Raw genomic sequence first — 230,686 nt, 5'->3', positions numbered from 1 at the left:
TCTTCAGTTTGATAATCTAAAAATGGTTTTTCTAAATCGTCTAAATAATCTTCTAAATCATCATTCACAAATCTACTTGCTTTGATGACTGCATCAGAGTTGTCAATAGCACTTTTAATAATATTTGCAAATGTTGGATTTTCTAACACTTTTGATTTTTCATCAGAAATTTCATCAAAACGTACTTTGTTTACTAAACCGTTATCTAAAGTTCCTTCAAACTCATTATCATAAACAGAGGTCACAATTTTTGTGTTGGCAAACAAGGCATCGTCTTTATAATATTCTTTTAGATACAGTGGCAATAAACATGCCATCCAACCATGTACGTGAATAATATCAGGAGCCCAGTTTAATTTTTTAACGGTTTCTACCACTCCTTTTGCAAAAAAGATAGCTCTTTCGTCATTATCAGCAAACATCACATCTTTATCATCTGTAAAAGTCGCCTTTCTTTTAAAGTACTCTTCGTTGTCAATAAAATAAACTTGCATTCTTTCCTTAGGAATAGAAGCTACCTTTATAATTAAAGGCATGTCCATATCATTCACTATTAAGTTCATTCCTGAAAGTCTTATTACTTCGTGTAATTGATGTCTTCTTTCATTAATCAAACCGAATCTCGGCATAAAAATTCTTGTTTGTACGCCCTTGTGATGGGCTTTTTTTGCCGCCTCGAAAGACATTTCTGACATTTCTGTTAAGGGTGTATAAGGGGTCACCTCGCTAGAAACGTATAAAACTCTCTTGTTCTTCATAAATCATTCAATTATTGAATATAATTTTGCAAAAATACGAAAAAATACCCAATATACAGGTATTTATAGTAAGTTTGCAGTTGCTTAAAAGTAAACGTAACGAATGAAAGTATTCTCTGTCAAAGAATTAGCTAGTTCTTATATTACAGACCTAAAATCCAAAGGACTAACTGTTGGTTTGGTTCCTACTATGGGAGCTTTACACAAAGGTCATTTATCATTGATTAATAATGCTAAAAAAGACAACGACATTGTAGTCGTTAGTATTTTTGTAAACCCCACTCAATTTAACAACCCTGCTGATTTAGAGAAATATCCAAGAACTCTTGAGGAAGATTTAGAAAAACTGAGAAGCGTTGATTGTGACATTGTTTTTACTCCTGAAACGAGTGAAATGTACGACAAAGATGAAGCTGCAGAAGTTTTTGATTTTGAAGGCCTAGACAAAGAAATGGAAGGTAAATTTAGAGACAATCATTTTAATGGGGTGGGTACTATTGTTAAAAAATTATTTAACGTTATTACCCCAAACAAAGCTTATTTTGGAGAAAAAGATTTTCAGCAATTACAAATTATTAAAAAATTAGTACAAATTACCAAACAGCCTGTAAAGGTTATAGGATGTGCAATTGATAGAGAAGATGATGGTTTGGCAGGAAGTTCTAGAAATATGCGTTTGACAGCCGAGCACAGAAGTTCTGCATCATTTATTTATAAAACTATTTCCAAAGCAAAAGAAATGATTACTTCATTTACACCTGTTGAAATTGAAAAATGGGTTGAGAATGAGTTTAAAAATCATCCTAATTTAGTGCTTGAATACTTCACTATTGCTGATGAAAGTAATTTAAAAACAGTGACCGTTTTTGATGAAAACAAAAATCACAGAGCTTTTATTGCTGTTTTTGCAGGAGAAATAAGATTGATAGACAACATAGCGTTGTAAATTAATTATAAAAAGTTATAACGTAAATTAAGATATAAATAATTAATTTTGCCCCATGCAAATTGAAGTAGTAAAATCTAAAATACACAGAGTCAAAGTTACTGGAGCAGATTTAAACTATATTGGTAGTATTACTATTGATAAAGCTTTAATGGAAGCCGCTAACATGATTGAAGGTGAAAAAGTGTCTATTGTAAACGTAAACAATGGTGAGCGCTTAGATACTTATATTATTCCTGGAGAAAGAAATAGTGGCGAAATTACCTTAAACGGTCCTGCTGCTAGACGTGTTGCTCCGGGTGATATTATTATTATTATTTCTTATGGATTGATGGATTTTGAAGAGGCTAAAAAATTTAGTCCATCTATTGTATTCCCTAACGAAGAGACAAACACCCTTACTTAAGATTGAAAGCTAGTACCAAAAAAACATTAAAAACGGCATTACCTCTTTTATTAGGTGCTTTTTTAATTTGGTTATCACTTTCTAAATTTTCAGAAGAAGAATTTAACGAAATAAAATCCTCTTTTTATAACGCTAATTATTGGTGGGTAGGTCTTTCATTATTTTTAGGTTTTCTTAGCCATGTTTGTAGGGCCTACCGTTGGAAATTCATGTTAAAACCTTTGGGTTATGAACCTAAATTTTACAACAACGCCATGGCCGTTTTTGTAGCTTACTTAGTGAATTTAGGAATTCCAAGAGCTGGAGAATTTACTCGTGCAGCCACTATTAATCAATACGAAGATGTTCCTTTTGAAAAAGCTTTCGGAACCATTGTAGCCGAAAGACTGGCTGATATGGTGGTTTATTTGCTTTTAATTGTTTTGGCTTTTTTTGCTCAATACGAATTGATTAAAAAACTAATCATCGATAGAATTCCTCCCAACCCAATTTTACTTGCTTGTATAGGATTGGCTGTTTTAGGAATTGCCTATTTACTTTTTAGCACCATCAAAAAATCAAAAAAACCTTTTTTTGTAAAAATAAGAACTTTTGTAATTGGATTGGTAGAAGGAATTCAGACCCTTTTTACCATGGAGAAAAAATGGACTTACATATTTTACACTTTTTTAATATGGATCCTTTACGTATTGATGTTATATGTAGTCATTTTTGCATTTCCAGAAACCAGTCACTTAGGATTAGATGCCATATTAATTTGCTTCATCATGGGAACTTTTAGCTTTGCCACCACTAATGGAGGTATTGGAGCCTACCCATATGTAATGCAACAAGCCTTGTTATTATACGCTATTCCAGAAACTATAGGAGCTAGCTTTGGATGGATTGCATGGAGCTCACAAACCATCTTGGTCATTGTTTTAGGCGGATTGTCTTTTTTATTCTTGCCTATTTTAAATAAAAATAAGTAATGAGTACAAAGTATTGAGTACTGAGAAAAACTTAATATTTATTACATTTACCTCTTTCAACTTTTACTTATTTTAAACTTTACAAACTGCTTAATAATGGCTAAAACAAAAACAGCATACTTTTGTCAAAATTGTGGTACCCAACATGCTAAATGGATGGGACAATGTAGCACTTGTAAAGAATGGAACACCATTGTTGAAGAAGTAATTGCCAAAGAAGAAAAAGCAGATTGGAAAATAGATACTGCTCCAAGAAAAGCCAATATTGCTTTAAAGGTGAAAGATATTGAAATTCAGAATGAAGTTAGATATAACGCCGTTAGTACCGAATTAAATAATGTTTTAGGAGGGGGAATTGTACCAGGTTCTATTATTTTGTTAGGAGGAGAACCTGGAATAGGAAAATCTACTTTAATGCTTCAAGTAGCTTTAAGCATGAAACATAAAGTTCTATATGTTTCAGGAGAAGAAAGTCAAACACAAATAAAATTAAGAGCAGAACGTGTTCAAAATCTAAACGAAGATTGTTTGATTTTAACAGAAACCAATACGCAAAAAATATTCAAAGCCATTCAAATAGAACAACCTGAAATTTTAGTGATTGATTCTATTCAGACTTTACATACAGATTATGTAGAAAGTTCTGCAGGTTCTATTTCTCAAATAAAAGAAACCACTACTGAGTTGATAAAATTTGCCAAAGAAACTGGAACTCCCGTTTTGGTGATTGGTCACATCAACAAAGAAGGAAGCATTGCAGGTCCTAAAATTTTAGAACATATGGTAGATGTTGTTTTACAATTTGAAGGAGATAGAAATCATACTTACAGAATTTTAAGAGCTTTAAAAAATCGTTTTGGATCTACGCAAGAATTAGGAATTTTTGAAATGAGAGCTGGCGGTTTAAGAGAAGTTAAAAATCCATCAGAAATATTAATTTCTAAAAAAGATGAAGACTTAAGTGGAACTGCTATTGCAGCTACTTTAGAAGGAATGAGACCTTTGATGATAGAAGTTCAGGCCTTGGTGAGTACTGCTGTATATGGAACTCCACAACGTTCCTCAACAGGATACAACCTAAAACGGTTGAACATGATTTTAGCGGTTTTAGAAAAAAGAGCCGGATTTAGATTGGGAGCAAAAGATGTATTCTTAAACATTACTGGAGGTATTTCTGTAGACGATCCTGCTATTGATTTGGCTGTGGTTGTAGCCGTGTTATCTAGTAACGAGGACGAATCTGTTCCTCAAAATTATGCCTTTGCTGCCGAAGTAGGTTTGGCAGGAGAAATTAGACCAATTAATCGAGTAGAGCAAAGAATTACCGAAGCCGAAAAACTTGGTTTTGAAAAAATATTTATTTCTAAATTCTGCAAAGTTTCCCAAAAAGAAACCAATATCGAAATTGTAAAAATAAGTAAAGTAGAAGATTTGGTAGGTTTACTTTTTTAATCAAAATCAAAAAAAAGATTAGTACTTTTAGTAATTGAGAGTAAAAGCCTAGACTTTTCAGTTTCTTAATAATTACAAAGTGATTATTATATTATCCTAACGTAATTAACATGAGTAACAAAGAACTATCTAAATTAAAGAAACAATTACAACTCATTAATGAGACTGTTTCCAATGATGTATATAATCTTGGAGAACAATTTTTTGAAAAAATTGTTCTTAAATTAAACAAAGCACTTGATGCAGATTATACATTTATTGGAAAATTATCCGAAAATCATAATTCTGTTGAAACATTATCTTTAGTTAATACAAAAGGAGTTCTTGAAAATATTACATACGATTTAAAAAATACACCTTGTCAAAATGTTATTGGTCAAAATCCTTGTTCATATTTAAAAAACATTCCTGAGTTATTCCCTAACGATCAATTACTTATTGACATGGGAATTGAAGCTTATGTAGGTGTGCCTCTATACGATTCTAAAAAAGAACCTACTGGAATTCTGGTCTGTCTTTTTAAAAACGAAATTAAAGATACCTATGCTATCGAATCTATTTTAATGATTTTTGCCTCAAGGGCTAGTGCAGAACTAGAACACATGAAACTTTATGATGCTCTTGAAAAACACAAAAAAAAGTTAGAATCTACCGTTGAGTACAGGACTAAAGAACTCAACAAAAAAAACAAAGAACTTGAATCCTCTAACCAAGAATTAGCTAAAACTTTAGAGAGTCTTCAAAAAGCACAAATACAATTAATTCAATCGGAAAAGATGGCCACGCTTGGAATTTTAACTTCTGGTGTTGCTCATGAAATCAATAACCCTCTTAATTATTTAATTGGTGCCCAAATTGGTTTATCTAATTATTTTGAAAATCATCAAAGTCTAGATCCCGAGAATACTAACATTTTACTAGAAAGTATAAATGTTGGCGTTAAAAGAATATCAAATATTGTGAATGGGCTGAACCAATTTAGCCGTAACAATGAAAACATGAATGAAGATTGTGATATCCATTCCATTTTAAATAATTGTTTTGAAATGCTAAGTAGTATTTCAAAACACAAGGTAGATATTATTAAAAAATATTCTGAGGTAACAATTTTGGTTCAAGGAAATTCTGGTAAACTACATCAAGTATTCCTTAACATTCTCTCCAATTCCATACAATCTATAACAGGACATGGAAAAATTGAAGTAGTCACTAAAATAAAAGAAAGAGAAATAATTATTGAAATTGAAGACAACGGACATGGTATTGAAAAAGATATTTTACATAAAATATCAGACCCTTTCTTTACAACAAAACCGCCAGGACAAGGAACTGGACTAGGCTTGTCTATATCAACTTCTATTATTAACGAACATAACGGTGCCTTAAAGTTTGACTCAGAACCTAATAAAGGAACTAAAGTAACTATAAACTTACCTTTAAAATAAGATTGACATGAATAACAAACTTAAAATTCTATATGTTGATGACGAGCTAATAAACAGAAAGATATTTGAAATTGTATTCGCTCATAAATATGAAATATTCATTGCTTCTGACGGATACGAAGGACTTAAAATTCTTGAAGAAACTCCAGATATTTTAATCATTATAAGTGACATGAGCATGCCAGGTTTAAACGGAGTTGAATTTATTAAAAAAGCCAAAGAAGCATATCCTTTAAAAAAATATTATATGCTTTCAGGATTTCAAATCACTCCTGAAATTGAAGCAAAAATTGAAGATGGATTAATTTTAAAGTATTTTGAAAAACCCTTAAACAAAAAAGAAATTGAAACAGAAATTGAAAAATACAATTAACACATAACCTTTCTTAAGGTATTAAGTTACTTTTTTAACTGACTTGGTAAATACCCTAATTTTTTTTTAAATGCAACAGTAAAATGTTGTGGATTTTTATACCCCACTTCATAAGATGCTTCTGAAATGGTATATTTTTCTTTTAAAATTAACTCCTTTGCTTTTTCTATTCTAAGAAAAGTGATGTATTTAAAAATAGTGGTTCCGTAAACTTTTTTAAAACTCTTTTTTAATTTAGAGGTATTCAAACCTGCAATTAATGACAATTCAGAAATATTTAATTCCTCTTTTAAATGAGTTTGAATATAGTCTTCTACCCTTCTCAAGTTTTCTTTTTCTACACCAGAAATTTCACTAACTTCTTTTTCTGACTCATTATTCATTAAAGACACAAGTACCAACTCTGTAAGCTTGGCCTCTAAAAACGATTGTTTTGTTGTTCCTTCAAAAGAACATTCTAAAAAGTCTTGTATGATATTTTTAAGATGTATGCTTAAAAGCAATCCTTCATCAAAAAACGCAAATGGACGTTTTCTTTTTTTAGCTTTTTGAAATTCAACCAGAGTTTGTGTAAAACAATAGCCCATTTTACTCTGCAAATAAGACTCTAAAAAGTAGATATTTAAAACCTGTTTCTTTTTAGATGAGTATTTATATAAGTTATTAGATGCCGGAATATAAAACAGATTATAAGTGTTCTTACGCAATGTAAAAGATGAATTTGCCTCTCCATCTAAACAACAAGCTAATTCACCATCTATCACAAATTGTAATAAAAAAACATTATGATCGTGTGTAACCTCTAAGGTATCATCATCTTGAATATTTATATTATGATAATCTTGATAGACAACGTATGCTTGGTCTAAATGAATTTCTTTTACGGTTCCAACAACGCCATCATTAAACTTAGAATATTCTATCTCCTCTAAAATCTTGTTTTCAAAATTCTGCTTAAAGTTTTTCACAAGCTCACCTGCATCACATTCTGAACTCTTAAAACGAATTTCCATTTATTCCTTTTGCGTTATTATAAATTCCTTTTACGTTAATTAGATTCTTTCTACATAACATACTTTTGCAAAAGTAAATTATTTTTATCAAATCTAAATAGAAATGGAATTTAAATTGTTTTTCATCTTTTTTACAGTGATTACAGCATCTTACTCACAAAATTTGCAAAACATCATCTCTGGAAAAGTGATTGATCGAAAAGGGCAACCTCTATTTGGTGCAACCATATCTATTGATAATAATTCACAAGCTTCTATTGTGGATGAAAATGGAAATTATAGTATCAACAACCTCCCAAACGGAAAACACTTGATAAAAGCATCTTATATGGGCTTTAAAACAGAACATAGAGAAATTGTTTTTAACAACCGAAAAAAAGACATTCATTTAAATTTTTCTCTAGAAGAAAATACAGAATCACTACAACAAGTTCGTCTTTTAGGAAAAACACAAAAAACTAAAATTGAAGAAAAAGGTTTTGCTGTTAATGTCATAGAAACCAAAGAAGCTAGTCTTAGAAACATTCAAACAAATGAGCTATTAAATACTACCGTTGGTGTAAAGCTACGTCAAAATGGTGGATTAGGTTCAAACGTACAATATATGCTGAATGGATTGTCTGGTAGCTCAGTTCGTATTTTTATTGATGGTATTCCTATTTCTGTTTATGGTTCTTCATTTAGTTTAAACAGCATTCCTCCATCTATGATTAAAAGAATAGAAGTATACAAAGGAGTAATCCCTGGACATTTAGCTGATGATGCTTTGGGAGGAGCAATCAACGTGGTTTTACACAAAGGAACCAAAAGTAATTTTAACGCTTCAGTATCTTATGGGTCTTTTAATACTTTTCAAGCAAGTGTAAATGGTTTGTATCGATTTGACAAATCAGGTTTTACAATAAAAACATCTGGTTTTCATAATTACTCAGACAACGATTATAAAGTTTGGGGAGGTATGGTTAAACATATAGAAGTAGATGGTAGTCAGACTCCAATCACTGCTAAAAGATTTCACGATGCATATAGATCTACTGGAGGAATGGCTCAAATTGGATTCACAGATGTAAAATGGGCTGATCAATTTTTTATTGGAATGACTGGTTCTGATGATTACAAACAAGTACAACATGGAGCTTTTATGACTATTAGTCCTTACAAAGGAAGATTTTTAGAATCTAATGCCTTGTTAACAAACATGAGCTACATAAAAAAAGATTTATTAACAAAAGGACTTAGTGTAAATTTTAATGGTTTATATGGGAAAAGAAAAAGAATTGTAAACGATACAGTAGATCAAGCATACACTTGGAAAGGAGTAAAAATGCAACGTAAAGATTTTGAAAACCCAGGACAAGTCATTGACCATAAATATCCATGGGGATCACAACAAGAAGGAGGTCCTACTTTGATGAATATTCGTAGAAATGTAGCTTCTATGAGAACTGGAATATCTTATAAAGCCAATAAACATCATAAAATCTTATTCAATCATGTGTATAGCGGTTTAGATAGAGAAGACACCGACGAAATGGTCTCTTACTTAGAAAACACCTTTAAACAAACAAGCGACTTATACAAAAACATTTATTCTTTAAGTTATGAATTAAATGCTTTTAAGAAAAGACTAAAATTGAATGTATTTGGAAAACACTATCGACAAAAAATAAAAAACACTCAACCAAAATATAACGATGATAAAACAGAAGTTATTAAAGATGTATATCAGAGCGATAAAGATTATAACGGTTATGGTTTTGCAGGCTCTTTTGCCATACTAGAAAACATTATTGTATTAAGTTCTGCTGAAAAAGCGATTCGTTTACCTAATGAAAATGAAGTGTTCGGAGATGCTGGTGACAATCTAATAGCAAATTTAGGTGTAAAACCTGAAATTAGTATGAACTATAATTTAGGAATCTGCTTAGGAAAATTCAATATTAAAAAACATGGAGTAACTCTTTCAACAAATCTTTTTTCCAGAAATATTCAAGATTTAATTGGACTACCCGCAAATGCAGACGATTCATGGGAAAATGATGAATTGGTTCAATACGCTAATTTTAATGAAAAAACCACCTCTAAGGGTATTGAAGCTCAATTTAATTATTCTTACAATAATAATTTTGGTTTTAGTTTTAACTTTTCAAAATTAAGTTTAAAAACTAGAAATAGAAGAGGACAAATAGTTGATGTACCTAACACTCCTCTCTTCACTATGAATGGAGCCTTTCGTTATTCTTTAAAAGATTTCATTCAAAAAAATGCTCGTTTAAACCTTTTCTACGATGCCTACTATACCCATGAATTTTCATATAAAACTGCTCAAGGTACAAATGTAACAGGACTTGATGCATTTTTAGTACCTACACAATTCATTCAAAATTTTGGATGTAGTTATGCATTTCCTAAGAATCGTTTTGTCTTAAGTTTTGATGCTAAAAATATTTTTAATCAAGCTGCTTATGACAATCGATCGGTACAAAAACCAGGAAGAGCCTTTTACATAAAACTAAATTATTTTATCAACAAATTATAAATACAATTATTAATATGAAAAAACAGTTTTTAACCTTAAAAACATTAGCATTAAGTTCATTAATGTTAACCTTAAGTTGTACTGATGAATCAACAGATACAATTGGAGAAGAAAAAAATGATGACAGTAGATGGATTACTATTGCTGGTGCAAGAATGGGTAGCAACCCTGGAGATGGTAACGGAGGAACTTTAATATACTCGGTTAGTACAGAAGATGCAAAAGACCCAACAGTTACTATTGAACCTTTTGATAATGGTTTTGTGGTTCCTTCTAACAGAACTGCAAGATTACAAGCTTCCGAAGATGGTAGCACTATTTTTAACATCAGCTACGCAGGTGATACAGGAGGAAACTACACTAAATATACTGTAAACGGTGGTCAAAACTTCGTACAAACAGGTTCTGAAATTAGTATTGCTCCTTATGTTGGTTCTGCTCCAAGATGGATTAAATTGTTTGATGGGGACCAAACAGGATGTGCTGTATATGTTTCTACAGAACATCAAATGGACGACAACGGAACTCCAGAAGACGAAACTGATGATACTTACATTAGAACCGAAGCTAAAGTAGGAATTGTACTTTTAGACTTAGTAAATTCTAGGATTTTAAACTTTAAAGAATTAAGTGTTCCGTTATCTGCCGAAGAAGAAGCTAATGGCTACTACTTCTCAAGAGTTGACATGCCTACTTTAAATGCAGCAGGTGATAAATTATACATTGGTGGTCGTTTAAGCAAAGTAGACCCTACAACTGTTGAAAGTGATAGAGAAGGAGATATTTTAGCCTCTAAAACTATTGTTTTAGACTACCCTACTTTATTTAACCCAGAAGTAATCACTTCCGGTGTAGGATACGGAAACACAAATGGATACCGTAGTATCAATGCTTTTGAATACAACGGAGCTGTGTATCAAGCAAACCAAGGAGACCCAAATGGTTCTCATATCTTAAAAATTGGAGCAAATAATCAATATGACGACTCTTATGTATTTAGCTTAGATGAAGCACTTGGTATTGAAGGGGCCTATGTATTAGCATGGAGACCTGCTGCTAACGGAAAAGCAGTATTAGCTTACCGTCATAATGGTTCCGAAGAAGGTGTTTCTGGGCAACAAGGATTTTTTGCTTTAGTTGATTTAGAAGCTAAAACAGCTACGAAAATTGAAGACATTCCTTACGAAGCCGATTTTTACTTATTCCAATATCAAGGATTTGCCGTTAATGGAAATGAAATTTACTTAACTGAAGCTCCTGTTGGAAAAAATGGAAATATTTATGTTGTAGATACCGAAACTGAAACTGTTACCAAAGGTGCTCAATTAATAAATGTAGAAGGAAGTCACTTTATAGGTGCTTGGTAATTAAAAAAACAAACAATCTTAAGTCCCTTTTTAACCTTTGTTAGAAAGGGACTTTCCTAATAAAAACAAGTATCATGAAAATAAAATTGTTGAGCCTATTATTGGCTCTATCTCAATTTACTTTTGCACAAAGAGGAGGCCCTCAAAGCAAAAACGAGCTACATAACCGATCTTTTTGGCAGACACAACCAACCGTTGAAGCTGTAAAACAAAAAATAAAAGAAGGGAACGATGCCGTTACTCCAAACGGAGCTGCTTTTGATGCCGTGTGTTATGCAATCATGGCTAAAGCACCCGTAAAAACTATTGAATATTTATTGTCTTTACCTGGAAATGATATCAACAAACCTACGCACGATGGTAGAAGTTATTTAATGTGGGCTGGATATTCAGGCGACATTCCTACCATGGAGTTATTATTAAGCAAAGGAGCGGATATTAACATTGCTGGTAGCCATGGTTTTACTTGGTTTACTTTTACTTTAAATGCAGGTCATGAAAACACTAAAATTTATGATTTAATGGCAGCAAATGGTATAGATTTAAAAAGCACCACCAGAACAGGAGCCAATGCAATTATGTTATTAGCGGCCCACTCTAAAGATGAAAAAATTATTAAGTATTTTCAACAAAAAGGAGTAGATGCACATGCAAAAGATAACAATGGAAATAATGTTTTATTTTATGCTGCACAACGTGGTAATTTAAGTCTAATTAAAAACTTTATTAACAAAGGATTTGACTACAAACTCTTAAACAACAAAGGAGAAAATCTTGTTCTTTATGCTAGCCACGGAGGAAGAGGTTCTAGCAATTCTATAGAAGTATTTAAATATTTTGACAGCCTAGGTTTAAACATGAATCTAAGCAATCAAGAAAATCAAAATGCTTTACATTTTGTTTGTAGCAACACCAAGGATGTTAATATTATTGACTATTTCATTAACAAAGGGGCAAATATCCATCAGAAAGATACGCAAGGAAACACTCCTTTTTTAAATGCTTGTAGAGGAGGAAATATCTTAGCGGTAAACAAGTTATTACCACAAGTTAAAAACATCAATCAAAAAAATAACGAAGGGATATCTGCTGTTATTTATGCAACGCAACGTATTAACAAAGAGTTGTTAGATGTTTTATTAGCAAACAATGTACAGTTAGATGTAGTGGATAAAGATGGAAACAATTTATATTATTATTTATTTAATGCTTATAACAACCGATCTAAAGCACATTTTAACGATTTTATAAACGTTTTAAAACAAAACAACATCTCATTTACAAAAGCTGCATCAAACACCACTCCGTTGCACATTGCCATAGAAAAAGGACAAGTAGACTTAATTTTAACAGCTATTGAATTGGGAGCTAACATCAACCAAAAAAATAGCGATGGATTAACTCCGTTACATTTATCAGCAATGAAAGCAACTAATGATAAAATTTTAAAATTATTATTAAGCAAGGGAGCTGATAAAAGTATTTTAACAGATTTTGAAGAAAGTACCTATGATTTAGCTGCAGAAAACGAATTGTTAAAAAATACTGACATTACTTTTTTAAAATAAACCTGATTTGATATGAAAGCATTTAAATATATCTTTTTTGTAGCATGCTTATTTTTAATGGCATTTACTACTTTAAAAACTACTGAAGCCACACAAAAATACAAGTGTATGGTTCAGTTAAAAAACTATCAAGGAGAAGGAGCTTATGTAATTGTTTCTTTAGTTGATAAAAACAACAAGTATATAAAAACTTTACAAGTTTTAGGTGAGGATACAAAATGGTATGCAGACATCACTTCTTGGTGGTCTTTCTTTGAACCTAAAGAAAAAACAACAAATATTGATGCTATTACAGGAGCAACAATTGCTGGTGGAGAACGTGCTGTTTTTGTTATAGAAGTAAACCAAAATGACATCAATAAAGGAAACAAAATTCGTTTTGAAACTGCTGTAGAGCAACAAGAATATCATATTAAAGATTTAGAAATTTCGCTAGACTCTGAGATACAGAAAAAATATGAAGGAACAGGATACATAAGATATGTTAGAATTTTACCAAACTAATTAAGTATATGCTTTACAAAATATGGAGATACAGTCATTTTTATTTAACTGTATCTTCTTCTTTATTTTTACTTTTAGCCGCTATTACGGGTGCTATTTTAGCTTTTAAACCCATACAGGAAAAACTTCAACCTTTTTACATTCATCAGGCTAATGAGGTTGTATTATCTGAATTAATAGATACTCTCTCTAATAAATACGATGAAGTTTTAGACTTGGAAGTAGATAACAATTATTTTGTAAAAGCAACTGTTTTTGGTTTAGAAGAAAGCGGGCAATTTTATATCAATCCTTTTGATGGAAACAAATTAGCAGATATTCCAAAACCCAATACTTTTTTTGAGTCTATTACCAATTTTCACAGATCTTTATTTCTAAAAACTACTGGGAGAATTTTTGTTGGGATTACTTCCTTTTTACTTTTTTTAATTGCCATTACAGGTTTATTACTAGCTATTAAAAGACAAGGAAGCTTTGTAAAATTTTGTTCCAAAATAATTAAAGATGGTTCCATACAATACAATCATGTAACTTTAGGTAGACTGCTGTTAATTCCTATTATCATCATTGCTTTTACAGGAACTTATTTGTCCATGGAAAAATTATCTTTACTTCCTAACACCAAAGTTTCTACAATAACAAACAAAACTCAAAACAACAAAGCCATCCCTCTTTCTGAGTTCGCTATATTTAAAAAAACCAGCCTTAAAGATATTACAAAGTTAGAATTCCCATTTTCTACTGATGAAGAAGATTATTTTACCTTAAGTTTAAAAGATAAAGAACTAAAAATCAATCAAAAAACAGGATTTATAGTTCAAGAAACTCATTATCCATTTGTTCAGATTTTATCTGTTTTAAGTTTTAATTTACACACTGGAAATGGTAGTATTCTTTGGTCTTTTATTTTATTAATCAGCTCTTTAGGAATTTTATATTTTATGTATTCTGGAGCAATGATATCTTATTACAGATTACGTTCTAAAATCAAAAATAAATTTACCGCTCAGCAAGCCGAATATATCATTTTAATAGGATCTGAAAACGGAAGTACCAAACAATTGGGAAAAGTTTTACAACAAGCCTTAATTCAAGCGAATCAGAAAGTTTTTTTAGATGATTTAAACAATTACCAAACCTACTCAAAAATAAAACACTTGCTTATTTTAACTTCAACTTACGGACAAGGAGAGCCCCCAAGCAATGCTAATTTATTTCTAAAAAAACTGCAACAAACAAAAATCGTTCATCCTTTTGATTGTCATATCATCGGTTTTGGATCTTTTTCTTATCCTAAATTTTGTGAGTTTGCTAAAGAAATTCATAGACAAACTTTGTTACAACCAAACATTAACATTGCAACTGAAACGCCATTGTTAATACACAATCAAAATTATATACAATTTAAAAACTGGGTTGATACTTGGGCTAAATCTTTAAAACTAAACATCTCAATTCCAAAAGAGCTTAGCACCAAAAAACAAAAAGAAACAAGTTTTAAAATTATTGATAAAACCAATATCAAAGATCAATATGATGAAACTTTCACTTTGACTTTATCCCAAACCAAAAGGAAAAAATTTGCTGCGGGTGATTTGTTAAGTATTATTCCGCCTGATGAAACTACGGAACGTTTATATTCTACTGGAAAAAATGCAAATGGCGATTTATTATTAAGTATCAAAAAACATACATACGGCGTTTGTTCTAACTACTTAAATCAGTTAAAACCAAACGATACTTTAAAAGCTATTATTCAAAAAAACAAAGATTTTCATCTTCCTAAAAAGGCAGATAGCGTTACTTTAATTGCCAATGGAACAGGAATTGCTCCTTTTTTAGGAATGATATATGAAAAAACAAAAGCTGAAATGACCTTGTATTGGGGTACACGAACAAAAATATCAGCAACACTTTATAAATCTTTAATTTTAGAAGCTCAACAAAAAGGGATTTTACAGCATTTTGATATTGCTTTTTCTAAAGAAGTACATCCTTATAATTATGTACAAGATTTACTAGTTAGAGATGAAAATATCATTGTAAAAAAATTAAAAAACGGTGATATTTTTATGCTCTGTGGTTCAATTGCTATGAGAGATGCTGTTTTTATTCAACTAGAAAAAACATGCATCAAAAACCATTTACAACCTTTTGAGGTTTATAAGAACAACGGACAAATATTGACTGACTGTTATTAGAAAACCTTTTAGAAATAGATCTAAAAGGTTTTCTAACACTTATCTTATTGATTCTAAAAAAAGTGAAGCATTTTTTAAATGTGCTTCTTGTTTGCTCTTGTCCATTTTATCAAACATAGAAACCATCATTCTTAATCTTGGATTTTGTTTTAAAAAGTCACGGTGTTTATCTATAAAACTCCAATACAAACCATCCCACACATTTTGCCAATCTCCCTTTTTGTAATTACTCATTTTCATGAGGTAGTTACTTCCACTAATATAAGGTTTGGTGCACATTAAGCCTCCGTCTGCAAACTGACTCATTCCATATACATTTGGCACCATTACCCAATCATAAGCATCTATAAACAACTCCATAAACCATTGGTAAACATCATCTGGATTAAATTCGCAAAGCAACATAAAATTACCTAACACCATTAAACGTTCTATATGATGACAATAACCTGTGTTTAACACTTTCTTTATGGTTTCATCCAAAGGATAAATACCTGTGGTACCATTGTAAAAAGAAGCAGGGATTTTTTTATTAAAACCCCAAAAATTAGTGGTTCTTTCTTTTTGTCCACTAACATGATACACTCCCCTAACAAACTCCCTCCATCCTATAATTTGTCTAACAAAACCTTCTGTAGAATTTATGGGAATATTATTATTTTTAGCAAACTCCAAACTTTGCTTAATAATTATATCAGGAGTAATAAGCCCAACATTAAGCATGGGAGACAACACACTGTGGTGTAAAATGGAACTTTGATCAACAATAGCGTCTTCATAGGTACCAAATTCTAAAAATCGTTGTTCTAAAAACTGAGTAAACCATTGCTCCGTTGCTTTAAAACTAGTTGGATATAATGATTGTGAACTCAATCTTCCCAAATTTTCAGAAAAATAAGTTTCTACATATTCAATAGCCTCTTTGTAATACTCATCTACATCTGGAAATTGTATGGGTGGTGGTGTTTTTTTTGCCGGATATTTTTTTCTATTCTCATCATCATAACTCCACTTTCCTCCTTCCGGATTCCCTTCTACATCCATTAAAAGATTACGTTGTTGTCTTTCTTGTTTATAGAATGTGGTTTGAAAATATTTTTTCTTATCCTTTTTAAAAAAAGAACCAAGATCTTTATTTGTATTTAAAAACAGTAAAGTATCATAACATGTTAAAGAAATATGTTGTTCTGCAGCACCTTCTTTAATTCTTTTAAACAACCAATCATCAACAGGATCTATATAGTTTATATGCTCAATCCCTTTCTCTTTTAAAAAAGGCATCAATTTTCTAATATCCGAAAGCTTATTTACGGCCTCAATATACTTTACTTCTAATCCTTTAGATATCAAAAAAGTTTCATAAGCTTTCATGCTAGCTCTGTGAAATGCAATTTTTTGTTTATGGAATTTATATTGCTTAAAAAACAGAAATTCTTCTACTAAATAAACAATCTCCTTAGTATCTAAAAAAGGAGATTCTTTAAACAGTTGGTTTGGAAATATAAGGTTTACCGTTTTCATACTTTTGTTTTATTTCTTTTGCAACGTTCACTACAATACTTTACTTCGTTCCAGTTTTTTTCCCATTTTTTTCGCCATACAAACGGACGTTTGCAAACCAAACAAGTTTTTTGAGGAAGATGTTCTTTTTTCATCACACAAAAAATTTAATGTTTATTAACATGTACCTTTAACAATCTTTTTTTTTCTTGTACAACAATGGAATGTTTTCTGTGCCCCCAAATTTTATCTCTAGCTGCATTAGAACTTTCCTTTAAATCAACAATAGGTAAAGGATAATCTTCTCCAATACGTACACCACAAAAGACTTGTTCCATGGCTGTCATTTTCCAAGGTTCGTGAATGTATGCTTCGGGAACATTTTTTAACTCTGGTACCCATTCTTTTATAAAAATTCCTTTAGGATCGTGTTCTTCCGAATTTTTAATAGGATTATAAATTCTAATTGTATTAATACCTGTGGTGCCTGCTTGCATTTGAAACTGGGGATAATGGATTCCTGGTTCATAATCTAAAAATTGTTTGGCTAAATGATATACTCCATCCCTCCAATCCTGATCTAAATTAAACACCAAAAAAGACACAACCATGGCACGCATTCTAAAATTAATCCATCCTGTGCTCCACTGCTCTCATACAAGCATCAACAATAGGATAGCCTGTGGTACCTGTTCGCCATGCTCTTATGTAATCATTATTTTTAGTATGCAACAACAATTCGTATCCTTTATTAATACACATTGTTTCATAACTACACGCTACTTCAAATTTTTGTATAAAATGACAATGCCAATGCAACCTAGTTAACATTGCCGAAAAAGCTTTACTATTCTTAGTTCCATTAGGATGTGTACCTACATACTGAAAAACTTGTTTAATACTTATATTTCCCCATGCTAAAAAAGGAGACAATCTACTGCAAGACATCCTACTTTCTGTTGGTTTAGAAATGTGTTTTTGATAATTAAAACCTCTATTATTTGTAAAAGAACTTAAATACCTCCATGCATTTTCTTCTCCTGCAGGTTGATATTGTTTTGGATATTCTTTTAATTGATTTTCGAGTTTTAAAGGCAAATTAAAATGATGATTTGGAATTGTAATTATTCCCTTTGTGTATTTATTGTGAAGAATAGGTTGATGCATTTTTTGATGCCATAATCTATTCCAATTATCTCTATTTTTGATGCCTCGAAGTACTCCATCTTTTTGAAATTCTTGCCAAACAATATGATTCGATTGACAAAATTTTCGAACTACTTTATCTCGTATCCACGTTTGTTTAATACCACTTTCTTGGTAACTAAATAGATTTTGAATTTGATAATGTGTGATTAAGAATTGAAATACATCCAAAGCTTCACCATAAAAACAGTTCACTTTTCTATTAAAAGGTTTTAATCTCTTGTTTAGAGATTTTATTGAATGATACACAAATTGTAAATGCCTAAGACTTGTATCTGGATATTGAATGAATGAAGGTTCAAATAAAAAAATAATGATATAAGACAACCTACTTTCTTCTGCTTTATACAAAGGTGCATGATCTTGCAAACGCAAATCACGCTTTAACCAAACAATATTGATAGATTCTTTACTCAAAATGGCATTTCTTTTTGACATTTTTTCCAAAAACTAAAAAAAGAAGGATAATAGCCTTTTACACTAAACATCCAATCTCTTTGTTCTTCAACACCATGGTAATGTTCATTTAAGGGATGCTCTTTATAGTATATCTTTTTAGGACCATACTCAGCAACAAATTCGCTAAACTCACCAACAAATATTTGAATATTCTGAATATTTTTAGAAAGGTTTAAAACAAAATCTATTGTTTTTTTACTTACAGGATACGCTTCAAAGTGCGAGGGCTCCAAAAGTAAAATTCTATTAGCTTCTATATCATTTTTCCAAAGTGGATCTAAGTTGTAAAAGTTATACATCAAAAAAGGCAAACCATTATTTATAACAATAGATTGTTTCAATGGCAAGGAGGTTTTTAATTTTAACTCATCAACTTCCGCTAAAATTTTTGGAATTTCAAGTAATGGAAAAGCATTATACGGAACATCTAAAAAAGTATTTTCTTGATAAGTGTGACAGTATTTATTTATATTTTCTTGATTTGTGTAATATTTTTTATTGCTATTGGCACCTACCACCCATTGCCAACTAAGTGCGTTACTTGCCCAGTCTGCATCTAACAAATGGTAATACATCCATTGTGCTGGTACTTTCCAATAACTTTGGCCAATATTACATGCTATTGAAGCCAAATACATTCTTACATGATTATGAATATATCCTGTCTCATAAAAATTTTCTATTGCTTTATCTATAGCCAAAATACCAGTTTTAGCATTTACAATAGCTTTAGGAATTTGCTTATTAGAAACGTTAACTTGTTCATTTTTTAAATCTGAATTGATTTGCTTTTTTTTATGAATCCAAACTTGCTGCCAATAATCTCTCCATGCCAATTCTTGAATAAACTTTTGTACAGTCCAAGGTTTATGTCCTCTTTTTAAAACTTCTTTGAAAACATAGTGCGTAGAAATTACACCACGAGAAATATAAGGAGACAAGTAAGAAACGGCTCCATCAATGTAATTTCTTGATTTTCCATAAGCAACAGGATCTATAGCTGTAACTCTATTTATAATTTCATCAAATTGCGTGGGAAACTGATGAAATTCTTGTTCTAACATTGGTTTCATAAACGCTTCTTAATTTTGTTTCCTGTAATGGATTTTTGCTCTTTGCATTTAAATCTTATGACCTCAGGACTTCACTTTTTTAGATGTTTAGACTCACACCCTTTATATACTATTCTTTTTCCCTAACTTCTAAAGTTAACCTCATCAATTTAATAACATCTTTTGTATAAGCTTTTGGTCTTTTCATTCCCCTATTCTTTTTTTTGCCAAACCAAATCCGAATTCAAATAAAAACTTCCTAAAGCACTAAAAGAACATTGATTTGGAGCAATGATGGATAAGAAAGTTTCTCCATTATCTCTTTCATATAAATGATATATTTCTCCAACAATTGGCTCAAAATTAAATTTTGCATTAAAAATCATATGATTGTACTCATACTCTTTCATCATTTTATCGTACTCCTCTTTGATTTCTATATATTTAGCCTGAATTTTTTGATTTACTTTGCGAATACTCTTATTTTTCCAAGCAGCACTATCATTTGCTTTAATAACAGGAGCTCCAATATTGGTTGCATATGGTTTTAATGCAGCATCATATTTTTGGTTTTCAGTATTAAAAACAACATTATCTGGCTTTTTTTCTTTCATAAATTATATGATATCTATTACTAATAACAGTTAATTTTAAAATTATAAAAAGAAATATAAGATATGCTAGCTTCTGATAAATTGTGCTATTTTAGAATTGATTAAGATAATTTTAAAACCAAAAAAGCCCAACAGAATCTGTTGAGCTTTTTAACTAAAATGTATCTTTTGTTCCTTAAACCAAAGGAAATCTTGTCATTTCTTCTGGTTGCGCTACACCAATCATTTTTAAAATAGTTGGAGCTACATCTCCTAAAACACCATCTTTAATTTCTTTGATATCGTGATCAACTAAAATTAAAGGAACAGGGTTTGTCGTATGAGCTGTGTTTGGAGATCCATCAGGATTAATCATCACCTCACAATTACCGTGATCGGCAATCACCAAAGTAGAATATCCATTTTCTAATCCAGTCTCAATCACTGCCTTAGCACATGCATCAACTGCTTCACAGGCCTTAATTGCGGCATCCATCATTCCGGTATGCCCAACCATATCACCATTTGCAAAGTTTAAACATACAAAATCAGCTTCTCCTTTCTTTAAATCTTCGCACAAAGCATCTTTTAATTCATAAGCACTCATTTCTGGCTTTAAATCATAAGTGGCTACTTTTGGTGAATTACGTAAAATTCTCGATTCTCCTTCAAAAGGATCTTCTTGACCTCCAGAGAAAAAGAAAGTTACATGTGGATATTTTTCTGTTTCTGCAATACGAATTTGTTTTTTCCCAGCTTTAGACAAAACTTCACCAATCGTATTTTTAATATTATCATTGTTATAAATTACATTGATTCCTTTAAACGTTTCATCATATAAAGTAATGGTTGTAAAATATAAATTTAACTTTTTAGTGTTTTGTTCAGGGAAATCATTTTGAGACAACATGTTTGTTAACTCTCTACCTCTATCCGTTCTATAGTTAAAGAATAAAACAACATCTCCTTCTTCTATAACAGCTTTTGGACTTCCATCGGCATTCGTCATAATTACTGGTTCTAAAAATTCATCAGTAACTCCAGCTTCATAATTTGCTTTTAAGCTGGCAATAGCATCCGTAGATTTTGTTCCCTCTGCATGTACCACAGCATTGTAAGCTTTTGCTACACGCTCCCAACGATTGTCTCTATCCATCGCAAAATAACGACCTGTCATTGAAGCTAATTCTCCAGTAGTTTTAGCCATATATTCTTGAACATCGCTAATGAAAGCAGCTCCAGATTTAGGATCTGTATCTCTACCATCCGTAAATGCATGTAAGAATAAATTATCAACTTCATTCTCTTTAGCTACATCTAACAATCCCTTGATATGATCGATATGAGCGTGTATTCCCCCATTAGAAACCAATCCTAATAAATGAACTTTTTTGTTATTTTCTTTGGCATATTTATAAGTATCAACCAATGCTTTTTCTTGCCCTAAAGTTTTTTCTCTAACCGCAATGTTAATCCTAGTTAAGTTCTGATATACAATTCTACCAGCTCCTAAGTTCATATGACCCACTTCAGAATTCCCCATTTGACCATCTGGCAAACCAACAAACTCTCCATCAGTACGTAAAGATGCATTTGGATATTTGTCATACAAAGAATCAATATAAGAAGTGTTTGCATTGTATACTGCTGATACTTTTGGATCTTGGGTAATTCCCCATCCATCAAGAATCATTAAGATTACTTTTTTGTTCATTTTAGTTGAATTTTAATTCTAAGAACAAATATAGTGAGAAGCATTAATTAACAAAGGCTAAATCACTAAGAAACAAAGAAAAGGTTTTCGAACAAGGATTAAATTCAATCTCATTCCATTCATTTTTCAATCTAAACATTTCTCCTCCCTTTTTTTATAAAAATTTAACACTAAAACGAATGTTTTTTACTTAGTTTTATTATCAACAAATTAGTTGATTATGTATAAAATTATGACGATAATACACAATACTGTGTAGTTTATATAAAAAAAGACGATAAAATTAAAAAAACCATTAATTTAGAGAACCGAAAAATAAATTATTAGAATGAAGATAAAATCTTACAGACAATACAAAGAAGACTATAAACAAAGTATCCAAAACCCAGAAGTATTTTGGGCAGACATTGCCAAACAATTTACATGGCGAAAAAAATGGGACAAAGTATTAGAAGCTGATTTTACAAAACCAGAAGTAAAATGGTTTGTTGGTGGGAAACTAAATATTACTGAAAACTGTTTAGACAGACATTTAGAAAAAAACGGTAACAAAACTGCAATTATATGGGAACCTAACAACCCAAAAGAAGAATCTAGACACATAACCTACAAACAATTATATCATAAAGTATCTGCTTTTGCCAATGTTTTAAAAAACAAAGGAATTGAAAAAGGAGATAGAGTTTGTTTGTACATGCCTATGATTCCCGAATTGGCAATAGCTATGTTGGCTTGTGCAAGAATTGGAGCCGTACATTCTATTGTATTTGCTGGGTTTTCGGCATCTGCCTTAGCTAGTAGAATCAACGATTCTAACTGTAAATTATTAATTACCGCAAATGAGGTTTACAGAGGTACAAAACCTATTAACCTAAAGGCTGTTTGCGATGAAGCCTTAGAGAATACCCCATGTGTAAAAGATGTAATTGTATATCGTAGAACTGTTGAACCAACAACAATGAAAGAAGGTAGAGATACTTTTTGGTTTGACGAGTTACAAAAAATAAAAGATGATTATTGTCCTGCTGTAGATATGGATTCAGAAGATATGTTATTCATTTTATACACCTCTGGTTCTACAGGAACGCCAAAAGGAATGGTTCACACTTGTGGTGGATATATGGTGGGAACTACCTATACTTTCCAAAACGTATTTCAAGCCAAAAAAGATGATGTATATTGGTGTACTGCAGATATTGGATGGATTACAGGGCATTCATATATTATTTATGGACCGTTAGCCTCTGGAGCAACTACTGTAATGTTTGAAGGAGTACCTTCATACCCAGACTATGGTCGCTTTTGGGAAATTATAGAAAAACTAAAAGTAACTCATTTCTACACGGCCCCTACCGCTATTAGAGCTCTTGAAAAACAACCTATTCATTTTGTTGAAAAACACAATTTAAATAGCCTTAAAGTATTAGGGTCTGTTGGAGAACCTATCAACGAAGAAGCTTGGCACTGGTACAATGACAATATTGGAAAAGGAACTTGTCCAATTGTAGATACTTGGTGGCAAACAGAAACTGGTGGAATTATGATTTCTGCCTTAGCAGGAATTACTCCTTTAAGACCAACTTTTGCAACGCAACCTTTACCAGGAGTACAACCTGTATTGTTAGATGAAAATGGAAAAGAAATTACCGAATCTCCTGCAGAAGGAAGTTTAGCTATTAAAGGAGCTTGGCCTTCTATGGCTAGAACTATTTACGGAAATCATCAACGATATAAAGAAACTTATTTCTCGGCGTTCCCAGGTAAATATTTCACAGGAGATGGAGCTTATCGTGATGCGATGGGAAACTATAGAATTACAGGTCGTATGGATGATGTGATTATTGTGTCTGGACACAACTTAGGAACTGCTCCTATTGAAAATGCCATTAACGAACACGAAGCTATTGTTGAATGCGCTATTGTTGGTTTCCCTCATGATATTAAAGGAAATGCATTATACGCATATGTAACAAAATACAATGATATAGCGACTGACGAAGATGTATTACGAAAAGAAATCAATCAAGTAATTACCAAGACCATTGGAGCGATTGCCAAATTAGATAAAATTCAATTTGTTAGCGGATTGCCAAAAACTCGTTCTGGGAAAATTATGAGAAGAATCTTAAGAAAAATAGCTTCTAACGATGCTGAAAACTTAGGCGATATTTCTACTTTATTAAATCCTGAAGTGGTTGAAGAAATAAAACAAAATGTACTTTAATTAAAACAAAAAAACCAACTCAATGAGTTGGTTTTTTTTTATAAATATACTTGCAAAAACTACAACAAATCTCTTAATCTTTGTGCAGCACCTTCGGCAGTAATATCACGCTGTGGCGTTCCAAACATTTCATAACCTACCATGAATTTTTTTACTGTTGCACTTCTTAACAATGGTGGATAAAAACTCATATGCCAATGCCAATGAGCATTATCTCCTCCATCGGTTGGTGCTTGATGAATTCCACTAGAATATGGGAAAGAAGTATTGAATAATTTATCGTACACTTTTGTCAATACAGAAATTGCTTCAGCATATAAAATAGCTTCCTCTTCTGTCATATCCAAAATACTATTTTGTTGATTTTTTGGAGCAATCATCGCTTCAAATGGCCAAACTGCCCAAAAAGGGATTAATACCACAAAAGCATCATTTTCAAAAATAATACGCTCTCTATCTCCGTTTAATTCTTGCTTTAAATAATCACCTAAAAGGCTAGATTTTTTATCAGAAAAGTATGCTTTTTGAGTAGCATCTTTTTTAGAAACTTCGTTTGGCAAACTAGACTGAGACCAAATTTGCCCGTGTGGATGTGGATTGCTACACCCCATTACCGCTCCTTTGTTTTCAAAAATTTGTACATATTTAATCGCATCATTTGCTCCGATTTCTTTATACTCTTTTTGCCAAGTGTTTACCACTTTTGTAATTCCAGGAACATCCATATCTGCCAAACTCTTTGAGTGGTCTGGACTAAAACAAATTACTTTACAAATACCCGTTTCACTTTCTGCTTGTAACAAACCATCGTTTACTTTAAAAGAGGGTGAATCACTTTGCAAAGCAGCAAAATCATTAGTAAAAACGTAGGTTCCTGTATATTTAGGATTTACATCACCACTAATTCTTGTGTTTCCTGCACATAAATAACAAGTCTCATCATACTCAGGTCTTTTTTCGTTATTTACTGCTTCGTTTTGACCTTGCCAAGGACGTTTAGATCTGTGTGGAGAAACCAACACCCATTCTCCTGTTAAGATATTAAACCTTTTATGTGAATAATCTTCTAAATGCTTATCCATGATATATTGTTTTTCTTGATTAAATTAATTTTGTTCCGTCAGACAATGCTACTTCGTATGGAGAACATTCATGACCGAATTTTTTGGTATACGCTTCGATGGCTGTTTTCTTAAAATCTTCAACAGCTGTTTTTTTGATTAAGTTGATAGTACAACCACCAAAACCACCCCCCATCATTCTTGCACCAAGAACATCTGAGTTTTCTTTTGCCAAGTCTACCAAAAAATCTAACTCATCACAACTCACTTTATATTGATGTTGTAATCCGTTATGAGAACCATAAATCAATTTCCCTAAACTTACCAAGTCATCACTTTTAATAGCGATGGCTGCAGCTTCTGCTCTTGCATTTTCTTGTACTACGTATAATACTTTTTGATAATCTGCTTCAGACAATTTTTCTTTAACTTTATCTAAATCAACAATCGTAGCATCTCTTAACGCTTCAATTCCTAACATTTCTGCTGTTTTTTCACAAACGGCACGTCTATCATTATAAGCACTATCAGACAATTTATGTTTTACATTGGTATTGAACAATAACAGTTGATAATCTTTAAAATCAATGGTAAAAGGCTCTGCTTGTGCCGTTCTACAATCTAACAACAAAGCACTATTTTTAATACCAAACATACTTGCGTATTGATCCATAATTCCACATTTTACGCCAACATAATTATGTTCGGCTGCTTGAGAAATTAAAATCATTTGGTATTTAGTCAAGTTTAAATTAAACAACTCATTAATTCCAAAAACCACACTATTTTCTAATGCTGCAGATGATGACATTCCAGCACCATCAGGAATATTTCCTGCAAAAACAATATCAAAATTCCCTACCGTTTTTCCTAATTTTTGAGTTTCGGCAACCACCCCAACTACATAGGCATGCCAGCTAGATAAATTTTCGGTATTTAAGTTATGAGTATCAAACTGAAAAGTTTCATCCATATCAATAGCAATTGCTGTAGATATATTGCTTTCACTTTTTTGAATAGCCGCTACAATCCCTTTATCAATCGCAGCAGGAAAAACAAATCCTGCATTATAATCGGTATGCTCTCCAATTAAGTTGATACGACCAGGTGAATAAATAAGCACAGGCTCTGATGTAAAATTTTTAGCAAAGCTTTCTGTTACTTTTTGAACTAATTTAGTATCCATATTTTATGAATTTAAACATGATTAACTACTTAACTATTGTTAAAAGTTAAGCTTGATTTATATTTTTATAAGCTACTCTACAGTAACTGTCCAATTGATTTCGTATTTATCAGCAGCCTTTAATTCTTTCAATCCTAATTTATTATTAAAGCTGTCTGAAATTCCAGTTACAGGCTCCAAAGCAATTACATTCTTTTTTGGAGGCGTGTACATTTGAAAGAAATTTTCATCCCCAGAAGCATCAATGGTCATTTTATATTTAGGCGTATTAAACATCACTTTGCTATCACCCAAAGCATAACAATTGTCTAATTGTTGGTCTTTAATTTCAATTGGCATTGTTGCCTTTTCTTCAATCACATTTTTAGTAATCATTCGTTCATCAAACTCTATGGTTTTAATTGTTGATAAATTTATGGTACTGTTGTATAAATCATCACTTAAAAAATAAGGATGCCATCCAATAGTAAATGGGAAAGAGTTAATATCATTATTATCTACCTCTACATTTAGATCAACACTATTAGCTGTTAAAGTAAATTTTAAGGCGATGGTATATAAATAAGGAAATGCTTTGTTTCTAGTTGAGGCTGTATAAACCATGGTAACAGAAGCATCTTCATCAGAAATTTCTGAATCTACTACCACAAAAGATTTGTTATAAACCAATCCGTGTAAAGCATTGTTGTTGTTTGCTTCATTGCAATCAAACTTATAATCTACTCCTTTGTAAGTATATTTTCCATCTTTAATTCTGTTTGCAAATGGAAATAAAATAGAAGAAGCATATGTGTTTTTATACTCCAACGGATGTAAGTCTACAATAACTGGTTGATTATTTAAAGTCAATGTTTCTAGTGCTCCACCCCTGTCCAAACAAATTTTTGCAGAAGAAATATGATCGTTCCCAACGATTTCAATATAGTTGAGTCCGTTTTCTTGTAATTTATTGATTTTATACACTGTAATAATTTTATAATGATTGTCTTAAAATAAGACGGTTTACATTTTCTACCTGTACTTGTTCTTTATAATTAATCATTTGAGCCAAACGTTTTCCCATTTGATTAAAATCTGTAGAAATAGTAGTAATTCCACCTTCTACAACTTCTTTAAGCAACGTTTCATTGTATGATATAATTCCTAAATCCTGAGAAATAACCAAGCCTTGTTCTCTAATTTTTTTAATAATGCTTATCAAGTTTTTATCATCAGGAATAATATAAGCTTCTCCTTTTTGCAAAACCCTATCTTGTAAAGAGTTGATCACTTTTCCTTTTATGTTTTTTTGATCACAAAAAAGCTGAAAACCTTTTAACATACCTTGCGGCTGAATTTTTTCATCAAACAACAAAACCAGCTTTTTATACTTTTTAATAAGGGGTAATCCTTTGATTAAATTAGTGTAAATGTCTTTTTCAAAATTTTGATAAATAGCCGCATAAGAAGAAAGTTCTGAATGCATTTGATCTAAAATATACACTTTCTCTTTAGGTAATTTTTCAATCACACGAGCCGTGTTTTCCATATTTGCAGGCATGATAATATAGGAGTTATAACTTCCTATATTATCGTAAATCAACTTACTAAATACAGTATGGTTAAAATGATGGAAATAAATATCAACATTTGTATGCTCTTCCAAATTGCTTAGAAATGAATTATACAACTCTTCTTTAAAACCATTCAATTCATCAAACAACAAAAAGACTTTTTTCTCTACTTCTATATTTTCTGATAAAACATAATAACCTTTACCAGCTATAGATTGAACAATTCCTCTTGTTTTTAATTCATTTAAAGCTGTTAACACAGTATCTCTGGAAACCTTATTTACTTTCTGAATATGACTAATAGATGGTAACTTATCTCCTTTTACCATCTCTTTTTTAGCAATAGCACTCTCTACAGACTTTATAATCTGCTTATATTTAGGCACTCCTATTTGTCTTTTTACGGGCTCAAGATTCATAAAGCAAATATAACAAAAACTAGTATGGACTAGTATGTTTTTACGGAAAATTTATTTTATGATTTCTAAATTAATAAATATGAAAAGATACATGATAAAAATAACCATATAAATAAGTAGCATAAAAAAAGCCCAACTCATTTGAGTTGGGCTTTGTACCTAGGGCGGGAATCGAACCCGCACTTCCGAGGAAACTGGATTTTGAATCCAGCGCGTCTACCAATTCCGCCACCTAGGCTTTTTATTGGTGCTGCAAATGTAAAAAAATATCGATGTATTCACACTAATCAAACGAAAAAAAATTTCTACTTTTGCCAAAAACTAAACCAACAACAACAACAATCACACAAATGTCTGTTAATCAATTAACTCCAAAAGTATTTGCTTGTTCCCAAAGCACTGAATTAGCACAAGCAATAGCTAAACATTACGGAACTGAACTAGGTGATTTAACCGTTTCTAGATTTAGCGATGGTGAATTTCAACCAGTAATTAATGAAACTGTTCGTGGGAGACGAGTTTTCATTATTGGTTCTACATTCCCTAATGCTGACAACTTAATGGAATTGTTACTAATTTTAGATGCTTGTAAAAGAGCCTCTGCTAAACACATTACAGCTGTAATTCCTTATTTTGGATATGCCCGCCAAGATAGAAAAGATCAACCCCGTGTTGCTATTGGTGCCAAAATGGTAGCCAACTTACTTGAAGCATCAGGTGCTACTCGTGTCATGACTATGGATTTACACGCAGGACAAATTCAAGGATTTTTTGAAAAACCAGTAGATCACTTATATGGTTCTACTATTTTCTTACCTTATTTAGAAAGCTTAAAATTAGACAACTTAACTATTGCTTCTCCTGATATGGGAGGTTCTAAAAGAGCTTATGCTTACGCAAAGTACTTAAACAGTAATGTTGTTATTTGTTACAAACAAAGAATTAAAGCCAATGAGGTTTCTCACATGGAATTAATTGGACAGGTAGAAGGTCAACATGTTGTATTAGTAGATGATATGGCTGATACTGCAGGAACTTTAACCAAAGCCGCAGATTTAATGATGGAAAGGGGAGCTTTAAGTGTTAGAGCGATTGTAACTCACTCTATCTTATCTGGAGATGCATATGAGAAAATAGAGAACTCAAAATTATGCGAATTTATTACTTCTGATACTATTCCATTAAAAAAGGAAAGTTCTAAAATAAAAGTATTATCTTGCGCTCCCTTATTTGCCGAGGTAATGGAGAAAGTTCAGAACTTCAAGTCAATTACGGATAAATTTATCATTTAATATATATTATGAAATCAATTACAATCAAAGGATCTCAAAGAGAAAGCGTAGGTAAGTCAGCGACTAAAGCCTTACGTAATGCTGGACAGGTACCTTGCGTTATATACGGAGGGGACAAAGTTTTACACTTTTCAGCAGATGAAAAACAATTTAAAAACTTAGTTTATACTCCAAACGTATATACTGCTAAGATTGAAGTAGAAGGTAAGTCTTACGAAGCTGTATTACAAGACATTCAGTTTCACCCAATTCACGACCGTATTTTACATGTAGATTTTTACCAATTACAAGCTGATAAAGAAATTGCTTTAAGCGTACCTGTAAAATTAGTTGGTAACTCTAAAGGGGTTATTGCTGGTGGAGCTTTACGTCAAAACTTAAGAAAAATCAAGGTAAAAGCAATTCCTGCTAACTTACCTGATTTTGTTGAAGCAAACATTACTGAATTACAAATTGGTAACAAATTATACGTTTCTAAATTAAGAAACGATCAATACCAAATCTTACATAACGACAACACTGTTGTTGCTCAAGTAAGAATGTCTCGTAACGCTGCTAAAGCTGCTGCAGAGGCTAAGTAATTTTTACTTAAAATATTTAAAGAGCGTTACTAGTTGTAACGCTCTTTTTTTATGCCATAGAATCTTATATTTGGTATAAAAAAAGAAATGACATTATTTTCTAAATGGTTTCAACCCAAACAAATTTCTAACGAGGATCCTATGAAAAAATTCTTAATAGTTGGTCTAGGTAATATTGGTCCAAAATATGAAAACACAAGACACAATATTGGTTTTAAAGTACTAGATGAATTGGCCAAACAACAAGAAACTTCTTTTACTACTGATAAACTGGGTGATGTAGCAGTGTTTAAGTTTAAAGGAAGAACCTTTATACTCCTTAAACCTTCTACTTACATGAACTTAAGCGGTAAATCGGTAAAATATTGGATGGAAAAAGAAAAAATTCCTCAAGAAAACATATTGGTTATTTCTGATGACCTAAATATTGATTTTGGAACCTTTAGGTTAAAAGCAAAAGGAAGTGCAGGTGGACACAATGGTTTAAAGGACATTAACGAAAAACTTGGAAACCAAAATTATGCTCGTTTTAGATTTGGAATTAGTGCGATGTTTGGAAAAGGAAGACAAGTAGATTATGTGCTTGGGGAGTGGGACAAGGATGAAATGAGATACTTTCCAGAATTATTAGACAAAGCTTCTAAATTAGTACTCTCATTTGGAACTGCCGGTATTGGAAATACAATGAATGAGTACAACGGAAAACAAGTTGAGGATCTATAGGTTTTTTGGTTGTTAGTTGTTTGTTGATAGTTTTAACAAACAATTCCAACAACAAACAACTACAAACCATTAACCATTACTCTTGATCACTTGCATACCATTCTGCAAAAGAACTACTCGTTTCTTGTAATTTTAAAGAATGTAATTGTATGTGGTTAGGAAGTCTATTTTTAATCTTTTCTGCAAAGTCTAAAATCATCATCTCACTGGTAGGTTGATAGTCTACCAAAATAACATTATGCCCCCTGTCTTGTAGCTCTTTTGCCAACTCAACATGAGGCGTATTTTTGTTAAAAACTGTTGCATGATCAAACACATCTTCTACCTCTGACTTTACAATTTCTTTTAAATCTGTAAAATCAATCACCATTCCGTTCTTAACATGATTAGGATCTTGAATAGGCGTACCGATTACTGTTACATATAATTTATAACTATGTCCGTGTACATTTCTACATTTTCCATCATATCCGTGTAAAGCGTGACCTGTTTCAAAATCAAACTTTTTTGTAATCCTAATCTTTCTATTCATCTTACTTTCTTTTAAATTGAGTTAAAGCTTTATTCGTTTCATCAGACAACACCAATTTTCCACTAACAGCAGCTCTTTCTTTTAATAAAATATCCCATTGCTCTGTACCTTTCCAAAATGTTTTTTTCATGGCAGATAAGGCTTGTGGACTATAACTCACCAATTGTTTTAAAAATTTATCTAAACTATAATTTAATTCTGACAACGTTGCATCTACCTCATGATACAATCCAACTTGTTGTGCCCATTTTGCAGTTTTCCATGTAGTCGCATTAAGAGATAGTATTGCCATATTCGTCAATCCTATTTTTCTTGTTACTGCAGGTTCTATCACAAAAGGACCGATACCGATACTTAATTCAGACAACTTAATCGCTGCTGTTTCGGTAGCAAAAACATAATCACTAGCAGCAGCGATGCCTACACCACCACCAACGGTTTTACCTTGAACTGAAGTCACCACAATTTTACCACAAGTTCTAATCGCATTGATGACATTGGCAAACCCCATAAAGAATTTTGTTCCGTTTTCTAAATCTTCAATGGCCAACAATTCATCAAAAGAAGCTCCTGCACAAAACACATTAGTCCCTGCACTTTTTAAGTGAATGACACTTATTCCATCATTCTCTCCCCAACCTTTTATAGCGGTAGTTAATTGTGCTAATTGTTCACTTGCAAGCGAATTACTAGCTGGACTAAAAAATTCTATTTCTGCTACTTTATCTTTTATCGTAGTCTTTACATATGGTTCCATATCAACAATTTTATTCAAGGTTCAATTTAAGAAGTTTCACAAACTTTATACGTAAAATTACAGCTCTTAATAACATCCATACCAAAAAGGCAATCCAAATCCCCAACATTTTAAATTCTAAATAATCTAAGATAACCAATGTGGGCACAAAACCTAAAAAAGTTGCCTTTAACAAAGTATTTCTTAAGGTAACTGCTTCGGCCATCCCTTTAAAAACATCATCATATACAAATGCAATTGCGTTTAGTGGCTGCATCAACAAAACCATCCAAAAGAAGGAGTTAAAAGTAGTAATTACTTCTTTATCTTTTGTAAATATAGATCCGATATAAGAATAAGTACAACTAAAAATGACAAGCAACAACAAAGCTACTCCTAAAGCATATTTGGTGATGGTTTTTACCAACAGAGATAAATCTTTATAATTATTTTCACCTTTTAACTTCCCCGACACAATAGCGGATACACTTGCATAACCGTCCATAAAAAAGGCAAAAAACAACCATATTTGAAAAGCAATGGTGAATGCTGCTATATAATTAGACCCATATTTTGTAGCGTAAGCATTGGCCATGACCAAACTAGTGTTTAATGCGATGGTTCTGACCAACATATTTAAACTAATATTGATGGTTCTTTTGAGTTCTGGATGTACATTAAAAATAATTTTGAGTCTAAAAGGTGTTTTTACAATCAATAAAATCAAAGCAAAAACAAACATGACCAACTGTGAAATCACACTTGCCCAAGCAGCCCCTTCTACATGCATGGCAGGAATTACATCTTGAATTCCATAAACCAAAACCACATCTAACACAATATTTAAAATAGCTCCGGTAGCACTAACAACCATGGGCCAAAAAGTGTTTTGAAGCCCTCTAAAAATAGAAAATACAGAAACAATAAATAACAACAAAGGAAAGCCTAGAGCTCTAATTCTGTAATAGGAAACTGTATAATCTAACACCAAATTATCGGCATTATAAAGCTGAAAAATTGACACCGTTAAAACATAGGTAATTGCATAAACTAAAAAACCCAAAATCATGTTAATTCCAATCATTTGAGCAGGCAAACCCATAATTTTATCTAATTGATTTTTACCTAAATATTCTGCCACCAAAGCTGCAATAGCCACTTTACTTTGAGTAAAAATCCATCCTAATGTAGCAATAAAAGAACCTGCTAAACCTACCGCTGCCAAAGCTTCGGTTGCATTAATAGAAACATTTCCTACAATAGCAGTATCTGTTAAAGATAAAATAGGCTCTATTACACCAGAAACAATGGCTGGAACCGCAATACTGTTGATGTATTTAAAAGAAAATTTACGATTGCTCATTGATAAAAGCTATAGATTTTTGAACCACTTGTTGTAAATCTTTTGGCATTTCTTTATCTGTATAAGGTTGACTACATCCTAAAGCATGGTTCATGTTTTCTATCCAAATCAACTCGCTTTTAGGATTCCAATCTTTTACATTTTTAGATTCCATTGGTTTTACCACTACATCGGCAGTACCATGAATTAATAAATGATTTGCTTTTAAATTTTTTACAGCTTTTTTAATATTCAATCTTTCTTTGTTCTGAATAAAATCATTGTAAAAAGAAATGTAATGAGGCATTTTTTGCTTGGTTCTGGCATTTTTAATGTAGGCTACCCCTCTTAATTTCCACCAAAACAATTTGGCTCCCGTAGGAAATCTCATTTCAAAATCTGAAACACCTGCCCAAGAAATTATATTTTTTACTCGATGATCTTCATTAGCTTTTAGCGTTACAATTCCGCCTCCTCTAGAATGCCCAATAAGAGTAATATTGCTAATGTCTATTTCATCAGAAAAAGCTGGATTATTAGTTATTTCATCAATAATTGATTGTAAATCATCTAATTCTTTGGTTAAAGTATTTTGTCCAAAAGCTTTTAAATCCGGAAAATCTATAGGCTGTTCAACCGTTCCTCCATTATGAGAAAAACTAAATTTCGCAAAAAAGAAACCTTGCTTAGCAAATTCAGTCGCCATTAAATTCCATGCTCCCCAATCTTTATATCCTTTGTATCCGTGACAAAAAATAACCACTGGTTTTTGCACCTTGTTTTTAGTGTAATGAAAATCAGTTAAAATAGGTTTTTGGTGTTTTCCCGAGATTTGGATATTCTTTTGAACCATTACGCTTCTTGTTTATAGGGGTTTTCTAAATTCTCTACAAAAGTAAGTTTGTTATCTAAAATTTCATCAATTAAAGCGAATAAACTCTGTTTAAACTCTTCTAAATATGCTTTTGTAACTCTATAATCTTTCCCAAAATTATTACTAGAAAAATTCATACTTAAAAATCCCTGTTTAAAGTTTTTAAAAGAATAAATTCCTGTTTGCAGTTCGTTTGTTTCTAAATCAAAATTTTGAACTTGGGTGTACAAGAACACATACATCATGACTTGTACAATTTTATGGTATTTAAAATCTGTGATTGCCAAACTTAAATCTCCTAATTTTAAATCTGTAGATTTTACCATACCTGTTTTGTAATCTACAATTCTCCTAACACCATCTACCTCATCAACTCTATCTATTTTTCCTTTTAAATTGATTTGGTGCCCATTTGGAGTAGTAACTGCTATGTTATATTCTCGTTCTAAGTCTTTAACTATAATTTGTCTTCCCGCTTTGATCTCTGACAATTCTTTGTTTAAAAAATTCAATACAAATTGTTCTGCCACCTCACTAATCAACTTATTTTTACCAGTGTTGATGTCTCCATCTTTAAAATATTCTTTGAACTTAGATTGCACCATCGCTTTTGCCTCAGATTTCATCTTTTTTAAATCCTCGGTTATTAATATTTTACCAACGTAATCTTTATACAAAAACTCTAAAGAATCGTGCACAACCGTTCCTAACGTATTACTAGCTACTTCCTCTTCTACTTTATCCGTTTCTTTAATTTTTAAAACAATTTTATTGTAAAAAGACAAAGGATCATTGATGTACTCAGTAATTCTACTTGGCGATGCTCCCTTTTTAAAATAAGCCTGTAACAACGCCATCACTCTTGGCGTTTTTTCAACCTCAACTGCATCAGTATTTGTACTACAAATATTAGCTACAATATTTCTATGCGTTACATCTTCTTCCTTATCAATCATTAATTGTGTTAAAAATCTACTCATTTCGCCACCTCCAAAATCATCTGATTTGGTGTTGTACAATAAATAAATATTTTCTGCTCTTTGAATCAATCTATAAAAGTGATAAGAGAAAATCGCATCTTTTGCCAAATAAGTCGGCATGTTAAATTGTTTTTTTACCTCAAAAGAAATAAAAGAACGTTCGCTTCCTCCTGTTGGCAAAACCCCTTCATTTACTGAAGTGATGATGACATTTTTAAAATCTAAACAACGAGTTTCTAACATTCCCATTAACTGCATCCCCTCCAAAGCTTCTCCTCTAAAATCGATACTTTCTAAAGGCAATATTTTCTTGAAAATTTTATACAGTACTTTTATATTGTTAATGTATTTGTACTCTAAATTTAGAGTATAAATTTCCTGAAAAACTTTTCTAAACCCTTCTACATACAACAATTCAATTCCTTCTAACTTATCATTTAAATGATTGATGAACTGAATGATGCTGTTAATAAAAACAGTAATATTTTGGACAGACTCAAACAAATCTGTCATCTTAATATCTAAATCCGCAGCGATAAAAAAAGTCTGAATTTGCTCTTTTGTAACAAATACCAAATTATTCTGATTGATGGTTTTAATCACTTTTTCACTATTACTATTAGTGATTTTTGAGATATATGGATGTCTTAAAAATGATAAAATATCTTTGTAATAAAAAGCATCTTTTCCTAATTTTTCTTTGTTCAAATGCAACTCAAAAATAGATTGAAACAGACCCGACAAGGGAATATTACTCAATTGATATCCCATGGTAATATTTACCTTGTTTACCGATGGAGGAATGGAGTTTAATACCACTGGTAAAATGGTTTCTTCTGCCAATACTAAAGCAGTGTCTTTTGGAACCAATTCTTTTTCCAAAAAAGTAGTTACCGATTTTATTCCTGTAACATTCAAAGGACTTCCTAAAATCTGAATGTTCTTTTTTTCTCCAAAATGGTTATTTACCCAATTTTTTCTACCCTCTTTTTGCAAACAATCCCATTCCTTAAAAAACTTTCTCATAAAAGTTCCTGCCTCATGCTCACTATTGATATAATAGTCATCGGCATCCCAATAAATATGATTTTGTTCTAAAGACAAAAAACTTTTAAAAATTTCTTCCTCTGCTTTATTCAGGGCATTAAAACCTATAAAATGAAAATCATTTTGTTGATGAGCCTTTAAATAATCTTGATGATTTTTATAAGCTTGTTTGTACACCAATCCTTGATAACCTGCTTTTTTATGAATCAAAACTTTATTTAATTCTTGATAATACAGATACAAATCTCCGACAAAACTCATATAATTTTTAACAGTATCTGTGACCTCGTCTTTAGACGGAGACCAATCTTTTATTTTTTGAATATCTGTTAAGTATGAAAAGATTTCAGAAGCATTCACCAAGTGTCTATCAATCTCATTAAAATCTTGAATCACAATAGTTGCCCAACCGATAAATCTTTCAAAAGTATCTGCCTCAGCTTTTTGATTTTCTTGCTTATAAATTTTAAAAAACTCAAACAACAATGAAACCTGATCCATGGTTTCTAAACCAGAAATTTCTTTGATGAAATTTTCAATACTGATTATTTTAGGCAAAAAAGATACACTTCCTTTTAATGCTTCTTTAAAAGCGTTTTTTAAGTATATACCAGCACGTTCACTAGGAACTACACAAACTGTATTCTTATAATTTTGGGTAGTGTTTACAATGGCTAAAGCCGTTTCTTGTAAAAATGTTTTCATAAAGTAAAATCAAAAAAAGCCGTTCCTTAAAGGAACGGCTTTTTAAAGTATTATAAAAAGTTTTTATTATTCAGATTCTATTGTCGACAAAACTACTCGTCTGTTTAAAGCTCTACCTGTGGCAGTCTTATTACTTGCAATTGGCTTGGTTTCTCCATAACCAATAGCATGTAAACGCCAATGATCAATTCCTTTTGAAGTTAAATAATCTACAACTGCTTGCGCTCTTTCTTGAGATAATTTTAAGTTTTTAGCATCATCTCCAGAACTATCGGAATGTCCTTCAACGTCAAAACGCACTCCATCAAACTCTTTCATTACTTCAACAATAATATCCAAAGTCTCTGTCACACCTGCTTTAAACTCTGACTTACCAGAATTAAATTGAATTGTTTTAGCGTAAGCTCCTAATTCCTTTTTTGCTTCTTCTGTTAACTGAACAGGACATCCTTTATTTGTTTTAGGACCTTTTTCGTTAATACAATTATCTAAATTATCTGTTACTCCATCACCATCGGTATCTGGCCAAGGGCATCCATTATTTTCAATAGGCCCAAATGTATTAGGACATTTATCGTTGTTATCAGACAATCCATCTTTATCAGAATCTGGACAACCTGCATCCTTAGCATCACCCGCTAAATTTGGACATTGATCCTCTGAATCAATCACTCCATCTCCATCGGTATCTGGACAACCCTTAGTTGCCTCTGTTCCTGCTAAATCAGGACAAGCATCATCTTTATCGGCAATTCCATCACCATCTATATCAGAACATCCAAACAACTCAGGTTTACCAGCAATTTGAGGACACAAGTCATCAGCATCTAACACTCCATCTCCATCTGAATCTTTAGCTCCAAACCTAATCACTAAGGAAATTGAGTGTTGAAAATGATAATCCGCAATATAAATTGTATTTCCCAAATCAGAATCTCCAAATAATGCATTTGTTTTATATGATGATTCAAAATTTAAACCTACCGAATTATTAAACCAGGTATTAAAACCTATAGAGGGAGAAACTGCTGCAGCCATATCTTCATCAACCCAAAAAGTACCTACGGCAAATTTTGCATAAGGATCAAACCAACCTGTTTCACCAAACAATTTATTTAAATCATACCTTAAACCTAAATCTAAAGAATAGTATGATTTTTCTGAAACCTCACCTGAGGGAATTTCATCAATAGAATTGATAGCTCCTGTAAAATCTGCAGTAAAACCATTGTCTAAGTATTTTGCAACATAAAGTCTTGACAATACTGGCAAGGCATTTACATCTGTTAAGCCCACATAATCTTTTATTTGGTTTCCTAAATTAGAAATACCATAAGGAGTTAAATCAACTAAATTTACTCCTACTCCAATAGCCCATGGATGGTTTTTGTCCTGAGCTTTCATACTTATAGAAGTCAATGCAAAAACCCCTAAAAGCGATAATGTTAATTTTAATCTTTTCATAATGTTTTGTTTTTCACGAAAGTAGTGAAAAATAACATTAACCAAGAAACAATATCAACTTTTAATAACAATTAAACACTTAAATAACAAATGTTTACAAACTAAAAACATCTACTAAATCATTACAATAAACTAATAATTTTGCTTTAACAAAATACCCCAACCCTCTTAAGATATTAGCATAATTGTTTATTTGAAGTTCATGTGATTTACTAAAAGCTCCTGTTTTATAATCTATTATTACAGCTTCATGATTGTAAAAAACAACCCTATCCATAATATTTATTTCTCCGCTTTGCGTTAAAAAAGATCTTTCGGTATAAACTTCTAATCCTTCTTGATAATAATTTGTCAACTCTGGATGACGAATAACATTTTGCAACAATTGTTTTGCCTTTTTAGACACTTCAAGCGGCAAACCTTGCTGATCTATATAATTATTAGCTAAATCAAGGTCTTTAATAGATATTATTTTTTCAAAAGCTTTGTGAATTAAGTTTCCATATAACCTTGCTTCATCTTCATCTCCTTCATTTTGTACAATAAAAATTTGATTATTTTTTTTATCAACACTAAAAAATTCTTCTAACAAATAATCGTGTTCTGATTTTTTTGTAGATGACAATCTTTTATTGTTTCCAATCTCATATATTGTCTCAATATTTTTTTGAAACATATATTCTTTAAAGTAATCTGAAAATTGTTTTGGTGTATCGGCACTCTTCTTTTTAGTATCACTTAAAATATACAATTGCTCTTCGGCTCTAGTTAAAGCAACATATAAAAGATTAAAATTATCTAACTGAATTTCTGCATTCAGCTTACTTAAATGATCTTCTCCTTGTTTTCCATACAAAGCCAACTTACTTGATGCTTTTATTTGGAAACTTTCAAATCCATTAAACAAATCACTTTCATTGGTTTGATACCATATTTTTTCTCTATTGATGTCTTCTGTATTTAAATCAAAAGGAAAAATAACCACTGGAAACTCCAATCCTTTGGATTTGTGAATGGTCATAATTTGCACCGCATTTTCACTTGGAGCCACTTCTACCTTTAAGTTCTTTTTTTTCTTATCCCAATAAGCTAAAAACATTTGTAAACTCCCAGACTCTTTGAGTTGATATTGTAAAATCACATCTAAAAAAGCCTGTACAAAAACATCTGATATGTTCTGAAAACTAAAAGTTCTGATTAAATATTCCAATCCATCATATAAAGACAATGAGAAAAATGCTGTTAAACTAAAATCAACTCCTAAATAAGCAAATAAATCTTTAGGGTTGGTTTTTGACAAACAATCTTCATAAAATTCATGTTCCGGAATTTTAATATTTAAATGATCATATAAATAATATAAGACTTGAATCAAAACTTCTTTGTCTTCTGGATTTTCTAACCATCGTAATAAAAAAACAAATACCTGAACTACCTTGTTGTTTTTTAACAACAAACTGTCTGGAGAAATGACTTCAATTCCTTTAGACACCAAATAATCAGCTACGACTATTCCATCATTCTTTTTTCTTGTTAACACACAAATATCACCATAGTAAAAACCTTTAGATTTTATCTCTAAAATCATTTGATGTATTTTTTCTGGGTACACTTCATGTGCCACAAACTCTTCTTCTCTTTCAAAAACTTCTAAACGCACATAACCACCTTGCTTGGAATTTGTTTGTTGATGTTTTTCCTGAGCATAAATATCTTGATAAGCAGGTTCTTTTATATAGGAAGATAAAAAAGCAAAAAAGTCGTTATTAAAATTGATGACATTGCTATAGCTTCTATAGTTTGTTCCCAAAGTCACCACTTTTTTATCTACGTGAAATAAATCATGATTGTCTTCATCGGAAAGCGCTACAAATTGTGATGCTTTTCCTCCTCTCCATCTATAAATAGATTGCTTGGCATCTCCCACCAACATTAATTGTCCGTTTCCTTGAGACAAAGCATTGGCAATTAACGGAATTAAATTTTCCCATTGTAATTCGGAAGTATCTTGCATTTCATCAATAAAAAAATACTGAAATTTTTCTCCCAAACGTTCATAAATAAAAGGAACAGGTTCGTTCTTTATTTGCTTACTGATCACTCGATTAAACTCAGCATTTACACAAATATTATTTTCCTCTTTTAAATGCGTATATTCTTTGTTGATGTGACTCAACACCGCTAAAGGAACCAATGACTTTAGTATTTTTTTAACCAAAAAATATTGTCCAAAATGAGTAGCCATTAATTGTTTAGACAATTCGTAAAAAGGATATAAATCATTTTGAATCGCATCTATTTTATCTCTGTCTTCTAGTTTTTTTGGATCTTTTGGTTTTGCTTTTGCATAAAAACTCCCGGTATCAAAACACTTTTCAACAGTCTTAATGGCAATTTCTTCTTCTTTATCATTCCATCCCGAAATAAACTTCTTAAAATAATTAGGAACTGCGCTAGAAGTAAATGAACTATGCGTAATATCATTTTCATCAATCAAATCAATGGCTTGCTGACCTATTTCTTTAAACGCTTTTTCGGTATCACTTAAATAAGTTCTTAGCTTTTTTTCTAAAGCGGTAAAATCAGATAAATTGGTATTGATCAACTTAGAAACCTCCACTTCATTTTCTTCATTTAACAATAATCTGGCAACAGAAACTAAAGAATCTGTGATGTTCCAAGATTTATCATCTTCAACCAAATCCAACGTATATTTTACCAAAATTTCAGTTAAATCTTTGTCCTGTCCAATTTTAGAAATTAACAAATCTATGGTTTCTTCTAATAACGGATCTGTATCCATTTCAACCTCAAAATCTAAAGGTAATCCTAAGTCTAAAGAAAACGTTCTGATTAACTTATGGGTAAAACTATCAATGGTATTGATATGAAAACTAGCATAGTTGTATAGAATGTTTTTTAAAATTCGTTGTGATTTTTTTTGAACTATTTCAGGAACTAGTCCTGTTTCTTTTAACAAATCACTAACAATATTATTTTCTACATTTTGTGAAGCATCTTTTAAAGTTTTTAGCACACGCTGTTTCATTTCAGCAGCTGCTTTGTTGGTAAAAGTAATTGCCAGGATTTTCTGAAATTCAAACTCATTTTTAGCCACTAAAAGAATTTTTAAATATTCTTTTACCAACGTAAATGTTTTTCCACTTCCGGCTGATGCATTGTAAACTTTAAAAGGACTTTCTGAAATCATAGCATAAAAAAAAGAGATTGTCTAAATTAAACAATCTCTTTTAATATAAGGTTAAAATAAGAATTACTCTTTGGTTCCATTTGCTTTTCTAATTGCTTTGGCAAAGGTTTCTAAATCAGCATTAGAGGCCGCTAATTCTACAGCGGTTTTCACAACTTCTTGATGTGTCTTTAATGGAAATCCAATTCCAACAGCTAATTTCTCTAGTAATTTAAGTGATAACTCATAAGAATCTTTATCTACATGTAACATGTTAGCCAAAGCATATAATCTTTCTATTCGCTCTTCATAATCTGAAGGCGGATTTAGTGGATATTGATCTGGATTACGAATGATACTCCTAAAGACCAAATCACTAATTCCTAAATCCTTTTTTATTTTCTTTAACAATGTAATTTCTTCTCTTGACAACTTATCATTTGATCTTGCTATTTTAACAATGCTTGCTAAGTGACCTCTATTGGTTCTTTGAGTTCCACTCAAAAATATATTTAAAATTGACATATTATATGCTTATTTAAGGGTTATCTATTAAAAATAGTATTTAATACATAATAATACAATATTTAAGCCAAAATAATCTACCCTCTAAACAGGAAAAAGTTTTGTTTGATTCCTTCTAATTCTGAGTTTTTATTATCCGATATATAAGAAATTGCTTTTTCCGTAAAAGATAACCCTTTCACTGTTAAATTAATAACTCCGTCTTCAATCTCAATCATGTTATTTTGACTAGCCAATTTCAATACTTTTTTAGCTCTTTGTTTTGTCCAATTGATATGCTCTTGTAAGTGATTGATATTTCTTTCACTCTCATCTTCATGATTTGCCAAATGCAACATAAACACCAACATGGCTACTTCTGTTTTTTGTTGTTTGGTTTTATACCATTGTGAGATATAACCTTTGTTGGGAGCGAACAAATACACCACAAAAAACAACAAACCTAAAACAGTAGCAATGGTTCCTGCAATGGATGTGTCTAAAACATGCGCTACCCAATATCCTGTAATAGATGCAAAAATTCCAACCAAAGAAGATCCTATTAACATCTTTTTTAAATTGGTGGTTAGTAAATACACACAAGCAGGAGGCACAATCATAAACGCCACTACCAAAATAGCTCCAATAGCATCAAAAGCTCCCACCGTTGTTACTGATGAAATGGTCATCAATCCATAATGAATTCCAATAGGTGTAAAGCCCAAGGAAGCTGCTAACCCTGCATCAAACGTGGCAATTTTTAATTCTTTATAAAACATCATCAACATGATGATAGAAACTGATAAAATGGTTCCAATCATCCAGAGTGATTTTGGTCCCATGTCTATTCCGTTATACATCCATCTATCAAAAGGAGCAAAAGCAACTTCTCCTAACAAAACTGCATCTACATCTAAATGCACATCTCCTGCATTTCTGGCTATTAAAATCACTCCTAAACTAAAAAGTGCTGGAAACACCAGACCAATAGCGGTATCTTCTTTTACCAATCCAGTTTTCTGAATATATTCTACCAACACCACCGTTAACACTCCTGTTAAAGTTGCCATCAATATTAATAAGGGCGATGCTAAATCTTGGGTGATAAAAAAACCAATGACAATTCCAGGTAAAATAGAATGACTGATGGCATCACTGATTAAAGCCATTTTTCTAAGCACCAAAAAAACACCTGGCAAGGCACAAGCCACAGCCACCAAACTCAATATGATTTGTATTTCTAATTGTGCGTTAGTCATGACTGATTTGTATATAAATTTTTAGCAGTATCAAATCCTTTTTCTGTTAAAGACCAATCTCCTTTGTCTAAAAGAATCAATTCTTCAGATTCTAAACTTTTTAAGCTCTTACGCGTATATCCCTGAAAGTTATTCAACAATTGAATTTTATGTGGATGAGAAATATTTTCGTGGTTTTTAGCGATGTTATACATAAATAATAAAGTCTTCATCAACTTTAAATCGTTTCTGTTTTTCCATAATTTAATTTGTCTAAACAACAAACCTCTAATGGGAGAAAACACAAATGAAATCATCACAAAAACAGTCGCAATCAATACGATCACCGGTCCTGTAGATAAATTATTAGCACTAGCACTAATAGCAGTTCCCAACACTCCAGAAGTCGCTCCAAAAATACCTGCCAAAAATACCATTTTAGACAAACTATTCGTCCATTGTCTAGCTGCAGCTGCAGGAGCTAATAACATAGCACTCATTAGCACCACTCCAACAGTTTGTAATCCCAGCACAATAGCAATCACAATAAATGATGTCATTAAAGTATCTATAAACTTTACATGAAATCCTAAAGTTGTGGTGTAATCTGCATCAAACAAAACCATTTTAAACTCTTTCCAAAACAACAAAACAACAATTAATGCAATTCCTGCAATGGCTGACATCAACCAAACATCACTTGCCAATAAAGTAGCTGCCTGACCAAATAAATATTTTTCTAATCCCGACTGATTTGCATTGGGTAATTTTTGAATATAAGTTAGTAACAACATTCCAAAACCAAAAAAAGTAGATAAGACCACTCCCAAAGCAGTATCAGATTTTAAATGGGTTTTTGATATAATTCCTTTGATAAAAACAGCGCTTACCAAACCACTTAATAAAGCTCCGAACAACAAACCATTATTATTTTTTACGCCTAAAACTAAAAACACAATGGCAATTCCAGGTAACGAAGCATGAGAAATGGCATCACCCAATAAACTTTGTTTTCGCAATACCGCAAAACTCCCCAACACGCCACACAAAGCACCTAATACTGCCGTTCCTAGCGTGATGATTTGCAAAGTGTAATCCATCATTAATAAATCAAAATATTGTTTCATCTCTTAATTATTCTACAATACTTGTTTTGTAATTAATTCCGTAAGTCTTAGTTAAATTGTCATCATTAAAAATTTGTGCTACAGGACCTGTGGCAATTTTTTTGACATTTAAAAAGGTAACCCAATCAAAATATTCTGGAACGGTTTGTAAATCATGATGCACCACCACCACTGTTTTTCCAGCTTTCCTCAACTCTTTTAAAATCTGAATAATGGCTTTTTCAGTAGTAGCATCAACTCCCTGAAAAGGTTCATCCATAAAATAAATGGCTGCATTTTGTACCAAAGCCCTAGCCAAGAAAATTCGTTGTTGCTGTCCTCCAGACAACTGAGAAATTTGTCGATCTTGAAACGTCAACATCCCTACTTTTTCCAAAGCCTCTAAAGCCAATTTCTTTTCAGCTTTCCCAGGCCTTTTAATCCATCCCAAAGAACCATAAGTTCCCATCATGACTACATCTAAAGCTGTGGTTGGAAAATCCCAATCTACACTCCCTTTTTGAGGTACATAAGCCACCAAATGACGTTGTTTTTTGTATGGCTTTTCATAAACCGTTACCGTTCCCGCCAAGGGTTTTATAATATCTAAAATAGATTTTAACAAGGTAGATTTTCCTGCTCCGTTAGGACCAACAATAGCCATCAATACTCCTTCTGGAATTTGCAAATCAATATCCCACAACACAGGTTTGTAATTATACGCTACCGTTAAATCATCAATAGCAATCGCAATTTTATCTTCCATTTTTTTATGAGCTCTTGGCTATTAGCTTTTAACTATTAACCTCTATTTTTAATAATTCCCTATCATTCTAGTCACTACTTGTAATTAGTAGTCAAAGACTATTTTAACGCATTCACAATGGTATTCACATTGTACTTGTACATTCCTATATATTTTCCAGTTTCTTCCGATGGATTTCCCAAGGCATCTGAAAATAACTGTCCCCCAATTTTAACCTCATGCCCTTTTGATTGAACCGAAGCCTGTAAAGCCTCTACCGTTCTTTTGGGCACAGAACTTTCTACAAAAATGGCTTTTACTTTGTTCTTAATGATAAAATCAGAAATACGCTGTACATCTTTTACTCCTGCTTCAGTTGCCGTTGATAATCCTTGCAACCCTACTACCTCAAAATCAAACTCTTTTCCAAAATAAGAAAAAGCATCATGTGCGGTCACCAAAATTCTTTTTCCCTTTGGTAGGCTTTGAATTACAACCGTCATTTCTGTTTTTAGCTTTTCTAATGCTTTTAAATAAGCAGCTCCATTTTTTTGATAAACATCTTTATTTTCAGGATTTGCTTTTGATAAAGCTTTTATCAATCCATTTGTAATTGTTTTCCAGTTCTCAATAGAAAACCAAATATGTGGATCGTGAGAGCTTGCAAACAATTCTGAATTGATGATTTGATTGTGCGATAAAAAATCACCCAAAGCAATGGTCTGTTTTCCCATCTGATTCATTTTTTCAAACACATCTACCAACTTTCCTTCTAAATGCAAACCGTTGTATACTATTAAATCTGCCTGACTTAATTTGGTTACATCTCCTTCCGAAGCTTTGTACAAGTGAGGATCTACTCCTGCACCCATAATTCCTTTTACCTCAATAGCATCACCTCCTAAAACTTTTACCAAATCGGTAATCATGGTTGTTGTTGTAACTACCGTAAATTTTTCGTTCTCTTTTTTGACTGATGGTTTACAAGCTACTAAACTTGTAAAAAACACAATAAGTGCTATAATTTTTCTCATGTTAATCGTTTTGTTTTACGTACAAATTGCTAGAGATTTGTTGTGATATTGATATTTTTTGACCTTCAATTAACAACATCATAGAATGATCAAAACTTTCTTTATGCAATACTTTTATTTCTACTCCTAATTTAATTTCTGCATTGTCTAAATACTTTAAAAAAGCACTTGAACTATCTTTTACCCCAACAATTTTACTTTCATCTCCTTCTTTTAAAGCTGATAAAACCGTAATATTTCTTTTGATAAAATTTCCATCTTTATCTGGAATTGGATCTCCATGAGGATCATATCTAGGAAAATCTAAAAACGCATCTAGTCCATTGGTTAATTTTACTGACTTTACATGCTCTAACTGCTCTGCTACTTCGTGAACTTCATCCCATTGAAATCCTAAATGACGAACCAAAAACACCTCCCAAAGTCTGTGTTTCCTGATAACGTGTATCGCAATTTCTTTTCCTTTACCCGTTAAAGAAACTCCTTGATACTTTACATAATTCACCAAATCTTTTTCGGCCAATTTTTTAATCATATCGGTTACAGAGGAAGCTTTGGTTGCTAACTTCTCCGCAATTTTATTAGTACTTACCGCTTTGTTACTCACAACAAACAAACTATATATAGCTTTTAGGTAATTCTCTTCTGTTTGTGACAAATCTAATTCCATTATTACAAAGATATAAATAAAAACAACAACAAGTTTTAAAACTATTTTTAGACAAGTCTAAAAAATTATATAGATTTGCAAAAAATAATTTTAATGAAGTCAATAATTATATCTTTTTTAATATTTACTGCTGCTATTGTTCATGCACAACAATCTTATCTAAACGGTAAAGTAACATCCAAAGGAAATCCTATTCTTGCAAACATTACCATTAAAGAAGACAACAAAACCATTAGTACTAATTTAAACGGAGAATATTCAATAACAACTACACCAGGAATTCACACTATTACAGTATCTGCTGTTGGTTATAAAAATCAAGAAACCAAATTGATGCTTTCTAACAACGACATTCAAATGTTAAATTTTGAACTGAAAGAAGACATTCTAGGATTAGACAAAGTTGTAGTTACTGCAACAAGAGGATATTTAAACAGAAAAAAAGCTCCTGTTATTGTTACTGTAACAGATGCAAAAGTTTTAGAAGCTACCCAAGCGGTTAGTCTATCCGAAGGGTTAAACTTTCAGCCTGGATTAAGAATGGAAACCAATTGTCAAAACTGCGGAACATCGGAAGTAAAAATGAATGGACTTGGAGGCTCTTACACTCAAATTTTAATTGACAGTCGTCCTATTTTTAGTGCATTAAACAGTATTTATGGACTAGATCAAATTCCTGCAAACATCATCAAACAAATAGAAGTAGTTCGTGGCGGTGGCTCTGCCCTTTATGGCTCTAACGCTATTGCAGGAACCATTAACATTATTACCAAAGATCCATCAGAAAACAGTTTTGCTATTGGAAGCAATTTAGCTTTGATAGACGGTAACACTCAAGACAAAACCATTACTTTTAACGGTACTGTTATTAACGAAGATTATGATACTGGAATTGCCCTTTTTGGAATGAAGCGAAACCGAGAGGCTTATGATGCCGATCTAGATGGTTTTACGGAAATCACCGAAATGGAAAACACTTCGTTTGGCCTAAAAGCTTTTACAAGACCCACAAATAGAAAAAAAATTACAGCAGAATTTAATGCTAATAACGAATACCGAAGAGGAGGAAACAATTTGCATTTACTCCCATTTTTATCGGATGTTACAGAACAAATAGAATCTACTGTTGTATCTGGAGGATTAACTTATGAATATTTAAGCTCTAGCAAAAAAGATAATTACTCTATATACACCTCAACTTCTATTTCTAAAAACAAAAACTTCTATGGAGGGTTAGCTGGCAATACTCCTACCGAAGCTAATATCAAAAAAAGCATAAGAGGTTATGGAAAATCTAAAGACATCACCATTGTTACAGGAACTCAATACGCTCATAAATTTGATAAGTTTTTAAACAATACAGGTACTTTTACTGGGGGTTTAGAATACAAATACAATGATATTGATGATCGCAAAGAAAATCCAGATTTTGAACCCATTTTACAAACGACTTATATTTTAGGAATTTATGCACAACAGGAATGGATAATTAACAGTAAACTTAGACTTTTGGGAGGATTAAGAGGTGATATCCACAATTTAGCCGAAGAGTTCATAGTCCTTAACCCAAGAGTTAATATTCTATATAGTATCAACAACAATTTAAGATGGAGAACTAGTTATGCCAAAGGTTTTAGGGCTCCGCAAATTTATGGAGAAGATGTACATTCTGGATTAGCAGCAGGAGAAATTAGTAGAATTAGAAATGCCGATGGATTAAAATCTGAAACTTCTCATAGTTTTTTAACTTCTTTAGACTGGACAAAAGAATTAACTAACGGCGATTTTTCTTTGGTTACAGAGTTATTTTACACAAAACTAAACAATGCCTTTGCCTTAGAACAAGGAACCCAAACCGCTCCAGATTCAGGAATTTTTGAATGGATAAGAGGTAATTCTACCGGAGCAAAAGTGTATGGTGCTAATATTGAATTAAAATATGCTCCAAACATAAAATGGTTATTTCAAGCAGGAGGAACTATTCAGCGCTCTTTATACAATAAAAAAGTGGCATGGTCTGAAGATGAACTTGACCAAGCCACTAGAAAATTTAATAAAACCCCGAATATTTATGCCAACTTCGTAGCAACTTTTGCTCCAACAAAAACATTCCAAAACAATTTATCTGGAGTATTTACTGGCCCTATGTATGTACAACATTTAGCAGGGTTTATTCCTAAAGATAAACTAGAAAAATCTCCTTCCTTTTTTGAGTTAAACTGGAAATCTTCTTATCAATTTTTTATTGATGATCACAAACACATTTATTTTGAAGTATCAGGAGGAATACAAAACATCTTTAATGCTTATCAAAATGATTTTGATCAAGGAGTAGATAGAGATGTAACTTATATTTATGGACCTCAAAGACCAAGAACGTTTTTTGTAGGATTAAAATTTGGAATGTAAACTTGTTTTATAATTAGAACAGACTTTGATATGTGTGCTGATTTCACACACACTTTATATCAAAGAAAATCAAATAGAAAATAAAAACAATAAAATACTGATTAACAGTAATATATTTGTTTAAAATCAATTCTATTCAAAAAAAGAAACAAGAGATGGTTATCCTACATAAATTCGTATTTTAGCTAACAATCAAAATAAATAAAAAGAGAGTCAAAATGGCAAAAGAGACGAACGAAAAAGATGCAAAGTTAAAAGCGTTACAACTTACTTTAGATAAATTAGACAAAACTTACGGTAAAGGTGCCGTGATGAAAATGGGAGACATGGCCGTACAAGATGTAGAGGTAATTTCTTCTGGATCTTTGGGAGTTGATTTAGCTTTGGGTGTGGGTGGATATCCTAAGGGACGTATTATTGAAATTTTTGGACCTGAATCTTCTGGTAAGACAACTTTAACTTTACATGCCATCGCAGAAGCCCAAAAAGCAGGTGGTATAGCTGCTTTTATTGATGCAGAACACGCTTTTGACCGTTTTTATGCTGCTAATTTGGGAGTTGATATTGACAACTTAATTATTTCTCAACCAGATCACGGAGAACAAGCCTTAGAAATTGCTGAGAACTTAATTCGCTCTGGAGCTATTGACATTGTAGTAATTGACTCGGTAGCTGCCTTAACTCCAAAAAGTGAAATTGAAGGAGAAATGGGAGATTCTAAAATGGGATTACACGCTCGTTTGATGTCTCAAGCATTAAGAAAATTAACAGGAACTATTAGTAAAACCAAGTGTACAGTAATATTTATTAACCAATTACGTGATAAAATTGGAGTAATGTTCGGAAATCCTGAAACTACCACTGGAGGAAACGCTTTAAAATTCTATGCTTCTGTTCGTGTAGATATTAGAAGAAGAACTCAATTAAAAGATGGAGATACCGTGATTGGTAACGCAACCAAAGTAAAAATTGTAAAAAACAAAGTGGCTCCACCATTTCAACAAGCAGAATTTGACATTATGTACGGAGAAGGAATTTCTAAAGTAGGTGAAATTTTAGATATTGGAGTAAACTACGGAATTATAAAGAAAAGTGGTTCTTGGTTTAGCTATGGAGAAACCAAATTAGGTCAAGGTAGAGATGCCGTAAAAGGTTTAATTAAAGACAATCCTGAATTGGCAGAAGAGCTAGAAGCAAAAATTATTGATGCTATTAAAAATCCTGTTGAAGAAATTTAATCTTTTACAGATCTCATAAAACAAAAAAAGACCGATAGCAGTGCTATCGGTCTTTTTTATATCAGAAAGATTCTTAATTCTTTTTAGTCTTGTCTTCCAATTCTAATTTTTCTGCAAAATACTCACAAAAATCTCTCATGGTTGCAGACATCTTTTCATCGTTGGTTGCTCTTTCAAAAGTATCAGCCATTTGTACCAATGTTTGATGAAAAAACACTTTCATTTCATCTACAGGCATTTTTTTTGTCCATAATGGTAAATACAAAGTTTCTTTTTCTTTACTATCCCAAACAGAAATCAATGTTGCTTTAGAAGAATCCTTGGTTACTCCTCCATCAGTTGCAGACCAATGAATGGTTTCTGGAATTTTATTTTCATCAAGTCCTATTTCAAACTCTATTTTTGATTTATGCGCTACTGCCATCTTCTTAAATTTTGAATGGCAAAGATAAAGAATTTGTTTTCGATAGCATGACGATGAAAATCATTCTTAAAATAAATACATCAATCAGGATCCTCATTAACTTCATAAAAATAATCAGATTGCCATTTTTGTGTATTCAAAGCCTGTTTACTTGTAAGCTCATCTTTTGGCACATAAACCCTAAATGCTCTTTTGCCTTCTTTTTGACTGGTAGAAAGAATTCCCTTTTCAATTAATATTTGCTCTGAAAAAAGAAAAAAACCTGTATTCTGATAAATCTTTACCAAAAAATAGTCAATTTCATCTTGTTCATGAAAAGGTTCAATAACTCCATTTTTATCTCTTTGATAAAAAGTTACAAACTGACCTTTTTTCTTAGGCGTTATTTTAGAAGTTCTACTTACGATTTGTTTTCCTTTTAACAAAAATCTACAAGCCTTATATTCTTTACTCTCAGTTTCTAATACAAAATCAGTGAGTTTTACATTAACATCATCAAAAACTTTTGATTTAATTTCACTTAGTAAATCTTCCATTATTTTTTTGGTTTATACCCTGATTGATTTAAAATAGTCTGTGCATCTAAATCGATTAATTCTTTGGCAGAAACCTGATTTTTTTTCATATATGCCCTTACTATTTGCAATCCGGTATACTTAGCAATTGCTCCAGGAGAATCCCTATCAATTGAAGTATAAAATTTAGAAAAAGGAGCTACTTCTAAAAATCGTTGTCTTAGTTTACTATCATTACTATACAACAATTCATTTTTAATAAAAAAAGCCCAAACAGTAACTTCATTCAATTTAGCCCAAGCAAGTTTTTTTGTTGTATATCCTAGTTTTATTTCATCATTAACATTTGGTAAAAACAAATCTAACAAGTACATTTTTTTACCTTCAAAAATCATTTGCCCCAAGAAAGTACGGTTCTTATTAAAAGGATATTTATTATCAATTATTTTTTGAGCAATAGCGGAGGTCATGTGTTTTGGCGTAAACGTTTCTGACAAATATTTTGCATATCCCCCATACACTTCATTTTCTTTTCCTAAAAACATATCTAAAGAAACCAACAATAAAGTATCGGCATACAAGACTCTATCTTGATAAGAAACTCCCGTAATATCTGTTACCACCGTAGGAGTTTTAAAATCTTTAAAATAATATTTGATGTGTTTAAACAATTCATCAATCTCCTTTTCCTGAGGCTTAAAATCACCATAAACTTTTTTTACCTCTTTGTATAAAAATTGCTGACTAGTATCTTTCATCCTTTCCAACACCAATTCATCAGGCATTTGCTTAGGAAACATATAAGGGAATTCAGACTTTAACTTAGGTAAATCATTGGGGCTTGCAGTAAACAAGACATCATGAAACAAAGCAAACTGAGTATCTGTTTTAACCTTTGCAATTTCTTGTTCTGTTTTATTAGTTGATGTACAAGCAACTAACATTAAAAATATAAAAGATAAGCAAAGCCACTTTTTCATGCTATGGTATATTTTGATTAAGTTTGTAGTAACCTCAACAAAAATAAGAAATAAGCAACATGGAAACTCAAAAGATTGCAGAACATATTATTGGTTGGCTAAAAGATTATGCGACCAAAGCAGGAGTAAAAGGATTTGTTGTTGGCGTATCTGGTGGAATTGATTCTGCTGTTACCTCAACTTTATGTGCTAGCACAGGTTTACCTACCGTTTGTGTAGAAATGCCTATTCACCAACATCCAGACCAAGTAAATAGAGCTCAAGAACATATTGCCCAATTGTCAAAACGTTTTAGCAATGTTTCTGGAGAGCGTGTAAACTTAACCGAAAGTTTTGAAACTTTTAAAAAAGCTGTTCCAACTACAGACAACGAAGCTATTCTAAACCTAACTCTAGCAAACACTAGGGCTAGACTTAGAATGACAACCTTGTATTACATTGCTGGATTACACAGTAGTTTGGTTGCAGGTACAGGAAACAAAGTAGAAGATTTTGGTGTAGGATTTTACACAAAATACGGGGATGGCGGTGTAGATATAAGTCCAATTGCTGATTTAATGAAAAGTGAAGTTTTTGCTTTGGGTAAATATTTAAAAGTTCCTTCTGCCATTCAAACTGCCGCTCCAACAGATGGATTGTTTGGAGATAGTCGTACTGATGAAGATCAACTAGGTGCTAGTTATGACGAACTAGAATGGGCTATGAAACAACAAGATGCTGGAAAAACAGCTTATAATTTTGTAGATAGAGAAAAAGAAGTGTTTACTATTTACAGCAAATTAAACACTGCCAATAAGCATAAAATGCAACCAATTCCTGTTTGTGAAATTCCAAACGAGTGGAAATAAAACAAAAACAGAATTCAATAATAAACTTACCAATTGGGTTTTAAATCGGTTAATGTTAGTGATTAATCGATTTAAAATCTAAATAAGACCTATTTATCGTCTTAATTGACAAATAGATGGGAGTTAAACGCCTTATTCGTTCACTATTTAATATCTTAGCAAAAATCGAATAATTTAAATTAAAAAACCGCAGATGGCAGATAGTTTTGAAAAAAAGGAACGTGAAAAGAAAAAGGCAAAAAAACGTAAAGAGAAAGCGATCCGCAAAGAGCAGTTAAAAGAATCTGGAGAAAAAACTGCCGAATTCATGTATATGGGTGCTGATGGACAATTGACAACAGAAAAACCAGATCCTTCTCATGTTAGAGAAGAAGTATCATTAAGTGATATTCATGTTAGTACTCCAAAAAAAGAAGATTTAGAACAAGAAGATCCCGTTAAAATAGGAATTGTAAATCATTTTAACACTGACAAAGGATATGGTTTTATTGACCAAAAAGAAACTGGAGAAAGTTTCTTTGTACACGTTAACAATATTGAAGGGACTATTAAAGAAGGAAACAAAGTTTCTTTTGAAACAGAAAAAGGCCCTAAAGGTTTGGTAGCTGTAAAAGTTAAGTTATTTGTAGCTTAATCTCAATAACATAAAATCTAAGTAAAAACCTTCAACCTATTGGATTGAAGGTTTTTTATTAGAAATAAGTTTGTCAATCCGATAAACAAAGATGTAATATAAAATTCCTCCTACAACTAACCATCCAAAACTAATCATACACAATACACTAAAAGAGGTATGATATTTTTGTATTAGAGACGAATACATAAAAGCAAGCATACCTCCATAAACAAACCAGTTTATGTATTTCCAAATTCCCATCGTAGATTGCTGAGATTTTTTTCTTTTAATTGCTTTTCTCTTAAGTGTTATCCAAATGCCAGAAAGGACTAGTGATGAAATTCCTAAACCAAAAACAAACCATATCATTTTAGTAACCAAACCGCCCCAATATCCAAAGTGTAAGGGATCTACAATATCATTGACCCACATAACAGTACTAATTTCACTTGCTTTTTGACTGCCTATCACTTTATTATTATAAGGATTTATATATACTCTATTAGCTCTTTGACGAACTAAGGGCTCATCACTTTTTCCTATTACACCAAGAATATTACCAGGTTTCTGAGGAATATATAAATTACCTGGAACTAAACCTGGTATTTCTTGTTTTGCAAGTGCTATAGCCTTATCATAATCAATACTAAAGGTCATGTTTTCTTTTTTTATCTCCATGGTAGAGACCTCCAATTTGGGAGGAATAGGGTTTACCTTATTTTTGACACCTGCAATATTTGCTCTTTCTACAAAATACCATATTCCTGTAATTGAAAACAATAGTGTAAATGGAATAGACCATACTCCAACCAAACGATGCAAACTTCTAAAAAAGACCAAAGAACCTTTTCCAACTTGTAATTCAAATAATTTTTTCCACCATTTTTTATAAAAATATAAGGCTGTAATAAGTGAAATGAGTAGTAAAAAACCAAAAGCTAGTACAATAAAATTACCTATTTGAAAGGGAATAAATAAAAAATAATGTAAATCTCTAAAAAACCGTTGAATTGTAATACTAGCTTCTCCTTGAATTACTCCTGTATATGGATTTGCAAACACGTAACTTAATTGCTCGTTTTCTATTTTATAAATTATATCACATAAATAAGGTTCGTTTGAACGCATCCAATATTGAATGCTAGCATTGGGATATTCTTTCTGAAAATTTTGTATGATTACATTACGAGAAGCAAACTCAGCTTGAGGTTTCGCTCTTATTTCAGAATTAAACAACCAATCCATTTCATGACTAAGGGTGGCTAAGGTTCCTGAAAAACATACGATAAAAAACAAAATACTAAGTTTAATACCAATCCAACTATGAATCTTAAAAAAGGTCTTTTTATTAAATTTCATTTTTTAGAATGTATATCCTACACTTAACAAATAATTTCTTGGCTTACCAGGGTATAATCTAGTATAACTGTATCCGCCGACCCAATGTGTTTTATTTCCAATATTATTTACTAAAAACCTAATATTAAATTTATCTACTTTATAAGAAACTCCTGCATCAACAACCATGTATGATGGCAATTGCAAAGTAGAAACTCTGGTAACTCTTTCTCCAACAAAATTACTACCTAAAGTAATTCCTATTCCTTTTAACTCACCATTAATAAAAGTATATTTTCCAAAAACACCTCCTTGATGTAAAGGTGCATTCTCTTTTCTAGCTCCAACTTCAGCAGGATTATCGCTTTCCGTAATAATAGCTTCATTATAAGCATAGTTTGCAGTAATACTTAAGTTTGGTAAAATTTTACCATTAACATCTAATTCAATTCCTTTGGATTGTTCTTGCCCTCTTTGGATTAACAAGTCAGGATTGTTAGCATCATTTGCATTCACTAAAATATTATTATTCTCAATGAAATATAAGGCTAAGTTTGCAGATAATTTTTTATTAAAAAATTCACCTTTTGCTCCAGTTTCATACATAAAAGCATTCACAGGATCAAAAGGACCACCTGCTTGAGGATTGTTTAAAGAAGCTACGCCTTGAGGTTGGAAACTTTCTGTATAAGTTCCGTATAAATTAATATTTTGAGTTGCACTATATACCAATCCTATCCTTGGTAAGAATTTATGCTGAGTAGTTATTTCTTCATTTGTCTGATCATAGTTTACAACATCATTGTAATATTCTTGTCTACCTCCCAGTAACAATTGAAATTGCTTCCATTTGATTTGATCTTGCAAATAAGCACCATATGTAAAATACTTTGTAGGTGCTGTAGGGGAAACATTAAAAATATAATCACTAAGTTGTGCTACACTATAGGTTGGGTTTTGTAAATTAAAATGAGGAACATTGGGAGTAGGGTTTCCATTGTTATCTAATTGAAAATTAGCAAAATCCGAAGCACTTGTTGAAGCTCCACCTCCTTGTAATCTATACCCTCTAGCCATAGATTGGGCGTTACCAATGGGGCTTTGTTGTTGGTTATAGTCAAATCCAGCTACAATTTTATGAGCTAAGCCTCCTGTTTTTTCTTTATATACAAAATAAGAAGATAAATTATCAGCAATGGTTTGTCCTTGTCTTTTAATAACCATCATTCCCATTAAAGTTGGAATTGAAGCTCCAGTTCCATCTATCGCAAACTGATTTGAAGTACGGTGTTCTTGTAAATCTTCATCAAAAAGATATTTCATATATGAAGTATTGAAAGATAATTTATCTGAAAATTGATGATTTAAAGAAATGGTAGAGTAAACTACATCACTCTTGTGATAATCATTTGTTTGTCCTATCGCAAAAGAAATAGGGGTTGCATAAATATCACTTCCTGAAGTTGCCCCAAAAATAGGTTGACCTCGATCTAATTTCCCATCAAAATTTGTAATTACTAAATCAAAATTAATTCTTGTTTTACTAGTTGGTAAAAATGAAATTGAAGGAGCAATTACATAAGATTTAAATTCTTGTAAATTTCTAAAAGAATCTGAGTTTTCATAAGCCAAGTTCATACGATAAAGTAAGGTTTCTTTTTCGTTAAGAGGCCCTGTAAAATCAGCCGTTGTACGTAATGTGTTAAAACTACCTAAAGTAAAATTAATAGCTTTGTTTTCATGACTTAAAGGTTTTTTTGTAACACGATTCATGACTCCACCTGGAATAGAATTTCCAAACATTGCTGATGCTGGACCTTTTATGACTTCTACACGTTCTATATTAGCTAATAAAGGTTCTGGCCCAAACAAACCAACCACTCTTAAACCATTTATATAAGTATCTCCTGAACGGAAACCTCTAAAAGTAAAATCATCGTAATAAGAATACATATTTACTCCACTTATATTCTTCACAATGTCATTTACTCTATATGCTTGTTGATCTGCAAAAACTTCTTTTGTAACATAACTAACCGCTTGTGGTATGTCCTTTATGGCAGTTGCAGTTTTAGTTGCAGCAAAAGTAACATTGTTCTTGTAAGATTTTTCTTTCCTTCCTGTAATTTCAACCTCTTGTAATTGTTCGCTAGAAGGAGTTAAATTGAAGTTTAACACTAAATTATTATGAGCTATTTTTATTTTTATTTCTTGAGATTTATATCCTATATAAGTCACTTTCAAAACATAATTTCCAGGGGTAATTTCTGTTAATTTATAATCTCCCTCAAAATCTGTTGTAGTTCCATTAGTTTTAGAAATTAAGACACTAGCTCCAAAAAGTGGTTCTCCATAATTATCTGATACTTTTCCTTTAATGGAAACTTGAGCAGTAACATTTATTTGTACAAATATTAATAAAGTAAATGCGTAAAATATTTTTTTCATGTTTGATTATTTTACGGCAAAACTAAAAGTTATTTTTATTTATAACAAATAAAAATAAAAAGATTTAACACTAATTTTATCAAATAAAAAAGCCCTTACTGTTTTTAGTAAGGGCTTTTTTATTTGTGGAGACGCCGAGAATCGAACTCGGGTCCAAACGAGCAATCGCGTAGCTTTCTACATGCTTAGTTTTTATCAAATTGTCGGCAAAAAGCTAGTCAAAAACAACTTACTCTAAGCTTAACTTATTGAGCTTCGGAAAAGCAGCTAAGTAATACTTTTCCTATCTAGACTTTTACGACATCTCTAAATTGCACGCGGTCTATCAGCGCTGGCATGAGATGCATAGCTTGCTCACCTTGTGAGCCTAGGCCTTATCTTACTATTAATTCAGAAATTAGGCAGCCATGGCGAAAGATTCTTCACCGTTTATTGTTTTAGAACCTCGATTTACGAGAATGAGTTCTATCTCTCGGCATGCTTACTAGTTAATTGACCTCGCTGTCAAAACCAGTCGTCCCCATATTGTCAAAGAAGTTTGCAAATGTATATATTTATACGCTCAAAACATATACCAATATACAAATAATGCACAATATGTCAGATAAAGAATACTTAATCAAACTAGCCAATGCTAAAATGCCTTTTGGAAAGTACAAAGGCTATGATTTGATTAATTTACCAGAACATTATATTGTATGGTACAAAACCAAAGGATTTCCTGCCGGTACTTTAGGGAAGATGATGTCAGAAGTTTACGAGCTAAAATTGAATGGGTTGGAAGATATTATTCGTAAACTAAAAAGAAAAGAGTAGTGAGATAAGAAAACTAAATACTTTCTTTTCTCACTACTTAAATCTCATTTCTGACTATAAGGTGTTAATCACTTTTCTAATCGCTGTTAAATCTGTTAACAACTTTTCTAAGTAAGCAATGTTTAACATATTTGCTCCATCTGATTTTGCGTTAGCAGGATCAAAATGAGTTTCTATAAACAAACCGTCAACTCCCGCAGCAATACCAGCTCTAGCAATTGTACCAATCATATCTGGTCTACCTCCTGTAACCCCACTTGTTTGATTTGGCTGTTGCAAAGAATGTGTAACATCCAATACTGTTGGTGCAAACTTTTTCATTTCAGGAATTCCTCTAAAGTCTACAATCATGTCTTGATAGCCAAACATAGTCCCTCTGTCGGTAATCCAAGCTTTATCAGAACCTGCATCTTTTACTTTTTGCACTGCGTGTTGCATGGCTCCTGGACTCATAAATTGTCCTTTCTTTAAATTCACCACTTTTCCTGTTTCAGCAGCAGCAACTACTAAATCTGTTTGACGAACTAAAAAAGCAGGAATTTGTAATACATCTACATATTCTGCAGCCATGGAAGCATCAGAAATTTCGTGAATATCTGTTACGGTAGGCACATCAAAAGTTTCAGAAACTTTACGTAATATTTTTAAGGCTTTTTCATCACCTATACCTGTGAAGCTATCTATTCTAGAGCGATTTGCTTTTTTAAAACTCCCCTTAAACACATAAGGAATATTTAATTTATCTGTAATTTTCACTACTTGTTCAGCAATTCTTAATGCCATTTCTTCTCCTTCAATAGCACAAGGCCCTGCCAATAAAAAGAAATTATCACTACTTGCGTGTTTAATTTTTGGGATTACGTTTAAGTTCATTTTTAATGTATTTCTGAAGTTCAAAGATAACTATTCTTAAAAGTCCTTCACAATTATTTTTTTGATGAAAAAATCCAAACAAAAAAGCCTCTGTTAAATACAGAGGCTTTCCTTTTATTTTGTTTTAATTAGAATTTGTAACGTACTCCTAAAGCAATTTCTAAACCTAAATCACTATCACCATTGATAATTCCGATTTCTGGTCTAGTGTCTAAAGACAACTGCAATGGAAACTTAAAGTTGTACTCTATACCAACGTTACCATCAGCATTTACAAATGTTTCACTACCACCTGGGTAATCAACAGAACCAACACCTGCACCTGCACCTGCAAACCAGTTAAAACCAGGAGCCAAGGCACTTAAGTCCCATACCCATTGATAAATTCCAGTTAACTTGTAAGCATCTACATCATTTTTACTTCTTAATCCTAAATCAAACTGTAATCTATTTGAATCAGATAATGCTCTTTGGTAAGAAATTTCATACCCCAAACCATCATTATCACCTAAACGCAAACCAATAGCATGCTTAGATAAATCTTGAGCTTGAGAAGCAAGACCTACTAACAACAGTCCAAATGTAACCACTAATTTTTTCATAAATTTCTATTTAATATTATTTGTTATTCGCATTAAATGTACAAAAACAAGGCCATGAGTTATTGTCTTTTAGTAAATTTACTTTTTAATTACATAAAGAATTTAGAAACAACAAGATAGATGAATATACATTTTATTGCTATTGGAGGTAGTGCCATGCACAACTTAGCCATTGCATTACATAACAAAGGATATCAGGTCACAGGAAGTGATGATGCTATTTTTGAACCTTCAAAATCTAGATTAGCAGATAAAGGTTTATTACCCTTAACTTTTGGTTGGTATCCAGAAAAAATAACAAAAAATTTAGATGCAGTCATATTAGGGATGCATGCAAAACCTGACAACGCAGAACTATTGAAAGCGCAAGAGTTAGGTTTAAAAATATATTCTTATCCTGAGTTTTTGTATGAACAATCAAAACAAAAAACCAGAGTCGTAATTGGAGGTTCTCATGGAAAAACAACCATCACCTCTATGATTCTACATGTATTAAACTATCACAATATCAACGTTGATTACATGGTAGGGGCACAATTAGAAGGTTTTGATACCATGGTACATTTAACTAAAGAAAATGAGTTTATCGTATTAGAAGGTGATGAATATCTATCTAGTCCTATTGACAGAAGACCAAAATTTCATTTGTACAAACCCAATATTGCTTTGTTAAGCGGAATTGCATGGGATCACATTAATGTTTTTCCAACTTTTGAAAATTATATAGAACAGTTTTCAATTTTCACAGATTCTCTTACTCCGGGAGGAATTATGGTCTATAATAATGAAGACGAACATGTAAAAAATGTTGTTGAAAACTCAGAAAATCAAATTAAGAAATACCCGTATTTTACACCTAAATATAAAATTGAAGATGGAACCACGCTTTTGGACACTCCAGAAGGTGATTTACCTTTAGAAATTTTTGGAAAACACAACTTACAAAACTTAGCGGGTGCCAAGTGGATTTGTCAACACATGGGTGTTGGTGAAGAAGAATTTTACGAAGCCATTGAAAGCTTTAAAGGAGCTAGCAAACGTTTAGAAAAAATTGCTGAAAAAAAATCTGCTGTAATTTTTAAAGATTTTGCACACTCCCCTAGTAAAGTACAAGCGACTACCACAGCGGTAAAAAATCAATATAAAAACAGAACCGTTTTAGCTTGTTTGGAACTACATACTTATAGTAGTTTAAACGCTGAATTTTTAAAAGAATACGAAGGAGCATTAGACCATGCTGATAAAGCAGTGGTATTTTATTCTCCTGATGCGGTTGCCATCAAACAACTAGATCAAGTTTCGGCACAACAAATAAAAGAGGCTTTTAAAAGAGAGGATTTAATTATTTATACAAATCCAGATGATTTTAAAAAGTTTTTATTTGAGCAAAATTTTGAAAACTCTGCAACCTTATTGATGAGTTCAGGAAATTATGGAGGATTGGATTTTGATGAAGTGAAACAACTCATTTCTTAACCACTTAAAGTATTCAACATAAATAGAAAATACCGTATCACATCATCGTAATACGGTATTTTCACTTAAAAACAAAAAAACTACTCAATTCTTCTTATTTCCATCCACCTCCTAAAGCTTTGTAAATATTTACAAAAGCATTCATTTGGTTCTTTTTAGTTTCAATCAATTCAAACTTAGACTCTAACGCATCACGTTGCGTTAACAGCACTTCCATATAATCTGCTCTTGCAGATCTAAATAGATTATTTGAAATATTGATTGACTCAGTTAAAGCTTCAACCTCTTTTTGTTTAAGATCAAAACTACTTTCTAGATTAGAAATTTTAGAAAGTTTATTCACTACCTCTACATAAGCATTTAAAATAGTACGTTCATAATTATAAACAGCCTGAATCTGCTTTGCATTGGCATTGTAATATTCTGCCCTAATCGCTTTTCTGTTGATTAACGGAGCAGTTAAATCTCCACCTATAGAATACAATAAAGATTCTGGAGTACTTAACAAGTATTTGGCATTAAAAGCCTGATATCCTATTCCTGCAGAGAGCCCTAAAGAAGGATAAAATCTAGCTTTTGCAACTCTTATATCTAACTTAGTCGCCGCCAATTCTAACTCAGCCTGCTTCACATCTGGTCTGTTGTTCAATAACTCTGATGGTATTCCCGCATGAACAACATCAGGAGTTAACTCAACAAAACCTTCATTATCTCTTTCAATTGTACCAGCATATCCTCCTATTAAAAAACGAATTTTATTTTCTGCTTCTATAACTTGTTGCTGAATTTGAAACTGAATACTTTTTGTACTATAAACTTGTGCCTCGAATCTCTTTACGGCCAATTCTGTTACTTTAGCAGATTGTTTTTGCAACTTTACAATCTCTAGAGCATTACTTTGTAGGGTAATATTTCTCTTTACAATTGCCAATTGATTGTCTAATGCTAATAACTCATAATATGAATTGGCAATTTCAGCAATCAAGTTTGTTACCATAAAATTCTTCCCTTCAACAGTTGCTAAATATCTACTTACTGCTGCCTTTTTAGCGTTGTGCAATTTGTTCCAAATATCAATTTCCCAAGTAGCATAAGCACCTACCATAAAATCAGGTAAAAACTCAGGATTCTCTTTTCCACCTTTAAATGGAGTTGTTGCATCATTTGCTCCTTGACTGGTATATCTACCAACCTTTTCTGCACCAGCTCCTGCTTGTAAGCCTACAAAAGGCAAATACTCCCCTTTTTTTGCTTGTATTTCATTTCTTGCGATTTCAATTTCCTGAAGTGTAATATTCAACTCCTGATTATTAACCAAAGCTGTATCTATCAACTTTACCAAATAAGGATCTTTGAAATAATCTTTCCACTGAACTTTCGCCACATTTACAGTATCCATTACTCCTTTAAAAGTTTCTGGTAATGTTGTGTCTTCAGTTTTTTGAACCAAAGCAGGGGTCTTACAAGCGGTAAAACTCAATAGCAACAAGACTATCCCTGCATATTTATTTATCTTATTTATCATGATTTTTTTCTTTTTCGTTAAAATCATCTATTTGATGCACAAAATCTTCTGACAAAGATGTATCATCCTCATCTTTAATTAATTTTCTACCATCGGCTAAGCTTCCAAAAATAAAGTACAGCCCCGGAACAATTACTACTCCGAAAACAGTTCCAAATAACATTCCTCCAAGCGCAGATGCACCAATAGTACGATTTCCAATAGCTCCCGCTCCTGAAGCAAGAATCAAAGGAATTAATCCTGCTATAAAAGCAAATGATGTCATTAAAATAGGTCTAAAACGTACTTTTGCTCCTTCAATAGCCGCTTCCAAAATAGTGGCTCCTTGATGACGTTTTAATACCGCGAATTCTACAATTAATACTGCGTTTTTACCTAACAAACCAACCAGCATGATGAGTCCAATTTGAGCGTAAATATCATTTTCAAGCCCCATCACTTTTAAGAGGACAAACGATCCTAAAATCCCTACTGGTAACGATAAAATTACCGACAATGGAATGATAAAACTTTCATATTGCGCTGCTAACACAAAATACACGAACACCAATACGATTAAGAAAATATAAAGAGATTCGTTACCTCTATTAGATTCATCATAAGAAAGACCTTCCCAAGCAATGTCATAATCTTTTGGTAAACTTACGGCTGCTACTTCTTTAATTGCTTCAATAGCATCAGCAGTACTATATCCTTTAGCAGGCAATCCACGAATGGCAGCTGAATTATACATGTTGTAACGAGTAACCTCATTAGGTCCTTGTGTTTTTTTCAACTTCATAAAAGCAGAATAAGGAACCATTTCTCCATGATCATTCTTTACATAGAGACTTAAAATATCAGACGGAAGTCTTCTGTATTTAGGATCTGATTGAACATATACCTTAAAGAAACGTCCAAATTTTACAAATCCTTGTTCATAAGTACTACCAATTAAAATATTTAAGTTTTCCATGGCTTTACCAATAGAAACTCCTTTTTGCATGGCAAGCTCATTGTTAATCTCTAATTCATACTGAGGATAATTTGCGGCAAAAAAAGTAAACAAACCTGTTAATTCTTTACGCTTACTTAAATCATCCATGAATTTTTTATTGATCTTATCAAACTCTTGGTAATCTGTAGTGGTTGTTTTATCTAACAAACGCATAGAAAAACCTCCTGAAGAACCAAATCCTGGAATTGCTGGCGGTTCAAAAAATTCGATCACCGCTCCAAGTCCTTTTGATTTTTCTTCTAGCTCTTCCATCACATCTTTCACGGTTCCTTTACGTTCTGACCAAGATTTTAAGTTAATTAAACAAGTACCTGCATTAGAACCACGACCTTCTGTCATGATTTCATAACCTGCTAATGATGATACAGATTCTACTCCATCAACTTCTTCACATATTTTTTGAAGATTTCTAGCGACTTCATTTGTTCTTTCTAAGGTAGCTCCTGGAGGTGTTTGGATGATGGCATAAATAGTCCCTTGATCTTCACTTGGAATAAATCCTGATGGTAATATTTTATTTGCAAAGAAAATACTAGCACAAAAGGCTGCTAAAATTCCAAAAGTTAACCAACGTCTACTTACAATTCTTTTTAAAACCGCAACATATCGACCTGTTAACTTATCAAAACCTGCATTAAATTTATCTAAAGATCTAGTTAATACATTTGATTTCTTTTCATGTCCGTGGTGATTTTTTAACAACATAGCACACAGTACGGGTGTTAAAGTCAAGGCGATTAATGCAGAAATTACAATTGAACTTGCCATGGTGATAGAGAACTGTCTATAGAAAGTACCTACTGGACCTGACATAAATGAAATTGGTAAAAACACCGACACCATTACTGCCGTAATTGCGATGATGGCTCCACTAATTTCTCCTAATACTTTTTTTACTGCTTTATAAGGTGTAATATGTGGATCTTCTTCAAACTTAGCGTGTACAGCTTCTACGACCACAATGGCATCATCTACCACAATACCAATAGCCAATACCAATGCAAATAAGGTGACTAAGTTGATAGACAGTCCAAAGGCTTGGATAATAAAAAATGCTCCAACCAGAGATACTGGTACTGCTAAAATTGGAATTAAAGTAGAACGCCAATCTCCCAAGAAAACAAAGACTACCAATGCCACCAATATAAAGGCATCTCTAAGCGTATGCACTACTTGCTCTATAGAAGCATCTAAGAATTTAGAAACATCATAACTAATTTTGTAATCTAATCCTGGAGGGAAAGTAGCTTTCATCTCCTCTAATTTTTCTTTTACAGATTCAATAACATCACTTGCGTTACTTCCATAATTTTGCTTTAATACAATGGCTGCTGATGGATGACCATCTAAGTTTGAATAAATATCAAAAAATTCACTTCCTAACTCAACATTCGCCACATCTTTTAAATGGATACTTTCTCCTTCTGCATTTGCACGTAGAATCACATTTCCATACTGTTCAGGTTCATTATATCTACCTTTATAAGTAAGTACATATTCTAAAGATTGTGCTTCAATACCCGAGCTTCGACCAATTCTACCAGGACGACCTACAATACTTTGTTCTTGTAAAGCTTCCATCACCTCATCAATAGAAATGTTGTAAGCTCTCATTCTGTCTGGTTTTAACCAAATACGCATCGCATACCTACGGCTCCCTAAAATTTGTGATCTTGCAACTCCTTTAATCCTGTTGATTTCAGGAATCATTTTTACATTGGCGTAATTGTACAAAAACTTCTCGTCCATGTTTTTATCCTTAGCATATAAGTTAACATACATTAACATACTTGGCTGGATAGGAGTAATTACAACCCCTTCTCGTTGAACCAGTTCTGGCAACAGTGGCATTACTTGATCCACACGTGTTTTTACTCTAATTACAGCTTGATTAGGATCGGTACCTGGTTCAAAAATAATTCTTAAGGTAGCTTCCCCCGCACTGGTTGCATCGGTTGCCATATATCTCATTCCCTGAACCCCGTTAATAGAGTTTTCTAGAGTAACAAGTGTTGACTTTACCAATACATCGGCACTTGCTCCAGGATAGGCAATAAAAATATTGACTGTAGTAGGAGCAATTTTTGGAAATTGTGAAATCGGTAATTGCTTAATGGACAAAGTCCCTATAAAAACGATAATAATCGAGATTACAATAGCAAAAACCGGTCTATGTATAAATTTGTTAAACATATCTTCTTAATTTAAATTACTCTGCATATAAATTTAAATGCGAGATTACATAATCTGGTTTTACGTATTCGGAATGTATTTTATCGTTTTCTCTTACCAATCGTAGTCCTTCAATAAGAATTTTATCATTTTCAGACAACCCTCCTACAACTGCATATAAATGAGGCATTTCTTCTCCAATAATAATTTCTCTTGATTTAATTACATTGTTTTTATCTACCACATACACATACTTTTTGTCTAACACTTCAAAAGTTGCTTTTTGAGGGATTAATAAGGCATTATCTAATTTAATGGTAGATAAAATATTTCCTGTTTCACCATGTCTTAACAATCCTTCTGGATTAGGAAAAGTAGCTCTAAAAGAAATATTACCCGTTTCATTGTTAAAATCTGCCTCAATGGTTTCTACAACTCCTGAATGATTAAACACTTTATTATTTGGCATTAAAAGATTTACTTTGATAGGGTCTTTTTTGTTGATTTGCGTTTTGATTTCTAAATATTCTGCTTCAGGAACATTGTAATACACCCACATTTTACTATTATCAGAAAGGCTGGTTAACAATTCTCCTTCATCAACTAGACTTCCTAGTCGTACATGAAAACGGTCAATAATTCCATCAAAAGGGGCTCTAATTAAAGTAAAATCTAAATGCACTTGAGCCAAAGCCAATTCGGCGTTTGCCTTTGCCAATTTAGCTTCTGCCATTGCCAACTCATTTGGAGCTACAACGTTTTGATCGGCAAGTTGCTTTGTATTTTGATATTCGATATCTGCAAACTTTACTTCTGCCTTTGCACTTTGATATTCTGCTTCGTACAATTTTGGCATAATTTGAAACAAAGGTTCTCCCTTTTTTACAAACTGACCTTCATCTACAAAAATCTTCTCTAGGTAACCTCTTTCTTGGGCTCTTAGCTCAATATGTTGTATAGAATGAACTTGACAAACATAATTTTGAACAATTGCCGTGTCCTTTTTAATAGGATTGGTTACAGGAAACTTAGTTTCTACTTCTTCCTTTTCTTTTTCTTTTTTGCAACTTGTATGACACAACAGGACACACAAACTTGCGAGCATAAGAACTCTCTTCATGATTAATTTGTTTTGAATTGAATAATATAATTTGTTGATATTTTATTTTAAAAAGTGTGTACAACAACACACATAGCCCTGTTGGATTTTTAAGTTTACCAAAGGACAAGACGTAAGAATTCTAGGCAATGTAAAAACAAAACCTAGTTAATGTTTGGGAATCAGATTCGGATTACTCTAAGTAAAATGTATCTTTTACAAGATATTAAGTGAGATAGCTTCCTAAAGAATGAAGCCTGTTGAATGTGATGAATGATAAAATCACTTGTAGGAATAGAATTTTTTTGTGCAAAAAAAGGACTTGCCGTAAAATTCTTTTTTAATGACGTAACTTCATCATCTTCACTATCTGTGATTTCAATCTCACAATTAAATTTTTCGAAATGAACCAGACTAGATTTAGCAACGTATGTTCCATGTTTTCCATAAACATATGCATTGTTATTTTCTGCTTGAACAAAATTATTTTGAGTATTTACAGCATTAGTAGAACCAGTTATATGAGCATATAACTGACTGTATCCACTTAACAGGACAACACTTAGCAGTAAAAATTTAACAAATAATTTCTTCATTTCGTGGCGAAATTACACAAAGTTGATTGTTGAAACAAATATTCTATTACAAAAAAAATATAATTTTAAATTCATAAACTATTAAAGTTAAGCGACTTATTTATAGATTTTAATATCCATAACCTACCAATACAATTCAATTCATTTTGCATTAAAAATGATTTATCTACTATTGTACCAAAGTGATTAAAGAGTCTAAAAAATTAAATTCACGTTCCTAAATCATTAAGATTTACGAATCTGCTAAGAATTAATATCTTAAAATTCGACTTTATTAAGTTGAAATATTATATTTGCACACTTACATAAAAAATACGTAGAGAAAACACATATAAAAAAATGCAAAACAAAGGACTTATCAGACTATTTGCCATCCTTTTTGGATTAGTGAGTTTGTACTCTTTATCTTTTACTTTTTTCGCAAATAAAGTAGAAAAAGAAGCACTTACTTACGCAACAGCAAACGCACAGGAAAACGACGGGAGAGAAATTGCTAAATTAGAAAAGAAATATCTTGATTCTGTAGCTAATATACCAGGTGTATTAGGTTTTGGAGATTTTACTTACAATGACATTAAGGACAAAGAAATTAACTTAGGTCTTGATTTAAAAGGAGGAATTAATGCAACTTTACAAGTTTCTGTTAAAGACATTTTAATTGGATTGTCTAACGATTCTAAAAACCCAATTTTTAATCAAGCTTTAGAAGCAGCAACTGTTGCTCAAAAGAATTCATCAGATAGTTACTTTGAATTGTTTTATCAAGAATTTGAAAAAATTGCTGGTGATACTAAATTAAGCGACCCATCAATCTTTGGGACAAAAAACTTAAGAGAAAAAATTACTTTTAATACTAGTGATGCTGAAGCTAAAGCAATTTTAGCTAGTGAAATTGATGCTTCTATTTCTACTGCTTTCCAAGTATTACGTTCTCGTATCGATAAATTTGGAGTAACACAACCTAACATCCAAAGAATTGGAAACTCTGGAAGAATTTTAATTGAATTACCTGGTGCTAAAGATGTAGAGCGTGTTAAAAAATTATTACAATCTACTGCAGAATTACAATTTTGGGAAGTATATACTGGTCAAGAATTGGTTCAATTTTTAGTAGCTGCTAATCAAAAAGTATCTGAAATTATTGCTGCTGAATCTCCAAAAGAGAAAACAGAAGTAAAAAAAGAAGAAGCTGCTGAAGATTCAATTGATGCTTTATTAGGAGAAGCAGAAACTGAAAACGATTCAATCTCAAACAACAATACAAGTTTATTTAGCTTTTTACAACCAACTGGTCAAGCTTCATCTGTTATAGGATATGCTGCTGTAAAAGATACTGCTAAAGTAAACGAGTACTTAAATAACAAACAAGTTAGAGCTTTATTAACTGGTGAATATAAGTATGCTAAATTCTTATGGGATGCTAAAGCAACAAACGATATTTTACCTTTATACGCTATTAAATCTAACAGAAATGACGAAGCTCCAATAGAAGGAGATGTTATTTCTGATGCAAGTCAACAATTTGACCAATTAGGTGCTCATCCAGAAGTGAGCATGTCTATGAATGGAAATGGAACCAAGTTATGGGCTAAAATGACTGCAGAAAACAAAGGTAAATTTGTAGCCGTAGTTTTAGACAACTATGTATATACTGCACCAAGAGTTAATGATGCTATTACAGGAGGTAGAACTTCTATTTCTGGAAACTTTACTATTGAAGAAGCTACGGATTTAGCAAATGTTTTAAAAGCTGGTAAATTACCTGCTGCTGCTCATATTATTCAATCTGAAGTTGTAGGTCCATCATTAGGACAAGAAGCTATTAACGCATCTTTAATCTCATTTGCAATTGCCATTATATTGGTTTTGGGTTGGATGATTTTATATTATGGAAAAGCAGGTTGGTTTGCTGATGTTGCTTTGTTAGTAAACATTTTATTCATCTTCGGAATTTTAACCTCTTTTGGAGCCGTGTTAACATTGCCTGGTATTGCCGGGATTATTTTAACCATTGGTATGTCTGTAGATGCGAACGTAATTATCTTTGAAAGTATCAAAGAAAATCTAAGGTCTGGTAAAGGAATTACTGCGTCTATTGATGGAGGATTTAGTATTAAAGGAGCTTTATCTGCTATTATTGATGCCAACATTACAACCCTTTTAACAGGTGGTATCTTATATGTATTTGGAACAGGTCCTATTCAAGGTTTTGCTTTCACATTAATCGTTGGTATTTTAACTTCATTATTTACCGCTATCTTTATTACTAGATTGTTATTAGATGCTGCTACTGGTAAAGGAAAAACTTTAGCTTTTAGCACTCCTACAACTAAAAACTGGTTTACAGGAATTGAAATTGAGTTTTTACAAAAACGTAAAAAAGCTTATATACTTTCTGGTGCTGTAATACTTATTGGTCTTGGTTCTTTATTTACAAACGGATTAAACTACGGAGTTGATTTTGTAGGAGGTAGAACTTACACTGTTCGTTTTGACCAAACTGTAAAATCTAACGAAGTTGCCGCTTCTTTAAAAGAAGTATTTCAATCTGCTCCAGAGGTAAAAACTTATGGTAATGACAATCAATTAAAAATTACTACCAAATATTTAATTGAAGAAGAAGGAGCTGCTACTGATGTAAAAGTAGAAACTGCTTTATTCAACGGATTAAAATCTTATTTGCCAGAAGGAACTACCATGCAAGATTTTAAAGGTGGATTTATTGGACAAAAAATTGGTATTTTATCTTATGCTAAAGTAGAACCAACTATTGCAGATGATATTAAAGAAGCTGCAGGATGGGCAATTATTGGATCTTTATTAGGAGTGTTCTTATACATCTTATTAAGATTCAAGAAATGGGAATATTCGTTAGGAGCTGTAATTGCAGTATTCCATGATGTATTGGTTGTATTATCAGTATTCTCTATTACTTACAAATTAATGCCATTTGATATGGAAATTGACCAAGCATTTATTGCAGCTATTTTAACAGTAGTTGGATACTCATTAAACGATACTGTGGTTATTTTTGATAAAATTAGAGAATTCACTACAGAGCACACTAAATGGGCTTTCTCAGAAGTAGTAAACAAAGGACTAAGTTCTACTTTAGGACGTACCATTAACACTTCTATTACTACATTGGTTGTATTAATCGCCATCTTCTTATTTGGAGGAGATAGCATAAAAGGATTTATGTTTGCTTTAATTATTGGAGTTCTAGTTGGTACTTATTCTTCTCTATTTATTGCTTCACCAATTATGTATGATGCGGTAAGCAAAAAAGCTTCTAAAAAAGAATAAGACACTTATTTTTATAATATTTAAAACCGTTCTATTTTTAGAACGGTTTTTTTTATCAATACCCATTCACGATGTTACAAATACATGATAGAATATTTGAACCTTATATTTCAAAAAAGGAAATAAGCAAAGCTGTAAAAAAATTAGCCAAAAATATTGCTGTTGATTATAAAAATGAAACTCCTTTATTTTTAGGCGTGTTAAACGGCTCTTTTATGTTTTGTAGCGATTTGTTAAAAGCTTACCAAAACCCTTGTGAAATTAGTTTTATCAAACTTGCTTCTTATGAGAAAACTCAATCTACAGGACAGGTGAATGAATTGATTGGTATTCATGAAAATCTAACCAACAGAACTGTGATTGTGGTTGAAGATATTATCGACACTGGAAATACTTTAGAAAAAATAGTAGCATTGCTTGAGAAAACCTCCGCAAAAACAATTAAAATCGCAACGCTTTTTCTAAAACCAAGTGTGTATAATAAGGATATCAAAATAAATTATATAGGTATGGAAATTCCCAATAAATTTATTCTAGGATATGGAATGGATTACGATGGATTGGGAAGAAATCTATCTGAAGTTTATGTTTTAAAGGACTAATACAACTTTCGTTATTCTTTTTTCAAGAATTCAACGGATATCCGTACATTTGCTTTCTTTATTAAACTATTATTATTTTCTGATATACAGGAATTTAAACAAATCTAGATGAAAAACATTGTTTTATTTGGCCCTCCGGGAGCAGGAAAAGGAACTCAAGCAGAAGTTTTAAAAGATAAATACAATTTGGTTCACATTTCTACAGGAGATGTTTTCCGTTTTAATATGAAAAATGATACTGAATTAGGAGTATTAGCAAAATCATATATCGAAAAAGGACAATTAGTTCCTGATGAAGTAACCATCAACATGTTAGAAGCTGAAGTTGAAAAAAATCCACAAGCAAACGGATTTATTTTTGATGGTTTTCCTAGAACAGAATCTCAAGCAGAAGCTTTAGATACTTTCTTAGCCAAAAAAGATGCTGGAATTAATGGGATGATTGCTTTAGAAGTAAACGAAGAAGAATTAAAAACTCGTTTAACCGAAAGAGCAAAAACGAGTGGTCGTGCTGATGATGCAGATCCTGTAGTAATTCAAAAAAGAATTGATACATACAATGCTGAAACTGCTCCTGTAAAAGATTACTACGAAAAACAAAACAAATACTACGGAATTAACGGAGTGGGTTCTATTGAAGGAATTACTAGTTTAATTTCAAAAGTAGTAGATTCATTATAATAACTAAGGCTTTTAGCCAATAGCATATGGCTATTAGCGTTTACTTGTAAATGCTAATAGCTTTTTATTTCTTACTTATTTGCTAGCGGCCAAGGCCAATAGCCAATTGCTACAATTATGACTGACGGAAATTTTATAGATTATATTAAAATATACGCTGCTTCTGGAAAAGGGGGACAGGGATCAATGCACTTACACAGAGAAAAGTTTATTGAAAAAGGTGGTCCTGATGGAGGTGATGGAGGACGTGGTGGTCACATAATTTTACGCGGAAATAAAGGAATGTGGACCTTGCACCACTTGCGTTTTTTAAAACATAGTAGAGCCGGACACGGAGGTGCTGGAGGTTCAAGTAGGAGTACCGGAGCCGATGGTGAGGATAAATATTTAGAAGTACCTTTAGGAACCATTGTTCGCGATGCTGATACACAAGAAATTTTATTTGAAATTACGGAAGACAAAGAAGAAGTAATCTTATGTGAAGGTGGTAAAGGTGGTTTGGGAAACTGGCATTTTAGAAGTGCTACCAATCAAACTCCAAGATACGCACAACCAGGAATGCCATCTGTTGATGGATGGTTTCAAATAGAACTTAAAATATTAGCAGATGTTGGTTTGGTAGGTTTTCCTAATGCAGGAAAATCAACTTTATTGTCTGTGGTAAGTGCTGCAAAACCAAAAATTGCAGATTATGCTTTTACAACTTTAAAACCAAATGTTGGAATTGTTGAGTACAGAAACTTTCAGAGTTTTGTAATGGCTGATATTCCTGGAATTATTGAAGGAGCTAACGAAGGAAAAGGATTAGGACATTATTTCTTACGTCATATTGAACGAAATTCTACCTTGTTATTCATGATTCCTGCAGATTCTGATGACATTAGAACGGATTATAAAATTCTTTTGAACGAATTAGAACTACACAATCCTGAATTGCTTCATAAAGACAGATTACTAGCCATTACGAAATCCGACATGCTAGATGATGAGTTAAAAGCAGAAATGGAACAAGAGCTTCCTGAAGGGATTAAAACCATGTTTATATCTTCTGTGGCAAACATTGGTATTATGGAATTGAAAGATGAGCTTTGGAAAATGTTAAATAAAGAAGCTTAAGCTTCTTATTATAAAACTAAAAAAAGGGTCAATTTAGAAATTTCTAAATTGACCCTTTTTTATTACTTGCAGTTTACAGATTATAAATTAATCCCTACAAAAACTTGATATAAAGTATTAAACTCATCTGCATCTTTGTAAGCACTACTCAATCCGTGATAATATCTAACACCTACAGTAATTCCTGGATTGATAGCAAAACCTACCCCTCCGTTAATTCCCCAATCAAAAGTATTAGGTTCCGTAGTTTTTGTAGCCGTTCCAAATACAAAATCAGTTTCTTCTTTTTTATTAATATTTACTCCTATTTGAGGGCCTAACTCTACATACAAAGGCTTAAAAATATATCCTTTAAACATTAAAGGCACTTGTATATAATCCATTTTAACAGTTTTGGAAGCACTGTCTTTAAAACCTAACTGAGAATAAACCAACTCGGGCTGAAAAGAAACATGTTCACTAATTTGATGCTCTCCATAAATTCCTAAGTGAAATCCATTTCTATTATCAGCATCTCCATTTCTTAACGAGGAAAGGTTGTAACCCGCTTTAATACCAAAAAAAGATTTGTTTTCTTGTGAAAAAGCAATCACAGAAAACAGCATTGTAACAACTAAAAATTTAAATTTCATAAGTATCGTTTTTTATGTTAATACATCTATAATGTACAAAAAACGCTCCAAAAAATAGATTATTTCTCAATAGGCACTACAATATGCACTGTAGTTCCCTGATTTTCCTCTGAAGTAATTCTTAATTCACCTCCAATATAATTTACCCTTTCTTTCATAAACCTTAGTCCATTACCCGTTCCTTTATAAGTATCTTTCACTCTAGGATTAAAACCAATTCCATCATCTTCTACTTTAATTTTTAAGTAAGAATCTGTATGATTTAAAGTGATTAAAATATACTCAGATTCCGAATATTTTAAAGCATTATTTACAGCCTCTTGTACAACTCTATAAATATTTACCTCAACATTATTATCCAATCGTTTATCAAACTCAGAAATATTTTCATACAACACTTTGTGACCCGTAAAATTCCCTACCATGTTACTCATTTTACGAATGGCAGAAGCCACTCCATGATCTGTTAATTCTGGTGGAGCCAAACTAAAAGTAACAGCTCTAACATCTTTAATTAGTTGACCAAAAACCTCCTTTAAAGAATTTAAACTCTCTTCTGCTTTTTCTTTATTGGAATAATCAATTGCATCAATATTAAAACGCAGAGCGGTTAACATCTGCCCTATTCCATCGTGAATATCTTTGGCAATACGTTTACGTTCATCTTCCTGAGCCGTCATAATTTGTTGAGATAAATCCTTTTGCGATTGAACCTCTGCAACAAATTTATTTCTATTTACACGTTGCATCTCCATTCCAGCATGCTTTCGCTTGGTAATGTCATGACAAACAATTAGTCTACGCTGAGAATTTTTAAGATTATCCATGTTAATGATGGACATTTCAATCCAAAAAATATCACCCGCATGATTGGTTAATCTTAATTCTTTATTCACCAACTCCTCTGTAGCAGAACTTAAAACTTTTCTAATTTTATGATGTTGATTGTGCTTATAAGTAAGGACTTCTTCAAACTTTCTAAATGTTAAATCTTCATTATGCCCTAAATATTCTTCAAATTTTTTACTGATGTAAGCAATTCTGTTTTCATCGGTAATGGTAGCATATAAAACGGCATTATTTACCGCAAAATTTAACTCTCTAAACCTTAGCAAGGTATTTTCTCTAGAAGACAAAGGTCTATCATTTGTTTGCACATTATTTTTAATAGCCAACAAATCTGTAATCAAATCTAAATAAGTAATATAAGTAGGCCTAATTAGTTTAAATAAAATCCACCCTAAATACCCTAAAACAAATACAGATATTAACCCTAAACTAATTTTTAAGTCCTTAATATCATCTTGAGTCATTAGAACTGTATTCTCTTCTGATAGTTGATTTTGGACAATATAACTCATCACAATAACCACGGTAAAAAGCAAAAAGAATGCTCCCGATATTTTTGAACGTCTTTTTTGTAAAAGTGATCGTTCTCTATCTGATAAATACGTATCTAACAACCCCATACTATGCTAATGCTTTTTGAACCAAAGCCAATCCTGACTCAGAAAAAGGTAGTTGTAATGCTGCTTCATGGCCTTTTTCTGACATTTTTGCCCAAGTTTTTTGTACAATATCTATTATTTTTTCTTCACTATGTTTTTCTGCAAACTCATCAAAATAAAATTCTAAGAACACCAAACAGATTACATCCTCTAAGGCTTGAGTTAATTCATTCTTTTTTAATTGTTTCTTTAATAACATAAATTGAACCTCATCAATTACTTCATCTTCATATCCTACCGACGTTAAAATCTCCGCTGCTTTTTTAGCATGTAATTTTTTTAAATCGTTTCGCCAAGTTAAATAACCAACTCTATCCATAGGATAACTATCTCTAGGAATTTCCCACCTGCAAATATGTTGACATCTTGCAGCCAATTTTAAAGATTCTGGTGCATCTGGCATAAAAACATCTAAACGCTCAGACATACGAACTCCATAAATATATTCTTTAGCATATGTTACTCCTTTATACTCTTCTGTATTAGGATCTTTTTTATTTGCTTGGTCTATTAAAGAAATGGCCTGGTTAAATTTCATGGTATTAAATTTTATATTCTATAAAGCTAATCATATAATTATTTACAAAGTTCGTGAAAATGGTACAATTATCGCAGTGTACTAGGTAATAATACGTATTTTTAAAAATTACGTAGATTTTCTTGTGTAATTACGTATTTTCGTTGTAATTTTACGTATCATATAATTAAGTATCTGATTTCCAATAATTATCGTTAAAATGAGTCAAATAAACATTTTATTAGTCGACGACCACTTACTCGTAAGAAACGGTTTAAGATCTCTGTTAGAAAGTGAACCTAACTTTACCGTTGTAGGTGAAGGTACCAATGGTCAAGAAGGAGTTGATATGACTATAAAATTAAATCCTGATATTTTAATTATCGATGTTCGTATGCCTATTATGAACGGAATTGATGCTGTGGCTAAACTTACCGAAATAGGAACTACAACAAGATCTATTATACTTTCCATGCATGACTCTGAAGAGTATATTTTAAAAGCCATTTCTGCAGGTGCAAGTGGTTACTTATTAAAAGACACTAATAAAGATGAGTTTGTAAAAGCCATTACCAACGTTTATAATGGTGGAAAATATTTTAGTGGAGACACTACAGACGCTATAGTAAAAAGTCTAATTAGTGGAGCTGCATCACACAAATCTACTCCATTTAACAACCACTCAGAAGCTTCTAAGCTAACTAGAAAAGAGTCTGAAATCTTAGAATTTATCTTAAACGGATTTACCAATTTAGAAATTGCAGACAAACTTGGAAAAAGCAAACGTACCATAGAAACACATCGTTTTAACTTGATGAAAAAATTAGATGTGAAGAATTTGGTAGAGTTATCTAAGAAAGCACAAGAACTAGGTTTTCAATAAAACTTTTTTAAATCTATATTTTATTTAACTTTAGCAAAAAAGAAATTGATTTGCTATGTTAGAAAGAGTTTACGCGGCTTCCTTCTTAGGGGTTGATGCAACTATTATTACCATTGAAGTTAATATTGATGGCGGAATAGGGTATCATTTGGTGGGATTACCAGACAATGCAGTTAAAGAAAGTAACTTTAGAATTCACGCTGCCTTAAAGAACAACAACCTTCATTTTCCAGGAAAAAAAATCACCATTAATATGGCTCCTGCAGATATGCGAAAAGAAGGTACTGCCTATGATATTTCTTTGGCCATTGGAATTTTAGCCGCTTCTAAACAAATTGACAATACCAAACTAAAAGACTTTATTATTATGGGAGAACTTTCTTTGGACGGAAGTTTACAACCTATAAAAGGCGTTTTACCCATTGCCATTGAAGCCAAAAATCAAGGATTTAAAGGAATGGTACTTCCAGTAGAAAACGCCAAAGAAGCTGCACTGATTGATGATTTTGAAGTCTATGGTTTAGAAAACTTAAGTGATGTCATCGATTTTTTAGACAACAACAAAACTTTTGAACCTTTAATTTTTGATACCCAGAAATATTTGAGCGAAATTGAAAACCAATTCTCTTTTGATTTTATGGACGTTAAAGGTCAAGAATCTGTAAAAAGAGCTTTAGAAATTGCTGCTTCTGGCGGTCATAACATTTTACTGATTGGCCCTCCTGGATCTGGAAAAACCATGCTAGCCAAAAGATTGCCAAGTATTTTACCTTCTATGTCTTTACACGAAGCTATTGAAACTACAAAAATTCACTCTGTAGCAGGAAACACCAAAAACAAAGAAGGTCTAATTTTAGAACGCCCTTTTAGATCTCCACACCATACCGTTTCTGATGTTGCTTTGGTTGGTGGTGGACAATATCCACAACCAGGAGAAATATCTTTAGCACATAACGGCGTTTTGTTTTTAGACGAATTACCCGAATTTAAAAGAAGTGTTTTAGAGGTGATGAGACAACCTTTAGAAGATAGAGAAGTCACCATTTCTAGAGCCAAATTTACTATTACTTACCCTAGTAGTTTTATGTTAATTGCTAGTATGAATCCGTCACCTAGTGGAGATTTTATCAATGATGATAGTAAAATTCAATCTTCTTCTTTAGAAGTAAAAAAATACCTAAACAAAATATCGGGTCCTTTGTTGGATAGAATTGATTTGCACATAGAAGTAAATCCTGTTCCTTTTGATAAACTGAGTAATGAAATTCCTGCTGAACCCAGCAAATCCATCAAAGAAAGAGTGCAACAAGCTAGAAACATCCAAACAGAAAGATATCAGCAAGAAAACAACATTCATTACAACGCACAAATGGATGTAAAACACATTAAAAAATATTGCAAGCTAAACCAAGACACTAAAGACTTACTTAAAAAAGCCATGGAATCTTTAAACTTATCTGCCAGGGCTTATGATAGAATTTTAAAAGTAAGTAGAACGATTGCAGATTTAGACAATTCTGAAAATATTGAATCACAACATATTGCAGAAGCCATTCAATACAGAAGTTTAGACCGAGAACATTGGATTTGATTTTAACTTTTTTTCCTTTTTAAATAAACATTATAAATCAGACTAACCATAATTAACAAGACTCCTAAAAGAGTCCAAAAATTATAAGTTTCCTGATACCAAAAGGTTCCAATCATAATCATAAACACCACTTCTAAATATTTTAAAGGAGCAATTACATTGGTTTCATAGGATTGAAATGCCTTGGTTAAATACAATTGTCCTACATACCCAAAAACTCCTAAACTGAGCAGCAGCAACCATTCTAACAAGTTAGGATTTGTCCAGTGATTAATTGACATCACTCCACCAAAAACAAAAGCCATTATCATAAAATAGTTAATAATGACCAGTGAGTTTTCTGAATCTCCAATTTTACGAATCAAAACAAAAATCAACCCTAAAAAAAGAGCGGATAAAATCGCAAAAATAATTCCGATAGAGTTTACATCTACTCCAAATCCTTTAATAATCAACACCCCAACAAAGGCTATTAAAAACAAAAACCACTGCACCGGTTTTACTTTTTCTTTTAAAAACATCAATGCAAAAATAGCAGCAAAAATAGGAGAAGTATATCTTAAAGAAACCGCAGTCCCAAGTGATAAATAATTTAATGATTGAAAAAAACAGGTTAAAGAAATTACACCCGCTACTCCTCTAAGTAACAACCATTTTTTATTGTTTCCTAGGAATGGAATTTTATTTTTTAAGATTAATGGAATGGTAAAACACAAAGTTCCTATAGATCTAAAAAAAACAATTTGATAAGCACTAAAATCATTTAAATATTTAACCACTGTATTCATTAATGAAAATGCAATGACACTAAAAATCATGTAAAAAATGGCTTTTGAGCTTTTCATAAAAGTTTTCTTATTTTAATTAAGAGGTGGTAAAAGTAGCATTAAAAAAACTAACGTAAACAGAACTTACATAGATTTAGAAAACTAAGCTTTATATAAAAGCAGACGAATAAGTATTGTATCTCATTTGCATATTGACAAATCCAATCCTTTTTCTTAAATTAGAAAGAACCAATTTGATTTAAAAACCTTAAAATATAAAGTTATGCTGCCATTTAGAACCGAAATTAGGAACAGTCCAAAGTGTCAAACCCTAAAAGTTTATATCAACGACACTACTTGCGACCAAGAATGCAAAGACTTGCTAAATAATATTAGCGGAATAGAATCTATAGAAATTCAAAAATCCATCAGTAGAGATCGGGTTGAAGAAAATTTGACCATTTACATTCATGATGATGCAGATGTAAATAGAGTGCAAAAATTAGTTGAGAACAAATTAGATCAACATTTTGCCTTTGATTAAAAACTCCTAAAACTACAGCATAAAAAAAGCATCCTAAAAATTAGGATGCTTTTTTTATGTGATATTCTTACAATTATTTGTAAACTTCTTTTACAAAATCTTCGTAAGTAACTTCTTTTTCATCAAAAGAAATTTTCTCTTTGTATAAGTTTAACAATTTGTTGCTAATTAATTGTGTTTGTAATCTCTTAGCTTCATCTTGGTTTTGTAACACACGCATTGCGATGTCTTCTAACTCTTTATCTTCAGGGTTCATTTGACCAAATTGAGCCATTTGTTGTCTGATGAATCCGATAGCGTAATCTTTCAACTCTTGGAAATCAACTTTTACGTCGTTATCCATCATTACTTTACCTTCTATTAATTGGTAACGTAATCCTTTTTCAGATTTTTCATATTCAGCAGCTGCTTCCTCATCTGTTAAAGGTTTTTCACCAGCAGTTCCTAACCATTTAATTAAAAATTCTTTTGGCAAATCAAAAGAAGTATTTTCTATTAAGTTTTCAGTAATTGCATTTAATAAATACTGATCTGCTTGTTGTAAAAACTGTCCTTCAGCATCTTCTTTAATTTTTTCTCTTAATTCAGTAACAGAAGACACAACTCCTTCTCCAAAAATCTTATCAAAAAACTCTTGATCTAATTCAGAAGGCTCAGTATAACTAATTTCTTCAATTTTAAAAGTCAAAGGTATTGCCAACTCTGCAACGTCTTCTACTTTTAAACCTAAAGATGCCGCTAATTTGGTATCTTCGTTAAATAAATTTTTAGATTTTAATTCTAAAACATCACCAACTTTAGATCCTACAAATTTCTTAGCGTTTAACTTTCCTTTGATGTCTTCTAAAGTTAAAGAAGCTTTTGTTTCAATTCCTTCTTCTTCATTAGCAAATACTCCAGTAATTGTTGAATTTTCAGCAACTTCTTCTTGAGCAACTACATTTCCAAAACGGTTTTGTAAGTTTTCTACTTCTTTATCAATCAATTCATCGTTAGCAACGATGTTGTATTTTGTTATTTTTCCTTTTGATAAATCAACATTGATTTCAGGAGCCAAACCTAACTCAAATTCAAAAGAGAAGTTTTCAGCATCCCAGTTAAATTCTCCATCCATTTTTGGTAGTGGATTTCCTAAAATATCTAACTTTTCTTCAGCTAAAAAGTTATTTAAAGACTCTTGTAACAATTTGTTTACTTCGTCTACCATTACTGATTTTCCGTACTGCTTCTTCACCAATCCCATTGGCACTTGCCCTTGTCTAAAACCAGGTACATTTGCCTTTTTACGATAATCTTTTAATACAGAAGCAACTTTTTCTTGATAATCCTCTGCTGTAATATCAACTTTAACTACTGCATTTAATGCATCGATATTCTCTTTAGTAATGTTCATTTGACTATTTTTATTTAAAATCTCTAAAAAATTGGGTGCAAAAATACGCTTTTTTTGTTAAGCCACAAAAAGGTATAATTAATTCATGCTCAATTGATTTAATTCTCTTTTATACTTATTTTATAAAGGCTATCAACTTATTATAAAATTCTACTGGATTTTCTGCATGCAACCAATGCCCTGCATTTGATACTGTTTCTATTTTTGCGTTCTCAAAATGAGCTGAAATTAGGGCAAAATCATCCTCTAAAATATAATTTGATTTTTCTCCTCTTAAAAACAACACCTCTCCATTGTAAGTTGTATAGGCAGGTAAAGCCTCTCCTACTTCGGGATTGTTTTCTGTTAGACTTTGTAAATTAAAACGAAAATCCATTTCTGTTTTGTTTTTTCTGTATACATTTTTTAACAAAAACTGACGAACTCCCTCTTCCGAAATGCTTTGTTTTAAAATATCATCAACCTCGGTTCTTAATTTTAATTTAGAAAAATCAACACTATTTAAAGCATCAATAATAGTATGGTGATGTGGAGCATAATATTTTGGTGCAATATCTGCCACCACTAATTTTTCTACCAATTCAGGGTATTCAACAGCAAACAACATAGCTGTTTTTCCTCCCATAGAATGACCTAAAACAATGGCTTTATCAATATTTTTTTCTTCAAAATAATATTTTAAATCTTGAACCATCAACTCGTAACTAAAATCATCCGAATGAAAACTACGTCCATGGTTTCGCTGATCCACCATGTGAACTTCAAAATCTTCAGATAAATTATTCGCTTGTGATTTCCAATTGTCTCCCATTCCAAAATATCCGTGAAGAATAATCAACGGAAAGCCTGAACCTACAATATTTGAGTGCAATAATTCCATTATAATACGTCTTGTAATTTATATAAATACATATTGACTACGTTTTGTAATCCGTAGTACAAAGCTTCTGATATTAAAGCATGACCAATAGAAACCTCATCTAACTCAGGAATGTGTTTAGCAAAAAAATTAATGTTTTTTAAACTTAAATCATGACCTGCATTTACACCCATTCCTAATTGTTTGGCCAATTTAGCAGCTTCGGCATACTCGGTAATTACTCTTGTATTTCCTTTTCCGTATTCTACTGCAAATTTTTCTGTGTACAACTCTACTCTATCTGCTCCTGTGGTTGCAGCTGCTTCTATTAAAGCAGGATTTCCTGTATCGATAAAAATAGAAGTTCTAATTCCCGCTGCTTTAAACTCAGCAATTACATCCTTTAAAAAAGATTGATGAGTAATAGTATCCCAACCAGCATCTGATGTAATATTGTCATCTCCATCTGGCACCAACGTTACTTGTTTTGGATTTACATCTAAAACCAGTTTTTTAAACTTTGGTATAGGGTTTCCTTCAATATTTAACTCTGTAGTAACTATTTCTTTTAAATCAAAAGCATCTTGATAACGAATATGTCGTTCATCTGGTCTTGGGTGAATGGTAATTCCTTGCCCTCCAAATTCTTCTATATCCTTTGCTACCTGCACCAAATTAGGCACATCTCCTCCTCTTGAATTTCTTAATGTAGCTATTTTATTAACATTTACGCTTAATACCGCCATATTCTGTATTTTTATGAGTGCAAAAATATTCAAAATAGAACGAACAATTAACAATTTTCCTTAATTTGACCTTTATGGAACTTATTAACTACATATCTAAAGACAAAATTGCGGTAAGTAATCAAAAAACGATCAAGCAAATTTTAAAAGTCTTTTCAAAAATATCCTACTCTCATATTCCTGTGATTGATGGGGAAAAACTTATTGGAAACATTGCCAAGGAAGATTTGACTTCTATTGAAGATAAAAATCAAAAACTGGCAGAATTAGAATATTTATACGAATTCTTTTTTGCCAAACAAGAAGATACATTATTGGAAGTCTTCTCTAATTTTGCAGTAAACAACACCAATTTGTTACCTATTGTAGATAAAAAAAACGAGTATTTTGGTTATTTAGACCTAAATGACACCTTAGATTGTTTTGCCGATACTCACTTTTTAAGTACCGAAGGAAATATTTTATTACTTGAAAAAAACAGCATTGAATACTCTATGTCCGAGATTTGTCAAATTGTTGAATCTAACGGTAGTCAAATACTAGGATCTTTTGTTTCTGAGCAAAATGAAGAACATACACAAATTACCTTAAAAGTAAAATCGGGTAGTATTAATGAACTGATTCAATCTTTTAGAAGGTATGATTATACTATTTTAAACACTTTAACAGAAGATTCATACTTAGAAAGCTTAAAAAAACGTTCAGAATACTTTATTAAATATTTAAACATCTAAATTCGCAGTACTAAAAGTTTTACTATGAAAAAAGTAGCCATTTTTGGACAAGTATATAAAGATTCTGATGAAATATATGTTTCTACCTTAATCAACGCATTAAACAAAGCAAATACAGCTGTTTACATTAATGATGATTTTGCTGATTCTATTAAAAATACTGGACTTAAATTTGTAGATCATTTAGACACTTATGACGGTGAGTCTGGTCTTGACACCTCTTTTGATGCACTCATTACTTTAGGTGGTGATGGAACCATTTTAAGAGCTTTTAATCAAATTAAAGATTTAAACATTCCTATTCTAGGAATTAATTTAGGTCGATTAGGTTTTTTAGCAACCGTTCAAAAAAATGAAATCAACAAAGCGATTAAAGAGTTTTTAAAGGGAGCTTATACTGTTGATGAACGTGTGATGTTAAAAGTTGCAAGCAATGAACATCAACCTGAGTTTTCTATCTTAGGTTATGCATTGAATGATTTAACCATCGCTAAAAAAGACACTAATTCTATGATTGGTGTAGATGCTTATTTAAATAATGAATATTTAACGACTTATTGGGCAGATGGTTTAATTATTTCTACCCCAACAGGTTCTACCGGATATTCATTAAGTTGTCAAGGTCCTGTAATTATGCCAAACACCAATAATTTTTTAATTACACCCGTTGCTCCACATAACTTAAACGCAAGACCTATTGTAATTTCGGATGACACAGAAATTAAATTAAAAGTTTTACGAAGAGAGGATCAATTTTTAGCCTCTTTAGATTCTAGAGTTAGTACCATAGATGTAGAAACTGAAATTATTGTAACCAAGGCAAATTTTACGGCAAAAATCATTCTACTAAAGGACCATACCTTTATCAACACCCTTAGAGATAAACTTTTATGGGGGTATGATACAAGAAATAAATCTGTTGAAAAACAATAAATCATTAGTATTATTGGTTATTACTTCAACAATTCATGAACGTTTAATTATATTTGCCCTGTTTTTATTAATGAATATGAGAAAGTTAATGTACATTCTTACTTTTTTAATTGCCAACATTGGCTTTTCTCAGGTTTACGAAGCTGGTCTTACGTACAACCTTGGGAATGTTATGGGAGAAAGAAATAATGCCTTTCCTATTACATCATCATATAAAAACTGGGGAGTAGTAATAAAAAAAAACATGAACCCTAGAATTGCCTATAGAGTAGCTGTTAATTTAATGGAGAGTAGCCATCAAAATAGTACTACTCAATTGGCAGAACTATCTGGCGGTATTGACTTTAACTTTACAAAATATAATTTGATAAGAACAGGCAACATTAAAAAAAGTACAGGTTATCTTATTTTTGAAGCAGCAACTATTTTTTACAATACTGATGGAAAGACAAAATTTTCAGCTGCTTTACCCATGGGTATAGGATATAAACAAGCACTTACAAAACGTATTGTTTGTTCCTTAGAAGCCAAAGCAAGAGTTTCTTTTTCTGATGTATTAGATAATATTAAAACAAACAAAAGCACTTTGGATGCTTATTACTATATTGGCGCTTCAATATATTATACATTTGGATGGCCTAGAGGTAGTAAAAACCAAATAAGATTTTAATGAGTTTACTAGAAGAACTAAAAAAAAATAAAGTACCTAAGCACATTGCAATTATTATGGATGGTAATGGTCGTTGGGCAAAGAAAAAAGGAATGGCCAGAATTTTTGGTCACAGAAACGCCCTAACAGCTGTAAGAGAATCTGTAGAAGCTGCCGATGATTTAGGTACAGAAGCTATTACTTTATATGCTTTTTCAACCGAGAACTGGAAAAGACCAAAGCTTGAGGTTGATGCTTTGATGAATTTGCTTGTTAGTGCATTAAAAAAAGAACTTCCAGAATTTCAAAGAAAGCAAGTTAAGGTAAAAGCCATTGGAAGACTATTAGATCTTCCAAAAAAAGCCAAAGCAACTCTTAATAACGTTATAGAGTCTACAGCAAACAACACAAAAATAACCTTAACTTTTTGTTTAAGTTATGGTAGTAGAGAAGAAATTACCGCTTCTGTAAAAAAAATTGCTGAAGAGGTTAAAAACGGCAATTTAAATACCGAAGATATAAACGAGGCCGTTATTCAACAAAACTTATATACTCACAACCTTCCAGACGTTGATTTAATGATACGAACCAGTGGAGAACAAAGGCTAAGTAACTACCTATTATGGCAGTTAGCTTATGCCGAATTATATTTTACTGAAACACTTTGGCCTGATTTTAGAAGAGAGGATTTGTTCAAAGCAGTAGAAGTATATCAAAACAGAGAAAGAAGGTTTGGAAAAACCAGTGAACAATTAGAAGGAGAACATGAACAAACTATTTAAAAATTACTTATTTACATTAATCATTTTCGTTACAAATCTTGTCAGTGCTCAAGAAGAAAACAAACAAGATATATCAACTAAAGAAAATAACACTTCTAGCGAAGTTAGTGTAAATACAGACAATGCTTTTTCTAACCAAAATCAGCCAGACTTTAGTACGCCAAAAAATTATCTCTTGGGAGGAATTAGTGTTACTGGAACAAATGCTTTTTCTGAAGCATCTGTTATTTCTTATTCTGGACTTAAAACAGGGCAAGAAATAAAAATACCTGGTGATAAATTAACTAGTGCCATTAAAAAACTACACAAATCTGATAGATTTAGTGACGTAGAAGTATTTATTACCAAAATAGAAGGAAATACTGTTTACTTAGAAATTGCCATTAAAGAACTTCCTCAATTAAACGAAATTAAATTTATTGGAGTTAGCAAATCAAAAGAAAAAACCTTTAAAAAAGACACCGGTCTTATTACAGGTAAAATGTTAACCGAGAATTTAATTACTTCTACCGAAAACTATATTAGACAATTTTATATTGACAAAGGATACTTAAAAGCCAAAGTAAATATTTCTACTGTAGACAATCCAAACAATGCCAATCAAAAAAATGCAACTGTGTTTATTGACAAAGGTAAATTGGTGAAAATTAAACATATTGATATTACTGGAAATAAACAATTTAGTGACAAAGACGTTAGAAAAGCTCTTAAAGATACTAAAAGAAAGTTTTGGGGTAGATTTTGGAAACGCTCAAAATATGTAGAAGATAACTACGAAGAAGACAAGAAAAAATTAATTGAAAAATACCGTCGTAAAGGATTCCGTGATGCAAGAATTGTTGCTGACAGCATTACTTGGAATGAAGGAAAAAAGACAATCGATTTACACATAAACATTGAAGAAGGAAATAAGTATTTTTATAAAGAAATTAAATTCCTTGGAAACAAAACTTATAAAAGTGAAGACCTTCAAAGAATCTTAAGAATTGAAAAAGGAGATGTTTATGATTCTAAAACACTGGAAGAACGTGTTAAAGGAGATGGGACTCCAGATTCTGACGACATCACTACTATGTATCAAAATAACGGATATTTGTTTTCTCAAATCAACCTTGTTGAAACCAAAGTTGAAAACGATTCTATTACTGTAGAAATTAGAATTCATGAAGATGATCAAGCAACTATTAGTCATGTTTCTGTTGTTGGAAATGACAAAACAAATGATCATGTAATTTACAGAGAGTTACGTACCAGACCAGGAGATTTATACAGCAAAGACAATATTATTCGTTCTATTAGAGAACTAGGACAGATGGGATTTTTTGATGCCGAAGCTATTAGTCCAGACTTACAACCTAATTATGCAGATAAAACGGTTGGAATAGAATATAGCCTTACGGAAAAAGGATCAAGTCAAATAGAACTACAAGGAGGTTATGGTAGTGGATCTTTTATTGGTACCTTAGGATTATCATTCAACAACTTCTCATTACGTAACATATTCAAAAAAGAAGAATACAAGCCTTTACCATTAGGGGATGGACAACAATTATCTTTAAGATTGCAGGCAAGTAGATTCTCAACCACCAATAGTTTATCATTTACAGAACCATGGTTGGGAGGTAAAAAACCAAGATCTCTAAGTTTTTCTGTTTATAACACCAAACAATATGGATTTGGAGGTTCTTATTATGAGGTTGATAAAAGTCAAGAATTAAATATTTTTGGAGCTTCTATCGGAATTGGAGAACGTTTAAAATGGCCAGATGATTATTTTTCTATTTCTAACACTATTAGTTACAGAAGATATACGGTGAATCAATTTAACTTTGGTAGTGCTTTAAGTTTTGATAATGGTACTGGAGTTTCTAACAACTTATCGTACAACGTAACTTTACAACGTAACTCTGCAGGACCAAGTTTAATTTTCCCTTCATACGGATCTACTTTTTCTATTGAAGGTAAGTTTACCCCTCCATTTTCTTTATTTACAAGTAAAGATTACAACACCAATAACGAAAGATTTAAATGGTTAGAATATTATAAAATCAATTTAAAAGCTAAATGGTATACTGCTTTGGTTGGTAAATTTGTGTTAATGACCAATGCTCAATTTGGATATTTAGGAAACTACAATGATAAATTAGGAGAAGTGCCTTTTGAAAGATATTTTGTGGGAGGTGATGGATTAAACACCAACAGTTTTGATGGTAGAGAAGTCATTGGATTAAGAGGATATCCAAACAGTACTTTATCTAACTTCGGAGGACAGACAGCACAAACTTCTGAGTTTGTTGGAGCTACAGTATATGATAAATTCTCTATGGAAATTCGCTACCCAATTACCTTAAATCCATCAGCATCTATTTATGCTCTAGGATTTGTGGAAGCAGGAAATGCATATAGCAGTTTTAGTAAATTTAACCCTTTTGACGTAAAGAAATCTGCTGGATTAGGAATTCGTATATTTATGCCAGCCTTTGGATTACTAGGTATTGACTTTGGACACGGATTTGATAACGTTCCTGGTGAAGTTGGTAAGTCTGGTTGGCAAACTCATTTCATCATCGGACAACAATTTTAAAAATGGCATGATTATTTCTAACAACATATATAAGTTCATTCAAAAAATATTTTTATTTTCACTTTTCTTTGGGTTTAGTGCCAATGCACAACAACAATTACAAAGAATTGGTTTTGTAGACATAGAATACGTATTAAGTAAAATACCTTCTTATGCAGAAGCTCAAAACAAATTAGATACTGAAACTACTACATGGAAAAAAAACTTAGATAAAATGTATCTAAAGTTAAACACCATGAAAGAAGAGTTTTTAAACGAAAAACCTTTGTTAACCGAAGATTTAATTAAAGAAAGAGAACTTGAAATAAAAACGTATGAAGATGAAATTACTAAAGTAGAAAACACTTATTTTGGTACCGAAGGAAAATTATTTGAACTGAGAAAACAATTGGTAACACCTTATCAAGATTTGGTTTATAACGCAGTACAAACAATTGCTCAACTTCGAAAATATGACATGATTTTTGAGAAATCTTCATCAATAGTGATGTTATATACCAATAATAATTACGATATTAGCGAGCTTGTATTAAAATACATACAAAAATCTAAAAAAGAAATTGAAGAAGAAGAGGCTGCTATTAAAAGAGAAATTGCTCGTGAAGCAAGAGAAAAGAGAATAGAAGAACAAAGAAAGAAACGAGAAGAAGACAGACTCAAAAGAGAAGAAGAACGAAAAAAACGAAACGATTAAACAAATAACCAAATGAAACAAGTAAAAACTACATTTTTAATTGCAATTATAGCTTTAGGATTCACTCAATTTGCTAACGCACAAAAAATTGCTCACATCAATTTAGACGAAGTTGTAGCTTCTATGCCAGAGGCGAAAGCAATGCAAGCAGACATGGAGAAATTAGGAAAAACCTACGAATCTGAAATCAAATCTGCATCAACTGCTTTAAAAGCAAAGTTTGATAAGTATACTGCTGAAGAAAAATCAAAAACTCCAGAAGAAAATCAACAAAGAGCTATGGAAGTTCAACAAGAGCAAGCTAAAATTCAACAATTACAACAAGCTGCTTCTCAAGAATTACAAAACAAGCAAAATGAAATGCTTGAGCCTATTGTTAAAAAAGCTCAAGATGCAATCAAAGCTTACGCTAAAGAAAAAGGTATTCAATATATCTTAGATGCTAGAACATTAATTTATGCTGAAGGAGAAGACATTTCAGGAGCAATTAAGGCCAAATTAGGGATTAAGTAATCAAATACTTTTTCAAAAAAAATTCATAAAAGCGCTATTATATTATATAATAGCGCTTTTATTTTGATATTGTTTTGTCGAGATTTGTAACATACAAATAAAAACATGAAAGAAAATCCTATTGGCGTTTTTGATTCTGGAGTAGGCGGAACCTCCATTTGGAAAGAAATCATTCATAGATTACCTTATGAAAATACGCTCTATTTAGCCGATAGTAAAAATGCTCCGTATGGAAACAAATCAAAACAGGAAATTATAGATATCTGTCTTAAAAACTCAGAAATCTTAATTAACAAAGGAGCTAAAATAATTGTGGTTGCTTGCAATACTGCTACCACCAATGCCATTGACATTTTAAGAAAAACTTTTGACATCCCTTTTATTGGAATTGAGCCAGCCATTAAGCCTGCTGCACTGGCAACATTAACAAAAGCTATTGGTATTTTAGCCACTAAAGGAACTTTAAGCAGTGATTTGTTTCATAAAACTACTAAAGAATTTGCCTCTAATATTTTAGTTATAGAACAAGAAGGAACAGGATTGGTACCTTTGATAGAAAACAATTTGATTGATTCTTTAGAAATGGAATTGCTTTTACAAAAGTATTTAAAACCTATGATAGCTCATCATATTGATTATTTGGTATTGGGATGTTCTCATTACCCATATTTAATCCCTAAAATCAAAGAAATCATAGGAGATGATGTAACCATTATAGATTCTGGTTTTGCTGTGGCCAAGCAAACAGAAAAAATACTCTCCGAACAACTATTGCTAAACAACAACAGCACTCCTGGAGAGCATTATTTAATGAGCAACAGTAACACCAACACATTACATCACTTAGTAAAAGAAGTCAGCAATATTACTGTTGAGCAAGTAAATTTTTAATTTTTATACCAACCAGAATATTTTACATAAGCATCGGCAATTCTGTTGACTTCTCCCTGCAAAAGTTCTTCACTCAAATCTTTTATTTTTCTAGCAGGGGTTCCTGCGTACACACTTCCCGATTTTACAATAGTTCCTTTGGTAACTACTGCTCCTGCCGCTATAATACAATTAGATTCTAACACACAATTATCCATCACAATAGCTCCCATTCCAATTAATACATTGTCGTGAATGGTACAACCGTGTACAATCGCATTATGTCCAACAGAAACTGAGTTCCCAATGGTGGTTGGCGATTTTTGATAGGTAGCATGTACCACTGCTCCATCTTGAATATTTACTTTGTTCCCCATAGTAATTCGGTGCACATCTCCTCTAATCACAGCATTGTACCAAACACTACAATCATCTCCCATAGTTACCTCCCCTATCACCACACAATTCTCAGCCAAAAAGCAATTTTTTCCAAACTGAGGCTTATTTCCATTTAATTCTTTGATAATCATCTTTAAAGTTTTAATCAAAAATAATATAATTGTAATATTGCAAAAAAGATTAGTCGTGCCAATTCCACATCACCAAAAAATAATTGCTGTAGATTTTGATGGAACCATTGTAAAAGATGAGTATCCTAAAATTGGTACGCCTCAATTATTTGCTTTTGAAACCTTAAAAAAACTTCAAGAAAACGGGTATAGACTTATTCTTTGGACTTTAAGAGAAGGAAAAAAATTAGAAGAAGCTGTTGCCTTTTGTAAACAACATGGCATTGAATTTTATGCTGTTAACAAAAATTATCCTAATGAAACTGTAGATGATAGCACCATCCGTAAGCTTCATGCCGATCTTTTTATAGATGACCGAAATATAGGAGGCTTTTTAGGTTGGGGAAAAATTCATCAAATAATTTTTAATGATGAACCAGAAATAACCACAAACAAAAAGAAAGGCTTTCTAGGATTCTTTAAATAAATATTATCTTTGCACTCCATAAAACAGGAATATGATTACCATTAAAACCCTAGAAGAAATTGAATTAATGCGTGAAAGTGCGCTAATAGTTTCTAAAACTTTAGGAATGCTTGCCAAAGAAGTAAAACCAGGAGTTACGACTCATGCGTTAGATAAAATGGCTGAAACTTTTATTAGAGATCATGGTGCAGAACCTGGGTTTTTAGGAATGTATGATTTTCCTAATTCTCTTTGTATGAGTCCTAATGCACAAGTAGTACATGGAATTCCAAATAAACAACCTTTAGTAGAAGGCGATATTATTTCTATTGATTGTGGGGCATATAAAAATGGATTTTATGGAGATCATGCTTATACTTTTGAAGTAGGTGAAGTAGCTCCAGAAGTAAAACAACTATTAGAAATTACCAAACAAAGCCTGTATGTAGGTATTGAGCAATTTAAAGCCGGTAATAGAGTTGGAGATGTTGGTTATGCTATTCAAAAATTTACCGAAGACCATGGTTACGGTGTGGTAAGAGAATTGGTTGGTCACGGATTAGGTAGAGAAATGCATGAAGATCCACAAATGCCAAACTACGGAAAACGTGGTAGAGGTAAAAAGTTTGTCGATGGGATGGTTGTTGCTATTGAGCCTATGACCAATATGGGAACCAAAGATATTGTTCAATTAAATGATGGTTGGACCATTTTAACCAAAGACGGAAAACCCTCTGCACATTTTGAGCATGATATCGCTATCGTAAATGGAAAACCAGAAATACTTTCTACATTTAAATATGTAAATGATGCTTTAGGTATTGTAACAGATATAGAAGACAAATTTAGAGCAAAGCCTTATGGAGCTTAATTAATGGGGCTTTTTAAAACCATATTAAATACCATTCCAAGACCTTGGCTTATCAAAATTAGTTTGATAGCCAAGCCTATCTTAGCTGCTTATTATAGAGGAAATCAATATACCGACCCCATTGATGGTAAATCTTACCGTAAGTTTCTTCCCTATGGTTATGAAAATCAAAGAGAAAATGTATTAGCTCCAGGAACTTTATCTTTGGAAAGACATAGATTGTTATGGCTTTACTTAAACCATCATTCTGATTTTTTTAAAAATCCCAAAAAAGTATTACACGTTGCACCTGAGCAATGTTTTTATCCACTTTTTAAAAAACAACAAAATTTAGATTACACTACTACCGATTTATTTTCGCCTTTGGCAGATGTAAAAGCAGATATTTGTGATTTGCCTTTTGAGGATAACACCTATGATGTTATTTTTTGCAATCATGTATTAGAACATATTATGGATGATGCAAAAGCAATGTCTGAATTATACCGTGTGTTAAAACCTGGCGGATGGGGAATTTTTCAAATTCCACAAGATGTAAACAAAACCAATACTTACGAAGATTTTAATATTACATCGCCCGAAGAACGTAGAAAACACTTTGGACAATACGACCATGTTAGAATTTACGGACTAGACTATTTTGATAGATTGACTAAAACTGGTTTTGATGTAAAGCAATTTAAAGTAACAGATCATTTTTCAGAAAAAGAAATAGAAAAATATGCCTTAATGAAAAATGAAATTTTACCCATATGTGTAAAGAGCGTGTAAATTTTACTCAATAAACTCTAATTGATCACTCGCATAGGTTTTTAATTGATCGTTTTCTATATATATAAAGTATACTTTCATGTTTTTGTGTTTTGCTGCCAACGATTTTGCTTTGTCATATCCCATAGCCATAAAAGCCGTTGCATAGGCATCTACTTCACCACAAGAAACAGGAGCTATTACAGAAACACTCAACAAATCTGTTTGGGCAGGAGAACCTGTCTTGGGATTGAAAGTATGTGCAATTTTTTGCCCCGTAATACTATCTATTCTAAACTTTCTATAGTTACCAGAAGTCGCAATGGCTTCATTTTTTAAAGTTGTTACTTTCTGTAAGCTTCTGGTTCCATCAAAATTAGGTTCTTCTATACCAATGGACCAATATTTACCATGTTCATTTTTTCCTCTAGCCCTAATCTCACCACCTATTTCAATCAAATAATTTTTTATCCCTTTTTTTTCTAAAAACTCGCCAACAAGATCCACTCCATAACCTTTAGCTGTAGCATTAAAATCAAATGTGATATTTGAACTTTGTTTAACAATAGTATCTCTTTTTAAAGATACTTTATCAAAACCAACGTATTGCATCAAACTATCAATTTCTTGTTTTGATGGGTCTCTGTTAGATTTATGTGGCCCAAATCCCCATGCGTTTACCATTTTTCCCACTGTAGGATCAAAGTATCCATCTGTCTCTTTAAATACTTTTTTTGATAATTTAAAAACATTTATAAAATTAGAATCTACCTTAAGAACTGATAATCCATCATTTAACTGACTAATTGATGAATGATTATGATAGGTTGATAAAGAATTATTCATTTCATCAAACAATGATGTGATTTCGGCACTATAATTGTTGTTTATAGTATCGAAGTATTGAATGTGGAAAGTAGTGCCGAACACATTACCTTGCAATTTTTGATACTTTACCTCTTCTTTAGAGCAGGAAATGATTGAAATTATAATAAAACTAAAAAGAATTGATCTTTTTAACAAGTTATCAACAATTGTTTGCTTCATAAGAGTAGGTTTTTATTAGAAAGTTTTTATATTTGTTCAAAAATAATACATTTTATAGACCATGAAAAAAGTTTTGATATTAATCGTGTCAGTTTCATTATTAGCTACTTCTTGTGTATCTAAGAAAAAGTATACTGACTTACAAACAGAATTAGGAGACAAATTAGCAACTACAGAGAAAGCTTTAGCAGATTCTAAAGTAGACTTAGGTGCAGCTGAAAACAAAGTAGCTTCTTTAGAAGACAGAATTAAGTTTTTAGAAAAAGGAAATGAAAAGTACTTAGAAAACGTTGACAATTTAATTGCAATGTCTAAGTCTGCAACAGAAAACATGAGATCTACGTTGTCTCAATTACAACAAAAAGACGAGTACATTAAGTACATCCAAGAGGCTAACTCTAAGAAAGATTCTATCAACTTAGCTGTAGCTTTCAACTTAAAGAAGATTTTACCTAACGGTTTAAACGACGAGGATATTTCTGTTAACATTGAGGGAACTAAAGTATTCATCTCTATTGCTGACAAATTATTATTCAACTCTGGATCTTACAAAATTTCTAAGAGAGCTGAAGCAATCTTAAAGAAAGTTGGAGCTGTTGTTAACGAATACCCTAACATGGATGTTATGGTTGAAGGACACACTGATGACAAGTTAGTTGTTGAAGGTGCTGCAGTTAAAGATAACTGGGATTTATCTGTACAACGTTCTGCTGCTGTAGTTCGTGAGTTACAATCTAAGTATGATGTTTTACCAGAAAGATTAATAGCTGCTGGTAGATCTCAATACGCTCCAATTGCTGATAACAGTACTGCTGAAAACAGATCTAAAAACAGAAGAACAAAAATTATCATCATGCCTAAGTTAGATGAGTTCTTTGAATTATTAGATACTCCAGCTGCAAACTAATTTGTAGAGAAAAATTTACATAAAACAATACCAAAACCTGCTAATTATTTAGCAGGTTTTTTTGTGTCCGATAATTAGCTTTATGAACTAAGAAATCTAAACCATGCCTATAAAATGTTCTGACATATAACAATTCATATATTGTATATTGTATATTGTATATTGAATCAATATCTTATAGACACATGGAAAGATGTTATAAAATACTAAGCATGATATTAAAGACACGTATTATCTACTATCCCTTTTATAATTTAAGAATAATATAAGAGTTAAATAACCTTGTACTGTACTTTCAATTTTAAAACATAAAATAAGTTATAAAAAAAACGTCTTGTTTTCGCAAGACGTTTTTTGATTTCTAGAATTTAATACTCACTCCTATATATGGTCTTACTTGATGAAGCGCTCTAAAAGAACCATCTTCTTTTTCTGCAAAAGTCCATTGATAGTCAACACCTGTTTCCATAAATCTATTCAATCTGTAGGTGACTAATAAATTTGCTAACGAACGTTGATCTAACTTAAAAGCATCTCCTAAATCATTTAACTGGGCTTTTAAATATTTACCTCTTGCCCTAAACTTGCCAATTTCTTTGGTTTGTAAATTAAGACCAACAATAGCACCTCTATTACTATCTGTTAAATTATCTGGCAATAACAATTCTCCTTCAACCTTAACTATACTCAAAATTTCACTTCCTAATTTACCATAAATCCCTTGTGATTTTTCTGCCCCTATTAACTCCATCAACCTATTATCTTTATTGATTTCATAAGCAAAATTAAAAAACTGAGGAATATAATTGTTTTCATACCATTGTCTCTCAATTCTAGCATTTACATGAAAGATATTGGCAACAAATCTAAATTGAGCTTCTAGCCCAGTTGCAAAACCACTTCCAGAATCATAACTTGCGTTTATGTTATAATTCCCTGGATTGGTTTTAATATCATTTGCCAATGCCTCATTTTTGTTCAATTTGGTGTATTGCATATCCCATGTAAGTCTTAACAATGAATTTTGTAATAAAATAGCACCTACATCAAATCCAAAAGCACTGTTACCTTCTCTTGTAAACTTAGTTGATGGAATAGTTCCTCCTACAGAACTTTGTTCATAATCATCTTTATCACTTGCGTAGCTCAGTCCAAATTCAATAGTTTTTACAATAGGAATACTTGTTTGACCAAAAGGTCTGTAATAAGGTCTTATTGCAAATAGTTTTTGAGAACCATTAAAATTTAAATCACTATATATAGCCTCTAAGCCAATAATTTCTTTAAAAGTGACATCTGCACTAAGTCCTACTTTTCTTCGCTCAAAAGACACTGAGTTGCTGTAATTTCCCAACATAGCTCCATACCCTAGTTGCTCGCCCGTCATGTCTCCTAACTTAACGTAAACAGGATCCTTTTTCTTTTTACCGTAGCTTAGATATCTTACCATACGTAAGACTCCTACTCCATTATTAAACTCTTCTGTTCTCATTTCACCATTACTAGCATTAAACAATAAAGGAATGTCTAACCCTAAACCAAATTTCCCAAATGAAAACTCTGGCTGAACCCTCATTCCAATAAAAGTCTGATCACCAATAGTAGTTGCTCCTAAATTTGCAGAGATGTTATTCTCATCTTCAAAAGCACTTTCAAATCCATCTTGGGAAAAAATCATTTGTGACAACAACAACGCCATCCATAAAATTCTACATGAATATTTCATAGCCTATAGTTTTAAGTTAACATATGTTAAAATAAAAGAATCTATTCATAAAAACAAAGAAATTTGATCTTTTCAATGATAAAGAACTCCATTATATAAATATTATCTTTGCTTTTCAACTTCAGATTTATGCTAGAAATTAAAAATGTTTCTTATGCTTATACAGCAAAAAAAACTGTTTTAAAAGATATTGATTTTAAAGTTAAAAAGGGTGAATACATTGCTCTTTTGGGAGAAAGTGGTTGTGGAAAAAGCACATTACTTGAAATTATTTACGGTTTAATGGACCTTGAAAAAGGAGAAATTCAATACAATGGAAAAAAATTATTAGGTCCAAAATATCACTTAGTTCCTGGACATCCATTTATGAAATATTTGGCTCAAGATTTTAGTTTAATGCCGTATACAACTGCTGCTGAAAATGTTGGTGAATTTTTATCTAACATCTACAAGGATAAAAAAAATGCTAGAATTCAGGAACTTTTAGAGGTAGTCGACATGGTTGATTTTGCTAATATAAAGGTTAAAAACCTTAGTGGCGGTCAAAAACAACGAATTGCTATTGCTCGTGTTTTGGCTAAAGAACCAGAAGTTTTATTATTAGATGAACCTTTTAGTCACATTGATAACTTTAGAAAAAATAATTTAAGAAGAAGTCTTTTTAATTATTTAAAAGAACAAAAAATTACTTGTGTTGTAGCTACTCATGATAGTACTGATGCGCTTTCTTTTGCAGATACTTTATACTTAATTAGAGATACCAAAATTATAGCGAATGGTACTCCTGAAGAAATTTATCTAAACCCTAAAAACAAATATGTGGCTTCGTTTTTTAATGAAGTAAGTGAAGTTGCTAACCATGATATTGGTGTTGATAAAAAAGGGGTTTCCATTCTTTATCCTGAACAAATTAGCATTGTAGAAAAATCATCCATTAAAGCAGTGGTTAATGGTAGTTACTTTAAAGGTACCCATTACCTTGTTGAAGCTACTTTAAACAACACAACATTAATTATTAAGAGTAATAGGCCTTATGCTAAAAACGAGGAGATATTTATTAAAATCTAGTTAATTTTAGCTGTTTTTAAAATTGCTTCTAATTCAAAAACAAAATCTCTTTTGTTTACTGATGGTGCATAATTAAACCCTTCAATTACAACTACTCTATTATTTTTTTTATCCACAACAGAATAATTTAAAAAAGGACCTGCATTAAAAGCATTAAACACTTCCCATGTTCCTCTACTTTCATAAGCTTTTTTTCCATCAATTGTGGTAATTTTTACGCTTGGTGTTCTTGCAGCTTCAGTAATCATGTACATTTTCTCAGTATCATTACCTCTAATATAAGCCTTACCAATACTATCTCTATTCTTAATTATTTGATCTAAAACAGGCTTGTTATCGTCAAAAAGTGGAGCTTGATACACAATAATATTATTGGTTTGATCTCCAGTAGCAATTCCTCCTGCAATATGACTACGCATCCACATAAAAGAACCTAAAGTATCCATGACCATTCTGTATTTACTAGGAATATCCATGGTTACACCCAATTTGGTTAAAGCATTTATTTTTTGAGTATATTTATTTTCAACAACTTCTTGTTGTATAGATTTTAAATCCCCATCCTTAAATGTATTTACTATTTCATTTGCTTTTGCATGTATTAGATTCACCAAATTTTCTACTGATGTAGCCTTAATCTCTAAAATAGTTTGTGGCTGTGCATATTTATTAGTTGATGATTCTAACTTTTCATTATCTGCTAATTGTAGGAACAATAAATTTCTACTATTCTTAAACATTTTTGTAAAAGCACTTGAAGGAATGGTAGAAACTCCAAATTGATATTCTACTTGTGGTAAACCTGGAATCGGTTCTTGAATCACTTCTCTAAGAGCATCCCCAGCAGATCCTTTCCATACATCAGGTTCAACAACCACAACTACATGATTAATCCTACCTGTAGAACTAGGCTTTGTATAGTCATTATTTGTCTTTTTCCCATTATCACCACAGGCAATAATAAGTAGAAATGCAAGTAAGGTAATTATCTTTTTCATAATTGTATGTTTTATGTATAACCAAAGGTTACTTAACTTATAGAATATATACCCCAAAGATTGTTCCAACTTACTTCAGGTTAAGAAAGGATTAATTTATCCTTTTTGGATAGATAGTTAGCCTTTGTCCAATTTTTAAATTAGTGGAAGTTAAATTATTCCATTTTTTAAGATCTCTTACATAAACTCCATGTCTTTCAGCAATCAATCCTAAATAATCTCCAGATTTTACCTTGTAACGAATGCGTTGATTCATTTCAAAATACTTTGGCAAAGGCTTTTCTCTTTTGTTGGCCTCAGCAGTAGCGTATTCATAAATCTCTTCTTCTTTATCTACAAAAGCCAAAGCATCTTTTAAGGGCAATACTAATTTGTAATTTCTCCCCTTTACATAAGGAACAATATTTAATTTATATGATGGATTTAAAAATTCTAACATTTCAATATCTGTCCCAATCTTGTCATGTATTTGCTGAAAAGTTAACAATTGTTTTACCTGAATACTATCAATGTCAAAACGATGAATACGTGGCTGTTCTGTTCGAATATGATGTTCCTTTGCATACTCAAAAATATACATGGTTGCATAAAATGCTGGCAAATAATCCGAAGTTTCTTTTGGCAAATAAGGTCTAATATTCCAGTAATTGGTTCTATTTCCCGATCTTCTAATCGCTTTTGAAACATTTCCTGGTCCAGAATTATAGGCCGCTAAAGCCAAATCCCAATCGTTAAAACTGTGATATAATCGCTCTAAATACTTACATGCCGCTTTGGTAGCTTTTACAGGATCTTGTCTTTCATCTACATAAGAACTGACTTTTAAATCATACATTTTTCCTGTTTGATACATAAACTGCCACAAACCTGTCGCCCCAACTCTAGATTTTGCTCTAGGTTTTAGAGCAGATTCTACAATTGCCAAATATTTAATTTCTAAAGGAATTTCATAATTAGCTAACTGAGCTTCAAACAATGGAAAATAATATTCTGCCCTAGCCATCATATCAGGATAATATTTCCTTCTATATTTTAAATAGCTTTTAATAACCCTTTCTAACTCTATATTATATTCTAAATGAAAAGGTGTTTTAGAGTTGATAACCGATAAACGCTTTTTTAAAGTATCTGTTGGTAAATCATCCCATACAGTAAATTCCTCCTCACTATCATTAGTATTTAAATCTATAAAGACATCATCCATCAAAGAAGATTTGTAAACATTGTCTATCCATAAACTATCTATCTTTGCCAATGCTTCAGCATCTATGGTATCGTTTAGGTAAACGGGAGTTGCAATCTTTAAATCTTCTGAAACTATTGCGATCTTGAAATTATCTTGAATACTATCTTTTTTTTCTTGGGCATACAAAGAAATTCCTACAAAAAACAATACTACACCTAATTTAGTCCTCTTATACTTCAAAATACTACTCATTCAATAATTTGGTTACTTCATCTAAATTTGGAGACAAAATAATTTCAATTCTTCTGTTTTTTGCCTTTCCTTCAGGAGTTTCGTTTGATGCTACTGGTACATATTCACTATGTCCTGCTGCTGTAATTTGCTTTGGAGAAACGTTATTCTCTTGTAAAATTCTCACAATTGCAGTCGCTCTTTTTACAGATAAATCCCAGTTATCTTGAATCACGCCTCCAGTTCTGTAGGGATCATTATCTGTGTGACCTTCTATTAACACATCAATAGTAGGGTTTTGAACCAACACTCTTGCCAATTCTACTACTGCAGATTTTCCATTAGCTCCTACCGCCCACTGTCCAGAACCAAACAACAATTTGTTCTCCATAGAAACATATACTTTTCCATTTCTTTGTTCAACAGTTAATCCTTTTCCTTCAAAACCTTTTAAAGCATTGCTAATAGCACTTTTTAACTGTTGCATTGCTGCTTCTTTACTTGCTATTAAAGCTTCTAAGTCTTGAATTCGTTTAGAACGAGCATCCAAAGCAGCTGTTAGTTTTGCTAAATTTGCTTCTTTTTCAAACAAAGCCGTTTCTTTAGCTCCTAAGTCATTTAAAAGTTTTTGATTTTCTTGAGCTTTACTACTAATTGCTTGAGAGCTATTTGAGGCCAGAGCATCATAAGCTTCTTGCAGCTTACCATATTTCTTTAAAGTTGCATCAATCTCTTGGTTTAAAATTTTAGATTGATTGGTGTAATACAACTTTAAATCTTCTAAGTCTCTTATCTGCTTATTAAGATCAATTTGTTCTTTGATTAATTTATCATTTTTAGCAATTAAGCCTGCATTTGTATTTGCCAATTCATCATACCTATCAGATAATTCTGTAAATCTTTGTTTGGTAACACAACTGGTGAATAATGCTACTATAAAAATTGAGTAAACTAATTTTTTCATGTGACTTGATTTCTTATTTTGATATTTCTAATACTATTGGACAATGATCAGAATGTTTGGCTTCTGGTAAAATGTAGGCTCTTTCAATTCGATCTTTCATATTTTCAGTAACCATATGATAATCTATTCTCCAACCTTTGTTATTGTTCCTTGCATTGGCTCTATAACTCCACCAAGAATAATGATGTGGTTCTTTGTTCAGATGTCTAAAACTATCTATAAATCCAGTACTGATAAATTTCGATAGCCAATCACGTTCCACGGGTAAAAACCCTGAAGTGTTTTTATTTTGTTTAGGATTATGGATGTCTATTTCTTCATGACAAATATTATAATCTCCACAAATAATTAAATTCGGAATTTCTTTACGAAGTTCAGTTATATACTCTAAAAACTCATCCATATAGTTGAGTTTAAAATCTAAACGATCATCGTTGGTTCCAGAGGGTAAGTACAAACTCATTACTGAAAAAGTATCATAATCTACACGTAAATTTCTACCTTCAAAATCCATGCTTTCTATTCCAGTTCCGTACTCAACATGTTTGGGTTCTTCTTTACATAAAACCGCCACACTACTATATCCTTTTTTCTGTGCAGAAAACCAATAATTGTATTTATATCCTATGTTTTCAAACTCAGAAAGATCTAATTGTTCTTTGTGAGCTTTGGTTTCTTGCAAACAAATAATATCTGGATTTGCAGCTTGTAACCACTCTAAAAAACCTTTTTTAATGGCTGCTCTAATACCATTTACATTGTAAGAAATAATCTTCATATGTTTATTTTAAAAATCAGGATTGGTTTCTATTAAAGAAGTTTCATCAACTTTATCGTCATCAGAACCACAATCAATTGCTATACCAAAATTATCAGGTTGTACAAAATCTTCTTGACTTATAGACAAAGTTTCATCGGCATAACATTTTTTCATAAACAAAGCCCAAGTGGGTAAAGCCATACTCGCTCCTTGACCAAAAGTGATTCCTTTAAAATGAGTGGCTCTTTCATCGGCACCTGTCCAAACTCCCACAGCCAAATTAGGCACAACTCCCATAAACCAACCATCAGATTGATTTTGTGTGGTTCCTGTTTTTCCTGCAATAGGATTTGTAAACTCATAAGGATAACCTGTAGCAACATTTTCAGGATATTTACCCCATTTTCCTCTTAAACGAACTCCAGATCCTTCCATGGTTACTCCTTTTAGTAAATCTAAAACCGCATAGGCGGCTTCTTCATTCATAACTTCTTCAGATTCTGGCACAAAACGCTGTAATACACTTCCATTTTTATCTTCAATTCGCATTACCATGGTTTGGTGAACTCTAAATCCTTTGTTGGCAAACATGGCATAAGCACCTACCATATCATACAAACTTGCATCTACAGTCCCTAGAGCAATAGATGGATAAGGATCAATATTTGAAGTAATTCCAGATTTTTTTGCCAATTGTACTACCGTAGAGGGTCCAACCCTATCAATTAACTGCGCTGTAATTACATTGATAGATTTTGCCAAAGCTTGTTTTAAGGTTAATTCCCCTCCATATTCATCACCTGCATTTTTAGGTGTCCAATCTTCTAGCAAACCATATTTTCCTTGTGGAATGGTAAAAGGTGTATTTGTATATTTTTCACATGGAGAAATTCTAAACTGATTGATTGCAGATGCATAAACAAATGGTTTAAAAGTAGATCCTACTTGTCTCTTTCCTTGCTTTACATGATCATATTTAAAATACTTGTGATTGATTCCTCCTACCCAAGCTTTAATATGTCCTGTTTGTGGTTCTAAAGCTAACAATCCAGAATGCAAGAATGTTTTGTAATATTTGATAGAATCATAAGGAGACAATAGAGTGTCTTTAGTTCCTTTCTTCCAATCAAAAACTTCCATTTTTCTCTTTTTCTTAAAATTCTCTAAAATCTCTTTTTTACTTACTCCTTTTGCTTTTAAAGTTCTATACCTATCTGTTGTACGCATGGCATTCCACATCGTTCTGTCTATTTCGGAAGCATCTAAATCATAAAAAGGAGCTGTTTTATTGTTCTTTTGTTCTTTAAAGAAAATACGTTGCAAATTAGACATGTGTTCATTTACAGCCTGTTCTGCATACTTTTGCATTCTTGAATCTAAAGTCACAAAAATCTTTAAACCATCTGAATATAAATCATAACGAGTTCCATCTGGCTTAGGATGATTTTTAATCCATGTTTTTAAATAATCTCTTAAATATTCTCTAAAATAAGTAGCATGTCCATCACTATGTCCTTCTGGATTATAGTCTATTTTTATAGGTAATGCGTTTAAAGAATCTTTTTCCGTTTCGGTAATGAATCCATTTCTTTCTAACTGACCAAATACGGTTGCTCTTCTTCTTAAAGCATTTTCAGGGAATCTTCTAGGATTGTATAGTGATGGGTTTTTTGCCATTCCCACCAAAATAGCAGATTCTTCAAGGTTTAACTCAATAGGTTCTTTGTTAAAATATATTCTAGATGCAGAGCGAATTCCAATAGCGTTGTACAAAAAATCATACTTGTTTAAGTACATCGTAATGATTTCATTTTTGGTATATTGTTTTTCTAACTTTACCGCAATCACCCATTCTTTTAACTTTTGAGCAATACGTTTTACAATATTTCTGGTTCCATAATTTTCGGTAAAAAGCTGCTTAGCAAGTTGCTGAGTAATGGTACTTCCTCCTCCATCTTGTCCCAATTTAGCAATGGCTCTGGCCAAACTAAAAAAGTCGATACCTGAATGTTCATAAAAACGTTCATCTTCTGTGGCCACCAAAGCGTTTACCAACTCTTGTGGTAACTCGTCATAACTTACAGGAGTTCTGTTTTCTCTAAAATACTTTCCTAGGGTAACTCCATCAGATGATATAATTTCTGAAGCAAAGTTTTTTTCAGGACTTTCTAATTCCTTAAATGTTGGTAATTTTCCAAAAGCCCCCATACTTACCAATAAAAATATGGCAAATACACTTAGCACAGAAAATGAAAACAAGGCCCAAAATACTTTTAAATAAAAAGTGTAATTCGGTTTTGTTGCTTTTTTCTTATCCATTACTATAAATATTAATCTTGTATTTTTTCTATTCTAAGGCCAACATCTGTAACCCCTTTTAATTCTTGAAGTCCTTCTATCTCTCCTCTTTTTCTCATGGCTTGATAGAACTCAAACGTATAAGTTCCTTTTTTAGTAAACTTATATTTTTCCAAATAATATAGCTTATTATCTTTTACATCTGTCATTCCATCTCCTAGCCAATTTCCAAAAGCATCTGCCATCTCATACTCTAAAGTATCTTTTAAAATAGCTCCGTTAGGCAATGTCATTTTACTGATGATATATAAATTTCTATACGGATAGTCACTATCAGTACGAACGTTTAAAAACACATTTTGTTGTGAATTGATATCATCAATGTCAACTTCAAAAACTACAGGTTGATCTAACTTCCAAACACTATTTTCCATGGCTTGATAAACATCGTATTTCTTTTTAGAATCACAAGAAATAGAAAGGAATATAACCATGAAATAAATAATTTTATTCACTCTTTGCAGGCCCATTGTTTGGTTTATTAGGTCTTTTTCTGTTGTTTCTACGTTTTGGTTTGTTAGCATTTGGAGTCCCTTCATTCGTCTTTTCAGCATTCCCCACTGGTTGATTTGGGTTTGTTCCTTTTTGAGGCACTCCATCAGTTTGTGATTTCTTTCTTTGAGGTTTCCTCTTTGGTCTAGGTTTATTTGGCTGATTGACATCCGTATTTGTATTCGCTTCTAATTTAGCCTTTGGATTTACTTTATCTCCTTGAGATTTATTGGCATTGTTACGTCTACGATTATTTGGCCTTTTCCCCGTTGGTTGATTACCCTTTTCTTCTGATGAAACTGTAGTATTCGCAACGTTAGATTTTGATGGATGATTTGGTTTTCTTACAGGTGGCTTATTACTCTCTGTAGAGTTTGCTCTAGGAGCATTTGGTCTCGGCTGATTGCTTCCTGATGCTTTATTTTTAGAACGATTGTTTTTTCTACGTTTAGATTTTTGCTTAGGTTCATCAAAACGAGTTAAACTATCTTGACCAACAACATTTTCAAAATCTACTTTAGTTTCTTCAATATTTTCAGCATCATATTCTTCAAGACCATCAACAGTATTCCCTTGTTTATTCTCTTCTAAAATTTCCTGAACTTGTTCTAAAGTAAGTTTAAACCACTTAGATTTATCATCTTTATAAGTATACCATAAAGTTTCTTTAAAAATGTCCATTTTTACAAACGTAGCCAATCCTTTTACAGTTTTTAGCATCACACTTTGTGATGGAAATCCTTTTAAAGCATCTAGATAAGTATCTAACTCATAATTTAAACAGCATTTTAACTTACCACACTGACCAGCAAGTTTTTGAGGGTTTAAAGAAAGTTGTTGATATCGAGCAGCAGCAGTATTTACTTTTCTAAAATCTGTTAACCAAGTAGAACAACAAAGCTCTCTACCGCAAGAACCTACACCGCCTAAACGGGCTGCTTCTTGACGCAATCCAACTTGTTTCATTTCTACTCTAATAGAAAACGCCGAAGCCAATTCTCTAATTAACTGACGAAAATCTACACGATCATCGGCCGTATAATAAAAAGTAGCTTTGTTCCCATCCCCTTGATACTCAACATCAGAAAGTTTCATTTTAAGCCCCAGCCTAATTATAATTTCTCTTCCTCGTTTCTGAGTTTCAATCTCTCTATTTCTAGCTGTTTCCCATGTTTCAATATCTTTAATGGTCGCTTTTCTGTAAATTTTCTTTACTTCTTCACTATCTACGGCTACTTTTTTCTTCTTCATTTGAATTTTAACCAATTCTCCTGTTAAAGAAATTGTACCTATATCGTGACCTGGATTTCCTTCCACAGCCACTACTTCACCAATAGTTAATTGAAAATTTTTCTCATTTTTATAAAAATGTTTACGTCCGTTTTTAAAACGAACTTCGACTATATCGAATGGTTTTTGACCTGTAGGCAATTCCATGTTAGAAAGCCAATCAAAAACTGTTAATTTATCACAACTGCCGGTACCACAACTTCCGTTGCTTTTGCAGCCATTTGGCACACCACCGTCTTTCGTTGAGCAACTTGTACAGCTCATATATTTTATATATTATTTCACACTATGTGCAAGATTCATAATTTAAACAAACTAACTTCAATGTTAATTTTTTAATCAATTTTTAAAGATAGAATTATTCTAACAGAAAGTAAAACTAATCTGCCACTATCGTAATCTACATTTGTTTTACCTGTATAATCTTTACAGGACATGCATTTTTAGCTTCAATAGCAGATTCAAAAACTGTTTCATCTAGAGATTTTAAGGTAAAAAAACCTTTTTTGTCTTGGGCATGTAACAATACTGATTTTCCATCTTTTTTAGACATCTGAAATTGTTCTGGTGCTAATTCAACACAATAATTACAGCCAATGCATTTGTTACGTTGTAAAGTAATGATTACCATTATGCTAAGACTATGTTTTCTACAATTTTATACAACTTGTCTGATGGACGAATTCTAAAATCTAATTTTAAAGTACAAGAATCTCCCTTTGAAGCTTTTTCTGCAGGTTTTTCATCAACAAACAATTCTTGTACTTCCATTTCTTTAGCCCCTGTAGTTGGACCTGTAATTAAAATGGTATCACCCACGTTAATATCATATGCCTCTATTTTAAACTCACCCACATTTGCTTTTGGAAAATAATGCATTCCCTTTCCTAAATACACTTTTTTTTGAGTAGCATGAGAACCCGATCCTTTACTCCATTCCCCTAACTTTTGTCCTAAATAATATCCACTCCAAAAACCTCTGTTATAAACTTTTTCAAGTTCTAACATCCAAGAAATCACTTTTTCTTTGTCAAAAGTCCCAGCTTCTAAACTATCAATAGCTTCACGATAACACTTAATAACTTTGGCTACATATTCTGGAGCTCTACCTCTACCTTCAATTTTTAAAACTTTGATTCCTGCTCCAGCAATTTCATCTAAAAAATCAATGGTGCATAAATCTTTTGGAGACATAATATATTCATTATCCAACTCCATCTCAAAACCTGTCTCTTGATCTATAACCGTATATTTTTTTCTACAATTTTGTTTACAAGCACCTCTATTTGCAGAGGAATTAGCCGAATGCAAACTCATGTAACATTTTCCAGAAACCGCCATACACAAAGCTCCGTGTCCAAATATTTCTATTTCAACCAATCTACCAGAAGGCCCTTTTATTTGTTCCTTTTCAATTTGCTGAGTAATCTTTTTAACCTGACGTAAACTTAATTCCCTACTTAGCACAATGGTATCGGCAAACATCGCATAAAACTTAACCGTTTCTATATTAGTGATGTTTATTTGAGTAGAAATATGAACTTCCATCCCCTCAGCTCTAGCCATAGCAATTACAGCTTGATCCATACAAATAACTGCCGTAATATTAGCTTGTTTAGCTTTTTTGATTAACGTTTTTACGATAGACAAATCATGATCGTAAATAATTGTATTTAAGGTTAAATAAGAACGAACCTTTTTTTCTTCACATCGTTTAGAAATTTCTTCTAAATCATCCAAAGTAAAATTTACAGAAGCCCTTGCTCGCATATTTAATTGTTCTACTCCAAAATAAATAGAGTCGCAACCATTATCTAAGGCAGCCTGCAATGATTCAAAATTCCCGGCAGGAGCCATTAATTCTATTTTTTGCATGACTTATTTTTTAAACTTTAAAACTTCAGAACGTCCTTTTTTAAAAATCTTATTACTGTTAGATTTACCTTTTCGTAATTCTTTTTGTTCTTCGTAAGACAAAGCATTAATTTCCTTACACTTATCCGAACAACATTCATTCATTTTTTCTTTACAAGAATCACACTGTATAAATAGTAAATGACAAGCTTCATTGGCACAATTTACATGGGTATCACATGGTGCTCCACATTGGTGACAATTAGAAACGATATCTTCGGAGATTCTCTCTGATTTTCTATGATCAAAAACAAAGTTTTTCCCTTTAAATTTATTCTCAAGACCTTTCTCGTTTACTTGACGGGTGTATTCTATAATTCCACCTTCAAGTTGAAATACATTTTTAAAACCTTTGTATTTATAGTAAGCACTTGCTTTTTCACAACGAATACCTCCAGTACAATACATCAATAAATTTTTATCCTCTTTATGATCTTTTAAATCAGCTTCAATAATATCTAAAGAATCTCTAAAAGTATCAACATCTGGCGTAACAGCTCCATCAAAATGACCAATTTCACTTTCGTAATGATTACGCATATCTACACAAATCGTATTTGGATCTGCTAATAGTTTGTTAAACTCTTCTGCATTTAAATGAACTCCTTTATTTGTCACATCAAATAAATCATCATTCAATCCATCGGCTACAATCTTGTCTCTTACCTTAACTTTTAGTTTTAAAAATGATTTATTGTCTTGCTCTATGGCGATATTTAATCTAATATCTTTTAAAAACGTTATGCTATCTAAATGTTCTTTAAACTCATGAAATCTATCTGCTGGCAAAGATAACTGAGCGTTAATCCCTTCTTTGGCTACATAAATTCTACCTAAAACCTCCAATTGATCCCAGGTAATAAATAAATGATCTCTAAAAACTTGTGGATTTCCAATATGGTGATATTGATAAAAAGAAATAGTTAAACGGTCTTTACCCGCTTTATCAATTAGTTGCGCACGTTCTTCTGCGCTTAACTTATTATACAGTTGCATGCTATATGAATTTAGTTAAACATTAAAATTTGCTGCAAAGATAGGGAAACAATTTAAACATAGAGGAATCTCGATTATTAACATATAAAAGGATTCCCTTTAAGAAATTACATTCTTAAAGGGAATCCTTAAAACTAAAAACTATAAAAAACTATACATAATAATGGACAAATGCCATGCCAATAATTATATGTATAAAAAGAATTGCCTTTAGAAATATTTCTAAAGGCAATTCTTAAACTAAAACTATGAAAAACTATATTCTAAACTTATTAATACTTTACAAAACTTGTGCCGAAAAATAAAAAAGCACTGCTAAATAAAATTCTTTTTAAATTATTTGGCTCCTTTAAATTGCCAATTTATAATTAACAACATTTCCATTGTGTTTTATAGTAACCAAATAAATACCTTGAGTTATATTTTGATTTAAAATCTGTTGTCCTAACATATTACGAATACTTATAATTTCTCCATGATTGGTAATAATTTGTTGATTGTGTACTGACAATATTAATCCTTCAATAATACTTGTAGGTTTAGACAATGTCGCTAGTTCAAATACTGTTGAATTAAACGGAATAAATAACTCACCATCATTTGTATCAGTTGTCCAATTCTCTTCGTTATTAATTAGTGTTTTATACTGACTAATTGTTTTACCTGTTCTTGCTCCTGTATACTGACCTCCATCTTTACTCTGAGTCTTATCAATAACTAAATAATTATCTCCTACGATTAATCCTGTTTGCGAAAAATTAGTTCCTTGTCCAGTTTGCCTGTATTCAAACCCCGCAAGCCAAACCGTTACCTCATTTGTAGCAGGATTTCCTAACGTAGCAAAAATATTATCACCTTCACTAGCTGTTAAAAGAAAACCCGCATTACTTCTAGAAATAATTCCATTTGAAGCTCCAAATGCTGGATTTGTATCATTATCTGTATCCGTAAAAGTCACAACTGTTCCTGCTGCAAGCGTAGACTCTCCTACAACCCATGTCAAAACCCCTTCAGAATCATCAATCATTCCTGTTCCATCTGAATTAGGCTCACTATCTGTAAAATAAATGGTTGTACCCGCTGGGATGTCTGACAATACAACAATAGCAAAATCATCATCTCCATCAGCATTATAGCCAACAAAAGCGATATCTCCTTGGTTTTGTGCAAATAATGATGCAGTAAATAATGTAAACAATTTTAATGTAATCTTTTTCATAATGTTTTTTTACTTTTAAATTCATTTTAAAAATAAAAAAAACACATAAAAGACTCATAATCTTCATACTACGAAAAAACACAGTTGACTTTTACAAAAAAAATATAAAAGTATATAAACAAAAAAGCCCCTTGATAAAATCAAGAGGCTTTTTATTTATTATGTGATAACTTTACTACTCTACTCTAAATACTAAAGGTAAAGAGAACAATAAGTTTACTTTTCTACCATTTTGACTAGCTGGTACCATTTGAGGTAAACCTTTAAGAGTTCTCTCAAACTCTTTTTGCAATTCTGGATTAGAGGCTCTTACTTTAATTTCAGAAACTTTTCCGTTAATGTCAATTTTAAACATTGCTGCCATTCTTTGAACACCACTAAGCCCTAATTCTTCAGCTAAACCAATATCAAAATTCTTACTGATGTACTTACTCACCATTTCACTAAAGCAGGCTTTCTTATCCTTGGCTTTTTCACAACCAGGAAAAATAGCTGGATTTTGAATTGCCGCAAAAGGCACATCTTCATATGCAATGACTTCACTTTCATCACTATACTCTACAGCTTCAATATCTACAACATCTTCTAAATCAACATCTGTAGTTTGAATAACCACTTCTTCTATTTCAACGTCATCTTCAACCTTTTCAAATTGTTCTGGAGATGGTGGTGGTGGCGGTGGCGGTGGTGGCGGTGGTGTAGATGGCGGTTTGATTTGTGTCATCACCATTGTCTCTACCTCATCCGACTGTAGGGTTACTGATTGTAGTTCCTCTACAACTCTGTCATAAGTTTTGCTCTCAATAGCCACATAGACTACATATAGAGCCAAAACCAATCCTAGCAATGTAAAAACTTTGCTAAAATTTTCAAGATTAGATTTAGGATTCTTTTTAACTTCCATTGTTATTCAGTTGAATTGAATTTTAGTTTGCTAAAATAACGAAATTAGAATTAGACTTGCAAATATATACGACTAAGGATTTTCAAAAAAATAAATCCCAAAATTACTCCTATGGAATTAGCCATAACATCCATTAAATCACCAGTTCTGTGACTCGTTAAACTTAATTGTAATAACTCAATAATTATACCATAAGCTATAATTATTAAGAATAGACTAAAAAAACTCACAGGTAGCTTACCTAATTTACAAGATAACATCCAAAAGAATGAAATCACGGCATAGGCAAAAACATGCTCAAATTTATCGGTATAAGAGTAATTAAAATTTGGAACTCCTTCCATATTTATCAAACTCAAAATCAACACCAATACACTAGAACTGATGGCAAAAAACAGGCTATTACGCTCCAATAAGTTCTTTATACGCTTCAGCATCTAATAAGTCTTGAACGTCTTCTATATTATTTGGTTTTACTTTAATCATCCACCCTTTACCGTATGGATCTTCATTTACTACTTCTGGTTCATCCTCTAAGTCTTCATTAAACTCTATCACTTCTCCAGCAATAGGCATAAATAAGTCCGATACTGTTTTAACTGCTTCTACAGAACCAAAAACTTCGTTTGCGTCAATCGTTTCATCTAAAGTATCAACATCAACATAAACAATGTCTCCTAATTCACTTTGGGCAAAATCTGTAATTCCAATTACAACTACATCTCCTTCTACTTTTACCCACTCGTGGTCTTTTGTGTACTTTAATTCTTGTGGAAAGTTCATTTCTTTATTTTTTAATTTCCTAGGTTATATACTATACTTAGTCCTGTATTGATAGATTGTCTTGGGTATAATGTTGAAATTGCATAACTAGACACGTTCTGATCGTAATACAAACTTGCCGTAAAATTACGACTTAAATTATAATCTGCTGCAATTTTAATTCCTAATAAATTTTGTCCTCCAACAGGCTGACTCGCTGATGCATCAATACTTCTAATGCTTGTAACATCAGTTCTATATGAAACATCTGCTTTTATATTTACATCCCCTTTTAACGTTTTTCTTTGTTTTAAGAATCTTGTTTTAAGAGATACGTCTTTAATACGATAACCAATTCCGAACACATATTCATTTCCTAAAACTTCAGATAAGGTGGTGTTATTTAAGTTTAGCGATAAAGTTCTACTGGTATTAATGGTTCCTCTAAACGATAATGAATTTTTTAATTTCACATCAACTTTAATCAATGGTGAAAAAGCATCAACCAAGGTAACTCCTGAATAAATTAAGTTTGATTGAAATGGGTTGGTAATATCTGAATTTAAATTACTAGAAAAATTGTTAATAGTATATGATGAATTATAACCATGTGTAAGGGTAAAATTGCTAAAGTTACTTTTGATAAACCCAATATTCATTAAACCTCTATAGGTTAATTGCCAGTTTGGTATTGGCAAACTCCTAAAAATAGTTTTATCACTACTGATAACATCTCCACCACTGTATGCCGATAAGAAAGAATGAATTAAAACTTCTTGGCTATTTAATGCCTGAGTTAAGGTACCATTTCCTGCATTGATTTCTCCCTGATAATTAGGATGTATCTGACTCACCACTTTTGATCTATTACTGATGAATGTGTTAAATAATTCATCTGCATTACCATTAAAAGCCGTTTTTATCAATGAATATGAAATATTAAAGTTTCCGTAAGTATTAACCTTAGAAGCTTCTATATTATTACTCCCCGTAACATAATCTATTTGCTGACTAGAACTACTGGAATAAGTTCTATTTCCAGTTAACTGAATATTTAAATCATTAATTGGCTTAATGGTTACATCATAACTAGCACTTGTTACCAAATTTTGTGCGTAATTTTTATTGTAAATAATATCATCAATTGCTCCAGACCTACCTAGTAACCAACCATTAGTTACCGCATTTTGAAGTATATTGGTTTGTTGTCCAAAAACATAACTTAAACTTGGAGCATAAGCACCATTGTATTTATTTCTCCCCAAAAATCCTATTTCTGGAACATATCCATTTAAAGAACTTCCTGTATTTCTGTTGTAGCTTAATTTTGCCGTTTTAAAGGAACTTAACAATCCATATATAAAATCTCCCACAGAAGCTCCATTTTTCTTTTTCCCCCTACCCACGTTAGGCATTTTTGTTTTTTTGATAGGTAATGAAAACAATTTCTCGAGTCCTATCTCTTTGTAAAATTTAGAAAAGTTTAAATTACTTGTAAAGTTATGCGTTTGCCCATTCTGAATCGTATTTCCTACTTTTTCTACAAATGATGGAGAAGCAGCCTGCCAGTTAAAATTTCCCGAATAAGAATAATCTGCATTTACAAAACTTAACAACGGAATTTTATCAATAGGGATTTTATAACTAGCCGTTATGCTTTGTGCATAATTACTTGGCCTACCAATATTAAAGAAATTAGAATATAAATCTAAATTTTCAATTTCATCTTCTGATGTTCCATCTCTTTCGTAAGTATCGTAGATATAATTGTTACTTGCATTAAACGCAACATTAATAGCACTAGATACTTGGTAACCGATGTTATAATTCCAATCGAACATAAAATTACGTTGCTTTAGTATTGGAATAGAATTACTTCCAGGAGCTAATGTAATTTCTGATAAATCTCTCGTTTTATACTCACTGTAATTCCTTTTGATATTACTATTAACACCAATAGAGGATGGCAACAAATTGAAGTTAAAATCTTTAATCAACTTTAAATTTTTATTATCAAAAAGAGCAACATTCTTAAATGGTTCTACCTCAATTTGTTTAAACTTAAAAGCATAATTAGCAGAAGCATTCACACTTTGTTTGATGTCTTTTTCAATGGTATAACTTTCATTTACAGCATCGCTATAGCTATAAGAAACACTAAAATTTTCTATGTCATAGACTTGTGGTTTACGTGTACTTCCATCAGCTCTGTCTTTTTTTACATTAATTAAACTAATGCTTCTTCTCTTACTCTTAATATCTATACTTTTACTGTTTGGATTGATGTCTTTGGTATCTTTTGATAGAACATCTTCGTATTTAGGATCAAATTTCGGAGTTCTAATTTCTTCTGAAACTGTGTAGTTTACAGGAATTTTTACATTCCAATCGTTCGGTAATAACTGACCTACATTTACACTAGTATTAACACTGTAATTTTTTATCTCTTCTTGACTTCTTTCATTCACACTTTGGTCTATGCTTCCAAAACCTATTGATTGATATCCTCCATTCACCGCTACTTTAGCAAAATCAGCAATATTAGCATCTGCAGATATTTTGGTTGCCCAACCTCCTTTGTTGTCAAAACCGGACATTCTTAATTCATTAAACCACACCTCTGCAGATTTTTGAGTAACATCTTTGTTTTTAACCCCCATAAAAATGGTTCTCACATTTGATAAGTTAGGACTACCTTTTACACTAAGAATAGTACCATTACTATTCACAACAGAAGTATTTCCTTCTAATTTTAACTTTGTTAAATCTGTTAAAGAAATATCTAAATTATTTGCCTCTGGCCAAACATCATAAACCCCTAAAGCATTACTAGTTCCAAAATTTGGAACATCTGTCATTTTTAAAGGAATTTCTATTTGGTAATAGTTATCATTGGTATCACTTCCCAAACGAATCACTGCAACTAAATCGTCATCATTTACAGTATTGGCTGCTAACTCTTCGGCATGAATAAACATTTTTAAACGCTTAAACATACGCATATCTACATTCACATTTTTATAAACTCCAATGGTATTGTCTTGTTCAAGATTCTCAATCTTTACACTTAAAGATTGTTCATTTTGTTGCAATACATTGGCTGTCCCTTGTAAGTTTTGTCTAACAATAGTTGGAGGTAAAATATAATTGACAGGAATTCTGTTTTCATTCTCTTCAATATTTACCGTTCCTGTTTCTACAATATTTTCTGTATCCGTTAAAGCTCTATCGGTTAAATTATCATTTTGATCAATAATTTGATCATAAATTCGCCAATCTCCTCTTACCAATTGTAATTCTGCAAAACGCAAAGCCACAGGAATTTCAAAATCGGTTAAGAACATACGCATAAAACGGATGGATTGAAAACTATTAATTCCTCCAATAGATCTACCATTAGCAATAGGCACTCTAAACAAATACCATTTAAACTGTTTATCGGTTCCGTTTTCTAAAGTTACGGTTGTAGTTCTCTCGTCAAAAATATATGGATTGGTAGTTTTACTTAAATTGTTTTGAGACAAATCAACTTTGTATTGCCAGTAAGCATTTAAAGTGTTCATGGTTTGATCTCTATCAATATCTTCTACATCTGGGTTGTTGGTTGCAGCTGTTGGATAGGCTTCTTGAGACAATGCTGCCGTTGGTGAGTTCCCTTCGGTATTGTTATAATTTTTATAACGTGTTAAAATAGATGCATTTTGATTATCTAAATCTGTTCCTCTAAAAAAGTGATAATCATCTGATGATGGATCCTCTAAAGCTGACAAGTCTGGAAATCTGTTTTTTTCTTCCTGATTATTCATTCCATCCAAACCAACATCTTGATTTCTCCTAGTCTCATCTCCTTGATCAAAAGCATATAACAATGACTTTTCAGTAGGAATATTAGCCAGATTAGTTTGATCTACTCCTACTGAAGTATCCCCATTCTCTGGTAAACCATTCTCAAATCCTTTTCTATTGTCTTTTAAAATGTCCTCAGAAATACTACCTAAGTTGATATATAAAGTTCCTTTTTGATTGGTAGGATTAGGATTTGTTACAATTCCCTCACTATTGGTAATACTATAATTTTGATAAGGATCTTGCACCCAAAATTCTATGTACTGAACGTTTGATCTTTGAAAATCTGTAGTTGTCAATCCTCTAGAAATTCCTGCCCAACGTTTCTCCGGATTACTTAGCTCTCGTGGATTTGAATTAGAAATTGGCTCATAATTGTATGGTCCACGTTCATTAGGATAATAAGTAAGGTCAAAAGTTTGAAGATTGGTTCTTTGGGTGATGTCTAAATTTCTTTGTGGAAACAATTCTTGACTTTGCACCGGTCTTACCTCTGCTCTGGAGATTTCATTAGGATCAATATTACTTGGCTTTAAAGAAGTGTTACTATAAAACAATTGATCAATATTATACCATGCTAATTTTGCACGTTTTTTACCATAATCAAGACTGTTGTTGTTTGCTTCTCCAAAATCCAATCCATCAAAACTTACAGGCACACTTGCCAAAGACCAATTTTGTGCAGTTCCTATATTGATAGGTATTTGTGCTCCTTCAAAATCATCAATATACGTGGTGGCTTCTCCACCAATATCTATACTAGACGGAGTGTTGGGTCTTAAATAAGCAATATCTCCTCTTACCGAAATATTAGAAGGAGCATCCGTATCAACATTTGGCAAATAATTCGCCAAATCTGTTAACACAGGAGCCTCCGTACTATAATTAAAATTTAATCCGTACATAGAGTTGTTAATAGGATCTTGACCAAATTGAACTTTATTAGTCATTGGTCTTTCGCTAATATTTAAATAAGTAGCTCCTAAAACAAACTTATCACTAAACTTATGTTCCACATCAACTCCTACAAATGTTTTTCTTTGTTGATTAAAGAAAGTGTTATTTTCTAAAGATACATTCACCGCTTGGCCAGAAGCTTCAATAGATGGATTGATGATTTTTACCCTACCTGCAAAATAATCAACGGTATAATCTATTCCTTCTACCAACACAATTCCTCCTGCTGTTACCGTAACCGACCCTCTTGGCACATTAAAAGCTCCAAGAGAAATTCCATCTGAAGCACTGGCCTTGTATTGTCCTTTAATTAAAAACTTATCTTTCTTTTGATAATCATTTTCTGCTACAGATGCCGTAGTAGTATATAATTCATTAAATACATATTTATCTTTATCAGCCTGATTTGTTAATATCTCCTCTAAATCTCTACCAAAAGGTTCAATGGTTGGAAAAATAATACTTCCATTTTTAGAATCTACCGTTAAATTTTCTACATAATCAAAAAAACCATCACCTTTATAATTGTTTCCACTTGGTCTGGTTAAATTATTATTAGCATCTAATCTATCTAAATTGGTAATATTTAAAAGGGTTCTGTTTTTTATTTCCTCTTCTGCATCAAGTAAATTGTTTGATGCTTGTCCTGTAGCATCATTTCTATATAATAAATCCAAACGGAAACCATCTCTTTGCATGTCATAAGCTCCTAAAGAATATATATTCTTCATCATTAAATTCCATACAATGGCTTGGGTGTCTATTAATTGTGGCCTAATTAATTTTACCACAATATTTTTATCACTTTCAATTCCATCAGTAGACAATTCTCCAACCCTATACGCTTGTCCGTTATAAGTATATTCATAGGCAATGGCCATAACATCTCCATCGTTTAAACGAGAGTTTATAGAAATATATCCCAACTGAGGATGAAAAGTAAATTCATTAGAAGTTAATTTGCGAGCATTTTCTACAATGGCATATTCTGCCCCTTGCTGAAAAGCCGATAATTCTGTTGGAACATCTTGAACATTTCTTAATTGATTGTTTTGAGTTCCTACATATTGACTTAAATTGTTTGCTTTGTTGTCTGGAATAAATTGAGCATTTATGGGCGTTTCCATTACAGAACCATTGGTAATATTAGATTTTGTATTATCATACTTATCCGTTCCCGATTCTGCCAAATCAACCAAACCAACAATATTTCTAACATCTTGGGTATTGGTATTTCTATTGGTTACCCACACCTCAACTTTTGTAATTTGAACTGCTGAATTAATTAACGGTAATTCCTTTAAAGCATCATTGTATCTATTTCTAAAATATTGTGCTATAAAAAAGTGCCTGTTATTATCGTATTGAGTCGTTCTTAATTCAAACTGAGACAAGGCAGAACCTCCTTCTGCAATTACATTTTTGGTTTGAGATTGTTGCTGAGAAATAACTCCTGTTACACTAGTGGCTCCAAATTGTAATTTAGTTTTTACCCCGAACAAACTTTGTGCACCGCTAATTAAATTATTCTTAACATCCATGGATACATTCCCCACTTCAATACTTCTAATAATATCATCTTCGGTAGGTTCGTAGGCTAACTTAACCTGATTTTGAAATGAGAAAGTAGATTGTGTATCATAATTAATATCAGCCGTTAATCTTTCACCAACTTTTGCTGTTAAACTTGCTCTAATTTGTTGATCAAATTCTGGCGTATAACTTTTTCTATTTTCTTCTGACAACAAAGGATTTTCAACATTTTGATACAAAAGACCAAAACGAAGGGTAACAGAACCTCTTGGAATTAATTTAATTTCTGAACCTCCAAAAACCGTTTCAAAAAAATCATTATTCACATAAAAAGTAGGTAATAAATCTTTTTGATCTGCTTCAGAATCCTCTCTAATTCCATCAATAGCTCTAGATTTTGCTTTAAAATAATCTTGAATATCTTTTTTTAATCGATAATCTTGATATTCTTTTTCTGTTAAATATTTTGGAGTAGTAAAACTAGAGTTTCCTATTTTTTCTCTAACGATATATCGACCAATTTTAGGATCGTATTCAACCTTTTTTTCTGTTGGATTTTTTAAATACAAAACACCATCAGAATGATTGTCAAAAGAATAAGCAGGAGCTTTATCCTCTATGTTTATTGTATCGTTTTCCTTTTCTTGTCCGTAACCATTATATGTTACAACAAGACCTAATAATAGAATTATTATTCGGGAAAAAATTTTCAATGTTATGTTTAGTTTAGTTCAGTTTATAGTTTTTTCAAAGCTAGTTTTATCAATTTTTCTACATCTGCATCTGGCGTCTCTTTTAAAATAGCTGTGACTGCTTTTTCTGCTTGACGTTTCACAAAACCTAATACTTCTAAAGCAGATAACGCTTCTTCTTTAATACTATTGTCCGTCAACGCAATAGTATTTTCCATATCATAGGTTTTGACAATTTTATCTTTTAATTCAATAATTACTTTCTGAGCTGTTTTTGCTCCGATCCCCTTAACCGATTGAATTACAGCAACATTATCTGTTGCCAATGCTTTTTGAATTTCTTCGGTTGTTAATGATGACAACATGGTTCTAGCAATGCTAGGTCCAATTCCCGAAACTGATATCAGCAATTTAAAAATTTCTCGCTCTAATATAGAAATAAATCCATACAAAGTATGAGCATCTTCTCTAACAATTAATTGTGTATATAACATGACCAATTCACTGTCTGGTATTTGAGAAAATGTGTTTAAAGATATGTTTAAAAAATAACCTACGCCGTTGCATTCCACAATGGCGTAGGTTGGATTTTTTTCTACAAGTTTACCTTTTAAATGGGTAATCATTTACTATTGATTTTGTGCATCAATTACCGCAACAGCAGTAATATTTACAATTTCTTCTACGCTTGCTCCTAACTGAACTACGTGTGCTGGTTTATTTAACCCCATTAACACTGGCCCAATAGATGTAGCATCTGTTAACTCCTTAATCATTTTATAAGAAATGTTTGCTGCATCTAAACTAGGAAAAACAAATGTATTTGTTTCTTTCCCTACTAAATCAGAAAAAGAGAATTGTTTTTCTAATAAATCATGATTTAAAGCAAAATCCGCCTGAATAGGTCCATCTACACTTAAATCTGGTCTTTTTTCCTTTAAAATCTCTACTGCTTTTTGGACTTTTGCAACTCCTGCACTTTCTACTCCACCAAAGTTTGTGTAAGATAGCATTGCAATATGTGGCTCAATAGCAAATATTTTAGCCATTCCACTTGCTAATTCTGCAATGTTTGCTAAAACTTCTGAGCTAGGATCAATATTTACAGTAGTATCTGTAAATATTAAGGGCCCTTTAGAAGTAATCATAATATTGGCAGCTGCAATTCTTGAAGCTTCTGGTCTTTTACCAATGGTTTCAAAAATTGGTTTTACTGTTGAAGGATAGTTTCTAGAATACCCAGAGACCATAGCGTCTGCGTGTCCTTCATTTACCATCATGGCAGCAAAATAATTACGAGTAATCATGTGCTTTTGAGCATCTAACAAACGAATTCCTTTACGACTACGCTTTATCCAATACTTTTCAGCATAAGCATATACCTGATCTTTATATTCTTCGCTCTTAGGATCAATAATTTCAACATCTGTATCAAAACCAATCTCTTCTTTTAAAGCTGTAATTAATTCTACATTTCCTAATAAAATCGGTCTTGCAATTCCTTCATCAGAAACAATTTGAGCCGCTTTTAACACGTTTAAATGTTCTGCTTCTGGGAACACAACACGTTTAGGATCTTTTTGAGAACGGCTTACCAACATACGTTCAAACTTACTTCCTGAACCTGAACGCTCCATCAACTCTTGCTCATATGCATCCCAATCTTGAATTGGTTTTTTTGCAATACCACTATCCATGGCAGCTTTTGCAATGGCTGGTGGTAATTCGTAAATTAATCTTGGATCAAATGGTTTAGGAATAATATATTCTCTACCGTATTGTAAATTCTTTTCTCCATAAACAATATTTACTTGCTCAGGCACGTTTTTCTTGGCTAAATCTGCCAAAGCATGTACGGCCGCCATTTTCATTTCTTCATTAATAGCGGTTGCTCTAACATCTAAAGCTCCTCTAAAAATAAAAGGAAAACCTAATACGTTATTTACTTGGTTAGGATAATCTGAACGACCTGTAGCCATGATAATATCCTCACGAGTAGCTACTGCTAAATCGTAATCAATCTCTGGTGTAGGGTTGGCCATAGCAAAAACAATAGGATCCGGTGCCATTGTTTTTAACATTTCTGGTGTTAATGCACCTGCTACTGACAAACCGATGAAAACATCTGCTCCATTTACTGCATCTTCTAAAGTTGTAAACTCGGTATCTACAGCAAACTCTTTCTTTTGCTCATTTAAATCATCACGTTTTGTGCTGATAACTCCTTTACTATCGCACATTAAGATATTGTCTGGAGAAACCCCTAAAGCTTTGTATAATTTAGTACAAGAAATAGCTGCAGCTCCTGCTCCATTTACTACTACTCTTACTTTTGTGATGTCTTTTTCTGTAATTTCTATTGCATTTTTTAAAGCTGCTGCAGAAATAATTGCCGTACCATGTTGGTCATCGTGCATTACAGGAATATCTAATTCTTCTTTTAATCTTCTTTCAATTTCAAAAGCTTCTGGAGCTTTGATATCTTCTAAGTTAATCCCTCCAAAAGTTGGAGCAATGGCTTTTACTGTTTCAATAAACTTATCAACATCTTCTGTATCTACCTCAATATCAAAAACATCAATATCAGCAAATATTTTAAACAAAAGTCCTTTTCCCTCCATGACAGGTTTCCCTGCCAAGGCACCAATGTTACCCAATCCTAAAACAGCAGTACCGTTTGAAATTACGGCAACTAAATTTCCTTTAGAAGTATATCTGTATGCATCTTCTGGATTTTTTTCAATTGCCAAACACGGAGTGGCTACTCCAGGAGAATATGCCAAGGCCAAATCTCTTTGTGTTGCGTATCTTTTAGTAGGTACTACTTTAATTTTACCTGGTTGGGGCTTCTCATGATAGTCTAAAGCTTCTTGTTCTTTTTTAGTATAACTCATAATCAATAATTATATGGACAAATATACTATTTGTTTTCAGAAGCCCCTCCTATTGCAACATTTTTGACTTTAACATAAATTATTTAGGCTTTCCAATGAATTTTATACAAAAAATGAATCATTTTTGACATATGAGTGAAAATATTTTAATAAAAAAAAGACATCAACTATTCACTTTTAAAGTTTACTCAGTAATTCTTAGGACACGTTTCCCTAAAGAATCTAAACCTGTTTTATCATCTTTGGCTTTTACCCATACTAAATAAGTTCCTTTTTGCAATTTTTCAGGAATTTTAATTCGCCATAAATGATCGCTAATCGTTTTAGGAGCTGGCATAGCACTTATATTTTGTCCTTTAAACCTACCTTCTTGCTGTAACTTATATAACTGTTTTAGTTTTGGAGCAACACCGTTATATTTTTCCATATCAAACCATTTATCTCCATCATAACTGATTTGCACAGTGGTGTTTTCTGATCCAGCAAAAACATTTGCATAAATATAATCATCGTTTAAATCATTTAAAGCCGTATCCCATTCATTCTTCTCAGGAACTGTTATTTCCATCTGAAAATCCTTATCCCTTCCTGAAACTTTATAGGTAAGATGATTTTTGTTTGTATTTAAAAACCAATATCCTTTAGGGGTTCCATCGTACATAAAAGCAAATGGAATGTGATTACTATCATGAGGCCCTTGCCACCAAGAACCACAAACAGCTCCAGCAACTAACTCTTTTACTGCTGGTAAATTTTCTCGTGCAAAACTTTTTTGATACTGAGTATGTGTATGTCCCGCTGCAATCATCACCTCTGGAAAGTCTTTAAAAAGATTTAATACTCTTTGATGATCTTCCATTTCTTCTAATGGAATATGCATAAACACATAAACCGATTGATGTTTTTGTTTCATTTGATTTAAAACCTCATCAACAAAAACATATTGATCTTCATCTAATTTTCCCACATACCCTTTGTCTCCTTTTGGGTAAATATTATTCAACACCAAACACAATTCAGAACCATATTCATATGCATAATAAGATGGACCGAAAAACTTTTCAAAATCTGCATCTCTATCGTTAAAATGTTTGGCATTATAATTTTGATCATGATTTCCCATCACATTAAAAACGGGAGCCCCAATCAATCCTAAACTGGCTGATAAAGGAGCAAACATATCATGATTATCAAAAGTTAAATCTCCCAAAGGAATCACAAAATCAACAGCTTCTTTATTTAACTCTTGTGCAACCAATTTGTCTACATGATGAACATCATCAATCACATCTACTTGAGGATCTCCCAAAAGATTAATGTTTATACTCTTAGGCTCTTTATGTTTTTGCAAAGGAAAATGATAAGCTTGTTTTTTGATCTCGTTTTGAGATAAGAAAAACTGAGGTCTATTTTCTAACAGCGGAGAAATATATTGAGAAGGTTTGATAACAAACACTTGATTTCCTTGAATAGTGGCAATTTTATAATTCCCATATATATCCGTTTTTACAATATCTTTTCCATTAGACACCAACACTTCCTTTAATCCTCTTTCTCCCTTATCTAATAGGGCATTATTATTTTTATCAAAAAAGACTTTTCCAGAAACAATAGTTTGTGACTGAACAATAAAGGAATGAATGAATGTTAAAAAGAATAGGAAAAAGTATTTCATCTGTTTTATTTTTTTGATGCGTTGATCACTTCCATAATTTTATGAAACACTTCATTATTTTCGTAAACTCCTCTAAATTTATCTGACTGAGGACCATATGCAAAAATAGGCACCATGGTAGCGGTATGATCGTGGGTAATAAATCCTCCTTCTATTTGATGAGTTTCCACGTTTCCGCTAGAAACACTAAACCCAGATGTTTCGTGGTCAGCAGTAATAATTACCAAAGTCTCACCATCAGCATCGGCAAATTTAATAGCTTCTGTAATGGCTCTATCAAAATCAATCCCCTCATTTACAATTCCCTCTGTGTCATTATGATGTCCAAAAGTATCTATTTGCGCTCCTTCTATCATGATGAAAAAAGGTTGTTCTTTTTTACTCAAAAAAGTCAACGCATCTTTTGTTGTTTTTGCCAATAAGTTTCCTCTTCCCTCTGCTATAGAAAGTACTCCTCCTTTTGAAAAGAAAATCCCAGCTCTTGCACTTTTATCCAAATTATTTAATTGACTTGTATTCGCTACAATGTTAAAGACTTGATCAATCTTTAAATCCTCAAAGAAACGAGAACCACCACCTGCAAAAAAATCTAACTTACTAGTTAATAAGTCTTTTGCTATTTGTTTTTCAAAACCTCTATCTTTTTGATGTGCATAAAAAGCCGCCGGAGTTGCACCTATAATTTCATCGGTAGTAATGCAACCTGTTTTGTAGTTTAAACGATGTAAGGCCTCGGTAATATTTGGAATACTATTTCCGTTTGTATTTACACCAATAGCTCTGTTGTATGATTTTTGTCCAGTAGCAAAAGCAGTACCTCCTGCAGCAGAATCTGTTGTAAAATCATCTGTAGATTGTGTTTTTATAAATCCAATATTTTTTAGTTGAGTAACTGTTAACTGTTTATTATTTGCCAATGTTGCTGATGAAATTTGTGACAAACCATTACCATCTCCAATAAAAAAAATAACATTTTTCACTTTTTGATTGACTTGTTTTTCATACTCAAAAGTAGGTTGATAAACTTCTGATTTTATCAATGCTTTTGCCGTTCTGTGATTCAAAGTATTTACATACTCTGCACATTTTGATGGTTGATCAGTATTAACAAAGTCTAACCCTAGTTTTACAAATGTATTCCATGCAGATTTAGAATCTGGAGTTGCCCAAAAACGAATAGGCTTATTAAAACTCTTTAATTTTTTAATGATATTCGAAACTTTATCAAAATCATCATGTGTCAACCTACCTTTTCCATTCCATACAGAATAATCTTTAAAACTAGTACTTACCATGGCTACTTTTGCTAGATTTTTAGGAGCCAAAGCATTGTCTAATTCTTGATAATCGAAAGAAATATATTCTGGATATTTAAAATAGTCCTCGGCATTAGGTCTGTTTCCAGAAATCACAATTTTAATTTGTGAATGCTGAATGATTTTTGGATACTTCTTTAAAGTTTGTTGAATTTTATCCAAGGTTTTTATAGCATCAGATTTTACATCAACAAGCAATTGTAGATCTTGAAACGCTATGTTGTTATTTAGAACCTCCATCATAGGGTCTAAATACAACTTCTCTAAAGTTTTGTTTTTATCAATTTCGTTTACTGAATGGGTTACATATAATTTTCCTTTTTTTAGAAAAACATCCACTTCTATAGAATTTAATCCAGCAGAAAAAGCGTTCCAAAAAGGAACTTTTTGCATGTAATCGTTGTGAGAATGTAATTTTGGAGTTTGTGCATATAACGCAGAGACACTGCATAACAATACACATATAAATAATTTGCGTAACATATAAAACATATTATTAAGTAATTTGTAAAGATGCCACCCTGAGAAAATTAGGTGGCATCTGCTTTTAACAAAAACAAAAGACTACTTAGTTACCAATAGCCTTTATCAGTTTGTGGTAAATTTCATTGTTTTCGTAAATTCCTCTAAACAACTCTTCACCTTTACCTTTAGCAAATACAGGCACTAATTCTGTACTATGCTGATCGGTATTAAAATATACTTGTACCTTATTAGGAACTTCTTTTTTATTTCCTTTAGTATCTTCTTCATAAAACTTTCCAATGCTTACGCCACCTGTTTCATGATCGGCAGTAACGACTACTAACGTATTAGGATGTGTTTTTACAAAATCTAACACCACCCCAATGGTTTTATCAAAATCTAATACTTCTTCTATCATCATTTTGTCATCTTTTGCATGACCTCCCCAATCTATAAAAGAACCTTCTACCATAAAGAAGAATGGCTTTTTGTTGGCAGAAAAATAATCCAATCCTTTTTTAGTTGCTTCTGACAAAAAATCTTTTCTTCCTTGAATTTTATTTGGTAATTCATTCTCAGTTAGAAAAAAAGCATTGGGTCTTGTAGGGTCAATTTCAGACAAAGACAAAGTATCTAACTTGTAATTTTGTTTGATTAACGTATCAAAAAGGTTACGTCCATCTTTTCTTTTAGATAAAAACTTTTTTCCGCCACCTGCTAAAAAATCAACATGAGCATTCACCAAATAATCTGCAATTTCTTCATGCATATCTCTATCTTTTACATGTGCATAAAAAGCTGCTGGTGTTGCATGTGTTAAAGAAGTTAAACATGCCAAACCTGTTTGATATCCTTTTGCCTGTAATTGCTCTAAAATAGTAGGTAAAGAAATGGTGTCTTTAGAAACGCCAATAGCTCTTTTGTATGTTTTTTCACCTGTAGAAAAAGCTGTTGCTCCTGCAGCAGAATCGGTAATTAAATGACTAGCGCTTGACGTTCTGCTTAAACCTATAGATTCAAATTGTTTAAAGTTGGGGGTTCCTTCTCCAAAATAAAAAGCACTAGACACTTGTGGAATTCCCATTCCATCTCCCACCATAAAAATGATGTTTAATGGTTCTTCTGATATTTTTTTTGCTTCTTGATTTTTAGAACATGATGCCAATACCAATATTCCTAAAAATACAGATGCTGATTTTATAATTTTATTCATTCTATATAACTGTTTTAAATTAATAAAGCCAAAAAGGAAACCTCTTTGGCTTTTTTATAAGCTTTGGGTTTTTAACTAATAACCTGGGTTTTGTTCTAAGTACCCAGGAACGTTTGTAGCTCCATCTACTGCATTTTGAGGGATTGGAAATAACCTCTTTTTAGGGTCAGCATTTGTTTTTTCAGTCCATGTATCTTCATAATGTCCAAAACGAATCATGTCTGTTCTTCTAGACATTTCCCAATAAAATTCAAAACCACGTTCACGATAAAGAATATCTAAATTTAATGAAGCTAAAGCTGGTGGAGTTTGGTCAGGACGAGCAGTTCTTTGACTTCTTACGTAATTTACATCCGAAAGCGCACCTGCTGCATCACCATTTCTAAGTTTTGCTTCTGCTCGCATTAAATAAATATCTGCATAACGTAACAAAACAAGATCTACACTGCTATAATTATTTCCATTCTGAGATGTTTTACTAAACTGCCATTTAGCCACGCGGTATCCACTTGCATACCCAATGGTAGGTGAAAAATTAATTTCTTCTGTATGATTTACATAATATTTAACACCCCCTGAACCATTTTCTCTCATTTCAGCCAAAGGATAAATTCTATATCCATCATCACAAGTCATAACACCATTAGATTTGTTAAAGTCTATTTTTCTTGGTGCCCAAATGGTACCACGTAAAATACCTCTATCCATTTCAAAATCATTTACACCATCTCCATCTTCATCACCTACACAGTAATAGTGATCAGCATCGTTTGTTGGATTTAAACCTGTTAAATCTTCTAAATTAGCAGGAACTTTTGCATTCTTTTGATAAAATCTTGCATCTCTAGCAGGATCTTCATTTCCATAAGCCTCTACCCATGTTTGATAGTAATCTGAAGTAATTGCAGGACCATCTGTACCATCCATATCAATATAAAAATCATCTGGTCTTGGAAATAACGAACCAGACATAGACCAATAGGCCCAACGGTTTTGATCATTTTTTAAGACTCCTCTTTGGTCTACAGCAAAAATAATTTCAGGATTATCGTGATTTTCATCATTAAACAAATCAAAATACTCTGGTGATATAGAAAATTTTCCAGAATTGATAACATTATCTGTGTACTCTATAACTTTATCCATATCCTCCTTTTTAAAATCTGGAGTTCCATAAGGATCACGATACACCGCTGCGTTTAAGTGTAACTTTGCTAAAAAACCATAAACTGCTGACTGAGTAATTCTTCCTGGTCCAATATTATCACTCATTAAAGTAACTACCGAAGAAAATTCACTTTCTATGTAATCTACAGCCTCTTGACCACGAAGAATCTGAGAAGTTTCGCTTGAAGATTCTTTTTTAAAAACAATTCCCCAAGTATCTAAAACAATCATATTAAAATAAGCTCTTAAAGCTTTCATTTCATACACTGCTTTTTGAGCTTCACTATCTCCTGCTTTTGCAAGTGCAGATAATGATTCAATTGCTGTAACTGTTCTAGAAATATCTGTTGTTAAGTAATCCCAAGATTCTGTTATTAGACTATTAGCAGTTGGAAAGTTATGTGTGTGCAATCCTACATATCTATCACCATCTTGCCATTGTGTTCCAGCCCCGTTTTTACCATTACGAGGAGGTAAAATAGCTTCATCGGTAGCCAATTCAACCAAACCAAAATACCTTGTATGTCTAAAAGTTTGTGACATATTACCGTATGCAGCAGACAATGCTCCACTAACAGGTTGTGTTGCTCCTGTAGTTCCCTTTAAAGACTCATCTAATACTTGTTCTTCTAAATCTGTACAACTCCAGTTCATCAACAAACCGACACTGAAAATTGCTGCTATAATTTTATTTTTCATTTTTAAAATGTTTTTTTTGATTAGAATGATACGTTTAATCCAAATAAGAAAGTTCTGGCTTTTGGGTATGAGTAATAATCAATTCCAAAAGTTTTAATCCCTCCAGATTGACTTCCAGTGTTTACTTCTGGATCAAAACCTTGATAATCTGTAATAACAAATAAATTTTGCCCAGTTAACGAAAGCCTAATGTTTTTAACCCATTGACCAATTCCAATAGTTTTAGGACTTAAATTGTATCCCAACGTTGCATTGTTTAATCTTAAGAAATCACCTTTTTCTAAATAACGGGTTGATACTGAATTTGCATTTTGAGGAGATTCATTTAAAAACTCAACTGCCTGACTAGTAGTATTAGAAGACCCTTGAATATTCCCAATATTAAAAGAAGACATTCTTGTGTGGTTATATATTTTATGACCACCTGCTCCATTAAAGTTTAACCCTAAATCAAAGTTTTTATATACAAAGTTTAAGTAAAATGCATACATATAATCTGGTAACGCACTTCCTGCAGCCGCTCTATCTCTATCATCAATAGTCCCATCTTTATTCACATCTTTGTACACGCTAAATCCTTGGTCATCAATTCCAGTAAATTCACGCATATAAAATGTTCCTATAGATTCTCCGTTGATATACCCATTAATAGTTGCTCCACTTTGTCCAGATCCTTGTGCAGCACCAGTTGCAAATACTTGATAAGGAGAATTGCTCACTTCATTTTTTGTGTATGAAAAGTTTCCTCCAACATTATAAGAGAAGTCTTTTCTTCTATCGCTTTGATAATCTAATGATAATTCTACCCCCGTATTTTTGATTTCCATGTTTGGAATGTTAATCCAATAAGTTGGTGTTGGATTAATTGGATCAGTAGTCACTGCATTTAAAATAATGTTATCCGATATTTTATTAAAAACATCTAACGTACCAGAAAACTTATTATTCATCAATCCAAAATCTAATCCTAAGTTGGTTTGTGTAGAAACCTCCCATTGAAGATTTGGATTTGCAGTACGGCTATATACCAATCCTAAAGGATAATCACTTTTGTTAACAACACTTCCATCCAAAGGATAAATGTCATTATCCTCACCACTTTCACCATAACTTGCTTTGGTAATTTTTGATGGAATCTCTTGATTTCCTGTTTGTCCCCAACTAAATCTTAATTTTAAATTATTGATAGAACTATCTTTCATAAAATCTTCCTTAGCAATATTCCATCCAACAGCTACAGAAGGAAAGTATCCGTATTTATTGTTTTCTCCAAACTTTGAAGAACCATCAGCACGCATGGTTGCTGTAAATAAATACTTATTATCATATCCATAGTTTAATCTTCCAAAAAAAGATTGTAGTTGATTGGTATCCGCAGAAGAAGAATCTCCTGTTAAATTACCCAAACTCATTTGATATCTTGGCTCTACCCCGTTTTCTGGATATCCATCATAAGACCAACCTTTTGATGTATTAAAGTTCTCTTGAAATGATTGACCAACCAATAACGTAAAGTCATGTTCATTTTGCTTAAGTGTATATGTTAAAGTATTTTCTACCTGTGTATTTCTGTTTGTATTTACATAAGTATCTAAAAAACCTTGAGTAACTCCAGCTTCTTTATACGGCAACGTTTGTACATCTCTATTAGTTGTAGAATAATCAACTCCTAAATTTAATTTATATGTTAAGCCTTTTACAATCTCAAAAGAAGGAGCAATGTTGGCCAATATACGGTTGTTGTATGAATAATCTCCGTAAATAGCTTCCGTTACTTTAGGATTTGTTCTATCTCCTAAATCTGTTGGAACACCATTAGTATAAACAGGTACTGTAGGGTTTAGCTCTAACATACTTCCCACCATTGACCTTGCATCTGATCTTTGATTTTCTGTTCTAGAAGTTGTTAAATTAAAATCTATTTTTAAACGATCATCAATGGCTTTTTGTGATAAGTTTACTTTTGCAGAATATCTTTTTAAATTGTTATTGTTTAAAATTCCTTGAATGTCTTCTACTCCTACAGATCCAAAATATGAAGATTGATCAGAACCTCCACTCATAGATAAATTTGTTTTGTTAGAAACTGCTGCTCTTGTTAATTCATCTTGCCAATCTGTATTAGAACCACCGTCGGAAAGATCACCACCAACCGCAACCACTTGTTTACGGAATTCATCCGCCCCAAAAACATCAACTTTGTTGGCTATTGAAGACAATGCTGTAGATAGGGTTAAATTAATTTGAGACACTCCAGATTTTCCTTTTTTGGTAGTAATTACAATTACTCCATTTGCTGCTCTTGCTCCATAAATTGCCGCTGCCGATGCATCTTTTAACACATCAATACTTTCTATATCTTGTGGATTGATAAAGTTTAATGGATTGGTTGGAACACCGTTTCCTGAGTTGTCAATCGCAAAACCATCTACCACATAAAGAGGTGTTGTTCCAGAGCGTAAACTACCAACTCCACGAACCACAATATCTTGACCAGATCCTGGTTCACCACTTGCACTTGACACATTTACTCCTGCAACCTTACCTTGTAATAATTGACCTGCATTGGCTACAACTCCTTTGTTAAAGTCTTCACTCTTTACAGAAGCAATAGAACCCGTAACATCCGATTTTTTTTGAGAACCATATCCAACAATTACTACTTCATCTAAACCGCTAGCCTCTTCTTTTAGAAATATTTTTAAGTTTTGATTTCCTTCAAAACTTACGCTTTGACTTGCATATCCTAAATAAGAAATCTCTAAAACTCCTTTATTTTCATTTACTGGTAAAACAAAATTTCCATCAAAATCTGTAATGGTTGATGTTCCTGTTTGTCCTTTTAAAACCACATATGCTCCCGGTATAGGAGTTTTATCTGTTTCGGAAATTACCGTTCCGCTTACAGATACTTGAGCCATAGAAAGGGATATGCATCCTATGGTCATCAATAAAAATAAATACGCTTTTTTCATTTAAAAATTTAATTTAATAATTCGGTGCTCAAATGTAGATTTAAGCCCTTGTGAAAAGGGGTAATTTTATACTCCAAAGGAGTAAAATTTGATCTAAAAAGCGGTAATAAAACGTTAAAAAGGTGGGATTTTGTTACACTAACATTGCGTTAACACTAGGTTAATCCTACAATAATACTCACATCATTAAATTTTGCTCTTTATATACTTTGGTGTTTTCTTAAACATGCATTTAAAAGCGTTTTGATAATACATAGGTTGTTAAAACACCTTTAAATGATTTCGATTATCTCTATAAACTCTGTCCTATTAAATAAGAACAGATTTAAACATCAGTTTTAGATTTTACTGCTAAATCTTTAAATAAAAATTTAAACAATAAAAAAGGTGCTATTTTCATAGCACCTTTTTATGAAATAAAACAAAATTAATCCCAACCTTTATTTTGCGGAATTCCTGAAGAGTTAATTACACCTTGAGGAATTATCCAAACATTCATATATGAAGGATCAAAATTTCTTGCTGGCCAAACCTCTTCTACTTTATATGGTGAATCAGGATTAGAAGCATCTTCATGAATTCTACCGTGAAGTGGCTTACTATATACCTCCTTTGCATCCCCCCAACGAACCAAATCAAAATGTCTATCAGCAAATTCAGCAGCCAATTCTACTCTTCGCTCGTGCTTTAAATCTTCCATAGTAGCATTTGTCTTAGGAGCCAAACCTACTCTTGCTCTTACTAAATTTAAAGGAACATCTCCGTTTTTACCTTGCATGATCAAAGCTTCAGCTTTTATTAGTAAAATTTCTGCATAGCGTAATAAAGGTACATTGTAGGTTGTTGACGGATCATCACCATTTGAGTTTAAATCAACTCCTATTGCATCTTTTTCACCATATTCGTACATATATTTATTAAACTGAAAACCTGATAGTGAATTTGATGATTGATATTTTTTTGTTTCCCCAAAGTATGGAAACTCATCTCCAAACTTAAGAATTGTTACTTCTCTTCTAGGATCTCCATCTTCAAATTCTTGATATAACTCTTCTGTTGGTTGGTAATATCCCCAACCATTATAAGCTCCCCAACCTTTATTTTCTAACATAACACCTGGCAATTTACTTCCAGATTGCACCCCTGAGTTTACACTCCATATGTATTCTGAACTCCAGTTACTTAAATGACTATGTAATTTTCTATAATCTTCTTTAGGATTGTTATTTCCAACGGTAAACAAGGCTCTTCCTGATCCTGAATTTGTAACCGCATCACAAGCTTTAACTGCATCTGCATATTTAGTGGCATCAAATTGTGCCCAGTATAAATAGGTTTTTGCCATGTAAGCTAAAGCGGCATCCTTATTTGCTCTTCCTTTATCAGCATCGTTGTACTTAGTAATTAAAGGCAATAAATCAGCAGCTTTTTGTAAATCTTCTACAATTTGTTTGTAATTATCAACAACACTTGCTGGTCTTTTAAAACTACCGGCAGTTGCATTCATATTTTCCTCGGTAATGATTGGAATACCTCCACTTTTATCATCACCATAGTGATATGCTAAAAGATGATAATGAAAAGCTCTCATAAAATAAGCTTCACCTATGATTCTGTTTTTAGTAGCCTCATCAAAATTCATATTAGGAACATTTGCCAAAATGTCATTTGCTCTTCTTATGATTTTAAAACTTTGAGGATACATCCATTTTAATCCATCTTCATTACCGTCTAAAATAAAATTCTTTGTATTATCTGCAAAACCTTTGATACGTCCTGTGATAATATCGTCTGATGCATTTATGTACCACATAAATCCTCTAGAAAACATATCTTCATCTTTCATGTAAAAATATAAGCCATTTGCAGCTTTTTCTGCATCTTCTTGTGTTTTCCAAAAGTTACCAGAAGAGGTATTTCCTTGGGGTTGAAAATCAGTAAATTCCTCACTACAAGAGGCTACCGAAAGCCCAACAAGCATTATTAATAATACACTTGTTATTTTAAAAATATTTCTATTCATTTTTTTATCGATTTCAATAATTATTGATTGTATTTTAAAGTTTTAGAGATAATCCTGCTGAAATAACTCTAGGAACTGGATACTTACCTAAATCCATTCCTTTACCACCTACTTCTGGATTTATTCCAGAATATTTTGTAGAAGTAAACACATTTTCAGCCGATATAAACAAACGAAGGCTAGAACCATAAAGAATATCTTTAGGAAGCGTATACCCTAAGTTGATATTTTTTAATCTTAAATAAGCTCCATTTTCTAAATACCAACTAGAGTTGGTTTGATAATTAAGATTTTCATCTTTTGTAGAAACTCTAGGAATGTTCGTATTTTTATTTGTAGGACTCCATGCATTTAATACACGATTATCTAAATTAAAGCCATTTAAAGATGCGTTATATGCTGTATATTTTTGAGCATTAAAAATGTTTACCTTTCCAACACCTTGAAGTATTAGACCTAAATCAAAACCTTTATAATTTAAATTAAGATTAAAATTATAGGTTACCTTTGGTAAATAACTCCCCATAAACACCTTATCATTCGCATCTATTTTTCCATCATTATTGCTGTCTTTAAATTTAAAATCTCCAGGAACAGCATTTGGCTGAATTAAGTTTCCATCTTTTTTGTAAGCATCTATCTCAGACTGAGATTGGAAAATACCCATATAAGGCACTAAAAAATTAGAAAATAATTGTTCTCCAACAGAAGACCTAAATGGTGTTAAAATATTTTTATAATTATCGCCATGCACCACGTAATCAATACCATTGTTATTATAACCATCTAGATTTAATAACTTGTTACTAAGAGTTGATGCATTTGCTCCAATAGAATAATCTAAATCACCAATAGCATCTTTATAAGTTACTGTAAATTCAAAACCAGAGTTCTCAACTTTACCAGCATTTACATAAGCAGCATCTGCTCCTTGATGACTGTCTGATAAACCTGGCAAAATCATTCCTTTGGTAGTTTTCTTAAAATAATCTACCGTTAAAGACAACTTTCTATTAAACAAAGTAGCATCTAAACCTAGATCATAAGATTCTGAAGTCTCCCAAGTTAAATCAGGATTTGACAATTGATTTAAAGAAATACCTTGAGCATTTAAATCACCATTTCCGTTAACAATAACATTGTATGACGATAATGGAACATTGTATGAATAATATCCTACAGAATTAATGTTTCCAATTTGTCCCCAAGAAGCTCTAAGCTTTAAATTATCTATAGATTCAACATTAAAAAAATCTTCTTCTGAAATGGCCCAACCAGCAGATCCTGAAGGGAAATATCCTACTTGATTGTCTTTAGCCAATCTTGATGTTTGGTCTCTACGAATACTTCCTGTAACAAAATATTTATTTTTGTAATTATACATTACTCTACCTATGGCAGAACTTAATGCATCTTCGTAAACATCTGATTTAAGTACTGCTCTATTTGGAGAGTTTTTAGCATTTCCTATATATTGATTATATCCGTTTTCATCGTCAAAATCATATCCAATAGTTCCAAAATACTCATAATCTGTTTTTTGTGCAGCATAAATAGCTGTTGCATCTAGACTGTGCTCTCCAAAAGATTTTTTGTAAGATAATTGATTGCTCCAAATCCACTTATTAGTAATTGCATTAGATTGCTCTAAAGAATTTTTAGTATTAGTTCTACCTATTTCTGGTATTCTAGGTGAAAAGCGTTTATAATTATCATTTTTTAAGCTATAAGAATATGTTGACTTAAAGTTTAATCCTTTAATAACCTCATAATCAAAGTAAGCATTTGCGTTTACAAAAGAATTTGGTTGTGTTGTTGTTGGTCTTTTTAATAAAGCAACAGGATTATACACATCTCCATAAGCTCCAGCAAAAGGGAGTAAGTCTGGTCTATCACTAGGTACTGTACCGCTATAGTTTCCATTAGAATCGTAAACAGGAGCAGCTGAAGGCATCCACATAGCATTGGTAATTACACCTTGTGTATTTCCTGCTGTTTCTGCAAAACCATTAGCGTTAGATTTAGAAAAATAAACATTTTCTCCTACCTTAATTTTATCAGACAAGTCTACATCGGTCTTTACTCTAAAAGAATATCTCTCAAAATCATTTCCAATTAACACCCCTTCTTTTTTGTTATATCCAAAAGAAGTTAAATAGTTAATTTTATCAGTCGCACCACTAATACTTAAATTTGCATTATACGTTGGAGCGGTTCTAAAAACCTCATCAATCCAATTGGTTCTAGTTGTTTGTCCCCAAGGGTTCTTAGAAGCATCATGAGAAGCTTGTCTAGGAACTCCAGCATTATCAGCCGCTAAATTGTAAACATCTGCTTGTTCTTTGGCATTTAAAGGGGTAGGTAAATTTGTTGCACTTTGATAAGCAGTGTAAGCATCAAAACTAATTTGAGGTTTTCCTGTTTTACCTTTTTTAGTTTCAATAACAATAACTCCTGAAGCCGCTTGTGCTCCATAAATAGAAGCTGAAGCTGCATCTTTTAATATAGAAATAGAAGCAATATCATTAGGGTTAATTGCAGGACCGTAATATGGAACTCCATCAACAACAGTTAAAGGTGTTTCGTTAGAAAGAGAACCAGTTCCTCTAATCACAATTTTAGGAGATGCTGTTGGATCTCCACCATCTGATAAAACAGTAACACCTGGTGCTCTACCTTGTAAAAAATCAGAAACATTGTTTACCGGTCTTGTAGCAATAGACTTTACATCTTCAATTTTTGTTATGGAAGTTGTAATATTCTTTTTACTAGAAGAACCATAACCAATTAACACAACTTCTTCTAAACTATTAGATTGTTCTTTAAGAGCAATCGTTAATTTTTGATTTCCAGAAAAATCAATACTTTGGGTTTGATACCCTAAATAGGTAATTTCTAAAGTTCCTTTGTTCTGTTTTAACTCAAGAACAAAATTTCCATCAAAATCGGTGATGGTTGATATTACTGACTGTCCTTTAAGAACAACATATGCTCCTGGTATAGGAGTTTTATCTGTTTCAGAAACGACTGTTCCGCTTACAGATACTTGAGCCATAGAAAGGGATACAAGTCCTATGGTCATCAACAAAAATAGATACACTTTTTTCATTTAAAAAATCATTTTAATAATTCGGTGCTCAAATGTAGATGCAAATCCCAAAAAGAGGTGGTGATTTTATATTCTGGTGGGGTAATATTGCTTCAAATTGAATTGAAAAAAGATCAAAAAAGGAGTGTTTTGGTTGCACTAACATTAGGTTAACACAGGGTTAATCGTACAGTAATACTTACAATGTTGAATTTTGCTCTTTGTATACTTTTGGACTTACCCCAAATTGTTTTTTAAATGATTTTCCAAAGTATTTAGGGTCGTTAAAACCACACTCAAAACTTATTTCTGATATGTTTAAGTTTTTATGTTTTAACAAATATTCTGCTTTTTGAAACCTAAGTGATGTAATGACATCCGAAGGTGATTGCTTTAGTGCTTCTTTAAAAAGCCTGTAACATTTAACTCTAGAAACCCCTAATTCGTCAATTAACATTTCTACATTAAAGTTGGGGTTAGACAATTCTTTCTTAATAACTTCTAATGATTTTTTTAAGAGCTTGTCATTAGAAGTTTGTTGTGTATTTTCTTCACTAAGAATTTCATAAATTTCTTTTTGAAGCTTATTTTCTTCTACCTCTTTTTTAGGTTTTAGAAGGGTATAAATTTTCTTTTTAACAAAAGAATCACTAGCTGGTAATTGAATTACCACATCTATTCCAAACTCTACCGATTGTTCATTTAACGTGTAGTTTATTTCTTCTGATATATAAACAAAAGGAACATTATTTTGTTTACCTCCTTTTTTTTGTTGATTAAAAAATGAAACTAATTCTTTGGTAAATGTAGCTTGGTAAAACACCACTACATCAATATTTATTTGTTGTAATGCTGAAGATAAGTCGGAAACGTTGTCTTCAAAAAGCAAATTACTTTGATCATCGGATAATAGTTGTTTTGTGATTTCTGTATTTTCTTTTTCCGAAAAAATTAAAACATTGTACTTATTGTTGTTCAACCCTTTACTTTTATCTAAATGCTTCCAAGAAATTGTTTGTATTTGATGGTTTTCGTCAACCTTTACACTCTTTACAGGCAAGATCATTTCTAGTCTAAATTCAGGCTCATTTATCAACTCTAATTTTCCATTCAAATCTTTTAATAAAACTTTTACTGACTTAAAATATGGGCTATAATGATAGATGTTTTCCCAACTACTAATTAACAAATCACTGTTAGATGTTAAGGTGATTTTAAAAATATTATTTGTGTGAGTAATGCTTGTTTTTAAACTACTTTGTTTGCTTGAGTATTTAATAATATCATTAAAAAAATATTGCAACACTAACTTAAATCTTAGCAAATCTATCTCTACCCAATTAATATTAGCATCAATTTCCGTCATAAAATTCACTTTATTTTTTTGAAGGGTAGTCTTTACTTTTTCAACAATATCTATTAAAACCGGAAATAAGTTAATAATACTATTTTTTTGGTTTCCGATGTCTTTTACATGATCTAAAAAACTCCATTCTGTTATTAGGTTAATTAGCTTAACAGCATTTTTTAAAAGTTTTCCTTGAACCTCTGTATCTTCCTTAATTTTGTTTGTTTGCTGAATAATTTTGGTTACTGGCTCTTGGAATTCTGACAAAATAAAAGTCTTAAATTTTTCAAGTTCAAAGTCTTCATTTTTTAAATTACTGTGCAGTTCAAGCAGTTTTTCTTGCTGCAAAACAATTTCTTTGTTTTTTTCATCTAATTTTTGATTAACCAACAATAAATCTTGTTTTTGACTTTCAATTACCTTAGTTCTATCTAAAATTTTATTTTCTAATTTCTCTTTTTGAATTTTAGCATTTTTATCTTTTACATAAAAAACAAAAATCAGTACAAATGCAAACAAAACAATACTGGTAATATTAAACCAAGTTGTTTCGTAAAAAGCTTTATTTATTTTAATTGAAAAGTATTTTTTGGCTAATTGATCTTCTGATGTTTTTATAAAAAAATCATATTTTCCAGAATATAAATGATTGTAAAATATTTTATTGTTTTTATCTAATAATCGCCACTCATCATCAATTCCTTTTAACTTGTAAAAAATATCAAAATCGATTTTTTGACTTTCAGGAAAAACAATAGTCTTTACATTAATTTCTAAATTATTGTTTGCATGACCAAAACTTAAACTATCCGCATAATTTTCATCACCATTTACTTTTAATTTTATTTTTGGAGATAAATCTGTTAAGTTTAAAGTACTTGGGTTAAAATAATTTAAGCCGTTTACACCTCCAAAATACAGAACATCTTTGGGATCTTTATAATAAGATCCTTCTGAAAACTCTGGAGCTTGCCATCCTTCTGTAGGGTTAATTGCCTTTACATCAAAAGTATTTTTGTTGATTACTGCTAAACCTTTTGTTGTACTTAACCACACGTTATGATCTTGATTGATTAAACCATAAACCATATGACTTAACAATCCGTTTTCTTCTGTAATATTCTTAACAAGCCCTTTTGTTATATTATAAATACTAACTCCACCGAGTGATGCTATCCAATAATTTTGAGTCTCATCATCGTAAAAAGAAGCATAAATACTATTCCCTAAAATTCCTTTGTTTAAATTAATATTATCTATGCTTTTTTTATTCAAATCAAAAATTACAAGACCATTGTTTTCTGTGCTTAGAATTAATTTTGAATCAGATTTTTTTACATTTCTAACATGGTATTCTGTCAATTTTTTTTGCCCTTCAAAAGTTTCAAATTTATTTTTGTCTAAATTAAATTTGGCAACACCTCCCCAACATGCAATCCATAAATTTTTACTGTCATCTTCAAAAATTGAATAGCTTCTATTGTTAGGTAATTCTTTGATATTTTTAGATTCATAGAGGATGTATTGATGATTATAAACCCTAATTAATCCTGCATAAGTACCTATCCAAATAGTTCCATCAGATGCTGTAAATAAAGATCTTACTCTTTCCCAGTTTAAATCTTGAAGAGATTCTTTAATGATATATTTTTGATAACATTTTGAATTATTATCATAATAATAAACACCATTATTATAGTAGCCCAACCATAAACAGCCGTTAAAATCTTTAGTAATGGCTCTAATTGTTTCTGTGGGTAAATGTGGATATTTAATGGGATGTGGCCCTACATAAGAAATCAATTCAGACCCTTGGTAAGCCATACTTAATCCTCCATCTTTTTGTCCCAACCAAACATTATTAAAACAATCTAAATGCAGCTTCTCAATTTCGTTACTACCAAAAGTATAAGGAGAATAAACATCAACCGTATAATGGTCAATTTGTGTGTTTTGGATATTATTAGAATGATTAGGAATAATGTACAAACCGTTTCTTCGGGTGGCAAACCAAACATTTCCTTGCTTATCTTTTAAAACATCATTGATGATTAATTTTGGATATTTTTGAAGTAAAATATTTTGAAAAACTACTACATCTTCATGCTTAATTAAAGAAGTTTTCTTTTTTACAAAATTAGAGTTAATGTACTCCCAAAAAGTTGATTCGGTTTTTACAACAATATTTCCTGCTTTAGAAATATGAAGCTCAATGGCAGCCTCATCAAAAGAAAAATTTTTAAAACTATTATTCCCTATATATTTACTAATTTTTCCATTTTTAGTAAGAGTCCATATATTTCCTAATTTATCTTTCTCAACATTTATAACATAATCTCCTGCTATAGAATTTTTATTCTCTATGTCATGTTTAAAAACGGTAAACTCTTCTCCATCAAAATAATTTAGACCATCCCAAGTAGCAATCCACAAACCTCCATTGAGATCATTTTCTATATCAATAACAGAATTATTGGAAAGCCCTTGATTGGTGGTGTAATTTTTAAACTTGATGTTTTGAGACCAAGTAAAGAATGAAAATAAATAGCAAAAGAAAAAAAAACTAAACCGCATAATCACCTCTATTAGTAACTTGCAAGTTTACAACTGTATTATTACTTTAATGTGAATTTTGTATTATGCATGCATTACTATTTTTGATCAATCGTCACCAATTGTTTAAATGACGAGAAGAAAAACAAGAATAAGTATGATTGATAAACCACCCAAAAAAAGACATTTTTTAAAATGATTTGAAAAGACTCTTGTGGCTCTGAAAAGATATTCCCAACATTGACTTTCCAAACAGAAAAACCTAAATATAAAAGTGATAATATTCCCACTCCTCCAAAAAGAATGATGAATATTTTTTGAGAAATTTTTAATTTGGTTTCAAAGGCTTTTGAAAAATAAAAAACACTTAAATAATAAAACCCAAACAATGGAAGAATCCAAACAATACTTGGCATTAAATAAATAGTTTCTAAAACCTTAAATTCCGATAAAGACAAAACCGTAAATAAGGCCAATAAAACAGCAATGATGTTATTCTTTTTCATTTGATAGAATGGCTTTTACAGTTTTCATTATTTTTTGTGTAGCTCCTAAGTTTTGAGTCACATAATTTTTAGTAATTCTAGATTTTTCTGCTCTAACTTCAGAATCTTGATACATTGACTTTAAAAACTCAGACAAGTCATTACTATTATTAACACTTACACAACCTTTTAAAGAAACCAAATCTTTAACTTCTTTAAACTTTTTAAAATTAGGACCTATTACAATTGGCAATCCATAAGTAGCCGCTTCCAAAGTATTGTGTACACCGCTTTTGGTATATCCACCCCCAATATATGCAACATTTGCATAGGCATAAATTTTAGATAAAATCCCAACGGTATCTACAATCATCACTTGATAATCACTTAAATTTTTCCCTGCTTTTTCTGTAAATAGAACTGTTTTTTTCTGTAAACTATTTTTTAATCTTAAAATTTCTTCAGCCTTAATATTGTGTGGAGCAATAATAAATTTTTCATCTTTTTTAGCAATGTTATTGATGTAGGCTAACAACTTTTCTTCATCTTCTAACCAAGTACTTCCTGCAACCAATAAATAAGATTCATTTTTAAAGTCGTTTACAAACGGTAATTTTTCATTTGTTTCAACCAATTTTTGAACCCTATCAAACCTTGTATCTCCAACAATACTTACCTCATTAATTGCTATTGAATTTAACAATTCTTTTGACGTTTCATCTTGCACAAAAAACGAAGTAAATGTGTTGAGTGATTTTCGCATCCAACCGCCATAGGATTTAAAAAATATTTGATTTTCTCTAAAAATTCCGGACACTAATAAAGTTGGAATATTCTGCTTTTTTAATTCAATTAAATAGTTTGGCCAAATTTCATATTTAATAAAAATAGCGACTGATGGCTGAACAAGTTTGATGAATTTCTTTGCATTGTCAATCGTATCTAAAGGAAGGTAACAAACCACATTGGCCAATTCGTAATTTTTTCTCACCTCATATCCTGATGGAGAAAAAAAAGTAACCACAATTTGATATTCAGGATATTCCTTTTTAATTTCTTCAATTACAGGTCTACCCTGCTCAAATTCTCCTAAAGAAGCAGCATGAATCCATACTGTTTTATGTGTGAGATTTATTTTATTTTTTAATTTCTGAAATACTTCTTGTCTCCCTTCGACAAACAACTTGATTTTAGTACTAAAAAGAGCTATCAATTTTAGTACTATCACCGCCAAATAAACAAATATGTTATATAAAAATCGCATAGCGCAAAGCTAAAAAAATACAATGGTGAATGCCTGTGTTCTGTTTTATTTTTTTATTTTGGAACAAGGTTTGATTTACCTTTAAAAGAAATCACCAATCAACATGAAAAAATTACTTTACTCATTTATATTTTTACTTGGTTTACTAACTAATAACGTCAGTGCTCAAACCAAAAATGCATACAAAAGTGGAGAATGGATTCAATTTAGAGTTCATTACGGAATCATTAATGCTGGTTATGCAAGCATGGAAGTGAAAGAAGAAAAAACAAATGATAAAAAAATACAACACGTTATAGGTAAAGGCTGGAGTACTGGTATGTTGAATTGGGTTTTCCCTGTAGAAGATAGATATGAATCTTTTATAGATCCTAAAACAGGATATCCTATTAGAGCCATTAGAAAAGTTAAAGAAGGAAAACATACTAAAAACGTTGAACTTTTTTTTGAAAAGGATAGTGTTTTAACTGTTGATCATAAAAACAAAGAAAAAGAAAGGGTCGCAGCAAAAGATGTTCAAGACATGATTGCAGCATTTTACTACTTACGAAACAATGTTTCTGACTCCTTAAAAACAGCCGAATCTGTAGGAATTGATATGTTTTTTGATGGTAAAAAATTCCCTTTTAAACTTGTAAAATTAGGAGAGGAAACCATTAAAACTAAATTCGGTAAAATAAAATGTATTAAGTTTAGACCCTTGGTACAATCTGGAAGAGTTTTTAAAGCAAAAGAGAGTTTAACCCTTTGGATTACTGCCGATAAAAATAAAATACCTGTTAGAATTCAGGCCGACTTAGCCGTAGGTGCTTTAAAGGCAGATATAGAAGAATACAAGGGACTTTCTCATCCACTTAATATTATTATGGATTAACAAATTAATTGTACTTTTGAACCTTGAATTTAAATCTGAGGATGTTGAAAAAAATCACCCTATTTGTCATATTACTTTTTACATTAATTTCTTGTAACAGCAATAACTCTAAAACAGACGACGACAAAGAAAGTACCCCTGAAAAAGAAACCGTTAAGATTCCAAAAAAATTATTTGGTTATAATTTAGACACTTTCAAAGTTGTAAAAAAGAAAATAAAAAAGGGAGAAACCTTTGGAACCATTCTAGACCAACATCATGTTTGGACTCCAAAAATTTATGAAATAGCCAACACCGTAAAACCAGATTTTGATGTTCGCAGATTAAGAGCAGGTAAAAATTACACTATTTTAGCCGCTAAAGATTCTTCCGAACAAGCACAAATATTTATCTATCAACACGATTTAATCAACTATTCTATTGTCGATTTTAGAGATTCTATTTACACAAAAAATGTTAAAAAGAAAGTAACGGTTAAAATTGAAGAAGCATCTGGAATTATTACCAGTTCTTTATCAGAATCTTTAGACAAACAACATGTAAGTCCTGTTGTTGCCAATGATTTATCTGATATTTATGCTTGGACTATTGACTTTTTTAGACTTCAAAAAAACGATAGATTTAAAGTTTTATACGAACAAAAATACATTAACGATACCGTTCCTGCTGGAATTGGAAAGATTAAAGCTGCTTATTTTGAACACGTAGGAAAACCTTTTTATGCCTTTAATTACGTTCCAGATTCTATCACTGGAATTCAAGAATATTTTGATGAAAAAACCAATAATTTAAGACGTGCTTTTTTAAAAGCTCCTTTAAAGTTTAGTAGAATCTCATCTAGATATAATTTAAAAAGATACATTGCTTTTTATGGTAGAGTAAAACCACATTTAGGAACTGATTTTGCAGCCCCTGTTGGAACCCCAATTTTAAGTACTGCTAACGGACAAGTGATTGCCTCAGAATATAGAGGAGGAAATGGTAATTATGTTAAAATTAGACACAATGCAACTTACACCACCCAGTATTTACACATGAAAAAGCGTAATGTTAAAGTAGGACAATTTGTAAAGCAAGGAGATGTTATTGGTTGGGTAGGTATGACAGGAAACACTTCAGGACCACATGTTTGTTATCGTTTTTGGAAACACGGTAGACAAGTTGATCCTTTAAAAGAAGAACTACCAGCAGCCAAACCTATGAAAAAAGAAATTCAACAAAAATACTTAAGTTTTATAGCTCCAATTAAAGAAAAATTAGATGCTATTCCTTACTAAAACTAGACTAAAATCAACTGAATCATGTTAAAAAACATCAACCCAACCAAAACCAATGCTTGGAAAAAGTTAACCGAACATTTTCAAGAAGCTAAAAATTTAGAATTACAACAATTATTTGCTGATGATCAAAATCGTAGCTCAAACTATGAAGTATCATTAGGAGATTTAAAACTAAATTATGCTAAAAACAGAATTAACAAAGAAACACTTGGCTTATTAGTTGATTTAGCAAAAGAAGCTGAATTAGAAGATGCTATTCAACAATACTTTGGTGGGGAAATCATCAATGCTACAGAAGGAAGAGCTGTGTTGCATACCGCATTAAGAAACAACAGTGGAAATGCTGTATATTCTGAGGGAGAAGATGTAATGCCAGAAGTAAATACTGCCAAAGAAAACATCAAAGCATTTACTGAAAAAGTAATTTCTGGAAACTGGAAAGGTTATACTGGTAAAGCAATTACAGATATTGTAAATATTGGTATTGGTGGATCTGATTTAGGTCCAAACATGGTAGTTGATGGCTTACAATATTACAAAAATCATTTAACTACTCACTTTGTTTCTAACATTGATGGAGATCATGTTTCTGAAGTGATTAAAAAATTAAACCCAGAAACTACTTTATTCGTAATTGTTTCAAAAACTTTTACCACTCAAGAAACTATAGGTAATGCTATTACTATTAAAGAATGGTTTTTACAATCTGCCAAAGCATCTGATGTTGCTAAACATTTTGTGGCGGTATCTACCAACTTAGAAGCAGTTGCTAATTTTGGTATTGCTGCAGAAAATGTATTTCCAATGTGGAACTGGGTTGGAGGTCGTTTCTCTTTATGGTCTGCTGTTGGTTTGTCAATTGCATTGTCTGTAGGATATGAAAATTATGCGGAATTATTAAACGGAGCTTATGAAATGGATAACCATTTTAAAACGGCTAAATTTGAAGAAAACATTCCAGTAATTTTAGCTTTGTTAAGTATTTGGTATAACAACTTTTATGGTGCAGAAAGTGAAGCTGTATTACCTTACACCCAATACTTAAATACTTTACCATCATACTTACAACAAGCTTTTATGGAAAGTAATGGTAAATCTGTAGATAGAGATGGAAATCCTGTAGATTATCAAACAGGAACTATTATTTGGGGAGCTGCCGGAACCAATATGCAACATGCTTTTATGCAATTGGTGCACCAAGGAACTAAATTAATTCCATGTGATTTTATTGGATTTAACGAATCTCTTTACGGTAAAACTGATCATCACAAAAAATTAATGGCAAACTTTTACGGTCAACAAGACGCCTTATGTTTTGGTAAAACCAAAGAGCAAGTATTAGAAACTGTTGCTCCAAACGCAATAGAACTGCCATTTAAGATCTTTACAGGTAACAGACCTAGTAACTGTATTACAGCAGATAAATTAAGCCCTAACAGCTTAGGAAAAATTATTGCGATGTATGAACATAAGATTTTTGTACAAGGAATTATTTGGAACATTTTTAGTTTTGACCAATTTGGTGTTGAACTTGGAAAAGAAATGGCCAATAAACTTTTAAAATAAAAAAGAATACCTTATTTTATAAAAGCTTAACAATCAAATGTTAGGCTTTTTTTGGCACTTATATTGATGGCTAAGATTTATAACTTAAATCTTATGCGTCATGAAAATCAAAAAAAATCCCAAGCAAAATCTAGAAAATTACAGCAGTGTTTTTACTCTTTTAGGATTGGTACTCTCTCTTTTTATCACTCTAATTTTTATGGAACAAAAAACCTATGCTTCTGAAAAGCCTAGTGTTACTTACTATCCTAACACTATTACCATGGATAAAATCCCTAGTATGGTGAGTGTTATTAAAGAAGAAAAAAAACAACCCAAAATTGAAAAGCCTAAAGATATTTTAGAGCCCAAAGAACTCCAAACAAAACCTGTAGATGCCATAGATCCTACAAAGTTTAAAAAAGAGGAGAATGATGCAAATATCATTGAAAAACCAATAAATTCAACAGAAGACCCTAGCAATACTCCAACAGACTTTGGTGATATTGAATATGTTGAGGTAAGTGAAGAAATTGGAGTAGAAACTGTTCCTTTTTTAAGTGTAGATAACATTCCCGTATTCCCTGGTTGTGAAAAATACATTCGTGATCATGAAAAATCTAAAAAGTGTTTTAACAAAAATATGTCTAAGTTCTTTGGTAAAAACTTTGATTTAGGAATAGCAGAAGATTTAAACCTATCTGGAATGCAAAAAATAAATTGTCAATTCATTATCGATTCACATGGTAATATCAGCCCTGATATTCAAACCACAAAAACGCATCCTGAGTTGGCAAAAGAAATCAAAGATGTGATTAAAAAATTACCCAAAATGATTCCTGCAAAACAAAACGGAAAACCTGTTAATTTAATTTACATGCTACCTGTTAAGTTTTATGTTGAATAAAAAAAGCCCTGTTCAAATTATTGAACAGGGCTTTTTTTATATATTTTTGAAATCTTATTTCATCTTACTTAAATCAACTTTAGAAATACGCAATGTATTTACATCTCCTTTTTCCATAATTGGAGTAGAATTGATGTTAATTACAATATCTCCTTCTTTTAAGTATCCACTTTCTAAAGCAATATTATTTACCTCTCTTATTACATCTGTAGAAAAGTGAGTTTTAGGCTCATAAAATCTACCTTTTACTCCCCACATAATGTTCATCATTCCTAAAGTTCTTCTATCAGAACAGAATGCCAAAATTTGTGATTTAGGTCTTAATGCAGAAATTTGTTGTGCAGTATAACCTGTATCTGTAATGGTTGAAATTACCTTTGCATTGATGTCCTCTGCAACCAAAGCTGCTTGATGACAAATAGCATTAGAAATTGCTTTATCTGCATCTGGATCCATTTTAGGAGATTGTCTTGGCACTTCAATTAAACTAGAGTTTTCAACATCTAAAATAATTTGTCTCATTACTCTAATTACTTCATTTGGAAATGCTCCAACAGAAGTTTCTCCAGATAACATTACAGCATCAGCACCGTCCATAATAGAATTTGCAACGTCATTTACCTCAGCACGAGTTGGTACAGAGTTCTCAATCATTGTTTCCATCATTTGTGTAGCAATCACAACAGGAATCTTAGCTTCTTTACATTTAGTTACTAACATTTTTTGAGCCAATGGTACTTCAGACATAGGAATTTCAACACCTAAATCTCCACGAGCTACCATAATTGCATCTGTGTTAGCAATAATTGCATCAATATTTTCTAAAGCTTCTGGCTTTTCAATTTTAGAAATTACTCTTGTTCTGTAAACAGAAGTATCAGAATTTTCTCTAATTAATTTATGAATATCATCTAAATCTTTAGGATTACGTACAAAAGATAAAGCCATCCAATCTACTTCTAAGCCTAAAGCAAAAATTGCATCTTCAACATCCTTTTCTGTTAAGGCAGGCAAAGAAACATTTGTATTTGGTAAGTTTACTCCTTTTTTAGATTTTAAAGGGCCTCCTCTTAAAACCTTAGTAGTAACTAAATCTTCATTATTTGTAGCAGTTACTTCAAACATTAATTTTCCATCATCAACTAAAATTTTCTCTCCTACTTTTACATCTTTAGGAAACTGCTTGTAAGTCATGAAAGCTTTTTCTTGAGTACCTTCACACTTTACCGTTGTAAAATTGAAAACATCACCTGGAGCTAATTCAACACCTTCAGCCATAACTCCAACACGTAATTTTGGACCTTGTAAATCAGCTAAAATTGCTACGTTAAAATCTAATTCTTCGTTTAACTCTCTAATAATTCTAACATTATTAGCTACGTCTTTGTAATCTGCATGTGAGAAATTAATTCTGAATACGTTTACTCCAGAGACCATTAACTCTTTAAGTAGAGCCTTATTACCTGTTAAAGCAGGACCTAATGTAGCAACGATTTTTGTCTTTTTAGTTTGTGACATATTTAAAAAATTAAGTATTCTTTATGATTTAATTTAACGGTATCTACTGCATAAGCAGTTACAACACCTTCTATTTTATTTATCTGCTGTAATAATATTTTTAGCTTTGAGGCTAAAAAATCACCCTGAACTTTTACTATAAAATCTGCTTCTTTTACTTCTGGTTGTAAATATACATAAGAACTTGTAAAAGCATCTTCTGTTTGAAACAAACCTAGAGATTCCTTTGCAAAACTTTTGACTTTATATTTGTTTTTAACTAAATACCAATTAATTAAGTTTTTAGAATCTTCATATTGAAATGATGAAAAAAAAGCTTTTTTTCCTTCTATAACATAATCTAAATCTGGTACAACTCTTTTGAACTTAAAGCCTAATTCATTATTTAATAAATAAGCCAACTTATAATCTTGCAATACGGTATGTACAGCGATTATTTGATAATCTTGCTCATCTAGCTCACAAAAAGTTAAATAATTAGCCGCCATAAAACCTACGTATTTATACGTAAAAACTCAGGAACGAAGTTAATAATACTAATTAACATCAAATTTAAAATTCTTGGAATAAAACGCAAACGTTATAGTAACATTTCTATCTCTGATTGAAATACATAATAAGCTCTTTTGGCTGCCATCTCTTCGGCTCTCTTTTTAGAAGTTGCCCTTCCTTTAGAGATCACTTTTTTATCTACAAACAACTTTACACTAAAATGCTTTACATTTTGGTTACCTGTGTCTTCATAAACCTCAAAATTTACATTTCTTTTGTTTTTTTGAGACCATTCAATTAACAACCCTTTATAACTGGTAATTTTTCCTTCTAATTTTTCAATATCAACATAAATAGACAACACCTTTTTATTGATAAATTTTGAACAATAATTAAAACCTCTATCTAAATAGATGGCACCTACCAAAGCTTCAAATAAATTACCATGAATGTTATTTCCTATTTTAGATTTAGAAGTTCTTGATATTAAGTATTGTAACAAATCTAAATCTTTACCTAACTCATTTAAATGTTCTCTACTAACAATTTTAGAACGCATTTGAGTTAAATATCCTTCATTAGCATCTGGCACTTCATTATATAAATAAGAAGCCACAATTGAACCCAACATGGCATCTCCTAAATACTCTAATCTTTCAAAATTTAAAGGATGTCCTTTGTCATCCTTTAGCTGTAAAGACGTGTGAGTAAAGGCCTGCTTGTATATTGATAGATCTTTGGGCGTAAAACCTATCATCTTTTTTATTTGGGTATAAAAAATCTCGTCCGATGCCGAACGAGATTTTTTTATATTTTTAAAGAACTTCAAAAGTCTTAAGCTTCTAATTTTTTAAACAACACACAAGCATTGTGTCCTCCAAATCCAAAAGTATTACTCATAGCTACCTTAATATCTCTCTTTTGAGCTTTATTAATAGTTAAGTTTAACTTAGGATCTATGTTTTCATCTAAAACCGTATGATTAATGGTTGGCGGTACCATACCATGCTCCATTGCTAATACAGAAGCAATAGCCTCAATAGCTCCAGCCGCTCCTAACAAGTGACCTGTCATAGATTTTGTTGAGTTGATATTTAAGTTATAAGCATGTTCTCCAAATACTTTTTGAACCGCTTTTAACTCAGCAACATCTCCTAATGGAGTTGATGTTCCGTGCATATTAATTGCATCTACATCTTCAGGTACTAAACCTGCATTCTGTAAACAATTCTGCATTACTTTGGTTGCTCCTAATCCTTCTGGATGTGGTGCAGTAAGGTGATAAGCATCAGCAGATAAACCACCTCCAGCTACTTCACAATAAATTTTTGCTCCTCTAGCTACAGCGTGCTCATACTCTTCTAGAATAAGTGCTCCACCTCCTTCACCCATCACAAAACCATCACGGTCTTTGTCAAATGGACGAGAAGCCATACTAGGATTTTCATTATTTTGAGACAATGCATGTAAGGCATTAAATCCTCCCATTGCAGCCCCTGTTACTGAAGCTTCAGAACCACCGGTAACAATTACATCAGCATGACCTAAACGAATGTAGTTTAAAGCATCAATAATTGCATTTGCAGAAGATGCACATGCAGATACTGTTGTAAAGTTAGGCCCTCTAAAACCATATTTCATAGAGATATGACCCGGAGCGATATCAGCAATCATTTTTGGAATAAAGAATGGGTTAAATTTTGGTGTTCCATCTCCAAGAGCATAGGCAACCACTTCTTGTTCAAAAGTATCAATTCCTCCAATTCCACATCCCCAAATAACTCCTACTCTATCTGGATCTACATTTTCTACATCTAACTTTGAGTTGATAATTGCTTCATCAGCAACTACCATGGCAAATTGTGTAAATTTGTCCATTTTACGAGCTTCTTTTCTGTGGATAAAATCTTCCACATTAAAGTTTTTAACCTCGCAAGCAAAACGAGTTTTGAACTTGGCAGCATCAAAGTGTGTTATAGGAGCAGCACCGCTTTTCCCATTCACTAAACCATCCCAATACTCTTCTATATTGTTTCCGATTGGTGTCAATGCACCAAGTCCAGTAACTACAACTCGTTTCAATTTCATAAATAGATAATTTTCTAATTACTTTGCTGCTTCAATAAAGCTTACAGCTTGACCTACTGTTCCAATGTTCTCAGCTTGATCATCTGGAATTTGGATATCAAATTCTTTTTCAAACTCCATGATTAATTCCACAGTGTCTAAAGAATCTGCTCCTAAATCGTTAGTGAAGCTTGCCTCAGCAGTTACTTCGTTTTCGTCAACTCCTAACTTATCAACGATAATTGCTTTTACTCTTGATGCAATGTCTGACATAATATTATTATTTAATTAAGTTTAAAACCGGGACAAAAATAAAAAACTTTTGTTTCTGCGAACAATGTTTGGACAAAATATATTCACTAAGATATAAAAAATTATCACATCTTTGTACTAAGTTTTTCGACACTTAACACACATCAAGAAATTAAAAAATCGCTCTAAAGTCAATAAAACATGATTAAAATTGCCATTCTTGCCTCTGGATCTGGATCAAATGCAGAGAACATTGTACAGTACTTTTCGACCCACAAAAATGTTAAAATCACCTACATTTTAAGCAACAAAAAGGATGCTTTTGTGCTAGAAAGAGCAAAAAAATTAGGAATTAAGAGCAAAGTTTTCTCAAATAAAGAGATGAAAGAGCAAGTTGACCTCTTAAACTTACTAAAAGTTGAAGCTGATTTTATCATTCTTGCAGGATTTTTATTAAAAGTGCCTGAAAATATTATTGAAGCGTTTCCTAATAGAATTATTAACATCCACCCTGCACTATTGCCGAAATACGGTGGAAAAGGAATGTACGGTATGCATGTACACAGGGCTGTTAAAGAAAATAACGAGCCTGAAACTGGAATTACCATTCATTATGTAAATGAAAACTACGATGAAGGTGCTGTTATTTTTCAAGCCAAAACAGTATTAACTAATGAAGACACACCTGAAAGCATTGCTGATAAAATTCATTTATTAGAACAAAAACATTTTCCTAGAGTAATTGATGAAGTAATTAATAGTTAAAAAATGGCCAAAAGCAAGAAATACTATGTAGTGTGGAACGGAAAAACCAAAGGTGTTTATAACAATTGGAATGATTGTAAAAAAAACATTGAGGGTTTTCAAGGAGCACAATACAAATCTTTCACTTCTAAAGAAGAGGCTGAACTTGCTTTTACCAAAACCTATGAAGAATACAAAGGAAAGGATACTAAAAAACCAATTATAGATAAAGAGCTATTGACCCAAATTGGCCAACCCAACTTAACTTCTATTAGTGTAGATGCTGCTTGTAGTGGTAATCCTGGTTTGATGGAATACCGTGGCGTGAATACCAAAACCAAACAACAACTTTTTATTCAAGGTCCTTTTAAAGAAGGGACTAATAATATAGGAGAGTTTTTAGCGTTGGTTCACGGATTGGCTTATTTGCAAAAAATAAATCAACCTACTCTACCTATTTATTCTGATTCTAGAACTGCCATTGCTTGGATAAAAGCAAAACAATGCCGAACCAAAATAATGCCGAACGCTGAAAACAAAACTTTGTTTGATTTGATTAAACGTGGTGAAAAGTGGTTGCAAGAAAATACTTTTAAAAACCCTATTCTAAAATGGGAAACCAAAGTTTGGGGAGAAATTCCTGCAGATTTTGGAAGAAAGTAAATTAGGACATTCCTATATCACTTGGTTACGTCATAGAAATCGAACACCTATAGAAACTGGAACATCTAAAAAGGTCATCGAGCGAAGTCGAGATGCATGGATATAACGTCATTTATTCCAACCCCAACTCTTTTCTTAAATATAAATCTACATTACTGTTCTTTTGCCAATAAGCAATATTCAAACTCTTTTTTAAAGTAGCTTTTGTTGTTAACGTTTTTGCTTTAGCTCCCCAGCCACTTTTGTATGTATCTGTCCAACCTAAAATTTGATATGGGAACTTATTTTCAAAAGTAATTTTTAAGGTTCTATTAAATGTTGGGTACTTTAATTCATACACAGAACTCATTTTTCCTTTGATTGTTTTTCCTTCTGCTTGATATGCTTTTACATCGTTATGAGAAAACCTTAAATACACAAAACTTGGCAATGCTTTAAAATTTCCTTGTGGCAAGTTTTCTGGGGTCAATCTTATTTTTGACCAAATATCATCTTCTAAAACCACTTCTTTATCTATTTCTTTTTCTTGAAAAGATTCTCCTTGGAAATAAGAGAAATTACTCATCTCAAATTCATCATCCTCATTTACCAATTCAATATACTCATGTCCACACCATTCTTGTGTTGAGGAACTAATTTTTAAAGATGCTTTAGGCTCATTAATTGGCAAAAAACTACTAGTCATTATAGAGTAAGGATAAATTCCTGTATTAAATTTTTTAGTAGCATTCAATTTTAACACACTTATATTATCTGCATGATGTTCATCAGCTTTGGTATTGTGCTCTTTTGAAAATGGTTCTGTAACAAAAATATTTACCGCATGTCCTTTTCTGATTTCCCCATACCTAGCTTGCTCTAAATCATAACTCGTAATTTCTGCTTTACCACTATACCAATATGCTTTAAACTCTTTTGTAATGTTGGTTTTTGGAGTTGTTTGTCCACAGGCGGTAGTAAAAACTAAAAGAAATAAATAAGATATATTTTTCATAAAATGGATTTTAAATTGAGTCTAATAGAAATCACAAGGCTTACACCACTAATTTACTTATTTTTGTAGCATATTTATGAGCATGCAACAGTTTGATTTTTTATCAGTCACCCCACAAAACTTTGAAGAACAAGCATTGGCTGTTTTTCAACATCAAGCCGAGCACTGTAAGGTTTATAAAGATTTTTTAGGCTACCTAAATGTAGTACCAAAAAAAATTACCTCAACACAAGAAATTCCATTCCTTCCTATTCAGTTTTTTAAGAGTCATCGTATTATAAGTAATGACCATCCTATTCAAGAAACTTTTTTAAGTAGCGGAACTACCGGAATGAGTCAAAGTCAACATATGGTTACAGACATTTCTCTTTACGAGAAAAGCTACCTAAGCGCTTTTGAGCAATTTTATGGTGATATTCGGGAATATACCGTTTTGGCATTACTTCCTTCTTATTTAGAACGCAATGGGTCTTCACTAATCTATATGGTAGAAGATTTGATTCATAAATCGCAAAACCCAAATAGCGGATTTTATTTACACAACCATCAAGAGTTATTTGATAAACTGCAAGAGCAAGAAAACAAACAAGCCAAAACTATTTTAATTGGAGTTTCTTTTGCCTTGTTAGATTTTATTGAAAAATATCCTTGTAACCTAAAACACACCATTGTGATGGAAACGGGTGGTATGAAAGGAAAGCGTAAAGAAATGATTCGTGAAGAATTACACGAAGAACTTAAAAAAGGTTTTGGGCTAGAAAACATTCACTCAGAATACGGAATGACAGAATTGTTAAGTCAAGCTTATTTTGATGATTCTCAAAAATTCAATTGTCCTCCATGGATGAAAATTCTCATTCGCGATACCGAAGATGCTTTGTCTTTATTACCTATTGGAAAAAGTGGTGGAATCAATGTCATCGATTTGGCCAACATCAATTCATGTTCTTTTATAGCCACACAAGATTTAGGAAAAGTTTACAACAACGGACAATTTGATGTTTTAGGTAGATTTGACAACTCAGATATTAGAGGTTGTAATCTTCTTATTCAATAACTTCAGATAAATTTGTAATCGGTTAAATTTTCTTTCGACTACATTTTCATAATAAAAGGATGACACTATTATGAAACAAATTGCCATTTTACTTACTTTATTAATAAGTACTGTTTTTTACGGACAAGAAAAAGATTACAATGTTAAAAAAGGATATGTAGCCGAAGGTTATGATGTGGTTTCTTATTTTGATAACAAAGCCGAAGAAGGAAAAAAAGAGTTTACCACCACTTATGATGGTGTAAAATTTAAGTTTGTAAGCAAGCAACATTTAGAAACTTTTAAAAAAAATCCTGAAAAATATACTCCTCAATATGGAGGCTGGTGTGCCTATGCTATTGGAGCTAACAACACAAAATACGACATCAATCCAAAAACTTTTGAAATTAGAGACGGAAAATTATACTTGTTCTACAATTCTTGGGGAACAAATACGTTATCTAAATGGAAGGATGAAAATCCTGAAAAATTAAGAAAGCAGGCAGACCTAAATTGGTCAAAATATAAGTAGTTTAGTTTTAGTTGAATATTTAAAACCTCTCAAATCTTTTTAAAAGATAAGAGAGGTTTTTTTATGATTAATCTTGATTGATAAAATAAAGTTTTTCTGTAGAAGTTGCCTTTGCCAAAATAGTTTGATAAATATATTCTCCTACCATTTTTTCTCCTTCTAAGTTTATCAACTCCAAAGTATCTTCTGGCGTATGATATTGTGCGTGTCCGCCTGTATGCATTCCCATGACTGAAATTCCTTTTTTATAAAAAGACACATGGTCTGATCCGGCTACAGAACCAGCATGCACTACAGGATTTAGACCTAATGATTTTCCTAAAGTAGCCATAAACTCCTCTCCTCCTGAAAAAGTTCCAGCTCCACCCATATAAACTTGTTTTTCAGCATTTAGTCTACCTACCATATCCATATTAATCATCAACTTTATTTGACTTAACGGCACCAATGGATGTTCTACAAAATATTTACTTCCAAACAAACCTTGTTCTTCTGCTCCAAAAGCAATAAAAATAACACTGCGCTTTAATTCTTTTTTATGAAACGATAATTTTTCTGCAATTTCTAACAATGCCGAAGTTCCACTAGCATTGTCATCTGCTCCATGATACACCACATTTCTTTTGTCAGATTTTGCCGTAGGTCCTCCTAAACCTAAATGATCGTAATGAGCACCCAAAACAATGTATTCGTTTTTTAATTCAGGATTGTTTCCTTCTAAAAAACCAATAACATTACATGTTTTTACAACAGGCTTTTCTTTTACATTTTTATCTACTCTTAAAGTTGCTTCAAACTTTTGCTTGTAACTTTTATCAAAAGCAACAAGTCCCATTTTTTTAAACTCTTTAATTAGATATTTTACCACTCTTTTGTTTTCTTTCCCACCAGGAATTCTACCTGCATTTTTATCGGAAGTTAAAAACTGAATGTGATTTTTAATTTCCTGAGTAGTAATTTCTTCTTGAGCAAAAACTTGAGCACTAAAAATGGCGATGAATATTAACAATATGTTTTTCATGTGATTGTAACTTTTAAATGATTAAAGTATCTACTCAAATTTAACAAACAAGACCTATGGCTCATGTTTTATTCGACCAAGGAAGTGTTTACATCTATAAAAGCCAAATTTATCATAACAAAAAAGCCCTTTCACAAATTTGTGAAAGGGCTTTTTTAATCTTCTTTATCGTTATTTATACAAAGTTTACCAAGTAGTAATTCTTTTTACCTCTTTGTAACAATACATATTTATTGGCAATTAAATCTGCCTCTGTAATTTTATAATCTTCTTTAACTTTTTCTTTGTTTACAGAAATTGCATTTTCTTTTAAAGCACGTCTTGCATCAGAATTAGACCCTAAAAAGTTGGTTTTTGCAGCCAAAGCTCCAATCATATCCAACCCTTCTGTTAACTCGTCTTTACTTAATTCCGCTTGTGGTACTCCATCGAACACATCTAAAAAGGTTTGTTCATCTAAAGATTTTAAATCACTTGCTGTAGAATTTCCAAACAATATAGAAGATGCTTTTACTGCATTGTCTAAATCTTCTTGAGAATGTACCATTACAGTTACTTCCTCAGCCAATCTTTTTTGTAACAAACGTAAATGTGGAGCTTCGTTATGCTCAGCAATCAATGTTTCAATCTCTTCTTTGGTTAAGAAGGTAAACTTTTTAATAAAATTCTCAGAATCTTCATCAGAAGAGTTTAACCAATATTGGTAAAATTTATACGCCGATGTTCTGTTTTTATCTAACCAAATATTTCCTCCTTCAGATTTTCCAAACTTAGTCCCATCTGCTTTGGTAATTAACGGACAAGTCATTCCATAGGCTTTTCCTTGTGCTTTACGTCTTACCAATTCTGTACCTGTGGTAATATTTCCCCATTGGTCAGAACCTCCCATTTGCAATTTACAATTTTTGTTTTGGTATAAATGCAAAAAGTCGTATCCTTGAAATAATTGATACGTAAACTCTGTAAAACTCATTCCATCCGCACCCTCTTCACCTGTAATACGTTTTTTTACAGATTCTTTGGCCATCATGTAGTTCACCGTTAAGTGCTTTCCAATATCACGAACAAAATCAATCAAAGAAAATTCTTTCATCCAATCGTAATTGTTCACCAATTCTGCTGCATTTTCTGCATCAGAATTAAAATCTAAAAATCTTTCTAACTGACCTTTTACTCCTGCTACATTTTTTGCCAACGTTTCTTCGTCTAACAAATTACGTTCTGCAGATTTTCCAGATGGATCTCCAATCATTCCTGTAGCACCTCCAATTAAAGCAATTGGTTTATGCCCTGCTTTTTGAAAATGCATCAATACAATAATCGGAATTAAACTTCCTATGTGTAAAGAATCTGCCGTTGGATCAAAACCAATATATCCTGCAGTAACTTCTTCTGCTAATTGTTCTTCAGTTCCTGGCATGATGTCGTGCATCATTCCTCTCCATTTCAATTCTTCTACAAAGTTGTAAGCCATTTTTAAAAATTTTGAGCAAAGATACTTTTTCAATTCACAATTTACAATGTGCAGTAAAGAATTTAAAATAGTAAACTAGTTCAAAAATCACGAATAGACATTAAACGACTGAAAAATTTCGAATTTCTAAACTCTTAAAAACACCTCTACTACTCAACATTATTCAGTAATTTTGTATTGTGATTGACGATTTAAAACTTAAAATAGCCGTTTTACCCTCTACTCCTGGAGTATATCAATACTTTAACCAGGAGGGAACTATTATTTATGTAGGAAAAGCCATCAACTTAAAAAAACGAGTTAGTAGTTATTTTACCAAAACCCACGATGATGCCAAAACCAGAATTTTAGTTTCTAAAATTGTAGACATCAAACACATTGTGGTGGCTACGGAAACTGATGCACTTTTACTGGAAAACAACCTCATCAAAAAATACAAACCCAAATACAATGTTTTGTTAAAAGACGACAAAACATATCCTTGGATTTGCATAAAAAAAGAACGTTTTCCTAGAATTTTTGTCACTAGAAAAATGATCAAAGATGGATCGGAATATTTTGGTCCATACACCAATGTAAAAACCGCTTATGCTTTGTTGGATTTGATTAAGGAACTCTATCAAATCCGTAGTTGTATGTTTGATTTAAGTGCTGAAAACATCAGTACAGGAAAGTTTAAAGTTTGTTTAGATTACCACATAAAAAAATGCAAAGGTCCTTGCGAAGGTTTACAAACTGAAACGGCATACAACACACAAATTACCGCTATTAGAAACATCATTAAAGGAAACTTTAAAGATTCTATCATCGCTTTTGAAAACATGATGCATGAATTTGCTAATAAAATGGAGTTTGAGGAAGCACAAAAAATTAAAGAAAAAATGGATTTATTGGCTAACTACCAATCAAAATCAACCATTATCAGTCCAACCATTAACAATGTAGATGTTTTTTCTATTTTATCTGATGAAACGGCAGGTTATGTAAATTTCTTTAAAATTTCTAATGGGTCTATTATTCAATCACACACCATAGAAATTAAGAAAAAATTAAACGAAAGCGATAAAGAATTATTAGAACTATCAATTGTAGAATTAAGAGAAAGATTTAATTCTATCAGTCCTGAAATTTTAGTTCCCTTTAGCGTAAATGTTGGAGAACACATAAAAGTAACAGTTCCTAAACAAGGAGATAAATTACGTGTGGTAGAGCTTTCTTTACGAAATGCAAAATATTACAGACAAGAACAATTTAAACAAGTCCAAATTGTAGATCCGGAACGCCATACCAAAAGAATTATGGCTCAAATGAAAACGGATTTACGTTTAAGTGCAGAGCCAAGACATATTGAATGTTTTGACAACTCCAACATACAAGGAACCAATCCTGTAGCGGCTTGTGTGGTTTTTAAAGATGGAAAACCAAGTAAAAAAGATTACAGACATTTTAACATTCAAACCGTTGTAGGTCCTGATGATTTTGCCTCGATGGAAGAAGCTGTTTACAGACGTTATAAAAGATTGTTAGACGAAGATCAGCCATTGCCTCAATTAATTTTAATTGATGGTGGAAAAGGGCAATTGTCCTCTGCTTTAAAAAGTTTAGATCTTTTAGGACTAAGACATAAAATTGCCATTATTGGTATTGCCAAAAGATTAGAAGAATTGTTTTTTCCTGAAGATCCTATTCCCTTGTATTTAGATAAAAAATCGGAAACGCTTAAAATTTTACAACAGCTAAGAAACGAAGCGCATAGGTTTGGAATTACACATCACCGAAACAGACGTAGCAATACTGCTTTAAATTCGGAACTAGAAACCATTCCAGGAATTGGAAAACAAAGTGTAGAAAGTTTATTACAATACTTCAAATCTGTAAAAAGAATAAAATCAGCAACAATAGAGCAATTAAGTAGTGTTTTAGGCAATTCTAGGGCCAAAAAATTATATAATTTCTATCATAAAAAAGAGTAACTTTATCCTATTATGAAAGTAAAATTACTGCTTCTTTTTATCCTTATTTGTCAGTTCTCCCATAGTCAAGAACTAAAAATTGACTCTATTTATACCAGACCTAAAATTGGTTTGGTGTTAAGTGGTGGTGGTGCTAAAGGGTTTGCTCATATTGGTGTGCTAAAAGCGATTGAAAAAGCTGGCTTAAAAATAGACTATATTGGAGGGACTAGTATGGGAGCTGCCGTTGGTGCCTTATATGCAACTGGCTATACCGCAAACCAAATAGACTCTATTATTACTTCTATTGATTTTATGGAAATGCTAAGCGATAAAATTGACAGAAAATATGCTTCATTTTTTGATAAAAAACACGGTGAAAAATACCTACTTAACCTTCCTATAAAAAATGGAAAAGTAGGACTACCTTTAGCCTTATCTAAGGGACAAAGTACTTATAATAAATTAAGCGAGCTATACTATCCTGTAGCTCACATTAACGATTTTTCTAAACTACCTATTCCATTCTTTTGTATGACAACCAATATAGAAAATGGAAAAGGAATTGAAATCAATAGCGGATCATTGCCTGAAGCTATTAGATCTAGTGCTTCATTGCCCACTCTATTATCACCCAACAAATTAGACTCTATAACAACAGTTATTGATGGTGGAATTGCTGATAATTTTCCTATTGATGTCATGAAAAAAAAAGGTGTAGATATTATTATTGGAGTTGATGTACAAGGAGTATTACAAAAACCAGAAAACATTGATTCTGCCCTGAAAGTAATTGACCAAATTATTAACTATCAATTATACGGAGAGGAGCATAACAAAACAGATGATATTGATATATACATCCATCCAGACGTATTTAGTTATGGAATGGTAGATTTTGATAAAACGAAACAAATTATTATAGAAGGAGAGAAAGCAGGAAATAAGTTTATTGACGTCTTTAAAAAATTAGCCAAACGACAAAACTTACCTACTGAAACAAAAATAGCATTAAAAACAGATAGAAGAAAATACACTATTAACCAAATAAATATAAGCGGTGCTGATAATTATACCCGAAGATATCTTAGAGGAAAATTAAACATTAAACCAAACGAAAAAATATCAAATGTAGAATTAAGCAATAGGATTAATTATTTAACCCAAACAAAAAACTTTAATAGCATCCGTTATTCTTTTGATAAACAAGACAGCATTGTTGATTTAAATTTTAAAATTGATGAAAACCCTCAGTCTTTATATTTAAGAGTTGGTGCACATTATGACACCACTTATAAACTTTCTGGTCTTATAAATGTGACTGACAAACACCTTTTTTTAAGAAACGATCTTTTGTCTTTAGATCTTGCTTTTGGTGATAATATTAGAGCTGAGTTGAATTATTTTGTTGATAACGGACAATTTTTAAGCTATGGTTTTAATTCTATCTTTAATCAGTTAGAAACCAACATGAACTTTGAAGGTGACAATAGCACTAGCATCGATTATGAATTTAGTAATGTATTTAACTATCTATACTCTCAAATTAATTTTAGGAATAGATTCGCCATTTCTTTAGGGTTAGAACATCAATTTATACGCACCTATACTCGTACTTTTATAAGAGATCCTAACGATGATAGAACCTATTTTGACAAGTCTCATTACTTTAATTTTTTAGCAAAAGCAGAGCTTGATACTTATGATAAAAAAAGCTTTCCTAACAATGGATATTTAATAAAATCAACCTTTAGGACTTATCTATCTTCTAGTGATTATAATGAAAATTTTGCTCCCATTTCTCAGGCAAGAATTTTACTAGAAGGAATTAAAACCATTTCTAACACCGTTTCATTATTTCTTCAAGCAGATAGTGGAATTTCTATTACAAATGACAATCAAGAGAATTTAAACTACGGAATTGGTGGTTATGGAAACAATTTCATCAACAATTATGTTCCTTTCCACGGATATACATTTTCTGAACTTATTGGAAACTCATACATAAAAGGAGCAGCCTCTATTCGTTATCGTTTTTACAAAAAAAATTATGTTGATTTTTATGCTAATTACGCAATTGTTACAGACGATGTCATCGATTTTTTAAAGCACGAACCTTTCTTTAAAAATGCCAAAACAGGATATTCTATTGGCTATAGTGCCGATAGTATTTTAGGACCTATTGATATTAGATATGCATGGTCTCCAGAAAACAGAAATGATGCTATTTATATAAGTGTTGGATTTTGGTTTTAACACAAATTCAACACTTATATAAAACAAAAAAACCCCATCAAATTAATTTGATGGGGTTTTGTGATATGATTTTACTTTTTAAAAGAAAACTTATATTGTAAATACATATAAGCATCTCTTGGAATAATACGAATCCATTTTTTGTGCTCTGCAAACCAAACTCTCTGTTGAGAGTTTAATCTTCTTTTTAAGTATGCAGCTACAAAAGGATGTACATGTAAAAAGATTTTTTCGTTACGTTTATTAGTTGATAAGATTTTTCTTAGTTCTACATCAATCTTACTAACCAGCACTATAGGTGCCTCTACCTCTCCGTTCTGATTCGGATTGGGTTCTCGTGTTTTAATATTCGTTTCTGGACGAACACGTTGACGAGTAATTTGCACTAAACCAAACTTACTTGGAGGTAAAATTTTGTGTTTGGTTCTGTCTGTTGCCATTTCATTTTTAAGATGTTCAAATAGTTGCTGTCTGTTTTCATTGCTATTCATATCAATAAAATCGATAACTATAATTCCACCCATGTCTCTTAATCTTAGCTGACGTGCAATTTCTGTTGCTGCAATTAAGTTGACTTCAAGCGCTGTGTCTTGTTGTGAATTGGCTTTGTTAGATCTATTTCCACTATTTACATCAATAACATGTAATGCTTCGGTATGTTCAATAACCAAGTAAGCACCTTTGCTCATTGATACAGTTTCACCAAAGGCAGCTTTTATTTGCCTTTCAATTCCGTATTTTTCAAATATTGGAGTATTGCCATCATAATCTTTAACTATTCCGACTTTTTTAGGATCTATTTCTTGAATGTAATCTCGTATTTCTGTTGCTAACTCTGGGTCATCAACAACAATACTTGTAAAAGAATCATTCAAAACATCTCTTAAAATAGAAGATGCTCTGTTTAACTCACTTAAAACTTTGGTTGGTGTATTTGTATTTGGAATACGCTTACACATATCAACCCATCGTTGAAGTGAATTTTGTAAATCTTTGTCTAATTCTGCAACCTTTTTTCCTTGTGCTACTGTGCGCAGAATTAGTCCAAACCCTTTGGGTTTGATACTTTTTGCCAATTTTTTTAATCTTTCTTTTTCCTTTGGATCTTCAATCTTTTGGGAAACAGAAACTCTGTTAGAAAACGGGACTAAAACTAAATATCTACCTGCAATGGACAACTCAGAACTAATTCGTGGTCCTTTGGTAGATATGGGTTCTTTTACAATTTGAACAAGAATGTTTTGCTTTGGCTTTAAAACCTTGTCAATACTACCTCCTTTGTCAATATCTTTTTCAAATTGAAATTTGCTTAACGTAAAATCTTTGTAATTACCTGTACTTATTTTCTTTAAAAAACTATTTAGAGAATTTACCTGAGCTCCTAAATCATGATAGTGTAAAAAACCATCTTTAGAATAACCAACATCAACAAAAGAGGCGTTTAAACCTTTTAAAACTTTTCCTGCCTTGGCTAAAAAAATATCACCTACCGATATTTTATTATCGTTAGATTCATTATTTAACTCAATTAATCTACCATCTCTAAGTAATGCAAAATCTATATCAGAAGAATTCGAACGAATTATTAATTCTAATTTCATCCTGATTTTGTATTAGTATGCTACTTGCGCAACACGATTAAAAATAAGTGTATTGATAATTAAGACGTTTGTCTTAATGTCAATGAACGTGTAATGGTTTTTACGAAACCATAAAAAACAAGAAAAAGTAAGTTTAAAAACTTACTTTTTCTTATGTCTGTTAGCTCTTGATCTTTTCTTACGTTTGTGAGTAGAGATCTTAGCTCTTTTTCTCTTTTTACCGCTTGGCATAATGTTATAATTTAAAGTCTCCTTATTTAGAGATTGTTAATAATCTATTTTTTGGTAAAGCTACTACTTTACTTCTACTTTTGCTTTAACTCCTTCAGTAAATGTCTTCGCAGGTTTAAATGCTGGGATATTATGTGCTGGAATTTTAATTGTTGTGTTTTTAGAAATGTTTCTTCCTGTTTTTTCAGCTCTGGTTTTGATTACAAAACTTCCGAAACCTCTTAAGTAAACATTGTCTCCGTTTTCTAAAGCATTCTTTACTTCATCCATAAACGCTTCAACAGTTGCCAAAACATCAGCTTTTTCAATTCCTGATTTATCTGCAATTGTCGTAACTAAATCTGCTTTCGTCATTTCTTATTAAATTTATTGTTTCTAGAAAAAAATTGAGGACGCAAATATATGATAATTAATTAATTCTAAAAAGATTAACCATCAATTTTTAATAGAAGTTTTATGTAAGTTTGCAATCCTAACTACAAAGATATGGAATTTTATAAGATACTGGAAATGTGGTACTTAAATAATAAAAGAAATTTACCTTGGCGAAATTCTTCTAATCCGTATTTTATTTGGCTGTCAGAAATTATCCTTCAACAAACCAGAATTCAGCAAGGTTTGGACTATTACAAGGTCTTTACAGAGCATTATCCAACAGTTCAAGACTTGGCAAATGCGAGTGAAGATGAAGTATTAAAAGACTGGCAAGGATTAGGATATTACTCTAGAGCTAGAAACTTACATTTTTCTGCTCAATATATATGTAATGAGCTCAACGGAAAATTCCCAACTACTTATAAAGAGTTATTAAAATTAAAAGGCGTGGGTGATTACACCGCTTCTGCCATTGCTTCTATTTGTTTTAACGAAAAAACAGCGGTGGTAGATGGGAATGTTTACAGAGTATTATCTAGATACTTTAATATAGATATGCCTATCAACTCCCCAAAAGGAATTAAATATTTTAAAGAACTAGCTCAAGAACTAATTCAAAATGCCCACCCAAAAGAATACAACCAAGCCATTATGGATTTTGGTGCTATGGTTTGTAAACCACAAAACCCAACTTGTGAAACATGCGTTTTGGCTGATGGATGCATAGCAAAAGCTAAAAATTTAATCAGTTCATTACCCGTAAAAGAAAAAAAGCTGAAAGTTAAAAACAAGTTTTTTAATTTTATAGTAATAGACAATGGAGATTTAACAGTCATAGAAAAAAGAACTGGAAACGGAATTTGGAAAAATTTATATCAATTTCCATTAATAGAAACCAACAAACCTGTTGATGAAGAAACCCTGCTAAAGCACGATTTTTTTAAAAACCATGAGTTTAAAAATATGGACATCGCTCTATACAACCCAGAACCATGGATTCATAAATTAACACATCAGCATTTACACACTCATTTTTGGATCATCAATACAAAACATATTGAAAATTTTGAATTAACAGCATGGAAAAACATTGATGATTTTGCGGTTCCTAAACTGATACACAATTTCTTAGAAGAGTACAAAACCAAATAAATTTTCATTAATTTTGATAGAAAGATTATAATTATGGCTGGTACCTTAAACAAAGTAATGCTTATTGGTCACTTAGGTGATAATGTAAAAACCCACTATTTTGACGGAGGAGGTTGTATTGCTAGATTTCCACTTGCCACCAACGAAACTTACACCAATAAAACTACTGGTGAAAAAACTACCACAACAGAGTGGCATAATATTGTAGTTAGAAATAAATTAGCCGAAATTTGTGAAAAATTTTTAACCAAAGGAGATAAAGTTTATTGTGAAGGAAAAATTAAAACACGAGAATGGGAACTAGAAGGTGTAAAAAAATACACCACCGAAATTCACGTTGTTGACATGAATTTTTTATCTTCAAAGAACGAAAACAAACATGATAATTCCGCTCAAGAAAAAAATGATCCCGGAAATATTATTGATGATTTACCATTTTAAAAAACCATAAAACATTGCCTGAGCCCATATACGATACCGGAATACCATTAGATACCATTATAAATTGCCTTATTACTTTAGGCTTATTAATATGCTCTGCATTAATTTCAGGATCTGAAGTTGCATTTTTCTCTCTTACAAAATCAGAACTAGACCAATTAGAAAGTTTAGATACTGGAAATGCCAAAAAATTAACCAAATTAATTTCTAAACCTAAAAGACTTTTAGCAAATGTTTTGGTTGCCAACAACGCCATCAACATTTTAATTGTTTTATTATTCGCCAGTTTAGGCGAAGTCTTTTTTAGTGATTTAACCTTTAAATTAAACCTTATTATTTTTAAAGTAAACATCCGATTTTTGATAGAAGTGGTCTTAATTACTTTTATCATTTTAATTTTTGGAGAAGTACTGCCTAAAATATATGCCAATAGAAATGCCAAAGAATTTGCACTCTTAATGAGTCCCGTTTTGTTATTTTTAGACAAAGTTTTTATCCTTATTACAGGACCTTTAACGGGACTTTCCAATATTATAGAAAAACAATTAAGAAACACCAAAAGCAATTTTTCTGTTGATGATTTATCACAAGCATTAGAACTTACTTCTGAAGAAGAAACAACTGCTGAACAAAAAAATATTCTTGAAGGAATTGTAAACTTTGGAAACACAGAAACTGTACAAATCATGAATCCTAGAATGGATATTTGTGCCATTTCTAAAAAAGCAACTTTTGCAGAGGTTTTAGAAATTATTGCTGATAAAGGATTTTCTAGAAACCCCGTATACGACAATAATATTGATGAAATTATCGGAGTCCTTTACACAAAAGATTTACTACCACATTTACACAAAAAAACATTCAATTGGATTCCATTAATTAGAGAACCCTTTTTTGTGCCCGAAAATAAAAAGCTAGATGACTTGCTAATTGATTTTCAAGAGCGTAAAAACCACTTAGCTATTGTGGTAGATGAATATGGTGGAACAAGTGGATTGGTTACCTTAGAAGATGTAATTGAGGAAATTGTTGGAGATATTAGTGATGAGTTTGATGAAGTAGATTTGTCTTATTCTAAAATTGATGAAAACAACTATGTATTTGATGGTAAAATAAATCTTAAAGACTTTTGTAAAGTTTTAGAACTTGATGAAGTTTCGTTTGAAAAAGACAAAGGAGAATCAGAAACTTTGGCTGGATTGTTATTAGAACTTTCAGGTAGATTCCCTAGAAAATTTGAAAAAATAGCCTATCAAAATCTTACATTTACCGTAGAAGCTATTGACCGTAAACGTATCAAACAAATAAAAGTAGCCATTGCCTAAAAGCACTTTTTTAATGAAATTATTTTCAACTTTTTTAAGCCTTTCCTTTCTTTTTATCAGTTGTGAGAGCGATGTGACTCCAAAACCCCATGCTTATTTAAAACTAAATTATAATCAGGCAAATTATCAAAATAGCAATAGTAAATTACCTTATACCTTTAAATATTCTGATCAAGCAATTTTAAATGTTCATGATAATTTATGGTCAGATTTGCATTACCCTAAATTAAAAGCAGACATCAATATGACGTATCAAAAAGTTGACAACAATTTAGCTCAACTAATTACTGATGCTGAAAAACTTACCTATAAGCACGCTTTAAAAGCAGATAATATTGAGATGCACCCATACGAAAACCGTAATAAAAAAGTATATGCTAAGTTGTTTGAAGTTTCTGGAAACGCTGCCTCAAGCATTCAATTCCAAGCTACAGATTCTACCAAACATTTTATAAGTGGAGCCCTATATTTTGATGCACATCCTAATTACGATTCTATTTTACCTGCCATTGATTACATCAAAAAAGATATAGAAAAGTTAATTGAAACTTTGGAATGGAAAAATTAAGAAGAAAATCTTTTTAATCTAAAAGAAGTAAAAAGCATATAAAGTAATACTCCAAACAATATTGCTCCTGTTAATAAATGTACTGCTTGTGTTCCAAAAGGGAAATGAACATAATACATTAAAATTCCCGAAAGCGCTTCAAATACCAATAAAAAAACCACGTATTTAACCGCTTTAAATCCTAAATTATATTTTTGATTTACCCAATATAAAAAGGCATTTATCAAGACAATTGCAATGGTAAAAGACCTGTGAAAGTAGAATTTAAAACTAGGATTTAGCAATCTGAACTCTTTTTGTTCAAAACCAAACAACTTAACCTGTTCATCAACATACTGTCTTACCTGCGTTCCTAAAAGAATTTGACCAATCATCATTAACAAAGAAATCAACAATAATCTATGGAAAGTTTTGCTGTACTTATTACTAAATGATGGTTTTGCGTTTAACAAAAACTTAGCCCTTAACAAAAGACCTATAATTAACAAGCCACCAATCATATGTAGGGTTATAATATATGGTGTTAAAAAACTATCAACCACAATTTTACCCAGCCAAGCTTCAAACAACATTCCTAAAAAAGCAACGTATACCAATGGAGCAACTCCCCTCCTTTTTAATGGATTAAAAGTAACTTTCCATAAAAGAATTAAAAACACAAAACCAGCAAGTACCGAGGCCAATCTGTTTACATATTCGGTATAAGTATGATACACATTAAATTGTGCATATTCGTGTTTTTTATACGCTGACCAGTTTTTTGGATTAAATTCTGAACCTGTTTTTAAACTACTATTCGCCACAAAAAGAGCATCATTATAAATAATGATATATCCTTTCTTAAAAGGCGTATTGGGTTTCCAAGTTAATTGTTCTTCAGAAGTTGGAGGTATATAGTGCCCAAAACATTTAGGCCAATCCGGACATCCCATTCCAGACCCCGTCATTCTAACAACAGAACCTGCTAGAAAAATTAAATAGACAGATATAATTGCTATATTTAATGTTTTGGATAAACTCAACTTCATTTATTTGATTTTCAATTTTATGACTTTATTTAACCACAAAAATCATTCCTTACAAACAAAAACTTATTAGGATAAATTATTTACTTTTTGCAGAACAACACAATTTTTCAGACCCCGTTTTACAAGCCTCATTTTTACCAGTAGATTGATTACAAGATTCTCCTTCCTTGTGATGGCATTTTTCTGCACATTCTTTAGAGCAATCTTTTAATTTCTCTACAGCACAACAAGCTTGTTCTTTATCGCTACACCTCTCACAAACTTCTCCAACTTTATGTCCGCATTTATCTGCACAAGCCTGTGTACAAGTTTTGGTTTCCTTGTTAGTACAACAAGTTTTTTCTACCGTTGCTTTATAAGTTTTTCCATCTAACAAACCATTAATGGTATTGATAATATTAGCTTCTGATGTTTTATTTGCATCATAAGTAAAAGTTCCTTTTTTTGCTGTAAAATCAACTTTTGATACGGTAACACCATCAACTTTTGAAATTTTAGATTCAATAGTTTTTGCACAACCTATTTCACAAGTCATTCCTTCAATATCTAAAGAAGCCGTTTGTAATTTTACAGGTAAAACCGTTTGTTCAGTTGTGTTTTTTTGATCAGATGGTTTACATGCTGATAATGTTATGAATGCTAAGAAAGCAATACATAAATATTTTGAGGTAATTTTCATTTAAAATGTCTTTATAAAGCAACCCAAAGGTACAAAAGTTTATAAACCTTAGCTATTCAAAATCAGAGATAGTTACGTCTCTATTTAAAGAAATAGATCTTACATTATAAATAATTTCTTTGTCTTTAATAATACTTCTATAAGTAACCGGAAATTTTATCCCTTTTACTTCTTTATAGTCTATATAATAAGTCTCTTGTAAAATCTTTTGACCATCTATCAATTTGACATTGCTTCCTTTTAATTTTAATCCGGAAATCACATCATAGAAAATTCTCTTTTCTCCAACTCCTAGCACATTACAAATCCTACCCATCACCTCTTTCTTTCCTAAAAAAACTGCTTTTTTTAAATAGTAATATTCAGGAAAAATAGACACTTGATCTATTTTATTATAAATTTCGGCTTTGGTATAATTCTTTTTAACCTTCCCTATAATTTCATAACCTGTATCCCCATTAAAAACTTTTTTAGATAAAAACTTATCATTTTTGTTAATAACTATAGATTTTAAGTTGGGTTTTTGCTGCTTGTTATAAATGGTAAGCTTTTCTCCATTAATTTCTGTTTCCGAGACTGAATAAAAAGTATTCACTTGATTGATCAGTTCAATTCCACCAATTGCCTTAAAATAAGTATCAACAATATCCTTTACACTGGTTTGTGCAGATAACATCACTGGGAAACAACAGCTTAAAAATAATATTTTAAAAATACTTTTCAACAAATACAATGGTTTATAGCTATCTGTAAATATATAAAAACCAGCATAATAAAGATTAAAAAAAATATTTTTTAGTTGTATATTGTTGAAAAATAAAATGTATATTTGCGTCCATTTTATTAACAAGCATTTTAAATAATTAAGTATGTACGCAATTGTAGAGATAGCAGGGCAGCAGTTTAAAGTAGCGCAAGATCAAAAAGTATACGTTCACCGTTTACAAAACGAAGAAGGAGATTCAGTTTCTTTTGACAACGTTTTATTAGTAGACAACAATGGTGATGTTACTATTGGCGCCCCAGCTATAGAAGGAGCTTCAGTAAAAGCTAAAGTTTTAGGTCACTTAAAAGGTGATAAAGTAATCGTCTTCAAAAAGAAAAGAAGAAAAGGTTACAAAAAGAAAAACGGACACCGTCAGTATTTAACTGAAATCCAAATTGAAGCGATCAACGCTTAATTTGAGTGTCTAACTAAATTATTAAAGAAAAAAATAACCTTATAAAAACACAATATTATGGCTCATAAGAAAGGTGTCGGAAGTTCGAAGAACGGTAGAGAATCAGAATCGAAACGATTAGGTGTAAAGATTTTTGGTGGACAAGCTGCATTGGCTGGTAACATCATAGTACGTCAAAGAGGTACTACTCACAACCCAGGTGAAAATGTTTACATGGGTAAAGATCATACTTTACATGCAAAAGTTGACGGAATTGTAGAATTCCAAAAGAAAAGAAACAACAAATCTTATGTTTCTATTACTCCTATAGAGGCTTAATAAAAACAAGATTAACTTATAAAAAACCCGAATGCAATTTATTTTGTATTCGGGTTTTTTATTTACTTCAACTTTACGACGTAACAGACCATGAAATCAATTACACACAAAGTTTTACTATTCTTAATAATTATTAACCTATGTTTATAATTAACCTTTTGTTTACCAATTAATTACATATAAGTAAGGAATATACTATTTGGTAACACTGTATCAATATTTACTTTACATAACCTTATACTTTAGATAAAACGAAATTTTCATCTCTCTGTTTTTAAGCTTATAGTTTTACACCTCAACTATATCTTAAATTTTAAAAATGAAAAAATTAATTTTATTTGTTGCCTTTGTTGTATCAACTACAATAAACGTATCGGCACAAAATTCAAAAACAATCACAGGATTGGTTAAGGATGAATTTGATCTACCAATACCCGCTGCTTCTATTAAAATAGTGAATTCCGAAAACAAAGGAACATTTACAAATTTTAATGGGGAATTTGATTTACAAGTACCAACCACATCTGGGGAATTGGAAATATCTTCAATAGGTTATCAAACAAAAAAAGTTTCTTTTAATATTGGTACAAAAAAACTTAATGTTGTTTTAAAAAGCTCGTCTGTTGACTTAAATGAAGTAGTTCTTTTTTCTTCAAGAGCTATAGATAGAAAAACACCAGTAGCCTACTCTACAATTAGCAAAGAAGAAATAGAACAAAAACTAGGTAATCAAGAATTTGTAGAGATCTTAAAATCTACTCCAGGAGTATTCACAACTCGTGCAGGAGGTGGTTTTGGTGATGGTGAAATTACCATGCGAGGTTTTAATTCTGAAAATGTTGCCGTAGTTATAAACGGAGTACCTGTAAACGCAGCAAAAGACGGTAGAGTATTCTGGTCTAACTGGGCGGGTATTGGTAACGTTACAGCTTCTACACAAACCCAAAGAGGTTTAGGAGCTTCTAAACTTGCAGTTCCATCTATTGGAGGAACCATTAACATTATCACTCAATCTACAGAAGCTGAAAAAGGAGGGAGATTTGAATACGGTCTAGGAAATGATGGATATCAAAAATACGGTTTAAAATTATCTACAGGTTTAATGGATAACGGTTTTGCTGTAACTGCATATGCAGACAGAATTACTGGAGAGGGATATGTAGACGGAACTTCTTTTGAAGCAATGTCTTACTTTACTAGTATCTCTAAAAAACTAAATGATCAACATAAGTTAACTTTCTTTGTAACTGGAGCTCCTCAAAGTCACGGACAAAGATTTGACATGCTAACAATTCAACAATTTAGAGAAAGTGATAGAGAAAGAAAAACCAACAAAAACTGGGGATATAGAAACGGTCAAGAATACAGTTTAAGTTCTAACTTTTTTCACAAACCAATTGCATCTCTTAACCATTATTGGAAAATTGACGAAAAGAGTAAGTTATCTACCTCTGTATATTACAGTAAAGGTGATGGAGGTGTAAACTTTGAAGAAGGTCCAAACAGTGGAGATTTAGATAGTGCAGAATACCGTTTTGGTAATGAATACTCTCCTGTAGACTTAGATAAAGTTGTGGCACAAAACAAAGCCAATGCAGAATCTAGTATTTACATCCAATCTCGTACAAACGATCATACTTGGGCTGGAGGTTTAACAAACTATAACTTAGAAATTAACGATGAGTTAGACTTTACTGCTGGAGCAGATTTTAGATACACAAAAGTAAGTAGTGGTAAAGAAATGGTAGATTTATTAGGAGGGGAATACATTATTGATTTAGATGGTAACGTAAACAACCCAAACAACGTAGTTACTGTTGGAGAAAAATATGATTTCTACAGTACTGCTTTTAACACAACCTATGGTGGTTTTGCACAAGTAGAATATGACTACGATCAAATTACAGCTTTTGTAGCAGCTAATATTTCTAACACGGTTTATGCAAGAGAAGATCACTTTGCAAAATTAGACGGAGATCCAAATCAAAAAACAGACGATATTAATTTTGTAGGTTACGGTGCAAAAGGAGGTATTAACTATAGAATAGATGCATACCATAACGTATTCTTTAACGGTGGATATTTTGAAAGAGCTCCTTTCTTTAACACTATATGGCCTACAAATGATAATGATCAAACAAATGCAAATGCAGAAAATCAAAAAATCTTTAGTTTAGAATTAGGATATGGATTAAGAACTGACAAATTTGCTGCAAACGTAAACATCTATAGAACTGCTTGGAACGATAGAACAGAAACAAGAAGTAGATCTTTACCAAATGACGGAGGAGTTGTTTTTGCCAATATATTAGGAGTAAACGCCTTACACCAAGGAGTTGAATTCGACTTTGAATACAGACCTTTAGAGACTTTAACGCTAAAAGGAGCTTTATCTTTAGGAGACTGGACTTGGCAAGATGATGTAACTGCAATTTTAACAGACGAATCTAACAATGTAATTGATGAAATTAACATTTTAATTAGCGACTTACCTGTAGGTAGATCTGCACAAACTTCTCTTGCATTAGGAGCACAATACAAAATCACAAAAAACACAAGTCTTTTTGCGGACTTTAACTACTACGACAGATTTTATGCAGACTTTGATCCTAGTAACAGAAACTCAGAAGGAGTTGATCCTTGGAAAGTACCTTCTTACAGCTTAGTAGACTTATCCTTACAACACAAATTTAAAATTGGTTCTTTAGATGCTAAATTAATGGCAAGAATGTACAATGCATTTGATACAGAATACATTACACGTGCAGACGACATTGATGGTACTGCAGCAAACGCAAGAGTATACTACGGAGTAGGTAGAACATTTAGTGTAAGTTCTGTAATCAACTTTTAAGGTTCATCACAATTAAAAAACTTAAAGACATGAAAAATATAAAACACATAACCCTAGCAATTTTAACAAATGTATTATTGTTCTCTTGTCAAGATTCCCTTGAAGATGTTTATGATGAAATTGGAGAAGTAGGAACTCCAATTAAAACAGACATTAAATACACCTTAACAGAAGACGATTTTAAAACATTAGATCTAAACTCTGGAAAATTTACTTCTTTTGAGCAAGCAGAAACCTTAATCCCAACTGTTTTAAACAAAGTGTTGCCTAACTCTCCAGGAGCAAAAGCGGCATTAATGGTAGATATTTATAACGACAACAACACTATTATCAGCAACTTATTTGATGCTGAAGAAGTCACCTTAACAACCGAAGATTATCCTACAGCTAATAGTGGTGCTTTTCATCCGAACGAAAGTGCTGCTGAACTATTACCTGCTATTATTGCAAGTAAAGTAACAGGATCAGAAAGTGGAGATTATTACAAAGTTACTTACTCAAACTTTACTGAAGAACCTTCTTTAGCTGCTGCTGGCGAAGTTATTTCTTTTGATTTTACGAACGAAACTTTTAACGGTTGGACTCCTTTTAATGTAACAGGAGATCAAGCTTGGGTAGACCAAACTAATTTTGGAAATATTTCAATGAATGGATATGCGAGTGGAGCTAAAGAAAATGAAGATTGGCTAGTTTCTCCAAAAATTGATTTGACAGGAGAAACCGATTTAAAATTTCAAATAGACGAAAACTTAAGATATGGTACGGATTTAAGTTTGTTAAAAATATTGGTTTCTGAAAACTATACTGGGGATATCAACACAGCAACTTGGCAAGAATTAACCATTACCAACAGAGCATACCATTCAAATAATTCTTTAACTCCATCAGATATTGTAGATTTTTCTGCTTATGATAACAAAAACATCCATATAGCCTTTAAATACAACTCTACTACCAGTGATGCTACTAGGTGGTTAATAGGAAATGTAGCGATTACAAAAGGAGAAGGAGATACGTATACTGGAGCAACAGAAACTCTTACAACTTATTATATTTATGATGGTTCTAATTACAATTTTCCAGAAATAGCTTACCAATTAACAACAAAGGATTACGGTGCAATGGGTACCGAAAGTGGAACTCCAGGAGAACACAATAACTTTAGTAGCTCTATTTCTCCTGATGATTACCTACCTACTTTATTAGCAAAAAAATACGAGTATGCTACAGAAGGAACTCAAAAATTAATTGTATACAAATACTTTAGCAATGGTGTACAAACTAGATTTGATTTGTACAGCTTTGAAAACGGAGCTTGGATCATGCCAGAAACTAGTACTGAAACTGAAATTAGATTTATCAATAAAAAAGGAACATGGGTATCAGACAATCCAATTGTATACAGCTTAACAAGTGATGATTTTGTATGGATTTCTGAATCTTCTTTAAAAAGTGATGCAGACTATGCTTCTCAATTAGTCAGCGCAGGTCAATACAAAAACTTTGACAGAAGACCTGGAGGAGAAGCCTATTGGTCTGACCATCAAGTATTGGTAGCTTTAAACTTATTCTTAAAAGATAAGTTTCCAGAAACTGAAGTAGGAACACAATATGCTGTATCTGCATTAACTTATGTAGGTAGTAGCGCAATAGAAGAGTTTAGAGTAATTCTAGACGAAGAAACTGGAGATTATATATACGTAGTAGAATAATCTTCTTAAAAAAACAAAACCTCTTTCATTCTTTATGAAAGAGGTTTTTTAATCTAAAACAGAAATGAAAAATACCTTATTTATATACCTAAGCGCAATTATACTAACTGCTTGTTCTAGCAGTGACAATACTTTTATAATAAAAGATACAGAAACCCCAACAGAACCTCAGGAAATTATTGATCCTGTTGCAAATGATGACAATTTTTTTGCTGATAAAAACATCCCTTACATCTTTTCTGATATTTTAAATAACGATGAAAATGTAGAAAACGTCAGTGTAACTATAGCAGCTACAAGTAGCAACGATGCTTCAATTACTAAAAACACAGACGGAAGTTACACCTATACTCCTTCTACAGATTTTATAGGAACCGATACGTTTGAATACGAAGTATGTACCAATACTACACCACAAAAATGTAGTACCGCTACCATTATCATTACTATAGTAGAAGAAGGTGTTACAGATCTTTTTAGCAACATTCCTAGTGAGTTAAAAACTTATTACAGTAATGTAAGTTTTTCTACCAATCCAGAAACGTTAAAAAATGAGCTACAAGAAGTAACCATAGACAAACACACCAACATTATATATTACTCAAGTAGGCACAAACCTTTGTTAAAAGCCGATCAAGATCTTAACAACTCTTCTAATGTGGTTTTAATGTATACAGGAGAAAAAAGAGATAAATCTTTTAGACAAACAACAGGAGCTTCTAGCGGTAAGTTTAACACAGAACATATTTACCCTCAATCTCTATACAAAGGTGGTGTTGGTGGAGATGACAAAGATGAAATTGTAAAAGGAGATTTACATCATTTAAGATACTGTGATTCTGCAATAAACAGCAGTAGAAGTAACGACAAGTTTGTAGATGGAAATGGAGATGCTGGATCTGTAGGAAATGCCTGGTATCCTGGAGATGAGTGGAAAGGAGATGTTGCCAGAATGATATTTTACATCCACTTAAGATATGATGAAAGCATTACCAAAGTAGGAGATTTAGATACTTTTTTAGAATGGAACGAAGAAGATCCTATCTCAGCTTTTGAAATACAAAGAAACAACATTATTGCGGGTGCTCAAGGAAACAGAAATCCTTTTATAGACAACCCTTATTTAGTGACACTAATCTGGGGAGGAACTCCTGCAGAAAACAAATGGAAATAATCAACAAATAAACTTTGTAATCATTTAAATTAAAAAACAATCATGAAAAAAATTACATTAATTATTGGTCTATTAGTAAGTGCTTTGTCATTTTCACAAGAGTTACTTTTAAACGGAGGTTTTGAAAACTGGGATAATGCAACGTCTCCTACAAATTTTACAAAAGTTGAAAACATAGAACAAGAAGCTACAGAAAAACACAGCGGTTCTTTTTCTGCAAAACACACTGGAGGAACTAAAAACTTAGGACAAACAGTTAACGTTACCCCAGGAAACTATTACACTATTTCTTTATGGTACAAAACAGCTCAAGAAGGAGACGGAACAGATGCTAGAATATGGAGCTATTGGAAAAATGGAAGCACAAATTTAAATGATAACGCTGATGAATTAAGAGGACCTGCCGCTTCTATAGGTAACAATAGTGGTTACTTACTAAATGTAGAAACATGGACTAAATATGAAACTACGCTTCAAGCTCCTGCTGAAGCAGATAGTTTTTATTTTGAAGTTAGAACTTATAGTGGTGCTATTACTTACTGGGATGATCTTTCAGTATTTGATCATGGAGCAACTTTATCTGTCAAAGAAAACACCATTCCTAACTTAGTATTGGCTGCTGAAAACGGAGAAATTGTTACCAATAAAGGAACCATTACTGGAGTCTACAATGTAATGGGACAACAAGTAGCGAATGAAAATTTAAATAGCGGAATTTATGTGATAACCGTAACTGAGAATAACTTAACCTCAATTAACAAAGTATTCGTAAAGTAGTTCAAAAGGAGTATTAAACTCACAAAAAAAAGAGCCAATTTCTATATTAGAATTGGCTCTTTTTTCTTTAAGCTAATTATGTTATTTATTCTCTAAAAAAGAGGCTACCCAAGTAGAATCTTCCTTAAAAACTTCGTTTAGAACTAAAGCCAAGCGAACACCTCCTTTTTCTAATTGATTTTTAACTATAGGAAAGTTGTGATACATGTATTTATATCCTAAATATTCTTCTTTTTCTGCATCTTTATACACCTTTACGGCGAGTGCTCTAGATTCATGAGCCCAATCAACAAGTGTACCTTGATTGAATTCAGCTATTTTATCTTTTGATATAATATCAATATTCTTTGCCAATTCTGTATAACTCATTTGGTAGTGATCAATCATATCAGAATCCCAAACTCTATGAAGATTAGATTTGTCTCCAAACCATTTTACTTTCACATCATTTCCCCCTTTATCATGTTTATTACCAGCATGTAAAGGCATGTGTAAATCTCCTACAAAATGCACCAACATTCTTAAATAAAAAGACTTATCTTTTTCACTTGTTTTTTTATCTCTAATAGCCAAAATACAAGTTTTTATTCCTTGTATAATATCTCCTTCTGGATTAATATCTTCATCTCTATATTTTTTATCTCCTTCAAAATTTACATAATGCCATGGAGCAAAAGAGTCATATTTTGGATTGCTTCGAATTTCATCAGCATAAATAGAAACATAAGCCAAAGATTCTCCTTTCAATAATTTTTTGATCTCTTTAGATACTTTTTTAGAAATATGCTTACTTGCTATTTCACCTATGGTTCTATGACCTGTTTTTCCCCAATCGTTTTTAGCATAGACTGATACCGAAATGAATAAAATTAAGATGTACTTTATCATTTTTATAATATTTAAAAAGTTGAAGAACAATATTATAAAATAGACCCTCTACACTAGAGAATTTTATATTAACTTATAGATATCAAGTTGATAAATTAAAACACCTGAAAGTTAACAAAACATTAAGTTGTTTAGAAAATTAGTAACGATTACAAGATAATACCGGCAATACACGCAGTAATCCAACTAGCCAAAGCTCCACCAATCATGGCTTTAAACGCTAGTTTTGCCACTTTATTTTTTTGATTTGGAGCAATCCCCGCAATCCCTCCTATTTGAATTCCTATGGAGGCAAAATTGGCAAAACCACATAAAGCATAACTCGCTATTTGAGCGGTTCTAGTACTGATTTCATTATTATCTACCAACACACTTAAATCTTTGTAAGCGATTAACTCCGTTAATGCTATTTTTTCACCTAACAAAGTTCCAAAAGCCCCTGCTTCCTCCCAAGGCACCCCCATTAAATATGCCAACGGATGAAAAGCATAACCCAATATTTGTGACAAAGAAAGATCTACCAAACCCAACAAACCATCAATTAAAGCAACCATTCCTACAATGGCAATTAACATAGCAGCAATATTTCCCGCTAACTTTAATCCATCAATGGCTCCATCAGCAACAGCTTCTACTAAATTTTTATCGGTTTCCTCATCTTCTAAAATCACTTTTCCTTTGGTTAAAGATTTTTCTGTTTCTGGGCAAATAATTTTAGCAATCATAATAGCAGCAGGAGCACTCATTATAGAAGCCGCCATTAAATGACCTGCGATGCCAGGAATATGACTCAACATTTTTACATAAATAGCCATGACCCCACCCGCAACAGTAGCAAATCCACCCACCATAATCGTCATCAACTCAGACTTGGTCATAGATTTTACAAAGGGCTTTACCAACAATGGAGCCTCTGTTTGTCCCACAAAAATACTCCCAACCACACTAAGCGTTTCTCCTCCACTAGTACCTAAAACTTTTTGAACAAACTTAGAAATACCTTTAATAATAAATTGCATCACTCCTAAATGATACAACAAAGCCATTAATGCAGAAAAGAAAATAATGGTTGGCAGCACCCTAACTGCAAAATTTATGATTGGAGATTCTACTTGACCTGTTAAAAAAGAAGCAAATAAAAAGTCTCCCCCTTTATCGGCATAAGACAAAAGTTTGTTGATAGCCAAATCAAAAAACTTAAAAAAAGGCAGACCTACGGGAGTTTTTAAAATGATAAAAGCAAAAGCAATTTGTAACCCAAATCCTTTTAAAATAATTGCATAATCTATTTTTTTGCGATTGTTACTTAGTAAATAAGCAACAACTAACAAAACCAACACCCCAAGAACACCAATAAACCTTTCCATTAATTTTTATTTAAAAACCTGAAAGATAAGTATTTCGCAAAAAAAATAATCCCTACAAAGACATGTAGAGATTATTAAATTATTATTTTTTAGTAAAGTCTATTTTCTAGATTTCATCAAAACGAATATTTACACCTAATTTATCAGCCATTAACTGGTTGATTTTACGTTTTAAACCTGGTATTTTAACCTCTTTAATAGCATCTGAACAGAAAGCAAACATTAATAATGCTTCTGCTTCAACTTTAGGAATTCCTCTTTGTTGCATGTAAAACAACGCAGATTTATCTAACTGACCAATGGTACATCCGTGAGAACATTTTACATCATCTGCAAAAATTTCTAACTGAGGTTTAGAATTAATGGTTGCCGTATCTGAAATCAAGACAGAATCATTTTGTTGATAAGCATTAATTCTCTGTGCTGCCTGATCTACAATTACTTTACCGTTAAAAACTCCAGTTGATTTTCCTCCGTAAATTCCTTTATAAGTTTCGTTTGATTGACAATCTGGTGATTTATGAGCCACCAAAGTATGATTGTCTACCAATTGATCTCCTTCTAAAATGGTTACTCCATTTAAAATAGAATCACAACCTGGTCCATTTTGATAAAATGACAAGTTATTTCTAGTAATATTTCCTCCAAAAGAAAAAGTATATACAGAAGCAACTGTGTCTCTTTCTTGAGCTACAAAAGTAGCATCTACCAAAGAAGCATTGTTTTTATCATTCTGAATTTTATACAAATCAAAAATTGCGTTTTGACCTACAAAAACTTCGGTAACTACATTGTTAAAAGTTGCTACATCTGTAATAGATTGATGACGCTCTATGAATTTAACTTGTGCGTTTTCTCCAACAATAATTAAATTTCTTGGCTGTAACAACATTGCGGATGTTTCTCCAGAAGCCAAATAAACCAACTCTACAGGCTTTGAAACGACTTTGCTTTTAGCAACTTCAATAATAACCCCTTCGTTTGTAAAAGCAGTATTTAAATCAGTTAAACTGGTTTGTCCTTTAGCTAAGCTATTGTATTTGTTTTTAAAAATATCTTCGTAAGAAGCATCTTCAATCGCTTCTGATAATAATTTTACAGAAATCTCCTCAACAGTATCAGACAATGAAGTATTAAAAACACCATCAACAAAAATCAATTTGTATGAATCTACTCCATCCACCAAATAAGGAGCAATGGTTTCTGCTGTAACAGAGGTTGCCTTTGCAGACTCAATTCCGTATTCGTTTTTTAAGATACTTCTTAAGCTAGTGTATTTCCACTCCTCATCTTTGGTTGTTGGAAACCCCTTTTGAGAAAACGCTTCAAAAGCTTCTTTTTTATAATTTTCTACAGTTACATTTTTAGTATTAACTTTAAATGCTTCTGTTAATTTATTTTGTAAACTCATTTTGTTTAGTTTATAAAGTTGGAAAGTTAAAAGTTGGAAAGTAGTTATGCTGAATACATAACTTATTAAACTTTAAAACTCAATTTACTTCAACCAATCGTAACCTTTCGCTTCTAATTCTAAAGCCAATTCTTTACCTCCTGATTTTACTATTTTACCATCTGCTAAAACATGTACAAAATCTGGAATAATATAATCTAACAAACGCTGGTAATGCGTAATTACTACTACAGCATTGTCCTTAGATTTTAATTTGTTTACTCCGTTAGCAACAATTCTTAATGCATCAATGTCTAATCCTGAATCTGTTTCATCCAAAATAGCCAACTTAGGCTCTAACATTGCCATTTGAAAAATTTCATTACGTTTCTTTTCCCCTCCAGAAAAACCTTCGTTTAAAGAACGTGATAAGAAAGTTTTATCAATTTCTAATAACGCAGCTTTTTCTCTAATTTTTTTTAACATTTCAGCAGCAGGCATGTCTTCTAAACCTTGCGCTTTACGTTTAGCGTTGATAGCAGTTTTTATAAAGTTTGTTACTGTTACTCCTGGAATTTCAATAGGATATTGGAATGATAAAAACACTCCTTTGTGAGCTCTTTCATCTGGACTTAAATCAGATAAATCTTCTCCTTCTAAAGAGATTGTTCCTTCTGTTACTTCGTAATTTTCATTCCCAGTTACTACAGATGCAAAAGTACTTTTACCAGCACCGTTTGGTCCCATAATAGCGTGAACCTCTCCTGCTTTTACTTCAATATTTAATCCTTTTAAGATATTGTTACCTTCTACTTTTGCGTGTAAATTTTCTATTTTTAACATCTTATATTATGCTTTTAGCTGTTAGCTATTGGCTGTTAAGCCGTTTAATTCGTAATTGTTAATTCTTAACTCTTAGTGCTTACCCTACAGATCCTTCTAAACTAATTTCTAATAGTTTTTGTGCTTCTACAGCAAACTCCATTGGTAATTTGTTCAACACATCTTTACTAAATCCGTTTACAATTAATGCAATGGCTTTTTCAGTATCTATACCACGTTGGTTACAGTAAAACAATTGGTCTTCTCCAATTTTACTTGTTGTAGCCTCGTGTTCTATTTGTGCTGATTTGTTTTTAACTTCTATGTATGGGAACGTATGTGCACCACATAAATCACCCATTAATAAAGAATCACATTGTGAAAAGTTTCGAGCATTTTCCGCTTTAGAATTTACTTTTACCAATCCACGGTAACTGTTGTGAGAATGACCGGCAGAAATCCCTTTAGAAATAATAGTACTTCTAGTATTATTTCCTAAATGAATCATTTTTGTACCCGTATCTGCTTGCTGATAATTATTAGTTACGGCTATAGAATAAAATTCCCCTGTAGAATTATCTCCTTTTAAAATACAAGATGGATATTTCCAAGTAACTGCAGAACCTGTTTCTACCTGTGTCCAAGATACTTTTGCATTCTTTTCACAAACCGCTCTTTTGGTTACAAAGTTGTAAACTCCACCTTTACCTTTTGCATCACCTGGGAACCAGTTTTGCACAGTAGAATATTTAATTTCAGCATCATCTAAGGCAACCAATTCAACAACTGCTGCATGCAACTGATTTTCATCTCTACTAGGTGCTGTACATCCCTCTAAATAACTTACAAAAGAACCTTCATCGGCAACTACCAAAGTACGCTCAAACTGTCCTGTTCCACCTTCATTGATACGGAAATAGGTAGATAATTCCATTGGACATGTTACTCCTTTTGGAATGTAACAAAAAGATCCATCAGTAAAAACTGCTGAATTTAGTGCCGCATAAAAATTATCTGTTTTAGGAACTACCGATCCCATGTATTTTTTCACCAATTCTGGATGCTCTTTAATAGCTTCAGATATTGGACAAAATATAATTCCTTTTTCATTTAGGGTCTTTTTAAAAGTAGTTGCAACTGAAACTGAATCTACTACAATATCTACTGCAATGTTTTGTAATTTCTTTTGCTCATCAACAGAAATCCCTAATTTTTTATACATTTCTAACAACTCAGGATCTACATCGTCTAAGCTTTTATTAGGATCTGCTTTTTTAGGTGCTGAATAATAACTGATGTTTTGAAAATCTGGTTTTTCATAACGTACATTTGCCCATTCAGGCTCCGCCATAGCTTCCCATTTGCGGAAAGCATCTAAACGCCATTCCGTCATCCATTCTGGCTCTTCCTTTTTTAAAGAAATTGCTCTAATTACATCTTCATTCAGTCCTTTAGGAAAAGTTTCTGCATCTAAATAAGTATAAAATCCATATTCATACTCTTTAGTTTTTAATTCTTCCCTTAAGTCGTCTTCTGTGTATTTCATTTTAGTTTTAATGTTTAAAAGTAAAAAGTTTATAAAGTCGAATGTAAATATTTTAACAATCCACTAATCAACTTTGACACTTCGTTTACCTTTGTTTTTAAAATCTCAAATTCTTCTCTATTAATATATTCTAAATCATTAGCTAAATACAACTGTGACCTTACTTCTCCAGCAGAGGCTTTGGCTATATATAAAAACCTAATGAATTCTTTTGTTGTTTGTCTTTCAAACCTTCTGCTATGTTTGAAGAAATTGATATACTTGCTCTTCTTATCTGATTTCTTAATTCGTAATCTTTTGAAATCAGATTATTGTTTGTTGTCTTATATATTTCAATATTTAATTATCTTGCTTTTTGCCAAGAAATTATCTCTTCAAAAGAATTAAACTTTGCCATACTTTAAGAACTTTTAACTTTACAAACTAAAACTCTCTCCACAACCACAAGTTCTGTTGGCGTTTGGATTGTTAAAAACAAATCCAGTTCCGTTCAATCCGCCAGAATATTCTAAAGTAGTTCCAACTAAATAAAGGAAACTTTTTTTATCTACAATAATTTTAACGCCATTGTCTTCAAAAACTTTATCACCTTCTTGTTGTTCTTTATCAAACTTTAAATCGTACGATAATCCTGAACATCCTCCACTCTTAACTCCTACTCTAACAAAATCATTAGCAGCATCATAACCATCATCGGCCATTAATTCTACTACTTTTTTCTTAGCTATATCTGATACTTTTATCATAACTTAAATAGATTAAATCTAAACGTTTGCAAATTTACCATTTTTAAACTGATTTTTATCATAAGGGATATGAATAATATTTATTATACAATAGACTTCCTCAATGTAAAATGTATCTTTGCAAATTATTAGTAATTTCTTATATACTATTAGTAGTTTAAATACACAAACCTTTCAATTAAAAGCATATGTTAGAAGATAAAACGCCTCAAAAAACAGACATTGCAAGTCTAGGAGAATTTGGTTTAATTTCTCACTTAACACAATATTTTACCATTCAACAAGACTCAACCATTAAAGGTGTGGGTGATGACTGTGCTGTTTTAGATGCCAAAGGCTTAAAAACCCTAGTGACTACTGACTTGTTAGTAGAAGGAGTTCACTTTAATTTATCGTACATGCCATTAAAGCATCTAGGATACAAAGCAGTGATGGTAAATTTATCTGATGTATATGCCATGAATGCCGAGGCGAGTCAAATTACCATATCTATTGCTTTGTCTAACAGATTTCCTTTAGAAACTGTAGAAGAATTGTATAGCGGAATTCAATTGGCTTGTGAAAAATATAATGTAGATTTAATTGGAGGAGATACTACCTCATCAACCAAGGGATTGTTAATTAGCGTAACTGCTATTGGACATGCTGAGGATGAAAAAATTACATACCGTAATACTGCCAAAGAAAATGATTTGTTAGTAGTTACTGGAGATTTAGGAGCGGCTTATTTAGGTTTTCAGGTGTTAGAACGTGAAAAGCAAGTTTTTGAAGTAGACCCTAACAATCAACCAGATTTAGATGCTTACACATATTTAATTGAACGCCAATTAAAGCCAGAAGCTAGAAAAGATATTGTTAGAATTTTAAATGATTTAGAGGTGATTCCGACATCAATGATTGATATTTCTGATGGATTGTCCTCGGAAACCATTCACCTTTGTCAACAATCTAAAGTAGGATGTAATATTTATGAAGACAAACTTCCTTTAGATCCTCAAGTAATTTCTACTTGTGAAGAGTTTGATTTAAACAGTACAACCGTTGCTTTAAGTGGTGGTGAAGATTATGAATTGTTATTTACCATTGCTCAAAGTGATTTTGATAAAATTAAAGGAAATCCACATTTAACAGTGATTGGTCACATGACTGATGAAGCTAGCGGAATGAACTTAATTACCCGTGGAGCCAATCAATCTGTGCCGTTAACTGCTCAAGGATGGAATGCTTTGTTAGAAAAAAATACAGAATCGTAAACAATACCATTTTTTACATCATCAACTAAATCACTCTGCACTAGAAGTACAGAGGTTTGTTTCACTAGGGATTAAAATCCCCCTTATATATCAGAATTATAAAATTTAAAATTGACTGAAGCTCATTTATAAAAAACCTAAGGATATAACATTTTTATATCACTAAAGTACTGCAATCAAATTGCAGGGTTTTAAACCCTAATCTGAAACCAATAAACATAAAAAGTCTAAACTATACCAGTTTAGACTTTTTATGTTTTACAAGTTCTCGTCTTCGCTCGAACACCCTTGATCTCAAAACAGGTCATCGAGCGGAGACTAGATGAGATACTTTTAAATTAGAGAACTTATTCCGAGAAAAGCTTTCCTATAAATTATTTAGCCACAAAAACCACATTTTCATCTTTCACAATTTCTTCATTGTTAAAACGCAAATACACCCTAGCCAAAGCCAACACATCTTGTTCACAATAACGAACAATTCTAGGTAAGTCATCTTCTTGATAAAAAACAGTTCCTACTTGACTACCATCTATATCTCCTTTTGGACTAGGAACGCCCAATAAATGGGTGAGTAATTTTAAGGACGTGTAATGTTTATAATCACCAAACTTCCACAACTCCAAAGTATCTAAATGTGGAATTTCCCATGGTTTTTTTCCGAATAAATTTAATTTAATTGGTAAATCTAACCCGTGTACAATCATTCTACGGGCAATAAACGGAAAATCGAACTCTTTAGCGTTATGACCACACAAAACGTGTTGTGGCTTGTTAAAATGCGTTTCTAAAAGATTTTTAAAGCCCCTTAAAATTTCTTTTTCATCTTTAGAAGCAAAAGAAGTAATTCTTAATTCTTGATTGACAAAATACCCTACAGAAATACAGACAATTTTACCAAACTCTGCCCAAATTCCAGCATTATTATAAAACGCTTCTGCACTTATTTCTTCACCTCTTTTATAAGCAGTTTTATTGGCAAACAATTCTTTTTCAATATCCGGAACCTCAGAAAATTCTTTATACAAGGGAACGGTTTCAATATCTAAAAAGAGAATGTTTTCTTTTTGGGTTTTAAAATTCATAGCTTTTATTCCTAAAGTTAAAAAAGTAACGGGAATAAAAAAACCCATCTCTTTCGAGATGGGTTTTAAATATTTTTTATCTGTAAGGGTTACTTAGTGTAACCTGTCCAAGAGAATACAGAAAAATCAGCTCCTCCAGTAGTTCCAGAAGTTGCAGTAATAGTAGCTCCTGCAGAAACAGTATTTTTTACATCAGTAACATCTACTCCATTAGCTGGGTCAATAACTACAGTTATAATAGTATCGTCTGTTGCATCACTCTTAGAGTCTTGTAAATCTACAATGTCTCCAAATACCGCTTGTGCATTTCCAGATTTAACAATTGCATTTGTAATTGTAGCAGTAGCACCTCTTCTTACTTTAATAGCATCAGACATTTCTACTTCTCCACTATGCTCAATAGTTAATCCGTTTACAGTAAAGTCAGATTGTGCAATATCTGAAGGAGAGTTTCCATCTAAGTTTCCATCAGCTTCAATACCACGTGGATCAGAAGTTACAGCAGTAAAACCAGCTTCTCTAATTCCATATAAGTTTGTACAAGTTCCTGTATATCCTTGAGTAAAGTCAAACATATCATCTTTAGCGTTTACAGCTAAAATGTTCGATGCATTTACAGAACCCCCAAAAAACTCAATAGCATCATCATCACCATATAAAATAGCAATATTTGATAAAGTAGTTCCACTTCCAACTCCATTTAAAGTTAAACCATTATGCTCAGCATCTCCATCGATTCTTGCACCAGTGTACTCTAAAATTACATAATCTAAGATTCCTGAATTATCATTTTCTACATCACCTCCATAAAATAATCCAGAGTTAACCTCTGTTGCAGAGTTACTAGACTGACCTGAAGGTCTAGAAATAGGAGCTTTACCGTTAATGATTAAACCTCCCCAGTCTCCAGCTGCTGGACTAGTTGCATTAGAAGTAAAAATAATTGGGTTTGAAGCATCTCCATCAGCAACAATCTTACCTCCTTTTTCAACTAATAAATAAACGTCTGTACCACCTGCTAAAGCTTTAATAGTCGTCCCTGCTGGTATTGTTAAAGTTACCCCATCTTTAACAAATACAGCCCCAGTTAAAGTATATTCAACACTTGCATCTAAAGTTAAATTAGAAGTAATAGCTCCTGCTAATTGCCCATTTTTGTTTGAACCTCCATTATTGTCATCATCATCAGAAGTACAACTTGTAAAAGTGATAGCTGCAATAGCTAACATTGATAAAATTAATTTTTTCATCTTAATAAATTTTTGTTTTGTTTTTGTTTCAAATTTTATTGCCACAAAGTAAAGACAGAATAGCGTTAAACTAGGTTAAGAACCTATTAAGTTCTTGTTAACTATTTATTGCTTATTGTAAACTTATTGTTAAACATAGAAGCCACTGTAAATACAGTGGCTTCTATGTCTTCTTATTAATTTTTTCAATTAAAATGAGTATCCAATAGATATACTAGCATCTAAACCTCTTTTAAAATCAGAAACAACAACATCATTAGGATTTATAGCGCCATCTCTACCTAATCTAACTAACTGTACAGGTGGGTTTAAAATATTCTTTACTTTTAATTTTACAGAATAATTACCTAATTTGTATGAAGAAACAAAATCTAAACCTGTAATAGATTTTTCTACAATATTATTATATCCCTGTGTTCCTATAGAATAAACTCTATCACTGAAATAATTAAACACAACGGCAGAAGTTATCTCTCCTCCAAATAAACTACTATTTAAAGTTAAATCTGTATTTACTAATACTGGTGTAGCACCTTCTAATTCGGTAGTACTATTTGTAAAATTTGAATTTGAATTTGTATCTAAATTTACCTCAGAATATAAGTAAGAAGCATTTAAACCAAAACTTAACTTATTTTCAAAATCATCTTTACCTAAAAATGAATATAATTTCTTTTTAAATTCAAATTCAGCACCAAACAAAATAGCTTCATCACCTAAATTTGTATAACTTAAAGTACCTGCCGCACCAATTAAATCAACTCGAGAGATTGGATTTTTAATCATTTTATAAAACCCTGTTAAAGAAACAAATTCAGCATCTCCAAAATAATACTCTCCTTTTAAATCCACATTATAATTATCGGATGGTAATAAATCTGGATTACCTTGACTTGCAAAGCTGATATCTTGATACTTAAACGGTGCTATTTCTTTAAACTGAGGTAATGTATATGTTTTACTTGCTACCGCCCTAAATATTAAATCTTCAGTAGCGCTAAACTTTGTAATTAAAGAAGGTAATACGTAGTATTTACTTATTGTGGGAACACCTGTATTATCACTATTTGCAATATTTGTATTATACTCTACAGATAAATCAACCAACTCTCCTCTTAATCCGGGATTAATTGTAAAGTTTTCTGATATTTTAATTAAATATTTTGCAAACTGTCCAAACACAAATCGCTTCCCATCATAGGTAAAAGGTTTAAAAGGATCTAATCTACCTCTTCCTGTTTGAAACCCAAAACTTCCGTTATCTAGATTTTGTTGATTAAAAAAATCATCAGCATTATTTATATCTACTGAATACAAACCTTGTACATTGTGCTGAAAATCAACAGCTTCAAAATTTCTTACAGTGTATCTTGCATCAAACCCTAAATCTAATTTGCTTTTTAGACCATCTTTTTCTTTATCTAAAAACTTAAAATCAATATTAGAAGTGAAAGCAATATCATTTTCTTTTAAATTGGTATAAAACCTACTATGATATCCTGCGCTACTAGGGTTAGGACTTGTTTGACCTCCTCTTATTAAGTATCTATTAGAACGTCTATCCGGTTCATTTCCTGAAACATAATTATATGCTAGTCCTAATTTTAAATCACTTTTATCAGAAATGTAAAAATCTCCCAACAATTGATTTACCAACAACATATTGTCGTTTACTTGTTGTCTTCTTAAAAATTCTAAATCAGCAGGATCTTCAGGAGCATTTTTACCATAAGCATCAGAAACCGCCTGACTATTAGCATGAATTAATAAAGTATTATATTTTAAATTGTTTGAAGAGTTAAAATCATATTTTAAACTAGCCATTAATAATTGAGAAGCATTTCTATTATACTTATCTACTTCTTGATCTTGATTAACTCTCCCATCAGTTGTTGAATTTCTAATAACTCCTTCTTGATACCTATAATCAGATGACAGAGATGCTACGGCAAAAAAACTAAATTTATCTCCATTATCTAATTTATATTTTTTTCCTCCTGCAACAGAAATTGATTTATTTAATTGAAAGTTTTGACTGTTTGGATCAATATTATTTTTAAAATTATAAACTCCTAAATCAGTAATTTTAAAGCTATTTTCTTGAATACCTATAGTGTTTGTACCATCTATTGTTAAGAAATCAGATTTTGTTATTGTTTGGCTATTCCCTCCAACAGAAAAACCAACAGATAAATCTTTATTTCCCGATAAAATCTTAGAAGATATATCAATATTTGCTCCACCAACATCTCCAAAAATATTTGATGTAAAGGCTTTATTTATCCCTACATTCTGAATTACATCCGTTGAAAAATAATCTAAAGATATATTTTTATATTCAGGATCATCAGAAGGCAAAGGCAATCCGTTATATGTCGTTGAATTATATCTATCTCCTAACCCACGTACAAAAACATTTTTAACTCCTTGTTGTTTTGTAACACCAGCTGTTTTTACAACAGCACCCTCGGCATCACTTACTCCTTTGTTAGAAAGTTCTTCCGCTCCAATTGCAGTAACAATTTCTACAGCTTCTTTTTGCACTTCAACCAATGCCTCTTCACTTTCTTTATTTATAACAGCGGTTAATACTACAGCATCTAAAGCATCAGCTACAGAAGACATTACAATTGTAATATTTTGCGTTGCATTAGCTTTTACTGTTACTTGTTTTTTAACAGTTTCGTATCCTACAAACTCAAAAACAAGCGTGTGTACTCCTGGACTTAATTTTATAATGTAATTTCCATCAAAATCAGAGGTAGTTCCTACCGTATTATCTTTACTATCATAAATACTTACAAACGGCAAAGGTTCTAAGCCCATGTCCTTATCTTGTATTTTTCCTGAAATGGTTCCTTTTGACTGTGCAAACGTAACTACACTCATCAAAGTAAAAAATGTAACTAATAAATTTCTCATTATCAATGCTATATTTGTTAAAGCGGTGCAAAAGTCTATAAATAATACCTTAAAGAGGGCAACATATCATTACCTTTATGTTAAAATATTGTTAACAAGCACCCATGATTACGTTAAGTTCAGCTTACTGTTAAATGATTGTTAACAAACTCTTTTGTATCTTGTAAAAGATTAATTTTGCTACGATTAATAACACATATAATGGAAACAAATCAGATTAAAATACTTTTAGTAGACGATGAACCAGATATCTTAGAAATTGTTGGTTACAATCTTAAAAAAGAAGGGTATGATATTTATACTGCAGAGAACGGCTTAGAGGCTGTAAGTCAGGCAAAAAAAGTACAACCTCATTTAATTCTATTAGATGTAATGATGCCTGAAATGGATGGTGTTGAAGCTTGTGAAAAAATTAGAGAACTTCCAGATATGGGTGATGTAATTATCTCTTTTTTTACTGCTAGAGGCGAAGATTATAGTCAAGTTGCAGGGTTTGATGCCGGTGCTGACGACTACATTACAAAGCCAATTAAGCCAAAATTGTTAATCAGTAAGATTAAATCTTTATTAAGAAGAATTAAAGAAGAAGGAGGTAACAACAATACCGAATTAGGTGGAATTACTATAGATCGTGATGAATACTTAATTATTAAAGATGGTGATAAAATTGTGTTACCCAGAAAAGAATTCGAACTTTTTTCTTTATTAACTTCAAAACCAGGTAAGGTATTTAACCGAGAATCTATCATGAAAAAAGTTTGGGGTAGTGATGTAGTTGTTGGAGATAGAACTATTGATGTACACATTAGAAAACTTCGTGAAAAAATAGGGGATGATTACTTTAAAACCGTTAAAGGAGTAGGATATAAGTTCATTTTACATGAAAATTAAAAACTTCTTACTTTTTTCAATTCTCCTCTCTTTTATACTTGTTGCTTGTATCAATGCTGCCATAGTCTTTTTTATGTTCAACACATTAGAAGAGATAAATGTAAATGCACTTTTAATTTTGTCTGGAGTATTATTTGTGCTTCTAACTATTATTTTAAATAGCGGAATTAATAATTACATTAATTATAGAATTGATAAAATTTACAATCAAGTAAATACTTTAAAAAAGAGAAGAATTTCTAGAATTAATGTAAATGCTGATGAGTTTGACTTTTTAGCCAGAGACATTCTGAAGTATTCCTATAAAAAGAAAAGGGAAATCACAAAGCTAAATTACCGTGAAAATTACAGACGTGATTTTTTAGGAAATGTTGCTCACGAGTTAAAAACACCTTTGTTTACAGTACAAGGTTACTTATTAACTTTAATTGAAGGAGCTGCTGAAAACAAAGAAATTAGAGAAAAATATTTAAAAAGAGCCAATCTTGCTATTGAAAGACTGAGCGAAATTGTTGGAGACTTAGATTTAATTACCAAACTAGAAACCAATGATTTAAAACTTAAAATAGATACTTTTAACATTATAAAAGTCATTCAAAAAGTTTTTGATTTGCTAGAAATGCAAGCAAAAAAAAGAAGTATAAAACTTACGTTAGATAAGTTTTATGACATTCCGGAGTTTGTACTAGCCGATCAAAGTAAAATTGAGCAAGTTTTAATCAACCTTGTAATGAACTCCATTAAATACGGAAAAGTTGGTGGAACCACCATTGTATCGGTAGATTATGAAGACGAAGAAAAAGTAGTAATTAAGGTGACTGATAACGGTGAAGGAATTGCTGAAGCGGATGTACCAAGATTGTTTGAACGTTTTTACAGAGTAGATAAAAGTAGATCCAGAGATCAAGGAGGTTCTGGTTTAGGATTGTCTATTGTAAAACACATTATAGAAGCTCATGAGCAAACCATTGATGTAAGTAGTAGTATTGGTGTAGGCTCTACTTTTTACTTTACACTGGAGAAAGCTTAAATGCTTTTATTAAATACTTAGAAATACAATGTTGAGACGTCTTTTTAAAAGATACCTCAACATTTTTTTTGTTTAACATATCAATATTAAACTCTTTTTGAGTGCTAAAACGAGCCTTACTTTGACTATTTAAATATTTCGCCAAATACTCTTGTTCTGTTTGCCCCGGTGTAGGAATATAAAAAGCTGACTTTTCTAAAGTAATTAAATCCATAATGGTACTGTAACCAGATCTTGAGATTACTAATTCAGATTCATTTATCACTTTTTCTAAGTCATCGGATAATAAATAATCTATTACCTCAACATTGGATGAAAAAACTTTTGTAGAGACTTTTAAAGTTCCTCTTACCAACAATACTTTACCTTTAAAATATCTTAATTCCTTACACATTAAATCTTCCAAAGCATTTCTTTGTCCTTCTATTCCAGATAACAACACTAATAAATTGTATTTGATTGGAATTTCTTGTTTTTTGAATCTAGACAAAACCCCAATGTATTGAATATTTAAATTTGAGATGTTTTTAGATAAATCTCCTGAATACAAATTATTTTCTTCATCAGGAACCCAACATTCTTTGTGTTTTTTGATAAAATAATGATGAATTTTATCAATGCTTTTTGATAAAATTCCTGCTTTAATATTTAGTTGATGAGTAATATAAACAGATGGTATTTCTGAATGATAGACTCCTAACCTATTATCGGAAATGATTCCAACAATTTCCTTTTTATGATCATTGATATATTTTTTGATAACGGCTTGTTCCTTCATAATTCCATTGACAATTTTTGGAATATTTAAAAACATAGAACCAACAAAATATTGATGGTATTGAATTCCGTAAGTTGTTAATTCTAAAGTTTCTAGATCTGGAAATTCTTTTCTTAAAAATAACAAAGCATCACCATCACTTGCAATAATAGGAATATAGCCCAAAACGATAATTTCTTTTATTATTGGAATACAACGCGAAACATGACCCCAACCCCAGTTTAATGGAGCAACTATTATTTTTTTAGAAACTATTTTTTTTGACATACTTAAAAGTAATAAAAGTACTATGCTAATTAAATGTGATAGTTAAAAATATTGCATCTCGACTCCGCTCGATGACCTAAATAGTAAAGGTGTTCTAGTGTCCAGAACTCTCGGGAGAGTACCTTTAATAATCAAAAATCGCTTTGTTTACTAGTAAACAAAGCGATTTTTAATATGTTTATGATTAGAAATTATACCAAATCAAATCCAATGTCTTTTCTATAATTCATTTTATCAAAAGAAATTTTATCAATCGTTCTATACGATTTTGCCAAAGCAGAAGGAATATCCTCTCCAAATGAAGTAACAGCCAATACACGACCTCCGTTTGTAACAATGTTTCCGTCTTTTACAGTAGTCCCTGCATGATAAACAATAGATTCTTCTTCGTTTTCTGTTCCTGTGATAATGTCTCCTTTTCCATAAGCTTCAGGATATCCACCTGCAACAACTACAACAGTAGTCGCTGTTCTAGGATCTACTTCATAAGATTTTGATGCTAAAGTCTGTGTAGCCACACCTTCAAATAAATCTAATAAATCAGAAGTAATACGTGGTAAAACTGCTTCTGTTTCAGGATCTCCCATACGTACATTATACTCTATAACGTAAGGATCACCTCCAATATTCATCAATCCTATAAAGATAAATCCACGGTAATCAATACCATCTTTTTGTAAACCTTCAACGGTTGGTTTCACTACTCTATCTTCTACTTTTTTAATAAAGGCTTCATCGGCAAATGGTACTGGAGAAATTGCTCCCATACCACCAGTGTTTAAACCAGTATCTCCTTCTCCAATTCTTTTATAATCTTTGGCAGATGGCAATACTTTGTATCCTTTTCCATCTGTTAAAACAAAAACAGACAATTCAATTCCATCTAAATATTCTTCAATCACGACTTTAGAAGAAGCTGCACCAAATTTTTCGTTGGTTAGCATATCCGCCAATTCATCCTTAGCTTCTTGTAAATTATCAATAATTAACACTCCTTTACCCGCAGCCAATCCATCTGCTTTTAATACAAATGGTGGTTTTAACGTTTCTAAAAATGCTTGCCCCTCTGCAACTGTATCTTTTGTAAACGCTTCGTATTTAGCTGTAGGAACTCCATGTTTAAACATGAATTTTTTTGAAAATTCTTTAGAACCTTCTAACTCAGCACCATCCTTTTTAGGTCCAATTACCGGAATGTTTTTTAATTCATCATCGGCCAAGAAATAATCATGAACACCCGCAACCAAAGGAGCTTCTGGTCCAACAACCACCATGTTGATGTTGTTTTCTAAAACCACTTTTTTTACCGCAGGAAAATCTGTTGGATCTATTGCAATATTGTTTGATATTTTAGCAGTACCAGCATTTCCTGGGGCTATAAACAACTTAGACAATTTTTTACTTTCTACTAATTTTTTTGCAAATGCATGTTCTCTACCTCCAGAACCTAAAATAAGAATATTCATAATTTATTTACCTTTTCCTTTAATAACCACTACAATGGTATATAAGATGATTTTAATATCAGTCCACAAAGATAGGTTATCTAAATAAACTAAATCGTACCTAGCTCTAATTTTCATTTGTGCAAATGTATCGGCATAACCAAAACGAATTTGCCCCAAAGATGTAATTCCTGGTTTTAAACACTGTAACTCTGCATAATTAGGGATTTCACGAATAATATTATCTAAAAATTGCTGTCTTTCAGGTCTGGGTCCCACAATACTCATATCCCCTATTAATACATTAATGAACTGTGGAAATTCATCAATTCTATATTTACGAAGTATTTTTCCCATTTTAGTAATTCTAACCGTTTCTTCTTCTGATAACAAAGGATCGTTTACAGGAGGGAATCCTTTCATGGTTCTCAATTTAAAAATATTAAACTCTCTTCCGTGCTGCCCAACCCTTTTTTGAAAAAAGAAAGGTTTTTCACCTGTGGTGATAAAAATTAATATGGCAAATACAGGAATTAACCAAATTAAAACTGTTATTACCACTATAAAAGAAAATAGAATATCGAATATTCGTTTAAACATGAAATGAGTTAGTTATTAAAAATTTGTCCCAAAATAGCTTCGGTAATGGCATATGTTGGTTTAACACCTTTCATTCCTAGTCCTCCTGAAGCTAATGTACTTCCTGAATGTAAAGGATTGTCTGATGCATAGTAAGCATACCTTACTTTTACTTTTTTAGAAATATGATTTCTTACTTGGGAGGCGATTTGAATGGCTTTTTGATAATGAGCCCCTTCCATTTCTAACCCAACTGTATTCCAACTAGTACTTTTAAAATAGTTAAGAATAGACTTGTTTTGTAACGATGTCCCCAACACCGTAACCATGTTCCCCGTAAAAGTGTTCAAATTTAATTTTTTGAATTGATTTTCATCCAATTCATTGATAAAAAAATAGTTATCGGCTGTTCCTTCTAAAATATGGGCTGTTGGAATCATCACATCTCCTTTATCTCCAAATAAAATTCCAGCTTTTCCCATAATGGAAACGGATTCTACATCTAGCTTAATGGCATCTTCTAGTCCATGATTATAGGGTTTTAGCAATTCATCCATGGTTTCATAAGCTTGTTCTCCAAAAGCATAATCCATCACTATAATTACAGGTTCTTTGTCTTTTGGTTCTTGATTAATGAATGAAGTATCTATAATTTGAACATCTATATTGGCTCCAGAAGTGTCATCAACCTCTGTTAATCCATTTTTTAATGCATATTGTAATACTTTTTCTCTCTTTTCTTTGCTTTTTATTTCGCTTAGTTCTTTATATAAAGTAAAAACATCTTCACTTTTAAACTGAAGTGCTTTTTTAGCATACAAAACATTTAAAACAGAATGCATATTAGAACTAATAATATGAATAGGCCTGTTTAACATTCCTTTGTTAAACAAAACTGTTTTTATATTTCTTGCCCAAATATTTCCATAAACATGCTTCCCTACTTGATCGATGAGACTATCACTAAAACGAATCAACCGGAATTGATTGTCTATTTTTTCTTTTGCTGCTAGCGTTCCTAAACCGTAAATGATATGGAAAAATCTATCAGGATTTTTTTTGGTTGATAACTGTTTGTAGACACTTTTAACCTCATCAAAACTTCTTCCTAAAAGATTAGATAAATAAACAAAAAGGACTTCTCTATCTTCTTGAATAATTTCATCATTAGAAAGCACTAATTCTTGTAGTTTTTCCCATTCGTGAGAAATTTCATTTTTATACCCCACAAACATTCTATTCAACAACTTATGTGATTCTAAATACATAAATGTTAAATGAGTTAAAACATCATAAATATCAGATCTCCCACGTGTGATTTCAATATTCATTTGTTCTCCATCAATTCTGTAACAATTTCGTCTTCTTTTTGGAGGGACTATTTTAGCAAAATGACCTTCGTCTAAACCTTCGGTAGCCGTTAAATTAATAAATCTACAGCTTTCAATTCCTTCTGGTAAACGATCTAAAACATATAACAAACCTTGCAATTCAAACTTTTTAGAATCAGATATAGATCCGTAAATTTCTGGTTGCAGTTCTAATAAAGCTTTTCTTAATGATTGTCCAGACACTCCCATAGGTTTGTAATGTCCTCTGTTAAACAAATGCAACATGGTAATGTACATTGTTTCTATTGCTCTTTTAGACTTTTGAGCCAATACTCTTTCTTGATGTTCCATAAGTATGGAAGATAAGAATTCTGATTAAGATTCTGAAGTAGGAAGTGAAGATTTAAACTTTAAGAAGACTTTTTTTAACGTAGATTCAACCTCAACATAATCAGGCATTTTATTACTCATGTAAATAAACATGATATTGTAAGTTTTATGATTCCCTTCAAAAAATTCATATTGATGCAATCTATAAGCTTCTCGTAACAGCCTTTTGATTCTATTTCTATCAACGGCAGGTTTAAAATTTCTTTTAGGAACAGAAAAAGCAACTTTGGTCTCTAGATTTTCTTCTTTATCAACTGGTAAATAAATCATTTTGATAGGAAAACTTTTCGCAGACATCCCCTCTATAAACAATTGAGCAATTGCCTTTCTACTTTTTAATTTTTGATTTTTACCTAAAGTGAATTTCATAGGGTGCAAAAATAAGCAAACAAGTGTTTAAAAACTTACTTTTAAAATGAATATCTATTCTTCTAAAATTTTAGACAGAATATCTAATGATTTTGGTCTTCTGAAAGAAGATAAATGTAGTTGATAATACTTTAGTAAAACATCTAAAATTATCCCTCTCTGATTTTTACTAAACATTTTTGTTTCTAAATCATCAAATTTTAAACTTAATGCATTGTTAAATAGCGTTAGCACTTCTCCTTGTATTACATTAGCTCCATTTCTGGTTACATATTTACCTCCACTTAAATCAAAAAAATATCCTTTTTCTTGATGAGCAGTATCTGGATAAAAACCCAAACATTTTGTTAGTTGAATTAAAAATACTAAATGGAAATTTGCTACATGATCATGATGATCTAACCAAACAATAGTGTTCTCCAAAAAATCGAATAAAACCTCGTTTTCTCCTTCTTCTTCCCCTAAAACAGCACTTAAAAATTCTGATAAAAAAAAGACAATAGATTGTTTAATTAAATCTACATGAAGGGTTAAAAAAGGATGTAATACGCTAGCTTCTGAAATACTATTTAAACTTCCTTTGTTGTTGTGAGAAGCATTGATTTGAAGAACGGATAAAGGGAAAAACAAGGACTTATTTACTTTTCCTTTTTTTCTTTTTAAAATCCCCTGTAACAAATAAGATTTTAGTCCATCCTGTTGGGTATAACATTTTACAATAAGACTGCTGTCGCCATATTTAACAGCGCTAATGACAATTGCTTTGGTATTAACTTGCATTAATTTACAATGGCTATTTTAGCAGTTGTGGTTTCAGATCCATCTGGGCTAGACAATAAAACAATATAGACTCCAGAAACAACAGGATTCCCTCTTAAATTTGTTTTATCCCAAACTACTTTACCTCCAAAAGATTGACTTGATTGATTAACATTCGTCTCGTAAACCAACCTACCTGATACATCCATTATTTTTACATTGGTTCCATCAGGTATTCCACTACCGTCTTTAGCTACAATGGTAATTTTTTCATGCCCTGTCTGATTTCTAATAGCCGGATTAGGATAGGCAACAACAGAAGTAATCTTAGTTCCAAAAGGCTCATTTTTACTATCATAAGCAAGTGTACCTTTTTCAGTTACCATATAAATTTGTCCCGTAGTTTCATCTAACTCCAAATCAATTACTGTATCATCTGGTAAAGGAGAGTTTGAAGAGTTAAAAATATTGTATGTTTTTTGTCCATCAGAAGACGTTTGAATAACTCCAGCTCCTTGAGTTGCAAACCATTTGTTTCCTGATAAATCTATAATAATATCATTTACTTGAGTATTTGCTAAAAATTCTCTAGCGGCACCATCTTCTTCAATAATTAAAGTATAAGCCGGTCTCTTAACATCATTATATAAGTTTTTATAATCATCAAAAACAACTAATCCTAACCCCGTACCAATCCATATTCTTTCATTTTCATCGGCAACAACAGAGAATACATAGTTTGAATTTAATTCACCATTGTTAGGTAAGTCATTTAATACCGTTGTTTTTCTTTTGCTTTCATCTTCGATTGGATTGGCATTAAAAACAAGCAATCCTGTTCTTGCTGAGGCAGCAAACACATTATTATTTTGATCTACATACATTTTATTAAAACCTCTAACATAACCTTCACTACCTGGAATTTCTGCAAAGGTGATTTTTGACTCCCATCTATCTACTCCATTTTTTTCTCCATTATAACTCGAAAAAAACTGATTATCCTTAGCCCTTGAGTTTGCTGTCCATATAAGATTATTTTTATCAACAATCATATTTCCAACTAAAGCTTGTCCAGTAGTTAAATGACCTGGTAATACATCGTTGGTATTTGCTCTTTCCCATCTTTTTACAAAATTAAAATCATTTAATTCTGTAACCCCATCAATAATACTAGCTATTAAAACTTTAGAATCATCAAAAGGATCTACGATTGCTTTGACATAATCTTTTTTGCTACCAATTTGATTATTCCTTAAATAATTCCATTTTCCATCAATAAAATAATCTACACCCCTAAATCTATTCAATCCATTATATGATGGATTATGGCCTCCATAAACTACCCATTTTTGGTTATCGCTTACAGTAATACTAAAAATATCATTTGCCGAAGGTCCATCTGGGTGTAATTCTGCATAGTTTACTTTATCAGATAAAAGTGTTTTTAAAACCCCAAAATTAGTTGTGTTTACATATACTTGATTATTGTTTACAATTGCTCTTGTAGAGGTAAAACTATAATCTGATGCCGAAGAAAAATCAACTTGGTCGGTTTTTGCAAAAGTTAATATTTCATATAAAGTTACCATGTTGGACATGGTAACAACCAACTCGTTTGTAGTTTCATTAACACTTAAATCTAAAATATTCTTAGATTCGGTAATAATAGTAGTTGAGGGATTGGTTATTTCAAAAATACTATTACCTTTTGTAAAAAACACCTTACTGTTTAAATTTAATAAATTAGTAATGTTCCCTGAGGTAATTAAAGTCCAATTGTTAAAATCTACTGGATTTAAAGATAAATCAATTTTATATAATCCATTATTTGTTGCCGCATAAAGCTCATTATTCTCAATTACAATTTGGTTAACAATATTAGAACTACTGGAATTACTAAGTTTATACGTATCTCCAAATTCAAAAGCATCAACATTTAACTCAACAATTCCAAAATCACCATAAACATAAGATTGATTTTGATTGCTGTACACTCCATGAACTATTTTATCAACCAAAATAAGATTATCTCTTATTCCTGTTACTGGGGTTACCCTACTATCTTGAGAAACTATTTCAATTAACCCATTTTCATAACCTATAATGATGCTTTCAGAAAGTTCATCAAATGAAACACTTGAAGTAGTGGTTCCTGACAAACCATTTACTGATGAAAATTTTTGAGTTTCATTCGTTTCAATATCATAGATAAACATCGCATTATTTGATATTGCATACAATTTATTTCCTACTATTGTAAAATCTTTTACATTGTTATATGAATATAAATCTTGCCATTGATTAGAATAATCTTTTTGACTCATGACTAATTGAAAAGACAAGAATAAGAATAGATAAATATATTTCATGATTTCTTTATATGGTAGTATATAGCAGTAATTAAAAAACTACGGATTTACACCAAATATACTTTTATTTGTGTTGTATTTAAAAGATTGAACATCTATAATATCCAAAACACTATGGTATAAAAAGTCTGTAGTTACTTCACCCTTTATATTCATTTTTAAATTATTGATTTTATCTTTATATTTTTCTTTAAAAGTTTTTGAATACCATATTAAACAAGCTGGGTTTTTACTAGCCTCATGATCTTGTGCATGTAACCATTTGCCATCCTCTCCTAAAATTTCTCCATGATCTGATAAATAAATTAAAATGGTATTGTCATCTTTTTTTTCTAGAAAAGAAATTATATTATTTAAAAAATAATCTAAATACACAATTGTATTATCATAAGAGTTGATCATTTCTACTTTGGTATTTGATGGCAAATACTTTGTTTTTATAATAGGTTTAAATTTTTGAAACTCTTTTGGATATCTACTTTCATACCACCAATGACTACCAATCATATGAATGGTATAAAAATTTGTTTGATCTTTTTTGTATCTATTTTTAAATATATTTAACAACTCTCCATCAAGTTTTTTATTATAACTAAGTACAGAATGTTCAACATCAATAAGTTTAATTTCCTTATTCTGTTGGATTAAATCTCTATAACTTATTTCTGGTGTTTGATTACCCATCCAAATGGTATTATAATTGGCTTTATTTAAAACAGCGTATATTGAATATATATCCTTATTAAAGGAATCATTTATGCTTTGACTTGTTAAAATTTGCGGAACACTTTTGGCAGTATATGTATTTGGAGTGTATAAGTTTTTTATGGAAGAGACGTCTGTTCTTTTAGAAAGTAAAGGATTTGTTTCTCTTTGATAACCATTTAACTGCATGTTTTTTGCTCTTACAGATTCTCCCAAAACAAAAACAATATTTACCTTATTATTTGTCTTTAAATTTTGTTGAATGCTAGCATACTGTAGCGGTTCTTTATTAAAATACTTGGTTCCTTCACATATAGCTATATAAGGCATTCTCCTTTTAAAGACCCCATGTTTTTTTTGTTCCATAATAAAAAATAAAAGAATTGATAATCCTGCTAATGCCAAACCTTTATATCTTTTCTTAAAAGTCAAATTTAGTTTCGAATAAAAAATATTTATGCTAAACGTCACCAATAAAAGAAATATCAGAAATATAATAAATGGAACAGATATTAAATCTAAAAAAATGTCTGGTTTAGATTCAAAAGACAATTGAATTAAATCAACAGATATGGTTATATCCATAGTATAAACCCAAAAAGACATCAAAGAAAAAATGATAAACAGAAGATTAAAACCTATTTTGAACAACCATTTATTTAGGGTTAGAAAATATGTAAACCCATAAAGTGTTATTTGTAACAAAATAAAATGTACAGCATAAATAAAATATTCTTTAATAGATGGTAATGGCACATGTACATATGATGATAAGCTTATAAAAACACCTATACATATATTAACACATAACTGAAACCATATTTTATTGTTTATTTTTTTGAGAACCATTTAAAAGAGGAAAGTATTTATTAACTATATATTATTGGAATGATAAGTATAATTTAAAAAAAAGTTAAGATCACCTTTTCGGTCTCAGAAAAATTAAAAATAGAGACTCATAAAAAAGTTTTATAAAAGTCATTGCTCTTATTTGTGTGGCTAAAATAGTAATTGTTTTTTTCGCTAATTTTGTTCATAACATAAACCTAAATATTTTTTATGAATTCTATTGAAATCGAACGCAAATTTTTAGTCAAAAACTTAGACTTTATAAAATCTAGTTTTGATAACAATAGAATTGAGCAAGGTTACTTAAATTCTAACAAAGACAGAGCGGTAAGAGTTAGAGTTAAAAATAATCAAGGATTTTTAACCATTAAAGGAGCTTCTAACCAAAGCGGAACGACACGTTTTGAGTGGGAAAAAGAAATTTCAATAGACGAAGCCAATCAATTATTAACCATTTGTGAACCTGGAGCGATTCGTAAAACGAGATATTTAGTCAAAGCAAATCAACATACTTTTGAGGTAGATGTTTTTGATGGTGACAACCAAGGATTGATTATAGCCGAAGTTGAATTATCATCAGAAAACGAATCTTTTGAAAAACCTGATTGGTTGGGACAAGAAGTTACGGGAGAAGTAAAGTATTATAATTCTCAACTAAGTAAAAATCCTTATAAAAATTGGTAGTTTAGTTATTTATAAAAAAACATGTAAAATCATGTTTGAAAAACTAAATTAATAATCATTATTTTATGAATAAAATTAACATCAATAACTTTGATTTTTTAAGATTTATATTTGCGTTTACAGTTGCATTTTCTCACCTAATAACACTAAGCGAATTAAAAGAATTAAAAAAGTTTGATGTGTTTTTTGATACTCACTTAGCAATTAATGGTTTTTTTATTATTAGTGGTTTTCTTATTTCTAAAAGCTTTACAACCAGTAGTGGGTTTTATAACTATACAAAAAAACGTTTAAAACGTATTTTACCTGCCTATATTTTTATAATCTTTACATGCGCTATTTTATTCAGTTTCATTTCTAGTATTTCTATTTTTGAATATTTTACAACTCTCCAGTTTTGGAAATACTTAGGTGCTAATTTAATTTTTCAAAATTATTTAGAGCCTTGTTTACCAGGAGTTTTTACTAACCATTTACATTGTGCTATAAATGGTTCTTTATGGACAATTAAAATAGAGGAAATGTTTTATTTTACATTGCCTATTTTCTTTTGGCTTATACGTAACGTTAAAATTAATTTTTATTTACTATCTGCTGCTTGCTATATTGTTTCTATTTCTTATTATAATTATTTCTGTTACATCGATATGTATAATATAGCTAAACAATTTCCTGGAGCTTTAGCATTTTTTTTAACCGGAATTATTTTACATCATAATTACAATTTTTTCTATCGAGAAAAAAACCTCTTTATATTGCCTTGTTTGATTCTATTTTTTTTAGAAAAATATATGTTTAATACCCAAATATTAAAACCTATTACTTTGGGTATAATCATTTTTTATTTAGCATATGATTTTAAGTTTTTTAATAACTTTGGGAAATACGGAGATTTTACTTATGGAATATATATATATCACTTTCCTATAATTCAGTTATTTATTCATTATGATCTCTATAACAAATACAATTCTTACCTAATCAGCTTAGCTACACTAATATTGATAATAATACTTTCCGTTTTTTCTTGGTATTTTATAGAGCTTCCGTTTTTATCTAAAAATCGGAAATTAAGGCAAAAAAAGTTAATGAGTACTCAATAAAAACTGGTAATTATTTTATGGTGTGATAATAAATTACAATAAAGTGACACAAACTACCTAACAATACTAGGATGTGAAAAATAGCATGGTTGTATTTTATTTTGTTGGCTGCATAAAAATAAGCTCCAATAGAATAAAAAATTCCACCCCACAACAACCATCGTTGACCCCAAATAGGTAAATTTTGGATCAATGATTTTAAAAAGAATAAAATAATCCATCCCATAAAAACATACGATAAGACAGAAATCACTTTGTATCTACCTATAAAATATATCTTATATACAATTCCTAAAATAGCCACTAGCCAAGAAATAATAAATACCAACCAGCCTACTTTTCCTTCTAAAACTACCAAACAAATAGGAGCATAAGATCCTGCAATTAGCACATATACCGCAGAATGATCTAAAATATTAAGGTAATATCTTACCTTTTGATTGATAGCACTATGGTATAAAGTTGATGAAGCATACAAAACCATCATACTAATTCCGTAAATAGCATAACTTAAAATAGCAGCTACACTACCTGAAACAATAGCTTTGTACATTAAAAAAGGAAACACCAAAACACTTAAAAAAAATCCAAGTGCATGAGACCATACATTCCATTTTTCTTCAAGTGCATCATAATATGTTACCTTAAAATCCATGATTCCTATTTCTTTATAATTTACAAAAAACAGTTCTTATTAACAATTGTTAAATCACATCATTTATAAATAAATTACGTGCTTTCCTGTAAATGTTTTTATGAAAGTGTACTTTTGTGCAAAACATTATTTTTTAGAGGAAATGGCAAGAATTTTAACAGGTGTACAGAGTACAGGGACTCCTCATTTAGGGAACTTATTAGGAGCAATTATCCCTGCTATTGAAATGGCAAATAATCCTGAAAATGAATCTTTTTTGTTTATCGCAAATTTGCATTCTTTAACACAAATTAAAAATAGCGAAACGCTTAAACAAAATACCTACAGCACTGCTGCTGCTTGGCTAGCTTTTGGTGTAGATATTAATAAAACAGTGTTTTACAGACAGAGTGATGTACCACAAACCACAGAATTAACTTGGTATTTAAATTGTTATTTTCCATACCAGAGATTAACTTTGGCACATTCTTTTAAAGACAAAGCAGATAGATTAGAAGACGTAAATGCTGGTTTGTTTGATTACCCAATGTTAATGGCTGCTGATATTTTGTTATATGATGCAGAAATTGTTCCAGTAGGAAAAGATCAATTACAACATTTAGAAATTACCAGAGATGTTGCCAGTAGATTCAACCACCAAATGGGAGAAACTTTTGTGTTGCCTGATGCTAAAATTCAAGAAAGCAGCATGTATGTTCCTGGAACCAATGGAGGTAAAATGAGTAAATCTCAAGGAAATTATATTGATATTTTTTTAAATGATAAACAATTGCGAAAGCAAGTCATGAAAATAGAAACCGATAGCACGCCTTTAGAAGAGCCTAAAAACCCTGATACGTGTAATTTATTTGCCTTGTACAAAATATTAGCTTCAGACGAGCAAATTGCAGAAATGAGAGCAAATTACGAAGGGGGTAATTACGGATACGGACATGCTAAGCAAGCTTTTTACGAATTACTAGTTGATAAATTTGCTGAACAACGTGCTAAGTACAATTATTACATGGAAAATTTAGAAGAAATTGACAAAGCATTAGCTATTGGGGCTCAAAAAGCTGGAGCTATTGCCGATGAAGTTTTAAAAAGAGTTAGAACCAAAATTGGTTACTAAATAAAAAAAGCACTTCAAATGAAGTGCTTTTTTTATGTTTCATATTCTCCTAACTATGGAGCTGGATTTGGTTGTAGTTTCTGAATTTCATCAATTTTAGTCAATACCTCTTCTGATAATTCAACATTAATAGAACTGATGTTTTCTTTTAACTGCTCCATGTTAGTCGCCCCAATAATATTGGCCGTTACCCAAGGTTGATGATTTACAAATGCCAAAGCCAAATGCGTTAAACTCAATCCTAATTCTTTTGCTAAGTCCGCATATTTTTGAGTTAAAAAAGCTGACTGCTCACTATTGTATCTAGAAAACTGAGGGAATTTATTTACTCGATCATTTTCTGTTGCGTTTCCTCCTTCTAAATATTTTCCTGATAAAACTCCAAATGCTAAAGGAGAATAGGCTAATAAACCTACTTCTTCTCTCATTCCAACCTCAGCCAAACCAATTTCATAAGTTCTATTTAACAAAGAATATGGATTCTGAATGGTTTTACATCTGGTTAAATTATGTTGATCTGATTCTTGCAAATGTCTCATCACTCCCCAAGGCGTTTCATTTGACAATCCGTAATGACGAATTTTTCCTTGTTTTACCAAATCATCTAAAGCAGAAATAGCAATATTGATATTATCAACCCATTGATTTTCAGCATCATGTTTATAATTTAGTTTTCCGAAAAAATTGGTATTTCTATCAGGCCAATGCAATTGATAAATATCTACATAATCCGTTTGTAAACGCTTAAGGTTTTGTTCAATAGCACCGTGAATCATTTCTTTAGAAAAGGGTTGAGGTTCTCTTATATATGACAATCCAGGATTTGGACCTGTTACTTTAGTGGCTACTACCAAATCTTCTCTTTTTTGATCTTTTAACCAAGAACCAATAAATCTTTCGGTACTTCCTTGGGTTTCTTTTCTTCCCGGAACAGCATACATCTCTGCCGTATCAATAAAATTAATTCCTTTGGAAACCGCATAATTTAATTGTTCGTGCGCTTCTGCCTCGGTGTTTTGTTCTCCAAAAGTCATGGTTCCTAAGCATATTTTAGAAACTTTGATATCTGTTTTGGGGATGTTAGTATACTTCATATTGATTTTTTATTTAGGTTACTAAAATTACATAAAAAAAAGCGTCTCAAAAATTTGAGACGCTTTGGTTTTATAAACAAGTGTTTACTTTTAAGCTTCTTGTAAAGCAGCAATACCTGGTAATACTTTTCCTTCCATGTATTCTAATAATGCTCCACCACCTGTAGACACATAAGATACATCATCACCAAATCCTAAATTGTTAATGGCTGCGGCAGAATCTCCACCTCCAATTAAAGAGAATGCTCCACCTTCTGTAGCTTCTTTTACTGCTTTAGCTACTTCAATAGTACCTGTTGCATATAAAGGAATTTCAGAAACACCCATTGGTCCATTCCAAATAACAGTTTTAGACCCTTTTATAATGTTAGAGAATAATTCAATTGTTTGTGGTCCAATATCAAAACCTTCCCATCCATCAGGAATTTGTCCTCTTAATACCACTTGTGTATTTGCATCATTAGAAAAAGCATCTCCTAATAAGTTATCAATAGGGAAAATTAACTTTACCCCTTTTGCTTTTGCTTTTTCTTCTAATTCTAAAACGTAGTCTAATAAATCATTTTGACATAAAGAATTACCAATGCTTCCTCCTTCTGCTTTTGCAAAAGTATAAGACATTCCTCCACCAATAATAATATTATCAGCAACATCTAATAATTTTTCAATAATTAAAATCTTATCAGAAACTTTAGCTCCACCCATAATAGCAGTAACAGGTTTTACTCCACCTTTTAATACTTTATCAGCATTTACCAATTCAGCTTCAATAACCAAACCAGCTAATTTATCTTTAAAAAATTGAGCAACAATTGTAGTAGAAGCGTGAGCACGGTGAGCTGTACCAAATGCATCGTTTACATATACATCTCCTAATTTAGATAATTGCTCAGAGAAAGCTAAATCTCCTTTAGTTTCTTCAGCAAAGAAACGTAAGTTTTCTAATAATAAAACTTCTCCTGGTTGTAAGGCAGCCACGGCAGCTTCAGCTTCTGCTCCTACAGTAGCAGCAATAAATTTAACTTCAACTCCAATAATTTCTGAAGCAGTTTTTACTATATGTCTTAAAGAAAATTGGTCTTCTACCCCTTTTGGACGACCTAAGTGAGACATTAATACAGCAGAACCACCATCTTCTAAAATTTTGATGATTGTTGGCTTAGCCGCTTTTAATCTTGTTGTATCTGTTACATTAAACTCAGCGTCTAAAGGAACATTAAAATCTACTCTTATTAAGGCTTTTTTATCCTTAAAATTAAAATCATTGATTGTTTTCATATGTCAAATCTAAGTTGATGTGCTACAAATATAGTAGTTGATACTTATTTAATATTTAGTTAAGCATGAAATTAACTAAAACGTTTTAATTATTATAAATTTATAAGCACTGATTATTAAAATTGTAAATTTGAAATTCTTTTAATTCATCTAAATTCTATGTTATTTAACCATCTTATTGGGCAACAACACATTATTAATCATTTAAAAAGAACTGCCGATACTGGTAGAATTGCACATGCACAGTTATTTGTTGGAGTTAATGGTGTAGGAACTTTAGCTGCTGCCATAGCCTATGCACAATACATACTTTGTAAGAATGATGAAGCTTGTGATATTAGGGTTTCTAAACTACAACATCCTGATTTACATTTTGCTTTTCCTACGGCAGTAAACGAAAATGTTAAAAAACACCCCGTAAGTAAATTGTTTTTAAATGAATGGAGGACTTTTGTTAAAGAACATCCTTATGGAAGTTTGTATCAATGGTATCAACAACTAGGAATTGAAAACAAACAAGGACAAATTGGAGTTGATGAAGCAGAAGAAATTGTAAGTGCCTTGAAGCTAAAATCTTATGAAGGAGGTTATAAGATTATGATTATTTGGATGGCAGAAAAAATGAACAATGCCGCTGCCAATAAATTATTGAAGTTGATTGAAGAACCACCTGCAAAAACCATTTTTTTATTGGTGGTTGAACATCCAGAACAATTAATTAACACAATTTTATCTCGTTGCCAAATTTTAGATTTTCCTTTATTAAGTGAAGAGAATATTGCTGAAGCTTTAATTGAACGTGAAAATTCTTTTCCTGCCGAAGCACAAAAAATAGCTCATAGAGCAGAAGGAAATTATCAAAAAGCATTAGAACTTTTAAAAAGTGAAGGAAATGATTTAGAGTTTGAACAACTTTTTATTACTTGGGTTCGTGCCGCTTTTAAAGCCAAAGGAAACGCTAGTGTTATTCAAGATTTAATCGCTTGGTCTGATACCATTGGAGCTATGGGTCGTGAAAAACAAAAGCAGTTTTTAAATTTTTGTTTACAATTTTTTAGACAAGCTCTTTTATGGAATTATGGTGCCAAAGATTTGGTGTTTTACGAACCACAAACCAAAGGATTTAATATTGAAAAATTTGCTCCTTTTATTCACAGTGCAAATATAGAGGCAATTAACAAAGAATTAAATGATGCTATTTACCACATTGAAAGAAATGGAAACGCCAAACTAATTTTATTAGATACTTCTATTAAATTAACCCGATTGTTACACGCCAAAGAACAAGAAATTAATTCTTAAACTTGTTCTTGTTTAATAGGGTGCACTCCAAATCTTTTTTTATACTGATTGGCAAAATATGTTGTGTGTAAAAAGCCTACTTTTAAGGACAGCTCTTTTAAAGATAGATCATCATTATTTTCAACTATTTTTCTAGCTTCTAATAACTTTACTTCATTAATAAATTCATTAGGAGTTAAACCTGTTTCCATTTTTACTTTTCTATAAAAAGTGCTTTTAGAAATATTAAAATGTTCCGCAATATCAACTTGATTTAATTTAGGATTTTCACAATTTTTAAGGATGTAATTTTTTAGCTCTACAACCCATTCTGTGTTTTCTTTAATTTCTTCGTTTGGAATATTTTCATCTTTAAGAAAGTTTTTTCTACTAACGTGATTTTTTAAAATGTTTTGGATTCTGATTAATAACTCATTCTTATCAAAAGGTTTGTTTAAATAATCATCTATTCCTAATCTTAAAACCTCAATTTTACTATGGTAATCACTTCTAGCAGTAAGCATTAAAACAGGCACTAAAATTTGATTCTCTTTTATATAAGTAACAAACTCAAAACCATTCATTTTAGGCATCATGTAATCTGTAATCACAAAATCTATTTTTTGAGTTTTTAAGAGTTCTATTGCCTCTAAACCATTTTCGGCTTCAAAACAATGATAGTGCTGAAGTAATTCTTTTAAATATGCTCTCATTTCAAAAGAATCATCTACAATTAAAACTGAAATATTTTTATTAGATAATAAACTGCTAACATCAATATTTTCATTTTTATTCTGATCGAAAATTTCTGTTTTTTCTTGAGGAATATAATCGTTGACAAACGGAAAAATTATATAAAAAATAGATCCAATATTTGGTTTGCTTTTAACCATTATTTTACCTTCTAATTTTTCTACAATTTCCTTAGCAAAAGCTAGTCCTACTCCACTACCTCCTGTTTTATTAAAATCGTTATTTACCTGGTAAAATCTATTAAATATTTTTTTTATGTTTTGCGGTTCAATTCCTATTCCTGTATCTGATACAAGAATAGAAACATTATCATTTTGTTTGACTAATTTTAAAACGACACTTCCTTTTTTTTCAGTGTATTTATAAGCATTTAAAATTAAATTATTAATAGCTCTTTCTAAATACAAAGCATCTACTAAGACATAAAAATCTTCATCAGAATATTCAAAAGTAAATGTGATATTTTTTTGAATAAATAAAGAATCAAAAGAAGTATAAATTTTCCATCCTAATTTTTTAAGATCTACCACTCTTTTGTTAAAATTAAAAGTCTCATCATTCATTTTAGAAAAGTCAATTACATCATCTACAATTTTTTTAATGTTGCTAATTTGCTTATTTATTTTGTGTTTGGTTTTGCTATCATTTTTTAAAACATCCAACTTATCTATTTGGCCTTTAATAAGTGTTAAAGGTGTTTTTATTTCGTGAGAAATATTGATAAAAAATTGCGATTGAAATTGATTTAATTCTTGTAATTCATTGGTTTTAATTTCTAATAATTTTTCATTTCTAACATTGATAGATTTAAAATAATATATCATGATAAAATTGACAGAAAACAGAATGAAAGCATAATAACTTTCTTGATATTGATAGTCTGGATAAATATGTAAAAAGTAATTTGGTAATATAAATGCAAGATATGAAGAGATGAAACTTGAATAAATAATGACTTTGTTATCGGACAACACCAATACTAAAGGAGCCATAAATAAATAGAAATATTCGGCATAAGATCCTGGCGAAATAAAGTTTGTAAACAGAATAATGGTTACTAAAATTAACCCAATAAACAGAACCAAAGCACTGTTTGTTTTTTTAGTATAGAGCAGAAAAAAAACAATAGAAATAACTATTATATTAAATAAGTGACCTGCAAGTTTTAAAAAATAATCCTCTTCAAAAAAAACTACAAAAACAGAAATTAAAGATTGAACAATCCAAACAAAACTAAAAGTTAGCATCAAGGTAGTTCTTTTTTTTTCTGTTCTAGACAAACCACTGTAATTGGGCAAAGGAATGTTAAATGGGAGCTTATTAAAATTCATCTTATAAGGTATGTAATAATCAAAAATAAGAATAATTAAAACCAATGATTTATAAAAACAACATTTATAGATCATATTTGAACCTTTTGTGAGTACTATTGATCTAATTTTGAGAATTAGAAAACTTTATTTTGTAGTAGGTTTAAGGTACATACATGTTTTACAAAAAAAATGTCCTATCTGCGAATCAGAAAAGAATATTAAGTTTCCAAAGAAAAGCGTTTTAAAATTCTTGTTATTTTTTGATTTGTATACCTGTAGACATTGTAAAACAGATTTTTATACTCAAAAAACACATAACAAAAGTTATTAATAATATTTGAAAGAGAGAAATTTTTAGCCCCAATTGGTTGACTTTGATAGTTTTCTTTAATAGGTTATTCTTTAAAAAGTTTTAGATTGGGGCTTTTTTAAAAATTTACTCTAAAAGATATATTTGGCACAAAACCCAGTGCTATTCTATCTATTTCTACCAACACTTCTTTTTCTGATCTATTAGATCCTTGTCCAGTTACTATTCGCTGTATTTCATAATCTCTACTCAAAATATTTCTTTTATCTAAAATATTCTGAAAAGCAATTCCAATATTTCCCTTAACATTCTTGTTTTTCCTAACAAAGAACTTGTATCTACAAGCAAAATCTAGTCTGGTATAATTTGGAAGTCTATTGGTATTTAAATCATCAAAAACAATTCTTAACCTATTATTATTGTTTAATTCTGCCGTTTTAACGGTGTAAGGAATTCCAGAACGGAACCTCCAACCTAGCGATAATTCTACTTTTTTAATATTGTAATGATGAGACCAAATAAAATTATGTGGTACATCAAAAGATCCGTTAAATGGAGCTCCGTTATTTAAATTACCAAAGTGATAAATACTTTTTGACAATGAATAACTAATCCAAGTATTGTATTGATTCCATTCTTTTTTAATTAAAAAATCAGCTCCTTTGACATTATTATTTCCACTAAAATATTTTTGTGCTCTTATTCTTTGATCAAACAAAAACAGAATTCCATCTATTTTTTTATGGTACAATTCTAAATCAATGGTCCACCTGTTTTTTTGATAATCGGCTCCCAAGCTTGTTTGCACACTTTCTAGCACAGGAAAATCGCTATTATTTGCCAAAGCCCAAAAGTTATTAAACAAACCTCCTAATCCATCGTTTCTAAAATCTTGTACCTGGGAAAGAGATTGATGTTTTAACTCTGCAGAAAACTTAACATTTAAATAATTATTTGTTTTATAATTAAGATGAAATCTAGGTTCTAAAAAATCTTTATCTACGCCATTAAAACGTTGCCATCTTACACCTAAATTTAACTTCCATTTATTATTTTGATGAAATTGATATTCTGAAAAAATCGCATAATTATTAGCATTTCCATTAATATTATCATCAATAAAATCTTCTTGAAATTGAGTATCTCTTTTGAAATGATAGATTAAATCTGGTTTACTGAATTGATACCCAAACTCCCAAATATTATTTTTTTGAGTTTGTTTTTTAAATGAATATGCTCCCGTAACTTCATTTACTGTATTTTCTTTATCAAAAAAAATGTTTTGTTGATTAGCATTTCCAGTAGTTCTTATTCTAAAACCCTCGTAATTTTTTTCAAAAGCTGTTTTACTAAAAGCCAAATTATGAATTCCTTTTTTTAAAGTTCCTAACTCCCAATTTACATGAAATCCATTATTGATGATTTCTATATCATCTTTAAATTCTTCTTGAGCTCTTGTATTTTCTCCGTTAAAACTTAAATTGTTATGATTGTATAAATAACTAAAAGAAAACTTGTTATTTAAGTTGGGTTGAACCATAATTTTTGAATAATAATCTTCATAAAAAAAATCATTATTCGCATTGGTAATTCTTAAATTTTCTTGACTTAAGCCTTCTGCAATTTTACTATTTTGAAAAGCTACTTTTGCATATTGTTGATTGGTAACTGTATTTACAACATCTGTAATAGACCTACGGGCAGAAAAAACCAATCCAACTTTTTTACAAAACATAGGAACTTTTATAAAAAAATCGGCATGAGTAAGTGTGGTTCCAAATCCGGATGATAATTTATTAGGAGCCTTGTTATCTGTACTAATATCTAAAACCCCCCCTATATTATTTCCGTATTTTGCGTGTGTTCCAGATCTATATAATTTAATATTGTTAGTGATATATGGATTAAAAGCAGATATCAATCCAAAATAATGAGAAAAATGATACATTTTCATTCCATCAAAAACCACTAAATTTTGATCGGGAGTGCTTCCTCTAATATGTAATCCAGAAGCTGTTTCATCTGGACTTTGCACTCCAGGAATTAGTTGTAAAGACTGTAAAACATCTGGTTCTACAACGCCAGGCAAAATTCCACTCTTTTTAGGATTTAAAACCACACTTCCATCTTCGTTTTTAGAAAATCCTGTGGTTAAGTAATCTGTAATAATTACTTCAGTTAATTGATGAATTTTTTCGTTTAAAAAAATCTTTTTACAATCGGTATTAAAGCTATTTACAGGAATGCTTTTTGGTTCATAACCTATTAATTTTAAAGTAATAAAATCATCGTTTAAAACATCTTTTATTTCAAACTTTCCTTGTTGATTTGTAAGTACTGTTTTGTCATCAAAATAAATGTTTGCAAACGGTAATTTTTCTTTGGTTTTATCACTGTAAACAATCCCACAAATATTTTTAGTTTCTTTGGTTTTATTTCTGATAATATAATTTTCATCATCAATCTTCTCAAATACCAATTGGGTTTGTAATGATAAATTGATTAAAATAGTATTTAAATCATTCTCTGAATGAAACAAAATTTTATTAAAATTCTGAATCTGATTTTCATCATAAGAAAAAGTAATATTATAGGTATTTGTTAACTGATTTAAAACCTGTTTTAGACTCTTGTTTTTTTGTGAAAAAACAACAGAAGAACACAAGAAAAATAAAATCAGTAATTTCTTCATATTATTGTGAAATAATAACTGTTTTCTCTTTCACTTCAAAAGTAATATTCATCGGTTTACAAATAATCTGCAACGCTTTATTGATATCGTTTTTAAGCAATTTACCTGTATAAAGTTTAGATAAATCTACTCCATTATTTATAAATTTAAGTTGATATACATTTTGTAAATCCTTAAACACCACTTTTAAAGGAATGGCATTGTAATTATACTTATTTACTTTCCAATTTGGGACAGAATCGGTGACTATATAATTTTGTTTAACTGCTTGATTAATTTTCACACCTTTTCCTGGAGTTAATATGGTCTTTTCTACTTTATTTTCAACCTTTACTTTTCCCTCGTAACACTCAACTGCTAAAAACTCATCTATGCTTTGTATGTTAAATTGAGTTCCTAAAACAGAAATTTTTCCTTCTTTGGTAGTTACAGAAAATGTAGATCCTTTTTTTACTTTAAAATATCCTTCCCCTGTTATATCTAATTCTCTTTTACCTTCCTTCCACTTTTTTTCTACATAAATTATAGATGAATTTCCGTTTAATTCAACCTGAGAACCATCGGGTAACACATACGCTAATTGCTCTCCTACACCACAAGTAATTGTTGTTTGATCTTCTTTAAATAAAAAGAAACCAAAAACTAACACCGCAGCAGCAGCCATAACGTAAACCCAGTTTGGAACTAATTTTTTAACCTTTTTGTTTTGATGATAAATTTTATGCTGTATGGCCTCAAAAGTTCTTGTTTCATCAAATGCAGGAACTCTAAACAAAGTACTTTTCTGTGCAATTTTTTTATAAGCTACATAATCTTCTGAATTTTTAAAATCAGACAATTCCTTTTCTGTCAACTCATTATTTAACCATCTAGCTAAAAATGTATCGTCTATTTTATCGTTATCTTTCATTTTTGTCTTTATATATATAACCAAAAAGTTAGCTTTTACCCTACCTTATATTTTGATTTTTAAACCATTAAATATTATTGCCAATATTTTTTCTAAGTTTTAACAATGCTTTATGCATTCTTTTTTCAACTGCTTTTACTGATATGTCTAACATTTCTGCAATTTCTCTGTATTTTTTATTTTCTATTCTGTTTAATAAAAATACTTCTCTTTCTGCTGGAGTTAATTCATCCAATGCCTTTTGTAATTTATCCATAAATTCTTTTTCCTCTAGCAAAAAATCTGGACTTTCTATATTACTATCATCTTTATTATGATGTTGCTCATATTTTAGTTTTACTTTAAAATGAGCCACTTCATTTAAAAATTGATGATTGGCAATGGTATATAAATAAGATTTGGCTTTTTCGTAAATTACTTTAGCACAATTATTCCAAAGTTTTATGAAAGATTCCTGAACCAAATCATTTGCCCTATCAGGATCTCCACACTTAAAATACATAAAGTTATACAAGGATTTACTGTACTTTTTATAGATAGACTCGTAAATTTTAGCCTCGCAAACTGATACTTTTTTAGACATTTATTAAAATATTTTATTATTGGAGGTAGGGTATTTGTAAAAATAGCTGTTTAAGTTATATAAACCTTAAAATTTATAAATATCATGAAATACCTACAAACAACATTCGTAATTATTTTAGCAGCATTTTTATCAATTAGCTGCTCACAAAATGCCCTAGATATGGGTGAGGATATCAATCTAACAAACGCTAGTGAATTATCTAAAGAAGAATTATCAACGGCTTTAAAAACTGTTATTGTTAATTATCCTGTAACAGCGGTTAATGATGACGAAACTACTGAAGAAGTAAATTCTGATGAACAATTAGGAAAAATAATTAGTAGAAACACAAGACCAAAAATTGAATTTCCTTTTGACATTACTATTGATGGTGAAATTTACACCATTGAAGGAATTAACGATTTAAGAGAAATTTTAAAAAGACCTAAAAAAAATCGACCGCCATTTAGATTAGTATTTCCTATTACAGTAATCAATCTAGATGATACAACTACAGTAATTGAAGATCAAGAAACATTTAAGGCATATCAACAATCTTTAGAAGAGGGTATAAAACCAAATTTTCAATTCCCTATTTCGGTGGAAGATAAAGATGGTAATATAACTGAAATTGAAAATGAAGAAGCTTTTAAAGCTTATATGAATAGTATCAGAGCTGAACATATGGAAGAAAGAAGACCTCCATTTAAATTAGTATTCCCAGTTACTGTAATCAATGCAGATGATACAACTACGCTTATCGAAAATGAAGAAACTTTTAAAACATACAGAGAAACTTTAGAAGAAGGTGTAAAACCAAATTTTCAATTTCCTATTTCGATGGAAGATAATGAAGGAAACATAACTGAAATTAAAAGTGAGGAAGATTTTAAGGAATACAAAGAAGCAAATAAACCAGAAAAAAGAAGATAACAAGTAACCTATTAAAGAAAAAATCCCTGTGAAATATAGTTTGCAGGGATTTTTGTTTTTAATCACCTTTGTAAAAATTATTACAGATGATACTTTCTATTTTATCTTTCCTATTTATTTCATTTGGATATTCTTTATTTGAAAAATTAAAAGACAAAAAAGGATATACTGTTTTTTTAGCACATCATTTAAAACAAGAAAAATTAGCAAATCTATTTTGGTGGTTGTTAGTTATGCTAAACTCTATTACATCTCTTGTTTTAATCATTGGAATCTTTTCTACTCTTTTTGATTTTTATTTATTTTCACCGGTTATCATTTATCAAACCTGTGTCATAAATATTTTGATTTTACTTTTTGGTCAAAGAATAGCTGGAGATTTTCAAGGAGCTGCCAATCTGGGAATTTATTTAATACTAACTATTTTAGGATGGTATTTACAAGTTCAATAGATTTTTCCTATCAATAAGAAATATTTATAACTATTTAAATTACTATAGAATATTTAATATAAAAACAACCCTCATAAATCAATTTTAAGAGGGTTTTGTTTTTAAACAACAATACGTATTCAAATCAATAAACAAATGCTTTAAACAGTGTTATTATTCGTTTTTCATGTTTTTAAGCACATAAATCAAGGAAGAATACTCTCCAGTGCGTTTTGCTTCTTTGTTAGACTTTATTCCACTCTTAATTGCTTTGATAAAATTCTTTTTTCCTGTTTTGTATTGTTCACTTAATAATGAAACATAAAACGCATCAAATTTCATTGGAATGGTTTTTACTACTTTCATTAATTCTGTGGCAAACAATCTATGAATTGCTGTTTGTGAAAAATGCCATAAATGTCTTGGCACGTCAAAAGCAGCCCAATGCTCTTTATAAAACTCAGCATCGTAACTTTTATAATTAGGAACAGCTATTACTAAAACACCATCTGGTTTTAATAATTGTTTTAATCTGTAAATATACATATCCAAATCATATACATGTTCTAAAACATGCCACATGGTAATCACATCAAATTGATAAGGTTTATTTTCTGGTGTATAATCATCTTCAAATTTTAAAACTTCATTTTCTATATTTTTAGTTTCATGTTCTGAATGATGATATAATTTGGTTTGCTTATAACTTTGTTTATAATCTATATCCTTTTCTTCTCCAGCAAAATCATCGTCAAAAAAAGCATGAATATTAGAATATATATAAGTTCCTTTTTCTAATTTTTTTAAACCTTTTTCTCTAGCTTTTTCACTTGGTTCTATTCCTGTAACTTTCCATCCTGCTTGTTGACAAACATTTAAAAAATCTCCTGTTCCACAACCAATATCTAGAACAGTTTTTTCTTCCACAGGAAAAGAATTTAATAATTCTATTTTTTTCTTTAACGTATATTTTTTCACCAAACTATACACTATTTCTGTTACAGATTTTTTACGATCTGTATGAGAAATATAATTTTCAGTTTCATAATACTTTCCTAAATTTTCTTTTTTAGGTCTTGGATTTGTAATCAATAAATCAATTCTATCATCCAACAGTAATTCAAAACTTTCTTTTGAAACTGAATAATCTTTGGTTTTTAAATAAGTTTCTAATGCCATTTATTTTATTTCAATTTTAGGACCTAAAAATTTAGATTTTACATTAAATAATATATCTATAAAAACTTTGGTTCTTGCTAAATACTCTCGCAAATATACTTTAAAACCATATTCATTAGTTACATCTTTAGCATTAAATCCTATAGCATTTATATTATTTAAAGAAGCAATGTAGATAGCTCTTTTATTATGGAATTCCTGTGAAATAACTGTGTAGGATTGTTGATTAAAAACTTTATATGCTCTAATTACAGAATCTAGCGTTCTAAATCCTGCATAATCTAAAAATATTTTTTCTTTAGGAATTCCTCTTTTTATTAATTCCTTTTTAAAAAACTCAGGTTCATTATATGCAATAGTAGAATTATCTCCACTAACCAAAATAAACTCAATTTTACCGTTATTATACAATTCTACAACTGCATCAATTCTGTATTTAAAAAATAAATTTACACCCCCTTCTCTATTCCATTTAGAAGTTCCCAAAACTAGCCCTACTTTATTTTTAGGTATTTCATTTACATTATTATATACCTTGTTTTCTGTTTTTACACTAATAATATAATTAGGCAACAGTATAGATATACCTAAAATAACCAATATAATTGTAAATATTTTTTTCATTGTTTTTATTTAAAAAGCAAGCTTAACATAAACGAAAAACCGATATTTTAGTATTAAAATATCGGTTTTTATTTTGTTTTGTTCCACGTGGAACTTTTGTTTTATCTCCCCATATAAACCAATAAAACGGAAACATCTGATGGAGAAACTCCACTAATTCTACTTGCTTGTGAAATGGTTACAGGTTGAATTTTTGTTAACTTCTGTTTTGCTTCTATAGACAAAGATTTTACTTTATAATAATCGAAAGTTTTAGGAATACTAATATTTTCTAGACGCTGAAGCTTATCAGCATTATTCTTTTCCTTTTCAATGTAACCTGCATATTTAACCTTTACCTCTGCTTGTTCTATAGCTTCAGCATCAATATTATGTTCAGCAACAAATTTTGCAACACCTGGAAAAGTAATCACATCTTTAAAATCAATTTGTGGACGTGAAGCTACTTTAAACATCTTTACAGATTGATTAATTGTAGCAGATCCTTTAGCTTCTAAAATTGGATTTATCTCTTCTGGTTTAATACTTGATTCATGTAAAAACTGAACTAATAAATCAGAATTTTTAACCTTTTCTTTTACTCTTTCTAAACGTTCATCAGAAGCCAAACCAATAGCATTTGAAATTGGCGTTAAACGAATATCTGCATTATCTTGACGTAATAAAGTTCTATATTCTGCTCTAGAAGTAAACATCCTGTATGGTTCTTCTGTTCCTTTTGTAATTAAATCATCAATTAAAACACCTATATAAGCTTCATCTCTTTTTAGAATAAAGGGAGGTCTTTGTTGCACTTTTAATGCAGCGTTTATTCCTGCCATCAATCCTTGAGAAGCTGCTTCTTCATATCCGGTAGTTCCATTTATTTGACCAGCAAAAAACAATCCTTTAACCAATTTAGTTTCTAAAGAATGTGTTAATTGTGTTGGAGGAAAATAATCATACTCTATAGCATAACCATAACGCAAAAATTTTACATTTTCAAAACCATCAACCTTACGTAAAGCTTTGTCCTGAACATCTTCAGGTAAAGAAGTTGAAAAACCATTTACATATATTTCTACCGTATTCCATCCTTCTGGTTCAACAAAAATTTGATGCCTGTCTTTCGTTGCAAAACGGTCAATTTTATCTTCTATAGAAGGACAATATCTAGGACCAGTAGATTGAATTCTACCATTAAACATTGGAGAACGATCAAAACCAGTACGCAATAAATCATGTACTTCTTGAGAAGTATAACTCATATAACAAGAACGTTGTTCAGTTAGTGGTTTTGTAGTTGGTAAATAAGAAAACTTTTCAGGGTTTTCATCTCCAGGTTGTTCAATCATTTTAGAAAAATCTAAAGAACGAGCATCCACTCTTGGAGGTGTTCCTGTTTTCATTCTTCCAGCTACAAAACCAACTTTTATTAAATCTTCTGTAATTCCTGTAGATGCACTTTCACCAGATCTTCCTCCACCAAATGATTTTTCACCAATATGAATCAATCCATTTAAAAAAGTACCCGCAGTAATAATTACCGATTTTGCTTTTATTTCGAAACCTAATCCAGTTTTAACTCCTTTAATTTCTCCATCTTCAATAATCAAACCTTTGATCATATCTTGATAAAAATCTAAATTATCTGTTTGCTCTAACATGTTACGCCACTCTTCAGAGAAACGCATTCTATCAGATTGAGCTCTTGGACTCCACATAGCAGGTCCTTTAGATTTATTTAACATTTTAAATTGAATAGCAGTTTTATCTGTTACAATTCCACTGTATCCGCCCAATGCATCAATTTCTCTTACAATTTGTCCTTTAGCAATTCCCCCCATTGCAGGATTACAACTCATTTGTGCAATGTTTTGCAAACTCATAGTTACCAACAAAGTTTTAGAACCCATATTAGCAGCAGCAGCAGCAGCTTCTGAACCAGCATGTCCGGCTCCAACAACAATTACATCGTAAGTTTCCGTAAATAAACTCATATAAAATTTAAGTTTAAAGAAATGTTTTAAGTGAATCTTAAATACAAATCTTGTTTTTGTTCCACGTGGAACAATAAAATTATTTTACTAAAATAGAAAGATACTGTTCCTCTTTAGCTCTCATTTGGTTTGCATCATCTTCAGATTTATCTTTAAATCCACAATAATGTAAAACACCATGAATCATAACTCTTGGCAATTCTTCTTCAAATGAAATTCCTAAATCTTTAGCATTATCTTGAACCCTTTCTACAGAAATAAATACATCACCAGAAATGAGTTTTCCCATACAATAATCAAAACTAATAACATCCGTTAAAGTATCATGATCAAGAAATTCTACATTCAACTTATGAAGGTATTCATCATCACAAAAAATATAATTAATTTCTCCTTCTTCAAATCCTTCGTTTACAATAGAATTAGAAATCCAATTACTATATTTTTCTTCATTAACCAATTCAAAATCAGTTTCATAATTAAAAGCAATCATATACTAAATTTAGTTTTGCAAAGGTAGTAAAAAGGATGATACGTTGAAACACAATAAAATAAAGTATATATAATTAATAATTTAACAGATAAAGTATATTTGCAAACGAATAAATCAACCACTAATACAAAAAATCACCATCATGGAAAATGTACGTGTACGCTTTGCACCTAGTCCAACAGGGCCTTTACATATTGGAGGAGTAAGAACAGCATTATTTAATTACTTATTTGCTAAAAAACATAACGGAACATTTGTATTAAGAATTGAAGATACAGACCAAACAAGATATGTTGCAAATGCAGAAAAATATATTGTTGAGGCTTTAGAATGGTGCGGGATTCCTTATGAAGAAGGACCTGGAAAAAACGAAAAATTTGGACCTTACAGGCAATCTGAAAGAAAAGAAATTTATAAAAAATATGCTGATGCTTTAATAGCTAGTAATCAAGCATATTACGCTTTTGATACTGCTGAAGAATTAGATGCTTTACGATCTAAAGCAGAAGCAGAAAAATCTGTATTTGTTTATAACAACGTTTCACGTGAAACATTAAACAATTCCATTCATTTATCTAAAGAAGAAGTAAATCAAAAATTAGTTTCGGGAGAGAAATACGTGATTAGATTCAAAACTCCAAAAGATCAAAAATTGATTATGGATGACATGATTCGCGGAGAAATAGTAGTTGACACAAATACTTTAGATGATAAAATTTTATTTAAATCTGATGGGATGCCTACCTATCATTTGGCAAATATTGTTGATGACCATTTAATGAAAATAAGTCATGTAATTCGAGGTGAAGAATGGTTACCTTCTCTTCCATTACACACTTTATTATATGAAGCATTTGGCTGGATAGCCCCTAAATTTGCTCATTTACCACTAATTTTAAAACCGGTTGGTAAAGGTAAGCTTAGCAAACGTGATGGAGATAAATTAGGATTTCCTGTGTTTCCATTAAGTTATACAAATGAAGAGACTGGAGAAGTATCAAGAGGATATAGAGAAGACGGATATTTTAACGATGCGTTCATCAACATGTTATCTTTATTAGGATGGAATCCTGGAACAGAACAAGAAATATTTTCTTTAGAGGAATTAGCAAAAGTATTTAGCATTGAAAGAGTTTCGAAATCTGGAGCAAAATTTAGTCCTGAAAAAACAAACTGGTTCAATCAGCAATACATGCAACAAAAAAACAATGAAGAAATTGCTGAGGCTTTTATTGAATTAAATAAAGAAAAAATTAATGATTTTGATAAAAATTATGTTGTTGAAGTGATTAATCAAGTAAAAGAAAGAGCCGTTTTTACAAAAGATTTATGGGATTTAGCAGATTACTATTTCGTAAATCCGAACAGTTATGATGAAAAAGCTATTAAAAAACAATGGAAGCCAGACACTAAAGACATTGTGTTAGAGGTAAAAGAAATCATTAAAAACATAGAAGATTTTAAGAGTCTTGAAATCGAAAATAAAGTAAAAGCATATTTAACTGAAAAGGAATTAGGGTTTGGAAAAGTTATGCCTCCTTTAAGATTATGCATTGTTGGAGAAATGAAAGGTCCTCACCTATTTGATATAATTGAAATGATTGGTAAAGAAAATACTTTGCAAAGAATTGAAAATGCCATTAAAAAATTAGGTTAATTATACTTCAAAAAATTAAAAGCCCTGAGTTAAAACTCAGGGCTTTTTTTATATTTAAAACTGTACCTTTAAAAGAAAAACACAATGTTAGAATCATTACCTATTTTAATTCCAATTATAATAATATTATTTTTAGGAATATTTACCGTTCAACAACAAACCACAGCCATTGTTGAAAGATTTGGAAAATTTGTTGGAACAAGACAAGCCGGATTAAATTTTAAAATTCCTTTGATAGATAAAATTGCAGGAAGAGTGAGTTTAAAAATTCAGCAACTAGATGTATTAGTTGAAACAAAAACAAAAGATGATGTTTTTGTTCAAATGAAAATATCAGTACAATTTCAAATTTTAAGAGAAAAAGTAGAAGATGCTTTTTACAAATTACAGAATCCACATGATCAAATCACTGCTTATATTTTTGATGTAGTTCGTGCAGAAGTACCAAAAATGAAATTAGACGATGTTTTTGAGAAAAAAGATGATATTGCACTAGCTATACAAAGAGAGCTTAAAGAAGCCATGTTAAGTTATGGATATGACATTGTGAAAGCTTTGGTAACAGATATAGATCCTGATGCACAAGTAAAAGCAGCAATGAACCGAATTAATGCTGCTGAACGAGAAAAAATTGCCGCTCAATTTGAAGGTGATGCTCAAAGAATTTCTATAGTAGAAAGAGCACGAGGTGAAGCTGAAAGCAAACGTCTACAAGGAAAAGGAATTGCAGATCAACGTAGAGAAATTGCTCGTGGTTTAGAAGAATCTGTAGATGTTTTAAATAAAGCTGGAATTAACAGTCAAGAAGCTTCTGCATTAATTGTAATTACCCAACATTATGATACATTACAATCGATAGGATCAGAAAGTAACAGTAATTTAATATTATTACCAAACAATCCTAATGCTGCTAGTAGCATGTTAAATGATATGGTAACAAGTTTGGTTGCTGCTAATAAAATTCAAGAAAGTTCTAATAAAAATAAATAAGTATTTCATCTATCACTTATCTCCTACTCTTTAGTTTTGGAGGGGAGATAAGTTTATGGTTTAAAGAGTTCTTATATTCTTTAATTACTCTTTTATTATAGATAGGTATTTTAAAACCTATAAAAAAATCACCTTCTTTTGAATAGTTACTAAGATTTGTGATAATGGAGGAACTTCCCGCAAAAAAATAACCAGTTCTGATACCAATTCCTGCTTTAAAAATTCCAAATTTATTAATGCTCACAGGTAAAAAAGCAGAAAAATGAATGGTTTCGTAACGAGGACTAACAACAAAATTAGAGATATATTTTATTTGTTTAACGTTAGTAGAACTTAACATATAAACATCAAAATTTGTGTTTATGTACCATTTATCATTAATGTTATAATCAAAATTAAATCTACCCGTTGTAGGTAACAAATATGTTTGTTTTTCAGATTCTAAAGTCGTTATTGTTAAATAATTTTCAATATTAAAATTGTAGCTTGGAGATGTCAAATCAACATTAATTAGATTAGGATTGTCTTTATTGGTAAAAACATTATTATAATTTAAAAAACCAACATCAGTGATTGATACTCCAATTTTATAAGAATAAGGAGCTTTACTAAAATAAATATTTCCTGATTTATCTCTTAAATTTATAGGAAATGTTTTGTTTCTTTTTTCATAAACAAAACCAACATCTAGCCCCATTCCAAAATTAGCACCTTTTAAAGCATAAAGATTGGTAACATTACCTTTAAAATCTAATCTACTTTCTTTAGGTTTATTTTCATTAAATTGAAAATCTAAGTTTAAATCATTAGAATAAATTGCTCCTGTTCTAATACCTCTTAAAAACTTAAAACTAACACCTAATTTTAAAAAATCATTAGCAGTATGTTTAACAATACCTGCATAAGAAAAACCAGTTTCTGCCCATAAAAATGCTTGTGAATAATTTCTTGGAGTAATTTCTAAATTGTCTTTAAAATTTTGTAAATCATCCTCAGAGTTAAAAGAAGTGTTTTCAAAAGCTTTATTGGTAACATTATTATATAGTAAAGTATTTAACTTAAAAGCATGTCCATATGATTTTATAGCAGTTGTAAAAGCTACAGCATTGTATTTATTAATCGTCCATAAAAAAGAAGGTCCTAAAGCAGTGAAATTACCATAAGCATTTCTATTTGAAGAAGATTCACTAGATATTGTATAATTATCTATATGTTTAATACCAAAACTGGAAGTTAATTCTCTATTGTATTTAAAGGCACTATATGTGGGCTTAATATCATTTAAACCAAAATTTAAATCCTTAATAATTTGAAAAGGATTTACGGATAAATATTGATTACCGATACTACCACTTAAAGAAATAATATTAATATCATACTTATATCGGGTATCTAAGATATTTGCAGGGTTATAAACAACACTCTCAACACCAGAATAGTTGTCTATAAAACCTATCGAACTTTGGCTAAATGTTACTCTGTAAAGTAATACGAGTATAAAAAGAAATTTGTTTTTCATGTTGTCTTAAAACTATGAAAAACATCTGAACTATTTTTTTAAACTATTATAAAAATTAGCGAAAACGATATATTGTATTGGTACAATTAACAAACTAATAAATATTAATTTAAACAGTATTAAAATTACTGATATAACAATAAAAATCATGAAAATTGTTAAATATTTAATCTCGTTTCCTTTCATCATTTCTTTACTAATCTTAAAGACCTCTATAGGTTCTGAAGAAGGATTTTCAACCAAAATAAAAAATGCTTGAGACAACCAAATAAATATTACAATACCAGGAATAATAAAACAGATCAAGCCTAAACCTATAAATATCATAGAGAGCAAAAAGACTCCTAAAGCATGTTTAAAATATGTAAACCCATCAAAAATATAACTCATTTTAATAGGTTGCTTGTTAACAATATTCAAAGTTATTTTAGACAAACCCACTCTAAAAGGACCTGATAAAACCAAAATTAAAAGCAAACCAATAGTTTTATCTAAAACCATAAACCCAGGTAATAAACTTAAAGGTAAAGAAGCAAGTAAAGCAATGCTCCAAAATCCTTTTAAATCTTGGAATGATTTTTTTAAAATGTCTATTGTACTCATGTATATAAATAAAAAAACCTACTCTTTCGAATAGGTATATTTTTTAAAAAGTAATTATTATTACTTCGTCTCTTCTTCCTTTTTATTATCTTCTTCTTTGGTAGCTTTTTTAAATTCTTTAATTCCACCTCCAAGACCTTTCATCAACTCAGGAATTTTTCTACCTCCAAACAATAACAAAACGATTACCGCTATGATAACCCATTCATTCATTCCCATAATTCCTAGGGATATATTTAAAACATTCATTTTAATTAAATTTTAAATCGTTAGCAAATATACAACAAATTATAATCATACATATTTATCCTATTCCTTTTTACTTATAACTTTTCCTAAGAAAGTTTTTTCATTTATAGAATAAGGATTTCCAGTATAAACAATCTCAGCTTTATATTTGGCATTCGCATCTAAAAAATTAGTTACGTTTACTCCTACTTGAGAAGTTTTGGCTTCCACATAAGCTTTTTTACTTTTAAAATTAAAAGCGTCATAAAAACTTTTGCTTGATGCGTTAATTTTTTGACTTTCTGTAATACCATTTAAGACAAAATTACTACCCAAGCTAAGGTTGGCTATAAAATCTTCAGTTTCTAAGCTTAAATTTGCTTTAACGTTGTTAATAGCATCTATTTCTAAAAATTTCTCCTTGATAGTATCATTTGAGCTAATCTCTACAAGATTTGCCAATTTTAAATATCTTAAACCAGATTGATAATAAATTTTTACCATCAAATCACTTTTAAATTTTTTATCTAAAGAAGTTGATAATTTTAATTCTTTGTTTTCTTCATCGATAGATAATTTATCTACATCTTTTCCGGTAACTTCAATTTTACAACTATCAGATGAAATCAATTCAACTTGCATAGCACTATTAATATGAATTGACTTAAATGATTTTAAATCTTTTTTTAAATCTTGTGAAAAAACAAAGTTTGATATCAACAACAGTAAAAATAATTTCTTCATATCACTATAATTTTATTTTGATTGATTGAATAACGTATCTTAACAAAAATTATTCCTCTATCAAATAAAAATCTAAATGTTTACGTTCTAAATCTGCATTTTTTACTTTGATCCAAACTTCATCCCCTAAGCGATACATTTCTCCATATTTACGTCCAACCAAAGCATATTCTTCCTGATCAAAAACAAAATGATCACTAGTAATATCTCTTGTTCTTACCATTCCTTCACATTTATTTTCTATTACTTCTACATAAATTCCCCATTCCGTTACTCCAGAAATCACTCCTTTAAAAGCTTTTCCCGTAAAGTTTTGCATGTATTTAATTTGCATGTATTTAATAGAATCTCTTTCTGCTTTAGAAGCCAACATTTCCATTTCAGAAGAATGTTTACACTTTTCTTCATAATCTTCTGCAGATACAGATTTTCCTTTGTTTAAATAATGTTGTAATAATCTGTGAGCCATTACATCAGGATAACGACGAATTGGCGAGGTAAAATGACTGTAATAATCAAAAGCTAAACCGTAGTGACCTATATTTTCTGTAGTATATTCAGCTTTACTCATGGTACGAATGGTTAAAGTTTCAATCATATTAGATTCTGCTTTACCATGTACATCACTCAATAATTTATTTAAAGAAGCAGTAGTTGTCATTCTAGATTTGGTATTAATTCCATATCCAAACTTTTGAACCAAATTTCCTAATGCTTCCAATTTATCAACATTAGGTTCATCATGTGTTCTATAAATAAATGTTTTTTTAGCAGCACCAGCTTTTGTTTTTCCTACAAACTCTGCCACTTTTCTGTTCGCCAATAACATAAATTCTTCAATTAATTTATTGGCATCTTTAGATTCTTTAAAGAACACTCCAATAGGATTGGCATTTTCATCTAAGTTAAATTTGGTTTCAATTTTATCAAAAGCCAAAGCTCCAGATTTCATTCGTTTACCACGCATAATTTTTGCTAAAACATCCATTTTTAAAATCGCTTCAGATATTTTTGGATCTACTTCGTATGCTTCATCTGTAATAGAAATTTCAGCAGGAATGGTATGTTTTTTTTCTTCTGGCTGTTCAATAATTACTTGTGCTTCTTCATAAGCAAAACGTTTGTCAGAATAAGTAACTGTTCTTCCGTACCATTCTTTTTTTATTTCTGCTTTTTCGTTCAATTCAAACACAGCAGAAAATGTTAACTTTTCTTCGTTAGGTCTTAAAGAACAAACTCCGTTTGATAATTTTTCTGGCAACATAGGTACTACCCTATCTACCAAATAAACAGAAGTAGCTCTATTATAAGCTTCTTCATCTAAAATTGAATTTTCAGCTACATAATGAGAAACATCAGCAATGTGAATTCCAATTTCATAATTCCCATTTTCTAATTTTTGAAAAGACAAAGCATCATCAAAATCTTTAGCATCTTTAGGGTCTATGGTAAATGTTAACACATCTCGCATATCTCTACGTTTGCTAATTTCTTCTTCAGTAATAGTTACGTCTAATGCTTCTGCTGCAGCTTCTACTTCAAGTGGAAATTCATATGGCAAATCATACTCAGCTAAAATGGCGTGAATTTCTGTATTATGTTCTCCTGCTTTACCTAAAACTCTGGTAATTTCTCCAAAAGGATTTTTAGCGTCACCAGACCAATCGGTAATTCTAGCCACTACTTTATCTCCATCAACAGCATCCAACAACTTATCTTTTGGAATAAAAATATCATTATTCATAGATCTATCATCAGCTACCACAAAACCAAAACGAGCGCTTAATTGTAATGTTCCCACAAAATCAGACTTTTTTCGTTCTAGTACTTCTACAACTTCTCCTTCTAATTTGTTACGCTGTTTGCGTTTGTAAACATAAGCTTTTACAGTATCACCGTTTAAACCACCGTTTACACTGCTTTTATTGATGAAGGTATCAGTTTCGAAATCATCACAAATAAAATAGGCATTCCCAGAACTGGTCACATCTAAAGTACCAATATGATAGTTTTTTGAAGCATCTAAAATATATTTACCTCTATCTTCTTCTTTAATTTTTTTCTGAGCTTTTAACTCTTCTAGTTTTAACAATAATTGCTGTTTAGCAGCATGATCATCTAAACCAAGTTTAGCTGCAATTTGTTTATAATTTAAAGGATTGCCACTGTTTTCATTCAACACTTTAAAAACCTTACGTGTAAGATCTTTAATTACTCCTCCTTTTTTCTTAAAAACACCTTTCTTTTTATTTCTTGGCATATATCTTTTCTTTATTTCTACGATAAAGGTACAGCAATTAAAAATACAGAATGTTCTTAGTAAATAAATTTTCTATAAACCTTATCAACACTTATATAATATTTAATTTCTTCTTTTTTAAAATTTATAAAACAAATGATGTGTTATTATAAGCTGTTCATTTATACAATAACTTAACTTAATTTAATTTTGATTTTACATTAAATTAACTTTATTAACAAGTTGTTAGATATATAATCTCTTAAAAAATAAGATTTTAAGAGTAGTTATTCACAGTTGTTAATATCGGTTATGTAGTTTTGTTTAATGATAAAAAGTAGATTCTTAATTATTAATAAACCGTGTATAAATTGTTAATAACCGTTTATAAGTTTTTAGTAAATAAATTTGCTTTGTATCACCTCTTGCTTGTATTGTTTTTTAAAGCTTAAAATCAAAATTTAGTTTACTTTTTTTAACCACATGTTATTAACATTTTAATGG

Annotated in this window: 190 protein-coding genes, 1 tRNA gene, 1 other RNA gene and 2 pseudogenes (1 of these 194 running past the window's edge); 72 read left to right on the top strand and 122 right to left on the bottom strand. The window is 31.3% G+C overall.

The features are described 5' to 3' along the window. Positions 1-758, bottom strand: partial view of a glycogen/starch synthase gene (locus tag QVZ41_RS04945; RefSeq protein WP_302883436.1) — the 5' portion only. The gene continues 52 nt to the left of window position 1, outside the view; the window shows 758 of its 810 coding nt (coding positions 1-758); it begins with the start codon at positions 756-758; its stop codon lies off the left edge, out of view. Between the two features lie 103 nt (positions 759-861). On the opposite strand from QVZ41_RS04945, the gene panC reads away from it, so the two are divergent. The 6 genes from panC to QVZ41_RS04915 all read left to right on the top strand — a co-directional run bounded on the left by panC (position 862) and on the right by QVZ41_RS04915 (position 6,351). Beyond that, positions 862-1,704 (top strand): pantoate--beta-alanine ligase, encoded by an 843-nt coding sequence (gene panC / locus QVZ41_RS04940; protein WP_302883435.1) that lies wholly within the window; start codon positions 862-864, stop codon positions 1,702-1,704. Positions 1,705-1,759: 55 nt separating this feature from the next. Continuing rightward, complete coding sequence (gene panD / locus QVZ41_RS04935) at positions 1,760-2,110, top strand: aspartate 1-decarboxylase (RefSeq protein ID WP_302883434.1); 351 nt, start codon at positions 1,760-1,762, stop codon at positions 2,108-2,110. Between the two features lie 2 nt (positions 2,111-2,112). After that, a complete protein-coding gene (locus QVZ41_RS04930; RefSeq protein ID WP_302883433.1) occupies positions 2,113-3,081 on the top strand; it encodes a lysylphosphatidylglycerol synthase transmembrane domain-containing protein in 969 nt (322 codons plus the stop codon). 96 nt (positions 3,082-3,177) lie between these two features. Continuing rightward, positions 3,178-4,533, top strand: a complete 1,356-nt coding sequence (radA, locus tag QVZ41_RS04925; RefSeq protein ID WP_302883432.1) for a DNA repair protein RadA — start codon at positions 3,178-3,180, stop codon at positions 4,531-4,533. A 110-nt stretch (positions 4,534-4,643) separates the two neighbouring features. Next, complete coding sequence (locus QVZ41_RS04920; protein ID WP_302883431.1) at positions 4,644-5,978, top strand: ATP-binding protein; 1,335 nt, start codon at positions 4,644-4,646, stop codon at positions 5,976-5,978. 7 nt (positions 5,979-5,985) lie between these two features. Beyond that, positions 5,986-6,351, top strand: coding sequence for a response regulator (locus tag QVZ41_RS04915; RefSeq protein WP_302883430.1), 366 nt, complete (start codon positions 5,986-5,988; stop codon positions 6,349-6,351). Positions 6,352-6,377: 26 nt separating this feature from the next. On the opposite strand, the gene QVZ41_RS04910 is transcribed toward QVZ41_RS04915, so the two are convergent. Continuing rightward, positions 6,378-7,364, bottom strand: coding sequence for a helix-turn-helix domain-containing protein (locus QVZ41_RS04910; RefSeq protein WP_302883429.1), 987 nt, complete (start codon positions 7,362-7,364; stop codon positions 6,378-6,380). A 103-nt stretch (positions 7,365-7,467) separates the two neighbouring features. On the opposite strand from QVZ41_RS04910, the gene QVZ41_RS04905 reads away from it, so the two are divergent. From QVZ41_RS04905 to QVZ41_RS04885, 5 genes are all read left to right on the top strand, one after another. Further along, on the top strand, positions 7,468-9,903 hold the full coding sequence (locus QVZ41_RS04905; protein ID WP_302883428.1) for a TonB-dependent receptor: 2,436 nt from the start codon (positions 7,468-7,470) through the stop codon (positions 9,901-9,903). A 14-nt stretch (positions 9,904-9,917) separates the two neighbouring features. Continuing rightward, on the top strand, positions 9,918-11,270 hold the full coding sequence (locus QVZ41_RS04900) for a hypothetical protein (RefSeq protein WP_302883427.1): 1,353 nt from the start codon (positions 9,918-9,920) through the stop codon (positions 11,268-11,270). 74 nt (positions 11,271-11,344) lie between these two features. Beyond that, positions 11,345-12,838 carry an ankyrin repeat domain-containing protein gene (locus tag QVZ41_RS04895; RefSeq protein WP_302883426.1) on the top strand — a complete coding sequence of 498 codons (1,494 nt, stop codon included), beginning with the start codon at positions 11,345-11,347 and terminating at the stop codon, positions 12,836-12,838. Positions 12,839-12,850: 12 nt separating this feature from the next. Then, the gene (locus QVZ41_RS04890) at positions 12,851-13,342 is read left to right on the top strand and encodes a DUF2271 domain-containing protein (RefSeq protein WP_302883425.1); all 492 of its coding nucleotides are present in this window, start codon (positions 12,851-12,853) and stop codon (positions 13,340-13,342) included. 8 nt (positions 13,343-13,350) lie between these two features. After that, positions 13,351-15,543, top strand: a complete 2,193-nt coding sequence (locus QVZ41_RS04885) for a PepSY domain-containing protein (RefSeq protein WP_302883424.1) — start codon at positions 13,351-13,353, stop codon at positions 15,541-15,543. A 39-nt stretch (positions 15,544-15,582) separates the two neighbouring features. Here the strand turns inward: QVZ41_RS04885 and QVZ41_RS04880 are convergent, their stop codons facing one another. The 6 genes and pseudogenes from QVZ41_RS04880 to gpmI form a co-directional block, all read right to left on the bottom strand. Then, the gene (locus tag QVZ41_RS04880; RefSeq protein ID WP_302883423.1) at positions 15,583-17,064 is read right to left on the bottom strand and encodes a cryptochrome/photolyase family protein; all 1,482 of its coding nucleotides are present in this window, start codon (positions 17,062-17,064) and stop codon (positions 15,583-15,585) included. After that, positions 17,061-17,198: a DUF2256 domain-containing protein gene (locus QVZ41_RS04875; protein WP_302883422.1), complete on the bottom strand. Its 138-nt coding sequence runs from the start codon at positions 17,196-17,198 to the stop codon at positions 17,061-17,063. The genes QVZ41_RS04880 and QVZ41_RS04875 overlap by 4 nt, the downstream gene beginning before the upstream one ends. A 12-nt stretch (positions 17,199-17,210) precedes the next feature. Further along, positions 17,211-18,687 (bottom strand): annotated as a pseudogene (locus tag QVZ41_RS04870) (cryptochrome/deoxyribodipyrimidine photo-lyase family protein). Further along, complete coding sequence (locus QVZ41_RS04865) at positions 18,663-19,781, bottom strand: FAD-binding domain-containing protein (protein ID WP_302883420.1); 1,119 nt, start codon at positions 19,779-19,781, stop codon at positions 18,663-18,665. The pseudogene QVZ41_RS04870 and the gene QVZ41_RS04865 overlap by 25 nt, the downstream one beginning before the upstream one ends. 191 nt (positions 19,782-19,972) lie before the next feature. Then, entirely contained in the window at positions 19,973-20,374 is a 402-nt protein-coding gene (locus tag QVZ41_RS04860) for a DUF2452 domain-containing protein (RefSeq protein ID WP_302883418.1), read from the bottom strand. A gap of 175 nt (positions 20,375-20,549) precedes the next feature. Then, positions 20,550-22,067 carry a 2,3-bisphosphoglycerate-independent phosphoglycerate mutase gene (gene gpmI, locus QVZ41_RS04855; protein WP_302883417.1) on the bottom strand — a complete coding sequence of 506 codons (1,518 nt, stop codon included), beginning with the start codon at positions 22,065-22,067 and terminating at the stop codon, positions 20,550-20,552. Between the two features lie 328 nt (positions 22,068-22,395). Here gpmI and acs point away from each other — a divergent pair, with 328 nt between their 5' ends. Next, positions 22,396-24,291, top strand: coding sequence for an acetate--CoA ligase (gene acs / locus QVZ41_RS04850; protein WP_302883416.1), 1,896 nt, complete (start codon positions 22,396-22,398; stop codon positions 24,289-24,291). A gap of 59 nt (positions 24,292-24,350) precedes the next feature. Here the strand turns inward: acs and QVZ41_RS04845 are convergent, their stop codons facing one another. The 5 genes from QVZ41_RS04845 to QVZ41_RS04825 all read right to left on the bottom strand — a co-directional run bounded on the left by QVZ41_RS04845 (position 24,351) and on the right by QVZ41_RS04825 (position 28,748). Next, the gene (locus QVZ41_RS04845; RefSeq protein WP_302883415.1) at positions 24,351-25,373 is read right to left on the bottom strand and encodes a UDP-glucose--hexose-1-phosphate uridylyltransferase; all 1,023 of its coding nucleotides are present in this window, start codon (positions 25,371-25,373) and stop codon (positions 24,351-24,353) included. 19 nt (positions 25,374-25,392) lie between these two features. After that, positions 25,393-26,538, bottom strand: a complete 1,146-nt coding sequence (gene galK / locus QVZ41_RS04840) for a galactokinase (protein ID WP_302883414.1) — start codon at positions 26,536-26,538, stop codon at positions 25,393-25,395. 72 nt (positions 26,539-26,610) lie between these two features. After that, positions 26,611-27,501, bottom strand: coding sequence for an aldose 1-epimerase (locus QVZ41_RS04835; protein ID WP_302883413.1), 891 nt, complete (start codon positions 27,499-27,501; stop codon positions 26,611-26,613). 10 nt (positions 27,502-27,511) lie between these two features. After that, on the bottom strand, positions 27,512-28,510 hold the full coding sequence (locus tag QVZ41_RS04830) for a GntR family transcriptional regulator (RefSeq protein WP_302883412.1): 999 nt from the start codon (positions 28,508-28,510) through the stop codon (positions 27,512-27,514). A 156-nt stretch (positions 28,511-28,666) separates the two neighbouring features. Beyond that, positions 28,667-28,748 (bottom strand) — tRNA-Leu (locus QVZ41_RS04825). A gap of 112 nt (positions 28,749-28,860) precedes the next feature. Here QVZ41_RS04825 and QVZ41_RS04820 point away from each other — a divergent pair. From QVZ41_RS04820 to pth, 3 genes are all read left to right on the top strand, one after another. Next, positions 28,861-29,802, top strand: a complete 942-nt coding sequence (locus tag QVZ41_RS04820) for a ribose-phosphate pyrophosphokinase (protein WP_302883411.1) — start codon at positions 28,861-28,863, stop codon at positions 29,800-29,802. 8 nt (positions 29,803-29,810) lie between these two features. Then, positions 29,811-30,383, top strand: a complete 573-nt coding sequence (locus QVZ41_RS04815) for a 50S ribosomal protein L25/general stress protein Ctc (protein ID WP_302883410.1) — start codon at positions 29,811-29,813, stop codon at positions 30,381-30,383. An 87-nt stretch (positions 30,384-30,470) separates the two neighbouring features. Continuing rightward, on the top strand, positions 30,471-31,106 hold the full coding sequence (gene pth / locus QVZ41_RS04810; RefSeq protein WP_302883409.1) for an aminoacyl-tRNA hydrolase: 636 nt from the start codon (positions 30,471-30,473) through the stop codon (positions 31,104-31,106). A 76-nt stretch (positions 31,107-31,182) separates the two neighbouring features. Here the strand turns inward: pth and QVZ41_RS04805 are convergent, their stop codons facing one another. From QVZ41_RS04805 to QVZ41_RS04745, 13 genes are all read right to left on the bottom strand, one after another. Then, positions 31,183-31,638, bottom strand: a complete 456-nt coding sequence (locus tag QVZ41_RS04805; protein ID WP_302883408.1) for a 6-pyruvoyl trahydropterin synthase family protein — start codon at positions 31,636-31,638, stop codon at positions 31,183-31,185. A gap of 1 nt (position 31,639) precedes the next feature. Next, a complete protein-coding gene (locus QVZ41_RS04800) occupies positions 31,640-32,395 on the bottom strand; it encodes an enoyl-CoA hydratase/isomerase family protein (RefSeq protein WP_302883407.1) in 756 nt (251 codons plus the stop codon). A 10-nt stretch (positions 32,396-32,405) separates the two neighbouring features. Then, complete coding sequence (locus QVZ41_RS04795; RefSeq protein WP_302883406.1) at positions 32,406-33,737, bottom strand: MATE family efflux transporter; 1,332 nt, start codon at positions 33,735-33,737, stop codon at positions 32,406-32,408. After that, complete coding sequence (locus tag QVZ41_RS04790; protein WP_302883405.1) at positions 33,724-34,569, bottom strand: alpha/beta hydrolase family protein; 846 nt, start codon at positions 34,567-34,569, stop codon at positions 33,724-33,726. The genes QVZ41_RS04795 and QVZ41_RS04790 overlap by 14 nt, the downstream gene beginning before the upstream one ends. Next, on the bottom strand, positions 34,569-37,322 hold the full coding sequence (locus QVZ41_RS04785) for a PD-(D/E)XK nuclease family protein (protein WP_302883404.1): 2,754 nt from the start codon (positions 37,320-37,322) through the stop codon (positions 34,569-34,571). Before QVZ41_RS04785 ends, QVZ41_RS04790 begins: the two co-directional genes overlap by 1 nt. A 66-nt stretch (positions 37,323-37,388) precedes the next feature. Further along, positions 37,389-38,786 (bottom strand): OmpA family protein, encoded by a 1,398-nt coding sequence (locus QVZ41_RS04780; RefSeq protein ID WP_302883403.1) that lies wholly within the window; start codon positions 38,784-38,786, stop codon positions 37,389-37,391. Between the two features lie 94 nt (positions 38,787-38,880). Next, positions 38,881-41,997, bottom strand: a complete 3,117-nt coding sequence (locus QVZ41_RS04775) for a UvrD-helicase domain-containing protein (RefSeq protein ID WP_302883402.1) — start codon at positions 41,995-41,997, stop codon at positions 38,881-38,883. Positions 41,998-42,060: 63 nt separating this feature from the next. Then, positions 42,061-42,501 (bottom strand): hypothetical protein, encoded by a 441-nt coding sequence (locus QVZ41_RS04770; protein ID WP_302883401.1) that lies wholly within the window; start codon positions 42,499-42,501, stop codon positions 42,061-42,063. Positions 42,502-42,578: 77 nt separating this feature from the next. Next, positions 42,579-43,739: a metal ABC transporter permease gene (locus tag QVZ41_RS04765; RefSeq protein ID WP_302883400.1), complete on the bottom strand. Its 1,161-nt coding sequence runs from the start codon at positions 43,737-43,739 to the stop codon at positions 42,579-42,581. After that, positions 43,736-44,845 carry a metal ABC transporter permease gene (locus QVZ41_RS04760; RefSeq protein ID WP_302883399.1) on the bottom strand — a complete coding sequence of 370 codons (1,110 nt, stop codon included), beginning with the start codon at positions 44,843-44,845 and terminating at the stop codon, positions 43,736-43,738. Before QVZ41_RS04760 ends, QVZ41_RS04765 begins: the two co-directional genes overlap by 4 nt. A gap of 7 nt (positions 44,846-44,852) precedes the next feature. Further along, complete coding sequence (locus QVZ41_RS04755) at positions 44,853-45,590, bottom strand: metal ABC transporter ATP-binding protein (protein WP_302883398.1); 738 nt, start codon at positions 45,588-45,590, stop codon at positions 44,853-44,855. 98 nt (positions 45,591-45,688) lie between these two features. Further along, positions 45,689-46,603, bottom strand: a complete 915-nt coding sequence (locus tag QVZ41_RS04750) for a metal ABC transporter solute-binding protein, Zn/Mn family (protein WP_302883397.1) — start codon at positions 46,601-46,603, stop codon at positions 45,689-45,691. 1 nt (position 46,604) lies between these two features. Then, a complete protein-coding gene (locus tag QVZ41_RS04745) occupies positions 46,605-47,273 on the bottom strand; it encodes a metal-dependent transcriptional regulator (protein WP_302883396.1) in 669 nt (222 codons plus the stop codon). 93 nt (positions 47,274-47,366) lie between these two features. Here QVZ41_RS04745 and QVZ41_RS04740 point away from each other — a divergent pair, with 93 nt between their 5' ends. After that, positions 47,367-49,682: a TonB-dependent receptor gene (locus tag QVZ41_RS04740; RefSeq protein ID WP_302883395.1), complete on the top strand. Its 2,316-nt coding sequence runs from the start codon at positions 47,367-47,369 to the stop codon at positions 49,680-49,682. Positions 49,683-49,900: 218 nt separating this feature from the next. Beyond that, positions 49,901-50,920: a recombinase RecA gene (gene recA / locus QVZ41_RS04735; RefSeq protein WP_302883394.1), complete on the top strand. Its 1,020-nt coding sequence runs from the start codon at positions 49,901-49,903 to the stop codon at positions 50,918-50,920. Positions 50,921-50,993: 73 nt separating this feature from the next. On the opposite strand, the gene gldC is transcribed toward recA, so the two are convergent. The 3 genes from gldC to gldB form a co-directional block, all read right to left on the bottom strand. After that, the gene (gene gldC / locus QVZ41_RS04730; RefSeq protein WP_073118241.1) at positions 50,994-51,344 is read right to left on the bottom strand and encodes a gliding motility protein GldC; all 351 of its coding nucleotides are present in this window, start codon (positions 51,342-51,344) and stop codon (positions 50,994-50,996) included. 80 nt (positions 51,345-51,424) lie between these two features. Further along, a complete protein-coding gene (locus QVZ41_RS04725) occupies positions 51,425-51,880 on the bottom strand; it encodes a MepB family protein (protein WP_302883392.1) in 456 nt (151 codons plus the stop codon). Then, the gene (gene gldB / locus QVZ41_RS04720) at positions 51,880-52,839 is read right to left on the bottom strand and encodes a gliding motility lipoprotein GldB (RefSeq protein ID WP_302883391.1); all 960 of its coding nucleotides are present in this window, start codon (positions 52,837-52,839) and stop codon (positions 51,880-51,882) included. The genes QVZ41_RS04725 and gldB overlap by 1 nt, the downstream gene beginning before the upstream one ends. 59 nt (positions 52,840-52,898) lie before the next feature. Between gldB and nadE the strand changes: the two genes are divergently transcribed. Beyond that, the gene (nadE, locus tag QVZ41_RS04715) at positions 52,899-53,687 is read left to right on the top strand and encodes an NAD(+) synthase (protein ID WP_302883390.1); all 789 of its coding nucleotides are present in this window, start codon (positions 52,899-52,901) and stop codon (positions 53,685-53,687) included. Between the two features lie 193 nt (positions 53,688-53,880). Then, entirely contained in the window at positions 53,881-54,321 is a 441-nt protein-coding gene (locus QVZ41_RS04710) for a cold-shock protein (RefSeq protein WP_302883389.1), read from the top strand. A 36-nt stretch (positions 54,322-54,357) separates the two neighbouring features. On the opposite strand, the gene QVZ41_RS04705 is transcribed toward QVZ41_RS04710, so the two are convergent. From QVZ41_RS04705 to ssrA, 3 genes are all read right to left on the bottom strand, one after another. After that, positions 54,358-55,662 (bottom strand): PepSY-associated TM helix domain-containing protein, encoded by a 1,305-nt coding sequence (locus tag QVZ41_RS04705; RefSeq protein WP_302883388.1) that lies wholly within the window; start codon positions 55,660-55,662, stop codon positions 54,358-54,360. Positions 55,663-55,665: 3 nt separating this feature from the next. Beyond that, positions 55,666-58,089, bottom strand: a complete 2,424-nt coding sequence (locus QVZ41_RS04700; RefSeq protein ID WP_302883387.1) for a TonB-dependent receptor — start codon at positions 58,087-58,089, stop codon at positions 55,666-55,668. Between the two features lie 123 nt (positions 58,090-58,212). Continuing rightward, positions 58,213-58,611: a transfer-messenger RNA gene (ssrA, locus tag QVZ41_RS04695) on the bottom strand. A 66-nt stretch (positions 58,612-58,677) separates the two neighbouring features. Between ssrA and QVZ41_RS04690 the strand changes: the two genes are divergently transcribed. Beyond that, a complete protein-coding gene (locus QVZ41_RS04690) occupies positions 58,678-58,905 on the top strand; it encodes a DUF3820 family protein (protein WP_302883478.1) in 228 nt (75 codons plus the stop codon). A 54-nt stretch (positions 58,906-58,959) separates the two neighbouring features. Here QVZ41_RS04690 and kdsA read toward each other — a convergent pair whose 3' ends face one another. Continuing rightward, positions 58,960-59,778 (bottom strand): 3-deoxy-8-phosphooctulonate synthase, encoded by an 819-nt coding sequence (kdsA, locus tag QVZ41_RS04685; protein ID WP_302883386.1) that lies wholly within the window; start codon positions 59,776-59,778, stop codon positions 58,960-58,962. 128 nt (positions 59,779-59,906) lie between these two features. Next, positions 59,907-60,380: a hypothetical protein gene (locus tag QVZ41_RS04680; RefSeq protein ID WP_302883385.1), complete on the bottom strand. Its 474-nt coding sequence runs from the start codon at positions 60,378-60,380 to the stop codon at positions 59,907-59,909. Between the two features lie 120 nt (positions 60,381-60,500). Here QVZ41_RS04680 and QVZ41_RS04675 point away from each other — a divergent pair, with 120 nt between their 5' ends. Then, positions 60,501-61,856 (top strand): UDP-N-acetylmuramate--L-alanine ligase, encoded by a 1,356-nt coding sequence (locus tag QVZ41_RS04675; RefSeq protein ID WP_302883384.1) that lies wholly within the window; start codon positions 60,501-60,503, stop codon positions 61,854-61,856. A gap of 94 nt (positions 61,857-61,950) precedes the next feature. Here the strand turns inward: QVZ41_RS04675 and QVZ41_RS04670 are convergent, their stop codons facing one another. The 4 genes from QVZ41_RS04670 to QVZ41_RS04655 form a co-directional block, all read right to left on the bottom strand. Continuing rightward, positions 61,951-63,381 carry a TolC family protein gene (locus tag QVZ41_RS04670; protein ID WP_302883383.1) on the bottom strand — a complete coding sequence of 477 codons (1,431 nt, stop codon included), beginning with the start codon at positions 63,379-63,381 and terminating at the stop codon, positions 61,951-61,953. Continuing rightward, a complete protein-coding gene (locus tag QVZ41_RS04665; protein WP_302883382.1) occupies positions 63,371-66,571 on the bottom strand; it encodes an efflux RND transporter permease subunit in 3,201 nt (1,066 codons plus the stop codon). The genes QVZ41_RS04670 and QVZ41_RS04665 overlap by 11 nt, the downstream gene beginning before the upstream one ends. Before the next feature lie 16 nt (positions 66,572-66,587). After that, on the bottom strand, positions 66,588-67,670 hold the full coding sequence (locus tag QVZ41_RS04660) for an efflux RND transporter periplasmic adaptor subunit (protein WP_302883381.1): 1,083 nt from the start codon (positions 67,668-67,670) through the stop codon (positions 66,588-66,590). A 161-nt stretch (positions 67,671-67,831) separates the two neighbouring features. Continuing rightward, positions 67,832-68,245: a hypothetical protein gene (locus QVZ41_RS04655; RefSeq protein ID WP_302883380.1), complete on the bottom strand. Its 414-nt coding sequence runs from the start codon at positions 68,243-68,245 to the stop codon at positions 67,832-67,834. 339 nt (positions 68,246-68,584) lie between these two features. Here QVZ41_RS04655 and secDF point away from each other — a divergent pair, with 339 nt between their 5' ends. The 4 genes from secDF (at position 68,585) to obgE (ending at position 73,950) form a co-directional block, all read left to right on the top strand. Beyond that, positions 68,585-71,551 (top strand): protein translocase subunit SecDF, encoded by a 2,967-nt coding sequence (secDF, locus tag QVZ41_RS04650; protein ID WP_302883379.1) that lies wholly within the window; start codon positions 68,585-68,587, stop codon positions 71,549-71,551. Between the two features lie 71 nt (positions 71,552-71,622). Continuing rightward, positions 71,623-72,153, top strand: coding sequence for a hypoxanthine phosphoribosyltransferase (hpt, locus tag QVZ41_RS04645; protein WP_302883378.1), 531 nt, complete (start codon positions 71,623-71,625; stop codon positions 72,151-72,153). A gap of 108 nt (positions 72,154-72,261) precedes the next feature. After that, positions 72,262-72,834 (top strand): adenylate kinase, encoded by a 573-nt coding sequence (locus QVZ41_RS04640; protein ID WP_302883377.1) that lies wholly within the window; start codon positions 72,262-72,264, stop codon positions 72,832-72,834. A 117-nt stretch (positions 72,835-72,951) separates the two neighbouring features. Beyond that, positions 72,952-73,950 carry a GTPase ObgE gene (gene obgE, locus QVZ41_RS04635; protein WP_302883376.1) on the top strand — a complete coding sequence of 333 codons (999 nt, stop codon included), beginning with the start codon at positions 72,952-72,954 and terminating at the stop codon, positions 73,948-73,950. A gap of 80 nt (positions 73,951-74,030) precedes the next feature. On the opposite strand, the gene QVZ41_RS04630 is transcribed toward obgE, so the two are convergent. From QVZ41_RS04630 to QVZ41_RS04620, 3 genes are read right to left on the bottom strand one after another with little or no spacing between them, the layout of a single operon-like run. Further along, positions 74,031-74,582 carry a porin family protein gene (locus tag QVZ41_RS04630; RefSeq protein ID WP_302883375.1) on the bottom strand — a complete coding sequence of 184 codons (552 nt, stop codon included), beginning with the start codon at positions 74,580-74,582 and terminating at the stop codon, positions 74,031-74,033. 59 nt (positions 74,583-74,641) lie between these two features. Further along, positions 74,642-76,051, bottom strand: a complete 1,410-nt coding sequence (locus QVZ41_RS04625) for a PAS domain-containing sensor histidine kinase (RefSeq protein ID WP_302883374.1) — start codon at positions 76,049-76,051, stop codon at positions 74,642-74,644. A gap of 1 nt (position 76,052) precedes the next feature. Next, the gene (locus QVZ41_RS04620) at positions 76,053-76,628 is read right to left on the bottom strand and encodes a DUF4202 domain-containing protein (RefSeq protein WP_302883373.1); all 576 of its coding nucleotides are present in this window, start codon (positions 76,626-76,628) and stop codon (positions 76,053-76,055) included. 199 nt (positions 76,629-76,827) lie between these two features. Between QVZ41_RS04620 and QVZ41_RS04615 the strand changes: the two genes are divergently transcribed. Continuing rightward, entirely contained in the window at positions 76,828-77,490 is a 663-nt protein-coding gene (locus tag QVZ41_RS04615; protein ID WP_302883372.1) for a response regulator transcription factor, read from the top strand. Positions 77,491-77,545: 55 nt separating this feature from the next. Continuing rightward, positions 77,546-79,081: a YifB family Mg chelatase-like AAA ATPase gene (locus QVZ41_RS04610; protein WP_302883371.1), complete on the top strand. Its 1,536-nt coding sequence runs from the start codon at positions 77,546-77,548 to the stop codon at positions 79,079-79,081. A 2-nt stretch (positions 79,082-79,083) separates the two neighbouring features. On the opposite strand, the gene QVZ41_RS04605 is transcribed toward QVZ41_RS04610, so the two are convergent. Beyond that, on the bottom strand, positions 79,084-79,926 hold the full coding sequence (locus QVZ41_RS04605) for a DMT family transporter (protein ID WP_302883370.1): 843 nt from the start codon (positions 79,924-79,926) through the stop codon (positions 79,084-79,086). A gap of 205 nt (positions 79,927-80,131) precedes the next feature. On the opposite strand from QVZ41_RS04605, the gene QVZ41_RS04600 reads away from it, so the two are divergent. Next, entirely contained in the window at positions 80,132-80,392 is a 261-nt protein-coding gene (locus tag QVZ41_RS04600) for a hypothetical protein (protein WP_302883369.1), read from the top strand. A 73-nt stretch (positions 80,393-80,465) separates the two neighbouring features. Here QVZ41_RS04600 and tig read toward each other — a convergent pair whose 3' ends face one another. From tig to QVZ41_RS04585, 3 genes are all read right to left on the bottom strand, one after another. Continuing rightward, on the bottom strand, positions 80,466-81,785 hold the full coding sequence (gene tig / locus QVZ41_RS04595; RefSeq protein WP_302883368.1) for a trigger factor: 1,320 nt from the start codon (positions 81,783-81,785) through the stop codon (positions 80,466-80,468). A 115-nt stretch (positions 81,786-81,900) separates the two neighbouring features. Further along, on the bottom strand, positions 81,901-82,665 hold the full coding sequence (locus QVZ41_RS04590; RefSeq protein WP_302883367.1) for an alpha/beta fold hydrolase: 765 nt from the start codon (positions 82,663-82,665) through the stop codon (positions 81,901-81,903). Further along, entirely contained in the window at positions 82,665-83,390 is a 726-nt protein-coding gene (locus tag QVZ41_RS04585) for a pyridoxine 5'-phosphate synthase (protein WP_302883366.1), read from the bottom strand. The genes QVZ41_RS04590 and QVZ41_RS04585 overlap by 1 nt, the downstream gene beginning before the upstream one ends. Positions 83,391-83,464: 74 nt before the next feature. On the opposite strand from QVZ41_RS04585, the gene QVZ41_RS04580 reads away from it, so the two are divergent. The 8 genes from QVZ41_RS04580 to murI all read left to right on the top strand — a co-directional run bounded on the left by QVZ41_RS04580 (position 83,465) and on the right by murI (position 91,170). After that, entirely contained in the window at positions 83,465-84,124 is a 660-nt protein-coding gene (locus tag QVZ41_RS04580; protein WP_302883365.1) for a CBS domain-containing protein, read from the top strand. A gap of 24 nt (positions 84,125-84,148) precedes the next feature. Next, positions 84,149-85,057, top strand: coding sequence for an NAD kinase (locus tag QVZ41_RS04575; protein WP_302883364.1), 909 nt, complete (start codon positions 84,149-84,151; stop codon positions 85,055-85,057). Next, positions 85,023-85,727 carry a DUF6089 family protein gene (locus QVZ41_RS04570; RefSeq protein WP_302883363.1) on the top strand — a complete coding sequence of 235 codons (705 nt, stop codon included), beginning with the start codon at positions 85,023-85,025 and terminating at the stop codon, positions 85,725-85,727. Before QVZ41_RS04575 ends, QVZ41_RS04570 begins: the two co-directional genes overlap by 35 nt. After that, positions 85,727-86,488, top strand: a complete 762-nt coding sequence (locus QVZ41_RS04565; protein WP_302883362.1) for an isoprenyl transferase — start codon at positions 85,727-85,729, stop codon at positions 86,486-86,488. The genes QVZ41_RS04570 and QVZ41_RS04565 overlap by 1 nt, the downstream gene beginning before the upstream one ends. Next, positions 86,472-89,072, top strand: a complete 2,601-nt coding sequence (gene bamA, locus QVZ41_RS04560) for an outer membrane protein assembly factor BamA (protein WP_302883361.1) — start codon at positions 86,472-86,474, stop codon at positions 89,070-89,072. Before QVZ41_RS04565 ends, bamA begins: the two co-directional genes overlap by 17 nt. Before the next feature lie 7 nt (positions 89,073-89,079). Then, entirely contained in the window at positions 89,080-89,766 is a 687-nt protein-coding gene (locus QVZ41_RS04555) for an OmpH/Skp family outer membrane protein (protein WP_302883360.1), read from the top strand. 12 nt (positions 89,767-89,778) lie between these two features. Further along, the gene (locus QVZ41_RS04550) at positions 89,779-90,279 is read left to right on the top strand and encodes an OmpH/Skp family outer membrane protein (protein ID WP_302883359.1); all 501 of its coding nucleotides are present in this window, start codon (positions 89,779-89,781) and stop codon (positions 90,277-90,279) included. A 105-nt stretch (positions 90,280-90,384) separates the two neighbouring features. Continuing rightward, positions 90,385-91,170 carry a glutamate racemase gene (gene murI, locus QVZ41_RS04545; RefSeq protein ID WP_302883358.1) on the top strand — a complete coding sequence of 262 codons (786 nt, stop codon included), beginning with the start codon at positions 90,385-90,387 and terminating at the stop codon, positions 91,168-91,170. On the opposite strand, the gene QVZ41_RS04540 is transcribed toward murI, so the two are convergent. Beyond that, entirely contained in the window at positions 91,167-91,679 is a 513-nt protein-coding gene (locus QVZ41_RS04540; RefSeq protein ID WP_302883357.1) for a gamma carbonic anhydrase family protein, read from the bottom strand. The two genes, murI and QVZ41_RS04540, sit on opposite strands and share 4 nt — an antisense overlap. Positions 91,680-91,734: 55 nt before the next feature. On the opposite strand from QVZ41_RS04540, the gene QVZ41_RS04535 reads away from it, so the two are divergent. The 3 genes from QVZ41_RS04535 to QVZ41_RS04525 are packed head-to-tail and all read left to right on the top strand — an operon-like array spanning position 91,735 to position 93,766. Further along, positions 91,735-92,145, top strand: a complete 411-nt coding sequence (locus QVZ41_RS04535; protein WP_420896116.1) for a BT0820 family HAD-type phosphatase — start codon at positions 91,735-91,737, stop codon at positions 92,143-92,145. Positions 92,146-92,176: 31 nt separating this feature from the next. Next, positions 92,177-92,995, top strand: coding sequence for a type I methionyl aminopeptidase (gene map, locus QVZ41_RS04530; protein ID WP_302883356.1), 819 nt, complete (start codon positions 92,177-92,179; stop codon positions 92,993-92,995). A 3-nt stretch (positions 92,996-92,998) separates the two neighbouring features. Continuing rightward, complete coding sequence (locus QVZ41_RS04525) at positions 92,999-93,766, top strand: class I SAM-dependent methyltransferase (protein WP_302883355.1); 768 nt, start codon at positions 92,999-93,001, stop codon at positions 93,764-93,766. Positions 93,767-93,769: 3 nt separating this feature from the next. On the opposite strand, the gene QVZ41_RS04520 is transcribed toward QVZ41_RS04525, so the two are convergent. Continuing rightward, a complete protein-coding gene (locus tag QVZ41_RS04520; RefSeq protein ID WP_302883354.1) occupies positions 93,770-94,792 on the bottom strand; it encodes an FAD:protein FMN transferase in 1,023 nt (340 codons plus the stop codon). 61 nt (positions 94,793-94,853) lie between these two features. Between QVZ41_RS04520 and QVZ41_RS04515 the strand changes: the two genes are divergently transcribed. Then, positions 94,854-95,699, top strand: coding sequence for an OmpA/MotB family protein (locus QVZ41_RS04515; protein ID WP_302883353.1), 846 nt, complete (start codon positions 94,854-94,856; stop codon positions 95,697-95,699). Positions 95,700-96,060: 361 nt separating this feature from the next. On the opposite strand, the gene QVZ41_RS04510 is transcribed toward QVZ41_RS04515, so the two are convergent. Continuing rightward, the gene (locus QVZ41_RS04510) at positions 96,061-97,425 is read right to left on the bottom strand and encodes a hypothetical protein (RefSeq protein ID WP_302883352.1); all 1,365 of its coding nucleotides are present in this window, start codon (positions 97,423-97,425) and stop codon (positions 96,061-96,063) included. 129 nt (positions 97,426-97,554) lie between these two features. Here QVZ41_RS04510 and QVZ41_RS04505 point away from each other — a divergent pair, with 129 nt between their 5' ends. After that, positions 97,555-98,493, top strand: a complete 939-nt coding sequence (locus tag QVZ41_RS04505) for an ABC transporter ATP-binding protein (RefSeq protein WP_302883351.1) — start codon at positions 97,555-97,557, stop codon at positions 98,491-98,493. Here QVZ41_RS04505 and QVZ41_RS04500 read toward each other — a convergent pair. The 27 genes from QVZ41_RS04500 to QVZ41_RS04370 all read right to left on the bottom strand — a co-directional run bounded on the left by QVZ41_RS04500 (position 98,490) and on the right by QVZ41_RS04370 (position 142,709). Continuing rightward, entirely contained in the window at positions 98,490-99,491 is a 1,002-nt protein-coding gene (locus tag QVZ41_RS04500; protein WP_302883350.1) for a DUF4837 family protein, read from the bottom strand. The two genes, QVZ41_RS04505 and QVZ41_RS04500, sit on opposite strands and share 4 nt — an antisense overlap. Before the next feature lie 91 nt (positions 99,492-99,582). Next, complete coding sequence (locus tag QVZ41_RS04495) at positions 99,583-100,929, bottom strand: lytic transglycosylase domain-containing protein (RefSeq protein WP_302883349.1); 1,347 nt, start codon at positions 100,927-100,929, stop codon at positions 99,583-99,585. Beyond that, on the bottom strand, positions 100,922-101,872 hold the full coding sequence (locus QVZ41_RS04490) for an OmpA family protein (RefSeq protein ID WP_302883348.1): 951 nt from the start codon (positions 101,870-101,872) through the stop codon (positions 100,922-100,924). The genes QVZ41_RS04495 and QVZ41_RS04490 overlap by 8 nt, the downstream gene beginning before the upstream one ends. A gap of 13 nt (positions 101,873-101,885) precedes the next feature. Beyond that, positions 101,886-102,650 carry an exodeoxyribonuclease III gene (locus QVZ41_RS04485; RefSeq protein ID WP_302883347.1) on the bottom strand — a complete coding sequence of 255 codons (765 nt, stop codon included), beginning with the start codon at positions 102,648-102,650 and terminating at the stop codon, positions 101,886-101,888. A 9-nt stretch (positions 102,651-102,659) separates the two neighbouring features. After that, positions 102,660-104,951, bottom strand: a complete 2,292-nt coding sequence (locus tag QVZ41_RS04480) for a penicillin-binding protein 1A (protein ID WP_302883346.1) — start codon at positions 104,949-104,951, stop codon at positions 102,660-102,662. A gap of 11 nt (positions 104,952-104,962) precedes the next feature. Next, positions 104,963-105,424 (bottom strand): gliding motility lipoprotein GldH, encoded by a 462-nt coding sequence (locus QVZ41_RS04475; protein WP_302883345.1) that lies wholly within the window; start codon positions 105,422-105,424, stop codon positions 104,963-104,965. A gap of 13 nt (positions 105,425-105,437) precedes the next feature. Then, entirely contained in the window at positions 105,438-107,036 is a 1,599-nt protein-coding gene (gene ricT, locus QVZ41_RS04470; RefSeq protein ID WP_302883344.1) for a regulatory iron-sulfur-containing complex subunit RicT, read from the bottom strand. 136 nt (positions 107,037-107,172) lie between these two features. Then, entirely contained in the window at positions 107,173-107,403 is a 231-nt protein-coding gene (locus tag QVZ41_RS04465) for a ferredoxin (protein ID WP_302883343.1), read from the bottom strand. Further along, positions 107,403-108,647 (bottom strand): peptidase U32 family protein, encoded by a 1,245-nt coding sequence (locus QVZ41_RS04460; protein WP_302883342.1) that lies wholly within the window; start codon positions 108,645-108,647, stop codon positions 107,403-107,405. The genes QVZ41_RS04465 and QVZ41_RS04460 overlap by 1 nt, the downstream gene beginning before the upstream one ends. 3 nt (positions 108,648-108,650) lie before the next feature. Further along, complete coding sequence (gene trhO, locus QVZ41_RS04455; protein WP_302883341.1) at positions 108,651-109,682, bottom strand: oxygen-dependent tRNA uridine(34) hydroxylase TrhO; 1,032 nt, start codon at positions 109,680-109,682, stop codon at positions 108,651-108,653. A gap of 349 nt (positions 109,683-110,031) precedes the next feature. Further along, positions 110,032-110,901 (bottom strand): hypothetical protein, encoded by an 870-nt coding sequence (locus QVZ41_RS04450; RefSeq protein WP_302883340.1) that lies wholly within the window; start codon positions 110,899-110,901, stop codon positions 110,032-110,034. A 175-nt stretch (positions 110,902-111,076) separates the two neighbouring features. Beyond that, positions 111,077-111,805, bottom strand: coding sequence for an energy transducer TonB (locus QVZ41_RS04445; protein WP_302883339.1), 729 nt, complete (start codon positions 111,803-111,805; stop codon positions 111,077-111,079). Between the two features lie 50 nt (positions 111,806-111,855). Further along, entirely contained in the window at positions 111,856-112,242 is a 387-nt protein-coding gene (locus tag QVZ41_RS04440) for a VanZ family protein (protein WP_302883338.1), read from the bottom strand. Beyond that, positions 112,208-112,588, bottom strand: coding sequence for a glycine cleavage system protein GcvH (gene gcvH, locus QVZ41_RS04435; protein WP_302883337.1), 381 nt, complete (start codon positions 112,586-112,588; stop codon positions 112,208-112,210). The genes QVZ41_RS04440 and gcvH overlap by 35 nt, the downstream gene beginning before the upstream one ends. A gap of 11 nt (positions 112,589-112,599) precedes the next feature. Continuing rightward, positions 112,600-119,616, bottom strand: a complete 7,017-nt coding sequence (gene sov / locus QVZ41_RS04430; protein WP_302883336.1) for a T9SS outer membrane translocon Sov/SprA — start codon at positions 119,614-119,616, stop codon at positions 112,600-112,602. Positions 119,617-119,639: 23 nt separating this feature from the next. Beyond that, the gene (ruvA, locus tag QVZ41_RS04425) at positions 119,640-120,221 is read right to left on the bottom strand and encodes a Holliday junction branch migration protein RuvA (protein ID WP_302883335.1); all 582 of its coding nucleotides are present in this window, start codon (positions 120,219-120,221) and stop codon (positions 119,640-119,642) included. A 3-nt stretch (positions 120,222-120,224) separates the two neighbouring features. After that, positions 120,225-122,489, bottom strand: a complete 2,265-nt coding sequence (locus QVZ41_RS04420) for an NADP-dependent malic enzyme (protein WP_302883334.1) — start codon at positions 122,487-122,489, stop codon at positions 120,225-120,227. Between the two features lie 184 nt (positions 122,490-122,673). Beyond that, the gene (locus tag QVZ41_RS04415) at positions 122,674-124,164 is read right to left on the bottom strand and encodes a calcineurin-like phosphoesterase C-terminal domain-containing protein (RefSeq protein ID WP_302883333.1); all 1,491 of its coding nucleotides are present in this window, start codon (positions 124,162-124,164) and stop codon (positions 122,674-122,676) included. A gap of 5 nt (positions 124,165-124,169) precedes the next feature. Continuing rightward, positions 124,170-125,963 (bottom strand): alkaline phosphatase, encoded by a 1,794-nt coding sequence (locus tag QVZ41_RS04410; protein ID WP_302883332.1) that lies wholly within the window; start codon positions 125,961-125,963, stop codon positions 124,170-124,172. An 85-nt stretch (positions 125,964-126,048) separates the two neighbouring features. Continuing rightward, positions 126,049-127,158 (bottom strand): alkaline phosphatase, encoded by a 1,110-nt coding sequence (locus tag QVZ41_RS04405; protein ID WP_302883331.1) that lies wholly within the window; start codon positions 127,156-127,158, stop codon positions 126,049-126,051. A 75-nt stretch (positions 127,159-127,233) separates the two neighbouring features. Further along, positions 127,234-129,024 carry a RagB/SusD family nutrient uptake outer membrane protein gene (locus QVZ41_RS04400; RefSeq protein WP_302883330.1) on the bottom strand — a complete coding sequence of 597 codons (1,791 nt, stop codon included), beginning with the start codon at positions 129,022-129,024 and terminating at the stop codon, positions 127,234-127,236. 20 nt (positions 129,025-129,044) lie between these two features. Then, positions 129,045-131,999 (bottom strand): SusC/RagA family TonB-linked outer membrane protein, encoded by a 2,955-nt coding sequence (locus QVZ41_RS04395; protein ID WP_302883329.1) that lies wholly within the window; start codon positions 131,997-131,999, stop codon positions 129,045-129,047. Between the two features lie 427 nt (positions 132,000-132,426). Further along, positions 132,427-134,022: a RagB/SusD family nutrient uptake outer membrane protein gene (locus QVZ41_RS04390; RefSeq protein ID WP_302883328.1), complete on the bottom strand. Its 1,596-nt coding sequence runs from the start codon at positions 134,020-134,022 to the stop codon at positions 132,427-132,429. Between the two features lie 34 nt (positions 134,023-134,056). Next, entirely contained in the window at positions 134,057-137,131 is a 3,075-nt protein-coding gene (locus QVZ41_RS04385; RefSeq protein ID WP_302883327.1) for a SusC/RagA family TonB-linked outer membrane protein, read from the bottom strand. A 178-nt stretch (positions 137,132-137,309) separates the two neighbouring features. Beyond that, a complete protein-coding gene (locus QVZ41_RS04380; RefSeq protein ID WP_302883326.1) occupies positions 137,310-141,032 on the bottom strand; it encodes a two-component regulator propeller domain-containing protein in 3,723 nt (1,240 codons plus the stop codon). Between the two features lie 77 nt (positions 141,033-141,109). Then, positions 141,110-141,517 (bottom strand): hypothetical protein, encoded by a 408-nt coding sequence (locus QVZ41_RS04375; protein ID WP_302883325.1) that lies wholly within the window; start codon positions 141,515-141,517, stop codon positions 141,110-141,112. After that, the gene (locus tag QVZ41_RS04370; protein ID WP_338140791.1) at positions 141,504-142,709 is read right to left on the bottom strand and encodes a 3-deoxy-D-manno-octulosonic acid transferase; all 1,206 of its coding nucleotides are present in this window, start codon (positions 142,707-142,709) and stop codon (positions 141,504-141,506) included. The genes QVZ41_RS04375 and QVZ41_RS04370 overlap by 14 nt, the downstream gene beginning before the upstream one ends. 154 nt (positions 142,710-142,863) lie before the next feature. On the opposite strand from QVZ41_RS04370, the gene QVZ41_RS04365 reads away from it, so the two are divergent. The 4 genes from QVZ41_RS04365 (at position 142,864) to QVZ41_RS04350 (ending at position 147,366) form a co-directional block, all read left to right on the top strand. Then, positions 142,864-143,634 carry a DUF3108 domain-containing protein gene (locus QVZ41_RS04365; protein ID WP_302883323.1) on the top strand — a complete coding sequence of 257 codons (771 nt, stop codon included), beginning with the start codon at positions 142,864-142,866 and terminating at the stop codon, positions 143,632-143,634. Positions 143,635-143,675: 41 nt separating this feature from the next. After that, positions 143,676-144,911, top strand: a complete 1,236-nt coding sequence (locus QVZ41_RS04360; protein ID WP_302883322.1) for a peptidoglycan DD-metalloendopeptidase family protein — start codon at positions 143,676-143,678, stop codon at positions 144,909-144,911. Positions 144,912-144,935: 24 nt separating this feature from the next. Then, positions 144,936-146,480 carry a glucose-6-phosphate isomerase gene (gene pgi / locus QVZ41_RS04355; RefSeq protein ID WP_302883321.1) on the top strand — a complete coding sequence of 515 codons (1,545 nt, stop codon included), beginning with the start codon at positions 144,936-144,938 and terminating at the stop codon, positions 146,478-146,480. Between the two features lie 100 nt (positions 146,481-146,580). After that, a complete protein-coding gene (locus QVZ41_RS04350; RefSeq protein ID WP_302883320.1) occupies positions 146,581-147,366 on the top strand; it encodes an energy transducer TonB in 786 nt (261 codons plus the stop codon). Positions 147,367-147,420: 54 nt separating this feature from the next. Here QVZ41_RS04350 and pyk read toward each other — a convergent pair whose 3' ends face one another. The 5 genes from pyk to QVZ41_RS04325 form a co-directional block, all read right to left on the bottom strand. Continuing rightward, positions 147,421-148,884, bottom strand: coding sequence for a pyruvate kinase (gene pyk / locus QVZ41_RS04345; protein ID WP_302883319.1), 1,464 nt, complete (start codon positions 148,882-148,884; stop codon positions 147,421-147,423). A gap of 2 nt (positions 148,885-148,886) precedes the next feature. Beyond that, positions 148,887-149,372: an IPExxxVDY family protein gene (locus QVZ41_RS04340; RefSeq protein ID WP_302883318.1), complete on the bottom strand. Its 486-nt coding sequence runs from the start codon at positions 149,370-149,372 to the stop codon at positions 148,887-148,889. Positions 149,373-149,464: 92 nt separating this feature from the next. Beyond that, positions 149,465-150,205: a ribonuclease III gene (gene rnc, locus QVZ41_RS04335; protein ID WP_302883317.1), complete on the bottom strand. Its 741-nt coding sequence runs from the start codon at positions 150,203-150,205 to the stop codon at positions 149,465-149,467. A gap of 5 nt (positions 150,206-150,210) precedes the next feature. Then, the gene (gene fabF / locus QVZ41_RS04330; protein ID WP_302883316.1) at positions 150,211-151,464 is read right to left on the bottom strand and encodes a beta-ketoacyl-ACP synthase II; all 1,254 of its coding nucleotides are present in this window, start codon (positions 151,462-151,464) and stop codon (positions 150,211-150,213) included. Positions 151,465-151,482: 18 nt separating this feature from the next. Next, entirely contained in the window at positions 151,483-151,716 is a 234-nt protein-coding gene (locus QVZ41_RS04325) for an acyl carrier protein (protein WP_068828135.1), read from the bottom strand. A 180-nt stretch (positions 151,717-151,896) separates the two neighbouring features. Here QVZ41_RS04325 and purN point away from each other — a divergent pair, with 180 nt between their 5' ends. Then, positions 151,897-152,460: a phosphoribosylglycinamide formyltransferase gene (gene purN, locus QVZ41_RS04320; RefSeq protein WP_302883315.1), complete on the top strand. Its 564-nt coding sequence runs from the start codon at positions 151,897-151,899 to the stop codon at positions 152,458-152,460. A 3-nt stretch (positions 152,461-152,463) separates the two neighbouring features. Further along, positions 152,464-153,102 carry a ribonuclease H1 domain-containing protein gene (locus QVZ41_RS04315; protein WP_302883314.1) on the top strand — a complete coding sequence of 213 codons (639 nt, stop codon included), beginning with the start codon at positions 152,464-152,466 and terminating at the stop codon, positions 153,100-153,102. 112 nt (positions 153,103-153,214) lie between these two features. Here the strand turns inward: QVZ41_RS04315 and QVZ41_RS04310 are convergent, their stop codons facing one another. Further along, complete coding sequence (locus tag QVZ41_RS04310; RefSeq protein WP_302883313.1) at positions 153,215-154,096, bottom strand: septum formation inhibitor Maf; 882 nt, start codon at positions 154,094-154,096, stop codon at positions 153,215-153,217. Between the two features lie 82 nt (positions 154,097-154,178). On the opposite strand from QVZ41_RS04310, the gene QVZ41_RS04305 reads away from it, so the two are divergent. Beyond that, positions 154,179-155,153, top strand: coding sequence for a LuxE/PaaK family acyltransferase (locus QVZ41_RS04305; RefSeq protein WP_302883476.1), 975 nt, complete (start codon positions 154,179-154,181; stop codon positions 155,151-155,153). Between the two features lie 70 nt (positions 155,154-155,223). Further along, positions 155,224-155,664 carry a YHS domain-containing (seleno)protein gene (locus tag QVZ41_RS04300; RefSeq protein WP_302883312.1) on the top strand — a complete coding sequence of 147 codons (441 nt, stop codon included), beginning with the start codon at positions 155,224-155,226 and terminating at the stop codon, positions 155,662-155,664. A gap of 67 nt (positions 155,665-155,731) precedes the next feature. On the opposite strand, the gene QVZ41_RS04295 is transcribed toward QVZ41_RS04300, so the two are convergent. Continuing rightward, positions 155,732-156,685, bottom strand: coding sequence for a M28 family metallopeptidase (locus tag QVZ41_RS04295; RefSeq protein ID WP_302883311.1), 954 nt, complete (start codon positions 156,683-156,685; stop codon positions 155,732-155,734). 175 nt (positions 156,686-156,860) lie between these two features. Next, complete coding sequence (tyrS, locus tag QVZ41_RS04290) at positions 156,861-158,159, bottom strand: tyrosine--tRNA ligase (protein ID WP_302883310.1); 1,299 nt, start codon at positions 158,157-158,159, stop codon at positions 156,861-156,863. A 179-nt stretch (positions 158,160-158,338) separates the two neighbouring features. Here tyrS and uvrC point away from each other — a divergent pair, with 179 nt between their 5' ends. Beyond that, entirely contained in the window at positions 158,339-160,132 is a 1,794-nt protein-coding gene (gene uvrC, locus QVZ41_RS04285) for an excinuclease ABC subunit UvrC (RefSeq protein WP_302883309.1), read from the top strand. A 12-nt stretch (positions 160,133-160,144) separates the two neighbouring features. After that, on the top strand, positions 160,145-162,367 hold the full coding sequence (locus tag QVZ41_RS04280; protein ID WP_302883308.1) for a patatin-like phospholipase family protein: 2,223 nt from the start codon (positions 160,145-160,147) through the stop codon (positions 162,365-162,367). 71 nt (positions 162,368-162,438) lie between these two features. Here the strand turns inward: QVZ41_RS04280 and QVZ41_RS04275 are convergent, their stop codons facing one another. Next, positions 162,439-163,968: an Rne/Rng family ribonuclease gene (locus QVZ41_RS04275; protein WP_302883307.1), complete on the bottom strand. Its 1,530-nt coding sequence runs from the start codon at positions 163,966-163,968 to the stop codon at positions 162,439-162,441. 294 nt (positions 163,969-164,262) lie between these two features. Further along, positions 164,263-164,553, bottom strand: a complete 291-nt coding sequence (locus QVZ41_RS04270) for an HU family DNA-binding protein (RefSeq protein WP_010136136.1) — start codon at positions 164,551-164,553, stop codon at positions 164,263-164,265. 132 nt (positions 164,554-164,685) lie between these two features. Here QVZ41_RS04270 and mutY point away from each other — a divergent pair, with 132 nt between their 5' ends. From mutY to gldD, 4 genes are read left to right on the top strand one after another with little or no spacing between them, the layout of a single operon-like run. Then, positions 164,686-165,726 carry an A/G-specific adenine glycosylase gene (gene mutY / locus QVZ41_RS04265; RefSeq protein ID WP_302883306.1) on the top strand — a complete coding sequence of 347 codons (1,041 nt, stop codon included), beginning with the start codon at positions 164,686-164,688 and terminating at the stop codon, positions 165,724-165,726. A gap of 33 nt (positions 165,727-165,759) precedes the next feature. Then, positions 165,760-166,167 (top strand): single-stranded DNA-binding protein, encoded by a 408-nt coding sequence (locus QVZ41_RS04260; RefSeq protein WP_302883305.1) that lies wholly within the window; start codon positions 165,760-165,762, stop codon positions 166,165-166,167. Between the two features lie 14 nt (positions 166,168-166,181). Continuing rightward, positions 166,182-167,492, top strand: coding sequence for a gliding motility-associated protein GldE (gene gldE / locus QVZ41_RS04255; RefSeq protein WP_302883304.1), 1,311 nt, complete (start codon positions 166,182-166,184; stop codon positions 167,490-167,492). Positions 167,493-167,505: 13 nt separating this feature from the next. Beyond that, entirely contained in the window at positions 167,506-168,060 is a 555-nt protein-coding gene (gene gldD / locus QVZ41_RS04250) for a gliding motility lipoprotein GldD (protein ID WP_302883303.1), read from the top strand. Here the strand turns inward: gldD and QVZ41_RS04245 are convergent. The 3 genes from QVZ41_RS04245 to QVZ41_RS04235 all read right to left on the bottom strand — a co-directional run bounded on the left by QVZ41_RS04245 (position 168,057) and on the right by QVZ41_RS04235 (position 170,491). Beyond that, on the bottom strand, positions 168,057-169,088 hold the full coding sequence (locus QVZ41_RS04245; protein ID WP_302883302.1) for a COX15/CtaA family protein: 1,032 nt from the start codon (positions 169,086-169,088) through the stop codon (positions 168,057-168,059). The genes gldD and QVZ41_RS04245 overlap by 4 nt on opposite strands. Positions 169,089-169,164: 76 nt before the next feature. Beyond that, positions 169,165-169,767, bottom strand: a complete 603-nt coding sequence (locus QVZ41_RS04240; protein ID WP_302883301.1) for a heavy-metal-associated domain-containing protein — start codon at positions 169,765-169,767, stop codon at positions 169,165-169,167. A gap of 52 nt (positions 169,768-169,819) precedes the next feature. Further along, the gene (locus QVZ41_RS04235) at positions 169,820-170,491 is read right to left on the bottom strand and encodes a hypothetical protein (protein ID WP_302883300.1); all 672 of its coding nucleotides are present in this window, start codon (positions 170,489-170,491) and stop codon (positions 169,820-169,822) included. A gap of 145 nt (positions 170,492-170,636) precedes the next feature. Here QVZ41_RS04235 and rplU point away from each other — a divergent pair, with 145 nt between their 5' ends. The 6 genes from rplU (at position 170,637) to QVZ41_RS04205 (ending at position 177,783) form a co-directional block, all read left to right on the top strand. Continuing rightward, positions 170,637-170,948 (top strand): 50S ribosomal protein L21, encoded by a 312-nt coding sequence (gene rplU, locus QVZ41_RS04230; RefSeq protein WP_073118151.1) that lies wholly within the window; start codon positions 170,637-170,639, stop codon positions 170,946-170,948. Positions 170,949-171,005: 57 nt separating this feature from the next. Next, complete coding sequence (gene rpmA / locus QVZ41_RS04225; RefSeq protein ID WP_302883299.1) at positions 171,006-171,266, top strand: 50S ribosomal protein L27; 261 nt, start codon at positions 171,006-171,008, stop codon at positions 171,264-171,266. A gap of 319 nt (positions 171,267-171,585) precedes the next feature. After that, positions 171,586-174,120: a TonB-dependent receptor gene (locus QVZ41_RS04220; RefSeq protein WP_302883298.1), complete on the top strand. Its 2,535-nt coding sequence runs from the start codon at positions 171,586-171,588 to the stop codon at positions 174,118-174,120. Between the two features lie 29 nt (positions 174,121-174,149). Then, the gene (locus QVZ41_RS04215; RefSeq protein ID WP_302883297.1) at positions 174,150-175,832 is read left to right on the top strand and encodes a choice-of-anchor J domain-containing protein; all 1,683 of its coding nucleotides are present in this window, start codon (positions 174,150-174,152) and stop codon (positions 175,830-175,832) included. Positions 175,833-175,896: 64 nt separating this feature from the next. Next, entirely contained in the window at positions 175,897-177,006 is a 1,110-nt protein-coding gene (locus tag QVZ41_RS04210; RefSeq protein WP_302883296.1) for an endonuclease, read from the top strand. Positions 177,007-177,048: 42 nt separating this feature from the next. Then, a complete protein-coding gene (locus QVZ41_RS04205; protein ID WP_302883295.1) occupies positions 177,049-177,783 on the top strand; it encodes a hypothetical protein in 735 nt (244 codons plus the stop codon). A gap of 81 nt (positions 177,784-177,864) precedes the next feature. Here the strand turns inward: QVZ41_RS04205 and QVZ41_RS04200 are convergent, their stop codons facing one another. The 7 genes and pseudogenes from QVZ41_RS04200 to QVZ41_RS04170 form a co-directional block, all read right to left on the bottom strand. Next, positions 177,865-178,671 carry a S1/P1 nuclease gene (locus QVZ41_RS04200; protein WP_302883294.1) on the bottom strand — a complete coding sequence of 269 codons (807 nt, stop codon included), beginning with the start codon at positions 178,669-178,671 and terminating at the stop codon, positions 177,865-177,867. Between the two features lie 149 nt (positions 178,672-178,820). Then, positions 178,821-180,038 carry a NupC/NupG family nucleoside CNT transporter gene (locus tag QVZ41_RS04195; RefSeq protein ID WP_302883293.1) on the bottom strand — a complete coding sequence of 406 codons (1,218 nt, stop codon included), beginning with the start codon at positions 180,036-180,038 and terminating at the stop codon, positions 178,821-178,823. Positions 180,039-180,144: 106 nt separating this feature from the next. Beyond that, complete coding sequence (sufD, locus tag QVZ41_RS04190; protein WP_302883292.1) at positions 180,145-181,449, bottom strand: Fe-S cluster assembly protein SufD; 1,305 nt, start codon at positions 181,447-181,449, stop codon at positions 180,145-180,147. Positions 181,450-181,533: 84 nt separating this feature from the next. Further along, complete coding sequence (sufC, locus tag QVZ41_RS04185) at positions 181,534-182,271, bottom strand: Fe-S cluster assembly ATPase SufC (RefSeq protein ID WP_302883291.1); 738 nt, start codon at positions 182,269-182,271, stop codon at positions 181,534-181,536. Positions 182,272-182,350: 79 nt separating this feature from the next. Continuing rightward, a complete protein-coding gene (gene sufB / locus QVZ41_RS04180) occupies positions 182,351-183,796 on the bottom strand; it encodes a Fe-S cluster assembly protein SufB (RefSeq protein ID WP_302883290.1) in 1,446 nt (481 codons plus the stop codon). A 29-nt stretch (positions 183,797-183,825) separates the two neighbouring features. After that, a pseudogene (locus QVZ41_RS04175) lies at positions 183,826-184,127 on the bottom strand (four helix bundle protein). 85 nt (positions 184,128-184,212) lie between these two features. Then, entirely contained in the window at positions 184,213-184,542 is a 330-nt protein-coding gene (locus tag QVZ41_RS04170; RefSeq protein ID WP_302883289.1) for a HesB/IscA family protein, read from the bottom strand. 188 nt (positions 184,543-184,730) lie between these two features. Here QVZ41_RS04170 and thiL point away from each other — a divergent pair, with 188 nt between their 5' ends. After that, positions 184,731-185,795, top strand: coding sequence for a thiamine-phosphate kinase (gene thiL, locus QVZ41_RS04165; protein WP_302883288.1), 1,065 nt, complete (start codon positions 184,731-184,733; stop codon positions 185,793-185,795). A 374-nt stretch (positions 185,796-186,169) separates the two neighbouring features. Here thiL and QVZ41_RS04160 read toward each other — a convergent pair whose 3' ends face one another. From QVZ41_RS04160 to QVZ41_RS04150, 3 genes are all read right to left on the bottom strand, one after another. After that, the gene (locus QVZ41_RS04160) at positions 186,170-186,880 is read right to left on the bottom strand and encodes a 3'-5' exonuclease (RefSeq protein ID WP_302883287.1); all 711 of its coding nucleotides are present in this window, start codon (positions 186,878-186,880) and stop codon (positions 186,170-186,172) included. Between the two features lie 89 nt (positions 186,881-186,969). Beyond that, the gene (locus QVZ41_RS04155) at positions 186,970-188,130 is read right to left on the bottom strand and encodes a hypothetical protein (RefSeq protein ID WP_302883286.1); all 1,161 of its coding nucleotides are present in this window, start codon (positions 188,128-188,130) and stop codon (positions 186,970-186,972) included. Positions 188,131-188,319: 189 nt separating this feature from the next. Then, positions 188,320-191,052 carry a TonB-dependent receptor gene (locus tag QVZ41_RS04150; RefSeq protein WP_302883285.1) on the bottom strand — a complete coding sequence of 911 codons (2,733 nt, stop codon included), beginning with the start codon at positions 191,050-191,052 and terminating at the stop codon, positions 188,320-188,322. 201 nt (positions 191,053-191,253) lie between these two features. Here QVZ41_RS04150 and QVZ41_RS04145 point away from each other — a divergent pair, with 201 nt between their 5' ends. Both QVZ41_RS04145 and QVZ41_RS04140 read left to right on the top strand, forming a co-directional pair. Beyond that, positions 191,254-191,943 (top strand): response regulator transcription factor, encoded by a 690-nt coding sequence (locus tag QVZ41_RS04145; RefSeq protein WP_302883284.1) that lies wholly within the window; start codon positions 191,254-191,256, stop codon positions 191,941-191,943. Then, on the top strand, positions 191,933-192,973 hold the full coding sequence (locus QVZ41_RS04140) for a sensor histidine kinase (protein ID WP_302883283.1): 1,041 nt from the start codon (positions 191,933-191,935) through the stop codon (positions 192,971-192,973). Before QVZ41_RS04145 ends, QVZ41_RS04140 begins: the two co-directional genes overlap by 11 nt. On the opposite strand, the gene QVZ41_RS04135 is transcribed toward QVZ41_RS04140, so the two are convergent. From QVZ41_RS04135 to QVZ41_RS04100, 8 genes are all read right to left on the bottom strand, one after another. Beyond that, the gene (locus QVZ41_RS04135) at positions 192,954-194,018 is read right to left on the bottom strand and encodes a glycosyltransferase (RefSeq protein WP_302883282.1); all 1,065 of its coding nucleotides are present in this window, start codon (positions 194,016-194,018) and stop codon (positions 192,954-192,956) included. The two genes, QVZ41_RS04140 and QVZ41_RS04135, sit on opposite strands and share 20 nt — an antisense overlap. A 191-nt stretch (positions 194,019-194,209) precedes the next feature. Next, the gene (purD, locus tag QVZ41_RS04130) at positions 194,210-195,484 is read right to left on the bottom strand and encodes a phosphoribosylamine--glycine ligase (RefSeq protein WP_302883281.1); all 1,275 of its coding nucleotides are present in this window, start codon (positions 195,482-195,484) and stop codon (positions 194,210-194,212) included. 3 nt (positions 195,485-195,487) lie between these two features. Next, on the bottom strand, positions 195,488-196,063 hold the full coding sequence (locus QVZ41_RS04125; RefSeq protein ID WP_302883280.1) for a sugar transferase: 576 nt from the start codon (positions 196,061-196,063) through the stop codon (positions 195,488-195,490). An 8-nt stretch (positions 196,064-196,071) separates the two neighbouring features. Further along, positions 196,072-197,724 carry a DUF6909 family protein gene (locus QVZ41_RS04120; RefSeq protein ID WP_302883279.1) on the bottom strand — a complete coding sequence of 551 codons (1,653 nt, stop codon included), beginning with the start codon at positions 197,722-197,724 and terminating at the stop codon, positions 196,072-196,074. 24 nt (positions 197,725-197,748) lie between these two features. Beyond that, complete coding sequence (rnpA, locus tag QVZ41_RS04115; RefSeq protein ID WP_302883278.1) at positions 197,749-198,132, bottom strand: ribonuclease P protein component; 384 nt, start codon at positions 198,130-198,132, stop codon at positions 197,749-197,751. A gap of 54 nt (positions 198,133-198,186) precedes the next feature. Beyond that, entirely contained in the window at positions 198,187-198,912 is a 726-nt protein-coding gene (recO, locus tag QVZ41_RS04110) for a DNA repair protein RecO (RefSeq protein WP_302883277.1), read from the bottom strand. After that, positions 198,912-201,260: a type IX secretion system anionic LPS delivery protein PorZ gene (gene porZ, locus QVZ41_RS04105; protein WP_302883276.1), complete on the bottom strand. Its 2,349-nt coding sequence runs from the start codon at positions 201,258-201,260 to the stop codon at positions 198,912-198,914. The genes recO and porZ overlap by 1 nt, the downstream gene beginning before the upstream one ends. A 39-nt stretch (positions 201,261-201,299) precedes the next feature. Further along, the gene (locus QVZ41_RS04100) at positions 201,300-202,550 is read right to left on the bottom strand and encodes a phosphoethanolamine transferase (RefSeq protein ID WP_302883275.1); all 1,251 of its coding nucleotides are present in this window, start codon (positions 202,548-202,550) and stop codon (positions 201,300-201,302) included. 474 nt (positions 202,551-203,024) lie between these two features. Here QVZ41_RS04100 and QVZ41_RS04095 point away from each other — a divergent pair, with 474 nt between their 5' ends. Both QVZ41_RS04095 and QVZ41_RS04090 read left to right on the top strand, forming a co-directional pair. Then, on the top strand, positions 203,025-203,498 hold the full coding sequence (locus QVZ41_RS04095) for a CYTH domain-containing protein (protein ID WP_302883274.1): 474 nt from the start codon (positions 203,025-203,027) through the stop codon (positions 203,496-203,498). A 65-nt stretch (positions 203,499-203,563) separates the two neighbouring features. Continuing rightward, the gene (locus tag QVZ41_RS04090; RefSeq protein WP_302883273.1) at positions 203,564-204,601 is read left to right on the top strand and encodes an acyltransferase family protein; all 1,038 of its coding nucleotides are present in this window, start codon (positions 203,564-203,566) and stop codon (positions 204,599-204,601) included. A gap of 10 nt (positions 204,602-204,611) precedes the next feature. On the opposite strand, the gene trhA is transcribed toward QVZ41_RS04090, so the two are convergent. Next, positions 204,612-205,256 (bottom strand): PAQR family membrane homeostasis protein TrhA, encoded by a 645-nt coding sequence (gene trhA / locus QVZ41_RS04085; RefSeq protein ID WP_302883272.1) that lies wholly within the window; start codon positions 205,254-205,256, stop codon positions 204,612-204,614. 142 nt (positions 205,257-205,398) lie between these two features. On the opposite strand from trhA, the gene trpS reads away from it, so the two are divergent. Next, positions 205,399-206,367, top strand: a complete 969-nt coding sequence (trpS, locus tag QVZ41_RS04080) for a tryptophan--tRNA ligase (protein ID WP_302883475.1) — start codon at positions 205,399-205,401, stop codon at positions 206,365-206,367. Positions 206,368-206,420: 53 nt separating this feature from the next. On the opposite strand, the gene QVZ41_RS04075 is transcribed toward trpS, so the two are convergent. Further along, positions 206,421-207,461: an NADP(H)-dependent aldo-keto reductase gene (locus QVZ41_RS04075; RefSeq protein WP_302883271.1), complete on the bottom strand. Its 1,041-nt coding sequence runs from the start codon at positions 207,459-207,461 to the stop codon at positions 206,421-206,423. Positions 207,462-207,551: 90 nt separating this feature from the next. After that, positions 207,552-208,739 carry a phosphoglycerate kinase gene (locus QVZ41_RS04070; RefSeq protein ID WP_302883270.1) on the bottom strand — a complete coding sequence of 396 codons (1,188 nt, stop codon included), beginning with the start codon at positions 208,737-208,739 and terminating at the stop codon, positions 207,552-207,554. 159 nt (positions 208,740-208,898) lie between these two features. Between QVZ41_RS04070 and QVZ41_RS04065 the strand changes: the two genes are divergently transcribed. Then, the gene (locus tag QVZ41_RS04065; RefSeq protein ID WP_302883269.1) at positions 208,899-210,041 is read left to right on the top strand and encodes a DNA polymerase III subunit; all 1,143 of its coding nucleotides are present in this window, start codon (positions 208,899-208,901) and stop codon (positions 210,039-210,041) included. Here the strand turns inward: QVZ41_RS04065 and QVZ41_RS04060 are convergent. The 4 genes from QVZ41_RS04060 to QVZ41_RS04045 form a co-directional block, all read right to left on the bottom strand. After that, entirely contained in the window at positions 210,038-212,104 is a 2,067-nt protein-coding gene (locus QVZ41_RS04060; protein ID WP_302883268.1) for a response regulator, read from the bottom strand. The two genes, QVZ41_RS04065 and QVZ41_RS04060, sit on opposite strands and share 4 nt — an antisense overlap. A 410-nt stretch (positions 212,105-212,514) precedes the next feature. Then, positions 212,515-215,088, bottom strand: coding sequence for a TonB-dependent receptor (locus QVZ41_RS04055; protein ID WP_302883267.1), 2,574 nt, complete (start codon positions 215,086-215,088; stop codon positions 212,515-212,517). Between the two features lies 1 nt (position 215,089). Then, the gene (locus tag QVZ41_RS04050; RefSeq protein WP_302883266.1) at positions 215,090-215,998 is read right to left on the bottom strand and encodes a FecR family protein; all 909 of its coding nucleotides are present in this window, start codon (positions 215,996-215,998) and stop codon (positions 215,090-215,092) included. A 67-nt stretch (positions 215,999-216,065) separates the two neighbouring features. Next, the gene (locus QVZ41_RS04045; protein ID WP_302883265.1) at positions 216,066-216,581 is read right to left on the bottom strand and encodes an RNA polymerase sigma factor; all 516 of its coding nucleotides are present in this window, start codon (positions 216,579-216,581) and stop codon (positions 216,066-216,068) included. An 84-nt stretch (positions 216,582-216,665) separates the two neighbouring features. Here QVZ41_RS04045 and QVZ41_RS04040 point away from each other — a divergent pair, with 84 nt between their 5' ends. Together QVZ41_RS04040 and QVZ41_RS04035 are read left to right on the top strand one after the other, a co-directional pair. Next, positions 216,666-217,496 (top strand): hypothetical protein, encoded by an 831-nt coding sequence (locus QVZ41_RS04040; protein WP_302883264.1) that lies wholly within the window; start codon positions 216,666-216,668, stop codon positions 217,494-217,496. An 86-nt stretch (positions 217,497-217,582) separates the two neighbouring features. Beyond that, positions 217,583-217,948, top strand: a complete 366-nt coding sequence (locus tag QVZ41_RS04035) for a hypothetical protein (protein WP_302883263.1) — start codon at positions 217,583-217,585, stop codon at positions 217,946-217,948. A 153-nt stretch (positions 217,949-218,101) separates the two neighbouring features. Here the strand turns inward: QVZ41_RS04035 and QVZ41_RS04030 are convergent, their stop codons facing one another. The 4 genes from QVZ41_RS04030 to ybeY all read right to left on the bottom strand — a co-directional run bounded on the left by QVZ41_RS04030 (position 218,102) and on the right by ybeY (position 222,202). Next, positions 218,102-219,106: a class I SAM-dependent methyltransferase gene (locus QVZ41_RS04030; RefSeq protein ID WP_302883262.1), complete on the bottom strand. Its 1,005-nt coding sequence runs from the start codon at positions 219,104-219,106 to the stop codon at positions 218,102-218,104. Beyond that, entirely contained in the window at positions 219,107-219,730 is a 624-nt protein-coding gene (locus tag QVZ41_RS04025) for a SanA/YdcF family protein (RefSeq protein WP_302883261.1), read from the bottom strand. A 101-nt stretch (positions 219,731-219,831) separates the two neighbouring features. Further along, on the bottom strand, positions 219,832-221,709 hold the full coding sequence (gene mnmG / locus QVZ41_RS04020; protein ID WP_302883260.1) for a tRNA uridine-5-carboxymethylaminomethyl(34) synthesis enzyme MnmG: 1,878 nt from the start codon (positions 221,707-221,709) through the stop codon (positions 219,832-219,834). Positions 221,710-221,788: 79 nt separating this feature from the next. Further along, entirely contained in the window at positions 221,789-222,202 is a 414-nt protein-coding gene (gene ybeY / locus QVZ41_RS04015; protein WP_302883259.1) for an rRNA maturation RNase YbeY, read from the bottom strand. Between the two features lie 142 nt (positions 222,203-222,344). Between ybeY and gltX the strand changes: the two genes are divergently transcribed. Together gltX and QVZ41_RS04005 are read left to right on the top strand one after the other, a co-directional pair. Then, complete coding sequence (gene gltX, locus QVZ41_RS04010; RefSeq protein ID WP_302883258.1) at positions 222,345-223,859, top strand: glutamate--tRNA ligase; 1,515 nt, start codon at positions 222,345-222,347, stop codon at positions 223,857-223,859. Positions 223,860-223,943: 84 nt separating this feature from the next. After that, entirely contained in the window at positions 223,944-224,849 is a 906-nt protein-coding gene (locus tag QVZ41_RS04005) for an SPFH domain-containing protein (RefSeq protein ID WP_302883257.1), read from the top strand. Positions 224,850-224,865: 16 nt separating this feature from the next. Here QVZ41_RS04005 and QVZ41_RS04000 read toward each other — a convergent pair whose 3' ends face one another. Genes QVZ41_RS04000 through rnr form a run of 5 tightly spaced genes read right to left on the bottom strand, consistent with a single transcriptional unit; the run spans position 224,866 to position 230,203 of the window. Next, positions 224,866-226,368: a DUF5723 family protein gene (locus tag QVZ41_RS04000; RefSeq protein ID WP_302883256.1), complete on the bottom strand. Its 1,503-nt coding sequence runs from the start codon at positions 226,366-226,368 to the stop codon at positions 224,866-224,868. Positions 226,369-226,398: 30 nt separating this feature from the next. Beyond that, positions 226,399-226,971, bottom strand: coding sequence for a DUF975 family protein (locus tag QVZ41_RS03995; RefSeq protein WP_302883255.1), 573 nt, complete (start codon positions 226,969-226,971; stop codon positions 226,399-226,401). Between the two features lie 60 nt (positions 226,972-227,031). Beyond that, positions 227,032-227,220, bottom strand: coding sequence for a Sec-independent protein translocase subunit TatA/TatB (locus tag QVZ41_RS03990; RefSeq protein ID WP_302883254.1), 189 nt, complete (start codon positions 227,218-227,220; stop codon positions 227,032-227,034). A 60-nt stretch (positions 227,221-227,280) separates the two neighbouring features. Further along, entirely contained in the window at positions 227,281-227,943 is a 663-nt protein-coding gene (locus tag QVZ41_RS03985; protein ID WP_302883253.1) for a GIN domain-containing protein, read from the bottom strand. A 49-nt stretch (positions 227,944-227,992) separates the two neighbouring features. Continuing rightward, entirely contained in the window at positions 227,993-230,203 is a 2,211-nt protein-coding gene (gene rnr / locus QVZ41_RS03980) for a ribonuclease R (protein WP_302883252.1), read from the bottom strand. Positions 230,204-230,686: the final 483 nt, after the last annotated feature.

Source organism: Wenyingzhuangia gilva (genome assembly GCF_030519655.1).
GTDB classification, from domain to species: Bacteria; Bacteroidota; Bacteroidia; order Flavobacteriales; family Flavobacteriaceae; genus Wenyingzhuangia; species Wenyingzhuangia gilva.
Note: the sequence above shows the minus strand (reverse complement) of the source record. Positions and strands in the feature narration are given on the sequence as shown.

What these genes read in the sequence shown, in the direction of transcription:
- QVZ41_RS04500 (WP_302883350.1), bottom strand. Translation starts at nt 99,491, where the DNA reads ATGAAAAAGATAATTACCTTACTTGCATTTCTACTTATTATTGCCTGT.
- QVZ41_RS04700 (WP_302883387.1), bottom strand. Translation starts at nt 58,089, where the DNA reads ATGAAAAAAATATTTTACGCATTTACTTTATTAATATTTGTACAAATA.
- QVZ41_RS04385 (WP_302883327.1), bottom strand. Translation starts at nt 137,131, where the DNA reads ATGAAAAAAGTGTATCTATTTTTGTTGATGACCATAGGACTTGTATCC.
- ruvA (WP_302883335.1), bottom strand. Translation starts at nt 120,221, where the DNA reads ATGATTACCCATTTAAAAGGTAAACTTGTAGAAAAAAATCCAACCTAC.
- QVZ41_RS04505 (WP_302883351.1), top strand. Translation starts at nt 97,555, where the DNA reads ATGCTAGAAATTAAAAATGTTTCTTATGCTTATACAGCAAAAAAAACT.
- QVZ41_RS04280 (WP_302883308.1), top strand. Translation starts at nt 160,145, where the DNA reads ATGAAAGTAAAATTACTGCTTCTTTTTATCCTTATTTGTCAGTTCTCC.
- QVZ41_RS04550 (WP_302883359.1), top strand. Translation starts at nt 89,779, where the DNA reads ATGAAACAAGTAAAAACTACATTTTTAATTGCAATTATAGCTTTAGGA.
- QVZ41_RS04705 (WP_302883388.1), bottom strand. Translation starts at nt 55,662, where the DNA reads ATGAAATTTAATAAAAAGACCTTTTTTAAGATTCATAGTTGGATTGGT.
- QVZ41_RS04405 (WP_302883331.1), bottom strand. Translation starts at nt 127,158, where the DNA reads ATGAATAAAATTATAAAATCAGCATCTGTATTTTTAGGAATATTGGTA.
- panD (WP_302883434.1), top strand. Translation starts at nt 1,760, where the DNA reads ATGCAAATTGAAGTAGTAAAATCTAAAATACACAGAGTCAAAGTTACT.
- QVZ41_RS04905 (WP_302883428.1), top strand. Translation starts at nt 7,468, where the DNA reads ATGGAATTTAAATTGTTTTTCATCTTTTTTACAGTGATTACAGCATCT.
- recO (WP_302883277.1), bottom strand. Translation starts at nt 198,912, where the DNA reads ATGCAAGTTAATACCAAAGCAATTGTCATTAGCGCTGTTAAATATGGC.
- QVZ41_RS04910 (WP_302883429.1), bottom strand. Translation starts at nt 7,364, where the DNA reads ATGGAAATTCGTTTTAAGAGTTCAGAATGTGATGCAGGTGAGCTTGTG.
- gldC (WP_073118241.1), bottom strand. Translation starts at nt 51,344, where the DNA reads ATGGCAGTAGCGCATAAATCAAAAATAGAGTTTGAAATAGGACTTGAT.
- QVZ41_RS04075 (WP_302883271.1), bottom strand. Translation starts at nt 207,461, where the DNA reads ATGAAGTATACTAACATCCCCAAAACAGATATCAAAGTTTCTAAAATA.
- QVZ41_RS04540 (WP_302883357.1), bottom strand. Translation starts at nt 91,679, where the DNA reads ATGATTATCAAAGAATTAAATGGAAATAAGCCTCAGTTTGGAAAAAAT.
- porZ (WP_302883276.1), bottom strand. Translation starts at nt 201,260, where the DNA reads ATGAAATATATTTATCTATTCTTATTCTTGTCTTTTCAATTAGTCATG.
- sufB (WP_302883290.1), bottom strand. Translation starts at nt 183,796, where the DNA reads ATGAAATACACAGAAGACGACTTAAGGGAAGAATTAAAAACTAAAGAG.
- gpmI (WP_302883417.1), bottom strand. Translation starts at nt 22,067, where the DNA reads ATGAACAAAAAAGTAATCTTAATGATTCTTGATGGATGGGGAATTACC.
- fabF (WP_302883316.1), bottom strand. Translation starts at nt 151,464, where the DNA reads ATGAAATTGAAACGAGTTGTAGTTACTGGACTTGGTGCATTGACACCA.
- QVZ41_RS04830 (WP_302883412.1), bottom strand. Translation starts at nt 28,510, where the DNA reads ATGAATCTTGAGCCCGTAAAAAGACAAATAGGAGTGCCTAAATATAAG.
- bamA (WP_302883361.1), top strand. Translation starts at nt 86,472, where the DNA reads ATGAACAAACTATTTAAAAATTACTTATTTACATTAATCATTTTCGTT.
- QVZ41_RS04205 (WP_302883295.1), top strand. Translation starts at nt 177,049, where the DNA reads ATGAAAAAAATTACATTAATTATTGGTCTATTAGTAAGTGCTTTGTCA.
- QVZ41_RS04760 (WP_302883399.1), bottom strand. Translation starts at nt 44,845, where the DNA reads ATGAAACAATATTTTGATTTATTAATGATGGATTACACTTTGCAAATC.
- QVZ41_RS04210 (WP_302883296.1), top strand. Translation starts at nt 175,897, where the DNA reads ATGAAAAATACCTTATTTATATACCTAAGCGCAATTATACTAACTGCT.
- QVZ41_RS04410 (WP_302883332.1), bottom strand. Translation starts at nt 125,963, where the DNA reads ATGTTACGCAAATTATTTATATGTGTATTGTTATGCAGTGTCTCTGCG.
- QVZ41_RS04220 (WP_302883298.1), top strand. Translation starts at nt 171,586, where the DNA reads ATGAAAAAATTAATTTTATTTGTTGCCTTTGTTGTATCAACTACAATA.
- QVZ41_RS04885 (WP_302883424.1), top strand. Translation starts at nt 13,351, where the DNA reads ATGCTTTACAAAATATGGAGATACAGTCATTTTTATTTAACTGTATCT.
- QVZ41_RS04590 (WP_302883367.1), bottom strand. Translation starts at nt 82,665, where the DNA reads ATGGAATTATTGCACTCAAATATTGTAGGTTCAGGCTTTCCGTTGATT.
- QVZ41_RS04090 (WP_302883273.1), top strand. Translation starts at nt 203,564, where the DNA reads ATGAATAAAATTAACATCAATAACTTTGATTTTTTAAGATTTATATTT.
- QVZ41_RS04770 (WP_302883401.1), bottom strand. Translation starts at nt 42,501, where the DNA reads ATGTCAATTTTAAATATATTTTTGAGTGGAACTCAAAGAACCAATAGA.
- sufC (WP_302883291.1), bottom strand. Translation starts at nt 182,271, where the DNA reads ATGTTAAAAATAGAAAATTTACACGCAAAAGTAGAAGGTAACAATATC.
- gldD (WP_302883303.1), top strand. Translation starts at nt 167,506, where the DNA reads ATGAAATTATTTTCAACTTTTTTAAGCCTTTCCTTTCTTTTTATCAGT.
- QVZ41_RS04555 (WP_302883360.1), top strand. Translation starts at nt 89,080, where the DNA reads ATGATTATTTCTAACAACATATATAAGTTCATTCAAAAAATATTTTTA.
- QVZ41_RS04050 (WP_302883266.1), bottom strand. Translation starts at nt 215,998, where the DNA reads ATGAAAGATAACGATAAAATAGACGATACATTTTTAGCTAGATGGTTA.
- hpt (WP_302883378.1), top strand. Translation starts at nt 71,623, where the DNA reads ATGTTACAAATACATGATAGAATATTTGAACCTTATATTTCAAAAAAG.
- gldB (WP_302883391.1), bottom strand. Translation starts at nt 52,839, where the DNA reads ATGAAAAAGTGGCTTTGCTTATCTTTTATATTTTTAATGTTAGTTGCT.
- QVZ41_RS04035 (WP_302883263.1), top strand. Translation starts at nt 217,583, where the DNA reads ATGATACTTTCTATTTTATCTTTCCTATTTATTTCATTTGGATATTCT.
- QVZ41_RS04845 (WP_302883415.1), bottom strand. Translation starts at nt 25,373, where the DNA reads ATGGATAAGCATTTAGAAGATTATTCACATAAAAGGTTTAATATCTTA.
- QVZ41_RS04625 (WP_302883374.1), bottom strand. Translation starts at nt 76,051, where the DNA reads ATGGGGTTGTTAGATACGTATTTATCAGATAGAGAACGATCACTTTTA.
- sufD (WP_302883292.1), bottom strand. Translation starts at nt 181,449, where the DNA reads ATGAGTTTACAAAATAAATTAACAGAAGCATTTAAAGTTAATACTAAA.
- QVZ41_RS04795 (WP_302883406.1), bottom strand. Translation starts at nt 33,737, where the DNA reads ATGAGCAATCGTAAATTTTCTTTTAAATACATCAACAGTATTGCGGTT.
- QVZ41_RS04350 (WP_302883320.1), top strand. Translation starts at nt 146,581, where the DNA reads ATGAAAATCAAAAAAAATCCCAAGCAAAATCTAGAAAATTACAGCAGT.
- trhO (WP_302883341.1), bottom strand. Translation starts at nt 109,682, where the DNA reads ATGCAACTGTATAATAAGTTAAGCGCAGAAGAACGTGCGCAACTAATT.
- QVZ41_RS04495 (WP_302883349.1), bottom strand. Translation starts at nt 100,929, where the DNA reads ATGAGTAGTATTTTGAAGTATAAGAGGACTAAATTAGGTGTAGTATTG.
- QVZ41_RS04315 (WP_302883314.1), top strand. Translation starts at nt 152,464, where the DNA reads ATGGCCAAAAGCAAGAAATACTATGTAGTGTGGAACGGAAAAACCAAA.
- QVZ41_RS04160 (WP_302883287.1), bottom strand. Translation starts at nt 186,880, where the DNA reads ATGAATTTTAAAACCCAAAAAGAAAACATTCTCTTTTTAGATATTGAA.
- pgi (WP_302883321.1), top strand. Translation starts at nt 144,936, where the DNA reads ATGTTAAAAAACATCAACCCAACCAAAACCAATGCTTGGAAAAAGTTA.
- QVZ41_RS04605 (WP_302883370.1), bottom strand. Translation starts at nt 79,926, where the DNA reads ATGAAAAGCTCAAAAGCCATTTTTTACATGATTTTTAGTGTCATTGCA.
- QVZ41_RS04005 (WP_302883257.1), top strand. Translation starts at nt 223,944, where the DNA reads ATGTTAGAATCATTACCTATTTTAATTCCAATTATAATAATATTATTT.
- rplU (WP_073118151.1), top strand. Translation starts at nt 170,637, where the DNA reads ATGTACGCAATTGTAGAGATAGCAGGGCAGCAGTTTAAAGTAGCGCAA.
- QVZ41_RS04865 (WP_302883420.1), bottom strand. Translation starts at nt 19,781, where the DNA reads ATGAAACCAATGTTAGAACAAGAATTTCATCAGTTTCCCACGCAATTT.
- QVZ41_RS03990 (WP_302883254.1), bottom strand. Translation starts at nt 227,220, where the DNA reads ATGAATGTTTTAAATATATCCCTAGGAATTATGGGAATGAATGAATGG.
- QVZ41_RS04725 (WP_302883392.1), bottom strand. Translation starts at nt 51,880, where the DNA reads ATGGAAGATTTACTAAGTGAAATTAAATCAAAAGTTTTTGATGATGTT.
- QVZ41_RS04690 (WP_302883478.1), top strand. Translation starts at nt 58,678, where the DNA reads ATGCACAATATGTCAGATAAAGAATACTTAATCAAACTAGCCAATGCT.
- rpmA (WP_302883299.1), top strand. Translation starts at nt 171,006, where the DNA reads ATGGCTCATAAGAAAGGTGTCGGAAGTTCGAAGAACGGTAGAGAATCA.
- QVZ41_RS04395 (WP_302883329.1), bottom strand. Translation starts at nt 131,999, where the DNA reads ATGAAAAAAGCGTATTTATTTTTATTGATGACCATAGGATGCATATCC.
- QVZ41_RS04600 (WP_302883369.1), top strand. Translation starts at nt 80,132, where the DNA reads ATGCTGCCATTTAGAACCGAAATTAGGAACAGTCCAAAGTGTCAAACC.
- QVZ41_RS04375 (WP_302883325.1), bottom strand. Translation starts at nt 141,517, where the DNA reads ATGAAAAAGAATAACATCATTGCTGTTTTATTGGCCTTATTTACGGTT.
- QVZ41_RS04340 (WP_302883318.1), bottom strand. Translation starts at nt 149,372, where the DNA reads ATGGCGGCTAATTATTTAACTTTTTGTGAGCTAGATGAGCAAGATTAT.
- QVZ41_RS04765 (WP_302883400.1), bottom strand. Translation starts at nt 43,739, where the DNA reads ATGACTAACGCACAATTAGAAATACAAATCATATTGAGTTTGGTGGCT.
- QVZ41_RS04125 (WP_302883280.1), bottom strand. Translation starts at nt 196,063, where the DNA reads ATGTTTAAACGAATATTCGATATTCTATTTTCTTTTATAGTGGTAATA.
- gcvH (WP_302883337.1), bottom strand. Translation starts at nt 112,588, where the DNA reads ATGAACTTTCCACAAGAATTAAAGTACACAAAAGACCACGAGTGGGTA.
- QVZ41_RS04170 (WP_302883289.1), bottom strand. Translation starts at nt 184,542, where the DNA reads ATGATAAAAGTATCAGATATAGCTAAGAAAAAAGTAGTAGAATTAATG.
- QVZ41_RS04485 (WP_302883347.1), bottom strand. Translation starts at nt 102,650, where the DNA reads ATGAAGATTATTTCTTACAATGTAAATGGTATTAGAGCAGCCATTAAA.
- QVZ41_RS04100 (WP_302883275.1), bottom strand. Translation starts at nt 202,550, where the DNA reads ATGGATATAACCATATCTGTTGATTTAATTCAATTGTCTTTTGAATCT.
- pyk (WP_302883319.1), bottom strand. Translation starts at nt 148,884, where the DNA reads ATGTCACAAACTAAAAAGACAAAAATCGTTGCTACATTAGGTCCTGCT.
- nadE (WP_302883390.1), top strand. Translation starts at nt 52,899, where the DNA reads ATGGAAACTCAAAAGATTGCAGAACATATTATTGGTTGGCTAAAAGAT.
- QVZ41_RS04465 (WP_302883343.1), bottom strand. Translation starts at nt 107,403, where the DNA reads ATGGTAATCATTACTTTACAACGTAACAAATGCATTGGCTGTAATTAT.
- QVZ41_RS04155 (WP_302883286.1), bottom strand. Translation starts at nt 188,130, where the DNA reads ATGAAAAAATTAATTTTATCAATGTTAGCTATTGCAGCTATCACTTTT.
- QVZ41_RS04610 (WP_302883371.1), top strand. Translation starts at nt 77,546, where the DNA reads ATGTTAGAAAGAGTTTACGCGGCTTCCTTCTTAGGGGTTGATGCAACT.
- QVZ41_RS04525 (WP_302883355.1), top strand. Translation starts at nt 92,999, where the DNA reads ATGGGGCTTTTTAAAACCATATTAAATACCATTCCAAGACCTTGGCTT.
- panC (WP_302883435.1), top strand. Translation starts at nt 862, where the DNA reads ATGAAAGTATTCTCTGTCAAAGAATTAGCTAGTTCTTATATTACAGAC.
- pth (WP_302883409.1), top strand. Translation starts at nt 30,471, where the DNA reads ATGACATTATTTTCTAAATGGTTTCAACCCAAACAAATTTCTAACGAG.
- map (WP_302883356.1), top strand. Translation starts at nt 92,177, where the DNA reads ATGATTACCATTAAAACCCTAGAAGAAATTGAATTAATGCGTGAAAGT.
- QVZ41_RS04360 (WP_302883322.1), top strand. Translation starts at nt 143,676, where the DNA reads ATGTTGAAAAAAATCACCCTATTTGTCATATTACTTTTTACATTAATT.
- QVZ41_RS04675 (WP_302883384.1), top strand. Translation starts at nt 60,501, where the DNA reads ATGAATATACATTTTATTGCTATTGGAGGTAGTGCCATGCACAACTTA.
- QVZ41_RS04120 (WP_302883279.1), bottom strand. Translation starts at nt 197,724, where the DNA reads ATGGAACATCAAGAAAGAGTATTGGCTCAAAAGTCTAAAAGAGCAATA.
- QVZ41_RS04260 (WP_302883305.1), top strand. Translation starts at nt 165,760, where the DNA reads ATGGCTGGTACCTTAAACAAAGTAATGCTTATTGGTCACTTAGGTGAT.
- QVZ41_RS04520 (WP_302883354.1), bottom strand. Translation starts at nt 94,792, where the DNA reads ATGAAGCAAACAATTGTTGATAACTTGTTAAAAAGATCAATTCTTTTT.
- QVZ41_RS04585 (WP_302883366.1), bottom strand. Translation starts at nt 83,390, where the DNA reads ATGGCGGTATTAAGCGTAAATGTTAATAAAATAGCTACATTAAGAAAT.
- purD (WP_302883281.1), bottom strand. Translation starts at nt 195,484, where the DNA reads ATGAATATTCTTATTTTAGGTTCTGGAGGTAGAGAACATGCATTTGCA.
- QVZ41_RS04245 (WP_302883302.1), bottom strand. Translation starts at nt 169,088, where the DNA reads ATGAAGTTGAGTTTATCCAAAACATTAAATATAGCAATTATATCTGTC.
- ricT (WP_302883344.1), bottom strand. Translation starts at nt 107,036, where the DNA reads ATGAGCTGTACAAGTTGCTCAACGAAAGACGGTGGTGTGCCAAATGGC.
- mutY (WP_302883306.1), top strand. Translation starts at nt 164,686, where the DNA reads ATGGAATTTTATAAGATACTGGAAATGTGGTACTTAAATAATAAAAGA.
- obgE (WP_302883376.1), top strand. Translation starts at nt 72,952, where the DNA reads ATGACTGACGGAAATTTTATAGATTATATTAAAATATACGCTGCTTCT.
- QVZ41_RS04775 (WP_302883402.1), bottom strand. Translation starts at nt 41,997, where the DNA reads ATGATTTCAGAAAGTCCTTTTAAAGTTTACAATGCATCAGCCGGAAGT.
- QVZ41_RS04140 (WP_302883283.1), top strand. Translation starts at nt 191,933, where the DNA reads ATGAAAATTAAAAACTTCTTACTTTTTTCAATTCTCCTCTCTTTTATA.
- radA (WP_302883432.1), top strand. Translation starts at nt 3,178, where the DNA reads ATGGCTAAAACAAAAACAGCATACTTTTGTCAAAATTGTGGTACCCAA.
- purN (WP_302883315.1), top strand. Translation starts at nt 151,897, where the DNA reads ATGATTAAAATTGCCATTCTTGCCTCTGGATCTGGATCAAATGCAGAG.
- QVZ41_RS04800 (WP_302883407.1), bottom strand. Translation starts at nt 32,395, where the DNA reads ATGGAACCATATGTAAAGACTACGATAAAAGATAAAGTAGCAGAAATA.
- tig (WP_302883368.1), bottom strand. Translation starts at nt 81,785, where the DNA reads ATGAACATTACTAAAGAGAATATCGATGCATTAAATGCAGTAGTTAAA.
- QVZ41_RS04900 (WP_302883427.1), top strand. Translation starts at nt 9,918, where the DNA reads ATGAAAAAACAGTTTTTAACCTTAAAAACATTAGCATTAAGTTCATTA.
- QVZ41_RS04045 (WP_302883265.1), bottom strand. Translation starts at nt 216,581, where the DNA reads ATGTCTAAAAAAGTATCAGTTTGCGAGGCTAAAATTTACGAGTCTATC.
- QVZ41_RS04240 (WP_302883301.1), bottom strand. Translation starts at nt 169,767, where the DNA reads ATGAAAATTACCTCAAAATATTTATGTATTGCTTTCTTAGCATTCATA.
- recA (WP_302883394.1), top strand. Translation starts at nt 49,901, where the DNA reads ATGGCAAAAGAGACGAACGAAAAAGATGCAAAGTTAAAAGCGTTACAA.
- QVZ41_RS04670 (WP_302883383.1), bottom strand. Translation starts at nt 63,381, where the DNA reads ATGATAAATAAGATAAATAAATATGCAGGGATAGTCTTGTTGCTATTG.
- QVZ41_RS04480 (WP_302883346.1), bottom strand. Translation starts at nt 104,951, where the DNA reads ATGGATAAGAAAAAAGCAACAAAACCGAATTACACTTTTTATTTAAAA.
- QVZ41_RS04515 (WP_302883353.1), top strand. Translation starts at nt 94,854, where the DNA reads ATGAAAAAAGTTTTGATATTAATCGTGTCAGTTTCATTATTAGCTACT.
- QVZ41_RS04460 (WP_302883342.1), bottom strand. Translation starts at nt 108,647, where the DNA reads ATGCAAAAAATAGAATTAATGGCTCCTGCCGGGAATTTTGAATCATTG.
- secDF (WP_302883379.1), top strand. Translation starts at nt 68,585, where the DNA reads ATGCAAAACAAAGGACTTATCAGACTATTTGCCATCCTTTTTGGATTA.
- QVZ41_RS04860 (WP_302883418.1), bottom strand. Translation starts at nt 20,374, where the DNA reads ATGAAAGAAAAAAAGCCAGATAATGTTGTTTTTAATACTGAAAACCAA.
- QVZ41_RS04755 (WP_302883398.1), bottom strand. Translation starts at nt 45,590, where the DNA reads ATGGAAGATAAAATTGCGATTGCTATTGATGATTTAACGGTAGCGTAT.
- QVZ41_RS04040 (WP_302883264.1), top strand. Translation starts at nt 216,666, where the DNA reads ATGAAATACCTACAAACAACATTCGTAATTATTTTAGCAGCATTTTTA.
- QVZ41_RS04790 (WP_302883405.1), bottom strand. Translation starts at nt 34,569, where the DNA reads ATGGTTCAAAAGAATATCCAAATCTCGGGAAAACACCAAAAACCTATT.
- QVZ41_RS04615 (WP_302883372.1), top strand. Translation starts at nt 76,828, where the DNA reads ATGAGTCAAATAAACATTTTATTAGTCGACGACCACTTACTCGTAAGA.
- QVZ41_RS04490 (WP_302883348.1), bottom strand. Translation starts at nt 101,872, where the DNA reads ATGAAAAAATTAGTTTACTCAATTTTTATAGTAGCATTATTCACCAGT.
- QVZ41_RS04475 (WP_302883345.1), bottom strand. Translation starts at nt 105,424, where the DNA reads ATGGTTATATTCCTTTCTATTTCTTGTGATTCTAAAAAGAAATACGAT.
- QVZ41_RS04000 (WP_302883256.1), bottom strand. Translation starts at nt 226,368, where the DNA reads ATGAAAAACAAATTTCTTTTTATACTCGTATTACTTTACAGAGTAACA.
- QVZ41_RS04565 (WP_302883362.1), top strand. Translation starts at nt 85,727, where the DNA reads ATGAGTTTACTAGAAGAACTAAAAAAAAATAAAGTACCTAAGCACATT.
- QVZ41_RS04390 (WP_302883328.1), bottom strand. Translation starts at nt 134,022, where the DNA reads ATGAATAGAAATATTTTTAAAATAACAAGTGTATTATTAATAATGCTT.
- QVZ41_RS04655 (WP_302883380.1), bottom strand. Translation starts at nt 68,245, where the DNA reads ATGAAGAAATTATTTGTTAAATTTTTACTGCTAAGTGTTGTCCTGTTA.
- QVZ41_RS04815 (WP_302883410.1), top strand. Translation starts at nt 29,811, where the DNA reads ATGAAATCAATTACAATCAAAGGATCTCAAAGAGAAAGCGTAGGTAAG.
- QVZ41_RS04025 (WP_302883261.1), bottom strand. Translation starts at nt 219,730, where the DNA reads ATGAAAAAAATATTTACAATTATATTGGTTATTTTAGGTATATCTATA.
- QVZ41_RS04920 (WP_302883431.1), top strand. Translation starts at nt 4,644, where the DNA reads ATGAGTAACAAAGAACTATCTAAATTAAAGAAACAATTACAACTCATT.
- QVZ41_RS04750 (WP_302883397.1), bottom strand. Translation starts at nt 46,603, where the DNA reads ATGAGAAAAATTATAGCACTTATTGTGTTTTTTACAAGTTTAGTAGCT.
- QVZ41_RS04440 (WP_302883338.1), bottom strand. Translation starts at nt 112,242, where the DNA reads ATGCTGAAGCGTATAAAGAACTTATTGGAGCGTAATAGCCTGTTTTTT.
- QVZ41_RS04680 (WP_302883385.1), bottom strand. Translation starts at nt 60,380, where the DNA reads ATGAAAAAATTAGTGGTTACATTTGGACTGTTGTTAGTAGGTCTTGCT.
- QVZ41_RS04400 (WP_302883330.1), bottom strand. Translation starts at nt 129,024, where the DNA reads ATGAAAAATAAAATTATAGCAGCAATTTTCAGTGTCGGTTTGTTGATG.
- QVZ41_RS04145 (WP_302883284.1), top strand. Translation starts at nt 191,254, where the DNA reads ATGGAAACAAATCAGATTAAAATACTTTTAGTAGACGATGAACCAGAT.
- QVZ41_RS04270 (WP_010136136.1), bottom strand. Translation starts at nt 164,553, where the DNA reads ATGACGAAAGCAGATTTAGTTACGACAATTGCAGATAAATCAGGAATT.
- QVZ41_RS04820 (WP_302883411.1), top strand. Translation starts at nt 28,861, where the DNA reads ATGTCTGTTAATCAATTAACTCCAAAAGTATTTGCTTGTTCCCAAAGC.
- rnpA (WP_302883278.1), bottom strand. Translation starts at nt 198,132, where the DNA reads ATGAAATTCACTTTAGGTAAAAATCAAAAATTAAAAAGTAGAAAGGCA.
- QVZ41_RS04580 (WP_302883365.1), top strand. Translation starts at nt 83,465, where the DNA reads ATGGAACTTATTAACTACATATCTAAAGACAAAATTGCGGTAAGTAAT.
- QVZ41_RS04070 (WP_302883270.1), bottom strand. Translation starts at nt 208,739, where the DNA reads ATGAAAACAATCAATGATTTTAATTTTAAGGATAAAAAAGCCTTAATA.
- galK (WP_302883414.1), bottom strand. Translation starts at nt 26,538, where the DNA reads ATGGATACTAAATTAGTTCAAAAAGTAACAGAAAGCTTTGCTAAAAAT.
- acs (WP_302883416.1), top strand. Translation starts at nt 22,396, where the DNA reads ATGAAGATAAAATCTTACAGACAATACAAAGAAGACTATAAACAAAGT.
- QVZ41_RS04420 (WP_302883334.1), bottom strand. Translation starts at nt 122,489, where the DNA reads ATGAGTTATACTAAAAAAGAACAAGAAGCTTTAGACTATCATGAGAAG.
- QVZ41_RS04325 (WP_068828135.1), bottom strand. Translation starts at nt 151,716, where the DNA reads ATGTCAGACATTGCATCAAGAGTAAAAGCAATTATCGTTGATAAGTTA.
- tyrS (WP_302883310.1), bottom strand. Translation starts at nt 158,159, where the DNA reads ATGGCTTACAACTTTGTAGAAGAATTGAAATGGAGAGGAATGATGCAC.
- QVZ41_RS04880 (WP_302883423.1), bottom strand. Translation starts at nt 17,064, where the DNA reads ATGAAAACGGTAAACCTTATATTTCCAAACCAACTGTTTAAAGAATCT.
- QVZ41_RS04510 (WP_302883352.1), bottom strand. Translation starts at nt 97,425, where the DNA reads ATGAAATATTCATGTAGAATTTTATGGATGGCGTTGTTGTTGTCACAA.
- QVZ41_RS04780 (WP_302883403.1), bottom strand. Translation starts at nt 38,786, where the DNA reads ATGAAAAGATTAAAATTAACATTATCGCTTTTAGGGGTTTTTGCATTG.
- QVZ41_RS04785 (WP_302883404.1), bottom strand. Translation starts at nt 37,322, where the DNA reads ATGAAAACATTTTTACAAGAAACGGCTTTAGCCATTGTAAACACTACC.
- QVZ41_RS04200 (WP_302883294.1), bottom strand. Translation starts at nt 178,671, where the DNA reads ATGATAAAGTACATCTTAATTTTATTCATTTCGGTATCAGTCTATGCT.
- gltX (WP_302883258.1), top strand. Translation starts at nt 222,345, where the DNA reads ATGGAAAATGTACGTGTACGCTTTGCACCTAGTCCAACAGGGCCTTTA.
- QVZ41_RS04060 (WP_302883268.1), bottom strand. Translation starts at nt 212,104, where the DNA reads ATGAATTTTAATAAGCTCCCATTTAACATTCCTTTGCCCAATTACAGT.
- QVZ41_RS04875 (WP_302883422.1), bottom strand. Translation starts at nt 17,198, where the DNA reads ATGAAAAAAGAACATCTTCCTCAAAAAACTTGTTTGGTTTGCAAACGT.
- kdsA (WP_302883386.1), bottom strand. Translation starts at nt 59,778, where the DNA reads ATGAACTTAAACGTAATCCCAAAAATTAAACACGCAAGTAGTGATAAT.
- QVZ41_RS04895 (WP_302883426.1), top strand. Translation starts at nt 11,345, where the DNA reads ATGAAAATAAAATTGTTGAGCCTATTATTGGCTCTATCTCAATTTACT.
- QVZ41_RS04445 (WP_302883339.1), bottom strand. Translation starts at nt 111,805, where the DNA reads ATGGAAGTTAAAAAGAATCCTAAATCTAATCTTGAAAATTTTAGCAAA.
- QVZ41_RS03985 (WP_302883253.1), bottom strand. Translation starts at nt 227,943, where the DNA reads ATGAAGAAATTATTTTTACTGTTGTTGATATCAAACTTTGTTTTTTCA.
- QVZ41_RS04150 (WP_302883285.1), bottom strand. Translation starts at nt 191,052, where the DNA reads ATGAGAAATTTATTAGTTACATTTTTTACTTTGATGAGTGTAGTTACG.
- QVZ41_RS04620 (WP_302883373.1), bottom strand. Translation starts at nt 76,628, where the DNA reads ATGAAATTTAACCAGGCCATTTCTTTAATAGACCAAGCAAATAAAAAA.
- QVZ41_RS04450 (WP_302883340.1), bottom strand. Translation starts at nt 110,901, where the DNA reads ATGAAAAAGATTACATTAAAATTGTTTACATTATTTACTGCATCATTA.
- QVZ41_RS04065 (WP_302883269.1), top strand. Translation starts at nt 208,899, where the DNA reads ATGTTATTTAACCATCTTATTGGGCAACAACACATTATTAATCATTTA.
- QVZ41_RS04310 (WP_302883313.1), bottom strand. Translation starts at nt 154,096, where the DNA reads ATGAAAAATATATCTTATTTATTTCTTTTAGTTTTTACTACCGCCTGT.
- QVZ41_RS04415 (WP_302883333.1), bottom strand. Translation starts at nt 124,164, where the DNA reads ATGAAATACTTTTTCCTATTCTTTTTAACATTCATTCATTCCTTTATT.
- QVZ41_RS04380 (WP_302883326.1), bottom strand. Translation starts at nt 141,032, where the DNA reads ATGCGGTTTAGTTTTTTTTTCTTTTGCTATTTATTTTCATTCTTTACT.
- QVZ41_RS04195 (WP_302883293.1), bottom strand. Translation starts at nt 180,038, where the DNA reads ATGGAAAGGTTTATTGGTGTTCTTGGGGTGTTGGTTTTGTTAGTTGTT.
- QVZ41_RS04365 (WP_302883323.1), top strand. Translation starts at nt 142,864, where the DNA reads ATGAAAAAATTACTTTACTCATTTATATTTTTACTTGGTTTACTAACT.
- QVZ41_RS04300 (WP_302883312.1), top strand. Translation starts at nt 155,224, where the DNA reads ATGAAACAAATTGCCATTTTACTTACTTTATTAATAAGTACTGTTTTT.
- QVZ41_RS04745 (WP_302883396.1), bottom strand. Translation starts at nt 47,273, where the DNA reads ATGGAATTAGATTTGTCACAAACAGAAGAGAATTACCTAAAAGCTATA.
- mnmG (WP_302883260.1), bottom strand. Translation starts at nt 221,709, where the DNA reads ATGAGTTTATTTACGGAAACTTACGATGTAATTGTTGTTGGAGCCGGA.
- trhA (WP_302883272.1), bottom strand. Translation starts at nt 205,256, where the DNA reads ATGGATTTTAAGGTAACATATTATGATGCACTTGAAGAAAAATGGAAT.
- QVZ41_RS04710 (WP_302883389.1), top strand. Translation starts at nt 53,881, where the DNA reads ATGGCAGATAGTTTTGAAAAAAAGGAACGTGAAAAGAAAAAGGCAAAA.
- QVZ41_RS04640 (WP_302883377.1), top strand. Translation starts at nt 72,262, where the DNA reads ATGAAAAACATTGTTTTATTTGGCCCTCCGGGAGCAGGAAAAGGAACT.
- QVZ41_RS04805 (WP_302883408.1), bottom strand. Translation starts at nt 31,638, where the DNA reads ATGAATAGAAAGATTAGGATTACAAAAAAGTTTGATTTTGAAACAGGT.
- ybeY (WP_302883259.1), bottom strand. Translation starts at nt 222,202, where the DNA reads ATGATTGCTTTTAATTATGAAACTGATTTTGAATTGGTTAATGAAGAA.
- QVZ41_RS04275 (WP_302883307.1), bottom strand. Translation starts at nt 163,968, where the DNA reads ATGAAATTAGAATTAATAATTCGTTCGAATTCTTCTGATATAGATTTT.
- QVZ41_RS04575 (WP_302883364.1), top strand. Translation starts at nt 84,149, where the DNA reads ATGAAAAAAGTAGCCATTTTTGGACAAGTATATAAAGATTCTGATGAA.
- QVZ41_RS04135 (WP_302883282.1), bottom strand. Translation starts at nt 194,018, where the DNA reads ATGTCAAAAAAAATAGTTTCTAAAAAAATAATAGTTGCTCCATTAAAC.
- QVZ41_RS04055 (WP_302883267.1), bottom strand. Translation starts at nt 215,088, where the DNA reads ATGAAGAAATTACTGATTTTATTTTTCTTGTGTTCTTCTGTTGTTTTT.
- QVZ41_RS04665 (WP_302883382.1), bottom strand. Translation starts at nt 66,571, where the DNA reads ATGTTTAACAAATTTATACATAGACCGGTTTTTGCTATTGTAATCTCG.
- rnr (WP_302883252.1), bottom strand. Translation starts at nt 230,203, where the DNA reads ATGCCAAGAAATAAAAAGAAAGGTGTTTTTAAGAAAAAAGGAGGAGTA.
- QVZ41_RS04915 (WP_302883430.1), top strand. Translation starts at nt 5,986, where the DNA reads ATGAATAACAAACTTAAAATTCTATATGTTGATGACGAGCTAATAAAC.
- murI (WP_302883358.1), top strand. Translation starts at nt 90,385, where the DNA reads ATGAAAGAAAATCCTATTGGCGTTTTTGATTCTGGAGTAGGCGGAACC.
- QVZ41_RS04215 (WP_302883297.1), top strand. Translation starts at nt 174,150, where the DNA reads ATGAAAAATATAAAACACATAACCCTAGCAATTTTAACAAATGTATTA.
- trpS (WP_302883475.1), top strand. Translation starts at nt 205,399, where the DNA reads ATGGCAAGAATTTTAACAGGTGTACAGAGTACAGGGACTCCTCATTTA.
- QVZ41_RS04095 (WP_302883274.1), top strand. Translation starts at nt 203,025, where the DNA reads ATGAATTCTATTGAAATCGAACGCAAATTTTTAGTCAAAAACTTAGAC.
- QVZ41_RS04305 (WP_302883476.1), top strand. Translation starts at nt 154,179, where the DNA reads ATGCAACAGTTTGATTTTTTATCAGTCACCCCACAAAACTTTGAAGAA.
- QVZ41_RS04660 (WP_302883381.1), bottom strand. Translation starts at nt 67,670, where the DNA reads ATGAAGAGAGTTCTTATGCTCGCAAGTTTGTGTGTCCTGTTGTGTCAT.
- QVZ41_RS04570 (WP_302883363.1), top strand. Translation starts at nt 85,023, where the DNA reads ATGATACAAGAAATAAATCTGTTGAAAAACAATAAATCATTAGTATTA.
- QVZ41_RS03995 (WP_302883255.1), bottom strand. Translation starts at nt 226,971, where the DNA reads ATGAGTACAATAGACATTTTAAAAAAATCATTCCAAGATTTAAAAGGA.
- QVZ41_RS04890 (WP_302883425.1), top strand. Translation starts at nt 12,851, where the DNA reads ATGAAAGCATTTAAATATATCTTTTTTGTAGCATGCTTATTTTTAATG.
- QVZ41_RS04740 (WP_302883395.1), top strand. Translation starts at nt 47,367, where the DNA reads ATGAAGTCAATAATTATATCTTTTTTAATATTTACTGCTGCTATTGTT.
- QVZ41_RS04630 (WP_302883375.1), bottom strand. Translation starts at nt 74,582, where the DNA reads ATGAAATTTAAATTTTTAGTTGTTACAATGCTGTTTTCTGTGATTGCT.
- QVZ41_RS04295 (WP_302883311.1), bottom strand. Translation starts at nt 156,685, where the DNA reads ATGAAAAACATATTGTTAATATTCATCGCCATTTTTAGTGCTCAAGTT.
- thiL (WP_302883288.1), top strand. Translation starts at nt 184,731, where the DNA reads ATGTTAGAAGATAAAACGCCTCAAAAAACAGACATTGCAAGTCTAGGA.
- QVZ41_RS04030 (WP_302883262.1), bottom strand. Translation starts at nt 219,106, where the DNA reads ATGGCATTAGAAACTTATTTAAAAACCAAAGATTATTCAGTTTCAAAA.